Raw genomic sequence first — 230686 nt, forward strand, 5'->3', positions numbered from 1 at the left:
GTTGAAAGCACCGGTCTTGAAAACCGGCATACGTTAATAGCGTATCTAGGGTTCAAATCCCTATCTCTCCGCCACTTTTAAAAAAACCGCTGTTCTTACAGCGGTTTTTTTGTATCTGCTGTTTTTTAACCGCTGTTATCGAAACTTCTAATTGATTTTTCTCTAGCTCTTTCTCCAAGTTTTTGCGTACCTACTTTGGGTTTAGTTTACGCAGTAATACCTTCAATCGAAGACATTTCCATACGTCTCATTTGGGCTTCAAATAGAGCTTTCTTAAGTCTCAACGTGGGATGCTTAAACGCATTTTGATAGAGTTCCAGTCTAAATACTGCGGATGCACTTGGAGAAAAAATGAAGCTACTTTACTGGTTAGATGAATGGCAAGCTCTTACTCAACAAGAACAAGAGATGGCTTTACCTATCTCTGGCTACGATTTACTTGATGATGTGTTTGTGAAGTATGAACTCGTCGATCTTAACAAGCCATTGTTGTTTACATTTTCTCCTTCCGGTACTGATGTGCAGGTACAAGATTTAACTCCGGATTTTTCTCCTTGGGGCTACGAGCTCGGAATACAACAACAAGTAAACATTATTGCCTTTCAACATTTAGGACAAAGTAATTGGTTCCGTAGTCGGAATTTGATTTTCTTTCTGGAGCAGCTATCTGAGTTGCTTCATCCCTTCAAATGTCGTTTGGGTTATGGGCAAAGTCGAGGTGGCTTTGCAATTGGCGCGTTCGCTAACTTGCTGAAACTAGAACATCTTTTGTTGTTTTATCCTGTTAGCACTAAAAATAAAGCGTTAGTGCCTTGGGATGATCGGCCGAGTACTGAGCTTGCTCAGCAGTTTGCTTGGGAAAGCGGCTACCATGATCGAGATTTGGGCAATGCCAAAGGTTATATTATTTATGACCCATCCAATCGCATTGATCGTCTTCATGCTGAACGTTATCCAGAGCTTACCCATTTAAAAGTCGTCGGTATGGGACACGGCACTCAATCCACACAATTAGATAAATTAGAATTTTTTAATCTGGTGGCGCAGGAGTTTGTTCGCCATCAAACCTTAGATATTGACCAATTTAATAAGCAAATTCACGCTTTGTTTTAAAAGAGGACTGATATCAGAGTCCCCTGTAACCAGGGGGAGATGATCACACACTAAAAACTAGATTTTTAACACAATTGCTAGGCGCAATTTAGATGGAGGATTAATGAAGTTACTGTACTGGTTGGATGAATGGCTGGCTCTTTCTCGTGAAGAACAGCAAACCAGGCTACCGATGTCCGGGGAGGACTTACTTGATGATGTATTTGTTAAGTATGAGTTTGTCGACCGCAATAAACCGTTGTTGTTCACCTTTTCCCCTGCTGGTACGAATCTACAAGTACAGGACTTACACTCAGACTTTGCGCCTTGGGGTTATCGCTTAGCCCAGAAACAAAAAGTAAATATTATTTCATTTCAGCATCTTGGGAAAAGTAACTGGTTTCGCAGCCGTAATTTGATTTTCTTTCTAGAGCAGCTATCAACTTTACTTGAGCCTTTTGAATGTCGTTTAGGTTATGGGCTTAGCCGCGGTGGTTTTGCTATTGGTGCCTTTTCCAATCTATTAAAGTTGGATCAAGTATTGATGTTTCACCCGGTCAGCACAAAAAACAGAGTTTTGGTGCCATGGGATGATAGGCCAAGTACTGAACTAGCCCAACAATTTGATTGGGAAGGAAAGTATCACGACCTTGACCTTGGCGATGCAAAAGGCTACATCATTTATGATCCAACTAATGAAATCGACCGCCTTCACGCCAAACGCTACCCAGAGCTCACTCACTTAAGAGTCTTCGGGATGGGACATGGTACCCACGCGACGTATTTGAATAAATTCGGTTTTTATAAGCAAGTGGCTGTAGACTTTATACGTTATCAGAAGATAGATATAGCGCAGTTTCGTCATCAGACTAAAACGCTGCGATTAAAAGAAGATTACTATCAGTGCCTTAACAAGGCGAATGCGAGTTCACAGCATCGTTTGAACTTACTGAGTACCGCTCATAATGTGTTAATTGAAGAAAAGAAAGAACATGTGAAGGAGCATCAAGCGCAAATCGATATTCAGCCACTTGTTGATATTGCGATGAAGCATGAGCATGACAATCCGCAAGATGCAGTACAACTTTTGGAAGTGGCTCAGCAGTTAGTTCCGAATGACCCCGTTGTGGAGCACAAGTTGCAGCAACTGTCGTAGGCGAGTAATGCAGACTGGCATTTTGAATTTGGTCAGTGGCTTTTGTCGCTGGCCTTTTTAAGAGCTTATGGGTTGATATTTCGATGAAATTTAATGAAGCAGTACAAAATAAAAAGCCCAAGCAAATGCTTGGGCTCCATAAATGTTAATGCGAGTTTTAAAACTCTTTTGGCGCAAAGCCTGTCATCACATCAAGGCGAAGTTCTTTACCAACTTTTGTTAATGGGTGAACGATTACTAAGCCGCGTACGCGTTTTTTCAGTTTGCCGATGTCCGCTTGTTCTGCTTTGGTGATTTCACGAGAGAAAGGCATATCAAGTAAGCTTTTACGTTCTTTGTTCAGCTCATAGTTTTGCTTGTGCTTTAACTGGTTAAGCTTTTTGGTAAGCTGTTCTACTTCATCCGTGAACTTTGTAATCATTTCGTGATCACCACGAGAACGTGCCGCATCAAGTTTACGTTGGCATGTATCTAAACGGTTGTGCAGCTTTTGAATATCAGTTTTTATGCTCATGGTAATTTGGCTCAAATTTTAAATAGTCGAGAAGTATAGCATAGCTGAGATCACACGCTCTACTATACTTCTCGATTGTCTGGCTTTAGTTAATCAGTTCATTGCCCGATACGTTACCAGAGAAAAAGGCTTCGACGTTATCAAGCGTCACAGAGGCAATATTATTAAGTGCTTCGTGAGTCAAGAATGCTTGGTGGCCAGTAAACAGCACGTTATGACAAGCCGATAAACGGCGGAAAACATCATCTACAATGACATCGTTAGATTTATCTTGGAAGAATAAGTCTTTTTCATTGTCATACACGTCTAGGCCAAGCGCACCAATCTTACCTTGTTTCAACGCTTCTATCGCCGCTAGTGAATCTAGCAACTCGCCTCGACTGGTGTTAATGATCATTACACCATCTTTCATTTGCGCGAAGGCTTTTTCGTTCAATAAGTGATAGTTTTCTTCACTCATTGGACAATGGAGAGAGATAACATCCGCATTAGCGTAGATTTCTTCAAGCGAACAGTAACGGGCTCCTATTTCTAGTGCTAATGGATTTTCGTAGGGGTCGTAGCAAAGCAGTTCCATGCCAAGCCCTTTGAAGATACGCATCGTCGCGATACCAATCTTACCCGTACCAATAACACCAACGGTTTTTCCGAAAAAGTTAAAGCCAACAAGACCTTCTAGCGAGAAGTTGGCGTCACGTGTCCGTTGGTAGGCCTTGTGAAGACGGCGGTTTAGGCACATCATTAAACCAACCGTGTGCTCTGCCACTGCTTCTGGTGAGTAAGCTGGAACTCGAACCACTTGTAAGCCTAGTTCTTTGGCTGCTTGTTGATCAACTTTATCATATCCCGCGCAGCGCATAGCAATAAGCTTGGTCCCGCCCAGAGAAAGCTGTTTAAGGACAGGAGCTGAAAGATCATCATTAACAAACGCACATACGACATCACTGCCGTGCGCCATCTTGGCTGTTTTTTCGGTTAGTCGGAAGTCGTGATAGTGAAATTCAAAATCGCGGTTATTTTTAATTTTATTAAAAGAGGCTTCGTCGTAGGATTTTGCACTAAAAAAAGCAATGTTAATCATGGTTCCCTCTCAAAAAGTGCGGACTTTATAAATAAATATGCTTATAAAGTAATGCAACTTAGCCGCAATGAATAGAGAAATCTTCTCTTTGACTTTTGTTGTATCAAATAACGATAAGAAGTACGCCTTTCAGCGAGTCTATCTTATGGTTCCGCATTAGATACTGTTTGCTTTACGAGCATTAACTGACTAGCATTATCGCTCTTTTCTTGTTCACTTTATTAGCTTAGGCGTTACGACAATGTCAGTAAAATGGTGCTCTATGTTCTTGTGTTGTGTGTTTGCTTCTGGCACTCACGCAGCTGTTGACCTCGTTAAAGTCGACAAGTCTAAGCGTCGAATGTATTTGATGGAACAAGGAGCAGTGCTAAAAGAATACCGAATTGCTTTAGGAGCGAACCCTCAAGGACATAAACAAGAAGAGGGAGACAATCGCACACCAGAGGGCGAATACACTCTAGATTATGTTATAGAGGACTCTGCTTTTTATCGTTCTGTGCATATCAGTTACCCTGATGCGATTGATACGTTGGAAGCGAAGCGCCAAGGTGTGTCCCCTGGAGGGAACATCAAAATTCATGGCTTAAAAAACGGTGAGAGTCAGTTGCCGATTTACATCCAAAGTTTTGATTGGACTAATGGGTGTATTGCGATTACCAACGAGGAGATGGACGAATTTATCCAGCTTGTCGAGATGGGGACACCAATTCAGATTGAGTGGTAACAAAAGGTCCCCTTTAATGTTCTGGCTCTTATAGGCTATGGCATAAAGCGCTGTGGATGATCACTAAAAATACCGTCTAACTGAGGCAGGTATTTCAGTTTATTTGGATTGTTCACCGTATAGCACATCACTTTGTAACCGGCTTGTTGGAGTTTGTTTATCTGGCGAGTACGAACCCAGTTAATGTTTAGGTTGCAGCTATAGGCACTAACTTCTTCCAAAAGGCGTTTATCTTTTCTCGTAAAGAATTCACTTAACACACCCAATCGGTAGCCACTGCAGTATTTGTGCATCGCTCTAATGACGTCATGACTAAAGCTCGATAGGAGTACATTCTCTTGCGGCATTGGACTTTTTGCTAACGCATTGGCGAGAGTCTGCACCACTTCTTCCGCTGGATGGTTGTCTACTTTAACTTCGATATTCAAGTTAAGCTTATTCTCAGTAGCTAAAGTGAGCAGTTCATCTAGTGTCACGATCTTCTCGCCTGAAAAGTCTGTGCTAAACCAACTACCGAAATCTAATGCTTTTAACTCTTCCAGGGTGAGCTCATCAACACGCCCTTGTCCATTGCTGCATCGATTGACAGTATGATCATGGCAAACCACTAAAACATTATCTTTGGTAGGTTGTATATCCACTTCCACCCACTTCAACCCCAGGTCAATGGCTGCCTGAATGCTTATTTTTGTATTCTCAGGGTATGAACCTGCCACGCCACGGTGACCAATTAATAACGTTTCCATTCGCTTTATCTTTTGCTTTGCGGTTGCCAGATTGTACTCGTTTTTTCTATGAAGATATATCTAGGTGCATATTGTTAGGAACCTTTAGTAAAAGTGAACATTAAACTCTAATGGCACGTTGCTGCTTCTTGGACTGAGTCCTGTGGACTTAAAGCCTTAGAGTGTGTAGTTGTTTAATTGGTAAATGAGTAATAAAATGCGAACCATTTTTATTTGAATGGTGAGTGGTAATGTCACGAGTTTTGATAGTCGATGATGACGTTCCTTTGTGTGAGCTGTTAGAAGCGGTTTTGCAAGAGGAGGGTTACATCGTCTCTTCTGTACATTGCGGTGAAAGTGCGCTGCAATATATGGAAAAAACGCCTGTAGATCTTGTATTGCTTGATGTCATGTTACCAAACCTTAACGGCATGCAAGTTGCTCGTAGGATCTGTCAGCGCTTCGCGACACCTATTCTAATGCTTACCGCTCTCAACGATGAAAACTCGATGCTTGATGGTTACCAAGCGGGGGCCGATCAGTATATCGGAAAGCCTTTTAATGTCGCTGAGCTTCTAATGCGCATCAAAGCGATTCTTCGTCGTGTTGGCTTGGAACGTCAACGTCAGACGATGTGTAGTACCGTTCAAACGATCAGTGACCAGCTCAATAGCTTACCCCTCACAAGTACGGAAGCTGAACTATTGAGCTACTTGGTAAAAAACCAAGGAGTCGTGATTTCAAAAGCAGAGCTTCAAACCGAAGTGTTAAAGAAAGAGCTGAGTCCTTTTGATCGCAACCTTGATATGCACATCAGTAACATACGTCGCAAGTTAGTTGAAGCGGGGCTTTCCAAGCAACATATCAAAACCTTCCGTGGCAAAGGTTACAGTTATTTAGAGGCTGTAAACCGTTAATGAAGCTCCGGTGTCCACCTTTTATTGCAAAACGTAAAGATAGCTTAGCGTTCAAGTTATTTAGTTGCATGACCGCAATTGTAATTAGTATTTTGGTCGTGCAATCCTTAGCGGAACAAGCTCTGGTGAAAGCCATGTTGAAAGTGCCCGATAGTGTGCGAGAAGAAATGCTAGACCTTGCACATCAAGCCAATGTATTGATTGAGCACGGAGACATGGACGAACTTGCTGACTGGGCAAATGCGCAAAACTTTTATTTATTTGTGTTGAATGAACATCAGCAACCAGTTACGCACCGTCTGATGCATCCGCACTTCGAGTTCAAACTTCAATTTAAGAGAAGCATTGATGATCAACTTGAGGGGAAAGTGAATCGCCCCATCATCAATATTCCTTTAGTTCATGGCAATACTTTAGTGATTCAATTGCCACATCGACTGCACCCTGCAAATGACTTCATTCTGTATTTCTCTATTCTCAAAGTCGTGATTGCAGTGGTTATTTTGGCGCTCTTTTCACTGCTAATGGCACGTAACTTACAGCAACCATTGGATCGATTGAGAGAAGCAAGCAAAAAGCTATCTAATGGCGATTTTAATGTCAGTGTCGTGAAAGAGCTGAAGTCGAGCACGCGTGAGTTTAACGAGTTAGCGCAAGATTTCGATCACATGACGCAACAGATTCATTCTCTCGCTGAAAAGCAGCGACTGCTTATAAGAGATGTCTCTCACGAATTGAGAACGCCGTTAGCGAGGCAGAACTTGGTTCTACATCTTTTGCGAAAGCGTGTTGGAGAAAGTGAGCAAAGCCTAGTGACAAGGCTAGAAGATGAAGCAAAAGAGCTGAACCATTTGATCAGCGATATATTGGAGTTCAGTCGCTTGGAAAATGCGCGCTTCGACAAAGCCACGAAACGCTGTGATTTAGAAGTTTTGCTCTCCCCGCAAGTAGAACGTTGCAAAATAGATTTGAAGTCAGAACAGATGTTGTCTTTCCGCTCAGAAGCTGTATGTGCTAAAGCCATTTGTGAAGAAACGATGGTCATTCGTTGTTTGAACAATCTTATTGGTAATGCCATTAAATATTCAGGACAAGCATCTCAGATAGAAGTTTCTCTGGAAAATTATGTCAAAGAAGGGCAGCAGTTCACCACCATGTCAGTATCTGATGATGGGCCTGGTATTCCAGAGAACAAGCTGGTCGATATTTTTGATCCGTTTACGCGCTTAGATGCTTCTAGAGATAAAAAGCTTGGTGGCTACGGTTTAGGTCTTGCGATTGTCAAAGAATCCATGCGTATTATGGGTGGAGCAGTCACGGCGAAAAACCGTGAGCAAGGTGGTTTGAGGGTTACTTTAGTGTTCAAGCAATAAGTATGATTAAGTCGTAATTTTTGTGATTAATGTCACATTATCATAGCGCATCATCAGAGAGTACTTTACAAAAGTTTGCAAATGCAAAGAATGTAAATTTAATGCAAATGGTAATACTTATCACTTATATTCACCCGCGAAATAATTAAGAGGGAATCGCATTCAACAAGTATGTGACCCGAAAAATAATAATCGGAGTGAAAGGATATGTTTACTAAGAGCCATTTGGCGTTAGTGATCGGTGCAGTGTTAGCAACACCTGCAGTGGCGGAAGTTCAAACAGACGAACATGTAGTTGTAGAAGGTCGAGAGTTCGGCTACAAGGCAGATACAAACAGTACAGCAATGCGCATGGAAATGACGCAGCTGGAAACGCCGGGACAAGTAGCGGTTATCGATGAAACGGTAATTGATGAGCAGCGTGCAAGTACACTTGGTGAAGTGCTACGTAACGATGCAAGTGTTAGCGCGGGTGGTACAAGCCGTAACCGCGAACGTTTCTCTCTACGTGGTTTTGAACTTAGCAGTTCAGACGGTTTTCTTCGTGATGGCCGTCAACACTGGTCACACTACCGTCAGCCAATTGAGCTTTTAGAGCGTGTTGAAGTGCTTAAAGGTCCATCAGGTCTGCTATACGGTAAATCTGAGCCGGGTGGCTTGGTAAACATGGTTTCGAAAAAACCAACAACTCAAACACAAGCAAGTTTGAGTCAAGATCTAGGTTCGAATGATCACTCACGCACTGTGCTTGATGTGAGTGGCGCGCTAAATGATGCAGAGACACTGCGTGCGCGCGCAATTTTTGCCAAAGAAAGCTACGGCTCTTGGCGCAGATACGGCGATGGTACAGAGCCAGAAACAGATCGTACGGTAGCGGGCCTAGTGGTTGAGTACGACATCACCGACAACTTTATGGTATCGGCTCATTACGATCGCACGAAAGACGATGGTAGCGTGGACTCTGGCGCATACATTGTTGATGGCAAAGCGGTTCGCGGTGATAAGTACATTTGGGATGCGCAGTGGTCTGAAATTGATAACGAAGTAGAAAACTACGGTGTCGATATTAATGCGCAAGTCACGGATAACGTGAACGTAAAAGCAGGTTACAACCGTCAAGACTTTAAGCGTTTTGATGTGGAGTCTTACCCAGGTTTCGAAACTTATGACCAAGATACTAAGATCGACCATTCTGGTAACGAACGCAAAGATAATTGGGTGTTTGATACTGCATATATAGATGTGACGACGGACTTTTCTCTGTTTGGTACAGATAACACGTTTTTGGTAGGTGCGAACTATCTAGAGTATACCTATGACCGTTTCCAAAAGTATTACAACCCTATAAGTATAGAAGCCGGTCAGACAGTGCCTCGTCCTGGCTACTCAGGGAAAGTTAAACAGTCCACAAGCGAGCACGATACTTGGGGTATCTACGCGCAAAATATGATGACGATTAATGATTACTGGCAAGTGCTTGCAGGTGTTCGTTATGACGAAAAGCGTGATGATGACCTGACCGAAAACCAGGTTTCTCCAAAATTTGGTGTAATTTTCCACCCAGCGACGAATGGCTCGGTTTACGTTCAGTACTCTGAAAGCTTTATGCCGCAAGGTGAAGTCAGCAGTGGTCGTGGCAAAAAGTATATCAATGATGGTGAGAAGCTAGACGCAGAGCGTGGTATCTCTTACGAGATCGGAACTAAGTGGGAACTGTTTGATCAGCGCTTATTTGTATCTGGTGCAGTGTTTGATATCACGTTAGAGAACATCTCGCTGGATGTTGAAAGCGGCAAAGACGCGGGCGGCAATCTCCTACACAAGAAAACGCAAGGTGGTGAGCAAGTTCACAAAGGTGCTGAGTTAATGGCTCAAGGTTTTGTGACCCCAGAGTTGTCGCTAACGGCTTCTGCAATGTATTTGGATGCAGAGTTGACGAAAGCGGATAAAAAATTCGAGGGTAACCGCCCTGTAGACGTGCCAGAGTTCTCGGCAAGTCTATGGTCTAGCTACAAGGTTCAAGACAACACTAACTTAAACCTTGGTTTGATTTATGAAGGTGATCGCTACGGTGATGCAAAGAACACCTTCAAGAAAGATGGCTACGCTCGCGTTGATATGGGCGTGTCATACAAACATAAGTACGATGAAAACTTGGATATCATTGCTCGATTCAATGTCGAGAATTTATTCGATACCGACTACTTCGCAGGTGGTGGTAGCACGAATAGCGAGCAAAAAGGTGCGAGTGGGGTTGTGGTTGGAGAAAGCCGCAACTACATGGCAACAATCCAGTTCAAGTACTGATAACAATTTGATTATTAAAGGGGAAGGGTAGTCTTCCCCTTTGGTCGTTTTTGGAACACAGAAATATAACTCGTATGAATCTAATGAAATCAAGTATCGCTCTGTTGATATCATCGGTTTTGATTCCCGCTCACGCGGCGAACTTAAACGATGCACAAGCTGTGCAGAGTAAAACAAACCAGTCGTCGGCGGTAAGCCAAAAACGTATTGATGCAAGCGCAGAAAAATCACTTACTCTAGAAGCTGAAATTGAGCAGCTGCAAGAGGAAGTCGGTAACTTGAAGATTTATCGCGATCATCTTGCAAGCCTTGTTGAAAGCCAAAATCAAGAAGTTGATAGCTTGAACGAGCAAATTGAGCAGATTGCTCAAACTCGTCAAGGTGTCGTGCCTTTGATGTATCACATGCTTGAGGGCTTAAAAGTGCTCGTCGCTAATGACAAGCCCATACGCAAAGCGCAACGTGAGGAGCGAATTGCAAAGCTGGATTCCATGATGACGCGTGCAGACGTTGCGGATGCAGAGAAGTTTCGTCGTATTTTAGAAGCGTACCAAATTGAAATGGATTACGGCACCAAGCTTGGCGTTTACCAAGGCAAGATTAACCTGGGTGACAATGAAGCTGTGGAGGCGGACATTCTATATTTAGGCCGTTTGTCTTTGGTAGCGCGTAGCTTATCTGGTGACACATTTTGGAGCTGGTCGCAGCAACAACACGCATGGCAACAAGTGGGTTCTGAGCAAAAATCAGAGCTAGACAAAGCGTTCGCAATGGCGAATAAACAGATCGCGCCGAGCATGTTAACTCTGCCAGTGTCGTTAACCGCTGCGGAGGGCGAATAAATGATGAAAAAATGGTTATCGGTTGCATTAATCTCGACAGCCGCATTAATGCCTCATACAACTTTTGCTAGTGATGCGTTGTTACAAAAGGCGCAGCAAGAAAATCGTCAACAGCAATCGCACAATGTCGCGCGTGAATCAGGTTTTAAGCAAACAGAGCAAGAGCTACAGGCTATAAAGAATAAATTGGTGGCAGAGCGGGCTGCTCTTCAAGCAGAGGCGGACTCATTAAGTGTTACCTTCGGTGAAAATGAAGCAGAACTGGCACAGCTAGAAGAAAAGTTGCGTCTAGAAACCGGGAGCCTAGGTGAGTTATTTGGCGTCGTTCGCCAGAACGCAAAAGAGCTAGAGTCTGAGCTAAAAAGCTCAGTAACCGGTGTAGATGCAAACTCATATCAGAAAGATATCGATGCTATTGTTGCGGCTAAATCACTGCCAACGTTGACCCAACTTCAGGCGATGTGGCGCAGCATGGAAGAACAAATCAAAGCAAGCGGTGAAATGGCAAACGTCTCTTTCACACTGCTAAATGGCGAGGGTCGTGAACAAACGGTTAGTGGTGTTCGTCTTGGTTCTATGGCGCTGCTGGATGACACTGGCTACGTTAAGTGGAATGGTCAACGCGGAGATGCGGTAAACTATCTTCGTCAGCCTGAAAGCGGTCCAACAGCGAATACTATTTCCTCTGGTGACATTGATGCGCTTGTCATAGATCCGTCACGTGGCATTCTTCTTGAGCAGCTCGCAAACTCACCGACTTTGGCTGATCGCCTAAATGCGGGTGGCGTTGTCGGCAAAATCATCCTTGGTTTATTGGCTATCGGCCTATTGATTGCGCTCGTACGTGGTGCATCTCTGATGATTTCGCGCCAGAAAATCATGAAGCAACTGAAAACCCCAGCGCAGCCAGGAAACAACCCTTTGGGTCGCGTGCTTGCGGTATACCAGAAAGACAAGCATCGCAGCGTAGAAGCGTTAGAACTACGTCTTTTGGAAGCCGTTGTTGATGAGCAAACCCACCTAGAAAAAGGGTTGTCGATGCTTAAGCTTCTTGCTGCTCTAGCTCCTATGCTTGGCCTATTAGGCACGGTAACGGGTATGATCGAAACCTTCCAAGTCATCACTCAATTTGGTAATGGTGATCCGAAAGTAATGGCGGGTGGTATTTCAATGGCACTTGTGACTACCGTACTTGGCCTTGTTTCAGCCATGCCTTTGCTATTAGCGCACAACGTATTGAGCTCTCAAGCAGAAAATATTCGCAGTATCTTAGAAAAACAAGGCATCGGTTTAGTTGCAGAACAAGCTGAGCGTGATATGCCGAGTAACAAAAGCCATTCTAACACCTTAGCGGAGAACGCAGCGTAATGGAGCAGATCCTACTCAGCACATTGGGTTTGATCAGTGAGGATTGGGCCACAACCTTGATGAGCTTTATGCAGCAAGGTGGTCAAATCCTATGGTGGTTGGCCGCCGTCGTGGCGGTGTGCTGGCTGTTGGTTATGGAGCGAGTTATTTATCTCACAACGGTTTTCCCTAGGGTAAAAAAACAGCTTTGTGAGCAGTGGCAAGCAAGATCAGAGCACCACTCTTGGTACGCGCATCAAATCCGTGAAGGATGGATTGCAAAAGCGCAAATCGAACTGCGCCAAAACCTATCGACTATTAAGCTACTTGTGGCGGTTTGCCCAATGCTAGGGTTGTTAGGGACGGTGACAGGCATGATTACGGTGTTTGACGTAATGGCATCGCAAGGCAGCAGCAATCCGAAATTGATGGCTTCTGGTATCTCACTTGCTACGCTGCCAACCATGGCAGGTATGGTAGCAGCGCTTGCGGGCATGTTTATTCATGCTCGCCTTAGCAAAGTGTGTGAACGAAAAGCTATCCAGTTAGAACAATCTTTAAGGAGTCAAAAGTGAGACTCGGACGCAGACCTAACCAACAAGATGAAGCTCAAGTCGATTTAACCTCGATGCTTGATATCGTCTTCATCATGTTGATCTTCTTCATTGTGACCAGTTCGTTTGTACGTGAATCCGGTGTAGAAGTGAATCGCCCTCAGGCTTCTAATGTAGTAAGTCAAAAAGACGCGGGCATTTTTATCGCAGTAACGGCAGCGAATGATGTGTACATCGACAAACGAGTGGTTGATATTGAGCGTGTTGAGGCCTCTATTGAGCATCTGTTACTTGATCAGCCTGATGCCTCGTTAGTTATCCAAGCTGACGAGCATGCTTACAATGGCACTGTCGTGAAAGTGATGGACGCTGCAAAGGCAGCAGGTGTGAAAAACATTGCTTTGGCGGCGGAGAAACCTTAATGGGCAGGCTGTTACTTGCACTACCAGCATCACTGTTAATTTCTGTGAGCTTGTTTAGCTTTATGGCGTGGATGGTTGATAAAGGCAACCAGCGTGCACCAGAAGCTTCAGAAGCCGTTCGTTTTGATATGGTGATGGTAGAGAATGAAGCAGACGTGCAGCGTCGTCAACGTTCAGTGCCGGAGCAACCAGAACCACCTCAAGCGCCGGAGCCAATGGATCTGTCTCAAGCTGACACTCAAATGGAACCAATGAGTCAGATGACGCCAGTCAGTGCTTTAGGTTTAAACACAGCCCTTGAAGGCATCGCGATTAGCGCCCCAAACTTGAAGGGAACAATGGGCAACCAGCAAGCACTGCCGTTGTATCGTGTTGATCCTCGCTATCCAAGTAAGGCGCTGAAACGTAGAGTGGAAGGTTATGTCATTATGCGTTTCACGATCGATGCAACTGGACGACCAAAAGATATTGAAGTGATCGAGGCTGAGCCCGAGCGCATGTTTGAAAGGGAAGCAATCCGTGCGCTTAAAAAATGGAAGTATCAGCCAAAAGTTGAGGATGGTGTGTCAATTGAGCAGTTCGGACAAACCGCTAAAGTGGAGTTCAAGTTAGCCAAATGATGAAAAAATTCTTAATCGGTACGGTATTAAGCCTGAGTGCACTCTCAACCATTGCCAGTGAGTTAAGCCAATACACCGCAGCGAGAGTTCAACGAGCACACAACTTGGCTCAGGAGGAGAAACTAAAAGAAGCGATTTCATCTCTTGAAGCTATGGAGCTTTCTCGTGGATATGACCAAGCTTATGTCGCTCGAATGTTGGGTATTTTTTACTGGCAGAACGAGCAAACTCAAGCGGCGATTAAGCAACTTGAGTTGGCAGTCAATAGTGGTTTGCTACAAGATGAGCAAGCATGGCAAACCCGAAAAATGTTGGCTGATATACTGCTGAACGAGCAACGTTTTTCTAAGGCTTTACCTCATTACTATGCCTTGAGCAAAAACATTCCTAAAGGTCAAAAAGCGCATGAACTATGGCTGCGTATTTCCCAATCTCATTATCAACTGAGTCAGTGGCAAAAAGTGCTTTCAGCAATGGCTCGTTATGAGAAGTTTGGTCAGCCAGACAAGCTTGGCGCGTTGTCGATAAAGCTTTCTGCTGAGCTAGAACTGAAAAAGTGGAAGCCGGCAATCTCGACCATCAAACGCTTAATCGTGATTGAACCTGAACGAATTGAATGGTGGCGTCAGCTTGTTGCTCTATACCTACGGGTTGATGACAACAAACGTGCCCTAGACTCTTTGGCGTTGGCAAAACTGAAAGGGTTACAACTTAGCCAAGATGACTTAAAGCTGCTGGCACAATTGTACGCGAAACGAGGTATTCCTGAGAGAGCTGCGTTGGTGATGAACGAGCTAGAGGATGTAAACTCGAATAGTAAGCTAAAAGCCCAGCAAGCAACGTATTGGCAAATGGCAAAAGAGTGGGAAGAGTCTATTGATAGCTGGCGTATTGCAGCTCAGCTAGATAGGCAGTATTACTGGAACTATTCTCAACTGTTGGTGCAAGAAGGCCATTATAAAGATGCCATTGCCGCGCTCGATAAGGTCAGAGGTCGTAAAGCGGATGTTGCACTTATCAAAACTCGCGCTTACTACAAACTTAAGCGGTTTGACGATGCGCTCGCTAATGCCAAAAGAGCGAATGAGATTAAGCCATCGAATCAGGCAAAAAGTTGGGTTAAGTATCTATCTCAGCTACGCAAAGTAGAATCGACGCAGGACTCATAGCGAACATTTTTATTAAATACCCGAGCTCAGTCTCGGGTATTTTTTTTGTCTAAAGTCATAAAGGCTATTTACTGCATGAGTTTTTCATAAAAGGCTAACGCATCAAATGGTCGGGAGAAAAAGGGGCTTTTCTCTATATATTCTTGATGTACTTTGCTCAGTGTTTCAAACTTTTCTATAGATGTAGGTTCGATATGAAAAGTAAGGCTTTCAGTCGATTCTACAAGCTTTAATGTTGAGGTTCTTGAAGCGTTATTTTTTGCTATTAATAAGTAATATGCTAGTTCTTGTTTCTCTTTTAAGACACAAGCTTCAAAAGCTTTTTCGCTTAAAAACGGCAGAACAGGAGTTAATGCTTCTATATGGTTCTTTGAATACTCTAGGGTTTTTTTGTCAGGCGTATTCTGTTTTGCCATAGACTCACACTGCTTTATCTTAGCACCATAATTATCAATAGATTGGCTTACATTTTTAAATAAACTGTCTTCAAATTTTGCATTTGCTAAAGCGACACTTGAGAAAAATGATAAGAGTATTATTACAGCGTTCTTGTTCATATTTTACATCCATCTGAGATCGCTTTCCAAAATCTATATTGCTTGCTATCGTGTACATGATCAAGTGCTTGGAAAGTGGCGATTTTTTCGATTTCTCTCAGCTTGATCTGATCTAAGGCACTATATGATTTGAAGTAATACTCCCAATTAGCTTGTGATATACTCCAAGCAGTTTGGCTTGCATCAGAAGAAATTCCTCTTCCTAATCCAATGCTAACATTTTTAGCGGTTTCCCATCCTGGTTTGGCGGGAATAGCAGTAATTGCTTTAGATAGGCCACTACTCGCTGTCCCCTTCAGGGAGTTTCCTCCAAAAATACTCCAAAGGTTACCCAAGCTAATAAATACTTTGGCCGATCTCTCTAATTCATGTAATTCATTTATTCTATCGATAGCTTTCAAACTCTTTTCATCAAATACAATACCGATGATCGCAGGACATTTATTCATGTTTTACACCGAAAGTAATTAGGTTAAAAAGAACATAGTAACCTACGTTTATATGAGATCTATGTCATTTTTGCGAATTGAGGAAGTGGTTTAACTTTTAGTTATTTTAATTGAGATGATTATTATCTAAAAGGTAGGCAACCTGTAACTCGCATTGGCCCAAATAGCTAAAACATGCGCAAGCCAAGCTGAATTGAAAAAGTAAACAATGTAAATTAAATGCCAATACGAATGATTATCACCTAAATTATGCCCCACATTTATTGGTGATGATTGTTTCTATGTTGCTTAAAAGCAAAGGTGTTCAAACTTGGGCTCGCCGCCTACATATCTATATTTCGATGGCTCTTCTCTTAGTTACGCTGTTTTTTGCAGTAACTGGTATTACCCTCAATCGCCCCGAATTGTTTGAACGCAGTGAACCTATCATTCAACAACATACTCTGACGGTTCCGCACTCAGTTCTATTCTCACATTCAGATACCTTTCAACCTAATCGTGAAGAACTGGTGGCTTTCTTGACTAAAGAAACCGAGCTTCGCGGCACTCCCTCCGCACTAGATGTGTATACCGAAGTTGAGCAAGGTGAGTTGTTACTCGGAGAGCTGTCTATGGATTTTAAAGGCCCAGGTTATAACGCTACGGTCTTTATTGATATGACTACTGGTGCGGCAGATGTTGAAACGACGCACTACGGTATTGTTGCGCTGCTGAACGATCTACATAAAGGGCGCAACAGTGGTGGGATTTGGAAGTGGTTTATCGACGTCACTGCGCTTTTGATGGTGTTTTTTGTTCTTACAGGCGTGTGCTTGTTACTGCCTAAGAAGAAGACGCTCAGAACGTCTATGCAATGGATGAGCTTTGGTACGTTACTGTCGCTCGTAATTTATTTTGTTGCTGTTCCATAACAGCTTTTTTAGAGAACACTTATGTTGAACACAGGAAGATTTTTCCGCCGTAATCACTTTTGTAAAGCCGCTTTGATCGCGGCTTTTGCTCCTTTCTCTCTTTCCGCGGCGCCTCTACCAGATAACGCGAAGGTCGACTTCGAACTCGAACTTCCAAAGATAGATACCTCAATGTATGCACGCCCTTATGTGGCGGTTTGGGTTGAAAACGATCAGCGTAAACCGGTTAAAACCATTCAGTTATGGGTAGGGAAAGACGAATGGTTAAAAGATCTACGCAGCTGGTGGAGAAAAGCGGGTCGTTATGATCGTGAACTTGTTGATGCGGTGACTTCTGCAACACGTCCTGCTGGTCAATACCGCTTTGTCTGGGATGGAACCAATGACGCAGGGGAGCGTTTGGAACAAGGAAATTACACGTTGTACGTCGAAGTCGTTCGTGAACACGGTGGGCGAAACTACTTACGTCAAAAAATAACGCTAGCGGACAGTGACGTGCGCTATGAGCTTAAACCAACACAAGAGACGGGTGTCATCACCGTCAATTATCAAGTTAAGTGATTAAAGGACACAACAATGAAAACCAAAATGAAAGCAGTGGCATTGGCGAGTGTAATGGCAATGGGATTGGCTGTAACCACCACCGCGCAAGCACATCCACGTTGGGTTCTGCCCTCTCACTTTACGGTTTCTAAAGAAGGCGGTGACTGGCTGACATTTGATGTTACTGCCTCTCACGGAACGTTTGTTTTTGATAAGCCTGCGGGTAGTGATCAGGCATTTGTGGTGATGCCGGATGGCCGCTCTGAGCGTCCTAACTTTGTTGTTCGTGGCAAGCGTCGCTCTATGTTTGATTTCTTTTTTACAGAAGAAGGCACGCACAAAGTTGCGATTAATAATCAGCCGAGCTACTACACACAATACAAAGCGGGCCGTCGTGATACGGTGAAATGGGCGCGAGCAAGCAAAGCTGAGCGTGGTGATGTGCTTCCCGAGCAAGCGCGTGATGTGGTTACTCAACTAAGTTACACCCGAGCAGAAAGCTACATTACGGTTGGTATGCCAACGGACAAAGCGTTGGAGATTGAAGGCAAAATGCTGGAGATGAAACCGATCACGCATCCATCGGACATCATTGAAGGTGAGCCTGTGACGTTCCAGTTTTTCTTTAACGGAGAGCCACAAGAGGGCGTTACTGCTGAGATTACACGTGAAGGTACTATGTACCGAAACCATCAAGAACAAATCGATGTGGTGAGCGATAAAGATGGCAAAGTGATCTTCACGCCAGAAGTCGCCGGGCGCTACTTAATGAAAGCGAACTACAAAGGTGAATTGAAAGATAATCCATTGGCGGATAAAGCGAGTGCCAATGTTCACCTTACGTTTGAAACTCAACTTAACTAATCGAATTAGGCTCAGCAATTGCTGGGCCATTTTGGAATTATCATGAATAACACTTCTCTTCTAAAAGCGGTTTTGCTTTTTTCTGGATTTGCGTCCTTTCACGCTGCTGCACATTTTCCTCTGATGAGCTGTCACTTGGCGCAAGATAAAGTGATTTGTGAAGCGGGCTACTCGGATGGATCGACAGCGGTCGACTACGATGTCGAAATGTACGATTACGACGACAATCTGATCGCCAAAGAAAAAACAGATAAGCGTTCCATCGCAGAATTTACTCACCCTGAAACAGATTTCTATTTGGTATTTGATGCCGGACATGAAAGCCCGGTGGAAGTGGATATCGTTGAGCTGAAAGAGAAATGAGTGTACAGAAAGTTCGCCCTGATGATGGTAACCGAGAAGGAAAGTGGGTCGCACTGACAATCGCAGCAATTCTCAGTTCAGCAGCCATACTTATGCCCTACCATCAGGTCGCGACTGAAAAGCCAGACATGCAGTCTCATCAAGTGTTAATCACGGATTTACATCAAAATGAGTTGGGGTTGATCGCTGAGCTTAAGCTCGCTCATGAAGAGATTCGTGATTTGCAGTTAGATACCGGAACTTGGCCTGAGATCTCTGATATGGAGGTGCTTTGGATTGCTCCGTTCGTGAAAGACCAAAACTGGAAGCGTAAAGGTTCTCATCAGTGGCAACGAATTGATGACGGTGTCTACATTGGCGTGAAGACCAGTGCCCAAGGCTCTGCTTCCATGCTGTTGGATAGCCGCAGTTCTCAAGCTGATATTTGGTTTAATGATTCTAGCCGTTCGTTAAATGTGGAGGGACTAAGCGATCTAGCTAAACGCCACGATTTCGGGTGGAAACAAATCATTCTGTCAGACTCTTCTTCCCACTCTCACGCCCATTAAGACAACATAATTGATAAGTACTATGATCAAACGCTCTCTTTTACGTCGTATTCTTACAGCCACCGCGTTATTGACGGTGTCTTCTACTGGCTTTGCTGCCGATAAACTCAGTATTGGTATTACGCTTCAACCTTATTACAGCTATGTTAAAGCCGTTGTTGGTGAGAAGGCGGACATCGTTCCTTTGGTTGATGCTGGTTTTAATCCTCACAACTATTTGCCACAACCTAATGATCTTAAGCGCTTAAATGAAATGGACGTAATAGTGATCAATGGTATTGGTCATGACGATTTTGCACTGAAAGTGATCAAGGCTTCTCAGCGTGATGATCTCGTGGTTATCGAAGCGAACAAAGAAGTGCCTTTATTGCCTGCTATGGGGCAGTCTGTTGGTCAAGGAGCAGTGAACCCTCACACCTTTGTCGGTTTATCAACAACCATTCAAAAGGTTTACACCATCGCGAGTGAGCTAAGCCAATTGGACCCAGACAATGCTACGTTCTATCGCCAAAATGCTCGTAACTACGCGAAAACATTTCGCCTGATGAAGCGTGATGCAATGTTGTCTCTTGGTGAGTTGGACACGGCAGGTATGAAGGTGGCGACAACCCACAATGCTTACGGATATATCCTTCAGGAGTTTGGTGTTGACGTTGCCGCTGTCATTGAGCCTGCTCATGGTGTAGAACCAAGTGCAAGTCAGCTACAGGAAACGATAGAGAAAATTCGTGAATCGGGCATTGATGTTCTGTTTTATGAGCTCAATATGCCGAATCGCTTTGTTGATACCATCGAAGAGGCGACTGGGGTGCAGCTTTATCGCTTTTCTCACATGACTCACGGTGAGTATGAGGCCGATAAAGTCGAGGTTGAGATGCGAGATAATGTGGAAACACTAATCGAAGCCATGAAATTTGTGGCGAGTAAGCGAGCAGGGGAAAAGGCGTAATGACTGGACCTTCCATTTCCTTAAGTAACGTGGGCCTAAAATACGCCGACAATATCATTTTGCAGAACATCAGCGTCGAATTCGAGAACGCGAAATGTCACGTGATTATGGGACCGAACGGCGGTGGTAAAACCTCTTTGCTTCGTTCGGTACTTGGACTCACGCCATTTTCGGGAAACATAGCGCTCAATTGGCCAGAACCATCAGCTGCATCGGGGAAGATAGGGTATGTGCCACAAAAAGCGATGTTTGAAGCAAGCCTCCCGTTAACCGTGATGGATTTTGTACTGCTTAACCAAACTCGTATCCCTCTATTTTGGCGACGTAAAACGAAACAAACTCAACATGCCCTGGCCCAGCTGGATCGCGTGGGTATGGCAACGCGTAGCGACCGTCGTATGGGGCAACTCTCTGGCGGTGAGCAACAGCGTGTTTTGTTTGCGCAAGCTTTACTGGATGAGCCCAATTTATTGGTTTTAGACGAACCTACAACTGGCATGGATGAGCAAGGTGTTCGATATCTTGAAGGTTTGATTCATGAAGTTGTTGGAGAAGGCAAAACGGTGGTGGCAGTACATCATGACGTGACCGCCGTGCGCCGTTTAGATGCGCAGGTCCATGTCGTAAATCGTCAAATTGTGGCGTCAGGTCACCATTCAGATGTGCTAAGCCCTGATCGTATAGAAACATTATTCAAGCACTACACAGCAAAAGTGGAGGCTGCATAATGGATTGGTTGCGAGAGTTAGCGGTTAGCGGCGTTGAAGCTGGATGGTTAAGCGATAGCTTTTCTTATGCCTTCATGGTAAACGCAATTGTGGCAGCGCTGATATTAGGACCATTACTTGGTGGTCTTGGTACATTAGTCATCGCCAAGCGACTGGCTTTTTTCTCTGAAGCGGTTGGGCATGCTGCGCTTACCGGAATCGCGATTGGTGTGTTGCTCGGTGAGCCGCCAGAGAATCCGATCATCGGATTGTTTAGCTTTTGTATGATTTTTGCGCTGTTGCTTCACTTTGTTCGTAATCGTACGAATGTACCTTACGACACACTGGTTGGGGTTTTTCTTGCATTAGCGTTAGCGGTTGGTGCTGCGCTGTTAATGTACGTTGCTCGTAAGATCAACATTCACATGTTGGAGAACGTGTTGTTTGGCTCGATCTTGACTGTGACGGACAACGATATCCTTATTTTAGCGATCAGTTGTTTGATCATATTACTGCTTCTTATTCCAACGTTTAACCGCATTTTGCTAACTTGTATCAGCCCGGATATTGCACGTGTACGCGGCTTTAATACCAGCTTTTATGATTACTTATTTGTCATGATGATCACCTTGGTCACCATCGCCGCGGTAAAGATTATTGGCGCGGTATTGGTTGGTGCATTGCTACTGATTCCTGGTGCAACGGCTAGGTTATTGACTAAACGCATGGGCAGTTTTGTTCTCCTTTCTTCTTTATTGGCAACCATTGCGTGTTTAATAGGAACCATACTGCCGATGGAGCTTGAGCTACCAGTGCCATCAGGCGCATCCATCATCATTGTTTCTGCGGCATTTTTCCTAACAGCAACGGTTTACCGAATTATCCAAAAAGCGTAACCCTTTTTATAAAGTAATGAACATGAAGATAAAAAAATTAGCGATAACTTTTGGTTTGGTTATAGCGACGACACTTCCATCGTTGGCAGGCGCCAAAGACATTTTAACCAGCACTCCCGTCACGTACATGTTGTCTGAGCAACTCATGAAAGGTACAGGGATAGAGACTCAGTATCTGCCTCCAAAGCGTTACGGCGTTGAGCGTCTTGAGAACTGGTTCGCAAATAAAGGTACAGAGCAAGTTAAGCAAGCGGGTCAAGCCGCGACGGTTGCTGTTACTCTTGGTGCGATTTGGAAACAAGACCCGACTTATGTTTACGCTCGACAGGGCAACATTCACTTGATTGAAATCGATGCATCGCAGGCCATTTCTCCTAGAGCTCAAGGAGTTGCAGTACTGACATTGGAAAACGGGTCAACATCGAAGTACGCATGGCTGAACCCTACAAACTTAATCCGAATGGCGGGCATTGTTGGAGAGGATCTACAACGTGTATATCCTGAACACCAAAAGGCTATTCAAACGAATCAACAGGCTCTTATGCTCAATGTGCGTGAACTGATCAACCAACAACAGGCAGAGATCTTCGATAAAGGCATCGATTCAGTGGTACTGATGAGTGAGTCATTAGAGGACTTTGCCTCTGGCAACCAATTGTTTGTGGTTGGGCGCGAATTTAAGCCGGAACTCGAGTGGACAGAAGAAGACAAATTATCTTTAAAAGCTCAGTTTGAACAAGATAAAACGCTATGGTTAGTGACGGATAAACGACCGTCGAAAACCTTGACATCGCTTATTAAACCGAGCCGCATACTGCAAATTGATGTTATTGACCGCTGGGGCAGTAAGGGTATCAAAACTGAGAAGCCACTCGCACGTTGGGAGATGTGACACGTAAAAAGCCACAGATTTTATGATGGGGAATGAAAAGTTCCCTATTTTTTTGTGACTCAGTTCAAAATGTGAGCATTAATACCACTGGTTGCATAAGAAAGTGTTTGTTTCATTTCTATTTCATTACTACTTTGTTATGTGTTCGTTGCGATTGATTCGGATTTAATCTGTTTCTAAGCGAACCGGTACAAACAACTATACGGATGTTAACAATGAAAATGAAAACTCTAGCCGTTGCAGTGGCGGCACTAGCATGTGGTTCACAGGCCTTCGCAGCAGAAGTTTACAACAGCGATGGTACATCTTTATCGATCGGCGGTCACGTTTCAGTTGGCGTGGGTGAGTATTTCGAAGAAGATGTAAAAGTTCACCAAGTGTCTCCACGTATTAACGTTGCGGGTAAGAAAGACATTGGCAACGGTATTACTATCGACGCTAAAGGTGAATGGGCGCTTAACTACCTAAACGGTGGCGAGCAATCGTTCAAAACTCGTCTAGGTTACATCGGTGCTACTCATGAGCAGTTTGGCCGTTTAGTAGCAGGTACTCAATGGTCACCTTACTACGATGTCGCTGGCGTTGCGGATCTACCAATCGCGTTTGCGAACGACTTTTTGTACGACAACCACGGCAACCTAGGCTCAGCTCGTGCTGATAAAATGCTTAGCTACCGTAAAGGTTTTGAATTTGGTGAAGGTTTTGCTTTCAACCTAGGTCTAGGTTGGCAAGGTGAGCAAACTTCAGATGCAACAACATACGAGCAACGTGGTCAAGTTGCATTGAGCGGTTCTGTAGCTGGCTTTGGTCTAGGCTACGTATACAGCGGTGGTGATGTTAAAAACGCGACTCTAGGTACTAAGAACGCTGAATCACACCTATTCTCTGTAAACTACGGTCAGTACGGTTCAGGTCTATACGCAGCAGTAGTATACGGTATGAACGAGTACTTCTACCAAATGCGTAAAGACACTTCTCAACTTGAAGCTCTTTTGGCATACGGCGTAAACGATTGGACATTCAGCGTTAACTACGAAGGCGTAGAAGACGAAGAAGACAATAAGACAGTTTCAAGCGAAACTGCGCTACAAGCAGAGTACGCTGTAACTCCTGCTTTCGTAACGTTTGCAGCTTACCAGTTTGATCTAGGTAACGACTACAACAATGAAGAGAACGACTACTGGACTCTAGGTGCTCGTTACTACTTCTAATAAATAGGCCAGTTTCTACTGCCTAAACACATTTATTGTGTTAACGCCTACTCGTTGTGAGTAGGCGTTTTTCTTTCTGCTATCCTTTGGCTATAAGAGACGCTAGTCATTCTGTGCTTAGGTAACCCCACTCTTTGTTTAGAGAGTGCGTCTATAAAAAATGCCCGCAACTTGCGGGCATTTTTGTTGTTAGAAGAGATGCAGTTCTATTAATACGCTTATTTTTTATCGAGTAAATCGAGGAAGAAGGCATACTCTAGCGCATCTTCTTTTAAGCGCTTAAATCGACCAGATGCGCCGCCGTGTCCGGCTTCCATATCGGTTTTGAACAACAAGACGTTATCGTCTGTCTTCATTTCACGAAGTTTGGCGACCCACTTCATTGGTTCAAAGTACTGTACTTGAGAGTCGTGCAAGCCAGTCGTTACCAACATGTTCGGGTAGTTTTGCGCCTTGATGTTGTCGTAAGGCGAGTAACTCAACATATAGTCATAGTATGTTTTGTTATTTGGGTTACCCCATTCATCATACTCATTGGTGGTCAATGGAATTGATTCATCGAGCATAGTGGTTACCACGTCCACAAACGGAACATGTGCACCGATACCGCGGTACAGTTCTGGTGCTTGGTTGATGATTGCCCCCATTAAGAGACCTCCTGCAGAGCCACCAACAGCGAAGACTTTATCTTTCGCGCCGTAGCCTTGTTCAACCAAACCTTTAGTCACATCAATAAAGTCGTTGAATGTGTTTTGCTTGGTTAGTTTTTTACCGTCTTCATACCAAGGGCGGCCAAGCATTTCAGATCCACGAATATGAGCAATGGCGTAAACAAAGCCGCGATCCAATAGACTCAAACGTGTCGAGCGGAAAGTTGGCTCAATGGTTGCGCCATAAGATCCATAACCATATTGGTAGAGTGGATTTGTACCATCTTTCTTAAATAAGTCTTTACGATACACCAAAGAAACGGGTACTTCTTTACCGTCACGGGCTGTGACCATGATGCGTTCTGATTGGTAATTGTTAGGATTAAAATCACCAAGTACAGGTGTTTGCTTCATGACTTCTGACCCGCCCGTTTTTAGATCGAAATCGTAGTAGGTTCCTGGAGTGGTTAAACTGCTGTAATAAATACGAACTTTCTCGTTATCCAGCTCTAGGTTACCTGTCAAATAGGCAGCAAACGCATCGTCATTAAATGTGAGGGGGAATTCTTTTCCTGTTGAAAGCTGACGTACAGTGACGCTTGCTAGGCCGTTAGAGCGCTGCTCATAGACGATGTGATCATCGAATAACTCGAAGTCGACAAGTTGAGTGTTGTTGTCTGCCGCAATCACATCTTGCCATTTAGAGCGGTCATGCATGTCATTTTGATGAACTTTCATCAAACGGAAGTTGACGGCTTGATAGTTAGTATAAATGTAGTACCAATCGCCTAGCTTAGAAATACTGTATTCAATGCCATCTTCACGAGGATAGAACGGTTTCGCCTTTGCTTTAGGGTTGTTCGCATCAATAATAGAGACCCCACTGGTTTCTGTACTCGAATGCCAGATATAAATATCTTCGCCATCTTTGCTTTTGCTTAGTGAGGTGTAATAGGCGCTGTCGGTTTCCTCAAAAATCAGCTCATCGCTGCTTTGTGGTGTGCCCAATACATGACGATAAACTTGGTAGCCCAATAAGGTCTGTGGATCTTTTTTGATGTAGTAAAAGGCGTTGTTATCGTTCTGCCATGCGACAGCGCTTGAGGCCCCTTCGATTTCATCTTGTAGGTAATTGCCTGTTGTCAGGTCTTTGATCTTAAGGGTGTACACGCGGCGGCTTAATGTATCTTCGCCATACGCCAATAAGTTTTCATTCGGACTAACGTATAGGCCGCCGATACTGAAAAATTCATGTTCTTTTGCTAGTTCATTGACATCTAAAATGATTTGTTTGTCTTTGCCTGCAAAGTCTTTAGCTCGCAAATGGACTTCGTACTCGTTATCTCCGGTCACTTCACTGGAGTAGAAGTAGTTGCCTTTACGAACCGGTACTGAGTTGTCGTCTTTTGCGATGCGCCCTTTAATTTCTTCAAATAGCGTATCTTGAAGTGTTTCAGTGTGCTTTAGAACGGTTTCTGCGTACTGATTTTCTTTCTCTAGGTGCTGCAAAATTTCAGGGTCTTTACGTTCGTCGTCACGCATCCAGTAGTAGTTATCAACGCGGGTATCGCCATGAATAGTCATCGCGTGAGGGACTTTTTTCGCAACCGGAGCTTGAGTTTGTTGAGCAACGATCTGTGTTTGGGAGTATTGAGTCATGCTGGGGGTTCCTTGATTGCTGCATCCGGCGACAAGCGCGACCGAGACGGCCAACGTAGTTAAAGTGAAACGCATCTGATTTTATCCTTATTGTACACCCAAGTGGCCTCATCCTGAGGGCTGGGCTTTCATTTTGTTAGTGTTTTTCAGTTGTCCATTCTTTGTTATGGGGTATGCCGAAAAAGTGAGAATCCTCAATATTTTCGAGTTGGCTACTCAATTTGAAGGAAGCTGAAAACACATTGTGTAAGCAGCTGTTATTTTTAACAAATATCAATTCGAAAGTTAAATCATTCTCATCGGGAAATCGATATAGTGTGATATGAAAAAAGGGACACACTTGTTGAGAGTGTCCCTTTTGGATTTTGAAAGTAAGCTGATAATGATCAGATAACTTGCGGTACTTCGTTTGAGTGATTGTGTGCTCGATTCACCCACATTAACCCAAGCATTGCAATTACCGACATTGCCATCATCAAAATGCCCAAAGGCATCTGGTTATGCGCTGGAAATAGTGACGCGAGCAAAGTTGCGACACCTGCCCCCAAGTTTTGCATGCCACCCAATGTCGCGCCTGCTGTTCCTGCATGGTATGGGAATGGCGCAATCGCTCCAGTTGTTGCTGCTGGGAAGAGAATACCCGCACCCAAAAAGTACACGGTTGCGCCTCCAACCAGCGTTAACGCCGTGGTCAAACCAAACAAGCCTGGGATGAGCACAATAGCAGAGCCCACAAAAATAGAGACCAAGCCTACGTTTAAAGCACGACGCTCAGAGCGACGTCTTGCTATATAGCTAGATAAGCCTGCGCCCACCAAGTAACCTGGGATCGGCAATATAAACAGCAAACTTACCGTTGTTGCTGGTAATTCTAATACCCCACCTAACAACACCCCAGCCGCCGCTTCGAATACACCCACACCAGCGAATGTTGCAACCAGGCAAATCAAAAAGCCTTGAAAGCGGCGGTCAGACAAAACGTGTTTGTAGCTTTTGGCTACTGGTTCGAATTTGCGTTTCTCTTTTGGTAGCGTCTCCATCATGCTTGTCATCATGGTGATCACAACCGCGATAGCAAATAGCGCTAAGAACAAGTAGCTCGACCGCCATCCGAAAGCTTCTGTTAGGTAGCCGCCTAATACTGGTGCCATTAATGGTGAGAAAATCACACACATGCTAATTAAGCTGTTTGCTCTGTGTAGATCAGAGCCTTCAAAGCAATCGCGAGTCAGAGTGCGTGACATCGCACCGCCGCAGCCAATACCTAAGCCTTGGATAAAGCTACCAATCAAGAACCATTCAAATTGATGTGCAAATAATGCTACCAGTGTACCCACGATGTAGATAAGCAGCCCGACGATGATGATCGGTTTGCGTCCCAAGCGGTCCGATAGTGTGCCATACGCAAATTGCGACAAGCCATATGGGATTAGGTAACAAGCCATCACAGCTTGAAGTGATGACGCAGATACCAAAAACTCGCCCGCCATATGACCGATTGAAGGCACGTACATTGTCTGGGTCATTTGACCCACGGCAGTCAATATAGCGATTAAAAAGGTAAGTTTCGCTAATGGAAACGAAGCAGACATTTGCGTATCTCTCCAAAAAATTTAAGACGTAAAAACCCTTAGCACTCTTTTACAGAGTGCTAACTGAATTCTTGTGTTGCGGGGGGTATTTGCGCGAGATAATAGTGCTTGCTTGTATAATTAGCAATCGAAAAGTGTGAAGTTGAGCAAGATAAAAATCTATGATTTCAATTAGAAAAACTAATCCGATTTTGTTTTCAAAAAGCGGTGCATTTCTTTGTCTAATTACGTTAAATTTTTTTACTTTTCGTGAATAGAATGAGCCTTATAGGTAACTGGTTTTAATGGTTAAAGTGCAAAAATAAAGCGTCTGATCGGTTGAGGTGAGTTCAAGATGAAACGAGTGAATAAAAGGTAGAGGAAAGCATCAGAAAGAAAAGGGAGCCGAAGCTCCCTTAGAAATGATTATGTCTATTCGCGCTCAGATGCGTATGCGTAAAGAATTTCTAGTGCGATGGTTGCTCCCGCTAGTGCGGTAACATCACTGTGGTCGTATGGAGGCGATACTTCGACAACATCCATACCCACGATATTCATGCCGGCTAAACCACGAATAATTTTCAGCGCTTTGTCTGAGTTCAAGCCACCACAAACTGGTGTACCAGTTCCCGGTGCGAAGGCCGGGTCTAAGCAGTCGATGTCAAAAGTGACATATACTGGGTTGTCTGCGACGGTGCGACGAATTTCTTCTAGGATCTCGTTCACCGACATGTCATTCGCTTGCATCGCATTAATCACATTGAAGCCGTGATCTTGCTGTTTGTACTCCGTACGAATGCCGATTTGTATTGAGTTCTTCGCTGAGATCAAACCTTCTTTCGGCGCATGGTAGAACATCGTACCGTGGTCGTATGAACTGCCATTTGCATAGGTGTCCGTATGAGCATCAAAGTGAATCAACGCCATTTGGCCATGATGCTTCGCATAGGCACGCAGGATAGGTAGCGTAATGAAGTGGTCACCGCCCAATCCCAACATGGTTTTACCACTTTTTAGAATTTCACTGGTTGCCGCTTCAAGGCGGTAAGTAAAATCTTCCGCATCACCGCAATCGAACACGAGATCACCTGCGTCGATCACTTTCAGTTTATCCAATACGTTGAAGCTCCAAGGGAACTTCTTACCTTCCCATGCCAAGTTGACTGAGGCACGGCGAATTGCATCTGGACCCATACGCGCACCTGGACGCCCAGATGTTGCCATGTCCAGAGGGACTCCCAACACCACAACGTCTGCGTCTGCCGATACCGGGTTACGAATGTACGGCAGACGTAAAAACGACATAGAGTTGGAGTAAAGCGAATAATCAGTTTTAGTAAACAAATCATTCATATCAGAAGTCCTCTAAATAGGTGTATCCTGCTAGACCTTGTTCTAGTTCTGCTAGGATTTGTGCTTGTTCATTGGCTTCAACTCGCTGTGAAACCAATTGTTTATAATTGTCACGAATCGCATCCACGTCGATATGAACGTAGCGCATCATGTCTTCTACACTATCACCTTCGTTGATGTAACTGATCTCAAATTGACCATGTTCATCAACATTGACTACAGCACTGTGGGTATCACCAAATAGGTTGTGCATGTCACCAAGGATTTCTTGGTATGCGCCTACTAGGAAAAAGCCCATTAAGTACGGTTTGTCTTTGCTCCAAGCTGGTACAGGTAGCGTGCTCTCGATGCCTTGACCATCAACGTAGTGATCGATCGCGCCATCAGAGTCACATGTGATGTCCAACATCACTGCACGACGTTCTTCCGCCTCGCCAAGACCAGAAAGTGGCAGAACAGGGAACACCTGATCAATACCCCAAGCATCTGGTAGAGATTGGAAGAGAGAGAAGTTCACGAAGAACTTATCCGCAAGACGTTCGCTCAACTCGTCCAGAATCGGACGGTGGAAGCGATTCTTAGTGCTCATCTTTCGGCTTAATTCGAAGTAAATGCGCAGTGACAATTGTTCTGCCCACGCACGTTGTTCCAAGTTAAGCACACCTGTAGCAAATTGAGAGTGCACTTCTGCCAAATCACTTTGGGTATCATTGTAAATCTCAATTAACGCACGAGCGTCTGTACCATCTTGCAAGTTTTCCCAGTTTCGCCACATGTTTTGTAGCAAAAGCGGAGCGTCCTCATCAAGCTCATGTACTTCTTCCGGTAGGTACGACTCGGTACCAATTACGTTAGAAATCAATACAGCGTGGTGCGCTGTTAGCGAGCGACCCGATTCCGAAATGATCACTGGCATTGGTTGTTCGTATTGCAGACACACATCGCCCACTGTGTTCACAATATTACGTGCGTATTCTGCAAGGCCGTAGTTCATCGAATTCGATGATTGGCTGCGTGTGCCGTCATAATCCACTGCCAAGCCGCCGCCCACATCGAAGTACTCGATGTTTGCACCGAGTGCGCGTAGTTCGCAGTAGAAACGTGCAGACTCGTTCACACCATTGCGTACATCACGGATGTTTGCCATCTGTGAACCAAGGTGGAAGTGAACCAGTTGCATCGCGTCTAGGTTGCCTTCGCGTTTAAGACGTTCAATAACGCTAAGCACTTGCGATGCTGATAAACCAAACTTCGATTTTTCACCGCCACTTGCTTGCCATTTCCCTGCGCCTTGAGAGGCGAGGCGAATGCGTAAACCAAGGCGCGGTTTTACGCCCAAACTTTTCGCTTCTTCTAGTACCAGATCCAGCTCAGAAAGCTTCTCTAGTACGATGAATACCTTGTGACCCAGCTTTTCACCGATCAGTGCAAGACGCACATACTCACGGTCTTTGTAGCCATTACACACGATTACGGAGCTACCTTGTTGAGCCAATGCAAGTACCGCCAACAATTCTGGCTTGCTACCCGCTTCAAGACCAAGCTGCTTGGTTTCTAGTTGAGCTTGGCTCGCTAGAATTTCATCCACCACTTCACGTTGTTGGTTTACTTTAATTGGGTACACCAACAAGTATTTGTTTGGATATTGGTATTCTTCAATTGCTTGGTTGAATGCGTGGCAAATACCATGCACACGTTGGTGCACGATTTGCGGGAAGCGTACTAATACAGGCAGATTTAACTGCTTCGCTTCTAGCTCATTTACAATAGCGCTGAAAGGGATTTGATGTGCACGATCACTACGTGGTGATACATATACTTCGCCTTGGTCATCAATGCCGTAGAAACCTTGGCTCCAGTAGTGAACGTTGTAGTCCGCGCGGATGCGGTCTAATTTAGTTGCTTTTTCCAACTCGATTCTCACAAAAATGTACTTAACTCCTTAATTAATTAGAAGGAAAAGTACAAAAAAGCAAATCATGAGGTATTTACCTCATACCCTGACACGAACTCCGTGTGCGCGCATTAACGGATAAACGGGCCCTTGAGTCTAATGATTAAAATCTATCATCTCGATTATGATTTGTTGTCGTCGCTACGTGTGAATATTTGTTTACCGAAGCGTCCATTCTGCTGTTATAGTTGGTCTGACCAGTAAGGATTCGGTCATGAAGCATCTCACTAAAATAAGGACATATTTTGCAGCTGCACAGAATTCAGGGGTACATTCAGACCATGTATCTCGCCGAATATCCCGATAGATTATTGTTGCTTGATGGTGCCAGTCGAGCAGACATTCCTCATCTTAAAGACTTTATTGAACATCAACTCCATCGTCCTTTTTCTGATCTAAAGTTGGTTGTTGTGACCCACATGCATCCAGACCATGCTGGTGGTGCGCACAAACTACGTGACTTAACAGGATGCAAGCTATTGGCCGCAAAGCGAGAGAACCAGTGGTATAGCGGTGTAGACGGTTGGCTAATGCATTTGACCGATTTGATGTTAGCACGCTGGATGGCGAATCGGATGCGTAAACCAAAGCAAAACCTGTGGTATTCCCGCAAGCTAAAGCCAGATATTGAACTTATTGATGGAGAGTTTATTCCTGGATTTGATGATTGGCAGGTGCTAGAAACACTAGGGCATACCGACCGAGATCTGTCGGTTTATCATTCTGAACAAGATGTACTGTATGTGGCGGATTTAATGGTGCAGGTGAAACAGCATCTGATTGCGCCGTTTCCCATATTTCATCCGAATCAATATCGGCAATCATTAAAGCGTGTGTTTGAGATGAATCCGCAATGTTTGCTTTTGGCACATGGGGGAGAAGTGACTTTGGATGAAAAAGCGTATCAGCACATTTTGAATACAGCGCCGACTAAGCCAATGACGCACTGGCGAGTGACAAAAGTTAAAGCGAAGGGATTGTTGTTTGCGTTATTTCGTAGGAAGTAGGCTAAGATAAAGCCAGACGAGTGATGCTCAACAAAAACGTTCGATCACTCATCTGAAGCTACGGGGTTAAGATGCCAATAAGTGAGATTGGCTAGGATCAACCAGCACTTTGTCTGCCATACCCTGACGACCTAACAACATCATGTAAGTCATTTTTTCACGGTTAGTCAACGTAATGTCGATTGGCCATTGTTGGTCGCCCATACGCAGCATCGTTGTGATCACGCAGCGGTGCTCAAAAGTACCGTTAGAAGATTTAACCTTACGGTTTGCTTTTAGTTTCGCTGTGCAGCGAACCACTTGTTCTAAATGGTATACATCTGGGTGCAAATCGAATGCAACATAAGACTGACCATCTTTTTCAAAGCAATCAATATTGTCTACATGTAATGAAGAGGTTTGAGCGCCTGTATCAATACGCGCTTCAAGGTGAGTAATCCCTAACTCTGGCAAGCAAATAGCTTCGGCATTCCCAATGATCATTTTCTGATTCATAGTGTCATCCTAGCGACGAGTAACAAGAGAGCCGTTTTTTGGCTCTCTTGTGCGTTAAACAAAAATCAACCTTTACCGCGAGTACGGTTTGAATTTGGCTTAGCGTTTTTCTCGATAAAATCGAAGATCATACCTGCAATGTTTTTACCCGTTGCTAGTTCGATGCCTTCTAGACCAGGGGAAGAGTTCACTTCCATTACCACTGGGCCATTTTTAGATTGAAGGATATCCACACCACAAAGGTTCAAGCCCATCACTTTCGCAGCATTTACAGCGGTCGCACGCTCTTCTTTGCTCAAACGCACGAGTTGTGCAGAGCCGCCACGGTGAAGGTTAGAACGGAACTCACCTTCTTTTGCTTGGCGCTTCATTGCGGCTATTACTTTATTTCCGACAACAAAACAACGGATGTCCGCGCCTTTTGCTTCTTCGATAAATTCTTGCACCATGATGTTAGCTTTCAAACCCATGAAAGCTTCAATCACGCTTTCTGCCGCTTTATTTGTTTCAGCAAGTACAACACCAATGCCTTGAGTGCCTTCTAGCAATTTAATTACTAGAGGTGCGCCACCAACGTTTTTGATCACGTCCTGAATGTTGTCAGGATGGTGAGCAAAGCCAGTGCGTGGCAAACCGATGCCTTTACGTGATAGCAGTTGCAATGAGCGCAACTTGTCACGAGAGCGGCTGATCGCGACAGATTCGTTGACACAAAATGTACCCATCATTTCAAACTGACGTACAACAGCAGTGCCGTAAAACGTAATAGATGCCCCAATACGTGGAATAACAGCATCGTATTGCGGTAATTCTTCACCCTTGTAGCGGATCTTAGGGTTGTTGCTCGTAATGTCCATATAACAGTGAAGCGTGTCGATCACATCGATTTGATGCCCACGTTCTTCACCCGCCTGTTTTAGGCGCATGGTTGAATATAAATTCTCATTACGAGAGAGAATAGCAATACGCATGGCAATTCCTTAGTAAGTCAGTACCAAATTAAAATATAAGTATAGAGCATAGAATGCAGTAGGCAGGTGATCATGTTATGACATAACCTACTTACTTCAACGATTTAGAATTGTGGTTGAACAACCACGTCGTCAGAGGTGCGCACCTTAGGGCGTTTTTTTGTGAGATGAAAACGAAAAAGCATCGTCGACACGACAAAAATATTTTATCGAACGCTCACGCCTTGCGGTATGAGACTGTCAAGGGTGAGATAAATAAAATTGAGCAAAAATTTCATCGCTTTGTCACGAATTATCGCTTAAAAAAGCGGCCAATTTGACCGCTGTTTTTAGCTGTTTTGATAGTGACTTAAAAAAAGTTCCGCCGTTTGGGTAGCTAACAGCCTAGATTCTTCATTCGACAAAGAGGGGCGAATTCCCATTAACTGCGGCCAGAATGCACTGCCTTTAAGTAAGTTGTGCAATTGAGTGCTCGCTATATGTACATCATCAATTTGCAAAGCGCCACTGTTCGATTTCTCAGTAAGCCAGCGGTACAGGGCGGTTTCCTGTTTCGACATTTGTTCTGCTTGTTCTTTGAGATCTTCCGGCTTAAATAAGAAGTGCCCAAATGCCACTTTTGCCAGCTCAATATAGTTTGGTTCCGTCACCACAATGATCTCGCTGTAGAGTAATTCAATCAATTGATCTTTTAGCGGGAGTGTTGGTAAACGTTCAATGTCGCTATCCATCATTGAAGAACGCCATAGTTCGGTTAGTAACTCTGTCACGATCGCTTCTTTAGAAGGGAAATGGTTGTAGACCGTGCGCTTAGAGACTTGCGCGATAGCAGAGAGCTTATCCATGCTGGTGTTTTGCACCCCAAACTCTTGGAACGCTTGCTTTGCTGCGCACAGGATGGCTTCTCTTTTGGTTTCGCTACGACTTTTTCTTTTTACATTCATAAGCTTGCTAAGTTAAGAAGATCATTTCTTGATCTATTTTACACTAAGTAGTTTACTTTTGATAATTAGAATGTAAACTGCACCGTGTAGTTTACTTTTGTTCGGGTTAACTTTTTATGAAAAAAACTTTGCTAGCCACAGTAGGAGCGTTCGCGATGGGTACATCAATGATTTCTTGTTCTAATGTTGATACTGAAAAAGCGCCAACATACCCGGACAAATTTTCAAACATAGAGTTGGAATACAAAAGCGGTTTGGGCGACATGTTCGAAATCATGAAAGCGTATTTTACGACTGAGCGCCTTAACCCAACACCAACGATTGAAATTCCAGTGCATGCGATCACAGCGCGGCAACTGTTAGAAGAGCAAGATGACGTCATCTATCGTCTGGGTCATTCAAGCGTATTAATGAAGCTCGATGGAAAACTGGTAATGACCGACCCTGTATTCAGTGATCGCGCGTCTCCTGTACAATGGGCAGGGCCAAAACGCTTTCACCAAACCCCCATCACGATAGAAAATTTGCCAACTATCGATGTGGTGGTGATCAGTCATGACCATTACGATCACCTAGATAAAGCTTCTATTAAAGTGCTAGGCGACAAGGTGGGCACTTTCTTGGTGCCGTTAAAAGTAGGCCAATTACTGGTGAATTGGGGTGTACCCAAAGAGAAAGTGATCGAACTAGACTGGTGGGAGTCACACTCTGTTGACGGCATTGAATATACACTAACTCCGACTCAGCATTTCTCTGGTCGAGGTTTGACAGACCGCGATACGACGCTGTGGGGCAGTTGGGTTATCAATGCACAACAACACAAAGTGTTCTTCAGTGGTGACTCTGGTTACTTCAATGGCTTTAAAGAGATTGGCGAAAAGTACGGTCCGTTTGACTTCACCATGATTGAAACAGGTGCGTACAATGAACTCTGGTCAGACATTCACATGTTCCCAGAGCAAAGCGTTCAAGCACACATCGATGTGCAGGGCAAAGTGATGATGCCGATCCATAACAGCACGTTTGATTTATCAATGCACGATTGGAATGAGCCAATGCAACGTGCGTTAGACATCAGTGAAGAGCGCGGTGTTACGTTGGTGAGCCCTGAGATTGGTCAACGCTTGGCGATTGCGGAGCCTCAGCCTGCTAAGGCATGGTGGCAATAATTGCTGAGCTAAACAGCCAAACACCAGAATAGTTAAGTCACTTATCAGTAGTTACTATTAGTAGTTACGTGGTCAGGGATAAGGATAAAGGTGCGATGAAAGCAAAGTGGACGTTGTTACTTACATTAAGCATTCTGCCTACCTTTGCACTAGCAGGGGTAGAGCAAGATATCTCGACGTTGATAAAACGAATTGAGCAATCCTCTTGCACCTTTATCCGCAACGGCAAGGCGTACACTAATCAAGAAGCGGCAGAACACATGCGTAATAAATGGGATTACGCCAAAGATGACGTTGATTCCGTGGATGTGTTTATAAAAGAGGTCGCGTCAAAGAGCTGGTTATCTGGCAAACCATATTGGGTGGATTGCCAAGAGGAACGCATTACCAGCGAAGAGTGGCTAACATCATTGATGCGCGCCACCGATCACATCCAATAACACTTCTTTGATGGTCTGATAGCGCAGAGGTAGAGCACGACTGCGCTTACGAACCAGAAATAGCTCTTCACATACAGTGTTTTTCAGTTGAGCAATGTATAACGTGTCTTTTAGTGGAAAATTGTCGACCGCACTTTGAGGCAGCACGGTGAAGCCAAGTCCTTTGCTGACAGGCAGCAAAATTTGGCTCAACTGATTTACGTAGCCGGATAATGGTAAATCGCTCATCTTAATTTCTTGGAGCTGTGGTTCTTCACATTGGTCAAAAAACAGCGTCATGTAATGCTCGGCATCAGGGTGGCTAATGACACCACAGTCATGCAAGAGTTGTGGCGTTATCTGCTTATTTTGATATTGCTTTGGCAGAACCAAGCACAACCTCTCTTTACCAATTCGCTCACTGTGAAACAGACCTTTGTTGGGAACATCAGTCACGATACCAATATCAATGTGCCCTTGCGTTATGGCGTTGAGAATAGATTGATTTGGCGCGGCTTCTAAATGTAACGATAAGCTCGGGTGCTGTTTTTGCTTCTCCAAAATGGGCCCATACAACATTAACGCCATTGCACCAGAACAAGCCAGTTTACAGTGGCCTGAAAATGCATCATCAAAACTGAGCTCTTCGAGCAGCTTCTTCTCTCTATCTTCTAACTCGAGCGCATATGCGTAGACAATCCTGCCTTGTTCGGTTAATTCGAAGCTTTTGTTTTCGCGCTTGATCAAGGCATGCTGACAACTTTGCTCTAATTTTTTGATATGTTGGCTGACGCCAGGCTGAGTCATAAAAAGTTTTTCTGCCGTTTGCGTAAAATGACCGACTTCAATCAATGTCTTAAATGTATGTAACCAAACAGGATTAAGCATAGTGTGTGATTTTCTGAGAGCTTTGTTGGGAGACGTAAAGAAAATGATAGCACGGTGTTTTATGAAAACAGAGAAGACTTAAACGATAAAGATGAATCGCTATCAATACATTACAGACAAAATAAAACCCCGCCTGGTTTCCCAGACGGGGCTTATTCTTTTTCGCAGCAATCCAGCTACTAATAGGTGCTCCCTGCATCTATCCTTGATTGTGGCTAAGTCCTTTAACCGAGTTCCTTGTTCATCGCCTTCCTAGCGGTGTCCATTCTTGCCTATCATCCTGACGGGCGAACTCTATCCTAGAGCTTAACTACATCCTTGCTGATAACTCATCCTAAGCTATCAAATCTTCATCCTGAAGATACCCAATCCTTTAGGCTTTTTTCCTGTTCCCGCCAACATCCTGTCGACAAATTGAGTATTGATGTTTTGCTGATTTGACTCAATTAACTTTTCTAAATTATTTTTACTTATTATTTTAAGTGAATTTAAATATTACTTTTAAATCATATGTTTAATGTTTTTTTTGGCATTGCTCTTAGCGGTGGTTAATCTATTTGCTTACAACTCTTGTAAGAGATCTCGCACAAGTTTGGTGGTGAATGTATTAATGTGCGCTTTTTGTTCCGAGTTCTGTGGATTGAACTGGATCACAATGCGTTAAAAGGGAGACGATAAAGATGAAAGTGAATTGATCTTGAGTAGAGATTTGTTTGAAAAGAAATAAAAATTCTTGCGGTTTTTATAAACAGTATGGTAAATCTGAAATGCCCACCTTGTTAATCCTTATTAAGATTCAATGACAGTATAAGTAGGGAACTTGATTGCCATTTTTCTGTCATATCTGGTGAGTAAGTTAACTGTGTCAGATAGATAATATGCCGTTTGCCAGTAAAAACAGGCTGCAAGAAATCGGTAATTATCATTATGTTGTGAAATTGGTCACGGTTAAATGATTGATTCCCTTATAGATTGAAGGGGATACGACCTTAGACAATAAGCTCCATGAGGAGCGTTACTTATATAAGATGAGGGACTTTACTATGAAAAAGACTAGAAGAGCTCAGCTACATCGTGTGCGTATTCAATACTGGAAAGACACGAAAGACGCCCCAGCTAAAAAATCATAGTTAATTATACCTAAAGGCACGAGCTGGCTGTGGAACGCAGTTTCCCGTTGATTGCCAGCTCAAAAACGCCACAATCACTCCGCGCAACTTCCCAAGCACCCTATTTTTAATATCGCATTCTTCCAAAAATAAAAAAGCCAGTCTTAAGACCAGCTTTCTCTACCATTTAGTGAGCTCTGCGTATTACAGGTTGCCCTTTAGTTACAGGTAGTTGGCGTCAACTAGTTCGCCCGCTTGCGCGCTTTTCACTTCTGGGCGTGCTTCTAACCATTTGATAACTTGCGCTTTCTGTTCTTCAGTCGCACTGCCGTAACGGTCAGTAGAACATAGGAAGCCTTCAAACAGTTCTAGACCACCGCCACCGAAGCAAAGACCAAGCTCGTCAATGTAGTCGATAAAGTCATCAACGAATGCATCGTAACGGTCGAAGTCGTTAATGTCTGTTTCACAGCTGATCTCGAAACCTAGGATTGCGAACTCACCTAAGAACAGCTTTTTACGGATACGACGGCTCTTGTTATCGATCTTGTCTAATTTCATGATTATCTCTCGTAGATGATTTGATTTCGTACACCTTATACCTTCTATCACACTTTAGCCCAAGTAAAATCAGAATGAAGCGATACAGTTGGTGATTATGTGACCAGAATTTAATTGCTTCGTTAGCTGTGTTGATTGGTTTGCAGTATTGTTGAAACACAAGTTTCATATGTTTTAAGCACTTTTGTCATTTTTCTTATCCAAACTTCTTGCCGTTCAACTAATCACTTATTTATTAATTAAACTATAAGATCGGGAAAGTAAAAATGAGCAAGGAAACCTTTGACGCGACGCGTTATAACCAAAGTGAAAACAAACCATTTGAAGAAGTATTAGAAGCGAGCCTATCTCGACGCAGCATTCTGAAAGGTGGTTTAGGTATCAGTGCGATGACAGCGTTTGGTGCTTTCGGATTGGCTGGTTGTAACTCGTCTGACTCAGGGAGTACAGTAAGCAGTGGTTCGGGCGCATCTAAAGCCGTTCTTAACTTTGAATCTATCCCTGGCTCACTCACTGACGCAGTTTCAATTCCACAAGGCTACACCGCACAAGTACTAGTACCTTGGGGAACACCACTTAATGCACAAGGCAGCGCATGGCGAAATGATGGTACCAACACCAGTACCGATCAGTTAAATGCGCTAGGCATGCACCATGACGGCATGCATTTTTTCCCATTGAACGATAGCACTACAGATGGCTTGCTATGTATTAACCACGAGTACATCGACACATCAGCACTGCATCCAAACGGTCCGACGGTTGAAAATGGCGTACGTACCATTGTAGATGAAGTGCGCAAAGAGATTAACGCGCACGGTGTATCAGTGGTTCGCATTCAACTGGAAGACAACATGTGGAAGTTGGTTGATACCGACCCACTAAACCGTCGTTATACTGGTGCGACAGTCATGGATTTGTCTGGCCCGGTAGCCCACACATCTTTAACTGTCACTCGTTTCTCACCAGATGGCAGCCAAGCGCGTGGTACGTTAAACAACTGTGGCAACGGCTACACGCCGTGGGGCACGTACTTAACGTGTGAAGAGAACTGGCCAGGTTACTTTGTTAACGCCGGGACTCGTACAGAAGAGCAAGATCGCATTGGTGTCGATGACCAAAGCACTCGTTACCTATGGGAGACATTAGCAGGAAATGCAGAAGAGCGTCTTGATGAGTTCTCTCGCTTTAATGTGGCTCCAACAGGAGCAAGTGCGATGGATGATTACCGTAATGAAGCCAATGGTCACGGTTACATTGTCGAGATTGACCCTTACACGCAAAACTCACGTGCGAAGAAACGTACTGCGCTAGGTCGTTTCCGTCACGAGGGCTGTACTTTCGGTAAGCTTGAAGAAGGCAAACCAGTGGTATTTTATTCTGGTCACGATTCTCGCTTTGAATACCTATACAAATTTGAATCTGCGGCAGCGTGGGATCCAGCAGATGCTAACCCTGATAACCGCTTGGCGATGGGTGACAAGTACATGGACGAAGGCACACTGTATGTGGCGCGCTTCAATGAAGACAGCACAGGTACTTGGTTACCATTAACGCTTGATAGCGTAACAACCGCTGGTGGTACATTAGCGGATCACTTTGATTCACTTGCTGAAATTATCATCAATACTGCGGGTGCGGCGGATTTAGTTGGGGCAACACCAATGGATCGACCAGAGTGGTGTACGGTTGATCCATTCACGGGTTCAGTATATTTAACATTGACGAACAATACGCGCCGTACAGATGAAACCAATCCTGCGAATCCACGTTTAAATAATAAGTTTGGTCATGTTATTCGTTGGGATGAAGGTGCTTCAGCAACTGACTTTACTTGGGATATCTTTGTGTTTGGTTCGCCAGCAAATGGTGATGCAGATACCAACCGTTCTGGCTTGAATGAGTTAAACCAGTTTGCGAGCCCAGACGGATTAGCGTTTGATGGCCGTGGTATTTTGTGGATTCAAACGGACAACGGCGCAGATGAAGTCACGTCTTACACCAATGATCAAATGTTGGCTGTTGTGCCATCTAAGCTAACAGATGAGAATGGTGATCAAGCTGTGATTGGTGCGGATAATCAAGCTGAATTGAAACGCTTCTTTGTCGGACCAAATGGTTGTGAAGTAACAGGCTTTACCATCAGCCCTGATTACAAATCATTGTTTGTGAATATTCAGCACCCAGGTAACTGGCCATACAGTGAAGATGCAGCCGAAGAAACACCTGCTGGTGTTTCTGTGCGCCCACGAGCGGCGACAGTGGTTATTCGCCGTGAAGACGGTGGAGAGATTGCAGTTTAATCTCTAAATGAATAAACACCTTAAAATTCAAGCCCTGCAATTGCAGGGCTTGATGGTTTAGGCGAATGCCTAGTTGCACTTTATACCTAGACAACAGGCTTATCTTTTCAATGAACCGCCTGAAGTACGAATCACGTCTTGATACCAGAAAAAGCTTTTCTTGCGTTTACGTTCTAGCGTTCCTTGCCCATCATCATGACGATCGACATAGATAAAGCCGTAACGTTTGCTCATCTCAGCGGTTGAGTTCGCGACCAAATCGATTGGTCCCCAACTGGTGAAGCCCATCAGCTCAACGCCATCAAGAATCGCTTCGTGTGCTTGCACAAGGTGGTCGTTCAAGTAAGCGATGCGGTAATCATCCTGAATCTCACCGTTTTCATCGATTTCATCACGCGCGCCTAAGCCATTTTCTACGACGAACAGTGGCTTTTGGTAGCGATCGTGAAGGAAGTTCAGCAGAACGCGAAGACCTTTTGGATCGATCAGCCAGCCCCATTGGCTCTTTTCAAGATATGGGTTTGGTACGCTATCGACGATGTTACCCACTTCTTTCTGTTTCGGATCCGCGCTAGCACAGCCACTTGCGTAGTAGCTGAATGAGATGAAGTCGACACTCGCAGACGCAATTTCTTCTAAGTCGCCTGCTTCCATCTGAATTTCAATGCCGTTTTCGCGGAAGTAACGCTTCATGTAGCCAGGGTACTGACCACGTGTTTGCACATCACCGAAGAACAACCACTTGTTGTTTTCATGCATTGCAGCAAGCACGTCATCAGGGTTACAGGTATATGGGTAGTTGATTGCGCCAAGCAGCATGTTACCAATCTTGCCGTTTGGTACGATTTGCTGACACAGTTTTACCGCTTTTGCGTTGGCGACTAGTTGGTGGTGAATCGCTTGGTAAATCTCTTGTTCACTGGCGTCTTCTTGCAAACCAACACCAGTAAATGGTGCGTGTAGAGACATGTTGATTTCGTTGAACGTTAACCACAGCTTCACTTTGTCTTTGTAGCGTTCCAGCACGGTGCGAGCATAACGTTCGAAGAATTCGATGACGCGACGATCGCCCCAACCACCGTAGTTCTCGACCAGTGCGTAAGGCATTTCGTAGTGAGATAATGTCACGAAAGGTTGGATGTTGTGCTCGGCAAGTTCGTCAAAAATTTTATCGTAGAACGCCAAACCTTCTTCGTTAGGTTCTAGTTCGTCCCCGTTCGGGAAGATGCGGCTCCATGCCAAAGAGAGACGCAGACAGTTAAAGCCCATCTCTTTGAACAGCGCGATGTCTTCTGGGTAGCGATTGTAGAAGTCGATCGCCACGTCTTTGATACCCGGTGTACGCTCTTCACGGGTTTGATGCGGACTCAAAATACCGTTTGGCAGCATGTCTGATGTCGATAACCCTTTACCCCCAAGGTTGTACGCCCCTTCTACTTGGTTTGCAGCAATGGCACCGCCCCAAAGAAAATGTTCAGGAAACTTAATCATGTTTCTCACTCTTTATATTTAGGAAATGTTTGTGGATTTATTGCTTGAGAATAGTGTAGGAGACACCTCGATACTTGTATCGAGATCGTGTTTTTCTCAAACAGCGGGGATGCCTAGTTCTAATGATGATTTTGTAATCAATATCACCTTAGGCTGATTTGAACAATAAAGTGAAAGTCAGCCCATTTTGTTCATTCTTATGCACAGTAATTTGTCCGTTCATATCACGCATATTGTTGGCCGTAATCGCTAAACCCAGCCCCAATCCTTCACCAATTTTCTTTGAGGTTTGGAAGGGTTCGAACATGGATTCAAGCATCTCATCCGACACGCCGCAGCCATTATCACTGATGATCAGTTCGACCTGATTGCTGGTTGGGTTGACGATCAAGCTGAGCTGCGGGTTGGTGGTATTGTTCATTGCGTCTAGCGCATTCGAGACAAGATTACCGAGCACCTGAAGCAGTCGTTGTTCTTCACCCATGATATTAGGTAAATCATGAGGAACGCGCACACGCACATCCACCTTGTCTAATTGGGATTGATAAACGCGTAAGGTCTCTTCGAGTGCGGAGGTAAGAGAAATCGCCTGTAGGCTTTCTGGTTTGTTGTAGGCGAACGTCTTTAACTGACTGGTCATGCTTGCCATGCGATCAATCAGCTTCTGCACCAATACGTTGTTGGCTTTCATCATCTCGGTTTCACCGCGTTCCGCTAGTAGCTCGTTCGTGGTGAGCAGGGTGCGCAAGCCCGTCAGTGGCTGATTGAGCTCATGAGTGATCGCGCTCGACATGCGACCCAAGGCGGCCATTTTGCTCGATTCAATCAACTGGCTTTGTGCTTCTTTTAGCGCTTGAGTTCGCTCTTCAACTCGCTGCGCCAGTTCTTGGTTGACCTGTTGCAGTGATTGCTCGGCTTTTTTCCGCTTGCTGATGTCGATGATCGTCGCAAGGAAATACTGCTCGCCATGCCAAGGGAAACTGGTCAGTGAGAACAAGACAGGGAAGACGCTACCGTCACTGCGTCTGGCAATGGTTTCGACCGTGCTGATCTCTGCGAGCTCTTTATGCTTAGGCAGGTCCTTTAGTAACTTAAGTGTTGTGGAATTGGGATTGCCAGCGTCGAATAACTCCCAAGCAAAAGCGTGTCGATTGACGCTTTCTGGTAAACAGAACAAACGTTTCGCCATTGGGTTGAGGTCGAACAGTTGCCCTTGTTCATCAATCAATAGCAAACCAACGTGGGTTTTATTGATCATCTGTTTCAAGCGGCGTTGGGACTCTTCCAACAGAGCTTGAATTCGTTGTTGATTGATGTGCTTTTGTCGTCGTTGTAAGCCAATGATGACGAGCAATACAACCAATAAGAGCAGCGCTGCTACGCTCCAACCAATCACATTGATGGTTTGTTGAATCGGCTTAGAAGGGGTGAGGTAGCTGACGTACCAATTCAAATCATCTAATTTAACGGTGTGTGCAAAATAACGCTGTTGGTTGAGCGTCCACACACTGATGTTGGTGTTGTCGTATAAGCGTTGCGTTTCTAACTGAACGGTGTTGCTCGGTTCGTTAAACCAGTCTGCGTTATAGAGCGAGCTGCTCGATAGGAAAAAGCGTTGCTGACGGTTCTGCAACGTAATGATGTCTTGGCTAGTAATGGTCTGTTCGGTCAATAGGCTAAGGTTGATTTGCACCACCACAATGCCAGCGATATCCAGACCATCGTAGATAGGGGCTGCAAGATAATACAATGGGCTCGAACCTTTGGTTTTGTTCACCAAGGAAACACCGCCGCCTTGGTTGTGAATTTGTTCCACAATGGCTTTTCGGTCAGACAGGCTAAAGCGCTCTTCGATCAAACTTGAGACCAATACTTCGCCAGAGTTAGACAGGATTAGCCAACCTTCCGTATTGGCGGCTTTATCTAGTTGAGTCAGTTGGGTTTGCAACGGTTCGTAATAAGTCAGATTCCCTTTCACAAAAGCGATGGTTTCTGGGTTATTGGTGACGAGGTAAGGTAAGTGGTAGAAACGTTTGAGTGCACGGCGAACTTCACCGATATAGTCGAGCAGTTTTTGTTGAGCTTCGGTTTGAGTTTGTACGCTCAACCATTGACGAGCAACCTCTCTGCTGGCGCTATAACAAGACAACATCAGCACTGCTGCAATTACGACCACAAGCCACGTTTTGCCATTCCTTTTGCGCTGCATACTGACTCCGTTCAGCTAGTGCGTTCTCACCGAGAGTCATTAAAGAGTGCGCCTAACTGATTGGATGTTAAAGACTTGTAAGCAAGAAGTGAGATCTAGCTCCTTTTCTCCTCAGTGGTTTTTGCTACCGTTAGCAAAGAGCGATTTCTATTCCACCTACGGTAGTAACTCATGGCTTTTGACGACACCCCTAAAATTGCACTTATCGAAGACGATGACATTGTTCGTCAGGCTACCAGTCAGTGGCTGCAACTGGCGGGGTTCGACGTGACCGCATTCAGTCTAGGCGAAGAGGGCAAAGCGGCCATTCTTAGCCAAGAATTTGATGCGATTGTCAGTGATGTTCGCCTGCCGGACACCGACGGCTTGTCGATACTAGAAAGCCTGATTGCTAATCACATCCCAACGCCAGTTATCTTGATCACCGGACATGGTGACGTCGATATGGCAGTAGGGGCGTTACAAAACGGTGCGTTCGATTTTATTGAGAAACCTTTCCAACCTGAGCGTTTATCCCAACGAGTAACCGAAGCGGTCGAGAGCTATCGCGCACAAACGTCTACTCAAGATCGCCAAGAGTACCTATCTAGCGTTAGCGGCTTAGAAGAGGTGTTGATTGGGCGAAGCCGAGTGATGCAACAGCTTAGAGAACAAGTAGCCAAGTTAGCACGCATTGATACTAACGTGATCATTTACGGCGAAACAGGTTGTGGTAAAGAGCTGGTGGCGACCAGTTTGCATAATGAAAGCCAACGCAGATCCTATCATTTTGTGCCAATCAACTGTGGCGCTATTCCTGAGAACCTGTTTGAAAGTGAGCTGTTTGGGCATGAAGCAGGGGCATTTACCGGAGCGGGTAAAAAGCGCATTGGTAAGTTGGAATACGCGGATAAAGGCACTTTATTCTTTGATGAAATCGAGAGTATGCCGCTGTCCATGCAGGTGAAAGTGTTGCGTTCATTACAGGAACATACGGTAGAGCGCGTTGGGGGCAACCAACAGATCTCAGTTGATTTGAGAGTGATCGCCGCCGCGAAAGAAGATCTCAATGATCATGACGAGTTTCGTCAGGATTTGTACTATCGTCTTAATGTGGCGCAGATCTATTTGCCACCGCTACGTGAGCGAGAAGATGATGCGTTGATCTTGTTCGAACACTTTGCTCTGAAAAGTAACCCTGAGAGCCGCCCACTGAGTGAAGCCGATAGAAAGGCCATTCTTGCTTACTCTTGGCCTGGTAACGTACGTGAGCTTAGGAATGTAGCGATGCGTTTTGCATTGGATGAAACCGTCTCCGTAATGGAAATTCTCTCCAGTCGACCATCCTCAACAACCGAAGAGACGCATGCGGGCGTGCCGTTGGCGATTCAGCTACATAACTTTGAACGTAAGGTGCTACATGATTCTTTAGTTAGGCATCATGGACGCATCAATGAGGTGATGCAGGAGTTGGATTTACCACGTCGAACCCTTAACCAAAAGATGCAGAAGTTTGGTTTGAATCGCTCCGACTATACTTAGTGCGATTTCTAGCTAATTCGAAATTACTGGCATAACAAACACGTTATGCGCTTTTGGCTGGAGCTGGGACAAACTTATAATTTAGGTCTTTCCCTTCTCCAAACAAGGTAACGAGGTTCCTTCCAGTATGTTTAGAGCTATATAGCGCTTCGTCTGCTTCAGCAAGCGCCTCTTGAAGTGATTGCCCCTCAGATAACTGACTGATACCAAAGCTCATGGTCACTTCAGTTTTAAATGATTGCAAAGCGGTTTCAGTTTCGACCGCAAGGCGAATTTGCTCTGCGACAATTTTGGCTTGTTGTGCTTTTTCGAGCAAAACAATCATGAACTCGTCACCACCAAATCGCACAATGCAGGCTGACTCAGGAAGATGCTTTTTAAAAATAGTGGAGATCGTTGCCATGACGGAGTCGCCAACCGTGTGACCATAGTGATCATTAATCGCTTTGAACTTGTCGACATCAGTCATAATAATGCTGATTGCTTGGCTTTTTTTATGTGCTTTACTAACCAAGTTTGGAACGATTTCTTCCATGGCTCGACGATTATATAGCCCTGTGAGTGCATCTAAATGAGAGAGATCATTTATGGATTGCACCAAGCGTCCGTTAATTAACCACAGCATACTAAAGCTCAAAGCAACGATCAGGCAGATGCTAAATAAGAAAGTCAGCTGATGGATAAGGCCTGCGACCATAAAACTTGGTAACTCACCTGAAAAAGTACTCCAAAGCGCCCTAAATCCCATAAAAAAACTAAATCCAAAGAAAGAGTAAGCCATTGCTTTAACAGGGAGCTTTAAGTCCTTTTGGGTACCTTTAAGCATGGCGACACCACTAAAGAAGGTGACGATACAAATATACATGCTCAGATAAATAATGCGGCTTTTGATAGAAGGGTCATGGAAGGTGAAATAGTAAAATGAACCACTGAAAACAGGTGTTAACAAGGTAAGACAGTGAGCCAATTTTAAAGGATATTGACGAAAAATGCTTACGCTATATAGCGTAAGCAAGAAGCCGACTAATATGAGAGTGTTGGCTATGACGATGGTCAGCCAGTCTGGCGCAGAGCCTCTAAAGCCAAGTAAAAAAGGGCCTAAACCAATAAACAGTAGTGATATCGAGAAGGTTTTTAAGCCTTTGACTCTACCCTGAGTGTATTGATAACAAAGCAGACTAATAGAGTAAATGCAAGAGAACAGAATAACGATAAAGTTCAGTGTTCTGATGTCTAGATACTGATTATCCATAGGCGACCCATATCAATCTTTCATTCAGGCAACTCCTTTGCCTGATATCAATAAGCGAGCTACATAGTAACGCACTTATTGAGCGATGTCTTATGTTAAACGGCTATTCATTCACCAGCTCGAATTGTTCGGTTTGGTTGGTTTTCGTCGTAAACAGCAGACCAACAATCATCATAAATACGCTAGGCACAATCCAGCTAGCAAAGTCATTGTACAGAGGCATGTAATTACCCATCCACTCATCAGTGGAACTTGGCATGTAACCTAGGATGTGCAGCGCATCAACACAACCAAACGTTAGAGCAGTGAATGCGGTTGCTACCACCATGATTTGCGACATCTTGTTGCGCACTGGTGCCATGATCATCAACGCAATCGCGACTGGGTGAAGCGCCACAACCGCTGGCAATGTGATAGCCAATAGTTGCTCTAGACCTACGTTGGCGATCAAACCAGCCAATACCATGGTCGTGATAACGCAGCCTTTGTAGTTCACTTTGCTGAAAGTGTTGTCGTAGAACTCACTGCCTGCGGTGGTTACGCCGATAGCAGTAGTCAAACACGCCAATACCATCACGGCACCTAGTAGTAGTGAACCAAACGCGCCGAAGTGGCTGAAGGTGAATGCCGTTAAAATGTCGCCACCATTGCTGAACTCAGAACCCAAGTATGAGCTTGTCGAGCCAATGTAAGCCAATGAGATGTAAACAAACGCCATGGCAACCGCGTACATCAAAGCTGCGATTAGCGTGTATTTTGCGGTGGCTTTCGGGCAATCCACACCCATGCTGCGAATCGCGCGGAAGATAATCCAACCAAAACCGATAGAACCTAATGCATCCATGGTCATGTAACCTTGGGTTAAGCCTTCAGCAAATGCGCCAGATACGTATGGTCCCGTTGCGGCAGTTAGCTCACCTGCAGGAGAAACCAAAGCCGTCACAGACATGATGATCAAGATTACCATCAAGGCAGGCGTTAAGATCTTGCCTAGGTTGTCGACCAACTTACCCGGATATAGAGCAAATAGAATGGTGATAGCACAGAAGGCAATAGTGAAAGGCACCAAAGCGGCATCACCAAACGTTGGCGCAAAGCTGAATTGATAAGCGACGGTAATCGCACGTGGGATTACGAACGCAGGGCCAATCACAATAAATACCATCACCCAAAAACTTGTCGCCAAAGGTTTAGGCAGGGCAGCGGTTAATTTGTCTGAACCGTTTACGATAGCCACCATCACCAGTGCCATCGCAGGCAGACCAACACCCGTTAAGAGGAAGCCAGACATCCCGCTCAGAAAGTTTTCACCTGCTTGGTAACCCAAAAATGGAGGGAAGATCAGGTTACCTGCGCCTAAGTACATGGCGAAAGTCATGAAGCCCAAAGCGGCGATATTGCGTGCGCTTAACATTGTTATTCCTCTTATGTTTCGCTTGGAAGAAACTGAAAGGAATGGGAGGAGTATGTGGTGTTCCCGTCAGCTTCTTCTCAAGCTGACAGAAAGTTTAGATATAGCCTGTCAGCTCTGAATCAGTTTCAGAGAGAGCAGGAGGATCGCAGCAGCAACGCCAGATGGGCGTTTTAAAGCGAATTGTAATTGCGCAGTTGCTGACATGGGTGATCCTTAATGACGAAAAAATACCAAGGAATACGTTTGCCTTGGTGTGTTGTTACCCTAACGAACATAGGGCCATTGGCACAACCCCGAAGTAGAAAATAAGTTGATACGGTCAATGTTTGTTTCTGAACTGGTGGATCGAGCTGCTTTTTAAATTCAAAATTAGAATAAATGACTTTTCATTTCTGTAACATGGCTTGCTTTGCTGTATTTTTGTGCTATTTGTAGTCGTTTAGGCTATAAACCTCAGCTGATAAAGTGAGCAGCTTAGAATGATACGCTTTTTGTTTTTATTGTTAAAATGCTCACTAGTTGCAGTTCAATCCAAAATCACGTCGGCAAAATATTGCTTATTAGCGAATTAGGCATTTGTTTCGTATTGATCACATTTTATTAACCTTTTGCGATCTAGGCGTGTAACCTTCTTCTCTTCAATGAGCAAGATCTTGCTCATTACTTTGCTATCAAATCAGCATGATTTTGCTCATTTTTGATGTATTTCAGCACTTAGTTCAATAAATACAAAGGGTTAAAAGTTGGCATTTCAATTGCTCTAGGGAATGTGTTGTTAATAAAGATTTAACATGATGTAAATCCCCAATCGTGAAACGACTACACGGAGAGTAATAATGAAAATGAATAAGCTGGTAAAAGCTTTGGCTGTCGCTGTGACTTCTTTTGGTATTGCTGCTAACGCTGCGGCAGAAGATCGTAGCTACATTCTTGCAACGGCATCGACAGGTGGTACTTACTACCCTGTGGGCGTAGCGTTGGCGACGTTAAGCAAAGTGAAATTGGCACCAAAGCACCACTTCTCCCTTTCTGCAATCAGCTCTGCGGGCTCTGGTGAAAACGTCAAACTGCTGAACGAAAATGAAGCACAGTTCGCGATTCTACAAGGTCTTTACGGTGCATGGGCTTGGTCTGGTGAAGGTCCTTATGAGAAGAGCGGTCGCCAAGAGCAGCTGCGTTCAGTCTCTATGCTGTGGCAAAACGTTGAGCACTTTATTGTTCGCTCTGACTTAGCAAAAACTGGCACGGTGACTGACCTGAACAACCTAGATGGCAAGAAGTTCTCTATCGGTAAGAAGAACTCTGGTACTGAGAACTCGGGTCGCCAAATCATGAAAGGTCTGAAGGTCGACCCTGATAAATTCAATCTTGCTTACATGGGTTACGGCGGCAGTGCGAGCGCACTTCAAAACGGCACCATTGACGGCATGAACACGCCTGCGGGTGTACCTGTTGGTGCGGTCACTCAAGCTTTTGCTGCGTTGGGTAAAGACATTTCGATCCTTTCGTTTACTGACGAGCAAATCAAAGAGGCGAACGGCAACTACAACCTATGGACGAAGTACGAGATCCCTGCGAACACGTATCCAGGTCTAGATAAGCCGATCACCACCATTGCACAGCCTAACTTCTTGGCAGTTCGTGAAGATATCTCGGAAGAGGACGTTTACCAGCTAACCAAAGCGATCTACGAGAACCTGCCTTTCCTACAAGGCATCCACAAAGCAACAAAAGCAATGGCGATTGAGAAAGCGATCGCTGGCTTGCCAGTGCCTCTTCACCCAGGTGCGGTGCGTTACTACAAAGAAATGGGCATCGAAATCCCATCAGACCTAATGGCGAAATAACGCCAACTTCGCCCCGAGTTTCGGCTCGGGGCATTTTATCCCTACCGATTTCTAAGATGGAAAAAGCCGCCAGAGCTTGGAGTATGAGATGAGCGACTCAATAGAAAAGGAATTGCAGAAATTTGAGCTGCCCACGCGCACTGATTTTCCGTGGGTAACCACCACAATCACAGTGTTTGGCGTGGTGTTGTCTGCTTTGCACATTTGGTTTAATACCTTATCGACGTTACCAGAGTTATGGATTTCCGCGACCCACTTTGCTGGCTTTGCGGTGATTTGTGCGCTTTGGTATCCGGCTCATATCTCTCTCAAGCAGAGTAAGCTTGCACTCGGTATCGATGTGTTAATTGCTATGGGCGCGGTCGCGTGTTTGCTCTACATTCCCTATGCCGAAGATGCGCTGTACGAACGTGGCGTCAAGTTCGTGACCAGCGATTGGGTCTTCGCCATCATGGCAATCCTGATTGTGATTGAGCTTATCCGACGCACCATGGGTTGGTTTATTCCAGTGCTGATTGTGGTGTGTCTGAGCTACGTTGTGCTTTGGGGTAAGTGGGCGACAGGTATTTTCCACTTCCCGGGTTTGAGCATGGAAACCTTGCTCTACCGTAGCTTCTATTCTTCTGAGGGCATGTTTGGCTCTATCTCGCGCATCAGTTGGACTTTCGTATTCATGTTCATTCTGTTTGGTGCGTTTCTTGTTCGCTCTGGTGTTGGTGATTACATCATCAATGTGGCACGTGCTGCGGCTGGTAAAATCATCGGTGGTCCCGGTTTTATCGCAGTGATTGGCTCGGGATTGATGGGCTCAGTATCTGGATCTAGTGTGGCAAATACGGTTTCAACCGGTGTTATCAGTATTCCTTTGATGCAAAAAGCAGGTTTTCCTTCGCGCTTCGCGGCGGGCGTTGAAGCAGCGGCATCGACAGGTGGTCAGTTGATGCCACCAGTGATGGGCGCGGGTGCTTTCATCATGGCGTCTTACACGCAAATTCCTTATGTTGATATTATTGCCGTTTCTTTCATTCCTGCTCTTATCTATTTCTTGTCTGTGGCGTTCTTTGTGCGTATCGAAGCCAAACGCAGCGGCGTTCAAAAAATCACGACCAGCGATGAATCTCTACTGAAAGTGTTGATCAGCGGTTGGCACAATCTTATCCCACTGGCGGTATTGGTTACTTTGTTGGTTCAAGGCTTTACGCCAACTTACGCTGCTGGCTTGTCGATCATTTCTGTGGTGGTGGCTTCTTGGTTCTCGAAAGATCACAAGATGGGACCAAAAGCGATCATCGAAGCGCTATCGCAAGGTGCGAAAAACATGGCGACAACCGCTGTATTGCTGGTGGGTATCGGTTTGGTGATCAACGTGATCAGTACAACGGGCATCGGCAACACCTTCTCATTGATGATCGACGGTTGGGCGAATGGCGACTTGTTCATCATGATCGTTCTGATTGCGCTCGCTTCTCTTGTTTTGGGTATGGGTTTACCTGTTACAGCGGCGTATATTGTGTTGGGCACACTGTCTGCCCCTGCGCTTTACAAGTTGATTGCGGAAAACCAATTGCTTGAATTGATGGTGTCGGGTCAATTGCCAGAACAAGCAAAAGCCATCTTCATGTTGGCGGCGCCAGAAAAGTTGGAACTTCTTAATGCACCAATGGCGTTGGAAACTGCGAAAGAAATGGTGGCGTTAGTACCTGCAGACTTTATGGAAACCCTACTAGAGCAAAGTTTGGGTATGGAAGCGGTAGGCTTGGCATTGCTGGCTGCTCACCTCATCATCTTTTGGTTATCGCAAGACAGTAACGTTACGCCACCAGTGTGTTTGACCGCTTTTGCAGCAGCAACCATCGCCAAAACACCACCGATGCGCACTGGTTTGATGGCGTGGAAAATCGCCAAAGGTTTGTATCTTGTACCGCTACTTATTGCCTATACAGGCTTGGTCAGTTGGGATGTGACGTCGGTAATTACCGTAGGCTTCTTTGCCATCATCGGTACCTATGCATTGATTGGTGCGATTGAAGGCTACTTGGAAGGTCCTCTAAACATTCTGACGCGTCTCTTGTTGGTAGTGGTGGGTACATTGCTGGTTTGGCACGATATCCCAATGTTGGTTCGTGTGGCAAGCTGTGCGGTATTTGTCGCGGTGTTCATTTACAGTGGTCGCAAGTTCAAATTGCAACAATCTCAACTATCGGTTTTATAAGAGGTCGTATGAAATCAGTCTATGACTACATCATTGTTGGTGGCGGTATCGTTGGTGTGTCGACAGCATGGCAACTACAGCAACGTCATCCAGACAAATCCATTTTATTGGTTGAGAAAGAGTCCGGTTTTGCCAAGCACCAAACCGGACACAATAGCGGCGTGATTCATGCTGGGGTGTACTACGCTCCGGGCAGCTTAAAAGCGGATTTTTGTAAGCGTGGGGTAGAGCGAACCATTTCGTTCTGTGCTGAGCACGATATTCCGGTGGAGAACTGTGGCAAGTTATTGGTTGCGACCAATGAGCAAGAAGTCGAACGCATGAATGCCCTCTATGAGCGCTGCCATGTCAACGGCATCGACGTAAAGCTACTCGATGAAGTTCAACTCAAACTGGCTGAGCCAAACATCACTGGCTTGGGTGCGATTTATGTCAAAACCACTAGCATTGTTGATTATCGTTTGGTCACTGAGCAGATGGCGGAAGAGTTCAAAAAGCTCGGCGGTCAAATCAGCCTGAGAACCAAAGTGGTGGCTGCCGAAGAGAAGGATGAAGAAGTCCAACTGACCTGCATTTCAGACGGTCAAACGATGCAGCTTAATACCAAGTTCTTGGTTACTTGCAGTGGCTTGATGGCGGATCGCATGACTAAGATGATGTCTATTCCGACCGATTTCCAAATCATCCCTTATCGTGGTGAATACTACCGCTTAGATAGCAAACACGACCGAGTGGTGAATCATCTTATTTATCCAATTCCAGACCCTGATTTGCCATTCTTGGGCGTCCACCTGACTCGCATGATTGATGGCAGTGTGACTGTTGGTCCAAATGCGGTTCAAGGCTGGAAGCGGGAAGGGTACGACAAGGTTAACTTCAGCTTGCAAGATACCATGCAAATGCTCAGTTTCTCCGGTTTCTGGAAGGTGACACAAAAGCATCTAAAAACCGGACTGGGTGAGTTTAAGAACTCGTGGTGGAAGCCGGGCTACCTCAAGTTGGTCAACAAATATTGCCCAAGCATCAAGGTAGAAGATCTCAAACCATATCCTGCGGGTATTCGTGCGCAAGCAGTGTTATCCGATGGCACCTTGGTTCATGACTTTTTGTTTGCCGAGAGCGCAAGAAGCCTGCACGTTTGCAACGCCCCCTCTCCTGCAGCGACATCTGCAATGCCTATTGGAGAGTACATTTGCGATAAAGTGAATGAGAAGATAGAGGCGAAAACCGAGACGGTTTAACAGTAAAAAGCCATGTTAAAATATATGAGCGAAAAGAATGCTTTTCTAGAATATTGACTGGTATGTTATTTGCCGCACAATAATGTAATTAGTATGTAAGAAATGGTTTTAAAGTGTCGTAATACAATGTCAACTTCAAATTTTATAGGTGATTTTTTGTTCTTTCAGTTTTAATCTTCATCAGATGGAGGGACTATGATTACAAAACAGCACCTTAGAAAAGTATGGAAGAATGAAACTAAAGTTTCAGAAGACTATTTAGTGATTATAAGCAAAGAACTTTCTATGAAGATCTCTGAATGTAAGTTAGATAGTGAACTGAGACTGTCACACTTTGTCGCTCAATTAGCAAAAGAGGTTGGTCCTGGAATGAGAATGGAGGAAAACCTGAATTATTCAGTTCAAGGATTGAAAAGCACTTTCAGAGTCTATAGGAATAGGCCGGCGTTAGCTGAAAAGCACGGGAGAAAAAATGCCATCAATCAAAAAGCAAACCAAGAAGCGATAGCAAATAATGCCTATGCCATGAAAATAGGCAATGGTGATGCAAGTACCGGAGATGGATGGAAATATCGCGGTAGAGGAATGATACAGTTAACAGGGAAAGGAAACTATTTAGCGACAGAAAGCATACACGCAAATATTTGGAACGAAAATACGAGTTTCTCTTCTTCGCCCCAGTTAGTTGCTCAACCTAAATATGCCATCAGGACTGCTATGATTTTTTGGCTGAAGAATAAACTATATTTAAAAGCCGATAAGGGAGCATCTAGAACGGTTACTGATAGTATTACTAGGGTTATTAATAAAAATACAGATTCATATGGACAACGACATGAGATATTTACCGAACTGTATAAAAAAGGTATTTTCAAAGAAATTTTTAAGTAGGGCTTTTGGAGCTTGTTTGATAGTACATTACCCTGCATTTTCCTTTCAGTTAACTAGTGTCGACGATGGTTATTTTCTGACTGATAATAAGTTTGAATCGGATTATATGGTATATACTCCGGGCGCGAAGGAAGCGGAAATTACTGATGCATATGACTTCACTTGTGTTGGTAGCAAAATCGAAGTGGTTAAAATTAGAAGTGAAATTAACAATGCCGTGACTCATGGAGAGCAGCTCCAATATTACTTTTTTCTTGTTACTGAGAATAAAGCTTACTGGCCACTTAGAATTGTTGAATCTTTCCAGACCGTGGACAAAGATTCCCAGGAATTAGTGTCAGAACATTTACCTTTCACAAAAAATGATGACCTTGGGTTAGCTTGTGATTTAGTTAGGCCTCAGGTTGAAAGCTATTACTTTTCCCAAGCTTTTGAAGCGATACCTAAACATACCAACAATAAAGGCGACTGAATCAGTCGACTTTATTGTGTCGGCTGTAGAGTCGTAGTGTCTATTGCTATTTAGGGCAGAGTTCGCCTTTCTTTGCGTGTCTTTCGATCATGTAATCGCCTCGGGCACTGTGTAATACAATTGCATTCCAGACTTGACCATCTTGCAACTCGAACTCAAACGCATAATGGGTGCCGCCGACCATTTTCGTTCTCACCTCATGAATTGCTTTCAATTTATCATCGGCATTCATTTGATAAAGCACCATGTTGAGTGAGCGTCTGGCGTCAGGAGTTGCCTCAGCAAGTTGCCAATGGCCCTGCTCGTCTGTTGCGGAGCAAATAGACCGAATTTTACTTTTCATGGCGGATGACATCTGCTTGTCTACGGCCAATGCATTTGGTGAAAACAGTGGAACCGTCAAAGGAATCAAAGTTACCAGAAACCGCTTTAAGGTCATAAAAACACTCCGTTGTTTTACTCTTGCTTGAGTATAGACCTCAATGGCTTCAGATGTGGTGCAGTCGACTCTGGGCCTACAATATCGCAGTTTGTATCAACGAACTGATGATAAACAAGGCGACAACGCTTGCCAGCCAAATGCCAATGAACCACAAAATGGGTTTTAGTTTCATCAGTGATATCCTTCTCCACGTTTCATCTTGCCGCGGAAAACCCAGTACGAATAAGCCGTGTAGGCTATGATCAGAGGAAGTAATACCACCGCACCGGCAAGTAAAAATGCCAAACTTTTGTCTGGCGCGGCGACGTCTTGATAAGTGAGTGCGAATGGGACCAAGTAAGGGAATGTACTGACACCGAAACCCATCGCGGACACAAGAAACAGGCCGATCGCAAGAATGTAGGCTCGGACGGCTTTGTGGTCGAGTAAGGCTTTGAATAGCTGCCAAATAAGTGCCGCTGCAATAATTGGTAAGATGAAAAACAGTAGTGAGTTTGGTAATGAGAACCAACGTTCAAATACGATATTTTGGCTCAATGGCAGCCACAAACTGGCGATGAATATACAGGCTACCATCGCTAGTCCCCATCGTCGCGCGACCACGTAATAGCGCCCCATCAGCTCTTCTGGAAGCTTGATTAATAACCAGCATGAACCGAGCAGAATATAAGCACAAACAAGCGCCAGGCCACAAAATACGCTAAATGGTGAAAGCCAATCAAACCATCCACCTGCGTATGCTCGTTCACTAACCTCTATACCTTGGAGCAGGGTTCCGAGCATAATGCCTTGCATCAATGCCGCGGTGAGTGAACCAATGAAAAAAGCGCTATCCCATAAAAACTTTCCGCGTTGTGTTCGGAAGCGATACTCAAAAGAAACCCCGCGCAGAATTAACCCGAGCAGCATTAAAATCAGGGGAGCATAGAGTGCTGGCATAATGACCGCGTAGGCGAGGGGGAACACGGCAAAAAGCCCACCTCCGCCAAGAACTAGCCAAGTTTCATTCCCATCCCAAACAGGAGCGATGCTGTTCATCATCATGTCGCGCTCTTCATCGTCATTAGCGCTGAGGAATAGGATACCAATACCGAGATCAAAGCCATCTAACACGACATAAATCAGAACGGCGAGCCCAATCAAAGCGTACCAAATTAATGCGTAATCCATGAGTTAGCTCCTAGGTTAGATGGTTAGAATGTGTGATGGCATCAGTTTTCGTGCCATCAGGAAGTCGGCTATCTAGACCTTCTTCATATCGAGTTGGAGACTTGCGCATCAAACGTAGGAGATAGAAGAAGCCAGCTCCAAAAACCACAAAGTAAACCACGATGAACGCCGTCAGGGAGACGCTCACCGCGGCGGCATCAATAGGCGATGCCGAATTGGCTGTGGTTAAAAGACCGTATACGGTGTAAGGCTGGCGACCGACTTCGGTAGTTATCCAGCCTGCTAAAACTGCAATGAACCCCGCTGGGGCAAACAGCACACAAATACGTTGAAGTGCCCTCGAATCAAAAAGTTGGCGACGTTTTCTTAGCCAAAGGCTCCACAAACCAATAACAAGCATGCCAAAACCAAGCGCGACCATGACTCGGAAAGACCAGAAAACGATAGAGACAGGAGGGTGTTCCTCCTCTGGAAAAGCATCTAATCCCTTCACTTCACCGTTGAGGTCATGAGTTAAGATCAAACTACCGAGTTTGGGGATTTCCAGTGCGTATTCCATACGTTTTTCTTCATCGTTAGGGATACCGAAGAGGATCAATGGCGCGCCTTGGTGAGACTCATAGTGCCCTTCCATCGCGGCGACTTTGGCGGGTTGATGTTCAAGGGTGTTTAATCCATGCATGTCTCCAGCAACGATTTGAATTGGTGTCACGATGGCAGCCATCCACATTGCCATCGAGAACATAATTCTGGCTAGAGGGTTATGGTTTGCTTTTAGCAAGTGATAAGCGGCAACGCCGGCTACAACAAAGGCGGTAGTAAGGTAAGCGGCGAGCAACATATGAACGAGCCGGTAAGGGAAGGAAGGGTTGAAGACAATCGCCCACCAGTCTTCTGGGACAAACTGTCCGGCTTCGTTGATACTATAGCCCGCTGGTGTTTGCATCCAACTATTAACCGAAAGTATCCAAAACGCAGACAAAAACGTCCCGAATGCAACAATACAAGTCGCGGCGAAGTGAAGCTTCTTACCCACCTTATCCATACCGAAAAGCATCACGCCTAAAAACCCCGCTTCGAGGAAAAACGCAGTAAAAACTTCATAACCCATTAGCGGGCCTAGGATTGGGCCTGTTTTGTCGGCAAACACGCTCCAGTTAGTACCGAATTGATAGCTCAACACGATGCCACTCACCACACCCATACCAAAACTGATGGCAAAGATTTTGAGCCAGTACTTATAGATTTGCATGTACTGTTTGTTGCCCGTTTTTAAGTACAAGCCCTCTAACACGGCGAGGTAACTTGCCAAACCAATCGTAAACGCTGGAAAAATGATGTGGAAAGAGACAGTAAAGGCAAATTGGAATCTGGCTAAATCGATGGCGAGTGTATCCATGGGCATTCCCTTTTAAGTTTCGAATTAACAGTTCGCCGAATTAGAAGAGATGAGGGAAGAGCGACGAACAAAATGGAATACGAAGAAGGAAGACGAAGAGATTAAAAAACGATCGCTTTTTACACATGTGCGTACCATCTTTTAAATAAAGGAGGAGTGTTATGAGCCTTAAACATTACTTTGAGAAAGCGACACCTAAGTTTGGTCCAGGTGGGAAGTATCACAAGTTCTACCCACTTTTCGAAGCTGTCGAAACCATTTTTTACACGCCCGGTAAGGTAAACCAGGGCATGACTCACGTTCGAGATAGTATCGATTTAAAACGTATTATGATCATGGTGTGGTTGGCGGTCTTCCCTGCCATGTTCTGGGGTATGTACAACATAGGCCAGCAAGCGAGTGATGCCTTGTTGTATGGAATGGATCAAGCCTCAGCTCAGCAAGCGCTTGTTTCTTCATGGCAACTGAGTTGGGTATGGGGCTCGTTAGATGCGGTTTCACAAGCGGGGTGGGGAAGTAAAATGTGGCTTGGTGCTACTTACTTTCTTCCAGTTTATGCGACGGTGTTTATCGTTGGTGGTTTCTGGGAAGTTCTGTTTGCTATTGTGCGAAAGCATGAGGTAAATGAAGGCTTTTTTGTCAGCTCTATACTCTTTGCGCTGATCCTTCCTCCGACAATTCCACTATGGCAAGCGGCTTTAGGTATCACTTTCGGTATTGTTGTGGCGAAGGAGATTTTTGGTGGTACTGGACGAAACTTCCTAAATCCAGCTTTAGCAGGGCGCGCGTTCTTATACTTTGCCTATCCTGCCAACATGTCCGGTGGTGCCGTGTGGGTCGCGGCTGATGGTTACTCTGGCGCTACTCCACTCAGCCAATGGTATGAAGGAGGGCAAAGTGCTTTGATAAATAATATGACGGGAGAGCCAATTTCATGGGGAGATGCTTTTGTTGGTAATTTACCAGGCTCGATGGGTGAAGTCTCCACGTTGTTGATCGCACTAACAGGCTTGGTTCTCATCTTTATGAAGATTGCATCGTGGAGAATTGTTGCGGGCGTGTTGGTCGGTTTAATCGGAGCTTCATTACTATTGAATGCGATCGGTTCAGACTCTAACCCCATGTTCTCCATGCCGTTCTACTGGCACTTCGTGATTGGTGGGGTTGCGTTTGGTACCTTCTTCATGGCGACAGACCCTGTCTCGGCAGCTTTTACCAATAACGGGAAATGGGCATACGGACTATTAATCGGCGTGATGACGATTTTTATCCGAGTGCTGAACCCGGCTTATCCAGAAGGCATCATGTTAGCTATTCTATTTGCTAACTTATTCGCGCCACTTTTCGATTACCTAGTCAAAGAAAGTAATATCAAACGCAGAATGAAAAGGGCGAGACCTTCTTAAAATGAGGGTGACCTCACTGAAAATTGATTGAAAACTGCACTATATTGAAAAGGTCAGAGACATGGGGTTTCTGACTTTTTATTTTTATCAGGAGGACGAAGACGATGAGAATAAAGGATATTCTCGATAGCCGTTTGGTGCTGTCGTTCTGGTATAACCTAGACTACTGCTTGTCTCTTCTTAGTAAAATCTCTTCTCGTTGATTTCCTCAATGCAATCGCATTGAAAAGCATTCTATCTATTTGTTTTTTTAGTCTTACGTGAAACTGCGTAGGGCAATGCGTATAAGGAAATTAACAATGAAACGTATTCCAGAACCTTTCCGTATCAAAATGGTTGAGCCAATCAAAATGACGACTTTGGCAGACCGTGAAGTCGCGTTAAAAGAAGCGGGCTATAATCCATTTCTTCTTCGTAGTGATGATGTTTATATCGATTTGCTGACTGACTCTGGCACTGGTGCCATGAGTGATAATCAGTGGGCTGGCATCATGATGGGGGATGAATCCTATGCGGGGAGTCGAAATTACTACAACCTGTGTGATGCAGTGGAGCACTTCTTCGGTTATAAGCTCACCGTGCCTGCACACCAAGGGCGTGGTGCCGAGCAAATTTTGTTCCCAGCTTTGATTGAGCGTATGCGTCAGGTGCGTGGTGGCGAAACGCCAGTATTTATCTCGAACTACCATTTTGATACCACAGCGGGTCACATTGAACTCAATGGCGGTAAAGCGATTAACGTGGTAACGGAAGAAGCATTCGACACCACTACGCCTTATGATTGGAAGGGCAATTTTGATATCGATAAGCTGGTGGCAACAATTGAAGCGCACGGTTCGCATAACATTTGTGCAATTATCACCACGATTACTTGTAATAGCTCCGGTGGTCAGCCTGTGTCGATGGAAAACATGCGCAGTGTGTACGAGATTGCAACCAAGTACGATATTCCAGTGGTGATTGACTCGGCTCGTTACTGTGAGAACGCCTACTTTATCAAGCAGCGTGAAGCGGGTTACGAGAATAAATCGATTCTGGAAATCATCCGTGAGATGTACCAGTACGGTGATATGCTCACCATGTCAGCTAAGAAAGACCCGATGGTAAACATTGGTGGCATGTGTTGTATTCGTGATCATAAGGAGTTGTTCCAGGCGGTGCAGACGCGCTGCGTACCCATGGAAGGATTTGTAACATACGGCGGCATGGCTGGGCGTGATATGGAAGCGCTCGCTCGCGGTTTGTATGAAGCCGCGGATGAGGATTTTCTTCACTATAGAATTAGCCAAGTTCAATACTTAGGTGAGCGCTTACGTGAAGGCGGTATTCCGATTCAATACCCAACGGGTGGTCATGCGGTGTTTGTGGATGCCGCTAAGATTTTGCCACATATTCCAGCGGATCAGTTTCCTGCGCAGGTATTGTGTAATGCTTTGTACTTGGAAGCGGGTATTCGAGCAGTAGAGATAGGATCGTTGCTGCTTGGTCGAGATCCGGAAACGGGTAAACAAAAAGTGTCAGAGCTTGAGTTGATGCGTTTGACCATTCCACGTCGTGTCTACACAAACGATCATATGGATTACATTGCGGATGCGATTATCGAACTGAAAAATCGTGCACATGAGTTAAAAGGGCTCACTTTCGAGTACGAGCCACCAGTGCTGCGCCACTTTACTGCTCGATTTAAAGAGATCGATTAACTCAAGTTTAAATCTAGATAAGCAAAAGGCCGCGAGTTTCGCGGCCTTTTTCGATTCGTTTATTTCTTAGCGTTACACTCACGCCAACTCTAATGTGATGCGAACGAACTGGTCGTCTTGATACTGCACTTCATAATTGAAGGTACCACTGGCGTAAATGCTGCCAAGAAAAAGTGAACGTTGACTCATTGGTCCGCGGAACAGCATCGAAATAGGAGCGATTAGGGCGTTATTATCATCGAAGTGCTGATTTAAGTTCTCAGAAAGCACACACAGCAAACAGCCGTGTTGGTCGTGAGATAAGTCGACGTCTTCCGGTCGAGATAATAACACGGTAGTCCCCAGTTTCTTCTCAATCTCGTTGATCAGCAGCAAGTAGCTATCTAGATCGGGTTGAGGGTTGCTGGGTTTGTCTGCACCGACGCAGCGCTCGAGTAATGCTTCCAGATTTCCGTTCTCACCTTTTGCCTGCTGAGTCAAAGATTTTAACGGCTTTTTAATCAGCTTATAGCGATTACTCTTCAGTTTTGGTTTCAGCCATTTCTGAAGTAAGTCATTACGTTCTTTAAGGGAGAGGCCATGCGAGGACGCGTGAATTTTAAAGTGCAGGTGTAATAAAGCGTGAACCGCAAGCTCACTCAGAAGTTGATTAGCATCTGTAGACTGTCTTGCCTGCTTAGAACTTTGCATTACACTCGAACAAAATTAGGGAAGAAGGATAATGGTGCCGAGAGAGGGACTCGAACCCTCACACCAAAGGCACTAGCACCTCATGCTAGCGTGTCTACCAATTTCACCATCTCGGCATCATGATGCTCTGAATACTCAGAGGCCTCGAAAGAAGCAACGCGAATTGTATAACCAAAATCCACCTGTTGGCGAGAGCAAAATGACGAATTTTGGCTCTTTCGAGTTTGATTGCATATTTATTGGTCACTTTTATGTTTTTTACCATCAACGCCTATCCTTATGCCCTTACTTTTATTAATAGTATGACGACAAAAGAGTACTTTTGCCTAAATTTTGAACGCTTGAACGTTTGCGTAAATAAATGTGATGAATATCTCTTTTTGTTGGCTATACTTGCGTCCCGTTTAAGCGGGAATTAGGGTTTAGTTGTTCAGGACCCTTACCCATACAAGCCGTCACATGGAGCAGGCCAAGCAACATGCTCGCCAGCAGTGAATGACCCCACGGACCGGACCAGCTACGTTCAATTGCTTGTATAAGGTAAAAATAAGATGTCGAACTATTCGTTCTGTCTACATTCTGGATCTAAAAGTGAGTTATCACTCGCTGCGTTGTCCCTTTCTTCTGCCAATTCCTTTGGCTCTTTTTTCTTTTTCAACGTTTAGTAGGTCCAGCTCATGAGTGTTCTATTTAGTCTATTTGGTATTGTTGCACTGCTAGGTTGTGCTTTCCTACTTTCTGAGGGTCGTTCTTCCATTAATTGGAAAACTGTATCTCGCGCCTTGATGCTACAAATGGGGTTTGCTGCTTTGGTGCTCTATTTCCCGTTGGGTCAAGCGGCGCTGGCGAGTTTAAGTAATGGGGTCGCGGGGCTACTCAGCTTTGCTGATGAAGGGATTAAATTCCTCTTTGGTGACCTCGCTTCTTCTGGCTTTATCTTCGCTATTCGTGTCCTTCCTATCATCATCTTCTTCAGTGCTCTTATCTCCGCCCTTTACTATTTGGGCATTATGCAAAAAGTGATTCAATTTATTGGCGGCGCTATCCAGAAGTTCTTGGGTACGAGTAAAGCAGAGTCTTTGGTTGCAACAGGGAACATCTTCTTATCTCAAGGCGAGTCACCACTTCTTATTCGTCCATTTCTTTCTAACATGACTCGCTCTGAACTGTTTGCCGTGATGGCTGGTGGTATGGCTTCAGTGGCGGGCAGTGTGCTTGGTGGTTATGCTGGTTTGGGTGTCGACCTCAAATACTTGATCGCGGCAAGCTTTATGGCAGCGCCAGGTAGTTTGATGATGGCAAAAATTATCGTTCCTGAGCGTCAAACGCCAAGCGATTACAACAATATTGAGCTAGATAAATCAGAAGAAAGCAACGTAATTGATGCGCTAGCAAGCGGTGCTATGGGCGGTATGAAAGTTGCTGTTGCTGTTGGTACCATGCTTATCGCTTTCGTGAGTGTTATCGCGATGGTGAACACGGGGCTAGAAAACTTGGGTGAGATACTTGGTTTCTCTGGCGTAACGCTACAAGCGATTTTTGGTTATTTGTTTGCACCTCTCGCATGGTTGATTGGTGTGCCAAGCCACGAAATCCTAGCTGCGGGTTCATACATTGGTCAGAAAGTGGTGATGAATGAGTTTGTTGCGTTTATCGATTTTGTGCAGCACAAAGCGACACTGTCTGAGCATACTCAAATTATTATCACTTTTGCGTTGTGTGGTTTTGCGAACATTGGCTCAATTGCGATTCAGTTGGGTTCTATCGGCGTGATGGCACCTGAGCGCCGCAAAGATGTTGCAAGTCTAGGCCTAAAAGCGGTTGCTGCTGGTACACTCGCTAACCTGATGAGTGCGTGCTTAGCGGGCATTTTTATCTCTCTCTAATTTAGATTGAAGATACACACTAAAAACCCGCCTAAATGGCGGGTTTTGTTATTTCTAAGGCTTGGGCATTAAGCCGTAAGGTATCGATTTAAAAGCCTCTGGGTGCTCTTGATAAGTTGGCGCTTTATGTATCCCTTTCCAATCGAGCAGCATGATGGCTAGCACGTTACGGTGTTCGCCGTACTTGAGATCAAAGTTACCGTCGACCGACGGAATCATCCCTTTTTCTGCGTTGATTGCGTGACGAATGGCTTGGCGGGTTTTCTTTACGACCGGATCATGGTCCAAGCCTGCTAACAAAAACGAAATGCCGACTTCCGCAATCACGTCTTCTTTGGCGCGCAGTAGGATAGTGTCGATATTGTTGCGAAAGTAATCATAAATCCATTGGTGTTTCTTCTCGCTTACTCGCTCCTGATAATACTGTGAATCGGCAAAGATGATGTGCGTCATACCATAGAGTTTGTTCCAATACTGCTGAGCTGAAAGCATCTTATCTTTATCGTCGGGGTAGGTGTCACGGAAGGTTTGAGTGAATTCCTCGACCACATCTTGCTCTCCTAACTGACGAAGCCAGTAGACTTGGTTTGCAAGCTGAGCTGCCCATGCTTCTATCATCTCTTTGTCCGTAACGTAACGCGAGAAATCGTAGCGCCTAATAATTTTTCTCAGCGTTTTGTCTTGTTTATGCTTTAGGCCGTATTCGTTTGCTCTTGCCATTGCGCCAAGCAAATCCACACCAAGATAAAGGTACTCAGGATGGTGTTTAGTCACGGTATAGCGTCGCTGCCCTCGTTCGGTTTCTTTCTCTTGATACGTGGTCAGCCTTTGAGATGAATAGAGAATGATGTCTTCTGGTTCAACAACTTCATTAGCAAATTGGTTTAACCGGCTGGCTACTTGTGCCATGTCGGTCCAAATGGCAGCGTGATATTTCTCATCTAATGTTTGGCGGTACATGCGTAAGCCAAAATGGCCCTCTTTAAACGCCGGGAAAGTGAACAGTTCCTGTTCGTAGGTACTACGAATCAACTGCGCTGATTGAGTATTATCGAGAAGCGGTACCTCTTCCTGTGATGCCTGAGCTGCAAAGGTAAGTGAGCAAGAGAGTAAGACCGCTAAGCTAAGAGGTTTAATACGCATAAATCCATTCCCTATGAAGTCCTGAACCTAAACCTACCATCAATATTAATTGAGAATGTAAAAGCTGAGTCAATAGTTAAAAATTTGCCTAAAAGTCAGGTTGATACGTTCATCTTTGGTTTTCGCGGTTTTTGGTACGCAGTGCTTCCAGTGATGCTGTAGCTCGCCAGCCATAATCAGTAAGGAGCCGTGAGGAAGCTCATATTCAATCTCAGTTTTACAATGTAAATTTCTAAGCAAAAATCGACGTGTTTCACCTAAGTTCAAAGATGCGATAACAGGGTTTCTACCTAACTCTGGTTCATTATCTTGGTGCCAGCCCATTGAGTCTTGGCCGTGTCGATATAAGTTAGCGAGAACAGAATTAAAAGTGACATCAGCAACTGATTCACAACGCACTTTGAGCTGAGTTAACTCAGGAGTCCAAGGGTGAGGCAGCATGGTTAAGCCTGAGTAAGTATATGCTGCATCACCGTGCCACGCTTGTAAGCGAGGTTGAAGTACTGACTTGCCGAACATAGTAATGTGTTCTTGGTGCCATGGCAGTGTCTTTCGAAGTTGGTCAAAGTAATTATCCGCCTCAAGATGGTTAAGAAATTGAGGATCATAATAAAGTTTTCCTCTTTCTACTTCTTGCCATAGATCGCCGCCAAATAAATCGCCTTGTTGATGCATCATCTCACACCTAAAACATAAAAGTTGTCAATCACTGTTACCTTTCTGATTATGATTGGTTATTCTTGTGATAATAAGAATTTTAACAATAAATAAAAAATCTCGTAGTTGTATACGAGTTGTGGGGAGAAAATGCGTTATTTACCCAGAAAACGATGCTATTTTGCATTGTTCTTCCTCACCTTTTTCGCTTTGTGTATTGGGGTTATCGAGCTGTTAAATCGAAACCAGCAAGAGCTTCACAAAGAGCGAGTTCAAGTTGAGGCCAAAGAACAACTTTCCATTCTCCGTTCCAATTTGGAAGCGGTACTTATGGCGGATATCTACAAAGCCAGTACTTTAGCGACACTCATTACGTTACTTCCTAAAAATCAAGAAGAAGAATTGAGTATCGCCGCTCACCGAATCCTAAATAAAAGTAAACATATTACAATCATCGGTATCGCGAAAAATGATGTAATTAGTCATGTATTTCCACGCCAAGGTAATGAGCGCCTAATCGGCCTTGATTACCGCGCAGTGCCACAGCAGTGGGTACAGGTGCAAAAAGCCAAGGATGTACAAGAAATTTTCATCGCAGGGCCAGTGACTTTGATTCAAGGTGGCCGAGGTTTGATCGTGCGTGTGCCTGTTTTTCTTGATCCTCCAATGAATCAGGACTACTGGGGAGTGATCAGTGCGGTGATTGATTTCGATGCTCTGATGAGAGAAACCGGCGTAATTGATTTCTCGTATCGTTACCCTTTAATGATCCGTGGTTACGATAGCGGTGGCTCATTTGGTGATGCTTTCTTTGGCGCGCAAAGTGTAAATAGCATGGTATATGCAAAAGAGATGGTTCATTTTCCTTATGGTGGGTGGAGTATGGTGGTTTTCTCTGGAGGCAAAGCTGATCGCCAAATCTCTTGGCATCAGTTGCATTTAGCTAGAGTAATCGGCTATCCCATTATATTCGCACTTAGCCTCGCGCTGTTCGCCATTTATCGACTGTATACCATTGCAGATGACAGAGCTTTACACGATGAACTCACGAATTTACCAAACCGTCGCTATTTTATGAAGTTTTACAAGCAGCAGTTCGAAATAGCGAAACGTTATAAAAAGCGTTATAGCTTCGCCTTAATTAATATTGACCTAGATAGGTTTAAACACATTAACGACACCTATGGTCACGACGCAGGTGACAAAGTTTTAATCGCTACGGCTGAAAGGGTAAAAAGCTCTCTGCGTAAATCAGACATCGTGGCCAGAATGGGCGGTGATGAGTTCTTAGTTGTAGTTCATCACCCAGGAACGGAAGAAAATGTTCAGTCCCTTCTACAAAAACTTCGATTAGCGCTATGCTCGACGCCCGTCATTTACGATGAAACGCTTATCTATTTGAAAGCCAGTATTGGGTACGCGATATTTGACCCGAAAATGTCATCTCCTGAGCAAATGATGAAAATAGCCGATGAGAGAATGTATCAACAAAAGCATGGCGGATGAGCCTGAACCCAGTTTCAATAAGGGGTTAGAAGAATGGTAAAGTTGGGAGCCCGAAATCTCATCATCATTGAGGTGCAAGAATATGTGACTTCATATGTTCACAGACACTTTGCTGAGAGAGTCGTTATTAGCAGTGCATTCAGTGGCATATTTGCATAATGTTGCATTTTGCAAATGCAGTTTGCGAAATTAATGGTTAATAAAGCAACGATATGCGTCTGGATCTACTAAAAAACGGCTTTTTTAAAGTTGGCACGCATCGTGCATTACTTAGAGTGACCCTTATTAAGCCGAGGGTCACCTAGCCAACTGACGTTGTTAGTGAATACAAATTGTTCACAAGTATATACCGCCAATCACGTTTATTGTGATTGGCGTTTTTTCTTTCTAAAGCCCGATGATATTCACGTCGCTGCCCGTCTCATCAGCTTCTCCGCACTTGCTGTAACAACTAGGTTGTCTTGGACAAACCGCCCCTCTGGAGCAGATCAACCTTGCTTGGGTTTGAATCCCGCGCTCTATCCAGTTGATGTTTAATATCTTAGCGATAGTCGTTAAGTCTTTTTTGATGTGGGGAGGAATAACACTACTTCCGCCGGAAGCGACACAAAGGGACTTAAGTTCTTCCGCTATGGAAACGGCATCGCCACCTTGTGCAGAAATAGCAGGGTTAAGATCAATACCGGCACATAGCACGCGATTATTTCCCGCAGGGTCAAATACGTTGACCGATTCGCAGCAGTAGATACGTGGCTCGTCGCCAACATTTAAAATCGAAATTTGCGCTGAACTGGTATCCAAAGGCTGGGAAAGGCGTCGGAATACCGCCCAGTGCTGGCAAGGGTCGTTTACTTTGCGCATGTTGCCCCAAGGCAATGGAATACCATTTCCTCGATACACTGCTTTTAACTTGCCGGGGCCATAGGCATCAAAATAGTGCCAATGAGGGTAAGGCGAGACCACCGTCATGCGACGCATTGCAACGGAAGGAGAAACGCCGGCCTTTTTGTGAACATCAATTTCGTAACCGGAGCGGTCAAGCAACTGACGAAATGGTACTTTGGGGCAAAGCAAGGCACCAGCAAAAAAGCTGGACTCAAAATCACGCCAAGCTTGCAGGATATCTTGCGAATTGAGTTCAGAGTTCGACACAGGGCTGTCCATTTGCTCCCAATTGTTTTGATGCCCGATAGATAAAACGTTATTCATTGCATCGCTGCTATGGAGCACTCGATGGCCGATATATACCGCCAAGTCATACTTCAATCGGGTTGGATAGTCACGCACTCGTTTATTGAGATAAATAGTCCCAGGTGGCTCCATGAAAGACGTAATCAACTGTTTGGCGCTGACGCCCAGTTCATCAATCACATCTTGTGGCGCTCGATCTACCCAGCGGATATCCAATCCCATACTCTTTGCAATGTCTACGAGATCTTCTACAGATAGATTCAGCCGCTTCAAGCCGACCTCTTCGGCGGCGCGCTCTAAATCAGGAAAATGGTTTTGATGGTTTTCTTGGTGTGCGCGGATCAGTAAGTGGGCAAACTGACGCCCCGTGATACCTGTTTGGGAGAGCATTTCTGGTATCGCGATTTGAAGAATATCATTGGAGAACAGAAAGCTCGGCTCCAACGCCATGCCACTAATCCCGCCACGATTTCCTTTGTTGGGTGTGATGGCTTCTAATTCGGGTTCATCATCTAAAAACCAAGCAGGATCTTTTTGAAAAACTTCCGCGATCACTTCGAGCATATCGATACTCGGTACGCGTTTTCCGCGCTCAATCATTGAAAGGTAAGAAACCGAAGGAGCGTACTCTGGATTAATTCTTACACAACGGGCAGACAAATCTTCCATCGTTAAATGGTTGTTTTTTCTTAGGTTACGAATTTTCGTACCAAGAAAATGAGACTGACGAATAAGGCTTTTTGACACAGACATTTTGTAAAATTCACATTGTAAAATTTTTGTTGTGAAATTGTAGTCAATATTTCGCTAGTCTACATAATGAGCAGGCAAGGAAATTAACCATCCACTTCACAGAATTGCCTGAAACTTAAATAAAGGATTTAAGTTTTTACTCTAGGACGAGTTTTTAAGTGCGAGGATATGACGATGAATATGCTGAACTTCGATAAAAAAGAGATGCAACAACAACAACGCCCATTTATCGCTGAAGCCGTATTTGCCGTCGAAGCGGTAAGTGCTGAGCAGCAGAGTGAGAAACAAGTAAAAGCGAAGCAACTGCTTGACCGCATGTTCCCATTGGAGAACGGGTCGCACCAAGACGTATCAAGTTACGTAATTGATTATCGCCATGTATTGGCTTACTTCAAAGACGGTACGCATAGCGGCCTGAAAAGCCCGAAACATTTTGTGGCGTACACTGGTGAAAAGGAAGATCCAAAGTCGATTTTGTTTAAAGATGATTCGGGCAATCATGTAGAAGTGCTGTTTGGCTGTCACAAAGGCACTGGTTGCGTGGAATTAGTGGACATTGACGATATTCAATTAGAAACTCGCACGACGTTTCATCCTGAACTAACTGGCAATGCACCAACCGCGATGCGCCATTGGATAAGTCTAATCAAAGGCGACAAAAAAGGTAAGCCGATGGCATGCAGTGAAGATAAAGAATATACCGCAAAAAATGGTGACGACTACATTCTAAGTTACTGTTACAGCGTCGATTAAGATACTCATGATTGGATACAAAAACCCCGCACTTTACAGCGCGGGGTTTTCTTTTTCATCATAAAAGTCGTTTTCGCTTAGCCAGTTTATTTAAATTGGCATCACGCGGTTACGACCGAGTTGTTTTGCCTCATAAAGCTGTTTATCGGCTTTATTGATTAAGGCTTCAGGCGTATCACCCGGCTCAAATTCTGCTACCCCAAAAGAAGCGGTAATGCTGTGAACTTGTGTGCCTGAGCGCTTATCTCTGATACGCAGTTTTTCTATCATCCGGCGTAGTGTGTCTGCATATTGGCGAGCAATTCGCAGAGATTTGTTAGGTACAATTAACGCGAATTCTTCACCACCAAAACGGTACGCACATATCCCATCTCGACAACTTTGTTGTAGCCGGCGGGCAATGGCTTTTAATACTGTATCGCCAAAAAGGTGCCCGTAATTGTCGTTAAATGATTTGAAATGATCGATATCAAGCATGATCAAGGTCATTGCCTGATTTGATGCAATAAGTGAAGAGAGATCTTTGTCAAATGCTCGGCGGTTGTATAGGTTTGACAAACCATCGAACAACGCATCTTGCTGTACTTCAGCCAGTTGGTTTTTGAGGCGAGAAATTTCTTCACTCGCGTTAGTCAATTGGCTATTCAAAAACTTTGTTGAGTGACGAATTTCGTGTGACTCTGCGACAAGTTGACGAATCACTACCATCACTTCTTCAATGCTTAGGCTATTGTCCTCAACTTTTTCCAGTTTATTAAAGCTTTTGTCTACCATCTCAGAAAAGGAGGAAGTATCTGAAATTGTATCGCTCATTGAACTGGATACTTCATGTAGCAGAACTTCTACATTGGTTCTAAGATCTTCAAGGCTGGTTTCTGCTTTGCTGGCCACATAGTTGTTGTAAAGCTGTTTATTGGTTGCTGGCGGGCAAATACCGTAGTTTTCTAACACCGTGTCTAACTCAAAGTTGAGTTCTGGAATGGTCTTGTCAACGTAGGTATACCAAAGCGCGTAGTTGGCTGGCGTGGCAGCAACATGGTTTTTGATCATCAGTGGGACCGCTTTTTTTAAATTAGCGGTTGATTTCTTAAACTCGTCGGTCATTTCTGCGATGGTACTAGCAAAATGGGATTGGGCTTAGATTAACGGATATTAACTAATGTCGCTTTAATTTTTATCACTTTTGCATGGTTTATATAGAAAATGAGTGATTAAGATCGTGATCAATACCGTTGGATTCAAATTTTATAAAATATCAGTATGAAACATGTACAGGCATTTGGTGGTATTGCGTGTTTTGAGATATCCAGCAAATGGATTCCGTGTAAACGCTAGTAACCTAATGATCGTCAAACTCTCGTTTTCGTATAAAAGCAAGTAAATCAAAAGGCTTAACGTCAGGGTCTCCGTGAAAAGAACTCGTAGACGAAGAATTAACATCTGAGGGTGCGAATTGAAAAAGAAAATAGGACTTTATTGGTTCACGAACGACTTGCGATTGCACGACAACCCACTGTTGAAAAGCGCCAGTGTAGAAATGGACGAGTTAATTTGCTTGTATTGCTACCCTTCAATGACGCCTTACTTGCATCACTTTGCGCAGGAAGCCTCTTTCGGGCGCGCGAAATTGCAGTTTCTCGACTCATCGCTTAGTGAACTCAATCAATCTTTGAATCACCTTGGTCAGCGATTATGGGCGGTTGAACTAACGCCCGATCAAGCAATCAAGTATGCTGTTAATCGCTTCGGCGTCACACATATATATGCTGACGCCTTTCCCGGTTCGGATGAGCAACAAGCGTTAGATCGCGTAGCTGAAGGCGCTTCTCATGTAAAAATAAAACAGCAAGCAATCCGGACCCTGTTAAGGGAAGAACAACTGCCATTTGACTTGAGCAATCTGCCTACCACTTTCACGCAGTTTAGAAAGCAAGTTGAAGGTTTAGACATCTCTCGGCCCCACGAGAGTATCCGTTCGTTACCTCCAATTCCTTTAGGTGTGAATCTTCCTTCCGTTACTGCATATTACTTTGACGCAAAAGCTGCGTTTCATGGTGGAGAAAGCCGCGGGCTTGAACATTGTCGTCAGTATTTTGCTTCAACACTAGCAAGCGAATACAAGCAAACGCGTAACGGTTTAGATGGCATGGATTACTCCACCAAGTTCTCTCCTTGGTTAGCTCATGGATGTCTTTCTCCGAAAACCATTTATGCCATGTTGAAACGTTATGAAGCCGCGAATGGTGCAAATGATTCAACCTATTGGATTTACTTCGAACTGCTTTGGCGTGAATACTTTTATTGGTATGCCCGTCGATACAAGCGGCAGCTCTTCCGATTCGGTGGCATCCAAAATCAAGCACCACTCACCAGCTTTTACGCGCACCGTTTTCAACAATGGAAGAAAGGTGAAACGCCATTTCCTATCGTGAACGCGTGTATGCATCAGCTTAATGAAACCGGTTATATGTCGAATCGTGGCAGGCAGTTAGTCGCCAGTTGTTTAGTGCATGAGCTTGGTCTCGATTGGCGTTATGGCGCGGCGTATTTTGAGTCACAACTGGTTGATTACGATGTGGCATCGAACTGGGGAAATTGGCAATACTTAGCAGGCGTTGGTGCTGATCCGCGTGGTTCACGACAATTCAACCTCGAAAAGCAAACCGAAATGTACGATCCGCACATGGAGTTCATTGATAGGTGGCAAGGTCGTTGTGCTGGCGCGCATTTGGATAGTGTAGACATGGTCGATTGGCCAATTGTGATGGGCAGCAGTGACAAAGCTTCGTCATCGGAGAAACCGTAATGCAATTTGAAACCGTACGATTGATCTTGGGCGATCAACTTAACAGTGAGCACTCTTGGTTTCATCAACCGGATGAGCAAGTGCTTTATTTGATTGCGGAGCTCAAGCAAGAGAATACTTACGTCACGCATCATATTCAGAAAGTATGTGCTTTCTTTTCTGCAATGGAACAGTTTGCGAAAGAGCGTCAGAGTGAAGGTCACCAAGTTTTGCACCTCACATTGGATGACACGCAATCCTTCGACGATCTTGAGCAAGTCTTGCAACACTACGTGAGCGAAGTTGGTGCAAGTAAGTTTGAATATCAACGCCCCGATGAATACCGTTTGCTGGAACAGTTAGCCAAACTAAAGCTTGATGGGGTCGTGACGCGTTGTGTCGATTCGGAACACTTTTTGTTGCCGTTTGAGGAAATAGAATCGCAGTTTCCTCAAGGCAAACACATCATGATGGAGCACTTTTACCGCAGGATGCGCAAGCGCTTCGACATCTTGATGCAAGACGGAAAACCCGTCGGCGGAAAATGGAATTACGATGCCAACAACCGTAATAAGATCAAAGCCAAAGACATTGAACAACTGCCACAACCTTTGATGTTCAGTACCGATGTGCGCGATATTACTGAGCGGTTGGCACGACATGACATCAAAACCATCGGAAATCTCGAAGGTAACTTGTTGTGGCCGATCAATCGCGCGCAGAGCCTCTCTTTACTCGCGCATTTCTGCCAAGTCTGTCTACCGTTATTCGGGCGTTTCCAAGATGCCATGACAGGTCAGCATGATGCTAAGTGGAGCTTGTATCACAGCCGAATTTCATTCTCGCTTAACAGCAAATTGCTGCACCCGAGAGAAGTCATTGATGCTTCACTCAAGGCATTTCATTCCAACGCGCACATCGACATTTCTCAGGTCGAAGGGTTTATTCGCCAAATCTTAGGATGGCGAGAGTATATCCGAGGCGTCTATTGGGCGAACATGCCTCATTACCCGAAAAAGAATGAGTTGGGCGCAGACAGAAAGCTGCCAGATTTCTTCTGGAATGGCGAAACTAAAATGGCCTGTATGCGCAATGCAATTGGTCAGTCTCTCGATTACGCCTACGCACACCACATCCAACGTTTAATGGTGACTGGTAATTTTTGTTTGCTAACCGAAATCGACCCAGACCAAGTGGATGAGTGGTATCTCGGTATCTATGTTGATGCCATTGAGTGGGTCGAAATGCCGAATACACGTGGCATGGCATTGTTTGCGGATGGCGGCATTGTTGGCACCAAACCTTACGCGGCGAGTGGCTCTTACATCAACAAGATGAGCGATTACTGTAAGGGATGCCATTACGACAATAAGGCGAGGAGCGGGGAAGGATCGTGTCCGTTTAACAGTTTGTATTGGCGTTTTATGAACAAGCACGACAAACGTCTCGCAACCAACCCACGAATCGGGATGATTTTCCGCTCTTGGGACAACATGGAAGAACAGCAACGCCAAGCGATACTCGATACCGCAGAGCACTACATAGAAAACGTGGAGAACTTGTGATGGAAATACTCATCGTCGGTGGTAACGGTGGAATTGGTTTGGCGATGGTGAAAGAAGCCGCAGTTCAGTTCCCTCAAGCGTGCGTGCATGCCACTTATCGTAAGCAGAAACCAGATTGGCAACACCCAAATATCGTTTGGCATCAAGTGGATGTATCGCAAGACGAGCAGGTAAAAGCGTTTAGTGAGCAGATTGAACACGTCGATTGGTTGGTGAACTGCGTTGGTATGTTGCATACCCAAGAGAAAGGCCCTGAGAAGAATCTTAGCTCGCTCGACGCTGACTTTTTTCAGCAAACCATCACGGTTAATACTCTGCCAAGTTTACTGTTGGCGAAATACTTCACGCCCAAGCTAAAAAGCAGTATTGCACCTAAGTTTGCGACCATTTCAGCCAAAGTTGGCAGCATTAGCGATAATCAGTTAGGTGGTTGGTACAGCTATCGAGCATCGAAAGCCGCATTAAACATGTTCCTTAAAACCATGTCGATCGAATGGCAAAGAATGGTCAAACATGGCACGGTGCTGTCACTTCACCCAGGTACTACGGACACCGCTTTGTCGGCACCTTTTCAAACCAATGTGCCAGAAGGAAAGTTGTTCACACCAGAGCAAGTCGCAAAGGATTTATTAGGCTTGATAGAAAAAGCGACCCCGCAAGAGAGCGGGGCGTTTTGGGCTTATGATGGGACGTTATTGCCTTGGTAAGAGAACGCGTACAAACGTTAATACAAAGGAAATAACGATCTCCAGAGAGGTTCGGAGTGACCTACGTTTTCGTTGATTTATTTCTTCGGCAACGCTCAGAACAATAAACGATTTCCTCCCAATTTCGCGCCCACTTCTTTCTCCAAGAAAATGGGCGCTGACAGACCGGACAGACTTTCATGGGAAGGTTGGATTTAAAACCTTTCATCGCGCTGAATGTTCACTCCTAATTTGGTTAAAACAGTGGTCTAGCTACTTATCAAATAGGTACAGGTAATCGCCGTAGCCTAAACTCGCCATCTTGTTCACTGGTACAAACTCCATTGCGGCTGAGTTCATGCAGTAGCGTAGTCCCGTTGGCTTAGGACCATCTTTAAATACGTGGCCAATATGTGAATCACCAAACTTACTGCGGATCTCTGTGCGTGGATAAACCAGTTTAAAGTCGGTTTTCTCTACGATGTAGCCTGGGTTAATTGGTCTCGTAAAGCTTGGCCAACCTGTGCCAGATTTATACTTATCCGTTGATGAGAACAAAGGCTCACCAGTGACGATATCAACGTAAATGCCTGCTTCTTTGTTATCCCAATACTTGTTGTTAAAAGGACGCTCTGTACCTTCTTCTTGTGTCACGTAGTATTGAAGCTCAGTCAATTTAGCTTTGATTTCTTTGTCTGAAGGCTTTTCGTACACCTTCACTTTCGTCACCAAAGCTTTTTCGTTGATAAGTTCACGCAGCGTTTTTGGGTTGTCTTTACGATCTTCACCAAATACTTCGTCGAGGTACTTATCGCGACCTGATGCGTAGCGGTAGTATTTGTACTTTAGGCTACTCTTCTTGTAGTAATCCTGATGGTACGACTCCGCAGGGTAGAACTTTTCAAACTCGATCAGCTCTGTTTTCAACGGTTTTGGATAGATCATCGCCTTGTCGATTTCCATCATAAATTGCTCAGCAATCTGTTTTTGCTCCGCATTATGATAGAAGATCGCTGGGCGGTATTGGGGACCACGGTCGACGAATGAGCCTTTGTCGTCAGTCGGGTCGATATGGCGGAAGAAGTAGTCCAGCACTTGCTCGTAGTTCACGACAGCAGGATCGTACTTCACCTCAATCACTTCAATATGACCAGATTTACCAGAAGAGACTTGGCGGTAAGTCGGGTTTTCAATATGACCACCTGAATAACCTGATACAACATCGATTACGCCGGGCAGTTGCTCTAAATCCGATTCTGTACACCAGAAACAACCGCCAGCTAGCGTTGCGATTCTTGTATTCTCTGAAGCCTTCAGCTTATCCATCGTATCGGCGGTACCTGTTTTACTCAATAGTAGAAACAAGACTGGAAGTGCGAAGGAGAAACCGGCCAATAACTTAGACATATTCTTCATAGCTACCTCATCGTTATTTTTGTAGAAAGTGTTACTTAAATAAAAAGTGTTACGTATAGAGAAAGGTAACCGAGCGAAAAAATTACAGTAATGTTGAAAATTCCGTTGCCCTTTTATGCGATAGAGCTAAAGTATCGACAAGAAACACACCGCTAGTAAGGGCAACGATGCCTTGAATAAGCGATGCTAAATGAGGTAAATCATGCAAGCTGAAGTTAAATGGATAGAAGATTTTAAATTCCTTGGGCAATCTCAGTCGGGCCACTCCGTAGTGATGGATGGCAATGGCGGTGCAACCGCACCAAGCCCAATGGAAATGGTACTAATGGCTGCTGGTGGCTGTAGCTCTGTCGATGTTGTTGATGGTTTGAAAACAGCAGGCCAAAAGGTTTCGTCAGTTAATGCCAAGCTAACCACTGAGCGTCGTGAAACCGCGCCGCGTATCTTTACGCAAGTGAATATCCACTTTGAAGTGTCAGGTGACGAGCTTGACCCAGAAGTCGTAGCAAAAGTGGCGGCTGACTCGCTAGAAAAATACTGCTCGGTTTGCTTAATGCTAGGCGAAGGTGTTGAGATGACCCACAGTTGGGAAATTGTGTAAGTCGACAAACTCCACAAAATATAAAAACAGGAAAGAGAAAAGTCCGGGCTTTTCTCTTTTTTTATTTCACAGTTCACGTACCTTGTGAAGAATCTGAAAGCAGTAATTGCAGGTTGTAGGAGTCTTCCAGTGACAGAACTAGAAAAAATGATGTCTGGCCAGGTCTTTGATGGCATGGACAAAGAAATTGACGCCATTAGAAGCCATGCTCTTCAAGCACTTAGAGCACTTAACAATAACACCGACGAAAGTCAGCGCGACGAATTGCAAAAGCAGCTATTTGGCAAGGTAGGCCGTTGTATTGTCCAGCCCCCTTTTCATTGTGAATTTGGTAAGACCATCGAAATAGGTGAAGAAACCTTTATCAACATGAACGTGGTCATGCTCGATGGTGCCAAAATTACCATTGGGAACCACGTGCTCATTGGACCGAGCGTGCAATTCTATACCGCTTCTCATTCTGTTGATTACCGAAGTCGTCGACGTTGGGAAACGTTTTGTAAACCTATCACGATTGAAGATGATGTGTGGATTGGCGGAAATTCCGTCATCAACCAAGGTGTAACAGTTGGCGCTCGCTCGGTGATTGCAGCGAACTCGGTCGTTAACCATGATGTGCCGCCAGATTGTCTATACGGAGGCACGCCAGCTAAGTTAATTCGTCGTCTCAACGAAGAAGAATTATTGTAAGAGAGCAAGCGTCGTTGTGACAATTATATAGCTTTCGAGAAGAATATAGCTTATTCGAGTTACATTAAGCCCAAATAAGCTATTTCTACATTATTCAACTTCAAAGTTTCAACTTGAACTTGAAAAACAATAAGGTATTAAGGGTTTAAACTATCTACTAATGCGAGTATTCCAGCTGAAGAGAATACGACTATCAGCATAGAGGAGTTTATAATAATTATTCCTATTAATAGAATTGATAGTGAGCGGTACCATCTAGGCACTTCTTTGGAGATATCGGGTAACTTTCGTTTTTTACCTGAGCTAGGTTGGACGATTAAACGAACAAACATCAATGTTCGGAAAAATGCGTAAGGCCATCCCGTAAATAGAGCTAGTTCGAAAGTGTTAAAATAAGGTTCTGTAAAGTAACTATTGACAACTTTTTTTGGCATTAAAATATGCATGATACCTATAAATAATGTCTGGAGAAAAATAATCAATATTCCAGAAAACATTAAGTATCCAATAATATTCCAAACTAATTGCATATGGCACCCAAGTTTGTCTTTGAAACTAAGTCAGGCTGAGAGCCTAAGTTGTTGTATGTAAGCACAGCTGCTTTACCGGAGGCGTACCCAATAGCGGTAGTACCGGCAGCGAGTACAATGGCAGTCCCCCAGCCAATAGGGTTTGATACTAAAAATAGACCGACTAACGCGCTGGTACCCATTCCTACAACTGTGCTAGTTATTGACTCAACAAAAATTTCATTCTTCTCATGTTGGTCTTGTGTATTCGCAATCTGAATGCAGGAAGCCGTCAGACCAACACCGACTAAAACATGTCCGCCCACTTTAGATGCTTGAGCTATTTTATTCAGTTTTTCGGCTTGTTTAACTATATGAGCATTCGCAGGTAACCCTCCACTTCGAGCTATGCGAATAGACTGGTGAGTCGTTTTGTTGCCAAATAACAGCTTTTCCATAGGGCCAACATTTTTCTTTAGTAGGTCTAAATGTTTTTTACGTCGACCATCATATTGTCCTTTACTTATTACTCCGTTTTTATAGTTTGCGTAAAGGTCGTTGATGTTCTCAATGAGCTTAATATTTCCTTTACTCATCAAGTTACCTGTAGCACCCATCAAGGTACCTCCTGGAATAGTAATCATATTGGTGTTGTTTTCTAACCATGCCAACGCCCAAAACATGTCAGCATGTTGCGGTGGAACTTGATTTGAGATTGATTTTGGAGGTTGATTGTAGCTGAGAAGATTGGGAGGCAAAACTTTATGGGGAGGAGAGCTGGGCATTTGAGGTTTAGACGCTGGGTAGGTCCCTAGCTTCGCGATACTTTTAGGAGGTAACGCATTGTTACTTTGAGTTTTAAGTTGAGAGCTTGATTTGGGTAGAGCTGATAACCAAATGATATCGCCAGCTCTAATGCGGTTAGGATCTGAAATATGCTTGTTTAATGTCATTATATGAGTCAGTACCACCTGATAGTCCTTGCTACCATATGGAGCACCATACATGTTTAATATAATTGATGATAAGTTATCATGAGTTTTTATTTTATACTCAAATAATCCCGACACAGAGCACCTCTAGCTAATAATTTGTTTGTGCAGATACTAACAAAAAACTATATTTAAAAAGGTTTATTTTTTGTATTCTAGACTTTCATTTTAAAAAGTTAAAAATTAGCTGATGTATTTATTATTTGTATGAAATTGTTAATGTGATTTTTTACATTTAAAGTGTGATATTAAACTTGGTTGGATAAGTGAAGGTCATACATGATTTGCTAGTGATAAAAAACCTGCGATAAAAAATACAAGTGCTAACATTGTAGAGTTTATGATAATTACCCATATTATTATGAAGGATAATAGGCGGTACCACCTAGGCCCCTCTTGGGATACATCAGGTAACTTTCGCTTTTCACCTGAGCTAGGTTGAACGATTAAACGAACAAACATCAATGTTCGGAAAAATGCTTAAGGCCAACCTCCAAATATAGTTGGTCGTGTATAAAATGGATAACGTGTAATGGCGAGATGTAAGCCTTGCACAACTAACAAAGGTTGGTTAAACAAGGCTAATAGTCGGTTATGGATGAATAACGATTTGTTGCTCCTCAGTCATCACAAGTGTCGCTTTGCTTTGTTCGATAAGTTGGGCAGCATAAGAAGGTGTAACGGCCTGCATATCACCTTTAGATCGAAGAGTTAAAGACTCCCACGCTTGATCTCGATATTTCCCTGCTTGGGTGTATTGAATCAGTACTTTCATAGCTTCACGCTCCGGTGTGGTTGACGTGCTACTTAAGTTAACGATCTTAGGTTGGTTGCGCATCCGTTAAAAATGAAACATTAGTTTAACCAAATGTGCCTTTCCAAATATCGCGCATTGAGCAGAGCAATTTGGAATCCTTGTGATGGAGGGATGAAAAATACTCAATCTTTCGATTCATACTGCGCAATATAATGTTTGAGAGATTTGGTTTCCGCACTCTGAAACTCTTCATCGTGCATACGCAGTGCTTGGATACGGTCGAGGCGGAACTGGCGATAGTCATCGCGCAATTCGCACCAGGCGACCAGCGTCCAGACTTTGCCCCAAAAGAACTGGCCTAACGGTTGGATTTTTCTCTCGGTCACCTGTCCGCTTTCATCTTGGTAATCCAAACTGACCTTAAACTGATGATCAATCGCGTGGCGCAGAAGCTGCCCTCGTTTGGCAGTCTCGGATTGGGTGTGATAATCGGGCACAATCAGCGGACAATCTTCCACTTGTTGTTTGAGCTTATCTGGCAATACCGAAAGTATTTTGGTGGACGCAGAGTGAGACGCTTCGGCGAGTTCGGCGTCCGACCAGGCTCGAACCATCCGCATACCCAGTTCAAGCGCCATCATCTCCTTTTCTGAGAACATCAAAGGTGGCAGATGAGAGCCTGCTTGCAACAGGTAGCCGACACCTGCTTCACCTTGAATCGGAACACCAGAACTGAGCAACGACTGAATATCGTGATAAATCGTACGTTCGCTGACTTCCATTCTTTCTGCGAGCTCTTTCGCTGTCACGGCGTAACGCTTTGCGCGCAAAAGCGTCAGTAGCTCAAACAGTCGTTCTGATTTGCTCATGATGTTCCTTATCTAGACCTACTGGTTGTTAGTAGTAGTGTGGCTGATTACTTCTCTAGCTCACTGCACATTTTTAAGTTGTGATGTATAAGCTCGAAGCTTTCGCAGTCAATCATTGATAACAGAGGCTGAAATTCAGCGGCTTGCTTGAGCTGTTTTCCCGCCTGTTTTGCATCGTCCATTGAACGCCAGTAAATGATGTCTGTCCACACATCGTCCGTCGCTTCGTGACTGAGTGAGCGATACAAAAAGCCCGGCAGATTCTTCACAAACGTTTGTGACTGTTTGGCAGCGGCGATCACGTCTTGCTCTGTTGTGCCTGCGGTTAGACGAAATTGCACAGTTTCGATAACGGTTTCCATATTGTGATTCCTTATTGGTTTTGGCGGATTGCCTATTGAGTTCCAAATAAGGTTACGCGGATGGAATGTCAGAACATGTCAGTAGTGAAATCTCACTCACTTATCATCAATATGGTTATTTTTCTGGGCTGTTGTAACGATCCCAGTAAGGTAAATCTGTGCCGAGTTTTTCGCTGATAAAATCGATAAAGGCTCTTACTTTCAACGGCATGTGCTTGCGCTCAGGAAAAACCGCATAAATGGCGTGTTCTGGTAGAGAATACTCTTCCATCACCGGTTTTAGATTTCCTGCGGCAAAGTCTCTTCCTGCAATAAATGTTGGCAGTTGCGCAATGCCCGAACCTCTTAACAGCAACTGGCGAATGGCTTCGCTGTTATTGACGATAAAGTTTCCTTTTGGAAGCACCTTGTATTCGCTGCCGTTGTTGATGAACATCCATTCGACGCCGCCACGGAAATAGGAGTAGCGCAGGCAGTTGTGACTGACTAAATCACTTGGTTTTTGTGGTGTTCCAAACTCCGCTAAGTAATCTGGCGAGGCACAAAGCACACTTTTACAAGGGGCGAGGCGTTTTGCGATTAGATTGGAAGAGGTGAGTTCACCAATACGGATCCCCAAATCAAAACCGTCTTTAACCAAATCGACCATTTTGTCTTCGAGGTTTAAATCCACTTCAATTTTCGGGTAACGAGCGAGAAACTCGCTGATCAAAGGCGCGATATGCAGCACACCGAAAGACATCGGCACGGTAATTTTGAGCCGACCTTGTGGAGAGCCTTGCAGTTCCGATACCGCGTCTACGCCTTGCTGGGCCAGATTGAGCGCTTGAGAAGCGTACTCAAAATAGCGTTCTCCCGCTTCGGTCAGGCTCAGCTTACGCGTAGTTCGGTTAAGGAGACGAATGCCCAAATCGTCTTCTAGTTGGTTGATGCGTTTGCTGATCGCCGATTTCGTCAGATTCAGCTGTTTGGTCGCAAGGGAAAAGCTGCCGCATTCGACAACAGCAACAAAAACGGGCAGGGAGGCAATCGCGTTCACATCAATCTCCTATTATCGTGAAGCATTTATTGTTGAGCACAAGGATACAATTAATTTCCAATTATAGAGATTATCTTCAAGAAGAAAACAATCTAGACTATGCACCAGTATTACGACCTTGATTTTGGGAAGAAGAAAATGAAGTACGATTGGATCCTGTTTGACGCTGACGAAACCTTATTCCACTTTGATGCTTTCAAAGGTTTGCAGCTTATGTTTTCTCGCAAAGGCGTAGATTTTACTGAACAAGATTTTGCTCATTACCAAACCGTAAACAAACCGCTTTGGGTGGATTACCAAGACGGCAAAGTAACGGCAGATGAGCTAAAACATAAGCGTTTTACCGAGTGGGCTGAGAAGCTGAATACCACAACAGCAGATCTCAATAGCGCATTTTTAGAAGCAATGGCCGATATTTGCAGCTTGTTGCCAGGTGCAAAAGAGCTGATGGAAGCGCTGCAAGGCAAAGCCAAAATGGGCATCATCACCAACGGTTTTACAGAGTTGCAAGCAATTCGCCTTGAGCGCACAGGGATGACTGAGTACTTCGATAAAGTGGTGATCTCTGAACAAGTGGGCGTAGCAAAACCGGACTTAGGTATTTTTGAATACGCGATGCAGCAAATGGGCAACCCATGCAAAACGCGCGTACTGATGGTGGGTGACAACCTGCATTCCGATATTCTGGGTGGTAATAATTTTGGTATTGAAACTTGCTGGTTAAATACCACAGGCGCAAGCGTCGATGAGCGTATCGCACCAAATTACACCGTTGAGTCTTTGAGTGAACTAAAGAACATTTTGGTGGCGTAACCGAATCGGGTATTATTCCGCAGTAACCCTCAGAAAAATCAAGGAATAATCATGTCAGACATCAAACAGCTAGACAGCAAAGTCGTTTACCAGAATAAGTGGATGACGGTGCGTGAGGACAAAATTTTACGTCCGAGCGGCGCAGAGGGCATCTATGGTGTGGTCGACAAACCTGATTGTGCTGCGATTCTGGCTATCGATAACGGGATGATTCACTTGGTTCAGCAGTACCGTTACACCGTAGGTCAACGTTGTTGGGAGATCCCACAAGGGGCGTGGGAATCAAACCCAGATGCGGATCATCTTGAGCTTGCCAAAGGCGAGCTGCGTGAAGAAACGGGCATGCAGGCGAGCGCTATGGCGTATGTCGGCGCGCAGTTTATCGCATACGGCTTTTTGAATCAGACATGTCACGTCTACTTCGCCACTGATTTAACGGACGTGGGCAATCAACTCGACAGTGAAGAAGAGGATTTGATCACTCGCGCTTTTTCGGTTGAGGAGTTCGAACAGATGATGATCGACGGCACGATCAAAGATTGTGTCACCATCGCCGCTTATGGTTTGGCGAAGCTGAAGAAATTCATTTAGTTATCCATGACGATTTTTAATGAAAACAGCGGCCTAGTGCCGCTGTTTTTAGTTTGGGTGAGTTCGTTGAGCCATCGCTTACTCGTCGATTTTCTTACCTAAGATTTCCACTTGCGCTTTTTTAGTCACCCCCGCGACTTGCAGCGCAGTGCTGCCAACCGATTCATAGTTCAACTCGATTTTGTCTAACTTCGCGTTATCTTTTGTTGGTAGGCTTAAGCTTCTTGATGACATGCCTTTAGTCAGAACACCTAAACTGTCGAACGTCTTTTCCTGACCATCTTTCATGATTACTTTAACGCTTTTCAGATCGACCGTACCTTGTGTACATTTGATTTTTATGTGGCTGAAATGAGCGTTAGCAAATGGTGACAGTGGATTGACAGTGTCGGTTTCCGATTTAAAACTGACGGTCTTATCTGCAATCTTGTCCCAATCGTTGTCTCCTGCAACCGATTGGAAAGAGGCTACAGCCGCTAAAAGACAGAGTGCGATGGTGTTGAACAGTTTCATAGCTTTTCCTTACCTTAGGTTTAGATATTCTGTTTAATCAGTTCGATGACGTGTGTGATTTCGTCTTGAGTTAAAGCCCCTTCTTTCACGAATAAAATTTCGCCTTGTTTATTTTGTACGATAATCGCAGAACTTTCTTGCTGCAGATCCCAAGTTGTTGCTAATACGCCATTTTTGTCTAACACCATGGAAGACCAAGAGAATGTCTTTTTGCTGTCCTCTGCCGACGATTTTACAAATGTACCGGTTCCCCAGATGGCGTCTTCTTGGTTGATCACGGTTGTGGTCTGATACTGATCTTCAGGAAAGTGAGCGGCAGTGATTGCTGACATCAGCGGCGCGTTCATCTCTTTAGCTTTACTACGACCTGCAATGGCTTGTATCACACGGATTTTGCCTAACATCTGCTGAGTTGCCCAAGGTTGATAAGCCACATCGTCTCCTTGCAGCGTCATTTCGCCATAGGTATCAATGCTGACGGATGGGGTGGTTTGACCGACAGAAAGGTTATGAGAGAAGGCGAATGTCGGGGCGAGTGCGAGTAAGAGTGACAGAACAGATGGAGTTTTCATTGGGGGTTCCTGTAACGAAGTGAGGTTAGAGCGAATCAAAATAAGGGGCAAATACGATGCCCCTTATCGGATGTGGCGATTAGTTAGAAAGTACAACGCGCGCATTTAGCGGTTGCAGCGGACGATTGTTTTGTCCCATGACTTCCATCAGTTTCTCGGCTTGATCTTTGGATAAGGTTTGAGTGTCTTTAAGCACAAACCAGCGCACACCTTCTGAACATGGTGGTGTGGTTAAAGAGCCGTTAAATCGATAGTAGTTTGCAGTTTTTGGCAGTAAGTCGTTAATCTCAAACGTATCTTTAAAGAACGTGGTTTGATTCTCTTGTGGGATTGCGTTGATCAGTTTAGACAGTGCTGCGTTTTGATCGCCAGCATCAAACATCACCGAAATTACCGCCAACTCGCCGTCTGCGTTGGCGTGTACAAAGTGCGCTTCAAGTGGATATTGGCGGCCTTTGATTTGGTTTTCTGATGGTGTGTGGAAATGGAACTGTTGCAGCTCGAACGTCTCGCCATCAATGGTGAAGCTGTTACGTCCGTTCACTTGCGCTTGCAGCGTATGACCATTGTTGGTTAAACCAATGACCTGACCAGTGTACGAAAGGTTCAGTGCTTCCAGTTTTGCATCGGCTGGGTTGTCGATGTTGATTGGGCTTTGGTTTTTCGTGGTTGCGCAGTCTTTGGCGATTTTCCCCAGTGCTCTGGCCCGTGTTTGTCATTGCCATAGCCCCATTCCGAAGCCTGAGCTGCGCTTAGAGTGAGAAGTGAGAGTGAAAAAGCAAGTAGTGTTTTGTTCATAATAATGTCTCTGTTCGGTCGCTTCGATAAGCGTTGTTACAAGGCAATGACCTAGAGGTTTGATCACTGCCTGACAAATTAGAAACGGTGGCTGAGCTGGGCACCAATTAGGAACGCATTTGAATGGGTCACGCCCGTCACCATCGGTGCAGGAACACCTTCATACGCGTACTCTTCTACGTTGACATCTTCACCAATCAAGTACGTCATGCCGATGTCAACCGTGGTATCTGATGACCATTGGTAAGAGGCCCCCGCAGATAACCAGTGACGGTTCGAATCTGGAATAGAAAGCGAAGTCAGCTCATCGACAGGTGTTTTGTCGAACATGTAACCCGTGCGAAGTGTCCAACGTTCATTGGCGTACCAAGTCGCACCGATGGAGTAGTGCGCGGAGTCTTGCCACTGAAAATCTTTTAGCAACTGATCATCAGCTTTCAAGCTATCAAATGCTGACCAACCAATCCACTGCACAGAATAGTGCAGGGCAAATTTAGGTAAGACGCGGTGATAACCGGAAAACTCCGCAATATCCGGTAGCGGCATAGCAAGCGAGTCGTACGATTCGCCCGCAAAGTGGATGTCGCCCTTGGCATCTATGTTAGGGCTGTGCTTGTAGCTTAAACCTAAGCGATGACGTTCGTTAAACTCGTACATCATGCCAATATTCGCACCAAGCCCAATGCCGCCTGCTTCCACATCAAGTGCGTTGCCTTTTACGGATCCACAGCGTTGTTCTAGTTCGTTTCCAAGTATGTTCCCACCAACGCAAACACCCACGTCCATATCGCGGTACAGCTCACCAGAGCCGTAAATCACATCAATACCACCACCGATACTAAAACGGTCGTTCACCTTGTATGCCAAGCTTGCGCCAAGGTTGACACTCGCTACGCTGGTGACACCGCCAAAAACAGGTGCGCCATAGTTTGGTTTAAACTCCATGTCGGTTCCGAAGTTGGAATATGCCGATAAGCCTAGATACCAGTCGTCGTTGATAGGGTGAATAAAGTAAAAATTGGGTACAACGGCTGGTTGACCAACGCCATCGACGTCATCAATGTCGGTCACGGTTTGAGAGAAGGACGGGGTAATGTCAACTTGAGGGGACGGAGGAAAACCACCCATACCAACATTGACATCCGCATTAATGTTAGCTCGATGATATTGCGCATTTTTAACGGTAACGTCAGGTTTGACGTAAGTGACACCGAACGATAAGGCATTTTGTTTAAACAGCGTCATCGCTGCGGCGTTGCGGCTGATTACAGACGCATTATCACCAATGACGGCATCACCAGCAAAAGCACGACCAAGACCCGTCGCAGAATGTTCGTTAATTTGAAAACCACCGGCATACGCCGTCGAGGAGGCTAACCCGATTAATAAATAAATCGGTGAAAGAGTTAATTGTCGCTGCATGTTTTTCTCATGAATTAATTAGAAGTTGTATTGCAACGAAAATCAGTAAAATAAACAAATCTGACCAGTGCATTTAAGAGTAAAACTAACAGTGTGCTGACAATAAGTAAATTTAACTTAATAAATATTTATTGTTGAATTTATTAATGCTTCATGGCGTGAATATAGTGGTTATTTTACGTGTAAATTAAATCCTGAACCTCTATTTTTATTTTTGCGGTATTACTTCTCTATTTTTATTGTACTGACTGTTCCCTAACAAATAGAGGGAAATCCAGCGATAAAGTGTCCGTGATGGAAACTCTGAGTCATTTGTATTTCCATTGCATCCCAACGTTGGTAGTTCGAATCAGCAAGAGAACTATCGTTTAAACCCACATGACACACTCCTCTCGGTCTTACCTGTGTTATGTGGGTATTTTTTATTTAACTTGCCACTTAACTCCTCTTGAAATTCAATAATTAAAAATGGCCATAATGAAATTTTGATGGATTGCATATTGAATAAGTTAAGATTTTTACTGGTTTGTTGGTATTTAAAAGTTTTGTTTATAATACTTATAACTTGAATTTCTATATTAAAAATGGTCTTTGCTATACGTATTGAATAATAAAGTTTTGAAGTGACTATAATATCTCTGATTTTTCACGTTAGTGAAGTTATTCATTCAGTTTCTTGACGTTAATTTACCTATCTTTACGTCTCGTACCCTGTACGGCTAAGACAAATAGCAGTATAAAATCAAAACGATTATTTACTTCACTCCTGCTATGAAACTCAATAAAAAATGGCTCGTTTTGTGTGGCCTACTTGCTATTGGTGCTGGTGGTTATCATTATCTGCAACGTCCAGAACCCATTTCTCCTTACGCGACAGAAGTCGTTCGCAAAGGCAATATCGAAAAGGCGGTATTAGCCAACGGCATGTTGCAAGCGTCCAAATTGGTGAATGTAGGTGCGCAAGTATCTGGGCAAATTCAACGCCTCGCTGTGAACTTAGGGGATGAGATAAAACAGGGAGACTTGATTGCACAGATTGACAGCCTGACTCAGCAAAATAGCCTCAAAGAAGCCCAAGCGTCTCTTAATAGTCTCAACGCTCAGTACCAGGCTAAGCAAGCGCAGATTAAACAAGCAAACTATGAATACGTGCGCCAAAAAGGCATGTTGGCAGCGAAAGCGAGCTCACGAGCTGATTACGAGAATGCCGAAGCGACGCTCGCCATCTACAAAGCCGAGTTAGCGCAACTGGATGCCGAAATCGAGAAAGCCAAAATCAACGTCGACAATGCGCAGTTAGATCTCGGTTACACCACCATCAACGCACCGATGGATGGCACGGTGGTCTACACCGCGGTGGAAGAAGGACAAACCGTAAACGCCAATCAAACCACGCCAACGATTATCGAGTTAGCCAAGTTAGATACGATGACGGTGAAAGCCGAAATTTCGGAAGCCGATGTGATTTTTGTTCACCCAGGCCAAACGGCGCTGTTCACCATTTTAGGCAAACCGAATCAGCAGTTTAAAGGTACATTGCGCGCCATTGAGCCGGGGCCAACCATCATGGATGGCGATGACAGCGATTTGAGCATTTCAGATAGCGACGCCATTTACTACAACGCTGTATTTGATGTGAAGAACCCGCAAGGTATTTTGCGTATTGGCATGACTGCGCAAGTTTCGATTGTCCTTGAGCAATCGGAAAATACCTTGATTGTCCCTTCACAAGTGCTGCAAAAATCTGGCGGCAAAGGCAACTATACCGTGCCAGTGCTTGAACAGGGCCAAGTGGTGCAAAAGCCCGTGACAGTGGGTATTAACAACAAAGTGAACGCAGAAATTCTCTCAGGTTTGAAGGAGGGCGACCAAGTTGTTCTTGGCAATGCTATGGATGGAGAATCATCAAGCCGAAGTGATCGTCGTCGACCTCCAATGAGGTTCTAATATGAGTGACGTGCTTTTAAAAGTTGAGGATTTAACTCGACGATTTGTCTCTGGCGACGAGTCGCTTACCGTGTTGAACCACATTAATTTAGAGATAAAACGCGGTGAAATGGTTGCGATCGTGGGGGCATCAGGCTCAGGTAAATCGACGCTGATGAATGTGCTCGGCTGCTTGGATAAACCGTCCTGCGGTCGATACTTCATTAATGGGCAAGATGTCTCGACGTTGGAATCCGACCAACTGGCGGAACTGCGCCGCGAGTATTTTGGCTTTATATTCCAGCGTTACCATCTGCTGGGGGATTTAACCGCGGTGGCAAACGTGGAAGTACCTGCGGTTTACGCGGGAGTTCCTCATCGTCAAAGAACGGATCGAGCGCAGTCACTATTGGCTCGCTTAGGGCTGGAAGATCGTTTGACTCACAAGCCCAGCCAACTAAGTGGCGGCCAGCAACAGCGCGTGAGTGTTGCTCGTGCACTGATGAACGGTGGTGAGGTGATTCTCGCTGATGAGCCCACTGGCGCATTAGACAGTCACAGTGGGCAAGAGATGATGGCACTGCTTAAAGAGTTGCATCAACTTGGGCATACGATCATCTTAGTGACTCATGATATGAACGTGGCGAACTTTGCGGATCGCATCATTGAAATCAAAGATGGTGAAATCATTGCAGATACGCCAAATGCACAAGTTGTAATCAATGAGCAAGCAGTACAGACACCGAGCGTGTCTTTTCATCGCCCAGCGCAAGTCGCCAGTAAGTGGTGGAAGTGGGACAGTTTTATTGACGCGCTCAAAATGGCGCTGCTGGCGATGTCTAGCCACAGAATGCGCACGTTTTTGACCATGCTCGGCATCATTATTGGTATAGCCTCGGTGGTTTCCGTGGTGGCCCTAGGTAATGGTTCACAACAGCAAATTTTGTCGAATATTTCATCCATGGGAACAAACACCATTGATGTCAGGCCGGGCAAAGGGTTTGGTGACCGCCGCTCCGGACGAGTGAAAACGCTAACCGGCGACGATGCTAAATCGTTGGAGAGTCTACCTTTTGTCGACAGTGTCACGCCGTCTTTATCCAACAGCTTAACCGTGCGTTATGCCAATCAGGATGCAACCGCGTCTGTGGAAGGGGTTGGGGAAGATTATTTCCGTGTGCGCGGTTATGAGATCGCCAAAGGTCAGTTTTGGGATGAAGAGAGCGTGAATTCGCTCGCCCAAGAAGCAGTGATTGATGACAACACCAGAAAGGAAATGTTTGCGGATAGAAATCCGATTGGTGAAGTGATTTTTCTTGGTTCATTGCCAGTGCGTATTGTGGGTGTCACGCAGAAAAAAGAAGACGCGTTTGGCAACAGCGACGCGCTGAAAATTTGGGTGCCATACACCACCATGTCGGGACGAATGATGGGACAACGCTACCTCAACGGCATTACTGTACGGATTGATGAGAACGCCCCAAGCGCAGCGGTAGAACAGAGCATCATCAACTTGTTAAAAATGCGCCACGGTACAGAAGATTTCTTCACGATTAACACTGACACCATTCGTCAGAGCATCGAGAAAACCACCGCAACCATGACGTTACTGATCTCAGCGATTGCGGTGATCTCCCTAATTGTCGGCGGAATTGGCGTAATGAACATCATGTTGGTGTCGGTGACAGAGCGCACGAAAGAGATCGGTGTACGAATGGCTGTGGGTGCGCGGCAAGCGGATATTTTGCGTCAGTTTTTGATTGAAGCGGTACTGGTGTGTTTGTGTGGTGGCATTGCTGGTATTGGCTTGGCATTTTTGATTGGTTTTGCATTCAGTACATCTGGCAGCAGCTTCCAAATGATTTACTCAATGAACTCGATCATCTGGGCGTTTATTTGCTCAACGTTGATTGGCATCGCCTTCGGCTTTTTACCCGCTCGCAATGCCGCCAAACTCGATCCGATAGAAGCGCTAGCGAGAGACTAAAAATGAGTAACACAATGAAATTCAAAACTCGATTGGTCGCGGCTGCCTTAAGTGCAGTGTCAGGTTGTGGGTCGCTTATGCGTAGTGACTATCAAGCACCTGCGGTGCAAGTGCCTGCAAATTGGCAACAGATGCATGTTGCGGGTGATGTCAGTATGGATCCTTGGTGGTTGGCGTTTAACGACCCAACGCTTAATCAATACATTACTCAGGTGTTGGCTCAAAACAACGATTTGACGCTGGCAACGCTAACGCTAAAGAAAGCGCGTTTACAGCTGGGTTTAGCGCAAGATGACCTTTTCCCTACGTTGAGTTCTTCCACATCAGGACAAGTTCAAAAATCTCTTGATAGCGGGGAATCGGCAGATAGCTACAGCACTAACTTGTCCGTCAATTACGAGTTGGATTTGTGGGGAAAAATCTCGGCGGACGTTGACCAAGCCAAGTGGACGGCGATGGCAAGTCAACAAGATCGCGAGGCGACCGCACAAAGTTTGGTGGCAACGACGGCATCGTTATATTGGCAAATCGGCTATCTGAAACAGCGTTTAAACCTCAGTCAGCGTAATGTGGAAGACGCAGCTCAAACGCTACAATTGATTGAAAAACAGTACCAACTTGGCGCTGTGGATCAGTTAGATGTGCTTGAAGCCAAACGTACGTTGGCAAGCTTACAAGCGCAGCAAAGTGAATTTGAACAGAGTTTACTTGAGGCAAACAACGCCTTTGCGATTTTGTTCAATCAACCGCCGAAGAGCATCAGTGCGACCATCCAAATGCTGCCTGAAGGCGATATGCCATCGTTGAGTGTTGGTGCTCCGTCTGATTTATTGATCCGCAGACCCGACATTAAAGCAGCGATTTACGAAGTCAAAGCCGCGCTAGCAAATAAAGACGCAGCAGATTTGGACTATTTGCCTAAGCTGACGCTCACTGGGGCTTTGGGTGGATCGTCACAAGCGCTCAAAGACCTGCTTTCCAACCCGATCGGCAGTTTAGGTGCGGATATGACGCTACCGTTTTTGCAGTGGAATGAGATGAAAAACAGCCAAGCCATTGCCGATTTAGACTATCAATCGGCCATTGTGAGCTATCGCCAAGTGTTGTACGCCGCCTTCCAAGATGTCGAAAATGCCTTGTCAGCACGAGAAAAATTGAAGTATCAAGCGGCGCGTTTACAAGAACAATATGATGCCGCAAGTGCCGCTGAGTCCATATATGCTGCGCGGTATCAGTATGGCTCGACATCGATCATGGACTATTTGAATGCCCAAGAAGACACCAGAAACGCACAAGCTTCTTTGTTGGAGAACCGCTACAACCAGTTTCTCACTCAGGTTACGCTTTACCAGTCTTTAGGAGGAACCGACGTTGCGCCGTTGTAATTAGGTGTCAGCTCACACTAGCGAAGCGCCATGCAACAAAGCCTTTTTTGAAGGTATTACTGGTCCCATGAATGGGACCAGTAATAAAAGCTTAAGTTACTTGGCGAACTTCTTGAAAGGTGCATCAACCGGGGTGTCAGCTAGGTGATTGGTGTAGTTACTCATCACTTTTTGCGCTAGACCAAGAACAATTTCAAGCAGTTGCTGCTGTCCGTAACCTGCCGCAAAGAATTTCTCTATCTGAGACTCTTCCACTACACCACGTTGACGCACCATTTGAAGCGTTGTTTCTCGTAGTGTTTCAAGTTTTTCGTCTGCCAATGGTGTTTGGTTGACGAGAGCATCGACAATCTCCTGATCCACTTTCATTGACGCCGCGATCGCACTATGAGCAGGAACGCAGTAGTGACAACCATGTTCAACGTTGATGGTTTGCCATACGACGGTCAATTCTTCTGCGTTAAATGATGTTTGTTGAAAGAGCTCATGCACAACTTGATAACCCTCAAGCAAGGTTGGCGCTTCAGCCATAACAGCATGAAGATTTGGTAGCATGCCAAACGCTTTGACTGAATTTTCAATCAGGTGCTTTGATCCTTCGGGTGCGTTTTCTGCGGTATACAGTTTAAATTCTGCCATGTTTAAATCTCCTGTAATTGGATATGAGCGGATTAGGCAAGAACAGGATAGTTGATTTTGAGCGGTCGCTCAATATAAAATTGAGCATATGTTCAAAATTGATAATTGCTCATGGCGAATACAAAGAAATTCCAACGTGATGAAGTGGTGAAAGCCGCCTCGGCTCTATTCTGGAAGAAAGGTTTTCATGCAACATCTACACGTGATTTACAAGATAGCGTGAATCTGCGTCCTGGAAGTATTTATGCGACGTTTGGGTCAAAAGAGGGGCTATATTGTGAAGCGCTAAAAATGTACGTTGCGAACTTGCAAGCCCTGTTTGAGTTGCATTTAGCTCAGAACACAACGGTTCTAGATGCAATAGAAGCTTTCGCGATTGATGTGGTTATCAATCAGCGAGACTCCAATCCCAGTGAAGTGTGCATGTTAGTCAAATCAGCAAGTGAATTTGCTGAGGATTTTAATGCGCTGCGCAATCAAACAATCAGCTTAGCAAACCAATTTGAATCTTTTCTTGCAAAGCTGTTTGAGCGAGCAATCGAGAATGGCGAAATTGAAGCCCAGGATACATTGCTTCTTGCTCAGTTGTTCCAGGTTCAGTTTACGGGTATACGAGCCTACTCATACCGCAGTGATGATGTAACCTTAAAGACGTTGATCTCTATTATGGTGGACAGCTTCCGCGGTAACGTACCAAAAACAGAAAGCTGAATGAGGCTGCTCAAAGTCAACGTCTCTAAATCAACGGCTTGAAGTAAGTGAGCTCAAATAAAACCGTTATCGGGGTTCGATATCGATAAAAAATGACCACGAAGCATCGTGGTCATTTTTATGCAGATTAATTTGCAATGAACAACAACGGCTTATTAAAAGCGAAACTCTTCTAAGTTATTGCTGCTTTCTAACATTTTTTCAGCCACATAACGATGCGTTGCTGTGGTTGGGTGAGTCACATCCCAGAACACGAACTTATCTGCGCCAGATGCTGCACATTCAGAACGTAATGAGTGAGTGTACATGTAGTCAACAGAGGATGAACGGTTGATGTCTAAGCAAGGGTCGCTTGCATTTACGAAACCGTGTTCTTCTGGTGCCGAGGTTAACTTCTCAAACAGTGCGTGTGTATCAAACAATGCGATGTTGTAGCCTTGGGCTTTGTAGTACATCGCTTGTGCTTTGATGAACTCGTTCATCTTCAATACTTTCGCACGAATCGTTTCAATTTCTTCCTGTGTTGAGTATTTGAACTGTGGTGCTTTGGTTGCATCAGGCAGTGTCATCAACATGAAGTTCTTCGCGCCAGCGTCTGTTAAACGAATCAGAGCTTCAGCGTAATCCGCTTTTACTTCCGGCACGCTACGGTTGTAGTTCATGAAATCATTTAAACCAAACTCTAACGTAAACAATGTGTTAGCAGGGTTGTAGTTCTTCGCCAGCTTTGTGTAGGTTAAGTAAGAAGAAACTTGTTCGCCGACACCAGTTAGCGCGATGTATTGGTTTTCACCTGCTGCGCCACCAACTGCCCAGTTGTATAGCGGTAAGTTTTTGGCTTTAGCAACGTATTCCGTCCAAACAAAACCGTTTGAGAAGTGACCCAAGAACCAGCTATTCGGGTTAGGGAAGCGCCATTGGGACGCGTTAAAGATGTTGCCTGTATCAGACAAGCTATCGCCCAAAGCCACTACCTTGTTGATTTGATCTGGTTGCATTGCAGCATCATTGCTCCAGATCGTGTGGTTATAAGAATAACGATTGTCAGCAGCAAAAAATGTAATGTCTGCGTTCTCGTTCGCTAGATCTAGTGTTTCTTCACAACGCTGGCGAATTACGTTTTGTGAGGTATTGGTGTAGAACATGTTTTTAAATGAGACAGAGCTCCACCAATAACCATCGATAGTGAAGTCACTACCATCTTGGTTTTTTGCCCATTTCCAATCGGTAGCCGCATCGTCCTTAGAGTGGCTCGTACGATACCAGCATCGAACGTACGTATAAGTTTGATTTTCTTGCGCGCTAACCACTTCAGCCGCAGAAACCATTGCCGGTGATAAAGTTGGCTCCTCTGCAATGGCGGAGGCAAGCGGAAGTAATGCAGTTAATAGTGTGATTGTTTTTTTCATCATTCACTCTTCTTGTAATGGTTATTGTTCCGAATGCGTGAATACGCTCGGCTATAACAGTATTTAGATGAGAATTTTTCTCACTAAACCTTCTAATTCTGAGTAAATGCTCAAGACAGTCAACAACTAAATATTCAATATTTCAGTTTTGGCACCACGGTCAAAAAATCCATTCAGCATAGCAATCGATTAAATGGGTGATATTTAGAATAATTACTCACTAACATTAATTTAACATTCACTTTTTGTTAATTAAGTAATTGCTTTATAAGGTTTTGTTGATGATTTTTAATGTTAACTTAAAGTGTTTATTGAATGATCTTTTGTACAAATTTGTATATTCATGAAACAAATTGTTTGGCATTTTTGCTCTGTAAACTATAGCTGAAGCTCTCATGCAAACATCATGATGATGACTTTTCATGAGAATATAGTGAATAAAAATTAGCTCAAATAAGGAATAGGGCAAATGCACTACACAACAAGTAAAAAACAAGGCTTATTTTCGTTGTCTGCCGTAGCAATAGCACTGACCACTTCGATGTCAGCGTTTGCGGCTCCACCAATGGGATTTGATGAATCTAAGTTACCGACGAAGTACATCGTCAAATTCAAAGAAGATGCAGTCAGCCGTTCTTCAATGGGTGGTAACTCATTCTGGGGGCCACGAATCGCGCAGGAGTCTGTTCTAGAACAGGTGAAGGCACGTAAGGTGGAAAAACTGGGCAATCGCGCCATTTACAGCGTTGAATTGGATGGCGATGACTTAGAGCCGCTTCGCAATCGTAGTGATGTGGAATACGTGGAAGTCGATCCACCTCGCTATTTGCTCAGCGAAACGACCCCATGGGGATATGAAGCGGTTAATGCTCAACTGCTAGCTGACTTCAATGCGGGTAATCGCACTGTATGTATTATCGATTCAGGGTACGACATTTCGCACAACGACCTAAGCGGTAACCGCGTTGCTGGTACTAACGATAGTGGTACGGGATCATGGAGTGATCCGGGTAACAACAATGCCCACGGTACTCACGTCGCGGGTACGATTGCTGCGATTGCCAACACCGAAGGTGTAAAGGGTGTGATGCCAAACCAGAATGTTAATTTGCACATCGTGAAAGTATTTAACGAATCGGGTTGGGGTTACTCATCTGGGCTTGTTAAAGCAATCCAGACCTGTGCCGATAATGGTGCTAACGTTGTGAACATGAGCCTTGGTGGTAGTCAATCAAGCCGAACTGAGCAAAATGCACTGCAAAATATTTACGATCAAGGCGTTCTATTGATTGCCGCTGCAGGTAATGATGGCAATACAGCGCACAGCTATCCAGCTTCTTATGACTCAGTGATGTCTGTTGCGGCTGTTGATAATCAAAATGATCATGCAGCGTTCTCACAATCTACTAATCAAGTTGAGATCTCAGGCCCGGGTGTGGCGATCTTATCAACGGTTACGGTAGGTGAAGGTAAACTTTCTGATATTACCTTGAATGGTGTAAGCCAGTTTGATCGTGGGATTGTTCCTCACAATCGTTTGATCAATAACGGTTCTTCGTATGTTCCGGATCCAATCGCGGGTTCAGTAACGGCAATGCTAGATAGCTGTGATGTATCTGGCGGTAACGTTAACTGTGGTGATATGTCGGGCAAAATTTGTTTGACTGAGCGTATCGGCAACCAGTCTTCAGGAAACTACCCTGAAGTAGATGCGGTTCAGGCTTGTTACAATGCGGGTGCGCGAGCTGCAATCGTATACAGCAACTCTGAACTACCTGGTTTACAAAACCCATTCTTGGTAGACACAAACAACGCTTATCGTATGGTTTCGGTAACGGTTGATCGTGCATTTGGTCAAGAGCTATTGGGGTATGTTGGTCAGGAAATTACTGTTGCAACAACCTCTGGTGAAGATTACGAGTACTACAATGGTACATCAATGGCGACACCGCACGTAACGGGCGTAGCTGGCTTGGTGTGGAGTTACCACCCAACCTGTACAGCAGCGCAAGTACGTAATGCCCTAGTGAAAACTGCAACAGATATTGATGTTGCTGGTCGAGACAACCGTACTGGCCACGGCCTAGTTAATGCTGAAGCGGCGAAGCTGTTCTTGGACGCTGGCTGTAATGGACCTGATGGTGGTAGCTCTTCGGACTCTAGCTTCTCAAATACCAGCCCTGTTGCGATTCCAGATAATAAATCTTCTGGCGCAATCAGTGCAGTAGAAGTCGATCGCTCTGGTGATTCAGGCACAGTAAGTATTGACGTTGATATTAGCCACACTTACATCGGTGATCTACGAGTGACTTTAACGTCACCGACTGGTGGAGAAGTTGTACTTCACAATAATACTGGCGGCAGCGCTAACGATATAAAAAACACGTTCCAAGCGGATTTTTCTGGTTTTGAATCGCAAGGTACATGGGAACTAAAAGCGGTAGACAGTGCCAGAAGAGACACAGGCACCATCAACAGTTGGACTCTGACCTTTCAATAAGGAGTGACTATGAAGAAGTTGACCTTACTTTCTTTGTCTGTGGTAGGCGCTACCGCACTATTGGCAATCGGACTGAGCTCAAGCAGCTTGGCAAACAATCAAGGATTTCCTCTCGTGGATGAACGCCAAGATCAAGCCGAGCAGCAACCTGCACGTTACTTTGTTAAGTATCATGAAGGGAAAGAGAGCGAAGTGAGAGCGCTTCTTCGTCAGCACAACATTGAAGTGGTCGACGCTCTGGTGAAACAACACGTGTTGGTTGTGGTGGGTGAACAGGCGGAAGTCGATAAGCTCGCCGCTCACGATGCGGTCGAATACACCGAGCAAGAGCCGACAAGAAAGCTGCTATCTAACGGAAATACGCTTCAATAAGCCAAGCTTGCTTAAGATAGTGCCAAAAAGAAAAACGCCCCTCACGTGAGGGGCGTTTGTTTTCTTTCTACGATTGCTTTCTTCTAAAGTTCGTCGTTTGCTATGACTAGAGATTCTTGAGGATTGATGCCGGTGAGCCTATTCGCGCATCAATCAAGTCAGTTATCAGCTAGTCATATTCAGACTAACCACTTAGCGAACAATCAGACCCAGTAGGATACCAACAGCGCCGAAGTCTGCGTCACTAAAGGTTGTGTTAGCAAAACCTAGGTCACCCAGTACCGGCATTAGGAATACTGGTAGGAAGGTAATCAGTAGACCTTGTGCAAAAGCACCCAAGATTGCACCGCGACGACCACCTGTAGCGTTACCAAATACACCTGCTGCTGCACCCACGAAGAAGTGTGGAACGACACCAGGGATAATCACAGTAAGACCCATCACGTAAAGTAGGAACATACCCAAAAGACCTGCTGCAAAACTCGATAGGAAGCCAACCAATACCGCGTTTGGTGCGTATGGGAATACAACCGGACAATCAAGCGCAGGTTTTGCGTTTGGTACTAGTTTGTCTGAGATACCTTTAAACGCTGGAACGATTTCTGCGATAACCATACGTACACCTTGAAGGATAACGTACACACCACCGGCGAATGTGATGGATTGCATCAGCGCGAACATGAACCAGTGTTTACCACCGCTGACTTCGCGTACAAAGTCACCGCCAGCGAAGATACACGTCACCATAAAGATGATGCCCATGGTGAACGAGATTGCTACTGGCGTATCACGTAGGAACAACAAGCTCTTAGGTACGTTCATCTCTTCAGTAGAGTGTTCTTTGTTACCGAACTTGCTGCCAATAAAGCCCGCTAGTACGTAAGAAAGGGTAGAGAAGTGACCAATCGCAACGTCGTCAGAACCTGTTACTTGCTTCATGTACTTATGAGCAATCGCAGGGAAGAACACCATCACAGAGCCCACAACCAGAGAGCCAAGTGCGATCAGTGGAACGCCTTTCATGCCGCTAGAAGCAAGGATCGCCGCTACCATCATCGACATAAATAGTGTGTGGTGACCCGTTAGGAAGATGAATTTCCATGGCGTGAAGCGAGCGATCAAGATGTTCACTAACATACCGAAGAACATGATCATCGCCATCTCTTTACCAAACGCTTCTTGCGCGATAGAGACGATAGCTTCGTTGTTTGGAACCACGCCTGTGATGCCGAACGCGTGTTGGAAAATCGTCGCAAAGTCACCCAGAGAAGTCACAACCAGACCCGCCCCCGCGCCAAGCACGATGAAACCAAGAATGGTTTTTACTGTACCTTTAATGCACTCGGTGACCGGTTTTTTCTGGGCAATTAAGCCGATTAGGGCGATAAGACCTACCAGAACCGCCGGCTCTGATAGGACATCGTTCATTAAGAAACTGAAAAATTCCATAACGCCACCTTATAGAGCGCCAAGCTCTTGAAGTGCTACAGATAGACGCTCTTTCATTGCCACTTTGTCGACCATGTTATCAAGCGCAACGATGCGAGGTTCAACGCCAAGTGCGTTCAACTGTTCAACGATGTCGTTAGTACCGATAAAGATGTCACAATCCGTACCTTTTGCAGAACCTAGATCGATATGATCCACTTCTGCGTTTACATTCAATTCTTTCACGATGCCTTTGATGCTCATTTCCATCATTAGGCTAGTACCAAGACCGTGACCGCAAACAACCATAATTTTCATAATTCAGACCTTTTCTTTTTATAGGGGTGTATGCCCATTTTGAAGGGCACATCAGGAGTTAGTATTTTTCGATGATCGCGAGAACATCTTGTGTGTTTTGAGCGGAGCAGATGGCTTCTACATGCTCTTCATTCATAAACAACTCTGCCAGTTTAGAAATCGCATCCACGTGCGAGTTACTGTCTGTCGCGGCTAGCGTAACCAGCATTTTTACTGGATCGTTACCTTCAGAATCGAAGTTCACGCCGCTTTGAATCACTGTGATTGCAAGAGACAAACGGTTAACGCCATCTTCAGGGCGAGCGTGTGGCATTGCCATACCAGGACCTACCACGTAGTAAGGACCGAGCTCTTCGTGTGAGCGGTAAATAGCGTCCACGTAGCTTGGCTCAATCGCGCCATTTTCAATCAGTGCTTCACAGGATTTGCTCACCGCATCTTTCCAGTCAGTAGCATCAGAATGGATGCGAATCACATCAGAGGTAATCAGTTCACGTAGCATTGGATCTTTCCGGTTTGTTGTTTTGTTGATGGGTACTTTATCGATCAATTTGTCAGAAAAACCTGAGAATGATCACAAATGGTAGCGCTATCTGATAGCGCTATCATAATTTGTGATAGCGCTACCATTTTTATCAGTCATCCGAGTTTCATATGCTTGTGATCGACTTCTAATGCGCTAATATCAAAACCACTAAAACGCTGTGGTAAGATGTCGCGGCAGAAAATAGAGAACACTAAATAAGAACAATGAGCGAACCTCGCAAACGAAGAAGTACTGGCAATGTCACCTTGGCGGACGTCGCTAAAAAAGCCGGCGTAGGCACCATGACGGTGTCGCGAGCATTACGAACGCCCGAGCTAGTATCTGACAAGCTGAGAGAAAAGATTCAACAAGTGGTTGATGAGCTCGGCTATATCCCGAATAAAGCGGCAGGGGCTTTGGCGTCTGCTGAAAGTTACTCTATCGCTCTTATCATTCCTTCCCTGTTTGAAAAAGCGTGCGCACTTTTCTTACCGAGCTTTCAACAAGCGTTGAACAAAGCGGGTTACCAGTTGCTGCTTGGTTACAGCGACTACTCGGTAGAACAAGAAGAGAAACTGCTTTCGACATTTCTTGAGAGCCGTCCAGCTGGAGTGGTGTTGTTTGGTAATGAACACAGCCAACGTACTAATCAGCTTTTGGAAGCTTCGAACACTCCTGTATTGGAAATTGCAGAGTTAAGTTCGAAAGCCAGTTATCTCAATATCGGCGTTGACCATTTTGAGGTGGGTAAAGCCTGTACCAAACATGTGATTGAACAAGGCTTCAAGAACGTGGGCTTCATTGGTGCGCGCGGCGATCACTCCACTTTGCAACGTAAGCTACACGGCTGGCAAAGCGCGATGATTGAGAACTATCTTGCGCCGGATCATTTCTTAACCACGCACGAAGCACCATCTTCACAATTGGGTGCGGAAGGGTTGGCAAAGCTATTGCTGCGCGATTCAAGTTTGAATGCTTTGGTATGTAGCCATGAAGAGATTGCGATTGGCGCGTTGTTTGAGTGTCACCGCCGAGTGCTGAAAGTCCCGACCGACATTGCGATTATCTGTTTGGAAGGTTCTTCCATGGGTGAGCACGCCTATCCAAGTTTGACCTGTGCGGAATTCGACTACGAACGCATGGGGACGAAAGCTGCAGACAAGTTACTGCAAGCCATTAAAGGTGAGCCTGTAGAGCATGCAACGGATATGGGCTTTAAGCTAAAACGCCGAGCGAGCACTGCGATCAACTAATTTGATTTGGTTAGATACTAAAACGCGATACAAAAAACCTCTCAATGCTGAGAGGTTTTTTTATACGTGAGAACAGTGATTCTCGACTACGGACGCTCACCTGCTGCTAGGCGACGTTCGATATCTGCAACCACTTCTGGGAAGTCAGCAATGGTGTCGATGAGGTAGTGCGGCGAGCTCTTGAGCAATTTTGCACGCGCTTTTTCACGAGCGGCATTAAGCGTTGCTTCGTCCGCAGCTTGGTATTCTTCAAACGTCAGACCTGCTTCGTTACCAGAAAGCAGCAAGCCAACGGTCCACATACCGGCGTTGTGACCTTCATCAATGCCCGGTGCTGCGTCATCCACTTTGATACACGCTTTAACGTCGGTTACATTCAGCTCAATCACGTTTTTCAGTGCCATAAATGGTGCTGGGCGACCACCTTGAGGCAGGTCATCTGTTGCTACTACGTAATCCGGTTTGTAGCCGTAATCCGCCGCCACTGGAATCAATACGTCCATCACTTCACGAGGGTAACCAGAACAAGAACCGATCTTGATGCTTTTGTCTTTCAGACCGTTCACAACTTTAATCGCATTAAGGATGGGGTCTGCGTGGTCAGCCACTTTTGCTTTTTGCAGAGGCATGAATGCTGCGTAGATAGCGTCGATGTCTTCGCTGGTCATTGAGCGACCAAACTTCTTATTCCAACGCTTATCAACAGCAGGAATACGACCCACAGCTTGGATGTGATCCCACTTACCAAGCCCCATTGGTTCACGTGCTTCTTTAAGGTCGATTTCAAAATCAAAACCTTGTTTGAACGCTTCCACAAAGATACTGGTTGGCGCAAAAGAGCCGAAATCGACGATAGTGCCAGCCCAGTCAAAGATCACTGCTTGAATTGGTGAGTTGCTCATGTTCAATCCTTTTTCTTGCTTGCCAGAGCGCTGCCTACACGTTGGAACTGCGCTCAGGATAAATTGGTTTTTGTTGAGGTTAGAAGTAGTTAAAGTCTTTGCATACTTTGGCGATGGCTTCTTCGAATATCGCCAACGCTTCGGTTAGTTGTTCGCGAGTAATGATCAGCGGTGGGCTGAGCTGAATCACGTTACCTTGCGATACCTTGAAGCTCACTCCGTTGTTGAGGCATTGGTACAGCACAGCTTCCGCTTCGTCATACGCGCGTGCTTTGCTTTCGTGGTCAGTGACCAGTTCAATGCCCCATAACATGCCGATGCCACGAACATCGCCAATCACTGGGTACTTGGCTTTCATCTCTAGCAACTTTTCACGCATGAACTGGCTGTCGGCTTTGGCTTTATCTAGCAAACCGTCTTGCTCAATAGCTTCCATGGTTGCCAGTGCCGCTGCACAACCGATAGGGCTTTTCTCATGAGTGTAATGGCCCATGGAGATCTGCTCAGCAGTGTTGTATTTGTCTTTGGTCACCATGGCTGCGATAGGCACTAAGCCACCACCCAAGCCTTTACCGATGCAGAGCATATCTGGCTCGATGTCGTAGGCTTGGTAGGTAAACCATTCACCACTGCGACCCATGCCGTTAGGGATGTCGTCGATGATCAGCATGACATTTTGTTTGTCACAGATTTCGCGGATGCGTTTCCAATAGGCTTTACTCGGCACTTGTACGTCGGTATTACGAACTGCTTCTGCGATAAACGCGCCCACGCCACCTTCTTTCTCAATCACGTATTCGAGGTAATCGGCGTAATGCACATCGCTGCCGTCCGCGACTGGGAAAGCACCACGGTAAGATACGGCTGGTGGGATTCGCTCAACACCTGCCATTAATGGTCCCATACCTTGGCGGAAACACGCTTCGCCGCCCACTGAGATGGCATCCAACGATGCGCCGTGGAAGGAATCCCACAGAGACACCACCTTGTAGTTGCCCGTGATGTGGCGCGCTAGTTTAAGTGCCATGCCAACCGCAGATGTGCCACCCGGAGCAAACAGCACGCGATTCAATTCGCCGCCACAGATTTGGGTGAGTTTTTCGGCACATTCAATCGCAGTTTCATTGGTAAAACGACGTGGTGAAAACGGCAGTTTGGCAATTTGCTCTTGCACACGGTTAATCACATGCGGATGACCATAGCCTAGCTGATGGACGTTATTGCCATGAAAGTCCATGTACTTTTTGCCGGTGGCATCTTGGATGTAGATGCCTTCTGCTGCTTCCAAGGTATCTAAGCAAGGCGTCGACATGGCTTGATGAAGAAAGACCTCCGAATCACGCTTCAATAATGCTTGCGTGCTTTCGTCGTCCATCGATGCATTCCAAGCTTGGCGCGCTGGTGTTGTGTTGACATCGCCTTCGCTGCGGAAATGGGTCGGTTTGATATTCTGAGTCATAACGCTTTCTCAATCAGAAGGCTGCTTTACGCAACTTGCCAGTACATTGCTTTTTCAATTGCACCGATTAAGCGCTCGATATCTGCTGGGTAAACTTCGCCAATGTTGCCGATACGGAAGCAATCTGCGTTCGACACCTTACCCGGATAAATCACGAAGCCCTGCTCTTTCAAACGTGTGTAGAACGCTTTGAATTGGTAATCACTGTGCGTCGGAGAGTAGAAAGAAGTGATGATTGGCGAGTGAAGGTCATCATTCAGTAGTGGCTCAAACCCCAAAGAACGCATACCTGCAACCAGTGTTTTCTGGTTAGTTTGGTAACGGTTATGACGAGCCTCAATGCCGCCTTCTTGTTCCAGCTCTAACAATGCTTGGTAGAAAGCGCGAACCGTGTGCGTTGGAGACGTAAAACGCCATTTACCGTGGTTCACTTCCATGCAGTGCCACTGGTCGTAAAGATCAAGGCTCAAAGAACGAGCCTGACCTTGGCACTTTTCGAGCTCAGTTTGTTTTGCAATCACAAAGCCAAAGCCCGGCACGCCTTGAATACATTTGTTTGCAGAGCTGATCATAAAATCGATGCCTAGCTCTGCGATATCGATAGGAATGCCACCAAAGCTCGACATGGCATCGAGAATCACCACTTTGCCGTTTGCTTTCGCCGCAGAAGCAAATGCCTCAATTGGGTTAAGCATGCCAGTGGTTGTCTCACAGTGAACAATCGCCACGTGTGTGATCGCAGGATCCGATGCCAATGCAGTTTCCACCTCGTTCAAGTGTGGCTGTGATGTTTCGCCTGGGGAAACTACATGGCATGGAATATTTAGGTAATCAGCGATCTGAGCGATACGTGCACCGTAAGCACCGTTGTTGACAACCAACAACTTTCCATCTTTGCCAATGGCGCTGCCAATTGTCGCTTCTACTGATGCGGTGCCGCTACCTTGCATTAGTACGCTGGTATAGCCGTCTTGCTCCGTCGCCAGTTTTACAAGCTTAGTGCGGATCACTTCTACAATGTCTTTGTTGTATTCATCATCCCAAGTACACCAGTCTTTTAGCATGGCTTCACGTACCGTTTCAGAAGTAGATAGAGGACCTGGAGTCAGTAGTAGGTATTCGTTTTTCATCTCGATTTCCATCAGAATAGGCTAATTGGTCTACACCAAGTTTTAAGTTCACTCTAGCGAGGAAGAAAAGGGCAGTAAATAGGCGAATATCCAATTTCATAAAACTTTAATATCCAGAAAATTGCGGAACAATTGAACGATTATTCATCGCAAATTTTCGTAAAACTGCCATTTAATGGTCATAATTTCGTCACAAAGGCTCAGTAGGGTGTATATCGTCAACTGGTACAGACCAAATAAAAAATTAGCCAAATTAACTGGAGAAAATGATGAAAAACCGTTTGATGAAAGGATCGCTGGCTGCACTTGTCTCTCTGCTAGCTACGAATGCAATGGCAGCACAGGAAGTCACGGTTTACACCGCTTTCGAAACTGACATTCTTGCGAAATACAAGTCTGCGTTTGAGAAAGATAACCCAGATATCAAGATTAAGTGGGTTCGCGATTCAACCGGTATCATGACGGCGAAATTGCTTGCAGAAAAGAACAACCCTCAAGCGGAAGTGGTTTGGGGTCTGGCTGGCTCGTCAATGGCACTGCTTAAAGATGAAGGTCTTCTTAAGCCTTACACACCAAAAGGTTTGGAAGAGCTGCACGCGAATCTAAACGACCCTCAATCAAACCAAGCTTGGTTTGGTAACGATGCGTTCTTTAACGCAGTTTGTTTCAACGAAGCGGTAGCGAAACAACTTAACCTACCGAAACCAACGTCTTGGGAAGACCTAACGAAGCCGGTTTACAAAGGTCACATTGCAATGCCGAACCCAGCTTCTTCAGGCACTGGCTACATGCAGGTTTCTGCTTGGCTACAAAACATGGGTGAAGATCAGGCATGGAACTACATGCGTGACCTAGACAGGAACATTGCACACTACACGCACTCGGGTTCTAAGCCATGTGTTCAAGCGGGGATGGGTGAAGTGGCTATCGGTATCTCGATGGCGAGCCGCGGCGCGAAGCTGAAAACACAAGGTGCACCACTAGCGGTTATCACACCAAAAGGCATCGGCTGGGAATCAGAAGCCGTTGGTCTAGTAAAAGAGTCGGATGCAGCGAAGCGCGTTGTCGACTGGTCAATCTCTAAAGCGGCAAACGAGCTTTACGTAGAAATGTATCCGGTGGTTGCACATAAAGAAGTGAAAGCGACTGTGTCTAACTTCCCGAACGTTCAAGAGAACATGGCGAAGATGGACTTCGCGCAAATGGGTAGCAAGCGTGCAGAGATTCTAGCTGCATGGTCTGAGAAGTTTGACGCGAAATCAGAGCCAAAATCTTAATTGAATTTGCTTTGAGTTGAATGCTGAAATCCACCTCGGTTGAGGTGGGTTTTTTGTTTTCTCTTTCTATTTCAGAGTTTGCTGCAAGTAGATTCCTAGTCTCACCTAGGTTCGCTGGAATGACGGACTTAAGAAAGTTGGGAGCTTCTATCCGCATTCACAACGTCATTCTCGAGAGTGACGAAGGAGTGAGTCGGGAATCTCAGAATATAGTACTTGTAAGAGATTCCGGATGGCTCGCTTAGGCTCGTCCGGAATGACGATCTTAAGTATATGGAGTGAAGGTCAAAACTTGTCGTTCTAAGCCGCGAATGTGATTTCAGAATTTGTAATCCACACTCATCACGTCATTCTCGAGAGTGACGAAGGAGCGAGTCGGGAATCTCTAATTGTCACGTAAACAAACTTCGCTTCCCTTCATCTATTTGTCATCTTCTGGCTATAAATTTGTCATTGGAACGTAACACTCCAAAACTAAAGTTGGTATATACCATCTGGAGCGTGTGTTATGTCAACTAACCAACATTACCTAAATATCGAAAATGTAGTGAAGCAATTCGGACAGTTCACTGCATTAAAGAAAATCTCGCTAGCGATTGAAAAGGGCGAGTTCGTTTGTTTTCTTGGTCCTTCTGGCTGCGGTAAAACCACTCTATTGCGTGCTATTGCAGGTTTAGACTTGCCAACGTCTGGTGCGATTTTTCAAAACGGTCAAGAGACCACATTCCTACCACCAGAGAAGCGCGATTTCGGCATCGTATTCCAATCTTATGCGCTGTTTCCGAACCTAACTGTGCAAGAGAACATTGCGGTGGGTTTGAAAAACCAAGGTATGTCGACCAAAGAAGCGTTAGAGAAGGTGGATTGCTGGCTAGAAACCATTGGTCTTCCAACCTCTGGCGAGAAATTCCCTAATCAACTTTCTGGTGGTCAACAGCAGCGTGTGGCACTCGCTCGCGCATTAGCGTTGTCTCCGGGTCTACTGTTACTTGATGAGCCGCTGTCAGCGCTGGATGCAAAAGTACGTGTTCACTTACGTGACGAGATTTGTAAGCTGCAACGCAAGCTTGGCATTACCACCATCATGGTTACGCACGATCAGGACGAAGCGTTGTCGATGGCAGATCGTATCGTGGTAATGAACCATGGAGTGATTGAGCAAGTTGGCACACCTCAAGAGATCTACCAGCAACCAGCCACGCGCTTTGTCGCTGAGTTTGTCGGCAGCATGAACTTTATTGAAACCTCAGTAGCAACGGACTCCCAAGTGCGCATTGCCGAAACCTTGATGCCAGCGCCAAGCTTGACTAATCGTAAGATCCAACGTGGTGACCGCTTCGACCTTGCGGTGCGCCCTGAAAGCATCAAGTTCGTTGAAAACTACACCAACTCTTTACCTGTGCGAGTTACCGCAACCGAGTTTCTGGGGGCGTTTTTCCGCATTGATTGCGTATTGCAAAACGACAGCTCAACGAAAACCATCGTCGTGGATGTTCCTGTGGAAACGGTTCAAAAATTCAATATCAAGGCGGGCGATGTACGTTACATCCAGTTTGCTGAAGAAGGGCTGCATGGTTACGCCGTGCCCTCGGTTGATAAAGCGCTAGCAGCGTAGGTGTAAACATGGATGCGAAGACAATGACGATGAATAGCCTGACCACACAAGACAAAGCAAAATCCCTACTCGGACGTGTCAGCCGCGACAACCTTGTGTTGTTTGGTTTGCTCGCTGGTTTGTCGACCATGATGGTGCTGTTCATCTTAATGCCGCTTTGGGCAATGTTGACCAAGAGTGTGCAAAATGCCAATGGCGAATTTGTTGGATTGGCAAACTTTGCGACGTACTTTTCCTCTTCAAGCTTGTGGGTGTCGGTGGGAAACACCTTCACTTTGGGCGTGATTGTAACCTCGGTGGTGGGTGTACTTGCGTTTGGTTATGCCTACGCGCTGACTCGTTCATGCATGCCGTTTAAAGGTTTGTTCCAAATCTTAGGTACTGCGCCAATCCTTGCGCCTTCGTTGTTGCCGGCGATCAGTTTGATTTTCCTTTTCGGTAATCAAGGCATTGCCAAAGAGATGCTGTTAGGAAACTCGATTTACGGCGTGATTGGTATCTCGATGGGTTTGATTTTCTGGACCTTCCCTCATGCATTGATGATTTTGACTACTTCGCTGCGCACTTCAGATGCTCGCTTGTATGAAGCAGCCCGCGCACTTAAAACATCGCCCATCAAAACCTTCTTTATGGTGACGTTACCTGCGGCGAAATACGGTTTGATCAGTACGCTTATCGTCGTCTTTACGCTAGTTATTACGGACTTTGGTGTGCCGAAAGTGATTGGTGGAAGCTACAACGTTCTGGCTACTGACATCTTCAAGCAAGTTGTGGGACAACAAAACTTTGCCATGGGTGCGGTAACAAGCATTATGCTGTTATTCCCCGCGGTAATGGCGTTCGGCGCAGACCGTTGGGTACAGAAAAAACAGAAGAGCTTATTCGACACTCGCTCGGTGCCATATCAGCCAGAACCCAACAAAGCGCGCGACAGCATTTGTTTGGTTTACTGCAGCATCATTTCTATCGCAGTGTTGGCTGTGCTTGGCATGGCGGTGTATGGCTCGTTAGTTACGTTTTGGCCTTGGAACAAAGCGCTGACGCTAAACAACTACAACTTTGCTGAAATGAGCACCTACGGTTGGAGCCCATTCTTCAACTCGCTAACGCTGGCAGGCTGGACGGCAGTGATCGGTACAGCCATTATCTTTGTCGGTGCTTACTGCATTGAGAAAGGGCGTGCGTTTGGTCCAATTCGTCAGGTGATGCAAATGCTTAGCGTGGTGCCAATGGCAGTTCCGGGTATGGTGCTTGGCTTGGGTTACATCTTTTACTTCAACGATGCGAACAATCCTCTGAACGTACTTTATGGCACCATGGCATTCTTGGTGATTAATACGGTAGTGCATTACTACACGGTGGGTCACATGACCGCCCTGACAGCGCTAAAGCAGTTGCCATCGGAGATTGAAGCCACGGCGGCATCGGTGAAGTTTCCTCAATACAAGTTGTTCTTTAAAGTGACATTACCTGTGTGTTTACCTGCGATTTTGGACATTGCGACTTACTTGTTTGTTAATGCATTGACCACCACTTCTGCGGTAGTATTCCTTTACTCAACCGATACGATTCCGGCTTCGGTCTCGATTCTGAATATGGACGATGCAGGTCAAACTGGCGCTGCAGCGGCAATGGCTGTCATGATCATGATTGCTGCCGCAATTGCGAAGATTGTTCAGATGACTTTGGGTAAATTGTTAGAAAATCGCACACAAGCTTGGCGCAAAAGATAAGGACACTTCGTGCAATACGTAAAAATTAAAGATTCGATTGTTGAACAGATTGAAGCGGGCATGCTATCGCCGCGTCAAAAGCTGCCAGCAGAGCGTAAGTTGGCGGAGTCGTTCGATACTACACGCGTCACTCTGCGTGAAGCTTTATCACTGCTAGAAGCGGAAGGTCGAATCTATCGCGAAGATCGCCGAGGCTGGTTTATCTCACCTGAGCCATTGCGTTACGACCCAACCCAAACGCTAAACTTCCCGAACATGGCGAAAGCGCAAAATCGTGTGCCAAAAACGGAGTTGGTTGCAGCAAAAGGGACGTTGGCAAACAAACAAGCGGCGCGTTTGCTGGACTTGCAGCCTTTCTCGGATGTGTATCGAGTCGACCGTGTGCGATACCTTGAAGATAGACCTGTGGTATTCGTAACAAACTACATTCGCCCAGAGCTGTTTCCGAACCTGCTGGACTACGATTTATCAAATTCACTGACGGATATTTATCGCGATAATTATGGTGTGACGTATCAAAAGATTCGCTACCGCATTTCAACCAGCACTTTGTTGGGTGAAATGGCTCAAGCATTGCGCGCGACAGCCGGTACGCCAGCGATGGTAGTGGAGCGCATCAACTACAATCAGCACGGTGAATTGATTGATTGCGATATCGAGTATTGGCGACACGATGCCATCAGCATTGAATCTCTGGCGGAACTCAATCGCTAAGTGGATTTTCTCATCATCTAAGGCTCCATCTCGGGGCCTTTATTTTATTCAGACAGGAACATTGAAATGGATTTGTTGGCGATTGGTCTCGTCGTTTTTTCTGCTGTTCTCCATGCGGGTTGGAATATCCTTGGTAAAAGCAACTCAGGCTCTGGACTCGCGTTTACTATGGCGGCTAGCTTTTCTGCATGTTTCATTCTTACCCCTTATTTGATTTGGTATTTGGCAACCATTGGCTGGACATCATTACCGAGTGAGTTTTGGGGGTTGCTGTTCATTAGCGGCATTTCACAAATGGTTTATCTGGTTGGTTTGATTGTCGCTTATAAGCACACAGACGTGGGTGTGGTTTATCCCATTGCTCGGGCACTGCCAGTGATGATGGTCGGCGCAATCAGTGTGGCATTGGGGCATGAATTATCCAGTCAGCAGTGGCTTGGATTCTTGCTGATTACTCTTGGTTGTATCCTGGTACCACTGACGAACTTTCGTCAGATGACGCTGAGCTCTTATTTGAATGTTGGTGTGTTCTGGGCATTGATTGCCGCAATAGGCACAACGGGTTACTCGGTGGTCGATAAAGAAGCGCTGAGTTTACTCACAAGGCAAGCGTCAGAGATCTTGAATGATCAGTACAGTGCAATCTTCTACTTGGGCGTGCAGTTTTGGGCAATTGGTATTCCTGCTCTTGTGTGGTGCTTAGTTACGGGCAAGCCAGATGAGATTAAGACAGCGTGGCAGATCCGCAAAACAGCTAGTATGGCAGGGATAATGATGGCATCCACCTACGGCTTGGTGCTGTTTGCGATGACTATGACGGATAACGTGAGTTTGGTGGTGGCACTAAGGCAAATCAGCATTGTGTTTGGGTTGTTTATGGGGATTTGGTTTCTGTCTGAGAAATGGTATCTCACCCGAGGGCTTGGCGTTACTTCTATCGTGGCGGGGATCATTCTCGCGCTTGCGTATTGACCTATATTCACGAAAAAAGGCAGCGAATGAGCCTCTCGCTGCCTTTTGTATTAACTTGTAAGCCTTGTTTAAAAACGCAGTTGCGCACCAAACATCACGCCGCTAGAGTCAAAATCGCTGTTTTTTGAGTACACATATTCTGCATTCAAACCAAAGTGTTTATAGCTCCAGCCGATACCGCCAGCCGCTTCACCTCCGACACTTGAGTGTTCGATGTTCTTGCTCTGACCGTTCACTTTATAAGTGTATTCGAGAGTGTAGAGAGTGACACCTGCCTTGCCGTACAGTTCGAAACCTGAACCCAGAGGATAGCTAGCATAGCCACTCAAGCGAGGTCCGGAGAAGCTCGTATCGGTGACTTCTGAAATCGGACTCACGAGTATCGAGCCGATACCGTCAAACGCGCCTTTATAACCTGCTTCGATACCAAAGTTATGTGTTGGCATGTAGCGGTAATATATTTCACCTAAGAACATGTCGCCTGATTCTTTGCTTGTCGGAGCATCGTAGTTCACATCGCCATAGCCAATGTTTGTACCTATGATGTGCTCACTGGTTTCTGCATTGGCTGACAAAGAAAAAGCCGACAGCACTAAAGCAGTAATGAATGAATAACGCATGAACGCTTCTCCTTAGCTTTTAGCTTGCTCGCCTTTTAATATTTGTTCGAAAGTGACCTTGGTGTTGTCTAGCCATTCATAACGGCGACGATACATCGAACGCTTAGAGCGCGACATGCCTTCGATATCTCGACGGGGTGCATTTACATCAATTGAGTAAAAATGACGATTGTATTCGGTGCCGCCCAATTCTTGCCAGAGTGCATCGTAATCCGTTTTGATTCGCCCTTTGCTGTAGCGCTTAGCTGCGTAAGTATGGGACTGCGTTTTCACTGCTAGAATCGTGTTCACTTCCCAAATTTGTGCGAGCAAAGTGAGCAAGCTCACCATCAAGCTTTTTGGTCTCTGTCCGTAAAGCTTACGAGTTAGCTTTTTAATTTTCGCGTTGTTTTCTTCACTGCTTCGCGGTCCTTGTAAGCCGCCAATCATAATGCTGCGTCCAGATTCGATGTGACCGAGCGTAAAAGAGAGCGTGTAGAAGTTGCCATCTTCAGCGCTGTGCAGCACTAGGCTCATATCGCCTTCTTTTTGATAACGTGCTTCGTATACTAATCTCACCGAGTACAGTATTTCGTCAATTTCAAAAGAGGCTAATGTTAGGCCTTTCGAGTCTGTGTAGATTTCTTCGATTGTTTGTTTAGAAAACAGTTCTGAAATCGTTTTATAGTGATCAACCACCAAGTTAGAACGATCGAACGCTGAGTTGTTTTTGATGATATACGGACGAAACGGCTTCTCTAAAAATCGATGCGTACGTGTACAAAGCAACTCTAACAATGACGATTCAATATTGTCTGAAAGGTGCTTAAACGCACGTTTGTAATAAAGCGCACGTAAGATGAACTTAGCTCTGTAGGTCCAAATTGGCTTGTAGACATCAGCATAATCATCTGAGTAAATCGATTTGCTATGGTAAAAAATGGATTTGTTCGCGGTCATTTTCACTCCAGATTAACTTGTGCTCAATAGCGACAATTAAGAACCGACGGACGAGCAGCGAAGAACCCGAAAAGGAGGAATGCAAAGCACGACTGAAAAGAGGTGGTTTTTGCTGTGTCCGACGTTTGTGTAAGGTTTTGAACACTGTTCTTTTGCTGGAATTCTAAGAGAAAATTGACCTTAGGTATTGTATGGTTTGGTAAGGAAGTGTCAGGTTGAAACCCATTGTTCAAAAGAAAGAAAATGCGAATGTCGGCTGAATATGACGTTGAGTTGCTAAGTTAATGTGAAATAAGTTGAACGAAAATTGAACATTATTTGAAATTGTTTTGACGTGTTTTAGGTCTTTATACGTACCTTATAAGTATCGAGCCAATTTTGGCCCGATGTAAAGGTAAGTAAGGAGAGGTTTATGAAACGCTTAACAACTTTAGCAAGTACGATTGCTCTGATTGCTGCACCTTCTATGGCTCTTGCTGGTGGTTATCAGTGGACAAACGATACCGAAACTATCCATGGCGACGTAATGGATAGCAAACAAGCGGCTTATGAAATGGGCCGAGACATGATCCAAAGCTACCAAAATAAATCATCTGGACAACTCCGTGATGAGTTTACGAGCCTTACAACGTATGTTGATCGCCAATCGTTTTCTATCACTGACTCAAAAGTCATGGTAAATGAGTTCTTGCAAAGTGACGGGCAAGTTGTTTACCAGCCTATTCTCAATGTTCAATACGAGTACCGCATGCGTGATACCGGTAAATATTAACCAGTAAGACGGACTCGAATTGTTTACCACTAATATTTTTGCTGTTTGTTTTGGGGAGCCACGAGCTCCCCATTTTGTTTTTGTTGGAAGCGAAAATTCGCACACTCTCAGTGCAACATTTTCTATCGCTCAGCGTTAGATTTTCTTGCTCGTTGATTGTCATCATCGTTTGTAAAGTGTTTGCGGAAATGGATGTAACGCACTAACGAGGATACCCGATGACACATCATTCATATTGGTTCAAGCAGGTAATTGAAGCTGAGCAACCAGAAACGCCACAACCGTTACAGCAGAACATTAATACTGACGTTGCGATTGTTGGTGGCGGATACACCGGACTTTGGACCGCGATTATGATTAAGCAGCAATCTCCGGAAAAAAAGGTAGTCGTGATTGAAAAAGGCCTTTGTGGCAGTGGTGCATCGGGCGCAAACGGCGGTTGTATGCTGACTTGGTCTACCAAGTTTCCGACATTGAAACGGTTATTCGGTGAAGAACATGCTGCTTGGTTGGTAAAAGAGTCGGAACAAGCAGTGCTAGAGATTGACGACTTTTGTCAGCAGCACAACATCGATGCGCAATTATCGTTGAAAGGGGTTTATTACACTGCAACCAATCAGGCTCAAACTGGGGGAATGCAGCCAGTTGTGGACGAGTTAAAGCGATTAGAAGTGAACAGTTGGCGTCGTTGCTCGGTGGAGGAACTGCGTGCCAATGCGGGATCGCCGCGCAATATAGAAGGCTTTCACTCTCCAGTTGCAGCCAGCGTTCAACCTGCTTTATTGGCGAGAGGATTAAGACGCGTCGCAATGGAGTTGGATGTTGAAATCTATGAGAATACGCCGATGACGCGTCTAGATTATGGAAAACCTGCCACTGTCTGTACACCTAAAGGAAATGTTCAAGCGCAGCAGGTGGTGTTGGCATTGAACGCATGGATGGTGGAGCAGTTTAAACAGTTTAAAAACAGTATCGTGGTGGTCTCTTCCGACATGGTGATCACCAAGCCGCTTGGTGACGCACTACCTCAATCTGGTTGGCAGGCAGGTTCTAGTGTGTTGGATTCTCGTATTTTTGTACACTATTACCGAGATACGCCAGATGGCCGTTTGATGTTGGGGAAAGGCGGCAATCAGTTTTCTTTCAATAACCAAGTTGACGCAATGTTTAACAAGCCAACACGCTACCAAGGTCTACTGCGTAAGTCGTTCGATAAGTTGTTTCCTCGTTTGAGAGGCGAGGAGTTTGCTTATTCATGGACGGGGGGCTCTGATCGTTCTGCTACTGGTTTCCCTTTTTTCGGCGATCTAGATAAACAGAGCAATATCTTTTACGGATTTGGTTATTCAGGCAATGGTGTAGCGCAGACTCGCATGGGCGGAAAGATCCTATCTTCATTGATATTGGGAATCGATAACGAGTGGACGAACAGTGGTTTAGCCAAAGGACCGTTGGGGTGTTTCCCACCAGAACCGCTTCGCTGGACCGGGGCTATGATAGTGCGCAACGCGGTACGTCGAAAAGAGGAAGCAGAAGATAACGAGAAAACGCCGTTTATCTGGGATAAGTGGCTAGCAAAACTTGCAGGACCAGCAGGCAAAGCGGATAAGCTTGACTAAACTGAAGACTTTAGCCACAAACGAGACAGTTTGCAGTGAAAGTCATTGGGGCGCGATGAAGCCTTGTGTTAGCCTCTGTCTTTCAAGCTCAGATTTAAAAGGTGAGTCATAAAATGAAAGTATTCAGCAACTTCGATAGCGGCAGCATTCACGTAGTGAAAGCGGACGACAAAAACGACATCCAACTCAAAATTCCTAACGACAATATGTCGGAATTCTACCAGTGGTTCCACTTCCGTCTTGAGACAGAAGTCGAGCAATCACACACCATCAAATTGCTTGATTTGGCTAAATCGGCTTATCCAGAAGGATGGCAAGGTTACGATGTGGTTGCGTCTTACGATCGTGAAGAATGGTTCCGACTACCGGCAGAGTTCGATGGCGACACGCTGACTTTCACTGTAATCCCTGAGCGCAGCTCAATTTACTTCGCGTACTTTGCGCCATACACGTACGATCGTCATTTAGACTTGTTACACATGGCACAAAGCGCGCACCACTGCCAACTAGAGACGCTTGGTCATACGCTAGATGGCAATGACATGAGCTTGCTTACTTTCGGTGAGCCAGAAGAAGGCAAAAAGAAAATCTGGATGATTGCACGTCAGCACCCAGGTGAGACAATGGCGGAATGGTTCATGGAAGGTATGATCCAACGTCTGTTAGATGAAAACGACACGGTTGCGCGTGCATTGCTTGAAAAAGCGGTGCTTTACGTCGTACCAAATATGAACCCAGACGGTGGTATTCGCGGTCACTTGCGTACCAACGCAGTAGGTGTAAACCTAAATCGTGAATGGCAAACGCCATCAATGGAAAAGAGCCCAGAAGTCTACCTTGTGCGTCAGCGCATGCTGGAAACGGGTGTTGACATGTTTTTAGATATCCATGGCGATGAAGCGATTCCGTATAACTTCGTCGCTGGCTCAGAAGGTATTCCTTCTTACGATGAAAATCTTGCCGCTTTAGAGGCATCATTTAAGCAAGCGTTATTGACTATTACGCCAGAGTTCCAAGATGAGATTGGTTACGATAAAGATGAGCGTGGTAAAGCGAATTTGACTGTGGGTTCAAATTGGGTTGCAGAGCAGTTCAAATGCTTGTCTTACACAATCGAAATGCCATTTAAAGATAACAACAATCACCCAGATCCACTTTACGGTTGGTCTCCTGAGCGTAGTGTCTTGTTTGGACAAGATGTATTAGCTGCAACGTTAACCGTAGCGGATAAAATTTAGCGCGACGAGTTAACGCTTTTTCATTATTTCGAAAACAGCTCATTTTAAATGAGCTGTTTTTTTGTGCTCTCCATATCCACGCTCCCCTGTAAAAATTTGTTGCCATTCACAAGCTTAAATGATGATTCTTAAATTTGAGAAAGTGGCTTTTTATGGTGATTTGCGTCACAGAAAGTTGGCTTCTTTGTGATATTCTCCGCAACGAATTGACTATGGCTAAACCAACGCAACGAACTTTATTTTTCGGTTGGGTATGCGGATGAAGCTCATGAATAGATGGTCTTGAGGTTACCTTTTTCCGTTTTACGTCATTGGCGTTTGAATATCATTTTTGATTCTTTCCTACGCTATTTAGCTATTTCTATTCGAAGAAAAGAGAAAGTTACGGCTTCATATTTTACGGCAGTATGCTGCCGCGATGTGTTGCTTTGTGTACAAGAAAAAGGAAAAGAATAATGAAAAAAATCGCTATAGCAGTGGCTACTGTACTTGCTGGTGGTGTGATCTCAAACGTTGCACTTGCTGACACTTACATGGGCGGTAAAATAGGTTACAACTCTCTAAACGATGCGTGTTACCTAAACGAACCTTGTGACGACGACAGTTTTGCAGCATCTATGCACTTAGGCTACAGCTTCAACAAGTACGTTGCAGCAGAGTATGGTGTTGATTACCTTGGTGACTTCACTGCAAACTTCAAAAAGCCTGGCCTAAACACAGTTGACGGTGACCTATGGGCACTAACTCTAGCTCCTAAGTTCAACCTACCACTAACGGATTCTTGGAATCTATTCGCGAAAGTTGGTGCTGCATACATGATGGCTGGTGACGAGAAAGATTTCGTACCAACTGGCTCTCTGGGTGCTGAATACCAAATCAACTACAACTGGAGCCTACGTGCTGAATACCAACGCTACCAAGATATGTCTGATGACGTAATTGAAGACATGGATTCAGATTTCTTCGGTATCGGTTTCAACTACAAGTTTGGTTCTGAGCCAGTCGTTCAAGAAAAAGCCGTTGAAGAGGTGGTAGAAGCACGTCCTGCAACCCGCATTGTAGATCACGTTTACCCTGCTCAAACAACAGCGACAGTACAATTCGACTTAGAAAGTGCAGAAGTGAAAGACGCGTCGAACCTTTCTGGTACCGTTGATTTGATGAATACTTACCCACAAGCTCAAGTTGAGATCACGGGTTACAGCGATACGACAGGTTCTGCTGCTTACAACAAGCAACTCACAGAAAAACGTGCGAAAGCCGTTGCTGACGAGTTCCAAGCAAAAGGTATTGCGGCTGAGCGTATGACAGTGAAAGGCATGGGTGAAGCTAACCCAGTAGCAAGCAACGAAACACGTCAAGGTCGTCAAATGAACCGTCGTGTTGAAGTAGTTGTCCCTGCGTTTGAATACCAAACCACTGAGAAAGCAGAATAATTCCTGCTTAAGATAAAGTTCCAAAAGCCAGCGTGTATCACGCTGGCTTTTTTGATCCCGCTTAACAAACTCAGCACTTTCATCAATTTGTCATCACCAGTTCATACCATGGCTGCCAAGTGTTTGGGAGAGTGTTATGCAAAGTTTACCGCCGCTTAATTTGCTCCGAGCGTTTGAAGCCACGGCGCGATTACAGAGCTTCACTAAAGCCGCAGAGGAGCTAAATGTGACCCGTGCGGCCGTCAGTCAGCAGGTGAAATCGCTAGAACTGCAGTTAAATGCAACATTATTCGAGCGCAAGGGTACGCACCTTACGCTGACCAGCTCAGCAAAAGAATACTGGCCTGTGGTTAACCATGTGCTTCAAACATTATCGACCACGACGCAGCATTTATTTACTCGTCCCAAGAATACGCAAGTTAACTTACATGTCGCTCACAGCTTTTGCTCTCAGTGGTTAATGCCAAGATTGGCTGATTTTCAGCGACAATTCCCAGACATTTCCTTTAAAGTCTCGACAACTGCTAATACAGTTCCAAACGCCAGTGCGATTGCGGATATCGAAATTATTAACGGAGATGGAGATTGGCAAGAGCAAGAAGCCATACGATTAACCCAAGAAAACTGGATTGTTGTCGCAAGCCCCGGCTTTATGCATTTAAACCCGATAAATGACCTCTCGCAGTTAGCTAAAGCGCCTAAAATCTGTACTAGTGGTTATCATGAATCTTGGCAAGAGTGGCTTTCACACCAAGGTTACCAAGGGAAGGTGAGCAAAGTCGTCGCCGAGTTTGAACACTCATTGCTTGCTATTCATGCTGCGATTAATCAACTTGGCGTGTTGCTGGTAAGAGACTTTCTTGTTGAGGATGAGCTGCAACAGGGCGTATTAGTCCAGGCTGGAAATTGGCATATGCCAAGTTCTGGTGCACATTATATGGTGGTTCGAGCATCCGAAAAATCACACGTAAACACCTTTGCTCAATGGTTAATACAGAGTCTTTAATGTTCGTTCAGCGAGTAAGTAGAGCGCATGTGTGGTTTTGGCTATTATTAGCAGTAGCAAGTCATCAGTCTAGGACTGAGCGACATGCTTAATGACATCTAATAACCACTGATTTACCGGAGCTTGCTGTTGAGAGCGACGACAGCTCATCACGTAGCGAACATCAAGCTCTAGCCCAGCAGGAAGCGCGATACTCCGGCAACCCTTAGGAACATGTCCACTCATCGTTATGCCAAAATGATTCGTTTGCAGAAGCACTTTTTGAATCATCGCTGGATGCTCAATTTCCACTTTAGGTGTGGTTCTAAAACCCATATGTTTGAGCCTTTCCAACACTGGGTATCGGTAGTCGTTCCATCCCGGCGTTTTAAAAAGTATAAAAGGGTATTCTTCTAGTTCTTGGGAGTTTTGAGCGGGATGATCTTGTCGAACAAAAAATACCGCTTTTCCTCGCCCTAGTTCGGTCTGAACAATTGACTGTGGCAGATCTTCATCAAAGTAATGAATCGCAATAGCGTTTTCACCGTCAATTAATCGTTTTTTTGCTTCGCTACCCCAGCGCAAACATGAGAATTTTGCGTTTGGGGCGTGCTTTAGTAACTCCAAGTAAAACTTGTCACCAAAGTACTCCCAAAACAATGTGTTGGCATAAATAGTGATTGAACCGTCAAAATGAGCTGGTGAAAAATGCTGTGGTTTGATGGAATCAATACTGTTGATTATTTGCTCAAAATGCGCAATGTTCGCTTCCACAAAAGCTGTTGGTTCAAAGCCATTTTTGGTCTGAACGAATAGCGGATCATTGAGCTGAGTTTTCATCTTTGTCAGATTTTTGCTGATTGCTCCTGACGTTTTACCGAGTGATTCTGCGACTAACCGGACGTTACGTAACTCATACATCCGTTTTAATACCAAAATATTTTGAATATCCAGATTAACGCTCATACATTGTCTCGCTTGGCTTTTGTCGACAAATCATATCGCTGAATTTCTTAAGAAAAGACAACGCTCGGTCAATTTAAGTTGCTGCCTTATCCCTGATTTATTGAAGGTAACGATAAGTTATTCTTGGTTACATCAGTTTATTAGCATGGATTTCCATTTGGTAAATAATGGCTTTCCTCGTATGAGCGCGTTTCTGTTGTTACAGTTTTTCCACCGACAGAAAGTAAGAACGATAATAGAGGTGATGTATGAAAAAACTAATCGCACTTGTTTTGATGGTTTGCTCAACAAACGTAGCATTTGCTGGTGATGGGTCATACACGGGCACGATTGATATGACGATGGCAACGAAAAATCAGGTTGACGTAGAGCGTTCAGATTCTCAATTGACGCTGAAGGGTCGCAATGAAATGGCCTATGGCGGTGTAACAATCCATTCGGATGCTGCAACTCAAAAAATTGAACTTCGTGGTCGACGTGATTAATCGAATAGTTTCTTGTTAAGAAAATGCCGCGAAGAACGCGGCATTTCTATATGTAATATCATCAGATCATAATTACCAGATAAGCGTATGGTGAGAAGCTAAGCGCAATGACCACCTGCCATTATTCGCATGGCGGTGCCATATGAATGACAGCTAAGCCCCCCAAAGAGGTTTCACGGTATTTTTTATTCATATCTTTACCAGTCTGATACATGGTTTCGATAACTTTATCTAAAGAAATTAAACATTTACTTGTGCGCTTTAATGCCATACGCGATGCATTAATCGCTTTCATTGCTCCCATGGCATTTCTTTCAATACAAGGTACTTGAACCAAGCCGCCAATCGGGTCACAAGTCATACCCAATGAATGCTCCATCGCAATTTCCGCAGCAATACAAATCTGCTCGTTACTGCCCCCTCTTAGCGCTGTTAAGCCAGCGGCAGCCATGGATGAAGAAACCCCAACTTCTCCCTGACACCCCACTTCTGCACCAGAAATTGACGCGTTAGTTTTATATAAGATGCCGATAGCGCCGGCGACTGCGAGAAAGTCTTTTAGCTGTTTAACATCGAGCTCTTTGATGAAGCGATGGTAGTACATCAATACCGCCGGAATCACCCCTGCTGCACCATTCGTTGGAGAAGTGACGACTTGCCCTCCTGCTGCATTTTCTTCACTAACCGCAAAGGCGAAGAGATTGATCCAATCCATGATCTCCATCGGATCGTTTTCAACTGCAGCGTTGGCTTCGAGCTTTTTCAAAAGGTTTGGTGCTCGACGAGTGACATTTAGACCACCTTCCAAAATCCCTTCCGTATCGAAGCCACGTTGCATGCAGAGCGACATCACTTTCCAAATTTGCTCTGCTCTTTGGTTAATTTCTTCGTCTGAGCGAAATGCGAGTTCGTTTTGGAGGATCATGCCTCCCAAGCTGAAACCGTTCGTCTCGGCTTTTTCCAGCATCTCATCTGCGGATGTAAACGGAAATGGTACTGCGACCTCATCTTGTTGCGTGCCGTTCTCTAGTTCGTCGGCGGTGGCGATGAATCCGCCCCCAATGGAGTAATAAATTTCAAACGCTACTTGATCTCCAGCAGCGTCTAATGCCGTAATCGTCATGCCATTTTCATGCAGGGGAAGGTTGTCGCTATGAAAGACGATGTCATGGTCGTAGCTAAACTCAATCTGGTGTGTACCGGCGAGCATGAGCGTATTATTGTCTATGGTATTTTGTAGCGCACTTTTGGCACTGCTCATTTTGATGGTATCAGGTTTATTTCCCATCAAACCAAGGACCGTGGCTCGGTCTGTATGGTGCCCTCGACCTGTCAGTGACAATGAGCCATAAAGGTCCACTTGCACCCGATGCACTTTCGCCATAGAGTCGCTAACTAGCTGAGTGAAATGGAATCCGGCAAGCATAGGACCATTAGTATGGGAGCTGGATGGCCCGACACCAATTTTAAATATATCGAAAATCGACAGCATAATTGACTTCCTTTAGCAGTGAACCTTTATAAAGGTCTCTAGAACAGTGTTGTTAACTAGATGTTAAAGCTTGTGGGTCGGGAGTGAAAGAAGATTTTTGTAACACTGCCAACTAAGCGCGAGATTTTAAAATGAAGTTAGACAACATCGTCATCGTTTTAGGTAAACGCCTCGTCAATAACAAATTGACCTCTGAGGGCATAACCAGAGTCGAAGTTTTGTCTTGTAGGACTGCATCACTACCGACAGAGCGAACGGCGATTATTTTTTGTGGCGGAGTAACGCAAGGACAAAGCGTTTCTGAAGCAGAGGCGATGTACGCGTATTTTAGAACCCTAAACGCAGACTCTGTGAATCCGTTCCCTGAACGTCATTTACTCTTAGAAACGGAGTCGTTGAACACGTTTCAAAACATGCGTTATGTTTCCCAAGTTTTGTGCAAAAGTGGGTTGTTCGAGTTATGGTTGGGGCATCCGGTTGAGGTTATCTTGCTATCTAATGACTACCACCTCGAACGAATCATTGATATCCAGAATTTGATGGATGAGCAAGGCTTATTACGAGTACTTAAATCCGATTGCGAATCCATGGGGGTGACCCTCAATATTCCACTGGATATCAGCAAACATATTAGCGTGCCATACCCACATAAAGGGCTTATGGCGGAGACATTCTTGCTACTCGATGAACTCACAACCTACCGAGTTTATTTAGAAGGGGTCAAGCATGGCGTATTTTTCCGAGATTTATCAATTGTCCGAAAAAAGCCACTTATGATCGCAAGAGATGCTATTCACAAATTGCTCTCTTTACCGCTCGATAAAGAGGCTTTGCAACATATTGAAGAAATGAAAAAGGCCGTCGAACTGACGGCCTTGGATGAATCTGTAGGTGCTGCGGAAAAGGCATTAAGTATCTTCCATCCGATACTGACTGCATTGAACCGTCGCTTTGATCCTGAGTCTATTCATTAAGCTCGCGTTTTGTGCGGACGGCGCTTAATGCGATCAAACAGTAGCAAAGCAGTTCTATACCTTCTTCTGAGATATTTTTAACATCACGGATGTAATTTTCATCCATCACTTGTTGCCAAAAACTGCCCATACCATACAAACGAGAGAAGACTAATAATAGCATTACAGCACCAACTAATAGCTTCATATGTGGCACCGTTAAAATGGTCGCCATTTCGTTCATGGTACCTTTACCACCTTGGTAAGCTTTGGCGCAAGCCAGTGCGGTGACAGCAAGTGCTGGGAAAACCCAAGAGCCATGATGAATCATGTCTGTCCAATAGTCCGTTTCGCGAATAATCAGTACTGCAAAAAATCCTGCAATCAAAATAGCCGCATGCTTTAGCTGAGGCTGTTGTTTCGATAAGCTGAAAAACGACCATGATGCAATAGCAAGCATCACAAGCTGGAGCGTTTCTGTAACGGAAAGCTCGCCAAGGCTTGATCCCAACACGACATAATCAAGACGAAGACTAAGGTTAACGAGAATACTTATAGCGACAATCATCAAGGCGTTTAAACTCGATTTATAAATAATGCGCTTTGATTTTTCAGTAACAACGTTGCTTGGGGCTGACTCGGCTTCTTTTACTATTTGTGTTTTCATCTTGCTCACCTGTCCCAGAAAATGTGGAAGAAATGTGAATTAGTGTGATCTGTGTTTGGAATTTTATTGTCCAAGTGGAAAGTTATGTCAGGGGAATGTCAAGAATAGAACACTGTTCGATATAGGATCGATGTGCGGTAAAGTCAGAGATATGTAAAAACAACGTAAGAACACTTTGATAAATCAAATAAAAAAGGAGCCCAAAGGCTCCTAAGTGATAGAGGGAAGGTGACGTATCGATAAAAATAATTAGTAGTTGTCACCCTCATTTTCTTTGTGATTCTCGCGATAGTATTCCCATTGCTCGACGCGTTCATTGTCCGACAGCACACAGTAAGTGACACGTTCGCCGTTTTCCGACACGGTATCCAGCTCACCACCTTGCTGAACACAGTATACGGCTGCGGGATTTGCAACGGAGGTATACTCAGTTGATCGGGTCGCTCCCTCGTAAGTTGAACAACCAGCCAGTACCAATGTTGCAGCCATAGCCATCATTAAATTTGTCTTTTTCATTCTTTATCTCCGCATGGGGTGGGCGAGTATTGTATTGATTATAGGCAACTTTAAGAGATTATTGTCTTATCGATGTTAAAAGTAAGAGGGACGTATAAGAATTTAGATATTCTCATTTATTGCTGATTAGCACGTCACACTTCTGTTCTTGGCGTATTGTTGTGAAGGTCATATCAATCACTTCCTGACAAGCGCTCGAACGTACCTGGCCTACAACAATGATTTAAAGTGTGAAATTCGGTAATATGCGCACAAAACATTGACCGTGGTATTTTCGATGAGACATTTAAAATCGACCGTTCATCCAGACATAGAGCATTTGGATGACAAAATTGTTTTTCAGCGCAATGCAGCGCGAGCCATTGTACTTGATGGTGAAGATGTGCTGTTGCTCTATACAGAACGTTACCATGACTACACGCTACCAGGCGGTGGTATTGATGATGGTGAAGATGTCATTGCTGGATTAGTCCGTGAATTAGAGGAAGAAACGGGCGCCCAAAATATACATGGTATTAAGCCTTTCGGAATCTTTGAGGAGTTTCGTCCGTGGTACAAGGATGACGCTGACGTGATGCACATGGTGTCGTATTGTTATACATGTAAAATCGAACGTGAGCTAGGCGAAACGGCGTATGAAGATTACGAAGTTAAAAATGGAATGCGCCCGGTATGGATGAACATACACGAAGCAATTGCACACAATGAAAAAACGATGGCAGAAAGCCCGAAAAAAGGCATGAGCATTGAGCGCGAAACGTTTTTACTTCAGTTGATTTCTAAAGAATTACTATAAACAGCTAGTTTGCATCATTACGACTTAGCTTCTGTTGGCTCTATTGTGGGCAAAGATTTTAGAGCAATAAAAAAGTCCGGACTCCCCCCCGGAACCCGGACTTATTCCAGACGCGCAAGCGAAGCGTCATCTTGATATGTTAGATTTGTTTCGAACTATGAAAACAATAGCTGTTTTACATTTAGTGTGTAAATAATTATTAGGTCTGACCATTGGTTTTCATGTTTTTTTGCAAACGCAATGTGACGCATATCTACCCAATTGCCAAGCGCAATTGGGGCGCTTTTTAGTAAACCACTACTCTTTCTTATCTTTGAGATACCTTACCTCAACTTTTTTGCACACGTTTGCATAGAGATCACGAGTTTTCAAATTCGCCGAACAGGATCTTGTGATTTTACGTTTCTCTGACATTGAGCTCTGTCGTAGCTTTTATCACAAATTAACTAGCGGAGGCAGTCGGCTAAAGTCGACCAGCGGTTGTGAAATCATAGGAGCGTCTGGAGCAAATAAGAGTAAAGGTTGAAATGATGAGGATTGTAACTGACCGATATCTATCAACTTTTCCAATGCATAGAAGCGGCTGACATATTGGCGAGTCTCGTTAGGCAGCGTGAGTTGTTGGAAATCTCGACTTCCTGCTCGCTGAATAGCACGTGCAACACGTCCTTCTCCGGCATTGTATGCAGCTAAAGTGAGAGCCATATTTTGATCGAATTTGTTGTATAAAAACGCCAGGTACTTGAGCGCGGCCGTTGTGCTAGCTTCTGTGTCAAAGCGATCGTCTTGTTTTGTATTTATCGTTAATCCGAAACGTTTCGCTGTGGCTGGTATCAGTTGCCAAAGTCCGGCGGCGTTAGCGTGAGAAACGGCTTTGGGGTTGTAAGAAGATTCTAACATTGGCACTAAGGCTAGGCTATTTGGTAATGAGTGGTTTTGAAGCTGTTTGAAAATGTGGTTAATTACCGGTTTGGATGAATCGAGACGCTTGGCAATTTGTGGTTTGTATGGGGCTAATACTTGATACTGCGTTTGAATATCGACAGCATTTGGTTTTGCCTGGCATGTGAATGGAAGGTAGGACAGAAAGGCAATAAAAATAAAAAGGCCTACAGTACTCAGCCGAGATGGCGACTGAATCTGTAGGCAAGACGAACATCGTTTAGAACGATTTATCTTCATAAGTGTGTTGCACAGGTTGTTTGAGTTGACTGACCAACTCATGGAACGCCGCAGAGCTGTGGCCATTGCTCTGATTGTATTGTTGGCACTGACTTACCAACGTTTCCAATAGCGCCCATTGTTTTCTAGCTTGCATACCTATTTGGGCAGGCAAAGCATTGAAAATTCGTTTTACGCTGGCGTCATTACACGCTAACCCCAGCGCTCGCATACACTGGCTTCTGTCATTGGCGGAGCGGCTGAGTTTATTGAGTATCGGCATTTGTTTCTGAACATTGTCGTTCAGTGCCTCTCCATCAAACTTTAAGTACAATACCTTTTGCTGCTGAAGCAAAGGAAGCAGTTGTTGATAAAGCTTAATATCCTCAGATATAGAGCGAACAAATTGTTGAATTCGCTGCGATACTGCGCTTGCCATGATGTCTTCCTAGCGTTTTATTACTCGTGACCTGTATGGAACTGCATGATTGCCTTGGATAGCACTTTTGTATCTAGGCTAAGTTCACCACGCGCTAATGCGTTGCGTACTTGTTCTACTTTTTCCATATCAACATCAGGTAGTGATGCCATTTCAGCTTGAGCGCGATCTATCGCTACGGTATTCGCTTGAAATGCAGGCTCGTGTACTTTGCTCTGTTCGACGACGTCGACAGGCTGTTTGCTTGCTTGCTGTAATTTTGTTTGTGGGACATGACCGCCCGCGACTTTGTCGATTTTCATGCTGTGGTCCTCATCATCATGTTCTAAATTAAGTAGGCGGTTAGAATGTGATAAACATTAAATATTTTTTTTGTACTCGAAGTTCAGTGTTACTGACGAGAGCCAAAATTAAAAAATGTTACCCCGAGTCAAAAAATCAAAATTGAGTATGAACCTGGTTTAATCCAGTTACGACTGCTCTTATGACCTTGCCCGAACTTGGGTTTTCCACGTCAATTTGTTGCCCTTTCGCTCCATCTTCTAAGGCGACTCCTTTTGTGCTGGCACTAAATCCATTTTTGCTCGCAATGACTATGACTTCATTTCCTTTCTCGATTAGAGGTGGGGCCGACAAATTGGATGGATTAACCACTTGTCCAGCCCTCAAACGACGAGAGGTTTCTAAGCCTACTGCTTGCTCGGGGCGAGTATAAAAATCGTCTTGGCGAGAGATGGTTCGGGTTTCAAGCTTTATGTGTTTAGCCGTTACGACTTCATTTCGGCCAACCGTGGTTGTCGCGACTAAAACAGGCAGAGTCAGCGAAGACTTTATCGTAACGTTAATTCGCCATGGTGATGCGATATTGTCGCAGCTGACTGAGCGCTTGAGGTTACCGACTGGCAACGTGTTGTTGTCACGACCTGTGATAACTAAAGGCGATTGACATTCTGGCAAGTGATTGGCAGAACCGGGCACCCACATGTCGAAGTCCAGTTTGTACTCCCCCCACTGATTGGAGAGCGCTACGCGATCCACCTCTTGTTCGAAATCCGTTGCTACAACGGATTTTATCTCTTCAACGCTGAGGGTTTTGTCATTGGTGTTGGCGAATGCTTGTTCTGATGTCAAAGCGAGTAACGTCAGCATTATTGTTGAGGAAGTGGACACTTTCCTCTTGTTTTTAATGCTTTCCGAGAACCGGAAGCTTGGCTTCCATTCTTGTTTGTAAATCATTGATATATATGGCTATTTTTTATGGCACGTATCTTGTTTGTATGTTGGCGTATTCGAGCCAACTGTAAGGAAGATGCATGGCGATCACATTTGAAAATGCTTTAGGAGTACATCCAGAGGCACTTAATTTTCGCGTTCAGCGTACCAAAGTCCTCGCCAGTAACCTAGCAAATGTTGACACCCCTGGGTATTTGGCGAAAGACCTAAGTTTCACCACCGTAATGAACCAAGTAACGGCAGGTGGTGTGAACAAACCGGTGCCAAAGTTCCAGGTTCAGGCCCAATACTCGGTGCCTTACCAGAATAGCAAAAATGGCAACACCGTAGAGCTTGGTGTTGAACAAGCAAAATTCACGCAAAACAACATGGACTTTCAAACTAGCCTGACGTTTCTCAACATGAAATTTAATGGCTTAGCGAAAGCGATTGAGGGACGTTAATTATGTCATTCACTGATATTTACTCGATCACTGGTTCCGCGATGACAGCACAAACTGTGCGTCTTAATACGGTAGCCAGTAACTTAGCAAACGCAGATGCAGTATCTGCAAATCCAGAAGATGCTTATAAAGCGCTTAAGCCAGTATTTGCGACTGTGTACCAAAAAACGCAAATGACAACAGAAAATGGAGCTTATCCCAATGCAGAAGTTCGCATTGTTGACGTTGTTAAAAATGCTGGAGATGCAGAGAAGCGTTTTGAGCCGAACAACCCACTGGCTAATGATGAAGGCTATGTGTTTTACCCAGATATTGATGTAGTTGCTGAAATGGCAGACATGATGTCCGCAACACGCAGCTTCGAAACGAATGTTGAAGTATTAGCCAATGTAAAAAGTATGCAGCAAGGTCTGCTTAGATTAGGGCAGGGTAGCTAATGAGTATTGCACAATACACCCCTTTATCGTCTGACGCTCCAGTAAATACAAAAGCAAAAGACAGCAACGGTATCTCACCAAACCCTAAAGACATGAACAGTGCTTCTTCATTGGAGAATGAGTTTATTTCTTTGATGGTGGCTCAAATTCAAAACCAAGACCCACTTAATCCCCTTGATGGTACGGAATACGTTGGTCAATTGGCTCAGTTCTCGCAGGTACAAAGTACCGAGAATATGTCTAAGACAATGCAACAGAGCATGGTGTTACTGGACAACATGCAAGTGCTGTCAACAGCGGGCCTTGTTGGGCAAACGGTTTACGTCAACGCGGATGAATTTCAGCTTGGTGAAGACGTACAAAACGGAAAAATCGAACTCGCTCATAGCTCAAACCAAGTCACGTTAGTTGTTAAAGATGAATTTGGACAATCAACTAAAGTGCCACTAGGTGCTCACGGTAAAGGTGACGTCGACTTTTCAATTAATCCTGAAGAACTTGGTCTTAAACCAGGCAAATACTCAGTGGCCGTAGAAGTGCAAGAAGGGCAAGCAAGTCCAAATGTGCTGATGGCAGGCACTGTTGAGCAAGTGCGCATTCCTAATACCGGTGGCGCAGCATTAGTCAATGTCCATGGCGTTGGCAACGTTCCTTTCTATCAAATCACTCAGTTTGGTGCTTAACCAAATACGGAAATCAGAGGTCTATTTATGAGTTTTAACATCGCACTAAGTGGTCTGGACGCGACCAACACAGAGCTAAACACAATCAGTCACAACATTGCCAACGCATCAACGTATGGTTTTAAAGGTGGCCGCACAGAATTCTCCGCTGTATATAACGGCATGCAACCTGGTGGTGTGGAAGTCGCGTCAATTTCACAGAACTTCGACAAAGACGGCAGTATCACAGGAACTGGCCGTGCGATGGACCTAGCTATTAATGGCGGTGGCTTTTTTGTTACTAAAGATAATATGGGTCAAATGTTGTACACACGTTCAGGTGTGTTCTCAACGGATAAGAACAACTTTGTTACGGCTAACAGCGGTGCAAAGCTTCAAGGTTACAGTGTCGATAGCAACAACAACCTAATGACAGGTTCTGTGGGTAATATTCAGGTATCGACTTCCTCACTGAATGCTAAAGCAACAGACAGCTTAGATTTTGTTGCGAACTTCGACGCAAGCGCGTCTGTTATTGATAAAGCCGTAACGCCATTCAATCCAAAAGATCCAAGCTCATTTAACTCGTCTTACACAACAAAAGTCTACGACTCACTGGGTAACTCGCACACGGTAACTCAGTACTTTACTAAGACTGCTTCTAACTCGTGGGAAGTGAACGTTCAAGTAGATGGCGGTACGACGCCAGTAGCAACTGTGCCTGTAACGTTTGGTAAAGACGGCTCGCTTTCAGCACCAACTGCGCCGTTTAATGTTTCATTCCCTGCTGCAGGCGCGAACGCGATGAGTGTAGACATTAACCTGAAAGGCAGCACGCAATTTGGTGCAGCTTTTGGCGTAAGTACTAATAGTCCTAACGGTTACACATCAGGTGAACTTGCAGGTGTACGCGTTGAAGGTAACGGCATGGTTTACGCGACTTACACTAACGGCCAATCACAGCTACAAGGTCAGGTTGTTCTTGCTGATTTTGCAAACACACAAGGCTTAGCGAAAGTGAGTGGAACATCATGGACTCAAAGCTTTAGCTCAGGTGCTCCAATTATGGGTGTTCCGGGTTCAGGTACGATGGGTGACCTAACTCCGGGTGCATTAGAAGGTTCTAACGTTGACTTAACCAGCGAGCTTGTTGCTCTAATGACTGCACAACGCAACTACCAAGCAAACGCAAAGACAATTTCTACCAGCGACAAGCTTACTCAAGCTTTGTTTAACGCGGTGTAATGGGAGTTTTGCATGGATAGTTTGTTATTTACGGCAACGTCGGGTGCCAGCCGAGTTCTTAAAGCGCAGCACGTTCGTTCAAACAACTTATCAAATGCTGATACTGCGGGTTTTCGAGCGGATATGGAGCGTGTGCGTAGTGTAGAGATGCAAGGCCCAGGTTTTGATGGTCGCACTATGGTTGTGACCAACTCTGCCTCAACACGTTTCGACGCTGGCGATATTGTGAAAACAGGACGTCCGTTGGACGTTGCGGTTATGGGGGAGGGATATCTCTCTGTAGAAACCCCAGCGGGTAACGAAGCTTACACCCGTGCAGGCAATATTCAGGTCGATACTTTTGGCGCTCTAACAATCAATGGGTTCCCTGTCCTCGGTGACAATGGTCCTTTGGTTGTGCCGGATTATCAAAAGATTGAAATCAGCGAGCGTGGTCAAGTCTCAGTGATCCCACCAGGTGGCGGCGCAGAAATTGTGGCAGGCACTTTGAAGTTGGTTAAACCGGAAATTAATCAACTGCAAAAAGAGAGCGATAGCTTGCTGCACAGCGTAGATGGCGTGCCATTCGCGGCAGATGAAACCGTGCAACTCTCTCCTGAGCACATTGAGGGCAGTAACGTATCTGCTATTGATGAATTGGTTAGTGTGATGTCGCTGACGCGCAACTTTGAAATGCAAGTTCGCATGATGAAAACGGCGGAAACTCTAGCAAAAGCTGGTAACAAATTAATGGCGGCGAGCTAAGTCTCGCCCCGCAAGGAGTAAAAAATGCATTCAGCATTATGGGTAAGTAAGACAGGCATGGCAGCGCAAGACACGAAGATGACTGCCATTTCTAACAACCTAGCAAACGTAAACACGGTTGGCTTTAAGCGTGACCGAGTCGTATTTGAAGATCTTTTCTACAGCATTCAGCGTCAACCAGGCGCACAAGTAGACCAAGTTAACGAACTACCAAGTGGTATTCAGCTAGGTAGCGGTGTTCGCGTTGTTGGCACACAAAAAGTGTTCACGCAAGGTAATACCCAAAACACAACGCAAGAGTTGGATCTTGCTGTAATGGGTCAGGGTTTCTTCCAAATAGAAAACTCGGACGGACAGATCATGTATACACGTAATGGTCAGTTCCATCGAAACTCAGAAGGCTTAATGGTGAACAGTCAGGGCCTGCCTTTAGAGCCTCAAATCCAGATCCCAGACAATGCGGTCTCTTTCTCTGTGGGTGTTGATGGCACAGTGACTACAACAACAGCAGACGATCCAACACCTCAGCAGCTTGGTCAAATTACACTTGCAAAATTCATCAATCCAGCCGGCTTAGAGGCCATGGGTGGCAACTTATTCCGTGAAACGGAAGCCAGCGGTCCAGCTGATGAGCTGATTGCAGGAGCTGATGGCGCCGGCATTATCAAGCAAGGTGCACTGGAAGGGTCAAACGTACAAGTAGTAGAAGAGATGGTCGACATGATCACCACTCAACGTGCGTATGAGATGAATGCGAAAGTGGTCTCTGCTGCAGATGACATGCTGAAGTTTGTTTCGCAATCAATGTAAGTATGAAATTGGTGATGATGAAGGAAAAAGCAATGAAATGGCTTTCTAAGAGTTGGGCAGTAGCCGCCGTGTTGCTGGTGGGATGTGCTGGCCGTCAGGAATTTATTCCGCCTGAGCCGAATGCTGAGGAATATGCACCACCAACGCTCGATTACACGCTGCCGGAAACCCAATCTGGTAGCCTTTATCGTCACCAATACACGATGACTCTGTTCCAGGATCGTCGTGCTTACCGAGTTGGCGATGTATTAACGATTCAATTATCAGAAGAAACCTCATCGAGTAAAAATGCGGGTACTAAGTTCGGTAAAAGTTCAGCAATTAACTTTGTGGCGCCGACCATAGGCACGAAAACTATCGATGAGTTAGGGGTTAGCGTGGATGGCAAACGTAACTTCGATGGCAGTGCATCAAGTTCACAAGGCAACAAGCTTCAAGGTGCCATTACGGTAACGGTACACGAAGTATTACCTAATGGCGTATTGCGTATCAGCGGTGAAAAATGGCTTCGTCTGAATCAAGGCGACGAGTTTATTCGTCTAACCGGTATCGTCCGTGTGGATGATATTAACCGCAGTAACCAAGTTTCTTCTCAACGAATTGCTGATGCAAGAATTACCTACGCAGGTCGCGGAGCGCTAGCTGACAGCAACGCAGCCGGGTGGCTAACTCAGTTCTTCAACAGCCCATGGGTACCTTTCTAATGAAGACAATGCAATCTTTCTTTATGTCTCTCCTATTGGTGTTGACCTTGGGACTACCAGGCACTTCACGTGCTGAAGCGGAAATTCCGATCATGGACTTGGTCGATGTTCGCGGCATTCGAGAAAACCAACTGGTTGGTTATGGTTTGGTAGTTGGCTTAGCCGGCCAAGGTGACCGAAACCAAGTGAAATTTACCTCTCAATCTATTACCAACATGCTACGTCAGTTTGGGGTTCAAATTGATGACAGTATGAACCCTAAGCTACGAAATGTGGCTTCTGTGAGTGTGACAGCGTCCGTTGACCCAATGGCAGGCCCAGGACAAACGTTGGATGTGGTTGTGTCTTCAATCGGTGATGCAAAGAGCCTTCGCGGTGGTACGTTATTGCTAACGCCTTTACGTGGTATTGATGGCGAAGTGTACGCGATTGCGCAAGGTAACGTGGTTGTGGGCGGCTTATCTGCAGAGGGGCGAAGTGGCTCCAAAGTAGAAGTAAACACACCAACGGCGGGTCGCGTTCCGAATGGTGCGACTTTAGAGAGAGAAATCAAAACCGATTTCAACCAACGTGATGAAATCACCCTAAACCTGCGCAAGCCTAGCTTCACTACAGCAAAAAATATTGCGCGTGAAATTAACAACACTTTTGGACCTAACGTTGCAGTTGCGATCAATAAAGCGCGCATTGATATGCGTGCACCAAAAGATACACAGCAGCGTGTCGTCATGATGTCGATGCTTGAAGAAATGAGCGTCGTTGAAGGCCGTAAACCTGCTCGTATTGTCTTTAACTCTCGCACTGGCACCGTAGTGATCGGTAAGAGTGTCAAAGTGAGTGAAGCAGCAGTAAGTCACGGTAACTTGACCGTGCGAATTTCTGAATCACAACAAGTTAGTCAGCCTAATGCGTTTGCAAATGGCGATACGAAAGTCGTTAACCAAACGGACCTTGATGTGAATGAAGATCTCGCTCAGATGGTGATTTGGCCTCCAGGCACGGAACTTAACACCATAGTTAATGCGGTAAATAGTTTAGGTGCCACGCCTACAGACTTGATGTCTATCCTGCAAGCTTTGAGTGAAGCGGGTGCATTGAACGCTGAATTGGTCGTGATATAAGGAGTTAAGGATGAAGCTAGACAGTACCAATGAACAAACTCAGTTAAATTCGATGCTTTATCACGACAACAGTGCATTGGCTCACATCAAGCATAGTCGTGATCAAGAAGGCGCACTTGAAGTCGTCGCAGGTCAATTTGAGGCAATGTTCCTACAAATGGTGTTACGCCAAATGCGTAGCAGTAGTGATGCTCTTGCTGATAAAGACAGCCCGTTTGCCAGTCAGCAACAAGGGGTATTCCGTGATATGTATGACGGTCAGCTGGCGATGGAACTAGCAAAGAAACAGAGCTCAGGCATTGCCAATATGCTCATCCAGCAGCTGAGCCCGTCTATGCGTGAGGTTGCTTTCGATGCTGCGCGTAACATCTCATCCGCTAACGATGGTAAAGGTTCGAATTCTGAATCTATCTCACAAGTAGATTCTAAAGAGGTGGAGAAGAATTCAAGCCTATTTAATACCGCTTCTCAAGCCGTCGCCTCTGTTAAACAGGTATTCGGTGAGGCCGGTATGACTACCGCGTTTTCTCAGCCGTTGATCAGAAAAATGGAGCTGTAAATGAACCTAGTTAATATTGCCCTTTCAGGTTTAGGCGCGAACCGTGTGGCCCTAGACGTAACCGCGCAAAACGTGGCAAACGTGAATACCGTGGGTTACAGTCGTCAACAAGCGTTGATGGCGTCTGTCGATGATGGTAAAGCCAATCGCTTAAGTCCAGGTTTAGGGGTAGAAGTCACTAGCATTCGCCGCGTTACTGATCAATTTCTGATTAAGCAAACGTGGTCGACTAACAGTATGGCGGCATACGCATCTGGATACACCAGTAACATGAGTCAGCTGGAGAATACGCTTGGTGCCGATGGTTTCAGTATATCGGCTGGCTTGGACTCGCTAAACGCTGCGCTTAACGATGCGACCGTTAAGCCGGAATCCATACCTTACCGCCAGCAGATCATTAACGAATCTGAAGCTTTGGCCCGCCGTTTTAATACGCTTACCGAGTCTTTATACAATCAACATAAAGACATGAGCGACCAACGTAATGCAGCGCTTAACCACGCGAATAGCCTTATGGAAAATATCGCGAAGGTGAACAAGCAACTGGTAGAGATGCAAGGTACAGGTGGTAACCCATCACAGTTAATGGATGAACGAGATAGGTTAATCGGTGAGTTATCTCAAACCATTGAAATCAAAACAACACAGCAGCATGACGGCAGTGTTCAGGTCACACTAACCTCTGGTCAACCGCTTGTGATGGGTACGGACCATGGCAAACTGGAAGCCATTCCTGACCCGAGTGATCCTTACTTGGCGGACTTACACGTCACGTTCTCGAATCAAAGCTTTGCGATTGGTGACTCGCTTGGTGGCAAATTAGGTGCGATTAATGACTATCAAACCGAAGTGTTGAAACCAAACCAACTGGCTCTGAATGACATGGCGAAAGCTCTCGCGGATGAATACAACGCCGTGCTTGCAACTGGCAAAGACTTAAATGGCAACCCAGGTAAACCTTTGTTCAGCTATGACCCAGCAAACCCTGCAGCCAGTTTGGATATTACCAAGCTAACTCCAGATGAGCTTGCGTTCTCAAGTGATGGAACACCTGGTAACGCAGATGCGTTGCAATCATTGATCGAGTTAAGCAACAAGCCAGTGGCGGTATCAGGTTACGGCTCAGTAAGCTTGAACGATGCCTTTAGTTCAATGGTGGGTCAAACCGCAATTAAAGCACGCCAAGCTAATGCTGATTATCAAGCGAAGTTAGCCATGAACAAGCAAGCGCACGCAGCTCGCGATAATGTTAGTTCCGTAAACAGCGATGAAGAAGCGGCTAACCTAATGATGTTTGCTAATGCGCACAATGCCAACATGAAAGTGATCAGCACAGCAAATCAACTGCTCGATTCTATTCTGCAGTTATTCTAAGAGGAAAGTTTAGATGCGAATTAGTGACAATCAATTTAGTCAAATGATGTTGCACAGCTTGCAGAGCAATAGCGCGGGATTAGGCGAAGCTCTGCAACAGATGTCTACTGGCAAGCGCTTAACCAAGCTGTCTGACGATCCAATGGCTTCGATCAAGTTGCTTAACTTAGACCGAGAAACCAGTGCGATTGCTCAGTACAAAAACAACATTGAAAACGTAAAAACGACGCTATCGAGTCAAGAAACCCATTTAGATTCGATCAAAGAAAGCTTAAAAAGCATGCGAGACATCGCGCTTTGGGGTGCGAACGGCTCTCTTACTGACGAAAGTCGTGGCGGTATGATTACAGAGCTTAAGAGTTACCGTGATTCTATTGAGTCGTCTTTTAACGCGCAGGATGAAGAAGGGCACTACCTTTTCTCTGGTACTAAAACGGATACTGCGGCTGTAAGTAAAGCGAGCGGCAGCTACGTAATTGAAGGTAATAGTGACAAGCGCGTAGTAACAATTGCTAAAGGTGTCACGATGGATTCCAATATGACTGCAAAAGAAATATTGGACCTTGGGGGAGGCCATAACGTGCTTAACCAAATTGATGCGCTGATCAAAGAGTTTGAGAGCCCTACCGCCAACTTCAGAGCTGAAGTTGAGGCGAGTATCAGCGCTATCGATGATACTTTTTCAAACGTACTAGGGACCATGACTGAGATTGGTGGTCGACACAACAACTTAGATCTTGTTGGTGGCGCGCACAGTGAAAACAAGCTGTTCGTTGACAAAGTATCTGGAGACCTCTCTGCTCTGGACTATGGTGAAGCGTCGGTACGATTGAGTAATTACATGGCCGCTTTGCAAGCAACGCAAGCAAGCTATGTGAAGATCGATGGTTTGTCGCTGTTTGACCGTTTATAAGGTTAGGAAGTTCTTTTTATGGTAATGAGTACAGTAGAGGTTAGACCCCATAGCATACGCTTAGGTGGACAAGAACAAGCCTCTATCATGCCGACCCGTTCTGCAGACTCAAGTACGGCAATTAAACCGCGCCCGGCGCAAATTCAGGCTGACACTGCGTCAGCCTACTCTGTATCTGGTATTCAGCTTACGCAGGGTCAGCAGCAAGCCACGGCGGTTCAGATCGCGTCCAAATCGCTGCAGGTGATTGGCAAAGAGCTCACGCAAATTAAACGTGGTTTGACGCAAGCTATTAATCAAGGCGTACAAAATGTTCCTGGTTTGCAGGATATATTGGTTCGTTCTAAAGCCACCATCCAAAAAGTCGTTGAGCAAGCACGTTTCGATGGCCAGAAAGTCCTAAATAACGAACTGCACTTAAAACTGGATAAAGCGGACATTCGTCGCTTTTCTATTCCAGGTTTGAATGTTCATCGCTTAAGCGACAAGGCCGAGCAAATCCGTTTGGATTTTCCTCAAGGTCAAGCGGTGATGATTCAGTTTGATGGACAATCAGACGGTGAGCGAACGGTCAAAATGCTGGATCGCAGCTTGATTGCGTTAGGAATGCGAGCCTCGTTAGCCGATGATGGCAGCATTTTATTTGAAGCCAGAGACAACGCTTATCAACAAATGCAGCAAAAGGTGATGGTAACGGGGGAAGGGCACCGATTCCCTGCGGGACAGCCTAACGTTTTGAACTTAAAGTCTGAGCCAGATGGTATTGCGGAGCTCGGGTTTGATCTAGGCTCACGCGATGGCATCAAGCAGACGATTGCCAAAGTAAATCAGCATCTGAAACAAGTTCAAACGAGCTTGCAGGAAGCGAAAGCTTTTCATGGTGAACTGAATACTCAAATGCGTTCTATCCAAACCAAAACCGCACAGCTTTCAGTCAATGAAGTGAATGCAAAACTGGATGGATTCATGCAAAAGTCTGGCGAGTTTACTTCAACTTTTCAGGCATTGAATGCGCAAGCAAACGTGCGTCGTCATACCGTGGTCGCTTTACTGAAGTAACGAACACTCCAATGATTCCCGGCTTTACACTGTTATCGTCCCCCAATAACGAAAACAGCGCACTGTCGGGAATCTCTCTTTGACTCGTCTAGGGCTCGAGTGCTTTTGCCACCGAACGATTCAATTTCTGGAATAGCCATCCAAGTGCTATCAAAGACGCACCTAAGCCTAAGAAGCTTATTGCTCGCCAGAACCCATCCAGAGAGCTCACATCCCATAAGAATACTTTCAGTGCGACACAGGCAAGGACTACTAGACCGACACGCTGCATCATCAGCCCCTGTTGGGTCACGCCGCGCCAAGTCAGCAATCCACCTACGAGCAAGCCAGCCACTGAATAACTGAACAACTCTGCCATGCTGGTTGGCTGATACAGCATCATCGATGTGGTTTGCCAGAATTGACGGATAGACATCCCCAACCAAATGGCTGCAAGTAAAAAGCCTAGACTAGCAATCGCAAATCGATGAACTTGCAACGTATTCCAGCGCTTAAACGTTGCGATAAGCAGGATGCAAGCTGGTAACAGCCAGCCGATACTCAGCATGTTAAAGATGGGAAGTGCTTGTGCCGAGACGTTATCAGTCACCAACGGCGATTCTGCCGTATTAAGCAAAATAATCAATATAGCGAACGCGCACCAAAGCAAGTAACTATAGATTTCGTAGATACGGCTTAAGCGTTGCGCAAATTGGCTGCGGTAGCTGTATACCAAACCCATAACTAATGCTTGATTGGCAAAGACTGCCGCACTTGTGAAGTCGATGTGCCCCAAGTAACCATATTGCCCCGTTAACCAGTAGTTAGTTTGGGTGAACAATGCCATTAAGAATACATGTAAAAACGCCCCTTCAAACCAGTTGGTCAGTTCTCGGTCCACTTGTTTTAGTGTTGAACGAGCATAAGACAAGATGAAGAGAGAAGGCATATAACTCACAAGAACCCAAGCCCAATGCCCAGCTTCTACCGGTTGCCATTCGGGTATGAAAGGTAGCAGCGTGAGTCGGATAACCAGTATTCCCATTGCCACTTTAATCGCCCAACTCGCAGGTCGAAATAACCCGACTTGAGCCTGTAAGGCCATTATCGCAACTTGTATTGAGATTGCTGTTGTTAACCAAGTATCGCTCAACCAAACAAAAGCGATACCTACGATTAAAGCATGCATAACGGCAGAGCATTCTAATGCCAACGAACGTGCACGCTGACCAAGCACAACATAGTAAGTGGCCATCAATGCGCAGAAGGTAGTCCAATACCACAGGTAGCCTTGCATAAATTCGTCAACATAAAGCAACGTAATTAAGCTCATCGCGGGAGCCAGTACCAGCAGAAGCAGCCCACTGAGTTGCGAACGGTCACTAAGTGATTGGCAATATGTTCGATAGCCGATCAGTGCGATACTCACCGCCAATGCGAATAGAATGCTAGCTTCTCGCTCTAACATATACAGCGCATCAAAAGCGATGGTAAGAACAATCAGCGCGGTTGCTGAGACGAGAATAGATGGCAAAAATACACGTAATGACCAGCCTGTACGAAGTGCTGGTAGCCAGATGATCGCAACAAGCAGCGTATAACAGTACGCCATTTGTAGAGTGTTCAGCTCCGGCATTCTGGTGACGGCAGAAAAGGTCAATAAAGCAGTTGCGAGAGCGGTAGCGGTCGGCGAGTTTGTCCACTTGCTTTGATAGTGACGAAAGCGAGGATTGAGCCTCCAACCCATTCTCGGAACCGCGAAAATGAGATACAAAGTGATGGAGAGATAAATCGCGAGCCACGAGAACAACAGTTCTGTTGGTACACTCTCAATCAACAGCAACATCCAAATGACATGTGGAATCGCGATACTTGGCGTAATCCATGCCCTACGCACTTTTTGCATCAATAAGGTCGCCGCGAACGAAATTGCGCAGATGTATCCGGCTAACAAAAAGTAGTTGGGTTCACTACCTCCAATCCACAGTGGTGCTGTGTAGCCACCAATTAAGCCAAGCACGGCCATTAACGGCCCTTGTCGCAATGATAATGCTAAACTGAAAAATGCCGCTGAAGCCAAGATGATCAACGAGATACTCGGCGTTAGCATTTGATAAACCACAAAGGCAAAAATGACGGTGCAGTAAATGCCCGTTAATCCTGTACCGGTAACGGCAGCAGGAACATACGTAAAGCCTTGGGCTCGTGCTGCCCGTTGCGGATTCTGTTGTTCTTTACGGTGAAACCACTCGCCAACAAGCACCATAAGTAATGAGAGCACAAAGGCAAAGGATACTCGCATAAATGGCGAAAACTGGATGTGGCTACCAATCACCTGTACGAGATAACCTCCACCGATCAGCATGGCCAATGCGCCTACCCAAACCAACCAATTTTCTTGAATGTTGCTAAGCAGGCTCTGAACTTTACTCTGAAGGAATGACTCATTTTCTTGACTAAAAACATCCAGTTGCACTTCTCTTGTCTGTGCGTACCCTTGATTCGCAGCGCTCTGGTCCAAGTCTAGGTTGGCAGCTGGATCATGTTCCCCATAGGATGAGACATTTTTCTGTTGTGATTCTATGTGAGGTGGCGTCGCTACAGATGGTGTGTCTTTTTCGATGCTGGATTGTTGGTGCACTTGTGGGTTTGAGCCCCCATGGACACTGGCTCGTAGTGATGTGACTTCCTCACGAAGTTTGGCTAGTTCTTTTTCTAAAAGTGCAGCTCGGTTGGCGGCTTTCACTCCGATGAGGATGGCGAGACACGCCATGAACAGTGCTAGTATTACGTACAATCCATTTCTCCTTGCGTACGTCGCGTGACCCACGATTCTTAACTTTGAGCACTTACGCTAAAGCTTAGTTCATGCTCTATGCCTTAGCCTCATATAGTGCTAGGTTCCGCGCTTTCTTTAGAAATCATTCTACATAATGAAACTCAATGCGTAATGATGAATTCGACAAAGTCGCACACTTGTGTGCCACTTTAAGACCTGATGAACAAAAATGAGTCGTTAAGTCATTGGGGGTCAACTATATTCATAGTTCTGATGCGATCGCCAAATGACTTCAAACATGTGCGTTTCGTAGCGATGTCATCGAAGGTCAGTCGTTTGATTTGCACGTTCGGTAGTTTCTATCTGACCGTAAGGCTGAATGTATTCGGGTATAGCGCATTCACGCGAAAAAAGACAAAAACAGGTAATTATTGATGCAAGTGGGTAATGAAGCGCTGGTGCTGTCAGCGGTTGGGGTTATTGGTTTAGGTTGCCAATGGTTAGCTTGGCGATTGCGTTTGCCAGCGATTTTATTTTTGTTGTTGGCAGGGCTGATCGTCGGGCCATTTATGCAGTGGTTAAATCCTGATGAGATATTAGGTAATTTGCTCTTTCCGTTGGTCTCTTTGGCGGTGGCAGTGATTTTATTTGAAGGCAGTTTGACCTTAAATTTTAAAGAAATTCGTGGCGTGAGTGGTTCGGTATGGAGCATTGTTTCCATCGGGGCGATCATTTCGTGGGCAGCGACCAGTATCGCAACACACTATTTCCTCGGCTTTACTTGGGAGCTTGCCATGTTGTTCGGCAGCTTAACCGTAGTAACAGGGCCGACGGTCATCGTGCCACTTCTACGAACCGTAAGACCTAACAGTACGCTTGCTAACATTTTGCGCTGGGAAGGGATTTTGATTGACCCGCTCGGTGCGCTTTTTGTTGTGATGGTTTACGAGTTTATCGTATCTCACAGTGCGATAAATAGCGTCGAAGTGTTTGGGACGATCATTGCTGTCGGTGTCATGCTAGGTGCGGCCTCAGGCTATGCAGTTGCGACGATCATGCGTCGTTCTTGGCTACCGGAATATTTGCAGCCATTTGCGGTTTTGATGGTGGTTCTAGGTGTATTTTCGGTCTCTAACCACATTGAGTCTGAAGCTGGGTTACTAACCGTCACCGTAATGGGTATGTGGCTCGCAAACGCTAAAGACATCAATATTCAGCAAATTCTGCACTTTAAAGAGCATTTAACCATTTTACTGATCACCGGATTGTTCATCTTCCTTGCGGCTCGAATCAGTCTGGATGATTTTGCTGCGCTAGGTAGCGGTGCGTTATTGTTATTTGTATTTATGCAGTTAGTGTCGCGTCCGTTATCGATTTTTCTTTCAACCTTCCGCAGCAACTTGCGTCTCAAAGATAAGCTGTTTTTGTCTTGGGTTGCACCGCGCGGTATTGTTGCTGCTTCGATTTCGTCTCTTTTCGCGATCAAATTGACCGAATACGGCATTGATGAAGCGATTTTACTGGTCCCTATGACCTTCATGGTGATTATAGGAACGGTCGTGTTACAAAGTGCGACGGCACGTCCTGTAGCGCTGACGTTGGGCGTCGCAGAGCCAGCACCACGCGGCTTCTTGTTGATTGGTGCTAACCGAGTAGCAAGAGAAATAGGGCAGGCGCTGGCGCGTTATGACCGTCGCGTATTAATGACTGACTCAAACTGGGAGTACATCAGTCAGGTTCGTATGTTGGGATTGGATTACTATTACGGCAACCCTATTTCTAGTCACGCGGACGACAACTTGAACTTGATAGGAGTTGGACAAGTGGTTGCATTAACGCCCGATCAGCATTTCAACATTATGGCTTGCATGCAATTCGTCGACGAGTTTGGGGAAGATAAAGTTCACTGCTTACAAAAAGTGAAAACCAACGGCAATGGCAGCGAGAAGCACTCCGTGGCTCAGGAGTACCATGGTAAATTGCTGATGGGCGGCAATGTAAGCTATACCCAGCTAGCCAGTATGTTAAGTCGTGGTGCAGAGGTTAAGCACACGAAATTGAGCGATAACTTCACGTATCAAGATTATTTAGCGCATCACAAAGGTAGTTCAGTTGTACCGCTGTTCCATGTAGAAGAAAAAGGAAAAATTCAATTCTGTGATGATCCAGAGCAGTTTGAACCAACGACGACAAGTACTGTTGTGTCGCTAATTCTGTCGGACAGCGTAAAGTAAACTACAGAGCAATGTGATCCATTTTCATCATGGGTATCGTACGCTGATTATCTCAATTTGAAGAGAAACTTGCCGGCTTGTTTAAAACGGAAAGCGAGTTTCTTTTCTTATAATGTCAGGGGCAGTCGAGATTCATTACTCGTTTCGGAAAAGTAATCTGGCAAATTCACAAAATTCGCATTGACGTTACTGATAAGGATCGCAATACTGCGCGACTGTTTTACTTTAGGGTGACATTATGGCTCCGCAAACTAACCGAAAAGATTTACACCTAGATGCTGTTTTACATCATGATATGAGCATGAAGCATAAAACGGCGGGTTTTGAGTCTGTCGAGTTTGAACACTGTGCGCTGCCAGAATGTGACTTTCACGCGATCGATTTATCGACAGAGTTTCTTGGTCATCAATTAGCGCTACCGTTTTTGATTAGCTCGATGACTGGCGGAGCAAAAGACGCAGAAACGATCAATTGTCGTCTAGCTGAAGCAGCAAGTGAATTAGGTATTGCCATGGGTGTGGGCTCGCAACGGATTAGCTTAGAAGAAAGTCAGCATTCGGGCTTGGGTAAAACCATTCGTGAGTTGGCGAAAGAAGTACCGTTGTATTCCAATCTTGGAGCCGCTCAATTGCTCGATAAAGGTAAACTCGATAATGCGCAACGTGCGGTTGAGGCGATTCAAGCCGATGCCTTGTTTGTGCACGTTAATCCAATGCAGGAAGCGTTTCAGAAAAATGGCGACCACAATTGGGTTGGTGTTTTCCAGGCAATTGAGATGCTTAAATCTCGCGTGAAGGTTCCTATCATTATCAAAGAAGTCGGTTTTGGTATTAGCGGACACGTTGCGCAGCGATTAATTGATGCTGGTGTGGATGCAATTGACGTTGCGGGCGCGGGTGGCACAAGCTGGAGTGCGGTTGAAGGGTATTGCCAAGATAATCCGAAAATGCAGCGTGCAGCCGAGCTTTTCCGCGATTGGGGTGTCCCTACAGCAACATGTTTGGCTCAAATCCGCGCACTGCATCCTACATTACCGTTGATCGCCTCGGGAGGTGTTCATAACGGACTTGAAGCGGCGAAAGCCATTCATTTGGGTGCTAATCTCATTGGGCAAGCTGGTGCGGTATTAAAAGCTGCGACGATCAGCACGCAGTCTGTCGTCGATCACTTTGAACAAATGGCATTAGAGCTGCGTTTAGCGTGCTTTGGTACTGGCTCTTTTAAGGTTGGTGAGCTAACAAAAGCGCGCTGCCTATAGCTTTTAGAATGGCGCGCTTTACACAGAGTCGCTCAATAATTTTTCGGTGTCTTAACACGTAGACTGATAATTTCGTTATAGTTGATACAAAAGTCACTTCAGCTAGTGACGCCTTTATTCAGACACTTGAATGGGCATGTGTTGAAGAGATTGAGTTTAATTTTACTATTGTTTGCAACTGGAACCTTAAATTTATGAAAAAACTAGTCATGCTGATGTTGGCGGCTTCTGCTTTGACCGCTTGTAGTGATGAAGTGGGCACTGAAGGCTGGTGTAACGACATGCGCGATAAGCCAAAAACAGAATGGACAGCAGACAACGCGGTAGACTTTGCAAAGCATTGTGTTCTGCAAGATGGTGTCGGCAGCGAGCAATGGTGTGAAAACCTGAAAGATAAGCCGAAAGGTGACTGGACTGCAAACGAAGCGACCAGCTTTACTAAACACTGCATTTTTTAAGCACAGCGGAAAGCGCCTTTTCTGAGGCGACATTCTGTGAGGTAAACACCAAGCGTTATTGCTTGGTGTTTTTGTATCTAAAATAGCTCGATTTTTCACGTGTCGAGCGCACTTCCCTCTGAATGGAATGTTTTACATTTTCGTTTCATTTTTGAAAACCTGTATTGCCTGTCTTTAATTTTTCGTATTGCAGTGGCATGGTGTCGAGATAGCCATCTAATTCAATTAGATTCATAACAAAAAGGAATTCAAATGGAAGTACTGAAAGGCTCATGTCTGTGCGGCAAGGTAAAGTTGGAAGTGGCAGATGAATTCAAGTACATGGGAAATTGCCATTGCTCTGAATGCCGCAAGTTCACAGGTTCTGACTATTCATCTGCCGGTGGTATTGCGTTGGATAAACTGCTTATTATCCAAGGGAAAGAAGATATTCAAACTTATCAGAAAAGCGAAAATACCATGCTATGCTTTTGTCGCCACTGCGGATCAAGTCTGTATTCGAAAAAGAACAACGGGATCGTCAATATTCGCCTTGGTATCTTGGATGACACACCTTCTCACAAGCCTGATTTCCATATTTTTGTCGCGTCGAAAGCGCCGTGGCTCGAGATATCGGATAACCTGACTCAATTTGATGCAGGGCCCAGATAGTAGAGTTGTTGTAGATAAGTATTTAGAAACAGAGCGCGTTACAATACGCTTGCGACACGCTCTATGCTTTTACTTTGTATATTAGAACGGAGACGACTATCTGGCGTCTTGTAGTTCTTCTAAGCCACCTGCATTGTGCAGATTCGTAAAGCCTTGCGATTGTAAGTATTGATACGCTTTGTCTGAGCGGTTACCACTGCGGCAGTACAACACGATAGCTTGATCTTTATCGACGTCTTGAAAATGTTTATCAAGTTCAGATAAAGGGAAGTTGACGGCATTATCCAAATGCCCTTCAGAAAACTCTTGCGGCGTACGCACATCGACAATCATCGCGCCCTTGTCAATCAATTGCCACCCTTGTTCAGCGCGTTCAGAAGCCGACACGTTGGGTGAGAGGAAGCCAACGCACAACGTTGCAAGAAATAGAGATACGGCCTTTTTCATTGTTTGATTATCCTTTTTAAGAGTACGTAACCACTCTAGATTTGATTGAGCATATTTTCCATCATAAAGAGATGCTAAGTAGTTGTGAATGCGATAATTCGATAGAAAATTTTATTTAATTTAATAAAAAATTTTTATCAAATTCACCTCTTGAACTCTAATTTTTCGACCTTATTATTTTCATCGAAAGCGAGCTGTCGACTCGCAAATCCATCTTGATGTTTATTTTGTCTTTTATTTTTGGTTCCAAGTAGGAGGCACTTAAAAATGAAAATTCGTCCTTTAAATGACAAGCTAATTGTTGAAAGACAAGAGGTGGAAAATAAATCTGAAGGGGGAATCGTTTTAACTTCTCAGTCGGTGAAAAAATCAAACCGCGGGAAAGTCATTGCTGTTGGTTTAGGTAAACGTCTTGAAAATGGCGAACGCGCTGCGATGGAAGTCAAAGTGGGCGACCAAATCATTTTCAATGACGGTTACGGCGTGAAAACCGAGAAAATTGACGGCGCAGAATACTTAATTCTGTCCGAATCTGATGTGTTAGCAATCGTTGAGTAATTATTTTTGTAGTAGTTTTTTGAGGAGATAACCATGGCTGCAAAAGACGTATTATTTGCTAATGACGCACGTCAAAAAATGCTGAAAGGTGTGAACTTACTGGCGGACGCAGTAAAAGTGACACTAGGCCCGAAAGGCCGCAACGTTGTGCTTGATAAATCTTACGGCGCGCCAACCATCACCAAAGATGGCGTGTCTGTAGCGAAAGAAATCGAACTGAAAGATAAGTTCGAAAACATGGGCGCACAAATGGTGAAACAAGTGGCGTCCAAAGCGAATGATGAAGCGGGGGACGGTACAACGACGGCTACCGTACTGGCGCAATCTTTCATCAATGAAGGTCTTAAAGCGGTAGCCTCTGGCATGAACCCAATGGACCTAAAACGTGGTATCGACAAAGCCACTGAAGCGGCGGTTGAGAAACTACGTGAAATGTCTAAGCCATGCAGCGACAAAGAATCCATTACCCAAGTGGGTAGCATTTCTGCAAACAGCGATCGCGCGATCGGTGAAATCATTGCAGAAGCGATGGAAAAAGTGGGTCGCAATGGCGTGATTACGGTTGAAGAAGGCCAAGGTCTAAACAACGAATTGTCTGTGGTTGAAGGTATGCAATTCGACCGCGGTTACTTGTCGCCATACTTCATCACTAACCAAGAAAATGGCAGCGTCGAGCTAGACAACCCATACATCCTATTGGCGGACAAAAAAGTCAGCAGCATCCGCGAGCTATTGCCTGTACTAGAAGAAGTAGCGAAATCTTCTCGCTCGCTATTGATCATTGCTGAAGACATCGAAGGTGAAGCGTTAGCGACATTGGTTGTGAACAACATGCGCGGCATCGTGCGTGCGACCGCGGTGAAAGCGCCTGGCTTTGGTGACAACCGTAAAGCGATGATGGAAGACATTGCGGTACTAACTGCTGGTACGGTCATCTCTGAAGAAATCGGCCTAGAGCTCGAAAAAGCAACGTTAGAGCAACTAGGTAGTGCGAAGAAAGTGACCATCACCAAAGACACAACAACCATTGTGGGTGGTGCAGCAGAAGCAAGCGCGATTGCTGATCGTGTGGCTTCGATTGAAAAACAAATCGAAACAACCACCTCTCAATACGATAAAGACAAGCTTCAACAACGTGTTGCGAAGCTTTCTGGCGGCGTAGCGGTGATCAAGATCGGCGCTGCAACCGAAGTTGAGATGAAAGAGAAGAAAGACCGCGTGGACGATGCGCTACACGCTACCCGCGCAGCGGTTGAAGAAGGTATTGTTGCTGGTGGTGGTGTTGCCCTAACTAAGATCGCGAAAGAATTGGCGGATCTAAAAGGCGACAATGATGACCAAAACGTGGGTATCCGAGTTGCGCTACGTGCAATGGAAGAGCCTCTTCGTCAAATCGCAACTAACGCAGGTGACGAAGCTTCTGTTGTGGCGAACGCTGTCAAAGCTGGTGATTCCGATTACGGTTACAACGCTGCAACAGGTGAATACGGCAACATGATCGAAATGGGCATCTTGGACCCTGCGAAAGTAACACGCTCAGCGCTTCAATTCGCTGCGTCTGTTGCTGGCTTGATGATCACCACTGAAGCGATGATCACCAACCACGTTGAAGACAAAGAACTTGATATCTAACGTCATCAACCGTTAGTGATTAAGTAAGCGTTAAAATAACAATAACATTGCAAAACCTAAGCGGGCTCGCTTGAGCCCGCTAATCAGTCATTTGAGGTAAGTGTTATGACCCGTTTACCTGCGTTTTCTTTCTCAATATCTGAGCCGGGCGGTAATGAAGCTTCGTCAACGTGGCCGACTGCTATTCACTTCCCCCTCGTTCCAGCTGGGCCAGAGTTTTCGATCGAAAATGCTCTGCCTAAACGTCCGACAGTGACGATATTCACTATCGATCTGTCTCAGTTATTTAAAGGGGACGCTCGGGTCATCCATTAACTGTATCGAAACAGCCAGCGCACGTTGGCTGTTTTTTTCTAATTTAAAGTATTGATAATGTAGATTTTTATTTGATTACAGCCACTTGTTCAATGATCAATTTGAACTGGGGTAATCGGACCGCAAGCGTACTACACTTTTAAGCCCAGCATCGCGCCGAAAATGATTAATCCCGCCCCACATGCTTGATTGAGTCGATGCTTAATCTTCAACAAGAAAGCTTGTAGCTGGGGTGACATGAATAAAACAGCAACGATAGAAAACCAAATACCATGCAGCGCAATCATATAAATCCCGTAGAACAAGGCGATGTGTTGCTGACTAGAGTCGGGAGAAATCACTTGGCTAAAAATACTCAGAAAAAACAGCATCGTCTTGGGATTGAGTAAATTACACAGAAACCCCTGCATGAAAAATCGCCACATTGAATACTCGCTCTGTTGAACGGTTTCTGAGTTTGATGCAGGTTGCGAGGAGAATATTCCTTTAATCCCAAGGTAGACAAGATAAGCGGCCCCAAGATAGCGCACGAGATTAAACAACCATTCATTTTGTGAAATTAAGTAACTGATCCCCAGCATGGAGTAAGCGATGTGGATGCTTATCGCCATGCTGATACCAATCGCACTGTATACGCCTGCTTTTCGTCCTTGATTTAAGCTATTTCTTAATACCAAAACAAAGTCTGCGCCAGGGCTAATAACAATAAGCACACCTAATAACGCAAGAGTTACAAATTCCATATCGATTTCCTGTTTGAATGATGAAGTCTGGGATGTAGCGGAATTGTAGGCGTCTTTATTACTGACTATAATCGAAAAATATTCCCATATTGGTGAGAAAAACTCACAGATGCGTAACCTGAAATCTTTTTATGTCTTCCACGTTGCGGCGAGTTCTTCAAGCTACACTGAAGCGGCTGACAAACTGAACATTACTCACGGAGCCGTGAGTAAGCAGATCAAGCAACTTGAGCAATATCTGTCTCAACCTTTGTTCTTCAAAGAGGGCAGGAAAGTCGTGTTGACGGCGGAAGGCGAATTACTCAAGACATACACAGAAACGGCATTCCAAACGCTAGAAACAGGCGTGAATACGCTTATTCAAGAGAAGCATCAGCATCTTGAAGTGTCTTGTGAACCGACATTAACCATGCGCTGGTTGATGCCAAGGTTGGCCGCGTTTAATGATGAACACCGTGCTGATGTTCGTTTGTCGACGGCTGGTGGCCCGGTAACATTAGGATCAACTGGGCTTTCGATGGCGATTCGTCGAGACGATTTTGCGCAGCATCACGATTACGACAAAACCATTCTTGTGGAAGAGTGGGTGGGGCCGGTATTTTCTCCTGAGTATTGGCAATCCATTAAAGACAATTTGAAAGCAGCTCGATTGTTGAATAGCCAAACCAGACCGAATGCTTGGGCGGATTGGCAGCAATCAACACGTTGTGAAACTTTCAACGGCAACACTCAGCAATCATTCGCGCATTTTTATTTTTGCATACAAGCCGCAGTGGATGGCTTAGGCGTCGCAATGGGATCGTATCCTTTTGTCATGGACGATATTAAGCGTGGTAATTTGGTCGCACCATTTGGGTTTTCTCCATCAAGTTGCAATTACGTTTTATTGAGTCAAGATAAAAAGCGTACAGAACTCGAACATAAATTTATCACGTGGTTACAAACGCAAATGGCAGAGTGTGTGCCACTGTCATCACAGCAGATTACGCAAGGCGAATAGAAGGCATAGAGCGAGATTACGTCAGTCAGTTTTATGGAAAAAGGCTTAGGAAATTGGAAATGGAAAACCTCAATATTGTTGAAATCAAATCATTTGTTCCGGCGAAAGATTACGCGCTATCAAAACGCTTTTATGAGGCGATTGGCTTTGAAATGGCGTCGGACTTCGGTGATGTAGCATACTTCTCTCAAGGTAGCTGCGCGTTTCTTTTACAGAATTTTTATGAGCCAGAACACGGCAATAACTTCATGATGCACTTGCTCGTAGAAGACGCAAAAAGCTGGCATCAGCACTTATCCAAAGTGGGTCATGAAGAATTTGGTTCGCGTTTGACTGAGCTGGTCGAGCAACCTTGGGGCATGCGCGAATGTTGTTTGTTTGACCCTAGCGGCGTTTTATGGCGAATTGGTCAGAACATGAATACTGACTAACGCCAGTCTTATTTTCACCACATCTACGCGCAGGTATTGAGATCTCGATATCTGCGCGTTTTCTTTTTTACTTAGCCTTGCCAACGTTTGTAGCGCACTCACGCCTTTTTCGAGGTGGTGTGCGATGGGCTAACGCCAAAAAACTCCTCAAGCAGCATGGCTTTGAGTTCCGCTCTGACTTCTGCGCCACCGATTAACGCCAAAAGTGCGAGTCCTCCTGGAATAAGGATGACCATTAATATCGGTCTTAAAATATACGAAAAGCAGAAGATGGTCGGGAAGAAAATCAATCCTTGGCCTAGTTTGTTTAATACGTACATGAGCGATTCCTTTTGTTTTTATATAAAATGAGCATGCTCAATTTTATAAATGAGCGCGCTCAATTTGTCAATCTCAACCACGCAAGGTATGATCCTTTCAGGCTCATTAAGCAGACACATCAATGACGAAGCGACAACAAACCAGAGATAAAATTCTAAAAGCCGCATGGGCATCTTTTGCTCAAAATGGCTATGACATGACGACCACAAGGCAGATAGCGAGAGAAGCAGGAGTAGCCGATGGCACAGTGTTTAGCCATTTCCCGACTAAACTGTCGATTTTGCGCGAAGGGATGCTGGCGCAACTGCAACAGATCAGCCAAGAAACGCTAATCAGTGTGGAAGGTAAAACCGATATCGACATTGGTTTGGCGCTGACGGATAAATACTATCGCTACTATTTTTCGAACGTTGAGCTGAGCCGAGCTTTGTTGAAAGAAGTGATTTGGGATTTGGATTATTATCAGTCGTTTAACCAAGCTTTGTTTCAATCTGTAAACGGAAGCTCCGTCCTTGAGGGAAAAATACCGCTGATTTTTGACTGCTATTTTATGACGTTAATCTCGCACTTGAGCCGTGCAGAACCGGATGTTGAAGCGGCACTTGAAGAGCTTCATGCTAAGTTTCAGCAAATCATTGCGACTGCATAACATGGCCCCAACGCAGGATGTGAAAGAATATACTGCCTGTCATTTTATTTGCTGGACTCCCATTTTCTCGTTTCAGTTGGCGTCTCACCAAATAGCCGCTTGTAGCTTTGACTGAACTGCCCGAGATGGAAAAAACCAAAGTCAAAAGCGATTTCTGCAATTGTTCGATTATCTTCAGGGCTTTGTAGCACTCTACGTACTTGATTTAGGCGCATTCGATGTATGAACTGCTTTGGGGAAGTATTACAGCAATGTTCAAAGGTGTACTGTAGTGTGCGACGACTGACGTGTACTGCGTCACACAGTTCACTGACGGTTATTGGTGTATGGTAGTCTAGATCCTGTAGCTGTTGTTTTATACGCTGCATCACGTGTTGACGATGAGAGATTGATATCGGATGGCTCGTGTGCAGTGAACTGAGTGAGAACAACTCCAGCACAATATCTTTTAAGATTGCTTGATGTGTGGTTTCAGACCATCTTGGCTCGGCGGAACCAAGTAACGTGCCTAAGTAGTATTTAAGTTGTTGAATGTGTTTTTCCGTCAAACCCGTTAAGTGAAATATGTTGTTCTGGATACTCCCAAGCTCAAGTTGATTTTCTATGATGTGAACGAAGTTTTTGTCGAGCACTATTCCATAGATAGAAAACTGCTCCGGTGTCATTAACTCAAAATCAGCGCCACCTTGCCTAAGCAAAAGCTGGCTTGAATTAAACTGACTGTGATTTAGGTGTAGCGGCTTATTTTCCGCACTCAAACCCAACCAAATACCTCCCTCTTCAACCCTGCATTGCTGTCTTAGCGAGCGGTTACTGTCTTCACGAAACACATGGAAATTGGGAAATCGTCGTTCTCGAATTTGACCTAAAAATCGACCATCGCTGAGTTGGTCATATTCCTGTTGCCAGTTTATCAGACTCGCAGCTTGTTGGTTTGCATCCTTAGTGTGATGGATGCACAGCATTGGTGCAGTTTGGGGCATTTGGTTACTCATCCTTGTGATGCTCATTCCTTTTTTGTGAGTCATGTTGGAGCAGTATTTACATAACTCATTGTTTATTATTGGTTTATAAATGTTGCCAGTTTTTGATAACGCTACGGAACACATTTGGCAATACTTTCTTAAAGCTTATTGATAGTTCAGCAAAAAGCGAACCAAATAGTGAAGAGGAAGAGCAATGACGGCAACTTATCGTCGGCAACAAGGAAGTAAAGTCTATACCTTTAAGTCATTAGCTGACTTGATGGCGAAAGCGACACCGGAGCGCTCAGGCGATGCGTTAGCCGGGGTTTGTGCTCAGTCAGCGGCAGAACGTGTAGTCGCACAAATGGCGCTGTCTGAGTTACCACTTAAAACGTTTCTTAACGAGGCGGTTATTCCATACGAAAGCGACGATATCACTCGCCTAATTATCGATACGCATGACCTTGAAGCCTTTAAGCCGATTGAGCACTTGACGGTCGGAGATTTTCGAAATTGGCTGCTGAGTGAAGAAGCCGATGGTGAAACGTTGGCTAAAATTCGTCAAGGTTTAACACCAGAAATGGTGGCCGCAGTCAGTAAGATTATGCGCAACCAGGATTTGATTCTCGTTGCTAAAAAATGCCAAGTTGTCACGGCTTTTCGGAATACGATTGGTTTGCCGAGTCGCCTGTCTACTCGCTTACAGCCGAATCATCCCACTGATTCTCTCAACGGTATCGCAGCGACCATTTTTGATGGTCTGATGTACGGAAATGGCGATGCGGTTATCGGTATCAATCCGGCAACAGATAATGTACCTCAAGCTATTAAGTTAATGAACTTAATGGATGAGGTGATTCAACACTATCAAATACCGACTCAGTCTTGTGTGTTAACTCATGTCACGAACACGATCGAAGCCATTGAAATGGGTGCACCAGTCGATCTCGTTTTTCAGTCGATAGGCGGCACGCAAGGGACGAATGATACCTTCGGAATCGACTTGTCGATTTTGAAAGAGGCCCATGAAGCCGCGTTGTCTTTGAATCGAGGTAGCGTAGGAAACAATGTGATGTATTTTGAAACCGGACAAGGTACAGCGCTGTCTGCGAATGCATTTCATGGGGTCGATCAGCAGACTTGTGAAGCCCGCGCTTATGCTGTCGCGAAACAGTTCGATCCTTTGTTGGTTAATACTGTCGTTGGGTTTATTGGCCCTGAGTATCTGTTTGATGGCAAACAGATCATTCGTGCTGGGCTTGAAGATCATTTCTGTGGGAAGTTGCTTGGTTTACCTATGGGTTGCGATATCTGTTACACCAATCATGCCTATGCCGATCAGAATGACATGGATAACTTGCTGACACTATTAGGTGTGGCCGAGTGCTCGTTCATCATGGGTATTCCAGGGTCTGATGACATCATGCTCAACTATCAAACTACCTCATTTCACGATGCCCTTTACGCAAGAAAAGTACTCGGTTTGAAGCCAGCACCAGAGTTTGAAAAATGGTTAATGGAGATGCAGATTTTCGAGAGCGTGCAAGACGTTCGGTTAAGTGAGCAAATCTCTCGCTCGTTTTCGGGAGCAATTAACCAACTGAATAAGGGGTATTCTCATGGGTAAAGTAATCACCATTGCTCAGTCCCCACAAGATGAGTCTGGAGTTGTCACACACAACCCGTGGGGCAAGTTACGTGACTTCACCTCTGCTCGGATCGCTCTGGGTCGTAGCGGAAACAGTGTACCAACCAACGAGTTACTCTCATTTCAGCTGGATCATGCCCAAGCTATGGATGCAGTGCATTGCAGTTTGAATGTTGACTCTCTCGTTGCTGGTTTATCGGACTCTTACTCGATTCTTGAAAATACCTTAGAACCTCCAGTGGTAGTGAGCAGTCAAGTGAGTGACCGGCTTATGTACCTGCAAAGGCCCGATTTAGGAAGGCTGCTTGATGAATCTTCTTGGCAAACGCTCAACTTGATAGCAAATGAGCATAACACTGACATTGATCTTGCGATTGTTATTGCTGATGGACTTTCTTCCGTCGCAATTCAAAACCATGCCGTGCCTGTGGTTACTCGATTGATTTCTCTTTTAAGCGCTGATGATGAACATCAATGGAAATTCGCACCTATCACAATCGTAAAGCAAGGAAGAGTAGCGGTAGGGGATGATGTTGGTGAATGTTTTAACGCCAAGGCCGTGCTGGTTTTAATTGGAGAGAGGCCCGGGCTAACCTCTCCGGATAGCATGGGGATGTATCTCACTTGGGGGGCTAAACGAGGCTCTAAAGATTCCCAAAGAAACTGCATTTCCAATGTGCGCCCTCAGGGGCTCAACTATGACGATGCCTGTGAACGCGCATTTTACTTGCTCAAGGAAGCTCGAAAATTACAACTGTCAGGAGTGAATCTGAAAGATCGCTCAGATATCAATGAGCCAAGTGGCGCAAGCGTTGAAGATAAACACAGCGACAACTTTTTAATTTCATCAAAGTAGAAGGATTTACTATGTCTAAACATCAGGAGTACTTGGCCAAAAGGCAGCTAAAAAGAGGCACCGCAGGTTGGATTTTACTTGCTGGCTTAGGTGTCTCGTATGTTATATCTGGTGACTTCGCCGGTTGGAACTTTGGCATCGCTCAAGCAGGATGGGGAGGCTTTCTTATTGCTGCTATCGCGATGGCAGTAATGTATTTCACGCTAGTATTGTCTTTAGCTGAAATGTCTGCGGCTATTCCTGCTGCGGGTGGTGGTTACAGCTTCGCAAGACAGGCGATGGGGCCGACAGGCGGCTTTTTCACTGGCTTATCAGTTTTGATTGAATATACGCTCGCGCCTGCTGCGATAGTGATTTTTATTGGCTCAGCCGTGAATGAATTGGTTGGTATCGATGGCCCTGTTGTTTACGCACTTTTCTACGCCGTCTTTATCGCTATTCATATGGCAGGTGTTGGCGAAGCTCTCAAAGTGATGATGGTCATCAGCGGTTTGGCTGTGCTAGCTATTCTCATTACTGCTGCTGTGCTTATTGGTCACTTTGATGTTAATAACTTATTCGATATTGCTCCGGCGACGGCTCAGGCAACAGAAATCTTGCCGTTTGGGTGGTATGGCGTATGGGCTGCGTTGCCATTTGCAATGTGGTTGTTTCTTGCGGTTGAAGGTGTGCCTTTAGCGGCAGAGGAGGCAAAAAATCCGGCAAAAGATGTTCCCAAAGGCATCATTGGTGCGATGCTGTTTTTATTGCTAACCGCAACTCTCGTAGTCGTCCTTTTGGCTGGTGCGGTTGGCTCAAAGGTCATAGGCGATAGCGCGGTGCCATTAGTTGACGCCCTAAAGCTTACGGGCAATTCAACGGTAGCAATGGCCGTGAACTTACTTGGATTGGCTGGCCTTATCGCTTCTTTCTTTTCAATCATTTATGGTTACAGTCGCTTGGTGTTTGCGCTTTCCCGCGCGGGTTATTTACCGCAAACTTTGTCATTAACCAGTGACAAAAAAGTGCCTTCTCGTGCGCTTTTGGTTCCGGGCGTTTTTGGGTTCTTGGTTTCACTTACGGGTGAGGGGGACTTAATCTTGGCGATGGCTGTTGTCGGTGCGACTGTATCGTACGCATTAATGTCCTTGAGCCATATTTTATTGCGAATTAAACAGCCGGAATTAACTCGTCCATATAAAACGCCTGGTGGGATAATTACTTCGAGTATTTCTCTGGTGCTTTCTTTGATCGCAATGACAGGTGTTTATGCTTTTGATCCCTCAGCCTTTTTCATGACAATGGGATTGTTTCTTATCGGTGGTGTTTATTATGGGTTATACAGCCGCAACAAACTGGTGGCATCAACCGCCGAGGAAGAGTTTGCCATGCTGTCTGTAGCAGAGCTAGAGCTTGAATCAGATGTCGTACGATAGTCACTTTGATTCTTGTTATTCAGCATATTAAGGGAGCCATAGGCTCCCTTTGTCATTTCTATCAAAAGTGCATAGCGCACAAATGCATCACTTTAACTTTATAAGCGGTTAATCATGTGAAAGTCTAGTCTGGATAACGATGGCGCAGATCCATCACAGGTAAAGGTTAAGTTTTCAAGGAAAGAGCATGATGAACAAGGTATTTAATACACTTTTGGGAACAGAGTTACCGATTATTCAAGCGCCAATGGCCGGTGTGCAAGACAGCCAAATGACCATAGCCGTCAGTAATGTTGGCGGGCTTGGCTCGTTACCTTGTGGAATGCTGAACAAAGACGCCATCGTAAAAGAACTTCAACTTATCAAGCAGGCAACTAACCGACCGTTTAACCTCAATTTCTTTTGCCATGAAATGCCGGAGTATGACGGCAACAAGCACGAAAAGTGGCAAAAAACGCTGCAACCGTATTTTTCCGAGGTTGATGCAACCGTTCAGGCTCAGCCAAACGCTCCGACAAGGATGCCTTTCAATCATGATATTGCTGACGCGATTGAACCATTTGCACCGCCAGTGATCAGTTTCCACTTTGGTTTGCCAGACGATGATCTGTTAGCTCGAATTAGAGGGTGGGGAGGGAAGATCCTTTCGTCAGCGACCACGGTGGACGAAGCACTTTGGCTAGAAGCAAAAGGCGTTGACGGTATTATCGCCCAAGGCTTGGAGGCTGGTGGACACCGAGGTATGTTTTTATCGGATGATTTAACTACTCAATTAAGTTTGATTGCGTTATTACCACAAATCGCCAAACGGGTGAATTTGCCTGTTATTGCTGCAGGCGGAATCGCTGATAGAAGAGGGGTGGAAGCCGCGTTGAGATTAGGAGCGAGTGCCGTTCAAGTTGGCAGCGCCTATTTGTTGTGTGATGAGGCGAAAACATCGTCTTTACATCGATATGCCATTGCCAGTGAACGCGCGCAACATACCGCTGTGACCAATGTTTTCTCGGGCCGACCAGCGAGAGGCATTGTTAATCGCGCAATGTCGGAGCTAGGCTACATCAGTGAGTTTGCGCCGAAATTCCCATACGCCTCCATTGAAATGGCTCAACTAAGAGCGCTTATGGAAAAGCAAAACCGAGATGAATTCACACCGTTGTGGTGCGGACAAAACTCGTCGGGTTGTAAGGAAATATCGGCGGCAGAAATGACATTGTCATTAATGGAAGGCATCGATTTTAACTGATATGCATCTTGCCTTTTAAAGCGATGCTGACTGAATGGTTACGAGTTATCCCTGTATTTATGTAGTAAATCTAATGGGATGTGGCAGTAATCATTCGGAAAGTTTGTGAGTCTGTCTTGGTGCTCATCATCACTTGGTACATAATTTGTGAGTGGCAGTACTTCTACGGCGATCTTGTCGGCGTCCGGTCGTGCTGCGATAAACGCTTTCGCGATGGTGAGATGCTGTTCGTTTTGGCTATAAACACCAGTACGGTACTTCTCACCTACGTCTTCACCTTGCTTGTTAACGCTGTAAGGGTCGATTATCTCAAACAAATACCCCATTAAAGTTTCAACCGAAACTTGCTCAGGGTCGAACTGGGTTTTCACGCACTCTGCGTAGCCATCGTATTCGGATTGAGTGTTATCCGTTGTGCCATTTGCTCGCCCGGCTTCTGTGTTGATTACGCCCGGAAGGTGGCGCATAAATTCTTGCACGCCCCAAAGGCAGCCGCCTGCGAAGTAAATTTCTTCCATTACTTTTATCCTAGTCTCTATCGTTGTTGGGATGTAGGGAGTTAACCCCTCTTCTTCCATCCCATTTTCGTTGCCCTATTATCTGTTGATGGGAGCGATATTCGCAAGGTACAGCTTGGCTAATCAGACCACGCGTTTTTTCCTTTTTACTTTCAAGTTCTTTTCATATGAAACATCAGGTGAGTATACTGTAAGCTCATCAATAAGGAGCGAACCTGTGAACCCAAGACAAAATGAAATCCTGCAATTAGTGAACGACCGTAAACGCGTTCAAGTCACAGAGCTTTCTGACATCATTGGCGTGTCGGGTGTGACCATCAGACAGGATTTGAACTTTCTGGAGCAACAGGGCTACCTAAAGCGCGTTCACGGCGCAGCTACCGCGTTGCAAAGTGATGACATTGATGCCCGCCTAGAAGTACGTTTCGATATTAAACAATCGCTCGCAAACCAAGCTGCGGATTTGGTCGCATCGAATGAGACAGTGCTGATTGAAGGAGGCAGTGCCAATGCGTTGTTGGCTCGGACTTTGGCTGAGCGCGGCGATGTGACCATCATTACGCCATCGGCGTATATCGCCCATCTCATCCGTAACACTTCTGCCAACATTATCTTGCTTGGTGGCGTGTATCAGCACCAAGGCGAGAGCTTGGTCGGACCGCTGACTAAGTTGTGTATTGAGAACATTCATTTCAGCACGGCCTTCTTGGGTATTGACGGCTTCCATCAAGACACTGGCTTTACTAGCCGCGACATGATGCGCGCTGAGATCGCAGAAACCATCATTGCGAAAAAAAGGCGCAATATTGTTCTAACGGATTCTAGTAAATTTGGGCAAATTTATCCCTCATCAATTGGTAAGACTGACGAAATATCAGTGCTGCTGACTGACAAAGCCGCTCCGAAAAGCGACCTTGAACAAATCAAAAAGCGAGGTGTGGAAGTTATATTAGGCTGATTAAGCCACGCTTCGTTTTCGCTTCGCGAGCATTGCTGTTGGGGAGAAACCGGTGACTAGCATAGTGCCGCTAAGCACTAGAATTGTTCCTATGATGGTGTTAGAGCCGACGGGCTCATCTAGCACCAAGTAGCCCCATAAGATACCAAAAACAGGAACAAGAAAAGTGACAGTCAGTGCTGACGCTGGGCCGATATCAGAAACTAAGCGGAAATAGAGCAAATAAGCGAACCCTGTGCATACAACGCCGAGCGTGACAACAGAGCTCCATTCGAAATGACTTGGTTCTGCACGCATTGGTAAGAATGGTAGCAGCGGCAGTACCCAAATAACCGCCGCCCACATGCTGCCGTGAGCATTGTCAAAAGCAGGTACTTGTGGCGCATTTTTAGTGTAGTTGGTAGCAATGCCATAGCTGAAAGAAGCCATCAAACTGGCGGCAATAGGGAGCATGGCTTCTTCACCTATGGTTGAAGTATCTAAGCCGACCAAGACTGCAACGCCTCCAATGCCTATTAGCATACCGAGAACAGATTTCGCTGTGAGTGGGCTGCGGTACCAAACAAAGCCAACTAGTGCTCCCCATATTGGGGCGGTTGAGTTCAATATTGCTAAAGTTGATGCATTCAGTGTCTGGGCTGCGTACGCAAAGAGTAAAAATGGAACTGCGCTATTGAATAAGCCAATAATAAAGAAGTGTTTAGTATGCGCAGTTAACGTGAGTTTCTTCTTCAAATATACGGCGATCAATAACAAAGCGACGGCGGCAAATGTAACTCGAAATTCGATTAAGTAAGCCGGCCCGAATGTGTTGGCGGCGACTCGCATAAACAGAAACGAGCCACCCCAAATAGCAGCGAGGCAGAGTAAGCGAAAAAAACTGACGGCAGTCATTTGACATCCTTGGTCGAGGTATAGCGCCTCATCGATTAATTGTTGCGCTAACAGTGAATTAAACCAAGGATGAGGTCAACCAGAAATGTAATGCCAGTTCCGGATCTGGCTAGCTTGGGCTCACGTTGATGGTGTGTTGTTGATTTGTGATGACTTAATGGCTCTCTGACCATACTGCGAATTCATTTCCACTCGGTTCAGTGAAGTGGAATCGACAGCCGCCGGGGAATTCGAAAATAGGGCGGATAATTTTTCCACCATGCTGCTCTACTTTTGTCTGAGTGGCCTGAATGTCTGAGCTATAAAATACTAAAAGTGCGCCACCATTTGCGGTTTGGTTTATAAACTCAGATTTGAAGAATCCGCCATCCAACCCTTGTCCTGAAAATACAGAATATTCTGGACCATAATCGGTAAAGCTCCAGTCAAAAGCACGCTCAAAAAATTGTTTGGTCGCACTGACATTAGTGGAACCAAATTCAACGTAATTCAATTTTTCATGTTGATGCATGGTGAAATCCTTCTCGGTTACTATCGTTTCTAAGCGAACTTTTCTACGATGATGTCGTCCGCTTTTTCGACAAATAATGCGCCATTATCTCTGAGCTCTGTCAGCACATTCTCTACATTATCAGGCAGCACCGCACGAGTTGAAGCAAGATTAACTACCACATTGTAGCCAAGTTCCAGCGCTTGCATGACGGATTTTTTCACGCAAAAGTCTAAGGCAAGGCCACCGATAACTAAGGTATCAATCCCGTTGAACTTTAGAAATTCATGCGCACCTGTCGTTTTGGTGTCGGCAATATCATGGAAAAAAATACCGTAAGGGTGTGCGTCAGGATCCATACCTTTATTAACTTGAAAATCGTAGTCCAACACGGATGGTAAGCCATCTAGCAGCTCAGAACCTGTTGTGCCAAGCACACAGTGACGGTTCCACTTTATATCCACATTCGGTAAACCAACGGGCTCAAGCATATTGGCTGGCGATTCTGCATCCCATTTTGCTTTCGGTGGGTGCAAGTCACGACTGACCAGTTTTAATCGGCCTTTGGCATGATTGTTCAAAAGCTCCGGTACGATTTCCAACGCACCTGCAACGGGCAGTTCATTTGGACATAACTCACTAAAACCTTTCTCTGGATCAACGTCGATCACTGCTGTAGTTTGATAGTTTACTCGAACAGTCATGGCAGACTCCTTGTCTGTCTGATTGTCTGCGTTTATCCACGCAAACAGTTTTGAAAAAAGGTTACTTCGTCGCTAGTCAGCGTATATACCATTGCGGGTTTTCCACCTTTGCCTTTGTTGGTTGAAGCGACTTTATTAGTGGGTTTTAGTACGCCTGAATCTATCAAGCGGCGCTTAATCGTCATTCGGCTGATATCAATACCAAACTCTTGATAAGCAGAAATGATGTCCGCAACCAAAAACTCTTTGTCTAATGCAAACAAAAGAACCGATGTGTATTCAATGGATGCACGAAGCTTTTGCCACGCTTTTTCAATGGTTTTTTGATGATCAAATGCGAGGGTTTCTTCTCCATTGAGAATAGCCTGTAGCGAAAACCATTTAAGTTGGCATTCCGGTACACCTGCATTATTTATTTGCTCTACATTGTTACGATCGACTAAGGCGTAGTGCGTAATGTTTAAGCTCCAGTCTTCTGGATCTCGCTTTGGATCACCGTCGATAAACGCTTCGCTAAAATGGCGAGGGTAGGTATGGATTTTCTCACGGCAAATTCGGCGACGCGCCGCTTCAAAGTTTTCATCGGCCGGGCGTCCGCCTTCACTGGTTAAGTCTTTATCAAAGACAAATCCGCCCGGTAGTGCCCAGACTCCATGGTATGGCCGATTTGGATTTGAACGTTTAATCAACAACACTTCCAATCCCTTATCGGCACAGCCAGATAGCCTGAATGGAATAATGTCGACAGATACGATCATGGTTGGGTCCTAATATTGATTTGTAAGTAATCTAGCGCATAACAAGTGGTCAATCAATGGGTAAGTAACGAGTTGTTAGAAACGTTTTTGGTAGTGTTCGTAATACGGTTTGAGCATAAATTTACGGATGACTCTGACTTATTCACAATGCTTGCTCGAATTCTAGACAAAAAAACCTTATAAAAATGAGTGGTTAGTAACAAAAGTTGACAAACTATAGATGGGTGTTTATTGTTTACGCAAATTAGTTAGTAACAAAAAGTTATATACCCAGGAAGGGCATGTAGAAGGGCACCTAATGACCACCAAACTATTTTCTTCCCGCATCATTCAAAGCGCTTTGGATTTCGATGTCTACAAAGTCAATATGATGAGCGCTGTAACAGCGCTTTACCCTGATGCGATGGTGTCATATAAGTTTATCGTGCGCAGTGAGGAAGACCTCTCTGAGCTTTTGCCCGAGGTAAAAGCCGAAGTCCTTAAACTGCAAGATATTCAATTTACGCAAGAAGAAATTGAATATATTAAGCGTGTCGCGCCTTACCTGAACCCTGACTTTGTTGATGCACTGCGCCATTTCCGTTTCAACCCACAAAGTGATGTCTCTTTCCATAATAAAGCCATGGCTGATGGCTCAAGCCAGTTAAGAATTACCATTAACGGTTTGTGGCGAGATACCATCTTGTACGAAACGATCATCATGAGCATCGTGTCTGAAGTTCGTAGCCGTCAGCGTTGGTCAGATATCCCTGTTGTGCAATTTACCACTGTTTTAGAAGAGAAAGTTCGGCACCTAAAGTCGGAACTAAAACGTCGTAACATCACTAACTTTAAATTTTCTGACATGTCGACGCGTCGACGTTTTTCCTTCCAAGCTCAGCGCACTATGCTGGAATATTTGTGCCAGGAAGTGCCGGAATGTTTGACAGGAACAAGCAACTATCACTTAGCAAAAGAGCTAAACTTGACGCCTATCGGCACCGTTGCTCATGAATGGTTTATGGGACACCAAGCTCTGGTGAATGTGCGAGATTCGCAAAAAGTGGCGTTGCAACGTTGGCAAAAAATGTTTGATGGTGCACTAGGTATTGCGTTAACCGATACGATTGGTATCGATGCTTTCCTTAAAGACTTTGATGAAGAACTAAGTAACGCGTACTTCGGTGTACGTCACGATAGTGGTTGCCCTTATAGCTGGGGTGAAAAAATCATTGCACACTACCAGTCGCTGAATATAGACCCATTAACAAAAACACTGGTGTTTACCGACGGACTTAACTTCGAACAAGCGTTAGATATTTGCGAGTATTTCCAAGGACGTATTCAGGTGAGTTTTGGTATCGGTACTTTTCTTGCCAATGATATGGGTGATTATGTCAATAAAGATGGTGAAGCCTACCAGCCACTTTCTATCGTGATAAAAATGGTCACGTGCAATGGTTCACCGGTCGCCAAAATCAGTGACGAACCTGAGAAAGCCATGTGTGAAGATATCTTCTTTTTGATGAATCTCAAGCGCCGCTTTGAACAACCTCTTGATTTAAATGAGTGTCGTAAAATGATTGATCGTTTAGAAACTGAAGGTCAAAATTATCTCATCGACGCGTAGGCGTTATCTTCTCTCCATGATAAGCACCCTCTATCGTTACGACAAATTTATATAGGTAAACGTGGAGGGTGATTTCGTTATAGTAATATACAGAAGTAACCAGATACAGCGCAGGAAAGCACTCAAAAGTTGATGTGTTATCTGCCTTTGATAGGTGTAAATCGATACGTTACAGCATCGTGGACGGTGTATCTCATCCGACACTAAACTCAGTCTAATCACGTAGTTTATTCCCACGTACCATGAGCTCACTCGGGTATAGACGTCTATCTGCTTTTATGACTTTGGGCTTCACGTAGTTGCTTGAATCAGGAGTCAAAATGAACCTAGTAGTACATTTGCAAAAGAAAGCGATCCGAAAATATGGCTATGAGATGGCCACTCGCCAAGCATGGAGGTGTGGTATCAAGGCAAATCTTGTAAAGCGCGTGATTGGCCTTTTTAAAGGACAAATTGTTTGTGTGGTTGAAGGTTGCCGAGCAGAGTTTTCTTCTCCTCTTAATAACCCCCTTCACGAAGATGACAAGCAGGGGCGATATGTGTTTGTTGGCGGTGTATGCTGGGAACCAAATAACATTATAGCGCCTGGTTTCCCTGATTTTATGTTTATGCACGTGCGTAATCTAAGCCACCGTCATAAGTATTTAACGGATGACGAACTATTTTTGAGCTTGGCTTAAAAATAAATCTCATAGACTAGTCCAGCCCAATCATAATCAGTAGTGATACAGTTTTATCTCTGTTGACATTCTGCTGAGTGTTTCTTGACGTACCTCTTATAAAACAGTGTTTCTTTACTTGTTAATGACAGAGGGTTTGTTTTCGTCTGATGTGATTTCCCTTTTGCGATTTACCATAACGCTCATCAAAGCAAACCATACTGGGATGTAAATCATGAATATGAAATCTATCGCAATTGCAACGGCAGTTGTTGCTGTACTAGCAGGCTGTAAAGACAAAACGCCACCAGCTCCAACTCAAGCAAACATTACTTTGGTTGAAGCGGTGACTGAAACGGTGAAAAAGCCGCACCAAGTATGTAAAGACGTGGTAGTAACCGAGCAAGTTGCCCCTGCGGATGACAATAAAATTATTGGTACGATTGCTGGTGCACTGACAGGTCGTAAGATCCAGGAGAATGTGCAAAAAGGTGATGTAGTAACAACGACGAAAAAACAGTGTCATACAGAATATACGACATCTGATAAAGTAGTGGGTTACGACGTCACTTACGAAGTTTCAGGTGCACCAACGACGGTTCGTTTGGCGAGCAAGCCAGCGACAAAAACGTTCCCAATTCAAGATGGTAACGTTGTTCTACCACAATAGTTAGCGACTTAACCGAAGCGATTAACAAGCCCTTTTATCTTTGAGATGAAAGGGCTTTTTCACATAAGCGGCGTTTTCATCTATTTTTCCCATTGGAATGTGCGGCCAGAAATACCCGTTAATTTCCGCGTTCGATACAATCACTTTTCTTAAAGTACGAACGGAAAAAACATGGAAGATTTTTACCTGACCGAGCACGGTCTGGCTGGTTATTTCGAAGCGCAATGGTTCGACAAGTTCATTGAGGATCAACAGATTGAGATGATAACCAGTCGCTCAAAACAAGTCCCACTTTCTTTTTTGTCATCACCTCACTGCTCTCAAGTTGCTGATTTTATTGCGCAGGCGGTAATCGAAAGCAGCGTTCAGCCGTATTCCCTACTTGAGGTTGGGGCGGCGCTGGGAAGAAATTATTATGAGTTAGTGCAACGCTTACCTAACCTTAAAGAAGCGACGCTTGTGGAGCCTTCAAATAGGTTAATGGATGGCTTGAAGCAACTATTAATAGAAGAACAACGCGTCGAGCTTACTTACCTTCACGATGTGAACACCTTAAACACTTTAGAGGTAGAGAATAGAGATATCGTACAGAAATGTGCTCATGTTGATTTGACGCTAATTAACCAGCCTTTTGAGCTCGATACTCTCCAATCTCGCTTTGATTTAGTCGTATGTTTAAATGTGATTGATCAATGTGAGTCGCCACTTAGCGTGATCAATGCTCTAAAAAAAACCACCAAGGTGGGTGGGCTGATCGTTGTCTCTTGCACTTATCAGTGGAACGCGAAACACATCAAAAATAAAGAAGAGGCGGTTGATGATATCAAAGAATACTTTGCTGAAGGCTGGCGTCTAGTGTCGGAAGCCGAGCATGAATATCGCATCCGGTTTAATGATCGCTTTGCAAGGCAGTTTTTATCTCACGTAGTCGCTTACGTAAAAACCGATTAGAGCCACATAAAAAAACCGAGCACTTACGGCTCGGTTTTTTAGTCTTTGGGTTAGAGCACAACTTTAAGTAACGTGCGCTTCTTGTTGCTCTTGCAACTTTTTCTTGCGACGCTCTCGTTTAGAAAGCCAAACCAGAGGCACAACAATCATAATGGTTCCTATTGCCATAAATATATCAGGCACTTCTCCAAACCAAATCAATCCCACAAACACGGCACCAATTAAGCCACTGTATTCAGCGCTGGCAATTTTGTTGCTATCGATCGAGCGGTAAGCGATGACACATGTTGCTGCATAAATCATGATGAACAAACTTGAGCCAGCAGCAACAGGGAAAGCACTCCAGTCCCAAGGTTCTGCTTCGATCAGAACAAGCAAGAATGCTACTGGAATACCTGCCAAGTTTGTCATCAATAACGTTTGCATCACAGACTGATTTTTTGGCAGTTTTCGAATGAGCAAGTTATTGATTGCTAAAGTAATTGCAACAACTAAAGCTGAAATGGCTGCCCAATCGATTTGGTCTGGACGAATGATGACCAATACACCGGCAAAGCCCATTATCGCTGCGGCGACCGATTGCTTAGACAACTGTTCTCCAAAAAAGATTGCTGCAAGTGGCAACATGATCAATGGCGCGGCGTAAAAGATCGCGTTCGCAGTTGCGAGCGGTAAAGATGAGATCGCCAAAACCATGAATATTGCACCAAGTAACCATACGTGAGCGCGAACAGCATGCCACTTAAACCCTTCAAGAAAAGGCGCATTTTTTGTTAGCAGGTAGACTGGCAGCAGGAAAAGCACCGCTGATATTTGTCGGAAAAAGACAAATTGAAAAATAGGCACTTCATTTCCGACACTTTTAATTAAAGAGTCCGAAAGCACCGCAATGAGATTTCCAACAATTAATAGCAGCATCGCTGCTCCGACCGATGTAACTTTCACTTTTTCCTCTCCTCTTTCTTTGCCAAAGAGTAGGTGATGTCATAGGATGAAGTGAAGTGATATTTATTAGTTTAAGTATGAGATTTTTAGATAATGAAATTGCCACCACTCAGAGCGGTTCACTGTTTTGAATCTGTTGCCAGAAACTCTAGCTTTTCGCTTGCTGCTGAAGAACTCAATGTGACGCAAAGTGCCGTTAGCCACCAGATACGATTATTAGAAGATTACTTGGGTGAATCATTATTTATCCGCCAAGGCAGAAAGCTCTCTTTGTCCGATACGGGCACCCGCTATTTAGAGGATATTAGCCCAGCAATTAGCTCAATTGCGATGGCCAGCCAAAAGGTGCGAGAAGGGGACAAAGGCAGCATACGGTTGGCGATTTATAGCTCGCTCGCCGTAAAGTGGCTTATTCCGCGTTTGTCTGATTTTAAGCGCCTACATCCAGAAATCGATCTGACACTCAATATGGTCGTTGGTGATCCTGAACAGACAGACAGCGTTGGCGATTGTTTTATCACGGTAGAGAAGCCAAAGCGAAACTACATGTCGGTAAAGTTATACGCGGAGACGTTGTATCCGGTCTGCAGCCATAAAATTTGGAAAGAGTTGCAAGATCAACCGATTCCAGAAGCGCTTTGGCGATACCCTATTTTGTCGACAGACTCAATTTATCGAGAGAGAGGAAAAGATTGGGCTGAGTGGTGCAGAGCGGGCGGTTACACCTTGCCGAAAGATGTCGATGTTCAACATTTTAGTCATATGTTGTTGGCAATTGAGGCGGCGCGTTATGACCAAGGCATCGCATTTGCGAATGATTTTATGCTTAATGAAAGAGATAAAGCGCACGATTTGGTGTATATCCCTTCTCATGGATTGGAAACCGGCGACAGCTTCTATTTTATTCATAAAAAGAGTCGAGCCAAGCAAGCGGAAATCATCAAACTCACTAACTGGTTGAAGCAGCAATGCTTGTGAAATGACTAAATTGTCAAAATTAAGAAAGAAAGTGGCAAAGTTGTGTCTAAATATTTCATGTTTTATTGAGTTTTTATTCATTAACATCCACTTGGTTTTGAAACCAAGTGAAATGGATAGCATGGCATGCTTAAGGATGGGCAAAACACAACCTCAATAATTAACAGGCAGTGAAATACAATGTTTAAAAAAACATGGCTAATGACAGCCCTTCTAGCAACATGTTCTGTTGCAAACGCAGCTCCTTACGTTGGTGCATCTGTAGGTCAAGCATCGTTTGGTGATGTTAATGGCTCTATCAATGGTGGTGGTACTAACGCTAGCACTAAACTTAAACTTGAAGATGACTCAAGCCTTTCAGGCAAAGTATTCGGTGGTTACAAATTCAACGAATACATTTCTCTAGAAGCAGCCATTGGTGGCTACGATGCTTTAGACGGCAAAGTTGTTACTGTTGGTGATATGAAGTATCTATCGATTCAGCCAAAAGCGACTCTACCGATTGGCGATCGTTTCAACCTTTTTGCTAAAGCTGGTCTTTCTTACTTCAATGCTGAATTCAAAATTAGCAACTCTGTGATTGACGGTAGCGCAGGCCATACCACCATTTCTGACAGCACTGTAACAGGCATGTACGGTTTAGGCGCAGAGTTCGCTATTACTGAAAACTTTGCTCTACAAGTTGAATGGGAATACATGATGCCTGAGCTAGACATTGCGAAATTTGGCAATGAAAAAGTAACGGTTGATGCAGACATCAATGTGTTCTCTGTAGGTATGAGCTACCGTTTCTAAGAATACTTATTCAAGTTACCTCTTGGCTTAGTAAACGTTTTTGACTTCTGTTGGTCGAGCTGAGTCCAAGCTTTGAATTTGTTTAGATATAGCACAGGAAGTTTAGTTGCTAAGCGTCCTGTGCTATTTTTTTGCTTTGGAATAACTCTTAGGAATCTTTGTGAACGATGTCAATCTTAGGTATCTGGATCTACTGTTAAAGCACTTTGAACCTCACCAGTATCACCTTGTTACGCTTTCTGAGCTAGAAGCGGTGATTTGCACGTCGAGGCGCAATGTTTCTATTGTGATGAAAAAGCTTGCCACTTACGATTGGGTCGATTGGCAACCTGCGATTGGCCGAAGTAACGCTAGCCGTCTCAGTATCAATATTTCCCTCCAACAAGCGATGACCGAGTTTTTGGTTGAGGAGCTTGGCAGAGGAAGAATGAACTCAATAACGAAACTTATTGATTGGTTCGGTCAAACCGCGGTTAGAGCACTAACTATCGCATCTGAAAAAGTGAATCGATTGAATGAATCAAATAACGCTATTTTGATTTCTTCTTACCCTTGGGTATCCAAAATCGACCCTGCGAATACTTACCGTCACACTGAATTACACGTCGCGAAAAGCGTTTATGATGTATTGCTGACCCAAAATTCCAATGGTGGTATCGAGCCATCGTTAGCACACGAATGGAAAATGGAAGGCAAGGTAATGACGTTATGGTTGCGGCCAGGCATATATCGCCATGATGGCGAGCCCCTTAACATACAGGATGTGGTTTGGAGTATAGAAAGACTCAGGGAGATAAAAGGACCAGTTCACGAGCTCTGGCAATGCATTGATAGCGTGGTTGCAGAAACATCTAACTGCTTAAAAATCATATTGAAGCATCCGAACAAGTTGTTTCCATACATGCTAGCAACTCCTCATGCGTCTATTCTGTGTCGAGATGTCGTCTCTTTCGGTTCTAGTTATTCCTACCACATAGGGACTGGGCCATTTAAAATCAGCGGCTGGAACCAGGAGAGTATGACTCTTGAAGCGCACAAAGAGTATTTTTCAGCACGCGCATTGTTAGATCAAATAACGCTGTCTCATGGTGATGTTAAAACCTTAAATATGTTGAGCTTTAACCAAAGCTCCGATCACGTTGAAGTGGAAAAAATTAGCGCATTTTCATATCTGACCTACCGCGAACGCGCGGAATCCCAACTCACAAAAGAGACTTGGTATCAACTCGCTGATTACATCCATGTGCAAAAGCGAATTTATGATGCGCCAAGTGCCGTTGACAGCATTCAGTTAGAGACTCATGAGCAAGATTTATCAATAACAGATGGTGGTGTGATACCTAAACTGAAAGGTAAAGTGGTATTAGCTGAACCTGTCTGGACGATACCGAGTTTAATTCGTCATTCCGAATGGTTGCACAGTGTGATTCGTGCAACGGGATTGGAGTTGGAGATCGTCGTTATTGATGACATTAGTTTTCCTGAGGTAGTGTCTCACCAAGCAGATTTGCTCTTCATTGAGGAAGTCATGGAAGCACCATTTGAATATGGCATCTTCGAATGGCTGTCGATAGCAACTGGACTGCGTTTTAGTTTTGATCAAAGCCAGATGTTAAGCCACAGAGAAAAGGTTCGCAGGGCGATGGCTGATGATCACTCGCTGCAGTCTTTATTAAACCTAGAGAAAGCGCTGCGCGATCAGTACCTATATTTGCCTTTGTTTGTTGGCTACGAAGAAGTGACAAAAACACAGCAAGTGCGAGGTGTGCAGGTGAAGAATACAGGCTATAGCGACTTACATAGGTTATGGATTGCTCATTCACACTAACGTCTGTGTGCAAGATGATGCAAATGTCCAACGCATAAAGCCATCGAAATGATGGCTTTATAAGGGCGTGTCGGATTAGAAGTTGTACGACACACTTGCGCCAACAACCCATTGGTTTGCACTATCAACGATAGAAGAGTCGCTGATACCGCTGCCTAGGCGCGTGTATTGTGTCATTTGGCTTACTTGCCAGTTGTCGTTGATTGGCATAACAAGTTTGTAGCCCACACCATAGCTTACCGTTGAATCACCTTTGTATGCTTTGCGGTTTGCGTTTGCTTCGCGTTGTTTTACACCAAAGTAATAATCTACGTAGTCTTCACTTTGATAAGTTAGGTTAGCAAAAGGAACAAAATCAACACTACCGAATTTCATGATGTGGAAGTAAGTCGCGCCCGCTAAGTAACCTTTGTAAGCACCACTGATATCGTGCTGAAGGTACGTAGAAATGACGTTGTTTTGATCCAGTGTAAAGTCTGCGTTTAAACCTAGATCGACGGCGAAACGGCGTTTATCTGTGCCTTTTAGGCTTTTCGCTGTATCACCGTCGCGCATTACACCGCTACCTACAAGGTAGGCACTCATGTTGATTAACTCATTGGTGTTACCGAAGAAGCGGTAGTTAATGCCACTTAGGTCGGCATTAAAGTCGTCACCATGGTAACCACCGTTGAGAATTGGTGCTGTATTATGCTTTTGATCTTTGAAAAGATCGCTGCCTTGAGCCACACCAGCTTCTACGTTCCAACCGCCTTCGTTGTTGTAGATGTTACCGTTACGAATGTAAGTATCGCCAGCGAAAGCTGAGCCAGCAGCTGTCAAAGTAAGTAGTGCAATTAATGTTTTTTTCATCATTTTTCCGAGTTGTTCTGTTTTGTTTTGAACACTGTACAAAATGATGTTGTAAGCATCTATCGGCAAAGCGTATGGAAATGTAATGAACAATCAGGGTAAGAAGCAGAATGTTGCTTCAGAATAGAAAGGTTGCTGGAATAGCTTTCGTTAAAATAACGAAAAATCCGAGCTGGGGTGGCTCGGATTTGAGGTATTTATCAGGTATTGATACTAACTTCTTACTGTTTCGTTAAGTTGTATAGTGGTGCTAGGTCACCCGTTACTTTTTCGCCATTCATGTCTAGCTTCATAAGTACGTTTTCACCAACAAAGTATTGGTTTGGTGCATCTTCATTTGTCAACGTTACGATGCTGCCATTTGCGTCCCAAGTGAATTGACCTTCAGATTTTGATTGACCGTCTTCTTTGTCTTGGTAGCTTTCTTCAAGTACGTAAGTGCCATCTTGATTTAGTGTGATTGTCATATCGATACCAGCACAATCCGCGCAAGGTAGTGTTCCTTTGTAGGTGCCGTTCCAGTCCAGAGCACTTTGTGCGTTGTGTTCAGAGTCTACAAATGTCTCTTCAGTAATTACCTGTTCTTCTTCTACTGGTAACGTGTCAATTGTCTCAGTCGTAACGTCTGCACTGGTGGTGACTTCAGTTTCCGTTGCCTGAGGTACTTCAACTGCGCTTGTTTCGGCAGGTTTCTCATCTTGACAGCCTGCAAGAATGATTACCGCGCCTGTTAGTGCCAACATTGTCTTTTTCATTTTATCCCTCTTTAAATCAAGATTTTGTATGAGAGTAATAGTAGACATTTATCGAGGATTTGCGTCATCAAAAAGCAATAGAATGATCTAACTATGTCAATAAAACCGGATATGAGCATGAAATTGTCAGGAAAATCAGAACAATGTAAATGTTGCTTTGGGTATCAAGCTTGAGCCCACAGATAAATATCTAAAAAGGGGAGTGGGAGTGAGTTAATTGATAACAGCCCACATTGTTGTGAGCTGTATTATCAACATCATCTAAGAAACGTTATTGAAGCTTGAGCGTGAAGTGCCTCGTTTTGTGCTTCGTTGATCAGAAAACAGCTCCGCAATAACCTGACGATTTAATTCGCCTTTCAAATGGCCGTGCTCATCGATGACGGGCAGTGAATGTTCACACGACATGACTTCAGTCAGCACTTGCTCAATGGCTAAATGTGGAGAGATGATAGGCACCTCTTCATAGATATCATCACGCCAATCTGATATATGAGTTAACTTCGCTGCGTTTAGCAATCCTTGCTGTGTTATCACGCCTTGATAGCCTGCATTGGTCTCATGGTAGGCATAATCACGTTTAACACGTTTCATTTCACTCAGCGCATCTTCAATGGTTTCAGCGCGAACACAGTACGAAGGTGGCTGCATCAGCGTTTCGACCGTCAGTGCTCGCGCTCTATTGACGTCTTTTACAAAGGCTTCAACGTACTCATCGGCAGGATGCAGTAAGATTTCGTCCGGTGAACCTTGTTGGACAAGTTCACCGTCTTTAAGAATCGCGATGCGATCGCCAAGTCGAAGCGCTTCATCTAAATCATGAGTAATGAAAATAATGGTTTTGTGCAGCTTCTGTTGCAGCTCTACCAGCTGATCTTGCATTTCGCTCCGAATCAGAGGGTCCAATGCCGAGAAAGCCTCGTCCATCAACAGTATTTCGGCGTCGGTAGCCAGTGCCCGTGCAAGGCCCACACGCTGTTGCTGTCCACCCGATAGTTGAGCAGGATACTGGTGCTCATAACCCGTCAGTCCAACGGTTTCTAACCATTCATTTGCTTTTTCTAAGCGCGCCTCTTTATTCATTCCCTGAACTTCCAAACCATATGCGATGTTGTCGATAACAGTGCGATGAGGCAGCAAGCCAAAGCGTTGGAACACCATAGACATCTTGTGACGGCGAAACTGTTCAAGCTCTTTGTTAGAAAGTTGCATGACATCCACCCCTTCTACCAAAATCTGCCCCATGGTTGGATCGATTAATCGGTTGAAGTGGCGAATCATGGTGGATTTTCCAGAACCGGATAATCCCATAATGACAAAAATTTCACCCTTTTGAATTTGCAGGTTGATGTCTTTTAGTCCGACCGTGTGGCCCGTTTCCGCTAAAACCTGCTCTTTACTATGTCCCAACTTAACGCGCTCAATCACGCTATTGGGCTTGGGGCCGAAGATTTTATACAGACCGCTGATTTCGATAAGTGGACTAGTCATGTTTTGAGTCTCCTAAATGAGCTTGAGTGCGTTTCGCATACGCTTGCGAAGCACGATCAAAAAGGATTGCTAGGGCGACAATTGCTAAACCATTGAGAAGACCAAGAGTGAAATATTGATTGGTAATAGACTTTAGAACAGGCTGACCTAAACCTTTTACCCCAATCATTGATGCGATGACCACCATTGACAGTGCCATCATGATCGTTTGGTTAATTCCCGCCATGATGGTTGGCATTGCAAGCGGAAGCTGAACCCCAAAAAGCCGTTGCCGAGTGCTGGCACCAAATGCGGTTGCGGCTTCCAATACTTCTTTATCAACTAGACGAATGCCCAAATTGGTTAAACGAATAACCGGTGGAATCGCGTAGATCACTACTGCAATAAGGCCAGGAATTTTCCCGATGCCCAATAACATCACAACTGGAATGAGATACACAAATGCCGGCATGGTCTGCATGACGTCGAGTAATGGTGTTACCACCGACTGAATACGATTAGAGCGCGCCATAGCGATGCCGATAGGGATACCAAGTGCTATGGCAAGCATAGTACATACAGTGATGATACTGAGCGTGCGCATAGTGTCTTCCCACATTCCAAAATAGCCAATCAGAATCAGCGAACCAAAACATGCAGCGGCCAGTTTCCAAGAGCGGCTGGCGGCATAAACGAGAGTGGTGCAGACACCTAAAATAATGAACCAAGGTGTAGAAATCAGAAGTTTTTCAAACCAGACAAGAAAAGCAAGGAGCGGATCAAACAGAGACTCAATGAGTTCACCATACTCGCGAGAGAAATCTCTATAGGCGCCGTCGAGTGTTTTGCGAATCGCCCTGAGATCAGAGGCATCCATTTCCGGGAATTCGCTGAGCCAATTTGAGTCAGACATATGTACTTCCTTTTTCTGATATACCTAAGCGCTCTCAAGAAACTTAATTTGGCAAGAAGAGTAGGGCACCTAGGCCAAGTAATGGTCGTTCGACAGGTTCTGTATCGAAAGTATTACCCTTTAAGCTCAGGCCAATGTCGTCAAACTTCTCTTTTTCGTTCCTTAGGTATACATCCTTTTAAATAAAACAATCATTAGTGTTCAAACTAATGATTTGCTTGGATTATAGTTTTTCTTCTTCAATAAAATGAACACATTAGCGTGTATTTGTATGAAAAATCTGCGCAAACTAACGTTTTTATTATCCGGTTAATTAGAATTGATCTTTTTGTTCGTTTATCATCAAAATTCCTAAATTATTAGATGTCTAATTAATGCTGATGTATTACGTATTTGTCGTGTTGATTTTTGCAAACTTAGTTTATTGGCATATGCTAAAAATGTTATTGGCATATGCCAGTTTAAGGCGTAATTTGACTCTGTGTTTTTGAGGGACAATGATGGCAAGACCAAAGATAGAAAGACGAATATGCGGACGTGCGGCTCACCACTGCTTTAAGCCCAATGGCATTCCATTTAATCAGTTGGAGCAAGTCGCCATATTACCAGAAGAGTTAGAAGCGCTACGTTTAGCCGACTTAGAGGGGCTTAGCCAGCAGCAAGCTGCGGAGCAGATGGGCGTTTCTAGACAAACTTTTGGTAACACAGTAAAAAGTGCAAGATTGAAAGTCGCAAAAAGTTTAGTTGAAGGTCATGCATTAGTTTTTCCGAATGAGGAGTCAAACTTATGATTTATGCTATTCCTAATGATGGTGAGCGGGTGGCAAACCACTTTGTAAAAGCACCATACATCGCTATTTATTCTGATACTGACGGTATGCTAAAAAACTTAGCGAACATTGCTTCTATGCCACAAGCGGGTTGCAATGCGAAGTCTCAGTTGATTCAGTCTCTACAAGGGTACAATGTGGATGCTGTTCTTGTGCGAAATATTGGTGAACGTGTATTGGCAAAGCTACTTAGCAGTGGCACGCCAGTATTTAGGCTGTCTACTCGTAGTTCCTTGGAAGATGTGCTTGCGGTTCCAAGAGAGCCTTTGATTGAGCCCTCTCAAGGACGCCCATCAAACAATCATAAGAAAAGTGTTCACAAACAAAAAGGCGGCTGCGGCTCCTGTGGTTGTGGTGGCCAAAAATCAAAACCCTCCTTGTTGGCAAGACCTAAGGCGCTACTCAAAGCAACATCTAGCCCTGCTATACTTAAGCTAGAGTCGATGGCTAATAAGGCAGGTTAATATGGTTTGGTTATTTACCTTTCTTGGTTTTCTCGCAATCATTTTGTTGATGTCACTTGGCGTCATTTTTCATAACAAGCGTATTCAAGGAAGTTGCGGCGGTTTAAACAACGTCGGTGTTGATAAAGTATGCAACTGCGAAACCTCATGCGCAGAACCTGAAAGGCGTTTATATCAAATCTCAGAGCCTAACTCATCACCTGAGCGCTAAGGCTTTTGGCCCATTGCGGCAAGGTTCGTCGAAACCAGTCCAAATATTTGCTGGTCTGCGGATTTTTTCTGGAGACCAGTATGTTGACTACCTCGACGACGATCCACGCTTTTGCTAATCCGATATCGCGCGCCAATTCTGTTGTTTCACCTTTCTCGGCGCACTTTACATACTTGCCTGCCACCTTCAAGTAATCATCAAATGTGCCCATGCCCTCGATGAGCGGCGCTAAATCTATCGCGACATGCCCTGTAGAAAAGCGCTCCCAGTCGAACAGCACCAGCTCGCCATTTCTACGCTGTCCCCAGTTTCCTGCATTCGTGTCTCCGGAGATCAAGTTCTGCCCATCGAAAAGGTGCGCCGATCGTTGTTGTAGCTGGTGGAAGAACTGTTCTGTCTCTGAGCCCAGTTTAAGTGTAGTGAGTGCTTGTTGAGTCGCTTGTGGTGTCCACTGGTGGCGGTGATAAATACCATCTGATATTGGTGGAAGTTGGTGCAGTTTGACGAGTTGTTCAATGACTCGATCATCTTCAAGTAAGAATGCTTGCTCGACTGCGTGGGGAACGTATTCAATGTACAGAACGTTTTTCTGGTCGTCGAGTTGAATCAAGCGCGGTACGTGTATTCCAAGCGCGTTAAACTGCTCGGCATAGCGTTGATAAAACGCCACTTCTATTTGAGTAGGGTTACGTTTTTCTATTACTTGGACGCCATCTTTTTCGATGAGAAAAACTTTGGCACTGCCCATTTGGTTGAGTTCTTGTTGCGACACCGGACTTCCTGTCTTCATGTAGAGAGAGCTCACCTTAATCGCTGCACTCACGTTTGCCAATAGCCACGACAAAGTGCCTCAAAAATATTAAATGCAACTGTTTAAATATGATTTTGCTGTGAGTGTCTAAATTTTACACAGTCTCGCCTGTACTCCGATAAATTCGTTCTACGCTTACTATTCGTCTTAATAAAGGAGAACCAAAATGGCTGTAATGAAGCAGGATATTCCAAATCGTGTAACGGTTTACCATGACAATATCGATCAAGAACAAGAGCTGAAAAATGCGATGCTGCCAGAGAAACCGCGCTACTTTAACGGTGCTCCGACTTACAAAGCGAACAGCATCGAAGAGTTTGAAAGCAAAATCAGTCAGATAGGTTTGTCTCTCGATAAATAATTTTTCTTTTACCTAAAAGCGCCCTCAAAATGAGGGCGCTTTTTTGTTTATGTGATTGATTTGAATCGTAGGGAATTAACCTTGTTGTGCACTGCCTTGGCAGACCTGTTTTTGCACTGCTGGTGGCGCGGGCTCGTAATGGCTTAAAGTCATACTAAAACTGCCTTCACCACCCGTGATGGAGCGCAATCGACGAGCGTAATCTTGCAGCTCATTTACTGGTGACTTGGCTCTGAGTAAAGTGAAGCTGCTGTCTATTGGCTCGGAGCCTTCGATTAAGCCTCGGTTTCCAGATAAATCACCAGAAACATCGCCAACATTCGCGGTTGGGATGTGCAGTTCCATCTGGACAATGGGTTCTAGCACAATAGGAGCTGCGTTGTTAATCGCATTTAAAAACGCTTTCTTACCTGCGATGACAAACGCAATTTCTTTTGAATCGACGGAGTGATATTTACCGTCATAAACGGTGACTTCCACATCCTTAATTGGGTTGCCAGAAATCGCGCCTTCCTCTAACGCTTGCAAAATACCTTTTTCAACAGCAGGAATGAGCGCGGTTGGGATGGCGCCACCCACCACTTTGTTGATGAACTTAAATCCGGCACCACGTTCGAGTGGACGAACCTTCAATTGCACTTCACCAAACTGGCCTGCACCGCCACTTTGTTTTTTGTGTCGATAATGCCCTTCGGCAGGTTTGGTGATGGTTTCAAAGTATTCGACGCTTGGTTGGCAGGTTTCGACGTCCAGTTTGTACACGTTCGCCATCTTTTCTAATGCGACTTTGAGGTGAAACTCCCCTTGGCCGCTGATGATGGTTTCGTTGGTGCGAGCGCGATGTTCGATGCGCAGCGAAGGATCTTCACTGGCAATTTTATTCAGCACATCTCCTAATTTTTGCTCATCTCCACGCTTAAGAGGCTTCAAGCACAAAGAATACATGGAGTCAGGAAGGTCCAACGTCTTGAGTTGAACACCATCTTCTTCGTGAGAGTCATGAACGATTGAATCGAATTCGAGATCATCCAGTTTGGCTAAAACGCAGAAGTCGCCTGCAAGCGCGCGAGGGATCTCTGTTCTATCTTTGCCCTGCAGTTGATATAAGTGCCCAACTTTAAATGCCTTGTTGCTTTCGCCGATATAAAGCTGGCTGCCCGCATTGATTTTACCCTGATACACACGTAAGTAGGCAAGTTTTCCCATATATGGGTCGACGCTGACTTTGTACACGTGTGCGACGGTGTGTTCTAAGGTTTCGCAATTTACTTTGATTTTTTTGCCGTTCTTTTCCAGTAGAGGAGGGTTACCCTCGTTTGGCATGGGCATGATCTCCGACAAGGTACGTAGCAGCAGCTCGACGCCCGCCCCGGTTTGTGCTGAGACAAAACAGACCGGAATCACATGTCCAGTTCTTAGTGCTTCTTCAAACGGATCATGCAGTTGCTCTGCGGTGAGTTCAGAGCCTTGTTCCAGATACAGCTCCATTAGTTCTTCATCGACTTCGATAACTTGGTCAATCAAGGTCTCATGAGCTTCATCTACCGTCGTAAGTAAGGTTTCTCGTCCCAATTCTGGTTCGAAATAGCAGTCAACTACAGATTCCCCGTCAGTCGAAGGTAAGTTGATCGGCAAGCAGTGGTCACCAAAATGCTCAACGATGTTCTCCATCAATCTTTCTAACTGACTACCGTGGTTATCGAGCTTATTGATGATGATCATCTGACATTTTTGCTGCTCTTTAGCAAAGGTGAATAAGCGATCGGAAGTTTGGTTAAGTGGTGTTTGAGGGTCGATGACAAGGGCGGATGTTTCAACGGCAGGAAAAACGCTGATAGTACGGCCAAGTAACTCGTTTTGTCCCGGAGTGTCGATGATATTGAGCCGGTGTTTATTCCAGCGCAGTGCGACTGGCGTTGCTTCAATGCTGTGTTGATATTGGATGGATTGAGGGTCGAAGTCAGTAACAGTATCGCCTTTTTCTACGCTGCCTAAATGGTGGGTGGCATCGCAGGTGAAGAGCAGTTTTTCTATCAGTGTGGTTTTACCGGTCCCGGTTTGACCTACAAAAGCGATATTGCGTATTTTATTGATAGGAATAGAGCCTCCTTGCAAGATGGCGTGAAAAACCTACGAATTGCTAGGAAGTGGGTTGTTATAGAAACCCACGCACTGCATTGGAGTAGGGCGGGATTACCGCCTATTCGTTTTCCACGTCATTTTCCGGATGACTCGATGCATAAGACCACCTTCTTGGACTACTGGAATCTTAGCATGCCTCAATAACCATATAATTTATGTGACTTATTTCATGATGGGGCTGATTGTTTTTTAATCGAGATCATAAACTCAGAGGTTCTGACTTTTGGAGCAAAACCTCTGGATTGTTTAGGCTATTTGGAAAGAACGATTTCGCCGTCGCAATAAACCAAGCTTGGCGTTACATCTTGTCCGAGCAGCACCGGGCCATCAAGATCGACAACGCTTGCCTGAGCAGCAATGGGTAAGGCAGCACGCATCGCAAGCGACGTCCCCAACATACAACCGGACATGAGGCTAAAACCGAGTTTTTGGGCGTCGTCGGATAATAATAGTGCTTCAGTGAGCCCGCCAGTTTTATCTAGCTTAATGTTCACCATTTCATATTTGCCAACCAACTGATGCAATTGCTCTCTGGTGTGACAACTTTCATCGGCGCAAAGTGGAATGGGGTGCGGAATGCTGGCGAGTACGTCATCGCAGTCTTGTGGCAACGGTTGTTCGATCATGGTGATGTCTAGCGGTTCGAGTTGAGCAAATACCGTCGCGAGGTCGAGGCTTTGCCATGCTTCATTCGCATCTAAAACAATTTGCGCGTGCGGCGCGGCATCGCGTACTGCTGCAACGCGCTCAATCACGTTTTCACCATCCAGTTTTACCTTAAGCAGTTTTGCGCCTTGGCTAAGGTAAGCTTGTGCCTGTTTTGCCATCGCTTGCGGCTTGTCGATAGAAACCGTCATCGCCGTCACAATCGCCTCGGGTAACGTAAAGAGGTCGTGAACCTGCTGCTTGTGGCTCAAAAGCGCGCGAAGATGCCAAAGGGCGCAATCCAATGCATTTCTTGCCGCTCCTGCGGGCAATAACGATTGAAGCTGGCTTTTGAGAGCCATCACATCAGCTTCGCCTTTGGCGTACAAACTTTGCAGTTCATGCGCGGCGTGAGAAATCGCCTTAATCACAGATTCAACCGATTCACCATAACGTGGGTGTGGTGTGCATTCACCTTGGGCTGTCATGCCTCGATGTTCAATTGTCACGCGGACTACGTGGCACTCTGTCCGACTGCCGCGAGATATGCGAAATGGTGTCGCCATGGCAATCGTGACAGGTTCTACATGAATTTTCATCTCACTAGTTTTCCCTAAACCGCAGTTATTTTCTAAACCGTAAATGTTTCCTAAATCGTAAGGATCTTATCTGCAACCGCATCAACGCCAAAACGCACAGGGTCGGTGACGGGCACCTGATATTTGTCGCTCCAATCCTGGCATAACTGTGCCGCATCTTCTTCGCTGATCGCCGAAGTGTTTAAGCAAATACCCACTAATTGAGCTTTAGAATTTGTTAGGCGAGCAGCGGCCAGATTCGCTTCTATCGTTTGTTCAATGGTTGGCAAGCTCGCATGTGGTAAGTTGCGGATGTGCGGACGACCAATCTCATGGCACAGTACCAGAGCGTCCGCTTGTGCGCCGTGAAGTAAGCCCAAACTTACGCCAGCAAACGAAGGGTTAAATAACGAACCTTGCCCTTCGATGATGTCCCAATCGTGGTCAGTGAAGTCGGGGCTGATCGCTTCTACTGCGCCGGAGATAAAATCGGCAACTACGGCATCAATTGAAATGCCACAGCCTGCGATGAGAATTCCGGTTTGACCTGTTGCTTTGAACTCTGCGCGACAGTTTTTACGCTTTAATGCGTGTTCAATGGCGAGGGCAGAGTACATTTTGCCAACGGAGCAATCTGTTCCTACAGTAAGTACTCGCTTGCCTGCGCGAGCTTTGCCATTGCCGACCTTGAGCGGGGCATCATAATGGCGAACATCATACAGTTTGGTTAATCCGCGTTGTTCTAGATCGGCAAGAGGAGCAAATTCCGCCAAACGTTGGTGCATGCCCGATGCAATTTCAAATCCCATTTCTGCTGCTTCAAGTAAGGTTGCTTGCCAAGCTTCGGGAATGACGCCTCCTGGATTTGCCGTGCCGAGCACCAGCGTTTTTGCTCCTTGCTGCTGCGCTTGTTGTAGTGTCATGTCGGTTAAACCAAGCGATACGGTTTCTGGCGTCAGGCGGATTTGGCCAAGACAAATCTCAGGTCGCCATTGGTATATGCCACGCGCGGTTTTTGCTGCGAGTGGATCGGTTACATCGCCAAGAAAGAGTAGGTAAGGTTGAGCAATTTGCATGATGGTTCCCTTCGTCATCGTTATTGCTCATTAATGTAGCCAGACTGATTTAGGAAACCGAATGCTTATTTGTTAGGCAGGTATAACTTCAGGTTATACCTTTAACCCATCTGTTGTTTTAGGGCGGTGATAAATTGCTTTGTCGCAATGGATTGAGGTGTGTGCTCTGCGAATAAAATAGAGACGGAGAAGGACATATTTGGCTCCAAAGCATGCACGGAAACGGCATTATCTTGGCGATATTGTTTTGCAGTCCAAGGGTCTACAATCGCGAATCCTGCTTCGTTTTTCACCAGTTCAGCCGCCGCGGAGTAGCTGCGGACGGTAATGGCATGTTGATAATGCTCGTCACGCGCTGACAAGGTTTGATGTAACAGCAAGCCCAGAGGGTCTCGGCTATCTAAACCGATAATGGGTAAATCGTGACTGATGAGTTCTTCTAAAGTGACGGTTTTTTCTGTGGGTATCGCTGCGCTTTTAGGGGCAATTAGCGCCAAGTTTTCTTTTAATAACATGTGTCCCATGATCGCTGGTGGCGTTTCTTCACCGAACGCAATGGTGACATCCAGTTCATGTTTCAGTAAACCTGAGCACAGCTCATCGCGATTAGCCGTTGAGAGCTCAAAGGAGATGCCGTGCTCTTTCGACAGCAACGCGACAGTCGGCGCTAACAAGTGTGCGGCCAAAACAGGCGGAGCACCGACTCGTAAATGTTGAGTTCCCTGTTTGACTTTGTTGGTCAGAGAGCGAAATTGTCCGAGTTGTTGATAGACTTTTTCAGCCTCTGGCAATAAGGCTTTGGCTTCTTGAGTTGGAACGAGACGGCCCTTTACACGCTCAAATAAAGCGAAGCTCAGTTGTTGTTCTGTATGGGCGAGAACTCGAGTGACATTAGGTTGGGAAACGTGCAGTAAGCGAGCCGCGCCTGACACCGTTCCTGCTTGCATAATGGCGTAAAAGACTTCTAATTGCCTTAAGTTCACTGCGATTTCCCTCTGCTCATGTTGGTCACCTCAGAATACCCAACCTTGCTGATAAGCGATAGAGGTAAAAGTGCTGGCGTAAAAAATAGGAAGACGATGTTGGTTGCCTTCCTATCTCGCTTTTTCAATTTCTCAACTTCTCAATTTCTATGCTTCACTTTGCTGCTGCATGAAGGGGTAGGTCGTTAAACGGCTCGACGTCTCGACTGAGTAATCCCATCAAAATCACTGCTAACACCATGACAGCAGCCGCGATTGCAAAACCGTATTGTGTTAGTTCGTAATGACTCAATATTGCAATCAGGACGTAACTGAGAGATTGAATGGTGGTGGCAAACATGCTGATGCCGCCATCGACGCGACCTCGTTGATGAACCGCTACGGTGTGATGCATCCAGTTGACTCTCGCAATGCGATTTAGCGCGTTAAATACGCCAAACAGCGCCGTAAACAATAAGATGGTCAGCGGGCTCATCGCAAAACTCATCCCGATAAGCGCAAAAGAGACCATAACCATCGAAGCGAACATAATGTGGCTATGGGAGGCACGGCTTAGCACTTTGGTGACAATAAAGCCGGTTAGCAACGAGCCGAGGCCAAAACTGATGTTGAACCCTGCAAACCAATCGCCAGAGATGCCTTGTTCAGAAAACCAAATCGGCACCAGTTTGCTCAAATACGTCAATGCAGGATAAGAGAGGCAAGAGAGCAGAATAAAGCCATAAAATCGGGGTTCGAGACGGAATATTTGTTTGCTCTCTTTGAGTTGCGCGATGAAAGCAACGGATTTTGATGCCCTTAATTGTTGGGTATAAGGCGTCAGAATATAGAACATCGCTGCTAACGCAGAGGCGCTGGCCGCAAACAAAGCAAACTCTTTCATACCCCACATTTCAAGCAAAACAATACCCAACGCGCCAGCTCCGAGGGTCGTGGATTGCATTACAATTTCTTGCTGACCCGAAATTTTCGCATACTCATGGTGCTGATAATTTTCTTGGGTGAAGGCATTGTTGGTCGTCCATGCAAAATTACTCGAAACCCAATACACCAATTGCGCAAAAGCCAGCAACCAGTGTGACTCAAACCCTAACCAATAAGCAATGAACACCACCAAAGCCATACCCGATTGAATCCATTGATTGAGCACGAGTAGTACTTTGCGTGAATGTCGGTCAATTAAAGTGGAAAAGAAAGGCGTTGCTAGAAAAGCAATCGCGGTGCAGCTCAGAGAAACTAAAGCGACGAATGTACCCATGTTAGGTTCGGAAAGCATGACCCATGGCAGTGCCATCATGAACAAGCCAGAGGAGATACTGTCGAAGAAGCGGCCAGCTAAGTACGGCTGAGTTTTATTTTTCATTATGTTTGCCTCTAACTCCCGATGGATTTCAAAAGGTTGATGTCCAACTGTCTTGTGTTTAACAACCAAGTCGTTCGCGCTGAACACATTATCTTGAGATCGCCGGGGTTTAGCGTTAATTAAGATGGTGCAACTTTAAAACCTCAAGTAAACTTGAGGTAAAGCATTTTTTTAACAAAATTGATACACAGGGAGTCAAGGATGGAAATCAGCGTAGGAGAAGTGGCAAAACGTTCTGGAGTGAAAGTATCTGCCCTACATTTTTACGAGCAAAAAGGGCTGATTTCGAGTTGGAGAAATCAAGGTAATCAGCGTCGCTACCATCGCAGTGTGTTGCGCCGTGTTGCGGTGATCAAAGCAGCGCAGCAAGTTGGGTTGTCGTTAGAAGAAATTAAACATGCGTTAGATGAACTGCCGAAACACCAAGCCCCTAACAAAGCGCAATGGGAAGAAATGGCAAGCCATTGGCATGAACAGTTAGAACAAAAGATTCAAAAACTTAAAGCGTTGCAAAACGATTTAGGCGGATGCATTGGCTGCGGGTGCTTGTCGTTAGAAACCTGTGCACTGCGAAACCCAGAAGATGTATTAGGGAAAGACCACTCGGGGTCGAACTTAACGTTAGAAGAAGAGTAGCGATTATCTCTATTCTTTGTCGAAACTGTCGACTACGATCGCGCCCATCGAAGCAGGCATTGTGATGACGATAACGCGCTTTATCGCAACCAAAGGCTCATTCATGAGTGGCAGTTTATCAAGACAGAAAAGAACTAACGCTACCACAACGGCCGCAATGAGGTACGCGATAACCACACGAAAAATAAAGATGGATACGCGATTCTTGATGTGGCTTTGAAACACGCTTTGATACGCGAAAAAACTGAGGAAAATGACAGAAAGACTTAACAGCATGAGCAAGTTTGCCATTGGTAGGCTCTCACCCAATCGCCACGCTTCCTCCGAAAATGAGATCGGGACTGCTAGGGCAAAAGCACCAACCAATACTTGGCTAGCGTCTTCTAGATTAAAGTGGCTGCTCATGCTGTTTATTCCATTATTCGCTTGCTAGATGTAAGAGCTTTTCAAAACGCTCATTACCGTGCAGCAATTCGAGGTCTCGTTCTTCGGCAAGTAAATCACGAATGGATGGGCTGTATTCAATTGCGCGTTCCAAGTCTTCAATAGCTTGCTCTTCGATACCAAGGCGAGAGTATGCACACGCGCGTTGATACAATGCAGGGCCGTTGGTGTAATCGACTTCAAGTACGCGGTTACAAATGCTAAGTGCCCAATGGTATTCGTTGATTTCCATCGCTGCGTCGGCTTTGTAAGTCAACGCTTCTAAATCACCTGGACGAATTAATAAGATTTCATCATAGATTTCAATACGTTGTTCTGGAGTTTGAGAGCTTTGTGCACGTAGCCATAAGTTATGGATCTCGTTGATTTTCTCAATCTCTTTGTTGTTTTCGCTGATAATGCGAGTTTTGCGTTTTAAATCTCGCTCAAGGGCGACAAACTTTTTCTCATATTCTTGGGCGATCTTCTCCAATCGTTTATCAGCCATCTCTTTGGTGTTGTGTTTAAACTCGCGCAGAGATTGCCATCCGACAAAGGCAATCAGCGATGCGACACCAGCAATGATGTAGAAGAAGTATGTAACGGTCACGTTGGCATAGTTCAACGATTTATCTGCGACCGTTAGCTCGCGATCGGTGATCTCTGTGATCATTCGCTTTTCTAGGCTTTGATAGTCCTGACGCAGCGCTTTTAGTTCATCTAAAATATAGCGTTCCATTAATGGTCTATCTAACAGATCCGATTCTGAATACTTTTCCTCCGATGCCATTGTTGGCAAGGCAAGTATCAGCGAGAAAAAAATACCAATAAATAAGCGCATATAACGTCCTTTCACGAGAAGAGTACAGATAGACCATGCAACAATAGCAAATAGCACAAACGTTTAGCAAAGTTATTACAAAAGAAATAACAGTCGTCTTCGTAGAAGTCATATTCTTGTTGTTTTTCAGTTTGTTCCTGGTGGTTATTTGTTGTGATATCTTTTATCCTCCTTGCGAATTTATGATTAATGGAGTGAGCATGGACGCGCGAGCTAAGGATTACTTAGAACAATTCCTAGAATTATTATCACCAGAACAAAGGGAAGCTGTACCATCAGTCAGTGCTGACTATTATTGTGCCGACGAATACAACGCGAATGTATGCGCAGATTTGGTTCGTATTGGACAGAAAACTGCATCGTGCAGTTTGGAGCTTTGGTATCGAGAACATGGTGAAACCATGCCCCAAGTCGGTCATTTACAAGTAGTGACGAATTGGGATGGGGACCCGGTTTGCGTGATACGAATTACTGACGTAAGTACATGCAAATATGAGGATGTAACCGCAGAGTTTGCCTTCGCAGAAGGCGAAGGTGATAGAACCTTAAACTGGTGGCGTGATGCTCATACTGCATTTTTTAAAGCTGAATGCGATGAGTTGAACATCGATTGGCATGAGAAACGTACGCTGGTTTTAGAGCGTTTTGAAGTGGTGTATCCCGTCAATTAATCTCTGATAGCAGCACTGATTTGAAGTGCTGCTTTCTTTATCGAGAGACCATTTTTAGCGCTTTCGAGCGGTCACACTAAACATGTGCCAATGTTTTTGGCTTCCGACTACAGTGGTCCCGTCTTCATCTCTTTCATGCAATGAAATGAGGTCGTAACCTTCGAATAAGCTTTCCACTTCCTTTTTCGTTAATGCGGTAATGTTTGGATGCATTTCGGAGGTCACCCAGGAGTCTTTCACTCCCAAGAAATCGCCGCAGAAGATACCGCTCGGTTGTAATACGCTGTCTATTTTTGTCCAGACTTGTTTGAAGCCTTTGTCAGGGCAAAAGAACAAACTGGCATTTGCGATAACCAAGCTGCACTGAGGATAATTAAACTCAGTAAAACAGCACTGCGAAACCGAAAATCGTTTGTTACCTTCAAAGCGTGTTAAACAAGTTTTTACTGCATCTTCATTGCTATCACATGCGTGAACCTTAAATCCCTTTTCGAGGAGAAAGTGGCTGTCTCGACCTATTCCGCAGCCAATATCAAGAGCGACTTTGCCTTCTATCTTAAGTCGATTTACGGCATTTTCCACGCTTGGGCGGTGAGGTTGGCTTAAAATTTTCTGATAGTATTCATTCCATTGCGCTGGCATTGAGCTTCCTTATGTTGGTTGTGCCCCCCAGCCCCAAAACTAGCGTCCATTTTGTTTCGCTTTACTGGGTAGGTTTGCAGTATTGGCAACTGTTATAGCTGATCTTCAATTGGTAATATTCCGGAGAACCAAGCACCCATTTTTCGCCATACTCCTGCTTCTGGTTCGGACTTGTATTCTTCGCCTGTTTTTACGTCGGTCCAGACAATGTCCCCGTCGCGCAGAGTTAAGGCATAGGCGTTACTCGACAGTTGACTCGGCAGTTGTTCTAGAAACATTTGCACATATTCTGGCTGTTCGATAACAACGGCCATTTCGGTATTCAAAGCGGCCGAACGTGGGTCCCAGTTCATCGAACCAACGAAAAGTGTTTTGTTATCAATCGTCATTGCTTTAGCGTGTAAACTTGCTCTGCTACTCCCCGTGAGGCTCCACTTACTTTTGAGTTTCGCGCTCGCTTTTACTTCCCAAAGCTTTATTCCAGCTTCGAGTAATTCTTTTCGATATTTTGCGTACCAACCATGCACGGCAAACACATCGTTAGACGCGAGGCTATTGGTCACAATCGTGATATCAACGCCTCGCTTGGCCGCGTTACTTAATGCTTGAGTACCTACTTCAGTTGGAACGAAATAGGGAGAGATGAGCACAAATGAATCCTCAACACTTTTAACCAGTTCCGACAAATTATCAATAAGTTGGCTCTCTCGGGTTGCGACTTTATCGGGCAGATCAAACCATACTTTCGCTTCTCCCCAGTAGAGCTTGAGTTTGCCTTGTTTTAGATCTTGGTACATATCCAGTTGTGTGAAGTCATAGCGGCCGGTTGAAAACTTTTCCTCTAACCGGAGTTTATTGACCTGCTTTTGAATCGCTTGGTCGGTAATTTGCTGTGAATTCGGTGTAATCCATTCCATTGGTATCGCATAGGCGCTATTCCAGTAGAGGTCGAACTGATCGGCAGTTTGTTGTACCGCCTCACCATAGAGCAGAAGATCAAAATCACCAAACTCAACTTGCGATTCAAAAGAGAAGTATTCATTGCCGATATTTCTACCACCGACTATAGCGGAAACACTGTCTGCAATCAGAGACTTATTGTGCATACGACGATTAAGGCGTTCAAAATCGCTAGCAAGAGCGAACCAACGGGAGTCGCGATACTGATGCGGGTTAAATAAGCGGATTTCTATATTAGGATGTGCATTGAGGGCAGCCATCACATCGTCGTTTCGCTTTTGCATATCGTCAAGCAACAGCCTTACTCGAACACCACGCTTTGCCGCTTCATACAAGCGCCACGTTATTAGCTGACTCGTTTCGTCACCACGGTAAATATAGTATTGAAGATCAAGGCTTTTCTGGGCGGACTCGATCAAAGAGGTTCGAGCAAGAAGGGCATCGTGTCCCTGATTTAACGGTGCAAAGCCAGTTATGGACTTAGGGTCTCTCCCGTAAGCGTCAAAGTACTGCGCAAGAACAGAATCCTTTTGATAACCGAGCTGAAAGCTGGTGGACTTTTCACTGGCGTCATTCAACGATACGGATGAGCATGCCGATAAAAGAGTGAGCAGCGAGGGGAAGAGCAACTTGGCGAGTGTTTGTAACAAAGCACATTTCCTTGTCTTACAGAGTGTTACCTACTCCAAATTATAGACTTAAGCTGACGCCACATGCACCCAGAACCGTTTGATAACGAGCGATTAATCAATGAATTGCCATAGAGCCTGCACTAAGTTCAACTTTTAGAGCGCAGATAATCATTTATTTTAATTATCATTATGGCCGTATTGGTCATAATCACTAATATCTGGTGATTATGACCAATAGCACACTGGATAAAATAATGGTTTTTATATAACCATATGATTTTTAATAAATAAATGCTTGGCATGTCATTTGCTATTTAGAATACAAGTTAAGTCAGAGCAACTTGCGCAGTTGGTTAATTTTTTGTTAATTTTATTAACTTTGAATTGGCAATAACTATCTAGTTCGCTGCTTAAAAGACTAGGCAAGCGCCGCTTTGATGTTTATTCAAATTCAATTCTCTCACCACCATGCTTACCGGGAGCAATGGACTGAATAAAAGTGTGGTGTTGAAAACAACAATAAAAAAGGATTTTCGATGTTAGCAAAACCCATATTACGTTGGCTTTTACCCTTCGTCGTCGTTGGAGGCTCTTATGCAGGATATGCTGCAATTGCCGCAACTGCGCCGGAAAAAGAGTCAACCAAAGATGCAATTACAGAACCTACTGTTCAGGCTTCTTCTCTTTTTCCTACCGATCACAAAGTGGTGATTACCAGTCACGGTGAATTAGTCCCTTTTGAAAAAACACACCTTTCCGCGCAAGTTAGTGGTGAAGTTACGAGTTGGCACCCGAATTTTGTGACGGGTGGCATCGTAAAACGAGGAGAGGTTCTTTTCACAATTGAAAGTGACAATTACGAAGCGTCGGTTTTACAAGCTGAAGCCGATTTAGCTAGTGCACGCGCAAACTTGATTGAGGAACAAGCGAAAGCCGAAGTGGCAAAACGTCAGGCCAAGAGACTGAGCGATAAGCAAGTGACGGATCTGTATTTACGCAAACCTCACGTTTTGAGCGCACAAGCCCAAGTGAAGTCGGCTCAAGCGGCACTCAAACGAGCAAAAAGAGAGTTAGAAAATTGCAAAGTCGTTGCACCTTACGATGCGCTGGTTGTTGAGCGTGATATTGGTGTTGGTCAATTTGTTACATCTGGTTCTCGAGTTGCCACGTTAAACAACATCGAAGTGGCAGAGGTGCACGTACCCATTGCCGGTTTTGATAGTGCATTTTTACCCGAATCCATTGGTGAACTCACTGCGACAGTGACGCAGCAAGGTGTGTTTTCTACCACTAGAGAAGGTCGAGTAGTTCGTGATTTAGGCATGATTGATAGCGCTACCCGAATGATTAACATGGTCATTCAAATCGCGGACCCATACGGTGTCGATAACCAGCAGCCTCCAATTAAATTCGGCTCCTACGTTGAAGTGAGCTTCACTGGTAAGGAACTTAAGCATATCTACCGCTTGCCACAGGAATTAGTAAAAAATCGTACCGTGTGGGTAGTGAATGGCGATAATCAACTTCAACCCAGAACTGTCACGGTTTTGAGAGCAGAAGGTGAGTTTTTGCTGGTGGGCGAAGGTTTAGAGCAAAGTGATAAGTTGGTACTGACCTTGCCCGAGTACCCTCAAAAAGGCATGGCGGTACAAATCGCAAAAAAGAGTGACGACTCCGAAACCGTCGTACAGTAAGTAGGAGTTTGTCATGGAAGATACTAAACAAAAGGGCTTAATTGCCTATTTTGCGAATAACCCCGTCGCTGCCAACCTTTTGATGGTGTTCATCATTATCATGGGTGTGGTGAGCTTTCTCTTTATTCAAAGGCAGATGTTTCCAAATATTGAGGTGAACTACATTGATGTTCGTGCGACTTATCCTGGCGCTTCTCCTCAAGAGATAGAAGAGAGTATTCTCGTTAAGGTCGAGGAATCGATTAAAGACGTCACCGGGATTAAAAAAGCAGTCTCAACGGCCTCTAGAGGTAGCGCGTATGTTTCTATCGAGGTAGACGTTAATGCCGATATCAAGCGTGTCTTAGATGATGTAAATCAACGTATTGATACCTTGTCTAACTTACCAGCGGGTATGGAACCAATCAATGTTTACCAAGTTGAATGGCGCCAAGATGTAATCGAAATGGGATTAGTCGGGGACCGACCGCTCGAGGAGCTTAAACCGATTGCTAAGCAAATCGAAGATGAATTACTTCAGTTAGAAAACGTCATGCTGGTGTATCTGAGTGCGCCAGAAGAAGAAATAGCGATTGAAGTTGACCCACTTGTTCTTCGTAAATACGACCTGACGTTGAGCGATATCAGCAGCGCGATCAGCCGTTACTCAGCCAACTTTTCTGCGGGCGAAGTAAAAACAAACTCAGGGATGATTGCAGTAAGGATTGAAAACCAATACTACCGTGGTGATGAGTTTAGAAATATTCCTGTAAAGCTTGGCGCAAATGGTGCAAAGGTTCTGTTGCAAGATATTGCCACAATAAAAGATGGCTTTACGGAAGAAGAGCGCTACTTTGAATACTCAGGTCAGAATGCGATCTACATGTCTGTTGAAGCAACTCGTGACCAGAACATTATCCCTGTTGCACAGTCCGTTCGTAATTATATTGAAGCAAAAAACAAGACATTACCGCAGGATGTTAAGCTCAAAGTCTTAGTTGATACGACTTATTATTTAAATGGGCGTCTCGACATGATGTTGAAAAACTTGCTGCAAGGCGCTGCATTAGTCGCGATTATGCTGACCATTTTCCTACGTTTCCGCTTGGCTATGTGGGTAATGATTGGGCTACCTGTCTGTTTTCTCGGTGCCGTAATGATGATGCCTGCATTAGGGATCACGGTAAACATCGTGTCTCTTTTTGCCTTCATTATGGTGCTCGGTATTGTAGTTGATGACGCCATCGTGATGGGAGAGAGCGCTTACAGCGAAATTGAAGAAAAAGGCGGTGGCGTCGAAAACGTGGTTCGTGGTGTAAAACGTGTTGCCACACCAGCCACTTTCGGTGTGTTAACCACAATTGCTGTGTTTGCCCCTTTCTTGTTGTCTAGCGGTATTGATAGTGCCTTCTTTTATGGTATCGCGGGGGTCGTGATTCTTTGTTTGATCTTCAGTTTGATTGAATCGAAGCTGATCCTTCCTGCACACCTTGCGCATACTCATTTTAAGCCAGTTAAACCAGGTGGTTGGCGTGACCGATTTAACCAACGTTTTTTTGGTTTTGTAAATGGTCCATATCGGAACTTTGTAACAACATGCACCCATTGGCGCTGGACAGTGTTTGCGGTGTTCTGTGGTTTACTGCTGATCAGCGCGGCTTTGATCAACGCGAATTATGTTCGGGTGATCCCTAACCCTAAAGTGCCGACTGACTATCCTGCGATCACTATTGAAATGAATGATACCGTTTCAAGTGAGCAGACAATCAGTGCACTCAAGACTATTGAACGTGTCATGCAAAAGATCGAATCTGAGACCATTGCAGAACATGGTCAAGGAATGATTCGTGATGTGCTGTCGTACAACAGAAGCCGCACCGAAGGTCGTGTATTAGTACCTCTGGTTGATGAAGAGTTACGCCCGTTCAATACATTTGAACTGGCTCGACGTTGGCGTGAAGCTATGCCTGTTATTCCAGGTATGAAGAGCATCAAAATCCGTGAGCAGAGTGCGGGTGGTGGTGACAGAGATGAGTTTGGTTACTTGTTGTTTGGTTCTAACATCAATGAGCTCAACGAGGCTGGGCGTTACTTGATAGAGCGTTTACAGCAGGAAGAAGGGTTATATGATATTTCATCTTCTATTGATTCTGGAAGCAAAGAAGTACTCCTGTCTCTTGCGCCTGTAGCGTACGATCTCGGTCTGGATCTCACCATGATCGCAGAGCAAGTTGGTGGCAGCTTTTATGGTGGCGAAGCACAGCGCATTATTCGTGATGGTGAAGAAATTAAAGTTATGGTGCGTTACCCGCAATTGACGCGTGAAGCATTCTCATCATTGCGTTACGCTGTGATTACCACACCAGCAGGTAAGAAGGTCATGCTAGGTGATGTGGTGAAGATCAACGAGCAGCCGGGCGTGAGTAGCATTCGACGTGAAGGCGGGTATCAAACCGTTTATGTCTATGGTTCGATAGACGAAGAATTGGTTGAACCTCAAGAAATCGTGAAGGTCATTGACGACAATATCTTACCGGATATGAAGCAAGCGTTCTCGAGTGTGAAAACAGAATTGGGTGGTGATATTGAAGAGCAGGCTGCGCAGCGTAATGAACAGATTTTGTTCTTTATTGCAGGCATGATCATCGTCTACATCTTGTTAGCTGTACCGTTAAAAAGTTATACCCAACCTTTGATTGTAATGTCCGTCATTCCGTTTAGTCTGACGGGGGCGATTTGGGGCCATTTCTGGCTAGGTTTAGACATCAGTATGATGTCGACATTTGGTTTGATCGCCGCTGCTGGCGTGGTTATCAACGACTCTCTGGTTATGACAGATTACGTAAACCAAGTGAGAGAAAAGGGTATGAACATCAAACAAGCGGTTGTTGAGGCGGGTTGTGCTCGTTTTCGAGCTATCACGCTCACCTCAATAACGACGTTTGCGGGTGTATTGCCGATAATGTTTGAAACGAGTTTGCAGGCGCGTTTTGTCATACCGATGGCTGTCGCTTTGGGCTTTGCGGTGTTGTACGCAACGGTTCTGACTTTAGTGTTGGTGCCTTGTTTGTATTTAATGCTTGAAGATATTAAAAATATTTTCAGATCGATTAAGAGGTTTATCCATCGTTTGATTAATCGTTTCAGAAAGTCGCCAGTGACGTCGAGCGTTGAAGCAAGCGTATCGAGTTAACAAGCTTGATGTTAACGATTAGGAGCAGCCTTCGGGCTGCTTTTTTGTTTCCGCATTTTGATTCAAAGTGATTTTTTAGTGGGCAGTTACGTAATTATCTGATGAGAAAACTGCCTGACAAAGCATTTCTAATATATATGTTTCTAATGTTTTAAATTCGCATGGTTAATTTGACACTTGGTTAGCGAAATTTACCAGACGAAGATAACGTTGAATATGAGTTTTTATTTAAGTTGTTGAAAAATAACAAAATAAAAGTTGGCATCATATGTGCAATATATGAATTGTAATTAAAATTAACTGCTAATCCTCAAGGAGCTTATTATGAAAAGCGTATTTCTATCTACTCTAAGTCTTATTGCTGTAATGTCATCACCAATCGCTGCTGCTAACACTTTAGACAAAGAGGAGTGGAGCTCAGATTTACGTCAGGACTTTTCTGAAATGAAACATGAAGCTATAGCAGATATTCAGCAAATGAACATGGATGCCATTCACGCACGTGATGAGCGTATCGTGAAAAACATTAAAGATGAGCAAGAACAGTTAGTAAAGGTAACGTGCCACAAAGAGAAAGCAAGCAAGTCATAAACGCCGATAAAAGAGACTAACAGACGAAAATGAATCCAATACGAGTTCGGTGTTAGTTAGCAGTAAGCACTGACCTTGTTGCTCTACTTGCCAGCCTTTTAAGGCTGGCTTTTTTGTTTCTCATTTCATGGGTAGGGATCAGATCCTCAAGCTCATTATCAATAGTTGGCGTGTTTGATGAGCTATTGCTGGATGGAGCGGATGTAACTTTTAAAAGTGTAGATTTCAGTAAAGTGGAGGTGATGTTAGATATTTAAAATTTAGAAAAGATCCGATCTCCTTTTTGACCTTCATAATACCTTAGTATGTGGCTTACCTTTACTTGAATTAGAACTCATATTGCAGGCTCTCGTTTAAAGGTATTGATGCATATTTGAAGAGTAAGAGATAGACATATGAGTTTTATTAAAATGTGTAAAGATGGTTTTAGAGGAAAGCCGGATTTCTCTGACTTATTACATAATGCGTTCCAGATAGATGACTTAGTGCTGTTATTTGAGTGTCCGAACAACATATATGAAGGACATGTATACCAGGATCTTGTTAATTTAGAACAGTTCGATGTTGAATCAAAAATAGAGAGGCATGAAAGGTTTGTAAAGTTAGCTACGGTATATTTTTTGTTTCAGAAGAAAATATTAAACCCTTTGCTTCCTATTAACAAACAAGGTGGATTATATATTAGGCTACGGGTTAAATCTACTGGAGAAGATATTGATAATATTAGTCAATTGTCCTCATTTTTAGAGAGAGAATATTATGATTTTTATCATGCCCCGGAGCAAAGTGAAGGCTCTATGAGGGGGTATCATACAGACTTGATGAAAGAATTGACTAAGCGTGCGAATAAACAATGGGGAGAAATTCCAGAAAGTGAAAACCGAAAAAGAGAAAAAGAAGAATATTTAATTAGAGGTTTCTTAAGTGGTTATCCACCAATAAAGTGTGAGATAGTTGAAGTTGGAAAAAACAAATACTCAAAATACTCAGAAGGTAATCTTAAGTATAAGAGTGAATTACGAAGAGTATACAATTTACCCATAAAAAATGAATTCTACCTGAGCATCGAGTTTTGGTATAAGTACGAATCGATGTTTGCTAAGCAGAAGTTTTTAGATTGGGTGAGAAGTGCGGATGAAACCTTTGAAAAAAAAGTATTGGAATTACTGGATTTGTCTCCGCTCATCGACTCGTATACAGCCAAAGCAGTAAAGGGATTGAACGAAAAAACTAAGGCTGAGTAACACAGCGTCAGTGTCAAGAAAAGCTAGCAAAGTATGTAACCATGAGAGAAAAATGAATCAAATTGGATGTCTATTTACCTTTGTACGCCATGGCGCATATAAAGCCAATGGATTTAGTATAGAGCTTATCACAAATATCAATACATATTTAAATAACAAGAGATATGAATATGAATTTTATCAAAATCTTTAAAGATGGGTTTAGAGGGAAACCAGATTTTGCACACTTGTTACATAATGTATTCCAGATAGATGACTTAGTACTATCATTTGAATGTCCGAACAATATATATGGAGGTCATGTATACCAAGATTTTATTGAATTACAACGATTCAATATTGATTCAAAAGTAGAGCGGCATGAAAAGTTTATAAACTTTGCCACGATTTATTTCTCTTTTCAAAATAAAATAATAAATCCACTGTTACCAATCAATAAACAAGGTGGTTTATATATTCGGTTAAGGATTAAATCTTCAGATAAATATATTACTAGTGTTAATGAACTATCTTCATTTATAGAGAAAGAGTACGTGGATTTTTATCATGCTGTAGAGTCACCTGACGGCTCTCGAAAAGGTGATCATACAGAGTTGATGAATGATGCCATTGCGTACGCAAATCATCGTTGGGGAATGGACCCGATTAACGAAGAAAAAAAGAGAGCGAAAGAAGAGTTCCTTGTAGGAGAGTTTCTTCGTGGTTACCCTCCAATCAAATGCCAAGATATCAAGATTGGTGAAAATACATTTTCAAAATATGTAGAAGGAAATTTGGAATATAAAAAAGACTATCGAAGAGTGTACAATTTGCCTATCAAAAATGAGTTTTACTTTAGTATTGAATTTTTATATGAAATCGAGCCTATGTTTGCTCAAAAAAAGTTTTTAGATTGGGTAAGACACGCGGATGAAATCTTTGAAAAAAATGTTTTAGAGTTGCTAGCACTGTCTCCGCTTATTGATTCACATACTACCTCCAAATCCGAAAGGTTGACAAAAAAAAGTTGATCCAGAGCGTTCATACTTAACTTAAAGAAAAAAGCCCGCGAAGAATGCTTTCACGGGCGAAAAAAGGGCACCAAATTGGGTGTCTATTCATTTTGGAGGTGGTCGAACGTCCATATAAAACTGACAATAGGCTTGGTGAGAGGCTTACCACCAGCGCGACCAACGAGGCTAAAGTTAACATTGTTGTAATGATTGTTAAAATGTTAATTCTTCAATCAATGTTTTCATTATCGTGAGTTTAAATTGTGAATGTGTTGCCTACGTGTATTTTTACTCTGTGAAATGCCGTTTTTGACAATAAAACATATTATAAATCTTGTGTTGGTTATTTGATTCGGTTATATAAAACTCAACATACTTAATTCTTAACTGTTCATATTCACACTTAATGCGATACAATAACCCTCTGTTTGTTAAGTGATTGTGTGTTTTTTAACGTATTGGTATTGAACAAAAAGCGATCTAAGCCGCTCTTGTTCATTTTGATAAGTTTACTTATCAGTCGTTTTAGATTTCTTCGTGTTTATGAACTAGGCCGAAGTCAGCTAAAATGGCATACGCAGCAGGGATCATAAACAACACCAGCAGAGTGGATGCGAAAATACCAAACACGATGGAGATAACCAGTGGTTGGATAACCTGTGCTTGCAAACTGGTTTCAGTCAGTAACGGAAGCAAACCTGCTGCAGTGGTCATTGATGTTAGGAATACTGCTCTAAAGCGTTCCCGACTGGCTTTGACTACTGAGTCATGTACATTATCCCCTTCATCCACATGATGGCGTATGTACTGAACTAACAGAATCGAGTCATTCACCACAATCCCTGCTAATGAGACGAAGCCCATCATACTTGGCATACTTAATGAGTGACCGAGTAGGATGTGTCCCCATACCACGCCAATAAAGGCGAGGGGAATCGCAAGCATGACCACGAATGGTTCCAAATAACTGCGGAATTGGTAACTCAGAATCGCAAACACGCCAAACAAACCAAGCAAGAAGCCTTTACCCATTGATGCCCCAGTTTCAGCGGTATCTTTGGCTTCGCCTTCAAAATCAAAGCGAAGACCAGGATACTTTTGCATAAGCTTTGGCGCTTCATCTTGTTGGAACTGACGAATAATGGCGGTTGAGTTGGCTTTCGTATTATCGATATCGCCAAATACGCTCACAGTCCGCAAGCCATCAATGCGTTGGATTCTTACGTAATTACGTTGGAAATCCAAAGTCGCAATGGTCGCGAGGGGGATTTGACTGCCGTCGGACAAGATAATTGGGAAGTTTGCCAATTGCTGTAAGTCACCGGCTTGCGCTTTATCGAGGCGAACTTCGATGGAAATGTTTTCTACCCCAACTTGGATTTCGTCTGCGGTTTGGCCAAAGAAAGCCGCACGCAATTGATTGGCGATGAGCTGGCCGTTAATCCCATACGCTTCCGCACCCGGACGCAGTTTAACCAAGACTTCTTCTTTACCCATGCGCATGTCATCCAACACGCCATGGACACCGTCAAACTCATTCAAGTATTGCTGAATGTCGATAGAGGCTGCTTTGAGCGCATCCAGATCATCATGTTTCGCTCGAATTTCAATCGCTCGTCCACCCGGCCCCATGGTCGGTTGTTTAAATACCAGCGAGATAGGATCGGCAAGTTCACCAATGTCTTCGCGCCATGCATCGATAAATTCATCGATGAGTGTGTTACGACTCTCGGCGCCCAGCAAATCCAGACGTACCGTGGCAATGTGAGGGCCAGATTCGTTCGCGTCGGCGTTAGCATTGAATTGACTGGTGATGTGCAGAACCAATGGATTGCCGTCTTCCACTTTCTCTGTCCATTCTTTATCTAGCTTTTGAGCGGAAGCGACGATCTTATCGACGACGGCTTCCGTTTGAGACAGAGAAGAACCCGGAGGAAGAATAATGCGCGCTTCTGCAATGTCGCCATCCAACTCAGGGAAGGGTTGGAACTTGAGTAAACCACCTACTAACGTGGCTGCGGAGATAAGAAGTAATGCAACCACACCACCCATAAAGGCATAGCGATACTCGACCACCTTATCGACTGCGTTAACCAAGGTGGTGTTGCGGAAGTTTTCAAAAGAAGCGAGCAGCTTTTGTTTGAACTTCGGTGTCTTTCGCTCTTGCTTTTGTTTATGCAGTGAATGAGAAAGGTGGTTAGGTAGGATCAAGAAGGCTTCCACCAAACTCAAACTCAGTACGAGGATCAGAACTTGAGGTACCGCTTTAAGTACCGCACCCATTTCACCTTGCAAAAATAACAAGCTACCGAAAATACACACCGTAGTTAAAAAGGAAGAGATGACCCCTGGCAGTACCTTTTTCACGCCTTTGATAACGGCATCATCGATCTCTTCTCCTCGGTCGAGGTGAGCGGCAATCGATTCGGCAATAACGATGGCATCATCCATCATGATACCGATGGCCATGAGTAACCCGACCAAAGACATGATGTTGATGGACAGGTCAAGTTGCGCCATCAAAAATAAGCCACCTAAGAAGGCTACGGGCAAACCAGCTGCGACCCAAAAAGAGTAGCGAAAACTAAAGAACAACCACATGGTGGCGAAAACCAGAATGATACCTTGCCAACCGTTTTTGACCATCATGGTCAGGCGATCCCAAAGCACAGATGAAAGGTCATTGGTCATTTGTAGCATCACACCGTCTGGCGCGATAGCTTGTTGTTCTTCGACAAATTGAGCAACCCGTTCCTTGATACGCAGTGCGTCATCTTCTTTGTTTTTGCTGACTTTTAGTAGGGCAGAAGGGTGACCATCGAAGAGGACTTTCTGTTCGTCCAATTCAAACCGGTCGGTAATCGTCGCAATATCTCTTAGACGGATGATTGAGCCATTTGTACCAGAGCCCACGACGATAGTCTCAAGCTCTTCCGGCGTCACGCGTCGTTCGTCAAAGCGGATCAGAAAGTTCTTATCTGGCGTTTCGACATTACCACTTGGCAACTTGACGTTTTGACGACCAATCTGCTCCGCAATATCACCAACACTCAAACCAAGTTGTCGGATAGCTTGAGTGTCTAACTCTACTCGGTATTGGTGGTCAGAGAAGCCAGCAACTTCAACCAAAGAGACATCGTAATCGATTTTTAACGTGCGTTTAAGCTGTTCGGCATACGCTTTTAGCTCTGGCCATGTGGTATCTGCGGTGATCGCGACATCCACAACTGGCTCGTTCCAATCGAGCTCTTGTACCACAGGAGATTCAATCTCTTGCGGGAAGTCATTAATCGAGTTGATCTGAGTTTGAACGTCGACCAGCATGCGCCCGATGTCGGCTTCTTCATTTAGTTTTAAGATAAGACGCGCAGAGCCTTCAATCGCTTCACATTGCGTTTCTTCAATGTTAGCAAGGCCATCAACAGCATCTTCCATTCGGACACAGATACTCTCTTCGACTTCTTGCGGGGAAGCGCCGGGGTAAACCACACCAGCTAGGATGTAGGGCGGATCAAACTCAGGAAAAGTTTCACGCTTAATCGTGGAAAGTGAAGAAATCCCCAATATCAGCAGCGTTAGCATCAGCAAGTTGGCTGCTGTTGGATGCTTGGCGAAGAATCGGATCATGAATCAGACTCCTCAATAGCCGTTTCTGACTGGTCAGGTGACTCTTTCAATAGCATGCCGTTAATCGCAGGGAGCAAATCGTTGATGATCAGCTTCTGACCTTGCTCTAGTTCACCATCGATCACCACTTGGTTATTGCGGCGATATAACACTTCAACCGTGACGACTTGCAGACGGTTGTCATCTCCCATCAGGTAAATCTTATCGCCATGAAGCGCACGCTCTGGGATGACCCAACTCGGGTTCTCTTGTCCCTCAATCAAGGCACGCACAAACATGCCGTTCACCAATGGAGGCGCAGACGTTGGGTTTAATGCACGGTAGTCTTGTTCAATTTCCAGAATCACACCGGCAGTCGCTTGGCTTGGATCAACCGTTTCACTGATGCGTGCAACTTTCGCAGGCCAGCTTGCAGAGAGGTTACCGCTGCTGAGTTCAATGTTGGCATGAATTGCATTCATATCAGGTTGTGGAATACCAGATTCATCGCGGACAAACTCACCGATGCTCGCCGCCAAAGTTTGCATGTCATGAATGGATAGTTGAGCTTCCACTTCCATGACATCAATACCATGTCCTGTCACCATGGTTTGTTGGAGGTTAACCACTTGCTTTTTCTCAATTTCTACGTCAGCAATACGCAAATCGTAAGGAAGCGTGATGATGGTTTTATCAAGCGAGCGTTCGGCCTCATCCACTTTTGATGCATTAACTTTAACTAGGGCTTCCGCGACTCGTTTCTCATCCGGCATCAAACCAATTTGATTTTCAATATCCAGTACTAACTTACGTTGAGAGAGCGCGCTTTGCTCTTGCTGATCTACATCCGATTGCGAGGTTAAGCCTTTCTTACGTAGGTTTTGTTTACGGTCTAACTCTTTGTTGGCGATAACCAGACGGTTGGCTTCTATCTTGAGTGTGCTTTTGAGATTCGCTTCTTCTTGGTTCAGCTTAGCCAGAGAGGTTTGGGCAGATTTGAGATCGGCTTGAGCTTGAACCAGTTTCAGTTCGTAATCGAGTGGGTCGATTCGCAAGATTTCTGTCCCTGCTTGCAACACTTGTCCTTTTTCCAGCTGCGGATGGCGGTAGACCACTTTCCCCGTCACTTCGGCTATCGCTTTCCATTCCACTTTTGGGGCGATCTTGCCAAACCCTATGGCTACTGGAGCAATGGCTTTGAGCTCAAGTGGAATCGTCTCGACCAACCGTGCACGATCTCCAGCGGGTTTTACGGGCAAATCTGGTTTGAGGCTAATCGCCAAAAACAGAATGACGACCCCCACCGCAAGAGCAGGAAAGAACAGCAGCTTTTTATTTATCTTCATATTGGTCGCCCGAGTCTAAAAATCCATGTTTCATCAGTTGTATGTTGTGTTCGAATAATCGGTTCAAGAAGGCTTCAGAAAGTTCAATGCCATGAATGGCGAGCAGTGCTGGTGGTGCCATAAAAGGAAATACCATCAAGCTGATGTAAGAGACGCGACAAAGTTGAGGGTCGGCGTCTTTTCGTAAAACGCCACTGTCGATCAACTTATCAAAGATCACGCCTTGCATTGGCTTGCTGATATCTGCGAAGACTTTTTCGAGCAGTTTGCGTTGGGTTTCCGATGGGGGCATATTCATAACTTGGGCAACTAAGCGTGGGAACTGTGGTACCTTGATCATTTCGCGGTAGTAGGTGCGCATTAGATCGAGAAAGTTTTGCTCGTTACTGTTGGATACCAACGTCTGCATCTGCTTTTGCATCGGTGACAGTGTTTCGCGCAACATGGTCTCGAACAAGCCTTCTTTGTTGCCAAAGTAGTAACGAATCATCGCCACGTTCACGCCTGCTTTCTGCGCGACTAGGCGAGTAGAGACCTTGTCATAAGCCATAATGGTGAAGAGTTCGCGCGCGTGGAAAATCAGTTTTTCCCGTGCGTCGATATTATCTGTGGGTCTTCCCGCCCTTCGATGCGCTTCCGTCACAATCTTCTCTCAAAATATTAAACATTTGATTAATTATAAGACGCTGATTTCTCATGCGACATGTGAAAAATTAATCAGTATTTAATCAAGTGATTAATTTGTGATGAAGAGAAGTAAAAAAGAGCAGAAAGAACTGCTCTTTGAACAAATAGAAAAGTATTTACTTAGGAAGAACGGCCTTTTGAGGCTAGATCACCCCCAACTTAACACACTCCAATTCGGTCTGTTGGCGTGTTCTTTTAGTTGTGGGCATGGATTTACCAGATAAGCGTAGTTCGCGTATTCACAAAGCGGTAAATCGTTGATTGAATCGGTATAGAAATGGATTTCGGAATAAGGCTCAGGCTGATTTTCTAGCCACTGTTTTAATCGCGTGACTTTGCCTTCACGATAACTCGGAATACCGTCGATTTCAGCAGTATAACGGTTGTTTTTCTCGATTAAATCAATTCCGAGTGCGGTTGGAATATTAAGACGGCGACCAACGGCTTCCACCAAAAAAGTGACGCTGGCAGAGATGATAACCATATCTATACCATCACGAGACAGTTGCTCAATCAGGGTTTTGGCTTGAGGAAACTGTTTAGCCAGAATATGGCTTTCAACACATTCTTCAACCAAGGCGTTTACTTCTTCAATCGGCATGTTTTCTAGTGGCTTCATGGAGAACGCTAGGTAATCTTCCATGTCCATTTTGCCTTCAGAGTACAAGGCCATTAGACGCTGATCTTCCATAATAAATAAAGGATCAGTCGCGATGCCTCTATCAACCATAAACTCGTTCCAAATCATTGCGCAGTCAGCGTTTATTAGGGTTTCATCCATATCAAAAACATACAAAGGTTTGGACATGTTTAGGCTCTCACTGGTTGAATTTCGTTTAGGTTAAAGAGTAGCTCTAGTTGGCTGCCATTCGCTAGTAAGCGTTCTGAAGAGCGGTTAAGCAAGTCAACAGTGAGCTCACACTCTTCAACGTTCACTTGATAGCGAATAACATTACCTAGAAGCTGGTGGTTGGTGATCGTACCTACTTGTGGCGCTGAGATGTGGCTATCATATTGACGACCTTGCTCTTTTACATATATAGACTCTGGGCGAATCGCTACTTTCCATTCGGTATCAATGTTGAAGAGTTGCTTGGCTTTATTGGCCTCTACAAGGTTGTAGTGCCCCATGAAACCGGCCACAAACTCGTTAGCAGGATGAGTATAAATTTCTTCAGGTGTTCCTGCTTGAACAATTTCCCCTTTACTCATTAGGAAGATACGATCAGACATAATCATCGCCTCTTCTTGGTCATGAGTTACGAAGATAGTGGTGAGATTCATCTCTTTCTGAATGTCTCGGATTTGCTGACGAAGGTGTTTGCGGATTTTGGCATCAAGCGCAGAAAGTGGCTCATCAAGCAATAATATGCGAGGTTTCACCACCAACGCTCGAGCGAGTGCGACACGCTGGCGCTGACCGCCAGAAAGTTGATGCGGATAGTGTTTTTCTTTACCTGCCAGATCCACCAGTTTGATGACTTTAGCCACTTCACGTCGAATATCATCATTCGCAAGCTTTTTCATTTTTAAGCCAAATGCAATGTTGCCTTCGACGGTCATATTGGGAAACAGCGCATACGATTGAAAGACCATCCCAATACCACGCTCTTGCGGGACTTGATGCGTGATATCTTCTCCGTTTACCCAAATCTCGCCTCCATCGACAGGGTTAAGCCCAGCAAGGCTGCGAAGTAGTGTCGATTTACCACAACCGCTAGGGCCCAAAAGCGTAATGAATTCACCTTGCTCGATGTTAAAGTGAATGTCCTCAAATACGGTGTTATCACCAAAACGTTTAGTCAGATTTTTCGCTGTTACGTAGCTCATTGTTTGACTCCTCGGCTGAAACGACTTGCCAACCAAGTCAGTAAAAAAATAAATAGGAAGTAGGTCATCACTAAGGCAGACGTAAAGTGGCCGCTCGTCTGACGCATGTTATACAAGTAGATTTGCAGGGTTTCATAACGTGTGCCGACTAAAATATTGGCGAACACAAACTCTCCCAATAGAAATGAAAATGAAAGGAAAAGCGATGCCATCAGTCCTTTTTTGAGGTTAGGTAAAATGACCATCAAAAACGCTTTGGTTGTGCTTGCTCCTAGCAAGTGTGCAGCGTCCATTAAATCGTTAAGGTTAATTGCTTCGAAGCTATTAGAAATCGCACGATACATGAACGGTAACGCGATGGTGAAGTAAGTACCTACTAGAATCCAAGGAGTACCGATAAGGGAGATTTCACTGTCAGCATAAAGTTGAAGCAAGCCGACGGAGGACACCACTGGTGGTACAGCGAATGGTAGCAAAATCAATACGTTCATGAGCTTATCGAGCTTCGGAAAGTAGTAAAACACCACGAATATCGCTGGCAGAACCAGAATCACACTGAGGGTTAGCGAAGCAATACAAATAAACAGCGAACGCCCAAACGCTTGCAAAAAGCGTGGGTCGGTCAGCAATTTAACGTACCAATCAAAAGTGAAACCATCTGGAAGCACCGTGGCGCCCCAGCGTGATGAAAGCGAATAGACAAAGGTCGCTAAAATCGGGATGAGCATGATCCCAACAATGGAATAAACCACTGTTTTATGGAATCGAGTATTAACGTTGTGCATGACTACTTCCTACCTGCATAGCTTTTCGAAATGAGCCATTGGTTAATCAATGTGATAAAGGCAAGTAACACCATTAGAATCACCGAAATTGCAGCGGCGAGATTAGGTTCAAGGAACAGGTCTCCCGATACCAGACTCGCAATTCGAATGGTGATGACGTTATAGTTACCGGAGGTCAACGCATAAACACTCGCATATGCGCCGATTGCGTTGGCTATTAAGATAATAAAGGTACCGAATAAGGCTGGTGAGAGCACTGGCAGCGCGATTTTCGCCCAATACTGTGATGTTTTGGCTCCCAGTAGCGCAGCAGCTGTTTGCCAATCATCACTCAACGCATCGAACGCAGGGTAGAGCAACAACACCGCCAGCGGGATTTGGAAGTAGATGTAAATGGCCAGCAGACCCCATTTACCATAAAGGTCGAAATCACCGAGTAAGCCATACTGCTTGAGCAAAAGGGTAATCGCCCCATTGGTGCCCAAAATAATGATAAAAGCGAATGACAGAGGTACGCCTGCAAAGTTGCTGCTCATGTTCGTAAACGCAATCACACCGTCGCGGACTTTAGAATCGACTCTGCGTAGAGAAGAGACCAACAGAGTCGCAATGGCTAAGCCAAAAATGCTCGACCATACAGCTAACCACAAACTGTTGCCAAACGCCTGCATCATAAAGGCGGAGTCGAGCACTTCAATGTAGTTATCGAAGGCAAACTCGCCATCGTAGATAAAGCTGTTTAACAGTACCCAAATCATCGGTGCGAGTTGAAATAGGTAGAAAAACAGCGCGAAAGGCACCAACCAAATGGCTGGCTTAAAGCGCTTTAACCAAGTACTTGCCAAATTTGAGCGTGATTCGCTGGAGCTTGGGGAGAGGACTGAACTGCTCATAGTGCTAACAATTCCTGAGTGTATGGCTTCGTGTGGTCAAGGTTTAGCAATTGACAAACGGTGCCACAAATATCAGTTTGCTTAATATGACAATCTTGATGGGTAAACTTATCACCAATGACAAACAGGGGAACTTCTCGCTCTTCAGGTAAAATCCCACCGTGAGAAAGATCGTTGTTCATGCCATGATCGCTAGTCACAATGATTTGATACCCATCAGCAAGCCATTGATCGATGTAGTTGGAAAGAATAATGTCTGCACCTCGCGCACAATTGCGGTATTGGCGAGAGTCTAGGCCAAACTTATGTCCTGTATCGTCGATATTCATCGGATGGATCAGTAAGAAATCAGGTTGATAGTTGCGGCGTAAATACTCTGCGTCCAGGAACAAGGCTTCATCAGGATAATGATCCCAATGGTAAAAGCAGCCGTGCTGGATATTCAGGGTTTCATCATGCGTGAAACGATCGCGAACAGGTTCAAACGGCGCGCGATTATAAAGCTCACTTACCCAGTGGTAGGCAGCCGCAGCGGTCACTTTTCCTTGGGCTTTTGCCAAACTGAAAATGGAATCGTGTTTGGATAGACGAACGATATTGTTGTTTACGATGCCGCTTTCTACAGGGCGAACGCCCGTTAAAATGCACTCATAAAGTGGGCGAGACATAGAGGGCAGCTCACACTGCACAGGATAAAGCGTTGCGCGAGTTTCTTGTTGGGAACGACTTTGTTCTAGAAGACCATTGAGGTAGCCCATGCAATCACGGGCTACCTGATAGTTCAGTCCATCTAGAACAACAAGGATGACCTTATTGCTCATAACGACTTACTCTTATTGCTGGTGGATTAAGACACTTTCTTGCCATTGACGTGGCAGCTTACGTGCGGACTTTTCCCAAGCTGAGAAGTCAGTCACTGGGTGAACATTGCTGTATTGGTCATTAGCAATTAGCTTGTCTTGCACTGCTTGAGGCAGTGTGATGTTGGTGCGGATTGGACGCGCATAACCTTCTGCTAAGTTGATTTGCCCTTGATCGCTGAAGATGTATTCACGAGCAAGCTTTGCTGCATTAGGGTTCTTCGCGTATTTATTGATTATGGTTGTATAACCAGAAATCACAGAGCCATCTTGAGGAATGCTCACTGTAAAGCGGTCGCGGTCAATTTTGTCGCGGTAGTTCAATGCATTGAAGTCCCACATGATCGCCACTTCCACTTCGCCTTTTTCTAGGTTGGCGATGTTCGGATCGGTAAATGAAAGACGACCTTGCTTCGCGAGTTCAGAAAAGAATTTGAGCGCAGGCTTGAGGTTGGATTCGTCCCCACCGTTGGCGAACGCTGCGGCGAGAACCGCGTTGTTTGCCTGTGCTGCTACGCCTACGTCACCTACGGTCACTTTGTAGTCGCCTTTTAATAGGTCATCCCACGTTTTTGGCGCGTCTTTTACGAGGTTATTGTTGGAGATAAAAGAAATAGTGCCAGTGTAAGCAAGTGCCCAATGACCATCTTCGTCTTTTGCCCAATCTGGGATGTCATTCCAAGTTGTTGGTTTATATGGCTGAGTGACGCCTTTTTTAACCGCTACACGTGCGAAGGCAAAGCCTACGTCACCAATGTCTGCGGTCGCGTTTTTTTTCTCAGCTTCGAATTTTGCGATTTCTTGAGCCGAGCTCATATCCGTGTCTTGGTGCTTAAGGTTGTAATTTGACTTTAAATCAGCCCAAGTGTCTTTCCAGTTTGCCCAACTGTCAGGCATACCCACACTGTAAACCGCCCCTTCTTTTTGTGCTGCTGCTACCAAAGATTCAATATCGGCTTCTTTCGCTACTGTTGGCGTAGCGAGCGTTACCGCAATGATTGCCGCTGGTGCGGTAATTGAACGACTTAGCAAAGTTTTCATTGTCTCCATCCTTCTGGACTAGGTCAGTAAGTTCGCTTTGTATGCTATGGATGGAATGTGACGATTTAGCGCAAGTAATTTGACAGTTTTGCTGATTTTATATGGCACTTATATTTCATACGTTCAGTATGTGTTCTGTTGATTAATGTCATATTTTTGTTACGTAAACGCCTTATGTTATTCGTCAAATTATCCTTGGACTAGATCAGAATGAGAGCGACAGGCACCGGACAATTTGGTACCCAATTAGGAAAAATTAGAAGCAGCTTAAAACAGCAGATTCTTTCCGGCATCATGTCGGAAGGACAAAAACTGCCGTCAGAGAGAGAGCTCAGTGAGCTGTTTTCTACAACTCGAATCACTATCAAAGATGCGTTGGTGTCTTTAGAAACGGAAGGTCTTATTTATCGAGAAGAGCGCCGGGGTTGGTATGTATCTCCTGAGCGTATCTGTTACAACCCGTTGTCTCGTTCTCACTTCCATCAGATGATTCGAGAGCAGCATCGTATTGCAGAAACTAAGTTACTCAACGTGCGAAGTGAAATGGCCGCAGGTGAGTATGCCAAATCGTTAGAGGTGGAGCGAATTACCCCAATTTATGTAATTGAACGGTTACGTTTTATTGATGGGCGAGCGGTATTGTTTGTTGAGAACGTGCTCAAAGCGGCACTGTTTGAGGGTATATTGTCTGAGAACCTCACCATGTCCCTGACGGGCATTTATCGTGAGAAGTATGGTTACGAGACAAAGCGCTCTCGTTTTGATGTGATTCCCACGTCAGCTCCTGCTCATGTCGCTAAGGCGTTGAACCTAGTTGAAGGACAACCCGTTCTGAAAATTCGGCGGGTAAACTACAAACAAGATGGGCATTTAATGGACTGCGAATTCGAGTATTGGCGTCCAGACGCAGTGATGATTCGCATTGATAGCGTAGGATAAAGCGCAGAATTAAAAAGAGCCCAATGAAGGGCTCTTTTTCGCATATTGGTTAGAGAGGCGGTTTAAACGAGGCCTTGCTCTTTCGCCATTCTGCTTGCAATGCCGGGTGCTTTCCAAATGCTTGGCAGCAAAATGAAAGACACAGGTACGGCGGTAATCACAATGAAAGACTGCAATGCAGAAATACCACCAGAGCCCATTGAGATAAGCGCAATAGCGACAATACCCATAATCAGCCCCCAGAACGAGCGAATCACTGCGTTTGGTTCTGTTGAGCCCGTCATCACTACACTGATTGTGTAAGTCATCGAGTCACCCGTCGTCACGATAAATGTTGTCGTTAAGATCAGGAAAAGAACCGAAATGATCATTGGGTAAGGTAATTCACCAGTAATCGCTAGCAGTGCTGCAGGCAAGTTAAAGCCTTCAAACGCAGATGAAATCAAACCAGGGTTATCAAGTTCAAACGCAAGGCCACTGCCACCAACGATACTAAACCAGAAGCAAGTAATCAGCGGTGCCGCGATGCTAATAGACATGATTAATTGGCGAATTGTACGACCACGAGAGATACGAGCAATAAAGATCGCCATCATTGGGCCATAACCGATAAACCAACCCCAGAAGAATACTGTCCACCAACTTAGCCAGCCCGTATCACCACGGTAAAGTGCCATAGGGAAGAAGTTATCCACCATACGACCAACGCCTTGCACGTAGCCATCAACGATAAAGCTTGTCGGCCCGAAGAACAGGATGTAACCAATTAATAGTACAGACAAAATGATGTTGTAACGACTGACGATTTGAATACCCTTGCTCAAACCGCTCAGTGCGGAAAGGGTATACATCAGGATCGCCGCCATAATAACCATACTTTGCGTTACGAACGTATCTGGCAGGCCAAACAATGAGTTTAGCGCGTAGCTAATTTGTAAACCTAAGAAGCCGATAGGACCGATGGTTCCTGCTGCTACTGCAATGATGCTACATGCGTCAGCAACATCACCAATCCAGCCTTTAATGGCTTTATCACCAAACACAGGGTAAAGCAGAGTACGCGGCTTAAGAGGCAGGCCTTTATCGTAATGCAAGTGCATTAAGACAATGGAAGATAGACCACCAAGGATCGCCCAAGCTAAGAAGCCCCAGTGCATAAAAGACTGAGATAGGGCATTGATTGCGGCAGTTTTCGGTGAGGCTTCCCCGTATAGAGGCGGAGCAGTCACAAAGTGCGCGATAGGCTCAGCTGCGGCCCAGAACACACCACCACCTGCAAGTAGAGTACAGAGTACGATTGACAACCACTTAAAGTTATCAATATCAGGTTTCGCTAGACCACCTAGGCGCACATAACCAGTGCGACCAAACGCAAGAGCCAAACCAATTAGGAAATTCAGAAGAAGCAGTACTTGCCAGTAAGCTCCGAAATATTTAGTAGCAAAGCCGAAGCCGGTGTTAACCATTGCGGTTAGAGAGTCGGTATTCGTTAGAGCAAGTAAAACGAATAGAGTGAGGAAGCTACCACTTAACCAAAAGACAGGATTGGTGAGTTCGAGGCGCTTGAGTAAAGATGGGGGATGAATAGCAGAATAGTCAGCATCCTGAATAGGCGCTGTGTGGGAGGCGGCATTCGTCATATTTGACATAATTACTTCGCTTTTTAGGGCTATGAAGCCGTGCATTTCCCCTCACATCGTTTCAACGAAAAGTGTGAGGATGTTCAAAAAGCCGATGATGTTAACATGTCGAAGTTGCAAATATAACCTTAGATTTCGATTAATTTTTAACAGGTTAGTCAAGTTGCTGATTTTTGGGTAGAGATCAAAAGAAAGAGTTTTTACGTGAAATGCACCGCATTTCGTATGTAATTAACATTTCCCTTATTTTTGCATGGGATTATCAGGATTACATTGAGAAAACATGTTTTTCCCAAGCTAAGGTTTAACTCAATGGCTCACTTCGAACTTAACGGGCAGTGGATGCTTACCTCGCCACAGCGTCCCGATCTTGAAATTCCGATGTTTATTCCGGGCGATAATGTGTCGGCGCTTTTACAAGCAGAGCAGATTCCAGATCCTTATTTTGCCGATAATGAAAACAAAGTTCGATGGATTGAAGAGTGTGAGTGGCATATCTCACGTGAGTTTGAAGTCGACGCGTTTACGTTGTCTGCCAAGCAAATTTGGATGACGCTAACTCGTCTCGATACCTTGGCAACCTTCTATGTTAATGGTGAGTTAGCACTAACTTGCAGCAACATGTTTACCCAGCAACGTGTGGATATTAAACCGCATTTAAAGCAAGGTACTAACACGATTCGGGTTGAGTTTGCTCGGGTGGATTTAGAAGGTATCGCAAGAGCAAAAAAATTGCCATTTCCTATTCCATCGGCAATGGGCAACAACCAAATTCCACACATGAACTTGATCCGCAAAACACAATGCCATTCCGGATGGGACTGGGGCATTTGCTTGATGGTATCGGGTATTTACGACCCCATTCAAATCGACATTGTGAATGAGCTTTGGCTCAAAGGCTTCTCGACAGAGCAGCAATGGCAAGCCGATGGGAGTGTGTTTCTTGATGTAGTAGTTGAAGTGGAAACGGACAGTCAACGCCATGAAATGATGGTTGAATTTAATGGTGAGCGTCAATGTATTCAAACAAAAGGAAGTGGTCACTATCATTGCCAGTTCCACATTTTGGAGCCTCAACGCTGGTGGCCATCGGGTTATGGCGAAGCGTATCTCTATCCCATTACCATTTCTTGCAGAGAGCAAAAGTTAACGCACAACATTGGTTTGCGTCAGTTAACCCTAAATAACCAAGCTGATGAGCACGGCTCTGCAATGGAATTTATCGTCAATGGCGTACCGATTAATGCTAAAGGTGCCAACTGGATCCCTATTGACGCAATGCCGGGGCGAGAGTACGAAACACGTTATCGCAACCTTTTGCAAAGTGCGGTTGACGCCAACATGAACATGATTCGCGTATGGGGCGGTGGTCAGTACGAGAGTGAAACCTTTTATAACCTTTGTGATGAACTTGGCTTGTTGGTGTGGCAAGACATGATGTTCGCCTGCTCGTTGTACCCATCAAACGACGAGTTTTTAAAAGAGGTAGAAGAAGAACTTAGATTCCAAATCCCGAGGCTCAAGGAGCACCCATCAATCGCACTTTGGTGTGGTGACAATGAAGTGATTGGAGCTATTGGTTGGTATGACGAATCTAAGCGCAGTAAAGTCAAATACACGGTTAACTACGATCGCCTCAACCGCATGATTGAGAAGGAGATTACCGAGCAAGATAGCACTCGCCGTTTCTGGCCAAGTTCCCCATGTAATGGTGAACTGGATTTCGGTGATGCGTGGCATGATGATAGTAAAGGCGATATGCACTTTTGGGACGTTTGGCATTCAGGAAAATCATTCAGTGCCTACCTTGACGTGAATCCTCGTTTTTGCTCTGAGTTTGGTTTTCAATCTTGGCCATCTTTTGCTGAAGTTAAGCGGTTTGTCCCTGAGCAAGACTGGAATATTACATCCCCAACTTTCGAACAACATCAGAAGAACCTTCGAGGTAATAGTATTATCACAGAGATGTTCACGCGCTATTTTCGTTTTCCCTCTGGATTCGAGAGCATGCTGTATTTAAGTCAAGTTCAGCAGGCAATCGCGATCAAAACTGCATGCGATCATTGGCGTGCCATTTCTCCAGTTTGTCGCGGCATGCTGTACTGGCAACTCAACGACAATTGGCCTGTCAGTTCTTGGTCTAGTTTGGAATACAGTGGTCGATGGAAGCAGTTGCACTACCATGCGAAGCGATTTTTTGCGCCACAGTATTTGGTATTTTCCGAGCATACAGGCAAGTTGAGCCTACATTTGCTCAATGATGCCAAAGAGTCCGCAAGCGTCAACGTACTGCTTAAGTGGGTAGATTGGCAAGGGGAAGAAAAGCAATGTTGGAGCTTAGAACAAACAGTCATAGCAGACAGCAATACGATTTTGTGGCAATTGGATGAATCGATCGAGAAGGACGAACTTACGTCAGGCTTCTTCTATGTTGAAGCGCAAATCGGTGAAGACAGAATAAGCAACACATGGTTTAGTACTCACGAGCTAAAAACCTTGCCGATAGCGAAAGCCAATATAGGTGTCTCTATTGAAGGGAGGAAAATTACATTGATTGCGGATAAGCCTGCGTTTTTTGTTCATTTGGAGAGTGATGCTGATGGAAGATTCAGTGACTCCAGTTTTACTCTGTTGGTCAACGTTCCAATGACGGTTGAGTATTTAGGTGATGATGTTTCAGGTATGCAGCAGTCGTTGAGGGTATGCCACCTTAATGATTAAAGCGGGCATAGAACATCTACATGCTGATAACTAAAAAGGGAGCGTTTGCTCCCTTTTTAGTTACCAAGTATCCGTTATTAAGCTCAGGTTGAGACAGAAGACTATTTAAGTTTCTGATGGACCCGATAGCTAACGACAAAGCCAATGTAGAATAGTGCAGCAAGAGTAATCACTGCCGTCGCGTACGCCAGCAGGCTGTTTAACCCTAAACCAAAAGCCAAAGTGAAGGCGATACCATGAATGGCTTCCGCAGGGATTCGGTACCAAGCAGCGTGGACGGAAGATCCGAAGAGGATAAAGGTACTAAGTAAGACAATCGTGCCGCCTATAAAGCCGACCCATCTGCTGTTGTTCATGTTGCAGTCTCAGGGGTTACCTAGGTAACGTAACAAAATATTTCAGGTTCGTATTATACAACCGATCATCGCGAAAAGCGCTAGAGAAATTTCGCGGATAAAACAGAGTGTTTTAATTCGAACAAAAGAATACGACCATAGCCAACTTAATACAGGAATAACAAAACATGTTGAGATTTATACAACGTCGCCGCATTAAGAAAGTGATTAAACTAATGAGTACCAGATTGGTGGTGGGATACGGCAGTCGTGACTACTTTTCGGTTGGTCAGGTAAAGACGAGCACCAGCGAGTTAAGCGCGTGCCAACAAAAAATTGCGTTGGCATTATATGCGGATCCGCAAGATCTTGATTTGGAAAACCAACCAGAGTTGCAAGCAATACGCTCAGACGTGGCGCATGACTTCTTCGCTGGTGTCGATTATACCGCTCAAGATGTGCTTAATTTACTCGGTTCTGGTGGCTGGAAAGGTGGCCGAATGGAAGATGGAATGTCTCATCATTTTGGTATGCACAGTCGCTATTAAAAACATGCGTTAATTTTATAAATTCGATAAATATTTTTGCTGTTAAAGATTAATTAAATTTTCTTTCAATTGGGTAACAATTACCTAATTATGCACCCGAATCCCAGCGCGTCGCTGGACTGGTTGGATTGCATACCATGAAATTAATCATCAAAGGATTGGGGCTGAGTGCTCTTGTGCTCAGCATGTTTGCTCATGCAGATAGCAAAACGTTGAACGTTTATGCATGGGGTGGCTATTTGCCGGAAGCATCGTTAAAAGCGTTTGAAAAACAAGAAGGCATTACGATTAATTATTCGACTTTTGAGAATAATGAATCAATGTACACCAAGCTAAAATTGCTAAAAGGTTCTGGCTACGATGTGGTTTTTGCTTCTGCGTACTTCATTGAAAAAATGGGGCGAGAAGGGCTGCTTTCGAAAATAGATCACGCTCAAGTGCCAAACATGCAAGACACAATGGACGGTTTACTTGGCCAAGCGCACGATCCTAAAAATGATTACTCGCTGCCTTATATTTGGGGCATTACCGGGATCAGCTACAACGAATCCATGGTTGAGCAACCAGTGACCAAATGGGCAGACTTATGGGAGTCTCAATACGAACAACAAGTCATGCTGATTGATGACGTTCGCGATGTGTTCGGTATGGCGCTGAAGAAAAATGGCCATAGCGTGAACACAAAAGACGAAGCAGAAATCGAGCAGGCTTTTGATTCTCTAGTCGCGCTGAAAAACAACGTATTACTGTACAACTCAGATGCGCCGCAAGTCCCTTACGTGTCCGGTGAAACATCGGTCGGCATGCAATGGAACGGCAACGCATTCCAAGGACAGGTTGAAATGCCTGAGCTGAAGTTCGTGATGCCGGAAGAGGGCGCGGTATTGTGGATGGACAACTTCACTATTCCGTCTGGCAGTAAAAACAAAGCATTGGCGCATAAATTTATTAACTTCATGTACCAATCAGAGAACCAAGCGGAAATCGTGACCAGTTTGGGTTATGCGTCGGCAACGAACGCTGGGCGTGACAAATTGCCAGAAGAGTTGAAAAACAACCGTACTATTTTCCCTTCATCAGAAGACTTGAAAAAAGGCGAGTTTATTAATGATGTTGGCGCAGAAACGTTAGCGATTTACGAAAAGTACTGGCAACGTTTAAGAACGCAATAAGCAACGTCTTTGCCTATTGTTAGGCTTAAAATCGTTCAAATTTGGATTCCCCTCATCACGAAAGTGGTGAGGGGAATTTTTTTATAGGTTTTGTACTGCGAGTGTTGCTACGCGGCACGCTTTACGAGGCAGAAGTGCTTTTTACCGCGTTGCAGTAACCAATATTGATCAAACAGTGGGAAGCTTAAACTCGGGTTATCAGCCGCCACTTTTTCACCGTTTACACTGATGGCGTTGTTGCTGATGTGTTCGCGTGCAACACGCTTCGAACTTGCTAAGCCCGACTCAATCAACAGCTCAACCAAATCTTGTTGTGTGCTCTCAATGCTTGGTAAACCATCCAACTCCAACTGTTTTAATTCACCCAAACTCAGTTGTTGCACATTACCGCTGAATAAAGCTTGAGTGATACGCTCGGCACTGGCTAGGCCTTCTTCGCCATGAACAAATCGCGTCATTTCTTCAGCGAGAATACGTTGTGCTTGTGGCTTACCTTGGCTTGCTTGGCCTTGCGCTTCAATGCTGGCAATTTCTTCGCAGCTCAAGAATGTGTAGTAACGCAAGAAGTGGTAAACGTCGGCGTCTTCTGCGCCAAGCCAGAACTGGTAGAACGCGTAAGGAGAGGTTTTGCTAGGATCTAGCCATACTGCACCGCCTTCGGTTTTGCCAAATTTGGTGCCATCGGATTTGGTGATCAGCGGCAGAGTTAAGCCAAATACTTGCTCACCATTTTGACGGCGAGTTAAATCGATCCCGCTGACGATGTTTCCCCATTGGTCATTGCCACCGATTTGCAAACGGCAACCGTATCGACGGTTTAGCTCGGCAAAATCGTACGATTGCAGTAGGGCGTAGCTAAATTCGGTGAAGGAGATACCTTGGTCAGGTCGTTGCAGGCGTTGTTTTACCGATTCTCGGTTGACCATAGTATTGATTGAGAAGTGCTTACCCACATCGCGGAAGAAGTCGATCACATTGATCGCTTTCATCCAGTCAGCGTTGTTTACCATGATCATCGGCTTGGCCAGTTGGTGATTCATCAACTGCTGAATTTGATTAGAAAGATCGTTAACCCAGCCTGAGACGATTTCCTCTGAGTTCAGACTGCGCTCAGTCGCTTTAAAGCTTGGGTCGCCAATCATGCCCGTTGCACCGCCAATCAAGGCAACAGCTTGGTGTCCGGCATCTTGAAAGCGCTTAAGCATAATCAAAGGCACGAGGTGGCCGATATGTAAGCTGCCAGCTGTAGGATCGAAGCCGCAGTAAACGGTTTGTGGCTGTGAGAGAAGTGTCTGAATTTCTTCCAAATCGCTGGCTTGTGCAATCAAGCCGCGATCTTGTATATCTTGCAGTAATGGTGTCGTCATTCTTTTTGTCTGTTTTAGTGGTTGTTACATTCAGACTAAAACGCGACACCTTTTCTCGATATATCCCTTAAGGGACAGTTTTTTATCTTGAATGGAGAATGAGGTGATTGAGGAAAAGCTGGAATAACTCACTCAATGAAGACACATTTAATTGCGAGTAAATTCGCTTTCGATGATTTTTGACCGTGCCTTGAACTAAGTGTAACCGCGCGGCAATTTCTTTGGTGTCAAACCCTTGAGCGAGAAGCGAAGCCACCTCTTGTTCGCGACGGGTGAGTGATTCTACGCCAAACGTTGCTAAAGCTTGCTCAATGGCTAATCGCATACTGCCAGAATAAGCACTCTGTGCAAAAACAGGCTCAGAAAAGGTAAATTCCGTTTGTTTCCAATGCTGCTGACAAAGCGACTGAATTATCGGGAAATAGGGCTTTAGCTTATTGATTTGTTGCTGAGAAAAGTATTTTCCATCATTCATATACCCGAAGTACAGCATGACCCAACGGCCAGATTCAACTTCGACTAGCATGCTCAGTTCGTCTTTCCACCCGGTCTGATGGTAGAACTGTTCGCAGTAGGAAGTAAAATCAACGCCTTTACGCGCCACGTCTTTGAGCGTAAATACGCCTTGTTGCTTTGTCTCGTTTAGTTTGAGAAAAAAAGGGTCATTTTGAAATGAGTCAGTAAGGTAGCGTTGAAAAAGTAACTCTCGCTCGTTCTCAATTGAGTCGTAGAGATAAATAGGATGTTTACCTTCTCGGTAACCTAAAATAACTGCGCAATCAAAATGAAAAAGAGTGCGAATGACACGCATAAGTTTAGGAGTAAAGTTAGGCGTGTTAAGAGCAGAAATTGCTTCTGCTAGCAGATTATTAAAGTTATTGTCAGGCATGGGATACCGAATTGCAGGTGGTTTTGCGCAAGCATAACCAAAAGCAATCCAACGAGAAAGGGAAGTCGCCATCTTCTGGTGACTTCCATAGAGAAAGTTGCGTAAGTGCTCAGTTTTGAGGAATCATATCCCCGTTAACTTATTGATAAGGGTGCATAACAACGGTTTTATTTAAGCGATTAGTTGCTATGCATTACTGCGAGTTAGTGAGCTCTTCGTTAACCCAATATTTAGAACCAGACACGTTAGCATCGATGAGCAAACCTTTAGCGTTCAACTGATAGACGGCGACGCCGCTGTTAAATTGTTTTGAAAGTTGCTCTGAATCTTCGCCCGCAACAGCAGAGGCTTCACTTGTGGCCTCCCATCCTTCGTTGACGAACGTATCAAAGTCTTCTTTGCTCTCAAACAGAACCACTTGTTGGTAAAATTTGCCGCCAGCCCCAAGTGCAACGCCCAAACCAAACATATTCATATAAGTGCGTTCTTCTGTTTCCTTATTCACTGCGACTCCTGACCCTGAGTTGGTGTGAAACAGCAAAGATAATTTACGAGAATCAAAGACCGCGTAGCCGTACGCGTTGTCGTAAATAGCTTTTGCCTCCGGCTTTTCATTAAATAACTTGAGCAAAGCGCTATCTGCCATTAAGTCCACGGCTTGGCGAGCTTCTTCTGGCGTATCGCCTTCCATCAGCTCATCAATTTTTTTGTCGGCAGCATCTATCCATTCTTTGCTTTTCTCGATGCTGGCTTCTGTCCATTCGCCTGCGGTATTGATCGCTTCCTCGGACCAGTTCGTGAAATCTTGCCACGCTTGTTTTGAAAACGCTTTGGTGTCGTCCCAAGCATCTTGTGCAGTATCAGAAACTGCGTCGCCAAGCTCAGACATTTTATTGGAAATTTCATCCCAATCGGCATAAGCAGGGGATGCCAGGAGCATCAATGTAGTAAGGAGTGCGATAGGCTTTTTCATCAAATTCTCTCTGGAGTTATCGATATACCATTCATTTTAGGTCATCAGACTTTGATAATGAAATTGACTAAATGACGAACTTGAGAGAGGAATCACGAACTGATTGTGAAATGACGTGTGAATAACAAAGCCCTCACAAGTGGAGTGTGAGGGCTAGAGTTTATCGTGTGTTACTTGCTGCTAACTTTACCGAGTTTTAACCAAGTATCGATAACCGTATCTGGGTTTAGTGATACAGAGCTAATACCTTGATCCATTAGCCATTCCGCTAAGTCGTCGTGGTCTGATGGGCCTTGACCACAAATACCAACGTATTTGCCTGCTTTTGTTGCCGCATCAATCGCCATCTGAAGCATCACCTTAACCGCTGGGTTGCGCTCATCAAATAGATGTGCAACATCGCCAGAGTCACGATCAAGTCCAAGCGTTAGCTGAGTCATGTCGTTTGAGCCAATCGAGAAGCCATCAAAGTACTTCAAGAACTCATCGGCAAGGACCGCGTTGGATGGCAGTTCGCACATCATGATGACTTTAAGACCCTGATCGCCACGGCGCAGATCAAACTTCGCTAGCAAATCAATCACTGATGCTGCTTCGCTTGGTGTACGAACAAATGGGATCATGATTTCAACGTTTTTCAGACCCATTTCGTTACGAACGCGTTTGATTGCTTGAGTTTCTAGCTCGAAGCAGTCTTCAAACACTGGAGAAATGTAACGAGACGCGCCACGGAAGCCAAGCATTGGGTTTTCTTCATGCGGTTCGTATGCTTTACCGCCAACCAAGTTGCTGTATTCGTTAGACTTAAAGTCAGACATACGAACAATAACGCGTTTCGGCCAAAATGCCGCAGCAATGGTTGCGATACCTTCTGTCAGCTTGCTTACGTAGAAATCGATAGGATCTTTGTAACCACGAATACGCTGAGTGATTTCTGCTTTTAGCTCATCGCTTTGTGCATCAAAGTTAAGTAATGCTTTCGGGTGGATACCAATCATCTTATTGATGATGAATTCAAGACGAGCAAGACCAACACCTTCATTTGGAATTTGTGCGAAGTCAAACGCGCGATCAGGGTTACCCACGTTCATCATCACTTTTGTTGGTAGCAGTGGCAGTTCATCAACAGAAGAGCGTTTTACGTCAAACTCAAGTTCACCTTGGTAAACGTAGCCCGTTTCACCTTCTGAACAAGATACGGTCACGGTTGCGCCATCGGTTAACTTGCTTGTCGCATCGCCACAGCCAACGATTGCAGGAATACCAAGCTCACGAGCGATGATGGCAGCGTGGCAAGTACGGCCACCACGGTTGGTTACGATTGCAGATGCTTTTTTCATCACTGGTTCCCAATCTGGGTCAGTCATGTCTGTAACTAGCACGTCACCTTCTTGGACTAATGACATTTGGTCCAGAGAGTCAACCAAGCGAACCACGCCTTTACCGATGCGCTGACCGATTGCACGACCTTCAACCAAAACATCCGCTTTGTTTTGTAGCTCGTAGCGCTCAATCACGTTTTGTTCCGTTTGTGAACATACGGTTTCAGGACGCGCTTGAACAATGTACAGCTTGCCATCAATGCCATCTTTTGCCCATTCAATGTCCATTGGACGCTGATAGTGCTTTTCGATGATCATTGCTTGTTTTGCGAGCTCTTTGATCTCGTCGTCGTTCAATGAGAACGTGTTGCGCTCTTCATCAGAAGTATCAACGATATCAACTTGTTTGCCGATTTCTTGGTTATCTGAGTAGATCATTTTGATCAACTTAGAACCAAATGTTTTCTTAACGATTGGGTGTTCGCCTGCTTCAAGCATTGGCTTGTGAACGTAGAACTCGTCAGGGTTTACTGCACCTTGAACGACCATCTCGCCTAGACCCCATGAAGAGGTGATGAAGACAACTTGGTCGAAACCCGATTCAGTGTCTAGTGTAAACATAACACCCGACGAGGCTTTATCTGAACGCACCATACGTTGGATACCCGCAGATAGCGAGATGCCACGGTGGTCGAACCCTTGGTGAACGCGGTAAGAAATCGCACGGTCGTTAAATAGAGAAGCGTAAACGTGCTTAGTTGCTTCTAGTACTGCGTCGATGCCTTTCACGTTCAAAAACGTTTCTTGCTGACCAGCAAAAGAAGCATCAGGTAGGTCTTCTGCCGTAGCAGATGAACGAACTGCGACTGAAAGCTCAGGATTGCCTTCGATCAGTTCTTGGTAATTTTCACGAATTTCTTGTTCAAGGTCCGCAGGGAAAGGGGCCTCTAATACCCATTGACGAATGTTTGCACCTGTCTTACGCAGAGCTTCTACATCTTCAACGTCTAGTTCATCGAGTAATTGGTGAATACGCTCATCCAAACCTTCGTGGTCAAGGAATTGGTTAAACGCGTATGAGGTTGTCGCAAAACCATTTGGTACAGAAACGCCTGCGTTTGCTAGGTTAGAAACCATTTCGCCAAGTGAAGCATTCTTACCGCCGACTTTGTCGACATCATCCATGGATAGGCCATTGAACCAGAGGGTGTTCTTTTGCATGTCTTTCTCCAGAAACATTGCAGCTTAGTAGGGGGACTTAAATCGATCTAAACAATCGCATGTTGGCTGTTATTACACGTTGACCATACATTGCTTCATTTAGATTGATATCAAAGGCAAACGATTACGTTCTGGCTGAAAAAAATTCAAAAGAATTTTTAAAGCTGTGGTGAACCTAACTGAAAGCCAAACTGATTTATTAATATTATGTGTACCATCCTACTCAAAAGATTTTGAAAAATTAAACAGAAATGCAAATAAATAACCAAAGTCGTGATGTATTCTATGTTTCTGACGGTACGGCGATAACATGTGAGACATTAGGGCATGTTGTTCTCGGTCAATTTCCGTTCATTCCTAACGAAAAAACCTTTCCGTTTGTAGAAAGCCAGGACAAAGCTATTGACGTAGTCAAAGAAATTGAAACTTCCTACCAGCGCAATGGCGTCAAACCTCTGGTCTTTTTCTCAATTGTCGTTCCAGAAGTACGTGAAATGCTGCTTGAAGCGCCGGCATACAGTTACGATGTGTTGGAGAGTATTGTGCTGAAAGTGCAAGACGACATTCAGATGGCACCAAAGCCTAAGTTGCAGCGTTCTCGCAGCGTGGGGAAAGATTCCGATACCTATTTCGACCGTATTGCGGCCATTGAATATACATTGGCGCATGATGATGGCATTACGCTAAAAGGGTTGGAGCAAGCTGATATCATCTTACTTGGCGTGTCGCGCAGTGGAAAAACGCCGACTAGCTTGTATATGGCGATGCAATTTGGTTTACGTGTTGTGAACTATCCGTTTATTGCGGAAGATGTGAAGATGATGCGTTTGTTACCTGAGTTTGAGATCCATCGTCATAAGTTGTTTGGGCTGACTATTGATCACGAGCGCTTGACTGAAATCCGTGAGAATCGTTTGTCTGGAAGTGATTACGCTAGCACAGAGCAGTGCAAGCTGGAGCTAGACACTGTTGAGGCGTTGTTTAGAAGAGAGGCGATCCCATATATCAATACGTCCTCTCTGTCTGTTGAGGAAATTACTACGCGTATTCTGGAAAAAGCAGGAATGAAGCGTCGCTTGTTTGGCTAACAAGAGACGCTCATGTCGCTATGTGTAAGAGGAGGTAAGGTGTGTACCTCCTCTATCAAATGAACCTTAGACAGAATTAATAGTATTGGAACATCTTTTGGATGTCTTGATAGTTTTTGGTCTGAGTCAGTGACAGCATCAGTAAGATACGTGCTTTTTGCGGGTTCAATGTACCAGCGGCAACAAAGCCATATTTTTCGTCATCAATTTCAGCATCCAAAGTGGTTGAGCCGCTAGGCGTTCGGGAGCTTCTTACAACAACAACGCCATCTTTACTCGCTTTCTCTAGCTCATCAAACACAGTGTGGTACAAGTTACCATTACCGACACCAGCACTTACGATGCCGTCAAACTTCGCATCCACAAAGGCTTTCACTGGCAAATTGGAGGCATTTGCATAGTTATAAACAATACCGACCTTAGGCAACTTAGTAAGCTTTGATACATCGAATGGGGTTTCTGTCGTATGTTTACGCTCTGGGCTTCGTTGATATTTGGCATCGCTATTATGAATGTAGCCGATAGCACCAAAGTTGGGTGACTGGAAAGTGCTGACGGAGGTTGTATTGGTTTTTGTCACATCTCGCGCATCGAAAATCGTGTCATTTATTGCGACTAGCACGCCACGTCCTTCTGAATCTTCATCGGTGGCTGTTACGACTGCATTGTATAAGTTGACTGGTCCATCAGCACTCATTGCGGTGGAAGGACGCATTGCACCGACGATCACGACAGGCTTTTTGCTCTTGACGGTCAGATCAAGGAAGTAAGCGGTTTCCTCTAACGTATCCGTACCATGAGTAATGACGATGCCGTCAACATCATCTTGAGCGAGTAGCTCATTAACTCTTTTCGATAATTTTAGCCACACTTCATCATTCATATCTTGTGAACCGATACTGACCACTTGCTCTCCAGAAATATCGGCAATCTTGGTCATACTCGGCACCGCAGAAATCAATGATTCAACGCCGACTTTACCTGCTGTGTAGTTTGATTCTGTTGCAGATTGACCTGCGCCTGCTATGGTGCCGCCAGTGGCAAGAATTTTAATGTTCGGAAGATCGGATTGCGCGAAAGACAAAGAACTAAGGCACAAACCAAGGGTTATCGTACTGAGGCGGAAAAGATTTTTCGTCATGGGAATCACCTGCTGTTAGGTTGGATGTTGGGGAACTCATCTATCCTAAAAACAGCGGGTTAGATTTTTTGAGTACTAGTTCAACAAATTGCAGATGAAGATCGTGATCAACTAATCACTTAAAGAATATCAAATCAACCAGTTAACCTAATTGACGTGCTTCTTTAACAAGTGAGATGTGCTAGTAACGTGCACAACGTGTTAAGTCCTATAATTTATTGATTTATAAATAAAGGAGGTAGGAGTCTCGTGATGAGGTTATTAAACATGAATTCAGCCGTGCAATTTTCCAAAGTTTACAGTGTAAAAAAAAGCGGCTTTACCCCGGAACAGATAAAAGCCGCTTGCCAATGATGTGTTAATTCACATCTTATCGCATAATCATTTGTTCACGACCAGGACCCACAGACACCATTTTTACTGGTACGCCCATGAGTTCCTCAATGCGTAGAACGTATTTCTGTGCTGCTACTGGAAGCTCTTCAAACTTACGACAACCTGTGATGTCCTCGCTCCAGCTTTCCATCTTCTCGTAGATTGGCGCAAGAGAGGCAGTTTGAGGCCAGATTGGGTTTTTGCTGTGGTCGCCTTCGTAGCCAACACAGATTTTCAGATCGTTAAGGCCAGTCAAACAGTCTACTTTCGTTAGTGCAATTTCAGTTGCGGCTTGCAGTTCAACGCCATTCTTCGTAGCGACTGCGTCGAAGTAGCCCATGTCGCGTGGACGACCCGTAGTTGCACCGAACTCGCCAGCAAGTTCGCGGAAAGCGTCTTGCTCTTCCATTGCAGTGATCAACGTACCAGTACCTACTGATGAGCTGAATGCTTTTGCAACCGCAATAACGCGTTCAGGACGAAGTGCCGGAAGGCCACTACCGATACCCGCGTACATTGATACAACGTTAGAAGATGTTGTCCAAGGGTACTCACCGTAAACAAGGTCACGACCCGCGCCAAGCTGCGCTTCGAACAATAGAGTTTTGTCTTTCGCTTGTAGTTCTTTTAGAGGAAGCGTTACGTTGCAAATTGAATCGCGCCAAGGTGCAGAGACTTCTAGCAGCCAGTTCGCCAGTTCTTCAGCGGTTTGTTCAAACTCGAACGTCGGGTAAAGTGCACGCAGTTGCGGCAGTTTCCAATCCATCATGAATTGAAGGCGTTCAACCAATACTTCTGGTTGCTTCAACCAACCAACTAGGATGCCTTTCTTCATTACGCGGTCACCATACGCAGGTGCAATACCTTGACGAGTTGAACCGTATGCTTTGTCGCCTAAACGTTGTTCTTCTAGCGTATCTTCTAGTGCGTGTAGAGGTAGACACAGTGTTGCGCGATCAGAGATGCACATATTCACTTTTACGCCCGCTTCTTCAACTTCCGCAATCTCCTGAGACAGCAACGCAGGGCTGATGACCATACCCGGACCTAACACTGCCAAACAGTCTGGGTTGAATACGCCACTTGGTAGCTGGTGCAGCTTAAACGTACCTAGATCGTTAACCACGGTGTGACCCGCGTTGTTACCACCTTGGAAACGAATGCTCGCAGAAGCTTGCTCTGCCAAAAAGTCAACGATGCGGCCTTTGCCTTCATCACCCCAGTTTGCACCCACAACAACGATAGACGACATAATTTAATCTCCAAAAACAGATGCAAAAATCTTAAGACGTTCGCCATAATAAGAGAAATTAATTATACTCATTAACTTGATAAGAATCTCATATCGGAATTGGCAATGTTAGATTTGAACTGGCTGCGAACCTTCGTCACTCTTGCAGAGGTAAAACACTTTGGTAAAACAGCGACGGAACTGCACATGACGCAGCCGAACGTAAGTTTGCATATCAAGCAGTTGGAGCAAGCCACGCGCACGAAATTGATTGAGCGAAATCCCGTGCAGTTGACGCAAGCGGGGAAGCGTTTGTTAGCTACGGCGCAGCGGATGCTCAATGAGCTGCAAATTTGTCAGTCAGATCTCAATGCCATCAACGATCTTACGCAGGGGACGCTTTCTATTGCGGCGAGCGATATTGTTTCACGTTTACTGCTTATCAAACCATTTCAGCAATTCAAAAGTGAATATCCGGGGATCGACTTGGCATTGTTCAACACCACATCTTCTCAAGCGGTGGATTTGGTGAAAAGTGCGCGTGCCGATATCGGCTTTGTTATCGCACAAAAAGAGAGTCAACCGCTGCATTTCACGCCTCTCACGCAAATTCACTGGTGTGCGTTTGGCGATAACATTTTTGAGTGGCAAGACAATCGAAAAGAGAGCCAGACGCTAATCCTGCTAGGGCACGATACTCGAACCCGAGAGCTGATTGATGCGTCTTTACCTGAGCTAAATCTGCCTAAGCATCGCGTGATGGAAGTGGGCAGTGTAGAAGCACAAATCGACTGGGCGGAAGCGGGGTTTGGGACTGCTATTGTGCCGGATTTCTCGCTCGATCCGAGATTAAAGCTTTCTCGTGAAGTTACGCCTTTGCCAAGTTTTCCAAACACTGATTTCGGCTACATCGTGCGTCAAAATCAGGTGTTATCCAAAGCGGCAAAACAGTTGTTGGCTTGGGTTGGCGAGAATGTGTCGGTGGTTGAGGGCTAAGACGATGAAAGAAAAGGCCATGAAAGAGACGAAGATTACGATTTCGCTCCCATCCTTGATTCACCGTATTGGGGGCGACCATGCCAAGCGAGCGAAAACACTCGCAGCAGAAAAACAGTGCGATCTTAAGCGAATTAGACGATCTCGTCACTGGCAAATCTCGGGCGAGGCTTTGGATGTAAAAGCGTTTTTAGAGCATCTCAAAAACGAAGAAGCAGAGACGATGCGATTTGCGATCAACAAAATCGAACAAGCTCTACTTGCTCACCAAGACAAATTGGAACCTTTGGACGTGAAGTTGATACGTTTGGTGAGACAAAACCCAAACATCACCTTAGCGGAGCTGATGGCTGAAACGAACTGCACGTTAGTTCAAGCTCGCACGGCACGATTTGATGCTGAGTTGCTTTAAGATCGGTTTGTGGTTTACTCACTTTATTAACAGATGTTAGGGTACCGATCAAAATCACTCACTAAGACCATTTTATTATGGATATTTGGCAGCTTCTCCTTTTTATTCCTGCTTGCTTTGCTCTAAATATGGCTCCAGGCCCAAACAATTTATTGGCAATGAATAATGCTCGTTGTTACGGCTTTAGGGCCGCGTTTACGGCCAGTTTAGGTAGAATTGCTGCTTTTTCAGCGATGATTGCGTTGTCTGCATCAGGTCTGGCTGTGATTTTGTATACGTCAGAAATGCTATTTTTGGCAATAAAGCTGGTAGGGGCGCTGTATCTACTGTGGATTGCGTTTAACCTTTGGCGCTCAGAGTCCAGCCCGATCTCTGACTTAGACAATTCGCGCAACTACGCAGGACTTGCGAAGCAAGAATTTACGCTTGCTGCTGGCAACCCGAAAGCGATTCTTATTTTTACTGCATTCTTGCCGCAATTTGTTGATGCCAGTGCCAACGTTCAAGAGCAGTTTTTTGCCCTTGGCTCGACGTTTTTGATATTAGAAATGGTCGCCATTTCAATTTATGCCATCTTTGGTTTGTACTTGAGACACTGGTTTTCAAATCCAAAAATGGCGAAACGTTTCAATCGCGGATGTTCGTTGTTTTTAGCCGCATCAGGTGCGAATTTGCTACTAAGTAAGCAATAACAACACATCATCTCTGTAGATTATTTTTCTATAAAAAGCCGCTGATGTTACATCAGCGGCTCTTTTCGTTGATGCATCGATTAATTTATTGTTACCACATCAAATCGTCAGGCACGACGAAATCTGCGTATGGATCGTCTTCTGCTGGAATGTCAGATTCTGCTTCTTTTTGTTCGATGATGACGGACTCATCACGTTGAGCAATTTTATTCGCTACTCCACGTGGAATGACAACATAGCTTTCACCAACAATTGCGATTGCCAAAATACCTTTGATCAACTGCTCGCGGATAAGTGAATCTACATAAAGAGATTTCACTAGCGTACCGTGAGTGAAGTTGTATTTGATGTCGCCATCTTTTAAGTCGATCTTGTTCATCTCAATCAATTGATTGATCTGCGCTTTGATCTCTTTGTTTAATCGCTCAGCATTTTGCTGCTCGCTCAATTGTTTATCACGCTCTAACTGTTGGCGTTTATTCTCTTCAACCGCCGCTTTTACTTCGCGTGCTTGAACGCGTGATTTTTTAGAGCCTTTCTTCGCTTTCTTTAGTTTCTTTTCATTAACTAAGCCAGCTTTCAGCATTTGTTCTTGAAGGGTAAGTTTTGCCATGTTTTATCCAGTTAGTGCGCAATTTTGGGCATTTTACCCACTATTGCCACTTGTAGTAAATAATAGTGCTTTCTATGGGTCTAAAATGTTTGGTTGGCTTGTTATCTCTTTAATGGAAAGTGCAAAGCGGACCTTCTCCAAAGCCCGCGAGCATTACTGAAATCTAGGTGGGTTATGGCTGCCACTGTTTAGATGTGACGAGGTTATCTATCACTTTGTTTACCGCTTGATGCGCTTTGTCGACAATGGTGTCTATATCGTTGCGATTCGCGATAAGCGGTGGAGCAAAACCGAGGATGTCACCATGTGGCATAGCGCGAGCGATTAAGCCTTGCTCTAAACAGGCCGCCGCGATTTGCGGGCCTACTTTCAAGTTTGGATCAAAGTGTGCTCGGCGAAGCTTGTCTGAAGAAAACTCCAACGCATGCAACAAGCCAACGCCACGAGTATCACCGACTAATGGATGATCGTTAAACGTCTCTGCCATACGTTGCTGCAAGTAAGCGCCGACTTCGGCCGCGTTTTGCACTAAGCCTTCACGTTCAATGATATCGAGGTTGCAGTTCGCGGCTGCCGCTCCCATTGGGTGACCAGAGTAGGTATAACCGTGTCCGATAGCGCCCCATTGGTCGGTGCCGTTTTCTAGCACACTCCAAACTCGTTCACCGACGATCACGCCAGACAGCGGTTGATACGCTGAGGTTAACCCTTTCGCTACCGTGATGAGATCTGGTTTCATGTCGTAGTGGAGTGAGCCAAAATCGGAGCCGAGGCGACCAAAGCCACACACCACTTCATCCGCAATCAAGAGTACGTCGTATTTGTCGAGTACTTTGCGAATCGCCTGCCAGTACCCTGCTGGTGGTGGCACAATACCGCCAGTACCGAGCACTGGTTCCGCAATCATTGCTGCCACCGTTTCTGGGCCTTCTTCCAAGATCATCGTTTCGAGTTGAACTGCGCAATATTGAGAGAATTCAAGCTCAGACATACTCTCGTCTTCACGGCGATAATAATATGGCGCGATGGTGTGTTTGATACGCTCAAGTGGTAAATCAAAATGGGCGTGGAACAGCGGTAAACCTGTCATTGAACCGGACGCGATACTTGAACCATGGTAGCCGCGGTCACGCGAAATGATTTTTTTCTTCTCTGGTAGACCACGAGCATTGTTGTAATACCACACCAACTTAAGTTGAGTTTCGTTCGCGTCGCTGCCTGACATGCCGTAGTAAACTTTGCTCATGCCTTCAGGTGCCATTTTGATGATGCGATCTGACAGTGTCACGAGCGCTTCGTTCGTATGACCGACGTAAGTGTGGTAGTACGCCAGTTCTTTAGCTTGCTCATAAATCGCATCGGCCATTTCGGTCCTGCCATAGCCAATGTTTACACAATACAACCCGGCAAAGCCGTCTATCAGCTCGATGCCTTCTGAATCGGTGATGCGTATTCCGTTTCCGCTCGAGATAATTCTTCCCGAAAGCTCCCCGGCCGAATACTGCTTCAGGTGGGTTGAGGCATGAAATACTCTCTGACGATCGATCTCTAAAAGTTGTTGGGTTTTGTTACTCATGATCCTTCTCCTCGAATAATTGGATATCCATATTTCGTGTCTCAACTGCCACTGACGGTTGGTAAAGCGCCTAAGCAGCAGTATTTGATTTCGCTGTATTCTTCAAATCCGTGACGGCTTCCTTCTCGTCCAAGACCAGACTGTTTCACGCCGCCGAATGGGATAGGGTGCCCTGTCATTTTGACGGAGTTCACGCTCACCATGCCAAACTCCAAACCGCGCATGCAGTGCCAAATTTGGTGAATATCGTGACCATAAACATAGGCAGCTAAGCCGTATTCAGTGTCGTTGCTCATTTCAATCACGGTATCTAAGTCTTGGTAAGGCAATACGCCTGCCACAGGACAAAAATTCTCTTCGCGATACACCGCCATTTCAGGGGTTACATCGGCTAGCAATGTCGGCGCGAAGAAGTTTTCGCCTGGTACGGGCTGGTGGTATCCCGCTACCAATCGCGCGCCTTTGTCGAGCGCGTCACGCACCAAATCATGCGCTTTATCCACCGCAGTGCGATTAATAAGTGGTCCCATGGTGGTTTTTTCGTCTAAGCCATTGCCCAAAACGATGTGGCTCATTTCTTTGGCAAACGCTTCCAAAAACGCTTCGTACTTATCGTCAGGGACGAAAATACGGTTTGCGGCCAAGCAGTCTTGTCCTGCGGTTTGAAACTTCGCATCCACGGCGGCTTTGGCTGCTTGCTCGACATCCATATCTGGCAGCACGATGAAAGGGGCGTTACCACCGAGCTCCATACTGCACTTCTTCACGGTTTGTGCCGCGTCGCGTAGCAACAGTTTGCCTACTCGAGTTGAGCCTGTGAACGAGAGCGCTTTGACTTTATCGGAGTGGCACAAGGTTTGTGACACCATCACCGCATCGCCAGTGATCACGTTAAATACACCAGGTGGAAAGCCAGCTCGGTCTGCTAACTCTGCCAACGCTAACGCAGAAAAAGGCGTTTCACTGGCGGGCTTAATGAGCACCGGACAGCCTATTGCTAGTGCGGCTGCGGCTTTGCGTGTGATCATGGCATTAGGAAAGTTCCATGGCGTAATCAGTGCTGCGACACCAATTGGCTCGCGCACCGTTGATAGCTGCGCATTCGGAATATGACTTGGGATGGTTTCGCCATAACAGCGGCGTGCTTCTTCGGCAAACCAACGAACAAAGGATGCGCCGTAGTCAATCTCACCTACAGCATCACCTAGTGTTTTTCCTTGCTCCATTACCATCAAATGAGCAAGATCTTGCTTTGATTCTAGAATCAGGTCGTACCAACGCATGAGAATTTCAGCGCGTTCTTCTGCTTGCATTTTTCGCCATTGACGAAAGGCTTGGTCGGCTTCATCAATCGCTTGATAGAGTTGTTGCTGAGATAGCTTAGTGATGTAACCGATGACCGTGCCATCTGCTGGATTATCCACCGGATGAAATTGATCACCACTTACCCATTTGCCATTCACGTACGCTAAACCTCTCACCAAACGTACGTCTTTCATTATCGCCATCATGTCGTGCGAGGCTTTTAATTCTTCAGCGTGTAAGCTGTGCAGTGCTGCCATGAGTCCTTCTCCCAGCATCGTTGTCCATAATGAAACTGTAATGGAGAAGTGACCGAAATAATTTCTGATACCGAGGTTTAAAACGTCAGAACTTTCTTTTTAGTGCCGTTAAATATGGTGTTTTTTCTGTTCACGCCTGATACGCATTTTCCCTTTTATAACAAAGCGTTTTGGTTTACTTCGAATGTGCCCGCATCACGTTTGATTGTTTTTGTCACAATGTAAGTAAAGTAGCGCTCAATGCCCACATCTGAGTCTAACCAGTTGTCGATAAGCCGCTGATATTGGTCGATATCTTCTGACTGAATTTTAAGGATGTAATCGATACCACCGCCCGTGGCATAGCAATCAGTGACTTCTGGTGAATGTTGAACCAGTTGCTCGAAGCGTTTGAACGCTTGGGCGTTGTGTTCTTTGAGCGTAACTTCAACCATAACCGACGTTCGTTTGAACAAAATATCGGTATTTACTTTTGCTCCGTAACCTTCAATGATGCCTGCTTCTTCCAGTTTTTTGACGCGCTCCCAGCAAGGGCTCACGGATAGGTTGATGGCCTCGGCAAGGTGAGATTTGGTGATACGACCATTATCATGAAGTATTTGTAGAATTTTTACGTCGTAGCGATCGAGGCGCATAATGAGTCTCCCTGTAGAATACTAATCATTTCATGAAAGGCTGATGACTGGTCGTTGTTATAAGGTGCTTTCCAGTTTGCTTCTGGTATGCCATTTGTTTTGATTTCTTTAGTTGGCTTTTCAATCAGCCTATCTCGCCGCAGTCTTCGGCTATAACTGCGATAGTGTCACCGATATTCACCATAGCAGGAAAACGACGTGCCGCGAAAATACCATTGCGCTGTGACTTGTACTCAACGGGGG

General features: G+C 44.9%; 218 protein-coding genes, 1 tRNA gene and 1 pseudogene (1 of these 220 cut by a window edge). 117 read left to right on the forward strand and 103 right to left on the reverse strand.

Annotation, left to right across the window (positions count from 1 at the left end; all coding sequences use genetic code 11):
- The first annotated feature begins 351 nt into the window (after window positions 1-351).
- Both R8N46_RS03955 and R8N46_RS03960 read left to right on the forward strand, forming a co-directional pair.
- Window positions 352-1113 (forward strand): hypothetical protein, encoded by a 762-nt coding sequence (locus R8N46_RS03955; RefSeq protein ID WP_005374276.1) that lies wholly within the window; start codon window positions 352-354, stop codon window positions 1111-1113.
- A 103-nt stretch (window positions 1114-1216) separates the two neighbouring features.
- The gene (locus R8N46_RS03960; protein WP_025768076.1) at window positions 1217-2248 is read left to right on the forward strand and encodes a hypothetical protein; all 1032 of its coding nucleotides are present in this window, start codon (window positions 1217-1219) and stop codon (window positions 2246-2248) included.
- A 157-nt stretch (window positions 2249-2405) separates the two neighbouring features.
- Here the strand turns inward: R8N46_RS03960 and R8N46_RS03965 are convergent, their stop codons facing one another.
- Window positions 2406-2762 carry a YibL family ribosome-associated protein gene (locus R8N46_RS03965; protein WP_005374274.1) on the reverse strand — a complete coding sequence of 119 codons (357 nt, stop codon included), beginning with the start codon at window positions 2760-2762 and terminating at the stop codon, window positions 2406-2408.
- 85 nt (window positions 2763-2847) lie between these two features.
- Window positions 2848-3843, reverse strand: coding sequence for a 2-hydroxyacid dehydrogenase (locus tag R8N46_RS03970; protein WP_318098374.1), 996 nt, complete (start codon window positions 3841-3843; stop codon window positions 2848-2850).
- Between the two features lie 241 nt (window positions 3844-4084).
- On the opposite strand from R8N46_RS03970, the gene R8N46_RS03975 reads away from it, so the two are divergent.
- Window positions 4085-4567 carry a L,D-transpeptidase family protein gene (locus R8N46_RS03975; RefSeq protein WP_115386911.1) on the forward strand — a complete coding sequence of 161 codons (483 nt, stop codon included), beginning with the start codon at window positions 4085-4087 and terminating at the stop codon, window positions 4565-4567.
- A 35-nt stretch (window positions 4568-4602) separates the two neighbouring features.
- Here the strand turns inward: R8N46_RS03975 and R8N46_RS03980 are convergent, their stop codons facing one another.
- On the reverse strand, window positions 4603-5313 hold the full coding sequence (locus R8N46_RS03980; protein ID WP_115386912.1) for a glycerophosphodiester phosphodiesterase family protein: 711 nt from the start codon (window positions 5311-5313) through the stop codon (window positions 4603-4605).
- Window positions 5314-5543: 230 nt separating this feature from the next.
- Between R8N46_RS03980 and R8N46_RS03985 the strand changes: the two genes are divergently transcribed.
- From R8N46_RS03985 to R8N46_RS04025, 9 genes are all read left to right on the forward strand, one after another.
- The gene (locus tag R8N46_RS03985) at window positions 5544-6209 is read left to right on the forward strand and encodes a response regulator transcription factor (RefSeq protein WP_005386018.1); all 666 of its coding nucleotides are present in this window, start codon (window positions 5544-5546) and stop codon (window positions 6207-6209) included.
- On the forward strand, window positions 6209-7582 hold the full coding sequence (locus R8N46_RS03990) for a sensor histidine kinase (protein WP_053307117.1): 1374 nt from the start codon (window positions 6209-6211) through the stop codon (window positions 7580-7582). The genes R8N46_RS03985 and R8N46_RS03990 overlap by 1 nt, the downstream gene beginning before the upstream one ends.
- 207 nt (window positions 7583-7789) lie before the next feature.
- Window positions 7790-9889: a TonB-dependent siderophore receptor gene (locus tag R8N46_RS03995; RefSeq protein WP_053304676.1), complete on the forward strand. Its 2100-nt coding sequence runs from the start codon at window positions 7790-7792 to the stop codon at window positions 9887-9889.
- Between the two features lie 74 nt (window positions 9890-9963).
- Window positions 9964-10731 (forward strand): DUF3450 domain-containing protein, encoded by a 768-nt coding sequence (locus R8N46_RS04000; protein WP_181881332.1) that lies wholly within the window; start codon window positions 9964-9966, stop codon window positions 10729-10731.
- Window positions 10732-12099, forward strand: coding sequence for a MotA/TolQ/ExbB proton channel family protein (locus R8N46_RS04005; RefSeq protein WP_115386914.1), 1368 nt, complete (start codon window positions 10732-10734; stop codon window positions 12097-12099). It begins immediately after the preceding gene.
- Entirely contained in the window at window positions 12099-12653 is a 555-nt protein-coding gene (locus R8N46_RS04010) for a MotA/TolQ/ExbB proton channel family protein (protein WP_054579205.1), read from the forward strand. The genes R8N46_RS04005 and R8N46_RS04010 overlap by 1 nt, the downstream gene beginning before the upstream one ends.
- On the forward strand, window positions 12650-13054 hold the full coding sequence (locus tag R8N46_RS04015) for an ExbD/TolR family protein (protein WP_005374257.1): 405 nt from the start codon (window positions 12650-12652) through the stop codon (window positions 13052-13054). Before R8N46_RS04010 ends, R8N46_RS04015 begins: the two co-directional genes overlap by 4 nt.
- On the forward strand, window positions 13054-13674 hold the full coding sequence (locus R8N46_RS04020; RefSeq protein ID WP_005374256.1) for an energy transducer TonB: 621 nt from the start codon (window positions 13054-13056) through the stop codon (window positions 13672-13674). Before R8N46_RS04015 ends, R8N46_RS04020 begins: the two co-directional genes overlap by 1 nt.
- Window positions 13671-14843: a tetratricopeptide repeat protein gene (locus R8N46_RS04025; RefSeq protein ID WP_033906228.1), complete on the forward strand. Its 1173-nt coding sequence runs from the start codon at window positions 13671-13673 to the stop codon at window positions 14841-14843. Before R8N46_RS04020 ends, R8N46_RS04025 begins: the two co-directional genes overlap by 4 nt.
- A 68-nt stretch (window positions 14844-14911) precedes the next feature.
- Here the strand turns inward: R8N46_RS04025 and R8N46_RS04030 are convergent, their stop codons facing one another.
- Window positions 14912-15400 carry a hypothetical protein gene (locus tag R8N46_RS04030; RefSeq protein WP_064354474.1) on the reverse strand — a complete coding sequence of 163 codons (489 nt, stop codon included), beginning with the start codon at window positions 15398-15400 and terminating at the stop codon, window positions 14912-14914.
- Window positions 15397-15849 (reverse strand): hypothetical protein, encoded by a 453-nt coding sequence (locus tag R8N46_RS04035; RefSeq protein WP_033906230.1) that lies wholly within the window; start codon window positions 15847-15849, stop codon window positions 15397-15399. The genes R8N46_RS04030 and R8N46_RS04035 overlap by 4 nt, the downstream gene beginning before the upstream one ends.
- A 281-nt stretch (window positions 15850-16130) precedes the next feature.
- On the opposite strand from R8N46_RS04035, the gene R8N46_RS04040 reads away from it, so the two are divergent.
- The 10 genes from R8N46_RS04040 (at window position 16131) to R8N46_RS04085 (ending at window position 23733) form a co-directional block, all read left to right on the forward strand.
- On the forward strand, window positions 16131-16760 hold the full coding sequence (locus R8N46_RS04040; RefSeq protein WP_021035904.1) for a PepSY-associated TM helix domain-containing protein: 630 nt from the start codon (window positions 16131-16133) through the stop codon (window positions 16758-16760).
- Window positions 16761-16781: 21 nt separating this feature from the next.
- The gene (locus R8N46_RS04045; RefSeq protein WP_033906231.1) at window positions 16782-17321 is read left to right on the forward strand and encodes a DUF2271 domain-containing protein; all 540 of its coding nucleotides are present in this window, start codon (window positions 16782-16784) and stop codon (window positions 17319-17321) included.
- A gap of 15 nt (window positions 17322-17336) precedes the next feature.
- On the forward strand, window positions 17337-18167 hold the full coding sequence (locus R8N46_RS04050) for a DUF4198 domain-containing protein (RefSeq protein WP_025768070.1): 831 nt from the start codon (window positions 17337-17339) through the stop codon (window positions 18165-18167).
- A 42-nt stretch (window positions 18168-18209) separates the two neighbouring features.
- Complete coding sequence (locus R8N46_RS04055) at window positions 18210-18530, forward strand: hypothetical protein (protein WP_005374251.1); 321 nt, start codon at window positions 18210-18212, stop codon at window positions 18528-18530.
- Window positions 18527-19078: a DUF6162 family protein gene (locus tag R8N46_RS04060; RefSeq protein WP_033906233.1), complete on the forward strand. Its 552-nt coding sequence runs from the start codon at window positions 18527-18529 to the stop codon at window positions 19076-19078. The genes R8N46_RS04055 and R8N46_RS04060 overlap by 4 nt, the downstream gene beginning before the upstream one ends.
- A 22-nt stretch (window positions 19079-19100) precedes the next feature.
- Window positions 19101-20027: a metal ABC transporter solute-binding protein, Zn/Mn family gene (locus tag R8N46_RS04065; protein WP_033906234.1), complete on the forward strand. Its 927-nt coding sequence runs from the start codon at window positions 19101-19103 to the stop codon at window positions 20025-20027.
- Entirely contained in the window at window positions 20027-20755 is a 729-nt protein-coding gene (locus tag R8N46_RS04070; RefSeq protein ID WP_033906235.1) for a metal ABC transporter ATP-binding protein, read from the forward strand. Before R8N46_RS04065 ends, R8N46_RS04070 begins: the two co-directional genes overlap by 1 nt.
- Window positions 20755-21630 carry a metal ABC transporter permease gene (locus R8N46_RS04075; protein WP_005374244.1) on the forward strand — a complete coding sequence of 292 codons (876 nt, stop codon included), beginning with the start codon at window positions 20755-20757 and terminating at the stop codon, window positions 21628-21630. The genes R8N46_RS04070 and R8N46_RS04075 overlap by 1 nt, the downstream gene beginning before the upstream one ends.
- Window positions 21631-21652: 22 nt before the next feature.
- Entirely contained in the window at window positions 21653-22522 is an 870-nt protein-coding gene (locus R8N46_RS04080; RefSeq protein ID WP_033906236.1) for a metal ABC transporter solute-binding protein, Zn/Mn family, read from the forward strand.
- Window positions 22523-22737: 215 nt separating this feature from the next.
- Window positions 22738-23733 carry a porin gene (locus R8N46_RS04085; RefSeq protein WP_017635534.1) on the forward strand — a complete coding sequence of 332 codons (996 nt, stop codon included), beginning with the start codon at window positions 22738-22740 and terminating at the stop codon, window positions 23731-23733.
- 218 nt (window positions 23734-23951) lie between these two features.
- Here the strand turns inward: R8N46_RS04085 and R8N46_RS04090 are convergent, their stop codons facing one another.
- The 4 genes from R8N46_RS04090 to speA all read right to left on the reverse strand — a co-directional run bounded on the left by R8N46_RS04090 (window position 23952) and on the right by speA (window position 30878).
- A complete protein-coding gene (locus R8N46_RS04090) occupies window positions 23952-26117 on the reverse strand; it encodes a S9 family peptidase (protein WP_085569255.1) in 2166 nt (721 codons plus the stop codon).
- A 311-nt stretch (window positions 26118-26428) separates the two neighbouring features.
- Window positions 26429-27634, reverse strand: a complete 1206-nt coding sequence (gene emrD, locus R8N46_RS04095; protein ID WP_017635532.1) for a multidrug efflux MFS transporter EmrD — start codon at window positions 27632-27634, stop codon at window positions 26429-26431.
- Window positions 27635-28045: 411 nt separating this feature from the next.
- Complete coding sequence (speB, locus tag R8N46_RS04100) at window positions 28046-28966, reverse strand: agmatinase (RefSeq protein WP_213972278.1); 921 nt, start codon at window positions 28964-28966, stop codon at window positions 28046-28048.
- Between the two features lies 1 nt (window position 28967).
- Window positions 28968-30878 carry an arginine decarboxylase gene (gene speA, locus R8N46_RS04105; protein WP_031778854.1) on the reverse strand — a complete coding sequence of 637 codons (1911 nt, stop codon included), beginning with the start codon at window positions 30876-30878 and terminating at the stop codon, window positions 28968-28970.
- 323 nt (window positions 30879-31201) lie between these two features.
- Here speA and R8N46_RS04110 point away from each other — a divergent pair, with 323 nt between their 5' ends.
- Window positions 31202-31927, forward strand: a complete 726-nt coding sequence (locus R8N46_RS04110; protein ID WP_054574596.1) for an MBL fold metallo-hydrolase — start codon at window positions 31202-31204, stop codon at window positions 31925-31927.
- Between the two features lie 66 nt (window positions 31928-31993).
- Here the strand turns inward: R8N46_RS04110 and R8N46_RS04115 are convergent, their stop codons facing one another.
- The 3 genes from R8N46_RS04115 to R8N46_RS04125 all read right to left on the reverse strand — a co-directional run bounded on the left by R8N46_RS04115 (window position 31994) and on the right by R8N46_RS04125 (window position 34337).
- Complete coding sequence (locus tag R8N46_RS04115) at window positions 31994-32422, reverse strand: ATP-dependent zinc protease (protein WP_005384193.1); 429 nt, start codon at window positions 32420-32422, stop codon at window positions 31994-31996.
- A 65-nt stretch (window positions 32423-32487) separates the two neighbouring features.
- On the reverse strand, window positions 32488-33393 hold the full coding sequence (gene rimK, locus R8N46_RS04120) for a 30S ribosomal protein S6--L-glutamate ligase (protein WP_005374224.1): 906 nt from the start codon (window positions 33391-33393) through the stop codon (window positions 32488-32490).
- 329 nt (window positions 33394-33722) lie between these two features.
- Window positions 33723-34337: a TetR/AcrR family transcriptional regulator gene (locus tag R8N46_RS04125; protein ID WP_005374222.1), complete on the reverse strand. Its 615-nt coding sequence runs from the start codon at window positions 34335-34337 to the stop codon at window positions 33723-33725.
- Between the two features lie 155 nt (window positions 34338-34492).
- On the opposite strand from R8N46_RS04125, the gene R8N46_RS04130 reads away from it, so the two are divergent.
- Both R8N46_RS04130 and R8N46_RS04135 read left to right on the forward strand, forming a co-directional pair.
- Window positions 34493-35506: an MBL fold metallo-hydrolase gene (locus tag R8N46_RS04130; RefSeq protein WP_318098373.1), complete on the forward strand. Its 1014-nt coding sequence runs from the start codon at window positions 34493-34495 to the stop codon at window positions 35504-35506.
- A 95-nt stretch (window positions 35507-35601) separates the two neighbouring features.
- Window positions 35602-35946 carry a DUF5329 family protein gene (locus R8N46_RS04135; protein WP_318098372.1) on the forward strand — a complete coding sequence of 115 codons (345 nt, stop codon included), beginning with the start codon at window positions 35602-35604 and terminating at the stop codon, window positions 35944-35946.
- Here R8N46_RS04135 and R8N46_RS04140 read toward each other — a convergent pair.
- Entirely contained in the window at window positions 35914-36813 is a 900-nt protein-coding gene (locus R8N46_RS04140) for a LysR family transcriptional regulator (protein ID WP_017819717.1), read from the reverse strand. The genes R8N46_RS04135 and R8N46_RS04140 overlap by 33 nt on opposite strands.
- A 1331-nt stretch (window positions 36814-38144) precedes the next feature.
- On the reverse strand, window positions 38145-38483 hold the full coding sequence (locus tag R8N46_RS04145) for a YggL family protein (RefSeq protein ID WP_005374208.1): 339 nt from the start codon (window positions 38481-38483) through the stop codon (window positions 38145-38147).
- A gap of 266 nt (window positions 38484-38749) precedes the next feature.
- Between R8N46_RS04145 and R8N46_RS04150 the strand changes: the two genes are divergently transcribed.
- Window positions 38750-40786, forward strand: coding sequence for a PhoX family protein (locus R8N46_RS04150; RefSeq protein ID WP_213972277.1), 2037 nt, complete (start codon window positions 38750-38752; stop codon window positions 40784-40786).
- Window positions 40787-40885: 99 nt separating this feature from the next.
- Here R8N46_RS04150 and R8N46_RS04155 read toward each other — a convergent pair whose 3' ends face one another.
- Window positions 40886-42277, reverse strand: coding sequence for a glycoside hydrolase family 1 protein (locus R8N46_RS04155; protein ID WP_213972276.1), 1392 nt, complete (start codon window positions 42275-42277; stop codon window positions 40886-40888).
- Between the two features lie 148 nt (window positions 42278-42425).
- Window positions 42426-44486 carry a sensor histidine kinase gene (locus tag R8N46_RS04160; protein ID WP_017635523.1) on the reverse strand — a complete coding sequence of 687 codons (2061 nt, stop codon included), beginning with the start codon at window positions 44484-44486 and terminating at the stop codon, window positions 42426-42428.
- Between the two features lie 171 nt (window positions 44487-44657).
- Here R8N46_RS04160 and R8N46_RS04165 point away from each other — a divergent pair, with 171 nt between their 5' ends.
- Window positions 44658-46007 carry a sigma-54-dependent transcriptional regulator gene (locus tag R8N46_RS04165; protein ID WP_005374204.1) on the forward strand — a complete coding sequence of 450 codons (1350 nt, stop codon included), beginning with the start codon at window positions 44658-44660 and terminating at the stop codon, window positions 46005-46007.
- A gap of 43 nt (window positions 46008-46050) precedes the next feature.
- Here the strand turns inward: R8N46_RS04165 and R8N46_RS04170 are convergent, their stop codons facing one another.
- Together R8N46_RS04170 and brnQ are read right to left on the reverse strand one after the other, a co-directional pair.
- Window positions 46051-47259 (reverse strand): GGDEF domain-containing protein, encoded by a 1209-nt coding sequence (locus R8N46_RS04170; protein WP_005374203.1) that lies wholly within the window; start codon window positions 47257-47259, stop codon window positions 46051-46053.
- A 103-nt stretch (window positions 47260-47362) separates the two neighbouring features.
- Window positions 47363-48673 carry a branched-chain amino acid transport system II carrier protein gene (gene brnQ / locus R8N46_RS04175; RefSeq protein WP_318098371.1) on the reverse strand — a complete coding sequence of 437 codons (1311 nt, stop codon included), beginning with the start codon at window positions 48671-48673 and terminating at the stop codon, window positions 47363-47365.
- An 836-nt stretch (window positions 48674-49509) separates the two neighbouring features.
- Between brnQ and R8N46_RS04180 the strand changes: the two genes are divergently transcribed.
- The 5 genes from R8N46_RS04180 to R8N46_RS04200 all read left to right on the forward strand — a co-directional run bounded on the left by R8N46_RS04180 (window position 49510) and on the right by R8N46_RS04200 (window position 55336).
- Window positions 49510-50520 carry a TAXI family TRAP transporter solute-binding subunit gene (locus tag R8N46_RS04180; RefSeq protein ID WP_017635521.1) on the forward strand — a complete coding sequence of 337 codons (1011 nt, stop codon included), beginning with the start codon at window positions 49510-49512 and terminating at the stop codon, window positions 50518-50520.
- A gap of 88 nt (window positions 50521-50608) precedes the next feature.
- Window positions 50609-52732 (forward strand): TRAP transporter permease, encoded by a 2124-nt coding sequence (locus tag R8N46_RS04185; RefSeq protein WP_005374183.1) that lies wholly within the window; start codon window positions 50609-50611, stop codon window positions 52730-52732.
- An 8-nt stretch (window positions 52733-52740) separates the two neighbouring features.
- On the forward strand, window positions 52741-53973 hold the full coding sequence (lhgO, locus tag R8N46_RS04190; RefSeq protein ID WP_213972275.1) for an L-2-hydroxyglutarate oxidase: 1233 nt from the start codon (window positions 52741-52743) through the stop codon (window positions 53971-53973).
- Window positions 53974-54168: 195 nt separating this feature from the next.
- Window positions 54169-54864: a glycoside hydrolase family 19 protein gene (locus R8N46_RS04195; protein ID WP_005374179.1), complete on the forward strand. Its 696-nt coding sequence runs from the start codon at window positions 54169-54171 to the stop codon at window positions 54862-54864.
- Window positions 54865-54880: 16 nt separating this feature from the next.
- Window positions 54881-55336, forward strand: coding sequence for a hypothetical protein (locus tag R8N46_RS04200; RefSeq protein ID WP_064354486.1), 456 nt, complete (start codon window positions 54881-54883; stop codon window positions 55334-55336).
- A gap of 46 nt (window positions 55337-55382) precedes the next feature.
- Here R8N46_RS04200 and R8N46_RS04205 read toward each other — a convergent pair whose 3' ends face one another.
- From R8N46_RS04205 to R8N46_RS04215, 3 genes are all read right to left on the reverse strand, one after another.
- Complete coding sequence (locus tag R8N46_RS04205; RefSeq protein WP_042523401.1) at window positions 55383-55775, reverse strand: hypothetical protein; 393 nt, start codon at window positions 55773-55775, stop codon at window positions 55383-55385.
- A 174-nt stretch (window positions 55776-55949) separates the two neighbouring features.
- On the reverse strand, window positions 55950-56948 hold the full coding sequence (cydB, locus tag R8N46_RS04210; RefSeq protein ID WP_042523399.1) for a cytochrome d ubiquinol oxidase subunit II: 999 nt from the start codon (window positions 56946-56948) through the stop codon (window positions 55950-55952).
- Between the two features lie 10 nt (window positions 56949-56958).
- Complete coding sequence (locus R8N46_RS04215) at window positions 56959-58347, reverse strand: cytochrome ubiquinol oxidase subunit I (RefSeq protein WP_213972274.1); 1389 nt, start codon at window positions 58345-58347, stop codon at window positions 56959-56961.
- A gap of 161 nt (window positions 58348-58508) precedes the next feature.
- On the opposite strand from R8N46_RS04215, the gene R8N46_RS04220 reads away from it, so the two are divergent.
- Window positions 58509-59753 carry an NADH:ubiquinone reductase (Na(+)-transporting) subunit B gene (locus tag R8N46_RS04220; RefSeq protein ID WP_047102825.1) on the forward strand — a complete coding sequence of 415 codons (1245 nt, stop codon included), beginning with the start codon at window positions 58509-58511 and terminating at the stop codon, window positions 59751-59753.
- A 299-nt stretch (window positions 59754-60052) separates the two neighbouring features.
- Entirely contained in the window at window positions 60053-61453 is a 1401-nt protein-coding gene (locus tag R8N46_RS04225; protein ID WP_053307136.1) for a tryptophanase, read from the forward strand.
- Between the two features lie 78 nt (window positions 61454-61531).
- Here the strand turns inward: R8N46_RS04225 and R8N46_RS04230 are convergent, their stop codons facing one another.
- The gene (locus R8N46_RS04230; RefSeq protein ID WP_005374167.1) at window positions 61532-62143 is read right to left on the reverse strand and encodes a DUF2913 family protein; all 612 of its coding nucleotides are present in this window, start codon (window positions 62141-62143) and stop codon (window positions 61532-61534) included.
- 32 nt (window positions 62144-62175) lie between these two features.
- A tRNA-Leu gene (locus tag R8N46_RS04235) sits at window positions 62176-62259 on the reverse strand.
- 561 nt (window positions 62260-62820) lie between these two features.
- Between R8N46_RS04235 and R8N46_RS04240 the strand changes: the two genes are divergently transcribed.
- Window positions 62821-64029, forward strand: coding sequence for a NupC/NupG family nucleoside CNT transporter (locus R8N46_RS04240; RefSeq protein WP_017635515.1), 1209 nt, complete (start codon window positions 62821-62823; stop codon window positions 64027-64029).
- Between the two features lie 54 nt (window positions 64030-64083).
- Here the strand turns inward: R8N46_RS04240 and R8N46_RS04245 are convergent, their stop codons facing one another.
- Entirely contained in the window at window positions 64084-65172 is a 1089-nt protein-coding gene (locus R8N46_RS04245; protein WP_115386453.1) for a DUF3541 domain-containing protein, read from the reverse strand.
- A gap of 69 nt (window positions 65173-65241) precedes the next feature.
- Window positions 65242-65847, reverse strand: a complete 606-nt coding sequence (locus R8N46_RS04250) for an alpha-ketoglutarate-dependent dioxygenase AlkB family protein (RefSeq protein WP_213972285.1) — start codon at window positions 65845-65847, stop codon at window positions 65242-65244.
- A gap of 132 nt (window positions 65848-65979) precedes the next feature.
- Here R8N46_RS04250 and R8N46_RS04255 point away from each other — a divergent pair, with 132 nt between their 5' ends.
- The gene (locus R8N46_RS04255; protein ID WP_021035911.1) at window positions 65980-67335 is read left to right on the forward strand and encodes a diguanylate cyclase; all 1356 of its coding nucleotides are present in this window, start codon (window positions 65980-65982) and stop codon (window positions 67333-67335) included.
- Window positions 67336-67722: 387 nt separating this feature from the next.
- Here R8N46_RS04255 and R8N46_RS04260 read toward each other — a convergent pair whose 3' ends face one another.
- Window positions 67723-69279 (reverse strand): DUF3612 domain-containing protein, encoded by a 1557-nt coding sequence (locus R8N46_RS04260; protein WP_104980353.1) that lies wholly within the window; start codon window positions 69277-69279, stop codon window positions 67723-67725.
- A gap of 174 nt (window positions 69280-69453) precedes the next feature.
- On the opposite strand from R8N46_RS04260, the gene R8N46_RS04265 reads away from it, so the two are divergent.
- On the forward strand, window positions 69454-70032 hold the full coding sequence (locus R8N46_RS04265) for a malate synthase (RefSeq protein ID WP_005374156.1): 579 nt from the start codon (window positions 69454-69456) through the stop codon (window positions 70030-70032).
- A 90-nt stretch (window positions 70033-70122) separates the two neighbouring features.
- On the opposite strand, the gene R8N46_RS04270 is transcribed toward R8N46_RS04265, so the two are convergent.
- Entirely contained in the window at window positions 70123-71136 is a 1014-nt protein-coding gene (locus R8N46_RS04270; RefSeq protein WP_005374150.1) for a GGDEF domain-containing protein, read from the reverse strand.
- Between the two features lie 349 nt (window positions 71137-71485).
- On the opposite strand from R8N46_RS04270, the gene R8N46_RS04275 reads away from it, so the two are divergent.
- From R8N46_RS04275 to R8N46_RS04285, 3 genes are read left to right on the forward strand one after another with little or no spacing between them, the layout of a single operon-like run.
- Complete coding sequence (locus R8N46_RS04275; RefSeq protein ID WP_115386455.1) at window positions 71486-72838, forward strand: DASH family cryptochrome; 1353 nt, start codon at window positions 71486-71488, stop codon at window positions 72836-72838.
- Window positions 72838-74382: a cryptochrome/photolyase family protein gene (locus tag R8N46_RS04280; RefSeq protein ID WP_213972272.1), complete on the forward strand. Its 1545-nt coding sequence runs from the start codon at window positions 72838-72840 to the stop codon at window positions 74380-74382. The genes R8N46_RS04275 and R8N46_RS04280 overlap by 1 nt, the downstream gene beginning before the upstream one ends.
- Window positions 74382-75089: an SDR family oxidoreductase gene (locus tag R8N46_RS04285; RefSeq protein ID WP_115386457.1), complete on the forward strand. Its 708-nt coding sequence runs from the start codon at window positions 74382-74384 to the stop codon at window positions 75087-75089. The genes R8N46_RS04280 and R8N46_RS04285 overlap by 1 nt, the downstream gene beginning before the upstream one ends.
- A gap of 61 nt (window positions 75090-75150) precedes the next feature.
- Here R8N46_RS04285 and R8N46_RS04290 read toward each other — a convergent pair whose 3' ends face one another.
- Both R8N46_RS04290 and msrB read right to left on the reverse strand, forming a co-directional pair.
- Window positions 75151-75297, reverse strand: coding sequence for a DUF2256 domain-containing protein (locus R8N46_RS04290; RefSeq protein ID WP_005374142.1), 147 nt, complete (start codon window positions 75295-75297; stop codon window positions 75151-75153).
- A 44-nt stretch (window positions 75298-75341) separates the two neighbouring features.
- Window positions 75342-76484, reverse strand: coding sequence for a peptide-methionine (R)-S-oxide reductase MsrB (gene msrB, locus R8N46_RS04295; RefSeq protein ID WP_115386458.1), 1143 nt, complete (start codon window positions 76482-76484; stop codon window positions 75342-75344).
- Between the two features lie 202 nt (window positions 76485-76686).
- Here msrB and R8N46_RS04300 point away from each other — a divergent pair, with 202 nt between their 5' ends.
- Complete coding sequence (locus R8N46_RS04300) at window positions 76687-77085, forward strand: OsmC family protein (RefSeq protein WP_005374132.1); 399 nt, start codon at window positions 76687-76689, stop codon at window positions 77083-77085.
- A gap of 129 nt (window positions 77086-77214) precedes the next feature.
- On the forward strand, window positions 77215-77775 hold the full coding sequence (locus tag R8N46_RS04305) for a sugar O-acetyltransferase (protein WP_115386459.1): 561 nt from the start codon (window positions 77215-77217) through the stop codon (window positions 77773-77775).
- A gap of 520 nt (window positions 77776-78295) precedes the next feature.
- Here R8N46_RS04305 and R8N46_RS04310 read toward each other — a convergent pair.
- From R8N46_RS04310 to R8N46_RS04330, 5 genes are all read right to left on the reverse strand, one after another.
- Window positions 78296-79354 (reverse strand): glycine zipper family protein, encoded by a 1059-nt coding sequence (locus R8N46_RS04310; protein ID WP_226975303.1) that lies wholly within the window; start codon window positions 79352-79354, stop codon window positions 78296-78298.
- Between the two features lie 514 nt (window positions 79355-79868).
- A complete protein-coding gene (locus tag R8N46_RS04315; protein WP_021035913.1) occupies window positions 79869-80051 on the reverse strand; it encodes a hypothetical protein in 183 nt (60 codons plus the stop codon).
- A 164-nt stretch (window positions 80052-80215) separates the two neighbouring features.
- Window positions 80216-80902, reverse strand: a complete 687-nt coding sequence (locus tag R8N46_RS04320; protein ID WP_213904388.1) for a helix-turn-helix transcriptional regulator — start codon at window positions 80900-80902, stop codon at window positions 80216-80218.
- Window positions 80903-80949: 47 nt separating this feature from the next.
- Window positions 80950-81264 carry a hypothetical protein gene (locus R8N46_RS04325; RefSeq protein ID WP_029795225.1) on the reverse strand — a complete coding sequence of 105 codons (315 nt, stop codon included), beginning with the start codon at window positions 81262-81264 and terminating at the stop codon, window positions 80950-80952.
- Between the two features lie 115 nt (window positions 81265-81379).
- Window positions 81380-82303, reverse strand: a complete 924-nt coding sequence (locus tag R8N46_RS04330; protein ID WP_318098370.1) for a LysR family transcriptional regulator — start codon at window positions 82301-82303, stop codon at window positions 81380-81382.
- Window positions 82304-82441: 138 nt separating this feature from the next.
- Here R8N46_RS04330 and yjjG point away from each other — a divergent pair, with 138 nt between their 5' ends.
- A complete protein-coding gene (gene yjjG / locus R8N46_RS04335; protein WP_005374109.1) occupies window positions 82442-83116 on the forward strand; it encodes a pyrimidine 5'-nucleotidase in 675 nt (224 codons plus the stop codon).
- 51 nt (window positions 83117-83167) lie between these two features.
- Entirely contained in the window at window positions 83168-83707 is a 540-nt protein-coding gene (locus R8N46_RS04340) for an NUDIX domain-containing protein (RefSeq protein ID WP_017635078.1), read from the forward strand.
- Between the two features lie 78 nt (window positions 83708-83785).
- On the opposite strand, the gene R8N46_RS04345 is transcribed toward R8N46_RS04340, so the two are convergent.
- The 4 genes and pseudogenes from R8N46_RS04345 to R8N46_RS04360 all read right to left on the reverse strand — a co-directional run bounded on the left by R8N46_RS04345 (window position 83786) and on the right by R8N46_RS04360 (window position 87012).
- On the reverse strand, window positions 83786-84220 hold the full coding sequence (locus R8N46_RS04345; RefSeq protein ID WP_078558013.1) for a hypothetical protein: 435 nt from the start codon (window positions 84218-84220) through the stop codon (window positions 83786-83788).
- Between the two features lie 20 nt (window positions 84221-84240).
- Entirely contained in the window at window positions 84241-84792 is a 552-nt protein-coding gene (locus tag R8N46_RS04350) for a YtfJ family protein (RefSeq protein ID WP_017635079.1), read from the reverse strand.
- A gap of 79 nt (window positions 84793-84871) precedes the next feature.
- Window positions 84872-85590, reverse strand: a pseudogene (locus R8N46_RS04355) (carbonic anhydrase).
- A gap of 78 nt (window positions 85591-85668) precedes the next feature.
- The gene (locus R8N46_RS04360) at window positions 85669-87012 is read right to left on the reverse strand and encodes an OmpP1/FadL family transporter (RefSeq protein WP_025768039.1); all 1344 of its coding nucleotides are present in this window, start codon (window positions 87010-87012) and stop codon (window positions 85669-85671) included.
- A 771-nt stretch (window positions 87013-87783) separates the two neighbouring features.
- Between R8N46_RS04360 and R8N46_RS04365 the strand changes: the two genes are divergently transcribed.
- From R8N46_RS04365 to R8N46_RS04375, 3 genes are read left to right on the forward strand one after another with little or no spacing between them, the layout of a single operon-like run.
- On the forward strand, window positions 87784-88959 hold the full coding sequence (locus R8N46_RS04365; RefSeq protein WP_047725849.1) for an efflux RND transporter periplasmic adaptor subunit: 1176 nt from the start codon (window positions 87784-87786) through the stop codon (window positions 88957-88959).
- Between the two features lies 1 nt (window position 88960).
- Window positions 88961-90925 (forward strand): MacB family efflux pump subunit, encoded by a 1965-nt coding sequence (locus R8N46_RS04370; protein WP_213972271.1) that lies wholly within the window; start codon window positions 88961-88963, stop codon window positions 90923-90925.
- A gap of 14 nt (window positions 90926-90939) precedes the next feature.
- A complete protein-coding gene (locus tag R8N46_RS04375; RefSeq protein WP_213972270.1) occupies window positions 90940-92310 on the forward strand; it encodes an efflux transporter outer membrane subunit in 1371 nt (456 codons plus the stop codon).
- 96 nt (window positions 92311-92406) lie between these two features.
- On the opposite strand, the gene R8N46_RS04380 is transcribed toward R8N46_RS04375, so the two are convergent.
- On the reverse strand, window positions 92407-92949 hold the full coding sequence (locus R8N46_RS04380) for a carboxymuconolactone decarboxylase family protein (RefSeq protein WP_005374097.1): 543 nt from the start codon (window positions 92947-92949) through the stop codon (window positions 92407-92409).
- Between the two features lie 111 nt (window positions 92950-93060).
- On the opposite strand from R8N46_RS04380, the gene R8N46_RS04385 reads away from it, so the two are divergent.
- Window positions 93061-93660 (forward strand): TetR/AcrR family transcriptional regulator, encoded by a 600-nt coding sequence (locus tag R8N46_RS04385; protein WP_213972269.1) that lies wholly within the window; start codon window positions 93061-93063, stop codon window positions 93658-93660.
- A gap of 155 nt (window positions 93661-93815) precedes the next feature.
- Here R8N46_RS04385 and R8N46_RS04390 read toward each other — a convergent pair whose 3' ends face one another.
- The gene (locus R8N46_RS04390; protein WP_017819748.1) at window positions 93816-95072 is read right to left on the reverse strand and encodes a type 2 secretion system lipase; all 1257 of its coding nucleotides are present in this window, start codon (window positions 95070-95072) and stop codon (window positions 93816-93818) included.
- Between the two features lie 466 nt (window positions 95073-95538).
- Between R8N46_RS04390 and R8N46_RS04395 the strand changes: the two genes are divergently transcribed.
- Together R8N46_RS04395 and R8N46_RS04400 are read left to right on the forward strand one after the other, a co-directional pair.
- Entirely contained in the window at window positions 95539-97569 is a 2031-nt protein-coding gene (locus R8N46_RS04395) for a S8 family serine peptidase (protein WP_053304645.1), read from the forward strand.
- A gap of 9 nt (window positions 97570-97578) precedes the next feature.
- Window positions 97579-97941: an ATPase gene (locus tag R8N46_RS04400; protein ID WP_047102805.1), complete on the forward strand. Its 363-nt coding sequence runs from the start codon at window positions 97579-97581 to the stop codon at window positions 97939-97941.
- A 192-nt stretch (window positions 97942-98133) separates the two neighbouring features.
- On the opposite strand, the gene R8N46_RS04405 is transcribed toward R8N46_RS04400, so the two are convergent.
- From R8N46_RS04405 to R8N46_RS04415, 3 genes are read right to left on the reverse strand one after another with little or no spacing between them, the layout of a single operon-like run.
- Window positions 98134-99390, reverse strand: coding sequence for a PTS ascorbate transporter subunit IIC (locus tag R8N46_RS04405; protein WP_005384349.1), 1257 nt, complete (start codon window positions 99388-99390; stop codon window positions 98134-98136).
- Window positions 99391-99399: 9 nt separating this feature from the next.
- Window positions 99400-99687: a PTS sugar transporter subunit IIB gene (locus tag R8N46_RS04410; protein WP_005374080.1), complete on the reverse strand. Its 288-nt coding sequence runs from the start codon at window positions 99685-99687 to the stop codon at window positions 99400-99402.
- A gap of 58 nt (window positions 99688-99745) precedes the next feature.
- On the reverse strand, window positions 99746-100189 hold the full coding sequence (locus R8N46_RS04415; protein WP_005445412.1) for a PTS sugar transporter subunit IIA: 444 nt from the start codon (window positions 100187-100189) through the stop codon (window positions 99746-99748).
- Between the two features lie 248 nt (window positions 100190-100437).
- Here R8N46_RS04415 and R8N46_RS04420 point away from each other — a divergent pair, with 248 nt between their 5' ends.
- Window positions 100438-101466, forward strand: a complete 1029-nt coding sequence (locus R8N46_RS04420) for a LacI family DNA-binding transcriptional regulator (RefSeq protein WP_005442357.1) — start codon at window positions 100438-100440, stop codon at window positions 101464-101466.
- 86 nt (window positions 101467-101552) lie between these two features.
- Here R8N46_RS04420 and phnX read toward each other — a convergent pair whose 3' ends face one another.
- The 3 genes from phnX to phnW all read right to left on the reverse strand — a co-directional run bounded on the left by phnX (window position 101553) and on the right by phnW (window position 104957).
- A complete protein-coding gene (gene phnX / locus R8N46_RS04425) occupies window positions 101553-102368 on the reverse strand; it encodes a phosphonoacetaldehyde hydrolase (protein WP_186585510.1) in 816 nt (271 codons plus the stop codon).
- A gap of 79 nt (window positions 102369-102447) precedes the next feature.
- A complete protein-coding gene (locus R8N46_RS04430; RefSeq protein WP_213972268.1) occupies window positions 102448-103827 on the reverse strand; it encodes an aspartate aminotransferase family protein in 1380 nt (459 codons plus the stop codon).
- A gap of 26 nt (window positions 103828-103853) precedes the next feature.
- On the reverse strand, window positions 103854-104957 hold the full coding sequence (phnW, locus tag R8N46_RS04435) for a 2-aminoethylphosphonate--pyruvate transaminase (RefSeq protein ID WP_213972267.1): 1104 nt from the start codon (window positions 104955-104957) through the stop codon (window positions 103854-103856).
- Between the two features lie 266 nt (window positions 104958-105223).
- Here phnW and R8N46_RS04440 point away from each other — a divergent pair, with 266 nt between their 5' ends.
- The 5 genes from R8N46_RS04440 to R8N46_RS04460 all read left to right on the forward strand — a co-directional run bounded on the left by R8N46_RS04440 (window position 105224) and on the right by R8N46_RS04460 (window position 111268).
- A complete protein-coding gene (locus tag R8N46_RS04440; RefSeq protein ID WP_213972266.1) occupies window positions 105224-106234 on the forward strand; it encodes a putative 2-aminoethylphosphonate ABC transporter substrate-binding protein in 1011 nt (336 codons plus the stop codon).
- A 508-nt stretch (window positions 106235-106742) separates the two neighbouring features.
- Entirely contained in the window at window positions 106743-107849 is a 1107-nt protein-coding gene (locus tag R8N46_RS04445) for a putative 2-aminoethylphosphonate ABC transporter ATP-binding protein (RefSeq protein ID WP_213972265.1), read from the forward strand.
- 8 nt (window positions 107850-107857) lie between these two features.
- Window positions 107858-109582: a putative 2-aminoethylphosphonate ABC transporter permease subunit gene (locus tag R8N46_RS04450; protein ID WP_213972264.1), complete on the forward strand. Its 1725-nt coding sequence runs from the start codon at window positions 107858-107860 to the stop codon at window positions 109580-109582.
- A gap of 9 nt (window positions 109583-109591) precedes the next feature.
- On the forward strand, window positions 109592-110296 hold the full coding sequence (gene phnR / locus R8N46_RS04455) for a phosphonate utilization transcriptional regulator PhnR (protein WP_213972263.1): 705 nt from the start codon (window positions 109592-109594) through the stop codon (window positions 110294-110296).
- 66 nt (window positions 110297-110362) lie between these two features.
- Window positions 110363-111268 (forward strand): EamA family transporter, encoded by a 906-nt coding sequence (locus R8N46_RS04460; RefSeq protein WP_213972262.1) that lies wholly within the window; start codon window positions 110363-110365, stop codon window positions 111266-111268.
- 68 nt (window positions 111269-111336) lie between these two features.
- Here R8N46_RS04460 and R8N46_RS04465 read toward each other — a convergent pair whose 3' ends face one another.
- Window positions 111337-111888 (reverse strand): outer membrane beta-barrel protein, encoded by a 552-nt coding sequence (locus R8N46_RS04465; protein WP_005374044.1) that lies wholly within the window; start codon window positions 111886-111888, stop codon window positions 111337-111339.
- Between the two features lie 12 nt (window positions 111889-111900).
- Window positions 111901-112827: a VirK/YbjX family protein gene (locus tag R8N46_RS04470; RefSeq protein WP_005374042.1), complete on the reverse strand. Its 927-nt coding sequence runs from the start codon at window positions 112825-112827 to the stop codon at window positions 111901-111903.
- Between the two features lie 412 nt (window positions 112828-113239).
- On the opposite strand from R8N46_RS04470, the gene R8N46_RS04475 reads away from it, so the two are divergent.
- The 5 genes from R8N46_RS04475 to R8N46_RS04495 all read left to right on the forward strand — a co-directional run bounded on the left by R8N46_RS04475 (window position 113240) and on the right by R8N46_RS04495 (window position 118898).
- Window positions 113240-113599 carry a DUF3316 domain-containing protein gene (locus R8N46_RS04475; RefSeq protein WP_017819758.1) on the forward strand — a complete coding sequence of 120 codons (360 nt, stop codon included), beginning with the start codon at window positions 113240-113242 and terminating at the stop codon, window positions 113597-113599.
- A 218-nt stretch (window positions 113600-113817) separates the two neighbouring features.
- A complete protein-coding gene (locus R8N46_RS04480) occupies window positions 113818-115218 on the forward strand; it encodes an FAD-dependent oxidoreductase (RefSeq protein WP_213972261.1) in 1401 nt (466 codons plus the stop codon).
- Between the two features lie 113 nt (window positions 115219-115331).
- The gene (locus R8N46_RS04485; protein ID WP_115386472.1) at window positions 115332-116456 is read left to right on the forward strand and encodes a M14-type cytosolic carboxypeptidase; all 1125 of its coding nucleotides are present in this window, start codon (window positions 115332-115334) and stop codon (window positions 116454-116456) included.
- 455 nt (window positions 116457-116911) lie between these two features.
- On the forward strand, window positions 116912-117892 hold the full coding sequence (locus R8N46_RS04490) for an OmpA family protein (RefSeq protein WP_065275126.1): 981 nt from the start codon (window positions 116912-116914) through the stop codon (window positions 117890-117892).
- Window positions 117893-118028: 136 nt separating this feature from the next.
- Window positions 118029-118898, forward strand: a complete 870-nt coding sequence (locus R8N46_RS04495) for a LysR substrate-binding domain-containing protein (RefSeq protein WP_115386473.1) — start codon at window positions 118029-118031, stop codon at window positions 118896-118898.
- 69 nt (window positions 118899-118967) lie between these two features.
- Here R8N46_RS04495 and R8N46_RS04500 read toward each other — a convergent pair whose 3' ends face one another.
- Window positions 118968-119843 carry a LysR family transcriptional regulator gene (locus R8N46_RS04500; protein ID WP_005384388.1) on the reverse strand — a complete coding sequence of 292 codons (876 nt, stop codon included), beginning with the start codon at window positions 119841-119843 and terminating at the stop codon, window positions 118968-118970.
- A 248-nt stretch (window positions 119844-120091) separates the two neighbouring features.
- Here R8N46_RS04500 and R8N46_RS04505 point away from each other — a divergent pair, with 248 nt between their 5' ends.
- The gene (locus tag R8N46_RS04505) at window positions 120092-120328 is read left to right on the forward strand and encodes a hypothetical protein (protein WP_054579233.1); all 237 of its coding nucleotides are present in this window, start codon (window positions 120092-120094) and stop codon (window positions 120326-120328) included.
- Window positions 120329-120449: 121 nt separating this feature from the next.
- Here R8N46_RS04505 and R8N46_RS04510 read toward each other — a convergent pair whose 3' ends face one another.
- Window positions 120450-121820, reverse strand: a complete 1371-nt coding sequence (locus R8N46_RS04510; RefSeq protein ID WP_017819764.1) for an L-serine ammonia-lyase — start codon at window positions 121818-121820, stop codon at window positions 120450-120452.
- 131 nt (window positions 121821-121951) lie between these two features.
- On the opposite strand from R8N46_RS04510, the gene R8N46_RS04515 reads away from it, so the two are divergent.
- Window positions 121952-122794, forward strand: coding sequence for a YdcF family protein (locus R8N46_RS04515; protein ID WP_213972260.1), 843 nt, complete (start codon window positions 121952-121954; stop codon window positions 122792-122794).
- Here R8N46_RS04515 and R8N46_RS04520 read toward each other — a convergent pair.
- Window positions 122784-123440, reverse strand: coding sequence for a hypothetical protein (locus R8N46_RS04520; protein ID WP_005374025.1), 657 nt, complete (start codon window positions 123438-123440; stop codon window positions 122784-122786). The two genes, R8N46_RS04515 and R8N46_RS04520, sit on opposite strands and share 11 nt — an antisense overlap.
- 249 nt (window positions 123441-123689) lie before the next feature.
- Complete coding sequence (locus tag R8N46_RS04525; RefSeq protein WP_005374023.1) at window positions 123690-123956, reverse strand: DUF333 domain-containing protein; 267 nt, start codon at window positions 123954-123956, stop codon at window positions 123690-123692.
- Between the two features lie 277 nt (window positions 123957-124233).
- Between R8N46_RS04525 and R8N46_RS04530 the strand changes: the two genes are divergently transcribed.
- Entirely contained in the window at window positions 124234-124752 is a 519-nt protein-coding gene (locus tag R8N46_RS04530) for an NUDIX hydrolase (protein ID WP_005374021.1), read from the forward strand.
- A 435-nt stretch (window positions 124753-125187) separates the two neighbouring features.
- On the opposite strand, the gene R8N46_RS04535 is transcribed toward R8N46_RS04530, so the two are convergent.
- From R8N46_RS04535 to flgA, 4 genes are all read right to left on the reverse strand, one after another.
- Window positions 125188-125934, reverse strand: a complete 747-nt coding sequence (locus tag R8N46_RS04535) for a lytic transglycosylase domain-containing protein (protein ID WP_042523341.1) — start codon at window positions 125932-125934, stop codon at window positions 125188-125190.
- The gene (flgN, locus tag R8N46_RS04540; RefSeq protein WP_005374018.1) at window positions 125915-126352 is read right to left on the reverse strand and encodes a flagellar export chaperone FlgN; all 438 of its coding nucleotides are present in this window, start codon (window positions 126350-126352) and stop codon (window positions 125915-125917) included. Before flgN ends, R8N46_RS04535 begins: the two co-directional genes overlap by 20 nt.
- 20 nt (window positions 126353-126372) lie before the next feature.
- On the reverse strand, window positions 126373-126654 hold the full coding sequence (gene flgM / locus R8N46_RS04545; protein WP_005374016.1) for a flagellar biosynthesis anti-sigma factor FlgM: 282 nt from the start codon (window positions 126652-126654) through the stop codon (window positions 126373-126375).
- Between the two features lie 136 nt (window positions 126655-126790).
- The gene (flgA, locus tag R8N46_RS04550; RefSeq protein WP_213972259.1) at window positions 126791-127588 is read right to left on the reverse strand and encodes a flagellar basal body P-ring formation chaperone FlgA; all 798 of its coding nucleotides are present in this window, start codon (window positions 127586-127588) and stop codon (window positions 126791-126793) included.
- A gap of 77 nt (window positions 127589-127665) precedes the next feature.
- On the opposite strand from flgA, the gene flgB reads away from it, so the two are divergent.
- From flgB to R8N46_RS04610, 12 genes are read left to right on the forward strand one after another with little or no spacing between them, the layout of a single operon-like run.
- Complete coding sequence (flgB, locus tag R8N46_RS04555; RefSeq protein WP_005374013.1) at window positions 127666-128028, forward strand: flagellar basal body rod protein FlgB; 363 nt, start codon at window positions 127666-127668, stop codon at window positions 128026-128028.
- Window positions 128029-128030: 2 nt separating this feature from the next.
- The gene (flgC, locus tag R8N46_RS04560; RefSeq protein ID WP_005374012.1) at window positions 128031-128465 is read left to right on the forward strand and encodes a flagellar basal body rod protein FlgC; all 435 of its coding nucleotides are present in this window, start codon (window positions 128031-128033) and stop codon (window positions 128463-128465) included.
- Window positions 128465-129148 carry a flagellar hook assembly protein FlgD gene (gene flgD, locus R8N46_RS04565; RefSeq protein WP_005384410.1) on the forward strand — a complete coding sequence of 228 codons (684 nt, stop codon included), beginning with the start codon at window positions 128465-128467 and terminating at the stop codon, window positions 129146-129148. The genes flgC and flgD overlap by 1 nt, the downstream gene beginning before the upstream one ends.
- Window positions 129149-129175: 27 nt before the next feature.
- Complete coding sequence (flgE, locus tag R8N46_RS04570; RefSeq protein WP_005374010.1) at window positions 129176-130372, forward strand: flagellar hook protein FlgE; 1197 nt, start codon at window positions 129176-129178, stop codon at window positions 130370-130372.
- Between the two features lie 12 nt (window positions 130373-130384).
- The gene (flgF, locus tag R8N46_RS04575; RefSeq protein WP_005374009.1) at window positions 130385-131116 is read left to right on the forward strand and encodes a flagellar basal-body rod protein FlgF; all 732 of its coding nucleotides are present in this window, start codon (window positions 130385-130387) and stop codon (window positions 131114-131116) included.
- A 24-nt stretch (window positions 131117-131140) separates the two neighbouring features.
- Entirely contained in the window at window positions 131141-131926 is a 786-nt protein-coding gene (flgG, locus tag R8N46_RS04580; RefSeq protein WP_005374008.1) for a flagellar basal-body rod protein FlgG, read from the forward strand.
- Between the two features lie 32 nt (window positions 131927-131958).
- Window positions 131959-132630 (forward strand): flagellar basal body L-ring protein FlgH, encoded by a 672-nt coding sequence (gene flgH, locus R8N46_RS04585; protein ID WP_213972258.1) that lies wholly within the window; start codon window positions 131959-131961, stop codon window positions 132628-132630.
- Window positions 132615-133751: a flagellar basal body P-ring protein FlgI gene (locus R8N46_RS04590; protein WP_086026720.1), complete on the forward strand. Its 1137-nt coding sequence runs from the start codon at window positions 132615-132617 to the stop codon at window positions 133749-133751. The genes flgH and R8N46_RS04590 overlap by 16 nt, the downstream gene beginning before the upstream one ends.
- Window positions 133752-133761: 10 nt before the next feature.
- Window positions 133762-134310 carry a rod-binding protein gene (locus R8N46_RS04595; protein WP_054728653.1) on the forward strand — a complete coding sequence of 183 codons (549 nt, stop codon included), beginning with the start codon at window positions 133762-133764 and terminating at the stop codon, window positions 134308-134310.
- Window positions 134311-135684 (forward strand): flagellar hook-associated protein FlgK, encoded by a 1374-nt coding sequence (gene flgK, locus R8N46_RS04600; RefSeq protein WP_005374000.1) that lies wholly within the window; start codon window positions 134311-134313, stop codon window positions 135682-135684. It begins immediately after the preceding gene.
- Window positions 135685-135697: 13 nt separating this feature from the next.
- Window positions 135698-136597, forward strand: coding sequence for a flagellar hook-associated protein FlgL (flgL, locus tag R8N46_RS04605; protein WP_005373998.1), 900 nt, complete (start codon window positions 135698-135700; stop codon window positions 136595-136597).
- Window positions 136598-136615: 18 nt separating this feature from the next.
- Entirely contained in the window at window positions 136616-137656 is a 1041-nt protein-coding gene (locus R8N46_RS04610) for a hypothetical protein (protein WP_054728655.1), read from the forward strand.
- Between the two features lie 88 nt (window positions 137657-137744).
- On the opposite strand, the gene R8N46_RS04615 is transcribed toward R8N46_RS04610, so the two are convergent.
- Window positions 137745-140408: a DUF2339 domain-containing protein gene (locus R8N46_RS04615; RefSeq protein WP_162497053.1), complete on the reverse strand. Its 2664-nt coding sequence runs from the start codon at window positions 140406-140408 to the stop codon at window positions 137745-137747.
- A gap of 440 nt (window positions 140409-140848) precedes the next feature.
- Between R8N46_RS04615 and R8N46_RS04620 the strand changes: the two genes are divergently transcribed.
- From R8N46_RS04620 to R8N46_RS04635, 4 genes are all read left to right on the forward strand, one after another.
- Window positions 140849-142648 carry a cation:proton antiporter gene (locus R8N46_RS04620; RefSeq protein WP_005373994.1) on the forward strand — a complete coding sequence of 600 codons (1800 nt, stop codon included), beginning with the start codon at window positions 140849-140851 and terminating at the stop codon, window positions 142646-142648.
- A 238-nt stretch (window positions 142649-142886) separates the two neighbouring features.
- Window positions 142887-143906 carry a type 2 isopentenyl-diphosphate Delta-isomerase gene (gene fni, locus R8N46_RS04625; RefSeq protein WP_005388695.1) on the forward strand — a complete coding sequence of 340 codons (1020 nt, stop codon included), beginning with the start codon at window positions 142887-142889 and terminating at the stop codon, window positions 143904-143906.
- Window positions 143907-144100: 194 nt separating this feature from the next.
- The gene (locus R8N46_RS04630; protein ID WP_005373992.1) at window positions 144101-144364 is read left to right on the forward strand and encodes a DUF3012 domain-containing protein; all 264 of its coding nucleotides are present in this window, start codon (window positions 144101-144103) and stop codon (window positions 144362-144364) included.
- A gap of 252 nt (window positions 144365-144616) precedes the next feature.
- Window positions 144617-145015: a GFA family protein gene (locus tag R8N46_RS04635; protein ID WP_213967463.1), complete on the forward strand. Its 399-nt coding sequence runs from the start codon at window positions 144617-144619 to the stop codon at window positions 145013-145015.
- Window positions 145016-145111: 96 nt separating this feature from the next.
- Here R8N46_RS04635 and R8N46_RS04640 read toward each other — a convergent pair whose 3' ends face one another.
- Window positions 145112-145462 carry a rhodanese-like domain-containing protein gene (locus tag R8N46_RS04640; protein ID WP_182039443.1) on the reverse strand — a complete coding sequence of 117 codons (351 nt, stop codon included), beginning with the start codon at window positions 145460-145462 and terminating at the stop codon, window positions 145112-145114.
- Window positions 145463-145729: 267 nt separating this feature from the next.
- Between R8N46_RS04640 and R8N46_RS04645 the strand changes: the two genes are divergently transcribed.
- From R8N46_RS04645 to R8N46_RS04655, 3 genes are all read left to right on the forward strand, one after another.
- Window positions 145730-146020 (forward strand): co-chaperone GroES, encoded by a 291-nt coding sequence (locus R8N46_RS04645; RefSeq protein ID WP_005373989.1) that lies wholly within the window; start codon window positions 145730-145732, stop codon window positions 146018-146020.
- 33 nt (window positions 146021-146053) lie between these two features.
- Entirely contained in the window at window positions 146054-147652 is a 1599-nt protein-coding gene (groL, locus tag R8N46_RS04650; protein ID WP_213972257.1) for a chaperonin GroEL, read from the forward strand.
- 105 nt (window positions 147653-147757) lie between these two features.
- Window positions 147758-147967, forward strand: coding sequence for a hypothetical protein (locus R8N46_RS04655; protein WP_005373984.1), 210 nt, complete (start codon window positions 147758-147760; stop codon window positions 147965-147967).
- A gap of 131 nt (window positions 147968-148098) precedes the next feature.
- Here the strand turns inward: R8N46_RS04655 and R8N46_RS04660 are convergent, their stop codons facing one another.
- The gene (locus tag R8N46_RS04660; protein ID WP_213972256.1) at window positions 148099-148710 is read right to left on the reverse strand and encodes a LysE family translocator; all 612 of its coding nucleotides are present in this window, start codon (window positions 148708-148710) and stop codon (window positions 148099-148101) included.
- A gap of 109 nt (window positions 148711-148819) precedes the next feature.
- Between R8N46_RS04660 and R8N46_RS04665 the strand changes: the two genes are divergently transcribed.
- Both R8N46_RS04665 and R8N46_RS04670 read left to right on the forward strand, forming a co-directional pair.
- A complete protein-coding gene (locus R8N46_RS04665) occupies window positions 148820-149710 on the forward strand; it encodes a LysR family transcriptional regulator (protein ID WP_213972255.1) in 891 nt (296 codons plus the stop codon).
- Between the two features lie 59 nt (window positions 149711-149769).
- A complete protein-coding gene (locus tag R8N46_RS04670; RefSeq protein ID WP_206970420.1) occupies window positions 149770-150141 on the forward strand; it encodes a VOC family protein in 372 nt (123 codons plus the stop codon).
- A 98-nt stretch (window positions 150142-150239) separates the two neighbouring features.
- On the opposite strand, the gene R8N46_RS04675 is transcribed toward R8N46_RS04670, so the two are convergent.
- Window positions 150240-150461, reverse strand: a complete 222-nt coding sequence (locus R8N46_RS04675) for a hypothetical protein (protein WP_017635120.1) — start codon at window positions 150459-150461, stop codon at window positions 150240-150242.
- A gap of 122 nt (window positions 150462-150583) precedes the next feature.
- Between R8N46_RS04675 and R8N46_RS04680 the strand changes: the two genes are divergently transcribed.
- Window positions 150584-151111 carry a TetR/AcrR family transcriptional regulator gene (locus R8N46_RS04680; protein WP_213891550.1) on the forward strand — a complete coding sequence of 176 codons (528 nt, stop codon included), beginning with the start codon at window positions 150584-150586 and terminating at the stop codon, window positions 151109-151111.
- Window positions 151112-151155: 44 nt separating this feature from the next.
- On the opposite strand, the gene R8N46_RS04685 is transcribed toward R8N46_RS04680, so the two are convergent.
- On the reverse strand, window positions 151156-152106 hold the full coding sequence (locus R8N46_RS04685; protein WP_213891548.1) for a helix-turn-helix domain-containing protein: 951 nt from the start codon (window positions 152104-152106) through the stop codon (window positions 151156-151158).
- A gap of 184 nt (window positions 152107-152290) precedes the next feature.
- On the opposite strand from R8N46_RS04685, the gene R8N46_RS04690 reads away from it, so the two are divergent.
- The 4 genes from R8N46_RS04690 (at window position 152291) to R8N46_RS04705 (ending at window position 157238) form a co-directional block, all read left to right on the forward strand.
- Window positions 152291-153703, forward strand: a complete 1413-nt coding sequence (locus R8N46_RS04690) for an ethanolamine ammonia-lyase subunit EutB (RefSeq protein WP_025768012.1) — start codon at window positions 152291-152293, stop codon at window positions 153701-153703.
- Window positions 153696-154580: an ethanolamine ammonia-lyase subunit EutC gene (gene eutC / locus R8N46_RS04695; protein WP_213972254.1), complete on the forward strand. Its 885-nt coding sequence runs from the start codon at window positions 153696-153698 to the stop codon at window positions 154578-154580. Before R8N46_RS04690 ends, eutC begins: the two co-directional genes overlap by 8 nt.
- Window positions 154581-154591: 11 nt before the next feature.
- Window positions 154592-155995: an ethanolamine permease gene (gene eat, locus R8N46_RS04700; protein WP_170890216.1), complete on the forward strand. Its 1404-nt coding sequence runs from the start codon at window positions 154592-154594 to the stop codon at window positions 155993-155995.
- Window positions 155996-156182: 187 nt separating this feature from the next.
- Entirely contained in the window at window positions 156183-157238 is a 1056-nt protein-coding gene (locus R8N46_RS04705; protein WP_213972253.1) for an NAD(P)H-dependent flavin oxidoreductase, read from the forward strand.
- Between the two features lie 38 nt (window positions 157239-157276).
- Here the strand turns inward: R8N46_RS04705 and R8N46_RS04710 are convergent, their stop codons facing one another.
- Window positions 157277-157756: a peptide-methionine (S)-S-oxide reductase gene (locus R8N46_RS04710; protein ID WP_054701515.1), complete on the reverse strand. Its 480-nt coding sequence runs from the start codon at window positions 157754-157756 to the stop codon at window positions 157277-157279.
- Between the two features lie 217 nt (window positions 157757-157973).
- Between R8N46_RS04710 and R8N46_RS04715 the strand changes: the two genes are divergently transcribed.
- Entirely contained in the window at window positions 157974-158714 is a 741-nt protein-coding gene (locus tag R8N46_RS04715) for a DNA-binding transcriptional regulator YciT (RefSeq protein ID WP_054865466.1), read from the forward strand.
- Here the strand turns inward: R8N46_RS04715 and R8N46_RS04720 are convergent, their stop codons facing one another.
- The 4 genes from R8N46_RS04720 to R8N46_RS04735 form a co-directional block, all read right to left on the reverse strand.
- Complete coding sequence (locus R8N46_RS04720) at window positions 158715-159608, reverse strand: DMT family transporter (protein WP_005373960.1); 894 nt, start codon at window positions 159606-159608, stop codon at window positions 158715-158717.
- Between the two features lie 154 nt (window positions 159609-159762).
- Window positions 159763-160119 (reverse strand): VOC family protein, encoded by a 357-nt coding sequence (locus R8N46_RS04725; RefSeq protein ID WP_170890214.1) that lies wholly within the window; start codon window positions 160117-160119, stop codon window positions 159763-159765.
- 29 nt (window positions 160120-160148) lie between these two features.
- Entirely contained in the window at window positions 160149-160802 is a 654-nt protein-coding gene (locus R8N46_RS04730) for an isochorismatase family protein (RefSeq protein WP_213972252.1), read from the reverse strand.
- 32 nt (window positions 160803-160834) lie between these two features.
- The gene (locus tag R8N46_RS04735) at window positions 160835-161560 is read right to left on the reverse strand and encodes an NUDIX domain-containing protein (protein WP_005373953.1); all 726 of its coding nucleotides are present in this window, start codon (window positions 161558-161560) and stop codon (window positions 160835-160837) included.
- A 298-nt stretch (window positions 161561-161858) separates the two neighbouring features.
- On the opposite strand from R8N46_RS04735, the gene pncB reads away from it, so the two are divergent.
- The 4 genes from pncB to R8N46_RS04755 all read left to right on the forward strand — a co-directional run bounded on the left by pncB (window position 161859) and on the right by R8N46_RS04755 (window position 165449).
- Complete coding sequence (gene pncB, locus R8N46_RS04740) at window positions 161859-163169, forward strand: nicotinate phosphoribosyltransferase (protein ID WP_115386916.1); 1311 nt, start codon at window positions 161859-161861, stop codon at window positions 163167-163169.
- Between the two features lie 320 nt (window positions 163170-163489).
- Complete coding sequence (locus R8N46_RS04745) at window positions 163490-163849, forward strand: hypothetical protein (protein ID WP_017819785.1); 360 nt, start codon at window positions 163490-163492, stop codon at window positions 163847-163849.
- 214 nt (window positions 163850-164063) lie between these two features.
- The gene (locus tag R8N46_RS04750) at window positions 164064-164498 is read left to right on the forward strand and encodes a hypothetical protein (protein WP_318098369.1); all 435 of its coding nucleotides are present in this window, start codon (window positions 164064-164066) and stop codon (window positions 164496-164498) included.
- A 171-nt stretch (window positions 164499-164669) separates the two neighbouring features.
- Window positions 164670-165449, forward strand: coding sequence for a methyltransferase domain-containing protein (locus R8N46_RS04755; RefSeq protein WP_054730619.1), 780 nt, complete (start codon window positions 164670-164672; stop codon window positions 165447-165449).
- 63 nt (window positions 165450-165512) lie between these two features.
- Here the strand turns inward: R8N46_RS04755 and R8N46_RS04760 are convergent, their stop codons facing one another.
- A complete protein-coding gene (locus R8N46_RS04760; protein ID WP_005373940.1) occupies window positions 165513-166394 on the reverse strand; it encodes a DMT family transporter in 882 nt (293 codons plus the stop codon).
- Window positions 166395-166487: 93 nt separating this feature from the next.
- Between R8N46_RS04760 and R8N46_RS04765 the strand changes: the two genes are divergently transcribed.
- The 3 genes from R8N46_RS04765 to R8N46_RS04775 all read left to right on the forward strand — a co-directional run bounded on the left by R8N46_RS04765 (window position 166488) and on the right by R8N46_RS04775 (window position 169995).
- Entirely contained in the window at window positions 166488-167372 is an 885-nt protein-coding gene (locus R8N46_RS04765; protein WP_005387224.1) for a LysR family transcriptional regulator, read from the forward strand.
- Between the two features lie 180 nt (window positions 167373-167552).
- The gene (locus R8N46_RS04770; protein ID WP_005373936.1) at window positions 167553-168167 is read left to right on the forward strand and encodes an outer membrane beta-barrel protein; all 615 of its coding nucleotides are present in this window, start codon (window positions 167553-167555) and stop codon (window positions 168165-168167) included.
- 160 nt (window positions 168168-168327) lie between these two features.
- Entirely contained in the window at window positions 168328-169995 is a 1668-nt protein-coding gene (locus R8N46_RS04775) for an ABC transporter substrate-binding protein (protein WP_054729940.1), read from the forward strand.
- Window positions 169996-170070: 75 nt separating this feature from the next.
- Here R8N46_RS04775 and ompV read toward each other — a convergent pair whose 3' ends face one another.
- From ompV to R8N46_RS04795, 4 genes are all read right to left on the reverse strand, one after another.
- Window positions 170071-170847 carry an outer membrane protein OmpV gene (ompV, locus tag R8N46_RS04780; RefSeq protein WP_017635134.1) on the reverse strand — a complete coding sequence of 259 codons (777 nt, stop codon included), beginning with the start codon at window positions 170845-170847 and terminating at the stop codon, window positions 170071-170073.
- A gap of 221 nt (window positions 170848-171068) precedes the next feature.
- Window positions 171069-171602 carry a copper resistance protein NlpE gene (locus tag R8N46_RS04785; RefSeq protein WP_005373930.1) on the reverse strand — a complete coding sequence of 178 codons (534 nt, stop codon included), beginning with the start codon at window positions 171600-171602 and terminating at the stop codon, window positions 171069-171071.
- Window positions 171603-171863: 261 nt separating this feature from the next.
- Entirely contained in the window at window positions 171864-173093 is a 1230-nt protein-coding gene (locus tag R8N46_RS04790; RefSeq protein ID WP_086047542.1) for a quaternary amine ABC transporter ATP-binding protein, read from the reverse strand.
- Window positions 173086-173985 (reverse strand): ABC transporter permease, encoded by a 900-nt coding sequence (locus R8N46_RS04795; RefSeq protein WP_005373926.1) that lies wholly within the window; start codon window positions 173983-173985, stop codon window positions 173086-173088. The genes R8N46_RS04790 and R8N46_RS04795 overlap by 8 nt, the downstream gene beginning before the upstream one ends.
- 500 nt (window positions 173986-174485) lie before the next feature.
- Here R8N46_RS04795 and R8N46_RS04800 point away from each other — a divergent pair, with 500 nt between their 5' ends.
- The 3 genes from R8N46_RS04800 to nqrM are packed head-to-tail and all read left to right on the forward strand — an operon-like array spanning window position 174486 to window position 175490.
- Window positions 174486-174776 carry a DUF134 domain-containing protein gene (locus R8N46_RS04800; protein WP_005373924.1) on the forward strand — a complete coding sequence of 97 codons (291 nt, stop codon included), beginning with the start codon at window positions 174486-174488 and terminating at the stop codon, window positions 174774-174776.
- A complete protein-coding gene (locus R8N46_RS04805) occupies window positions 174773-175279 on the forward strand; it encodes a NifB/NifX family molybdenum-iron cluster-binding protein (protein ID WP_005387209.1) in 507 nt (168 codons plus the stop codon). The genes R8N46_RS04800 and R8N46_RS04805 overlap by 4 nt, the downstream gene beginning before the upstream one ends.
- A gap of 1 nt (window position 175280) precedes the next feature.
- Window positions 175281-175490 carry a (Na+)-NQR maturation NqrM gene (gene nqrM, locus R8N46_RS04810; protein ID WP_017635136.1) on the forward strand — a complete coding sequence of 70 codons (210 nt, stop codon included), beginning with the start codon at window positions 175281-175283 and terminating at the stop codon, window positions 175488-175490.
- On the opposite strand, the gene R8N46_RS04815 is transcribed toward nqrM, so the two are convergent.
- Window positions 175468-176280 carry an aminoglycoside phosphotransferase family protein gene (locus R8N46_RS04815; RefSeq protein WP_161440828.1) on the reverse strand — a complete coding sequence of 271 codons (813 nt, stop codon included), beginning with the start codon at window positions 176278-176280 and terminating at the stop codon, window positions 175468-175470. The genes nqrM and R8N46_RS04815 overlap by 23 nt on opposite strands.
- 187 nt (window positions 176281-176467) lie before the next feature.
- On the opposite strand from R8N46_RS04815, the gene R8N46_RS04820 reads away from it, so the two are divergent.
- Entirely contained in the window at window positions 176468-176662 is a 195-nt protein-coding gene (locus R8N46_RS04820; RefSeq protein WP_005373920.1) for a hypothetical protein, read from the forward strand.
- A gap of 75 nt (window positions 176663-176737) precedes the next feature.
- Here R8N46_RS04820 and fusA read toward each other — a convergent pair whose 3' ends face one another.
- From fusA to R8N46_RS04845, 5 genes are all read right to left on the reverse strand, one after another.
- Window positions 176738-178762 (reverse strand): elongation factor G, encoded by a 2025-nt coding sequence (gene fusA, locus R8N46_RS04825; protein ID WP_213972284.1) that lies wholly within the window; start codon window positions 178760-178762, stop codon window positions 176738-176740.
- A 293-nt stretch (window positions 178763-179055) separates the two neighbouring features.
- The gene (gene dgcA, locus R8N46_RS04830) at window positions 179056-180048 is read right to left on the reverse strand and encodes an N-acetyl-D-Glu racemase DgcA (protein ID WP_318098368.1); all 993 of its coding nucleotides are present in this window, start codon (window positions 180046-180048) and stop codon (window positions 179056-179058) included.
- Between the two features lie 50 nt (window positions 180049-180098).
- Entirely contained in the window at window positions 180099-181103 is a 1005-nt protein-coding gene (gene dgcN / locus R8N46_RS04835; RefSeq protein WP_029838754.1) for an N-acetyltransferase DgcN, read from the reverse strand.
- 101 nt (window positions 181104-181204) lie between these two features.
- On the reverse strand, window positions 181205-182086 hold the full coding sequence (locus R8N46_RS04840; RefSeq protein WP_115386493.1) for a LysR family transcriptional regulator: 882 nt from the start codon (window positions 182084-182086) through the stop codon (window positions 181205-181207).
- Window positions 182087-182240: 154 nt separating this feature from the next.
- Window positions 182241-183449, reverse strand: a complete 1209-nt coding sequence (locus R8N46_RS04845; protein ID WP_005373900.1) for an MFS transporter — start codon at window positions 183447-183449, stop codon at window positions 182241-182243.
- Between the two features lie 201 nt (window positions 183450-183650).
- Between R8N46_RS04845 and soxR the strand changes: the two genes are divergently transcribed.
- Complete coding sequence (gene soxR, locus R8N46_RS04850) at window positions 183651-184085, forward strand: redox-sensitive transcriptional activator SoxR (RefSeq protein ID WP_005373898.1); 435 nt, start codon at window positions 183651-183653, stop codon at window positions 184083-184085.
- A 9-nt stretch (window positions 184086-184094) separates the two neighbouring features.
- On the opposite strand, the gene R8N46_RS04855 is transcribed toward soxR, so the two are convergent.
- Together R8N46_RS04855 and R8N46_RS04860 are read right to left on the reverse strand one after the other, a co-directional pair.
- Window positions 184095-184490: a DUF2391 family protein gene (locus tag R8N46_RS04855; RefSeq protein WP_005373896.1), complete on the reverse strand. Its 396-nt coding sequence runs from the start codon at window positions 184488-184490 to the stop codon at window positions 184095-184097.
- A 13-nt stretch (window positions 184491-184503) separates the two neighbouring features.
- A complete protein-coding gene (locus R8N46_RS04860) occupies window positions 184504-185349 on the reverse strand; it encodes a tetratricopeptide repeat protein (RefSeq protein ID WP_005373890.1) in 846 nt (281 codons plus the stop codon).
- 200 nt (window positions 185350-185549) lie between these two features.
- Here R8N46_RS04860 and R8N46_RS04865 point away from each other — a divergent pair, with 200 nt between their 5' ends.
- Window positions 185550-186020, forward strand: a complete 471-nt coding sequence (locus R8N46_RS04865; RefSeq protein ID WP_005373887.1) for an ASCH domain-containing protein — start codon at window positions 185550-185552, stop codon at window positions 186018-186020.
- 54 nt (window positions 186021-186074) lie between these two features.
- Here the strand turns inward: R8N46_RS04865 and R8N46_RS04870 are convergent, their stop codons facing one another.
- Together R8N46_RS04870 and R8N46_RS04875 are read right to left on the reverse strand one after the other, a co-directional pair.
- Window positions 186075-186662, reverse strand: coding sequence for a class I SAM-dependent methyltransferase (locus tag R8N46_RS04870; RefSeq protein WP_213972250.1), 588 nt, complete (start codon window positions 186660-186662; stop codon window positions 186075-186077).
- Window positions 186663-186754: 92 nt separating this feature from the next.
- Window positions 186755-188272, reverse strand: a complete 1518-nt coding sequence (locus tag R8N46_RS04875) for a phospholipase D family protein (protein WP_115386495.1) — start codon at window positions 188270-188272, stop codon at window positions 186755-186757.
- A gap of 518 nt (window positions 188273-188790) precedes the next feature.
- Between R8N46_RS04875 and R8N46_RS04880 the strand changes: the two genes are divergently transcribed.
- The 5 genes from R8N46_RS04880 to R8N46_RS04900 all read left to right on the forward strand — a co-directional run bounded on the left by R8N46_RS04880 (window position 188791) and on the right by R8N46_RS04900 (window position 195965).
- Window positions 188791-189948 carry an efflux RND transporter periplasmic adaptor subunit gene (locus tag R8N46_RS04880; protein WP_005387110.1) on the forward strand — a complete coding sequence of 386 codons (1158 nt, stop codon included), beginning with the start codon at window positions 188791-188793 and terminating at the stop codon, window positions 189946-189948.
- Window positions 189949-189961: 13 nt separating this feature from the next.
- Window positions 189962-193120 (forward strand): efflux RND transporter permease subunit, encoded by a 3159-nt coding sequence (locus tag R8N46_RS04885; RefSeq protein ID WP_115386496.1) that lies wholly within the window; start codon window positions 189962-189964, stop codon window positions 193118-193120.
- Window positions 193121-193444: 324 nt separating this feature from the next.
- Window positions 193445-193711, forward strand: a complete 267-nt coding sequence (locus tag R8N46_RS04890; RefSeq protein ID WP_005373876.1) for a hypothetical protein — start codon at window positions 193445-193447, stop codon at window positions 193709-193711.
- Between the two features lie 395 nt (window positions 193712-194106).
- A complete protein-coding gene (locus R8N46_RS04895; protein ID WP_318098367.1) occupies window positions 194107-194955 on the forward strand; it encodes a DNAase in 849 nt (282 codons plus the stop codon).
- Window positions 194956-195125: 170 nt separating this feature from the next.
- Entirely contained in the window at window positions 195126-195965 is an 840-nt protein-coding gene (locus tag R8N46_RS04900; protein WP_213972249.1) for a DNAase, read from the forward strand.
- Window positions 195966-196472: 507 nt separating this feature from the next.
- Here the strand turns inward: R8N46_RS04900 and R8N46_RS04905 are convergent.
- The 9 genes from R8N46_RS04905 to R8N46_RS04945 form a co-directional block, all read right to left on the reverse strand.
- Window positions 196473-199574: an efflux RND transporter permease subunit gene (locus tag R8N46_RS04905; RefSeq protein WP_115386498.1), complete on the reverse strand. Its 3102-nt coding sequence runs from the start codon at window positions 199572-199574 to the stop codon at window positions 196473-196475.
- Window positions 199571-200899: an efflux RND transporter periplasmic adaptor subunit gene (locus R8N46_RS04910; RefSeq protein WP_115386499.1), complete on the reverse strand. Its 1329-nt coding sequence runs from the start codon at window positions 200897-200899 to the stop codon at window positions 199571-199573. The genes R8N46_RS04905 and R8N46_RS04910 overlap by 4 nt, the downstream gene beginning before the upstream one ends.
- The gene (locus R8N46_RS04915; protein ID WP_021707693.1) at window positions 200886-201542 is read right to left on the reverse strand and encodes a TetR/AcrR family transcriptional regulator; all 657 of its coding nucleotides are present in this window, start codon (window positions 201540-201542) and stop codon (window positions 200886-200888) included. The genes R8N46_RS04910 and R8N46_RS04915 overlap by 14 nt, the downstream gene beginning before the upstream one ends.
- 192 nt (window positions 201543-201734) lie before the next feature.
- Window positions 201735-202394 carry an HAD family hydrolase gene (locus tag R8N46_RS04920; protein WP_005373864.1) on the reverse strand — a complete coding sequence of 220 codons (660 nt, stop codon included), beginning with the start codon at window positions 202392-202394 and terminating at the stop codon, window positions 201735-201737.
- A 2-nt stretch (window positions 202395-202396) separates the two neighbouring features.
- Window positions 202397-203416, reverse strand: coding sequence for an ABC transporter ATP-binding protein (locus R8N46_RS04925; protein WP_005373862.1), 1020 nt, complete (start codon window positions 203414-203416; stop codon window positions 202397-202399).
- A complete protein-coding gene (locus R8N46_RS04930; RefSeq protein WP_115386500.1) occupies window positions 203413-204201 on the reverse strand; it encodes an ABC transporter permease in 789 nt (262 codons plus the stop codon). The genes R8N46_RS04925 and R8N46_RS04930 overlap by 4 nt, the downstream gene beginning before the upstream one ends.
- A gap of 2 nt (window positions 204202-204203) precedes the next feature.
- Window positions 204204-205094 (reverse strand): ABC transporter permease, encoded by an 891-nt coding sequence (locus R8N46_RS04935; RefSeq protein ID WP_115386501.1) that lies wholly within the window; start codon window positions 205092-205094, stop codon window positions 204204-204206.
- Window positions 205091-205915 carry an alkaline phosphatase family protein gene (locus R8N46_RS04940; RefSeq protein WP_005373854.1) on the reverse strand — a complete coding sequence of 275 codons (825 nt, stop codon included), beginning with the start codon at window positions 205913-205915 and terminating at the stop codon, window positions 205091-205093. The genes R8N46_RS04935 and R8N46_RS04940 overlap by 4 nt, the downstream gene beginning before the upstream one ends.
- Window positions 205916-205927: 12 nt before the next feature.
- Entirely contained in the window at window positions 205928-206995 is a 1068-nt protein-coding gene (locus R8N46_RS04945; protein WP_005373851.1) for an ABC transporter substrate-binding protein, read from the reverse strand.
- Window positions 206996-207205: 210 nt separating this feature from the next.
- Here R8N46_RS04945 and R8N46_RS04950 point away from each other — a divergent pair, with 210 nt between their 5' ends.
- Window positions 207206-207934 (forward strand): UTRA domain-containing protein, encoded by a 729-nt coding sequence (locus R8N46_RS04950; protein WP_115386502.1) that lies wholly within the window; start codon window positions 207206-207208, stop codon window positions 207932-207934.
- Window positions 207935-207996: 62 nt separating this feature from the next.
- Here R8N46_RS04950 and R8N46_RS04955 read toward each other — a convergent pair whose 3' ends face one another.
- Complete coding sequence (locus R8N46_RS04955; RefSeq protein WP_005373846.1) at window positions 207997-209583, reverse strand: BCCT family transporter; 1587 nt, start codon at window positions 209581-209583, stop codon at window positions 207997-207999.
- A gap of 303 nt (window positions 209584-209886) precedes the next feature.
- On the opposite strand from R8N46_RS04955, the gene R8N46_RS04960 reads away from it, so the two are divergent.
- Window positions 209887-212295 (forward strand): beta-mannosidase, encoded by a 2409-nt coding sequence (locus R8N46_RS04960; RefSeq protein WP_115386504.1) that lies wholly within the window; start codon window positions 209887-209889, stop codon window positions 212293-212295.
- A gap of 101 nt (window positions 212296-212396) precedes the next feature.
- Here R8N46_RS04960 and R8N46_RS04965 read toward each other — a convergent pair whose 3' ends face one another.
- A complete protein-coding gene (locus R8N46_RS04965) occupies window positions 212397-212651 on the reverse strand; it encodes a hypothetical protein (protein WP_005387084.1) in 255 nt (84 codons plus the stop codon).
- A gap of 167 nt (window positions 212652-212818) precedes the next feature.
- On the opposite strand from R8N46_RS04965, the gene R8N46_RS04970 reads away from it, so the two are divergent.
- Both R8N46_RS04970 and R8N46_RS04975 read left to right on the forward strand, forming a co-directional pair.
- On the forward strand, window positions 212819-213178 hold the full coding sequence (locus R8N46_RS04970; RefSeq protein WP_054865478.1) for a DUF6559 family protein: 360 nt from the start codon (window positions 212819-212821) through the stop codon (window positions 213176-213178).
- A 137-nt stretch (window positions 213179-213315) separates the two neighbouring features.
- On the forward strand, window positions 213316-214350 hold the full coding sequence (locus tag R8N46_RS04975) for an ABC transporter substrate-binding protein (RefSeq protein WP_054730624.1): 1035 nt from the start codon (window positions 213316-213318) through the stop codon (window positions 214348-214350).
- A 107-nt stretch (window positions 214351-214457) separates the two neighbouring features.
- On the opposite strand, the gene tyrS is transcribed toward R8N46_RS04975, so the two are convergent.
- The 4 genes from tyrS to ppsA all read right to left on the reverse strand — a co-directional run bounded on the left by tyrS (window position 214458) and on the right by ppsA (window position 220122).
- Window positions 214458-215717 carry a tyrosine--tRNA ligase gene (gene tyrS, locus R8N46_RS04980; RefSeq protein WP_318098362.1) on the reverse strand — a complete coding sequence of 420 codons (1260 nt, stop codon included), beginning with the start codon at window positions 215715-215717 and terminating at the stop codon, window positions 214458-214460.
- An 82-nt stretch (window positions 215718-215799) separates the two neighbouring features.
- Complete coding sequence (locus R8N46_RS04985; RefSeq protein WP_025767978.1) at window positions 215800-216606, reverse strand: response regulator transcription factor; 807 nt, start codon at window positions 216604-216606, stop codon at window positions 215800-215802.
- A gap of 193 nt (window positions 216607-216799) precedes the next feature.
- A complete protein-coding gene (locus tag R8N46_RS04990; RefSeq protein WP_005373824.1) occupies window positions 216800-217579 on the reverse strand; it encodes a hypothetical protein in 780 nt (259 codons plus the stop codon).
- 170 nt (window positions 217580-217749) lie between these two features.
- Window positions 217750-220122: a phosphoenolpyruvate synthase gene (gene ppsA / locus R8N46_RS04995; protein WP_005373822.1), complete on the reverse strand. Its 2373-nt coding sequence runs from the start codon at window positions 220120-220122 to the stop codon at window positions 217750-217752.
- Between the two features lie 251 nt (window positions 220123-220373).
- On the opposite strand from ppsA, the gene R8N46_RS05000 reads away from it, so the two are divergent.
- Entirely contained in the window at window positions 220374-221210 is an 837-nt protein-coding gene (locus R8N46_RS05000) for a pyruvate, water dikinase regulatory protein (protein WP_213972247.1), read from the forward strand.
- A 76-nt stretch (window positions 221211-221286) separates the two neighbouring features.
- Here R8N46_RS05000 and ansB read toward each other — a convergent pair whose 3' ends face one another.
- Together ansB and R8N46_RS05010 are read right to left on the reverse strand one after the other, a co-directional pair.
- A complete protein-coding gene (gene ansB, locus R8N46_RS05005; protein ID WP_318098360.1) occupies window positions 221287-222351 on the reverse strand; it encodes an L-asparaginase 2 in 1065 nt (354 codons plus the stop codon).
- A 370-nt stretch (window positions 222352-222721) separates the two neighbouring features.
- On the reverse strand, window positions 222722-223978 hold the full coding sequence (locus tag R8N46_RS05010; RefSeq protein ID WP_005387066.1) for an adenylosuccinate synthase: 1257 nt from the start codon (window positions 223976-223978) through the stop codon (window positions 222722-222724).
- A 105-nt stretch (window positions 223979-224083) separates the two neighbouring features.
- On the opposite strand from R8N46_RS05010, the gene R8N46_RS05015 reads away from it, so the two are divergent.
- The 3 genes from R8N46_RS05015 to R8N46_RS05025 all read left to right on the forward strand — a co-directional run bounded on the left by R8N46_RS05015 (window position 224084) and on the right by R8N46_RS05025 (window position 226057).
- Window positions 224084-224953: a LysR family transcriptional regulator gene (locus tag R8N46_RS05015; RefSeq protein WP_005373812.1), complete on the forward strand. Its 870-nt coding sequence runs from the start codon at window positions 224084-224086 to the stop codon at window positions 224951-224953.
- A gap of 19 nt (window positions 224954-224972) precedes the next feature.
- Complete coding sequence (locus R8N46_RS05020) at window positions 224973-225365, forward strand: ribosome recycling factor family protein (RefSeq protein ID WP_017819813.1); 393 nt, start codon at window positions 224973-224975, stop codon at window positions 225363-225365.
- A gap of 77 nt (window positions 225366-225442) precedes the next feature.
- The gene (locus tag R8N46_RS05025) at window positions 225443-226057 is read left to right on the forward strand and encodes a LysE family translocator (RefSeq protein WP_031781094.1); all 615 of its coding nucleotides are present in this window, start codon (window positions 225443-225445) and stop codon (window positions 226055-226057) included.
- Between the two features lie 91 nt (window positions 226058-226148).
- On the opposite strand, the gene R8N46_RS05030 is transcribed toward R8N46_RS05025, so the two are convergent.
- From R8N46_RS05030 to doeB, 5 genes are all read right to left on the reverse strand, one after another.
- Window positions 226149-226670 carry a DUF2058 domain-containing protein gene (locus R8N46_RS05030; RefSeq protein WP_053307193.1) on the reverse strand — a complete coding sequence of 174 codons (522 nt, stop codon included), beginning with the start codon at window positions 226668-226670 and terminating at the stop codon, window positions 226149-226151.
- A gap of 172 nt (window positions 226671-226842) precedes the next feature.
- The gene (locus R8N46_RS05035) at window positions 226843-228246 is read right to left on the reverse strand and encodes an aspartate aminotransferase family protein (RefSeq protein WP_213972246.1); all 1404 of its coding nucleotides are present in this window, start codon (window positions 228244-228246) and stop codon (window positions 226843-226845) included.
- Between the two features lie 41 nt (window positions 228247-228287).
- Entirely contained in the window at window positions 228288-229808 is a 1521-nt protein-coding gene (locus R8N46_RS05040; protein ID WP_213885428.1) for an NAD-dependent succinate-semialdehyde dehydrogenase, read from the reverse strand.
- Window positions 229809-229963: 155 nt separating this feature from the next.
- Window positions 229964-230443 carry an Lrp/AsnC family transcriptional regulator gene (locus tag R8N46_RS05045; RefSeq protein ID WP_005387046.1) on the reverse strand — a complete coding sequence of 160 codons (480 nt, stop codon included), beginning with the start codon at window positions 230441-230443 and terminating at the stop codon, window positions 229964-229966.
- Between the two features lie 124 nt (window positions 230444-230567).
- A protein-coding gene (doeB, locus tag R8N46_RS05050) for a N(2)-acetyl-L-2,4-diaminobutanoate deacetylase DoeB (RefSeq protein WP_115386511.1) crosses the window boundary here: on the reverse strand, window positions 230568-230686 show its end. 889 nt of this gene lie beyond the right edge of the window; 119 of the gene's 1008 nt are visible here — the last part of the coding sequence; its start codon lies off the right edge, out of view; it ends in the stop codon at window positions 230568-230570.

The sequence above is a fragment of the Vibrio sp. 1874 genome, assembly GCF_033344395.1.
GTDB classification, from domain to species: Bacteria; Pseudomonadota; Gammaproteobacteria; order Enterobacterales; family Vibrionaceae; genus Vibrio; species Vibrio alginolyticus.

Excerpts from the sequence above, each read along its gene's own strand:
- R8N46_RS04685 (WP_213891548.1), bottom strand. The coding sequence starts at position 152,106 with ATGAGTAACCAAATGCCCCAAACTGCACCAATGCTGTGCATCCATCAC.
- ppsA (WP_005373822.1), bottom strand. The coding sequence starts at position 220,122 with ATGCAAAAGAACACCCTCTGGTTCAATGGCCTATCCATGGATGATGTC.
- R8N46_RS04745 (WP_017819785.1), top strand. The coding sequence starts at position 163,490 with ATGAACCTAGTAGTACATTTGCAAAAGAAAGCGATCCGAAAATATGGC.
- R8N46_RS03990 (WP_053307117.1), top strand. The coding sequence starts at position 6,209 with ATGAAGCTCCGGTGTCCACCTTTTATTGCAAAACGTAAAGATAGCTTA.
- R8N46_RS04255 (WP_021035911.1), top strand. The coding sequence starts at position 65,980 with ATGCGTTATTTACCCAGAAAACGATGCTATTTTGCATTGTTCTTCCTC.
- R8N46_RS04935 (WP_115386501.1), bottom strand. The coding sequence starts at position 205,094 with ATGAGCAGTTCAGTCCTCTCCCCAAGCTCCAGCGAATCACGCTCAAAT.
- R8N46_RS04450 (WP_213972264.1), top strand. The coding sequence starts at position 107,858 with ATGGATGCGAAGACAATGACGATGAATAGCCTGACCACACAAGACAAA.
- R8N46_RS04730 (WP_213972252.1), bottom strand. The coding sequence starts at position 160,802 with ATGACTGTTCGAGTAAACTATCAAACTACAGCAGTGATCGACGTTGAT.
- R8N46_RS04975 (WP_054730624.1), top strand. The coding sequence starts at position 213,316 with ATGAAATTAATCATCAAAGGATTGGGGCTGAGTGCTCTTGTGCTCAGC.
- dgcN (WP_029838754.1), bottom strand. The coding sequence starts at position 181,103 with ATGCAAATTGCTCAACCTTACCTACTCTTTCTTGGCGATGTAACCGAT.
- R8N46_RS03975 (WP_115386911.1), top strand. The coding sequence starts at position 4,085 with ATGTCAGTAAAATGGTGCTCTATGTTCTTGTGTTGTGTGTTTGCTTCT.
- R8N46_RS03980 (WP_115386912.1), bottom strand. The coding sequence starts at position 5,313 with ATGGAAACGTTATTAATTGGTCACCGTGGCGTGGCAGGTTCATACCCT.
- R8N46_RS04960 (WP_115386504.1), top strand. The coding sequence starts at position 209,887 with ATGGCTCACTTCGAACTTAACGGGCAGTGGATGCTTACCTCGCCACAG.
- R8N46_RS04505 (WP_054579233.1), top strand. The coding sequence starts at position 120,092 with ATGAAAAAACTAATCGCACTTGTTTTGATGGTTTGCTCAACAAACGTA.
- rimK (WP_005374224.1), bottom strand. The coding sequence starts at position 33,393 with ATGCGTATTGCTATTCTCTCTCGTAATGAGAATTTATATTCAACCATG.
- R8N46_RS04180 (WP_017635521.1), top strand. The coding sequence starts at position 49,510 with ATGAAAATGAATAAGCTGGTAAAAGCTTTGGCTGTCGCTGTGACTTCT.
- R8N46_RS04910 (WP_115386499.1), bottom strand. The coding sequence starts at position 200,899 with ATGAAGATAAATAAAAAGCTGCTGTTCTTTCCTGCTCTTGCGGTGGGG.
- R8N46_RS04415 (WP_005445412.1), bottom strand. The coding sequence starts at position 100,189 with ATGCTACGTGAACTGATTACCTCTGATGTGATTCGCATCCATTCTGAT.
- R8N46_RS04195 (WP_005374179.1), top strand. The coding sequence starts at position 54,169 with ATGATTACAAAACAGCACCTTAGAAAAGTATGGAAGAATGAAACTAAA.
- flgB (WP_005374013.1), top strand. The coding sequence starts at position 127,666 with ATGGCGATCACATTTGAAAATGCTTTAGGAGTACATCCAGAGGCACTT.
- R8N46_RS04660 (WP_213972256.1), bottom strand. The coding sequence starts at position 148,710 with ATGGAATTTGTAACTCTTGCGTTATTAGGTGTGCTTATTGTTATTAGC.
- R8N46_RS04860 (WP_005373890.1), bottom strand. The coding sequence starts at position 185,349 with ATGCGCTTATTTATTGGTATTTTTTTCTCGCTGATACTTGCCTTGCCA.
- R8N46_RS04790 (WP_086047542.1), bottom strand. The coding sequence starts at position 173,093 with ATGACTAGTCCACTTATCGAAATCAGCGGTCTGTATAAAATCTTCGGC.
- R8N46_RS04610 (WP_054728655.1), top strand. The coding sequence starts at position 136,616 with ATGGTAATGAGTACAGTAGAGGTTAGACCCCATAGCATACGCTTAGGT.
- R8N46_RS04640 (WP_182039443.1), bottom strand. The coding sequence starts at position 145,462 with ATGAAAAAGGCCGTATCTCTATTTCTTGCAACGTTGTGCGTTGGCTTC.
- R8N46_RS04135 (WP_318098372.1), top strand. The coding sequence starts at position 35,602 with ATGAAAGCAAAGTGGACGTTGTTACTTACATTAAGCATTCTGCCTACC.
- R8N46_RS04325 (WP_029795225.1), bottom strand. The coding sequence starts at position 81,264 with ATGGAAACCGTTATCGAAACTGTGCAATTTCGTCTAACCGCAGGCACA.
- R8N46_RS04485 (WP_115386472.1), top strand. The coding sequence starts at position 115,332 with ATGAAAGTATTCAGCAACTTCGATAGCGGCAGCATTCACGTAGTGAAA.
- R8N46_RS04150 (WP_213972277.1), top strand. The coding sequence starts at position 38,750 with ATGAGCAAGGAAACCTTTGACGCGACGCGTTATAACCAAAGTGAAAAC.
- R8N46_RS04405 (WP_005384349.1), bottom strand. The coding sequence starts at position 99,390 with ATGGAATTTTTCAGTTTCTTAATGAACGATGTCCTATCAGAGCCGGCG.
- R8N46_RS04430 (WP_213972268.1), bottom strand. The coding sequence starts at position 103,827 with ATGACTCAGAATATCAAACCGACCCATTTCCGCAGCGAAGGCGATGTC.
- R8N46_RS04515 (WP_213972260.1), top strand. The coding sequence starts at position 121,952 with ATGAAGTTAGACAACATCGTCATCGTTTTAGGTAAACGCCTCGTCAAT.
- brnQ (WP_318098371.1), bottom strand. The coding sequence starts at position 48,673 with ATGTTAAGCGCACGCAATATCGCCGCTTTGGGCTTCATGACTTTCGCC.
- soxR (WP_005373898.1), top strand. The coding sequence starts at position 183,651 with ATGGAAATCAGCGTAGGAGAAGTGGCAAAACGTTCTGGAGTGAAAGTA.
- R8N46_RS04260 (WP_104980353.1), bottom strand. The coding sequence starts at position 69,279 with ATGTCTGTGTCAAAAAGCCTTATTCGTCAGTCTCATTTTCTTGGTACG.
- flgD (WP_005384410.1), top strand. The coding sequence starts at position 128,465 with ATGAGTATTGCACAATACACCCCTTTATCGTCTGACGCTCCAGTAAAT.
- R8N46_RS04800 (WP_005373924.1), top strand. The coding sequence starts at position 174,486 with ATGGCAAGACCAAAGATAGAAAGACGAATATGCGGACGTGCGGCTCAC.
- R8N46_RS04020 (WP_005374256.1), top strand. The coding sequence starts at position 13,054 with ATGGGCAGGCTGTTACTTGCACTACCAGCATCACTGTTAATTTCTGTG.
- R8N46_RS05030 (WP_053307193.1), bottom strand. The coding sequence starts at position 226,670 with ATGGCAAAACTTACCCTTCAAGAACAAATGCTGAAAGCTGGCTTAGTT.
- dgcA (WP_318098368.1), bottom strand. The coding sequence starts at position 180,048 with ATGAAAATTCATGTAGAACCTGTCACGATTGCCATGGCGACACCATTT.
- R8N46_RS04280 (WP_213972272.1), top strand. The coding sequence starts at position 72,838 with ATGCAATTTGAAACCGTACGATTGATCTTGGGCGATCAACTTAACAGT.
- R8N46_RS04160 (WP_017635523.1), bottom strand. The coding sequence starts at position 44,486 with ATGCAGCGCAAAAGGAATGGCAAAACGTGGCTTGTGGTCGTAATTGCA.
- R8N46_RS04185 (WP_005374183.1), top strand. The coding sequence starts at position 50,609 with ATGAGCGACTCAATAGAAAAGGAATTGCAGAAATTTGAGCTGCCCACG.
- nqrM (WP_017635136.1), top strand. The coding sequence starts at position 175,281 with ATGGTTTGGTTATTTACCTTTCTTGGTTTTCTCGCAATCATTTTGTTG.
- R8N46_RS04670 (WP_206970420.1), top strand. The coding sequence starts at position 149,770 with ATGGAAAACCTCAATATTGTTGAAATCAAATCATTTGTTCCGGCGAAA.
- R8N46_RS04710 (WP_054701515.1), bottom strand. The coding sequence starts at position 157,756 with ATGGAAGAAATTTACTTCGCAGGCGGCTGCCTTTGGGGCGTGCAAGAA.
- R8N46_RS03985 (WP_005386018.1), top strand. The coding sequence starts at position 5,544 with ATGTCACGAGTTTTGATAGTCGATGATGACGTTCCTTTGTGTGAGCTG.
- R8N46_RS04340 (WP_017635078.1), top strand. The coding sequence starts at position 83,168 with ATGTCAGACATCAAACAGCTAGACAGCAAAGTCGTTTACCAGAATAAG.
- R8N46_RS05015 (WP_005373812.1), top strand. The coding sequence starts at position 224,084 with ATGTTAGATTTGAACTGGCTGCGAACCTTCGTCACTCTTGCAGAGGTA.
- R8N46_RS05025 (WP_031781094.1), top strand. The coding sequence starts at position 225,443 with ATGGATATTTGGCAGCTTCTCCTTTTTATTCCTGCTTGCTTTGCTCTA.
- R8N46_RS04155 (WP_213972276.1), bottom strand. The coding sequence starts at position 42,277 with ATGATTAAGTTTCCTGAACATTTTCTTTGGGGCGGTGCCATTGCTGCA.
- flgL (WP_005373998.1), top strand. The coding sequence starts at position 135,698 with ATGCGAATTAGTGACAATCAATTTAGTCAAATGATGTTGCACAGCTTG.
- R8N46_RS04920 (WP_005373864.1), bottom strand. The coding sequence starts at position 202,394 with ATGTCCAAACCTTTGTATGTTTTTGATATGGATGAAACCCTAATAAAC.
- R8N46_RS04055 (WP_005374251.1), top strand. The coding sequence starts at position 18,210 with ATGAATAACACTTCTCTTCTAAAAGCGGTTTTGCTTTTTTCTGGATTT.
- flgN (WP_005374018.1), bottom strand. The coding sequence starts at position 126,352 with ATGGCAAGCGCAGTATCGCAGCGAATTCAACAATTTGTTCGCTCTATA.
- R8N46_RS04495 (WP_115386473.1), top strand. The coding sequence starts at position 118,029 with ATGCAAAGTTTACCGCCGCTTAATTTGCTCCGAGCGTTTGAAGCCACG.
- R8N46_RS04765 (WP_005387224.1), top strand. The coding sequence starts at position 166,488 with ATGAAATTGCCACCACTCAGAGCGGTTCACTGTTTTGAATCTGTTGCC.
- R8N46_RS04675 (WP_017635120.1), bottom strand. The coding sequence starts at position 150,461 with ATGTACGTATTAAACAAACTAGGCCAAGGATTGATTTTCTTCCCGACC.
- R8N46_RS05010 (WP_005387066.1), bottom strand. The coding sequence starts at position 223,978 with ATGTCGTCTATCGTTGTTGTGGGTGCAAACTGGGGTGATGAAGGCAAA.
- R8N46_RS04895 (WP_318098367.1), top strand. The coding sequence starts at position 194,107 with ATGAGTTTTATTAAAATGTGTAAAGATGGTTTTAGAGGAAAGCCGGAT.
- flgH (WP_213972258.1), top strand. The coding sequence starts at position 131,959 with ATGAAATGGCTTTCTAAGAGTTGGGCAGTAGCCGCCGTGTTGCTGGTG.
- R8N46_RS04470 (WP_005374042.1), bottom strand. The coding sequence starts at position 112,827 with ATGACCGCGAACAAATCCATTTTTTACCATAGCAAATCGATTTACTCA.
- R8N46_RS04890 (WP_005373876.1), top strand. The coding sequence starts at position 193,445 with ATGAAAAGCGTATTTCTATCTACTCTAAGTCTTATTGCTGTAATGTCA.
- R8N46_RS04320 (WP_213904388.1), bottom strand. The coding sequence starts at position 80,902 with ATGAGCAAATCAGAACGACTGTTTGAGCTACTGACGCTTTTGCGCGCA.
- R8N46_RS04395 (WP_053304645.1), top strand. The coding sequence starts at position 95,539 with ATGCACTACACAACAAGTAAAAAACAAGGCTTATTTTCGTTGTCTGCC.
- eat (WP_170890216.1), top strand. The coding sequence starts at position 154,592 with ATGTCTAAACATCAGGAGTACTTGGCCAAAAGGCAGCTAAAAAGAGGC.
- R8N46_RS04795 (WP_005373926.1), bottom strand. The coding sequence starts at position 173,985 with ATGTCTGACTCAAATTGGCTCAGCGAATTCCCGGAAATGGATGCCTCT.
- R8N46_RS04725 (WP_170890214.1), bottom strand. The coding sequence starts at position 160,119 with ATGCATCAACATGAAAAATTGAATTACGTTGAATTTGGTTCCACTAAT.
- R8N46_RS04770 (WP_005373936.1), top strand. The coding sequence starts at position 167,553 with ATGTTTAAAAAAACATGGCTAATGACAGCCCTTCTAGCAACATGTTCT.
- R8N46_RS04930 (WP_115386500.1), bottom strand. The coding sequence starts at position 204,201 with ATGCACAACGTTAATACTCGATTCCATAAAACAGTGGTTTATTCCATT.
- R8N46_RS04690 (WP_025768012.1), top strand. The coding sequence starts at position 152,291 with ATGACGGCAACTTATCGTCGGCAACAAGGAAGTAAAGTCTATACCTTT.
- R8N46_RS05000 (WP_213972247.1), top strand. The coding sequence starts at position 220,374 with ATGCAAATAAATAACCAAAGTCGTGATGTATTCTATGTTTCTGACGGT.
- R8N46_RS04510 (WP_017819764.1), bottom strand. The coding sequence starts at position 121,820 with ATGCTGTCGATTTTCGATATATTTAAAATTGGTGTCGGGCCATCCAGC.
- R8N46_RS04620 (WP_005373994.1), top strand. The coding sequence starts at position 140,849 with ATGCAAGTGGGTAATGAAGCGCTGGTGCTGTCAGCGGTTGGGGTTATT.
- R8N46_RS04720 (WP_005373960.1), bottom strand. The coding sequence starts at position 159,608 with ATGACTGCCGTCAGTTTTTTTCGCTTACTCTGCCTCGCTGCTATTTGG.
- R8N46_RS03960 (WP_025768076.1), top strand. The coding sequence starts at position 1,217 with ATGAAGTTACTGTACTGGTTGGATGAATGGCTGGCTCTTTCTCGTGAA.
- R8N46_RS04955 (WP_005373846.1), bottom strand. The coding sequence starts at position 209,583 with ATGTCAAATATGACGAATGCCGCCTCCCACACAGCGCCTATTCAGGAT.
- R8N46_RS04865 (WP_005373887.1), top strand. The coding sequence starts at position 185,550 with ATGGACGCGCGAGCTAAGGATTACTTAGAACAATTCCTAGAATTATTA.
- R8N46_RS04085 (WP_017635534.1), top strand. The coding sequence starts at position 22,738 with ATGAAAATGAAAACTCTAGCCGTTGCAGTGGCGGCACTAGCATGTGGT.
- R8N46_RS04110 (WP_054574596.1), top strand. The coding sequence starts at position 31,202 with ATGTATCTCGCCGAATATCCCGATAGATTATTGTTGCTTGATGGTGCC.
- R8N46_RS04870 (WP_213972250.1), bottom strand. The coding sequence starts at position 186,662 with ATGCCAGCGCAATGGAATGAATACTATCAGAAAATTTTAAGCCAACCT.
- R8N46_RS04370 (WP_213972271.1), top strand. The coding sequence starts at position 88,961 with ATGAGTGACGTGCTTTTAAAAGTTGAGGATTTAACTCGACGATTTGTC.
- R8N46_RS04145 (WP_005374208.1), bottom strand. The coding sequence starts at position 38,483 with ATGAAATTAGACAAGATCGATAACAAGAGCCGTCGTATCCGTAAAAAG.
- R8N46_RS04220 (WP_047102825.1), top strand. The coding sequence starts at position 58,509 with ATGAGCCTTAAACATTACTTTGAGAAAGCGACACCTAAGTTTGGTCCA.
- R8N46_RS04500 (WP_005384388.1), bottom strand. The coding sequence starts at position 119,843 with ATGAGCGTTAATCTGGATATTCAAAATATTTTGGTATTAAAACGGATG.
- R8N46_RS04655 (WP_005373984.1), top strand. The coding sequence starts at position 147,758 with ATGACCCGTTTACCTGCGTTTTCTTTCTCAATATCTGAGCCGGGCGGT.
- R8N46_RS04750 (WP_318098369.1), top strand. The coding sequence starts at position 164,064 with ATGAATATGAAATCTATCGCAATTGCAACGGCAGTTGTTGCTGTACTA.
- ansB (WP_318098360.1), bottom strand. The coding sequence starts at position 222,351 with ATGACGAAAAATCTTTTCCGCCTCAGTACGATAACCCTTGGTTTGTGC.
- cydB (WP_042523399.1), bottom strand. The coding sequence starts at position 56,948 with ATGGATTACGCATTAATTTGGTACGCTTTGATTGGGCTCGCCGTTCTG.
- R8N46_RS04115 (WP_005384193.1), bottom strand. The coding sequence starts at position 32,422 with ATGAATCAGAAAATGATCATTGGGAATGCCGAAGCTATTTGCTTGCCA.
- R8N46_RS04630 (WP_005373992.1), top strand. The coding sequence starts at position 144,101 with ATGAAAAAACTAGTCATGCTGATGTTGGCGGCTTCTGCTTTGACCGCT.
- R8N46_RS04040 (WP_021035904.1), top strand. The coding sequence starts at position 16,131 with ATGTTGCTTAAAAGCAAAGGTGTTCAAACTTGGGCTCGCCGCCTACAT.
- R8N46_RS04590 (WP_086026720.1), top strand. The coding sequence starts at position 132,615 with ATGGGTACCTTTCTAATGAAGACAATGCAATCTTTCTTTATGTCTCTC.
- flgE (WP_005374010.1), top strand. The coding sequence starts at position 129,176 with ATGAGTTTTAACATCGCACTAAGTGGTCTGGACGCGACCAACACAGAG.
- R8N46_RS04925 (WP_005373862.1), bottom strand. The coding sequence starts at position 203,416 with ATGAGCTACGTAACAGCGAAAAATCTGACTAAACGTTTTGGTGATAAC.
- tyrS (WP_318098362.1), bottom strand. The coding sequence starts at position 215,717 with ATGACGACACCATTACTGCAAGATATACAAGATCGCGGCTTGATTGCA.
- R8N46_RS04905 (WP_115386498.1), bottom strand. The coding sequence starts at position 199,574 with ATGATCCGATTCTTCGCCAAGCATCCAACAGCAGCCAACTTGCTGATG.
- R8N46_RS04060 (WP_033906233.1), top strand. The coding sequence starts at position 18,527 with ATGAGTGTACAGAAAGTTCGCCCTGATGATGGTAACCGAGAAGGAAAG.
- R8N46_RS04010 (WP_054579205.1), top strand. The coding sequence starts at position 12,099 with ATGGAGCAGATCCTACTCAGCACATTGGGTTTGATCAGTGAGGATTGG.
- R8N46_RS04375 (WP_213972270.1), top strand. The coding sequence starts at position 90,940 with ATGAAATTCAAAACTCGATTGGTCGCGGCTGCCTTAAGTGCAGTGTCA.
- R8N46_RS04290 (WP_005374142.1), bottom strand. The coding sequence starts at position 75,297 with ATGAAAGGTTTTAAATCCAACCTTCCCATGAAAGTCTGTCCGGTCTGT.
- R8N46_RS04345 (WP_078558013.1), bottom strand. The coding sequence starts at position 84,220 with ATGAAACTGTTCAACACCATCGCACTCTGTCTTTTAGCGGCTGTAGCC.
- R8N46_RS03995 (WP_053304676.1), top strand. The coding sequence starts at position 7,790 with ATGTTTACTAAGAGCCATTTGGCGTTAGTGATCGGTGCAGTGTTAGCA.
- pncB (WP_115386916.1), top strand. The coding sequence starts at position 161,859 with ATGACCACCAAACTATTTTCTTCCCGCATCATTCAAAGCGCTTTGGAT.
- R8N46_RS04885 (WP_115386496.1), top strand. The coding sequence starts at position 189,962 with ATGGAAGATACTAAACAAAAGGGCTTAATTGCCTATTTTGCGAATAAC.
- R8N46_RS04990 (WP_005373824.1), bottom strand. The coding sequence starts at position 217,579 with ATGAAAAAGCCTATCGCACTCCTTACTACATTGATGCTCCTGGCATCC.
- R8N46_RS04855 (WP_005373896.1), bottom strand. The coding sequence starts at position 184,490 with ATGAGCAGCCACTTTAATCTAGAAGACGCTAGCCAAGTATTGGTTGGT.
- R8N46_RS04090 (WP_085569255.1), bottom strand. The coding sequence starts at position 26,117 with ATGCGTTTCACTTTAACTACGTTGGCCGTCTCGGTCGCGCTTGTCGCC.
- R8N46_RS03970 (WP_318098374.1), bottom strand. The coding sequence starts at position 3,843 with ATGATTAACATTGCTTTTTTTAGTGCAAAATCCTACGACGAAGCCTCT.
- R8N46_RS04165 (WP_005374204.1), top strand. The coding sequence starts at position 44,658 with ATGGCTTTTGACGACACCCCTAAAATTGCACTTATCGAAGACGATGAC.
- R8N46_RS04070 (WP_033906235.1), top strand. The coding sequence starts at position 20,027 with ATGACTGGACCTTCCATTTCCTTAAGTAACGTGGGCCTAAAATACGCC.
- R8N46_RS04390 (WP_017819748.1), bottom strand. The coding sequence starts at position 95,072 with ATGATGAAAAAAACAATCACACTATTAACTGCATTACTTCCGCTTGCC.
- R8N46_RS04130 (WP_318098373.1), top strand. The coding sequence starts at position 34,493 with ATGGGTACATCAATGATTTCTTGTTCTAATGTTGATACTGAAAAAGCG.
- R8N46_RS04530 (WP_005374021.1), top strand. The coding sequence starts at position 124,234 with ATGAGACATTTAAAATCGACCGTTCATCCAGACATAGAGCATTTGGAT.
- R8N46_RS04300 (WP_005374132.1), top strand. The coding sequence starts at position 76,687 with ATGCAAGCTGAAGTTAAATGGATAGAAGATTTTAAATTCCTTGGGCAA.
- R8N46_RS04785 (WP_005373930.1), bottom strand. The coding sequence starts at position 171,602 with ATGAAAAAGACAATGTTGGCACTAACAGGCGCGGTAATCATTCTTGCA.
- R8N46_RS04365 (WP_047725849.1), top strand. The coding sequence starts at position 87,784 with ATGAAACTCAATAAAAAATGGCTCGTTTTGTGTGGCCTACTTGCTATT.
- R8N46_RS04970 (WP_054865478.1), top strand. The coding sequence starts at position 212,819 with ATGTTGAGATTTATACAACGTCGCCGCATTAAGAAAGTGATTAAACTA.
- R8N46_RS05045 (WP_005387046.1), bottom strand. The coding sequence starts at position 230,443 with ATGCGCCTCGATCGCTACGACGTAAAAATTCTACAAATACTTCATGAT.
- R8N46_RS04475 (WP_017819758.1), top strand. The coding sequence starts at position 113,240 with ATGAAACGCTTAACAACTTTAGCAAGTACGATTGCTCTGATTGCTGCA.
- R8N46_RS04050 (WP_025768070.1), top strand. The coding sequence starts at position 17,337 with ATGAAAACCAAAATGAAAGCAGTGGCATTGGCGAGTGTAATGGCAATG.
- R8N46_RS04820 (WP_005373920.1), top strand. The coding sequence starts at position 176,468 with ATGGCTGTAATGAAGCAGGATATTCCAAATCGTGTAACGGTTTACCAT.
- R8N46_RS04465 (WP_005374044.1), bottom strand. The coding sequence starts at position 111,888 with ATGCGTTATTCATTCATTACTGCTTTAGTGCTGTCGGCTTTTTCTTTG.
- R8N46_RS04965 (WP_005387084.1), bottom strand. The coding sequence starts at position 212,651 with ATGAACAACAGCAGATGGGTCGGCTTTATAGGCGGCACGATTGTCTTA.
- lhgO (WP_213972275.1), top strand. The coding sequence starts at position 52,741 with ATGAAATCAGTCTATGACTACATCATTGTTGGTGGCGGTATCGTTGGT.
- R8N46_RS04880 (WP_005387110.1), top strand. The coding sequence starts at position 188,791 with ATGTTAGCAAAACCCATATTACGTTGGCTTTTACCCTTCGTCGTCGTT.
- R8N46_RS04950 (WP_115386502.1), top strand. The coding sequence starts at position 207,206 with ATGAGAGCGACAGGCACCGGACAATTTGGTACCCAATTAGGAAAAATT.
- R8N46_RS04350 (WP_017635079.1), bottom strand. The coding sequence starts at position 84,792 with ATGAAAACTCCATCTGTTCTGTCACTCTTACTCGCACTCGCCCCGACA.
- R8N46_RS04480 (WP_213972261.1), top strand. The coding sequence starts at position 113,818 with ATGACACATCATTCATATTGGTTCAAGCAGGTAATTGAAGCTGAGCAA.
- R8N46_RS04595 (WP_054728653.1), top strand. The coding sequence starts at position 133,762 with ATGAAGCTAGACAGTACCAATGAACAAACTCAGTTAAATTCGATGCTT.
- R8N46_RS04490 (WP_065275126.1), top strand. The coding sequence starts at position 116,912 with ATGAAAAAAATCGCTATAGCAGTGGCTACTGTACTTGCTGGTGGTGTG.
- flgM (WP_005374016.1), bottom strand. The coding sequence starts at position 126,654 with ATGAAAATCGACAAAGTCGCGGGCGGTCATGTCCCACAAACAAAATTA.
- flgK (WP_005374000.1), top strand. The coding sequence starts at position 134,311 with ATGAACCTAGTTAATATTGCCCTTTCAGGTTTAGGCGCGAACCGTGTG.
- R8N46_RS04140 (WP_017819717.1), bottom strand. The coding sequence starts at position 36,813 with ATGCTTAATCCTGTTTGGTTACATACATTTAAGACATTGATTGAAGTC.
- R8N46_RS04315 (WP_021035913.1), bottom strand. The coding sequence starts at position 80,051 with ATGAAAGTACTGATTCAATACACCCAAGCAGGGAAATATCGAGATCAA.
- R8N46_RS04230 (WP_005374167.1), bottom strand. The coding sequence starts at position 62,143 with ATGCAAAGTTCTAAGCAGGCAAGACAGTCTACAGATGCTAATCAACTT.
- R8N46_RS04755 (WP_054730619.1), top strand. The coding sequence starts at position 164,670 with ATGGAAGATTTTTACCTGACCGAGCACGGTCTGGCTGGTTATTTCGAA.
- R8N46_RS04985 (WP_025767978.1), bottom strand. The coding sequence starts at position 216,606 with ATGCCTGACAATAACTTTAATAATCTGCTAGCAGAAGCAATTTCTGCT.
- R8N46_RS04420 (WP_005442357.1), top strand. The coding sequence starts at position 100,438 with ATGAGCGAACCTCGCAAACGAAGAAGTACTGGCAATGTCACCTTGGCG.
- R8N46_RS03965 (WP_005374274.1), bottom strand. The coding sequence starts at position 2,762 with ATGAGCATAAAAACTGATATTCAAAAGCTGCACAACCGTTTAGATACA.
- R8N46_RS04460 (WP_213972262.1), top strand. The coding sequence starts at position 110,363 with ATGGATTTGTTGGCGATTGGTCTCGTCGTTTTTTCTGCTGTTCTCCAT.
- R8N46_RS04945 (WP_005373851.1), bottom strand. The coding sequence starts at position 206,995 with ATGAAAACTTTGCTAAGTCGTTCAATTACCGCACCAGCGGCAATCATT.
- R8N46_RS04380 (WP_005374097.1), bottom strand. The coding sequence starts at position 92,949 with ATGGCAGAATTTAAACTGTATACCGCAGAAAACGCACCCGAAGGATCA.
- R8N46_RS04525 (WP_005374023.1), bottom strand. The coding sequence starts at position 123,956 with ATGAAAAAGACAAATTTAATGATGGCTATGGCTGCAACATTGGTACTG.
- R8N46_RS05040 (WP_213885428.1), bottom strand. The coding sequence starts at position 229,808 with ATGGCAGCACTGCACAGCTTACACGCTGAAGAATTAAAAGCCTCGCAC.
- R8N46_RS04075 (WP_005374244.1), top strand. The coding sequence starts at position 20,755 with ATGGATTGGTTGCGAGAGTTAGCGGTTAGCGGCGTTGAAGCTGGATGG.
- flgG (WP_005374008.1), top strand. The coding sequence starts at position 131,141 with ATGCATTCAGCATTATGGGTAAGTAAGACAGGCATGGCAGCGCAAGAC.
- R8N46_RS04845 (WP_005373900.1), bottom strand. The coding sequence starts at position 183,449 with ATGAAAAATAAAACTCAGCCGTACTTAGCTGGCCGCTTCTTCGACAGT.
- R8N46_RS04240 (WP_017635515.1), top strand. The coding sequence starts at position 62,821 with ATGAGTGTTCTATTTAGTCTATTTGGTATTGTTGCACTGCTAGGTTGT.
- R8N46_RS04000 (WP_181881332.1), top strand. The coding sequence starts at position 9,964 with ATGAATCTAATGAAATCAAGTATCGCTCTGTTGATATCATCGGTTTTG.
- R8N46_RS05020 (WP_017819813.1), top strand. The coding sequence starts at position 224,973 with ATGAAAGAGACGAAGATTACGATTTCGCTCCCATCCTTGATTCACCGT.
- R8N46_RS04265 (WP_005374156.1), top strand. The coding sequence starts at position 69,454 with ATGAATATGCTGAACTTCGATAAAAAAGAGATGCAACAACAACAACGC.
- R8N46_RS04225 (WP_053307136.1), top strand. The coding sequence starts at position 60,053 with ATGAAACGTATTCCAGAACCTTTCCGTATCAAAATGGTTGAGCCAATC.
- groL (WP_213972257.1), top strand. The coding sequence starts at position 146,054 with ATGGCTGCAAAAGACGTATTATTTGCTAATGACGCACGTCAAAAAATG.
- phnX (WP_186585510.1), bottom strand. The coding sequence starts at position 102,368 with ATGAGCAACTCACCAATTCAAGCAGTGATCTTTGACTGGGCTGGCACT.
- R8N46_RS04250 (WP_213972285.1), bottom strand. The coding sequence starts at position 65,847 with ATGCATCAACAAGGCGATTTATTTGGCGGCGATCTATGGCAAGAAGTA.
- R8N46_RS04245 (WP_115386453.1), bottom strand. The coding sequence starts at position 65,172 with ATGCGTATTAAACCTCTTAGCTTAGCGGTCTTACTCTCTTGCTCACTT.
- R8N46_RS04445 (WP_213972265.1), top strand. The coding sequence starts at position 106,743 with ATGTCAACTAACCAACATTACCTAAATATCGAAAATGTAGTGAAGCAA.
- R8N46_RS04035 (WP_033906230.1), bottom strand. The coding sequence starts at position 15,849 with ATGAATAAATGTCCTGCGATCATCGGTATTGTATTTGATGAAAAGAGT.
- R8N46_RS04535 (WP_042523341.1), bottom strand. The coding sequence starts at position 125,934 with ATGAAGATAAATCGTTCTAAACGATGTTCGTCTTGCCTACAGATTCAG.
- R8N46_RS04400 (WP_047102805.1), top strand. The coding sequence starts at position 97,579 with ATGAAGAAGTTGACCTTACTTTCTTTGTCTGTGGTAGGCGCTACCGCA.
- R8N46_RS04215 (WP_213972274.1), bottom strand. The coding sequence starts at position 58,347 with ATGGATACACTCGCCATCGATTTAGCCAGATTCCAATTTGCCTTTACT.
- R8N46_RS03955 (WP_005374276.1), top strand. The coding sequence starts at position 352 with ATGAAGCTACTTTACTGGTTAGATGAATGGCAAGCTCTTACTCAACAA.
- yjjG (WP_005374109.1), top strand. The coding sequence starts at position 82,442 with ATGAAGTACGATTGGATCCTGTTTGACGCTGACGAAACCTTATTCCAC.
- flgF (WP_005374009.1), top strand. The coding sequence starts at position 130,385 with ATGGATAGTTTGTTATTTACGGCAACGTCGGGTGCCAGCCGAGTTCTT.
- R8N46_RS04615 (WP_162497053.1), bottom strand. The coding sequence starts at position 140,408 with ATGGCGTGTCTCGCCATCCTCATCGGAGTGAAAGCCGCCAACCGAGCT.
- R8N46_RS04705 (WP_213972253.1), top strand. The coding sequence starts at position 156,183 with ATGATGAACAAGGTATTTAATACACTTTTGGGAACAGAGTTACCGATT.
- R8N46_RS04030 (WP_064354474.1), bottom strand. The coding sequence starts at position 15,400 with ATGAACAAGAACGCTGTAATAATACTCTTATCATTTTTCTCAAGTGTC.
- R8N46_RS04005 (WP_115386914.1), top strand. The coding sequence starts at position 10,732 with ATGATGAAAAAATGGTTATCGGTTGCATTAATCTCGACAGCCGCATTA.
- R8N46_RS04025 (WP_033906228.1), top strand. The coding sequence starts at position 13,671 with ATGATGAAAAAATTCTTAATCGGTACGGTATTAAGCCTGAGTGCACTC.
- R8N46_RS04520 (WP_005374025.1), bottom strand. The coding sequence starts at position 123,440 with ATGAAAACACAAATAGTAAAAGAAGCCGAGTCAGCCCCAAGCAACGTT.
- R8N46_RS04940 (WP_005373854.1), bottom strand. The coding sequence starts at position 205,915 with ATGAGCAATAAGGTCATCCTTGTTGTTCTAGATGGACTGAACTATCAG.
- R8N46_RS04270 (WP_005374150.1), bottom strand. The coding sequence starts at position 71,136 with ATGACCGACGAGTTTAAGAAATCAACCGCTAATTTAAAAAAAGCGGTC.
- R8N46_RS04285 (WP_115386457.1), top strand. The coding sequence starts at position 74,382 with ATGGAAATACTCATCGTCGGTGGTAACGGTGGAATTGGTTTGGCGATG.
- R8N46_RS04645 (WP_005373989.1), top strand. The coding sequence starts at position 145,730 with ATGAAAATTCGTCCTTTAAATGACAAGCTAATTGTTGAAAGACAAGAG.
- R8N46_RS04125 (WP_005374222.1), bottom strand. The coding sequence starts at position 34,337 with ATGAATGTAAAAAGAAAAAGTCGTAGCGAAACCAAAAGAGAAGCCATC.
- phnW (WP_213972267.1), bottom strand. The coding sequence starts at position 104,957 with ATGAAAAACGAATACCTACTACTGACTCCAGGTCCTCTATCTACTTCT.
- R8N46_RS04385 (WP_213972269.1), top strand. The coding sequence starts at position 93,061 with ATGGCGAATACAAAGAAATTCCAACGTGATGAAGTGGTGAAAGCCGCC.
- R8N46_RS04170 (WP_005374203.1), bottom strand. The coding sequence starts at position 47,259 with ATGGATAATCAGTATCTAGACATCAGAACACTGAACTTTATCGTTATT.
- R8N46_RS04900 (WP_213972249.1), top strand. The coding sequence starts at position 195,126 with ATGAATTTTATCAAAATCTTTAAAGATGGGTTTAGAGGGAAACCAGAT.
- R8N46_RS04410 (WP_005374080.1), bottom strand. The coding sequence starts at position 99,687 with ATGAAAATTATGGTTGTTTGCGGTCACGGTCTTGGTACTAGCCTAATG.
- msrB (WP_115386458.1), bottom strand. The coding sequence starts at position 76,484 with ATGAAGAATATGTCTAAGTTATTGGCCGGTTTCTCCTTCGCACTTCCA.
- R8N46_RS04805 (WP_005387209.1), top strand. The coding sequence starts at position 174,773 with ATGATTTATGCTATTCCTAATGATGGTGAGCGGGTGGCAAACCACTTT.
- eutC (WP_213972254.1), top strand. The coding sequence starts at position 153,696 with ATGGGTAAAGTAATCACCATTGCTCAGTCCCCACAAGATGAGTCTGGA.
- R8N46_RS05035 (WP_213972246.1), bottom strand. The coding sequence starts at position 228,246 with ATGAGTAACAAAACCCAACAACTTTTAGAGATCGATCGTCAGAGAGTA.
- R8N46_RS04680 (WP_213891550.1), top strand. The coding sequence starts at position 150,584 with ATGACGAAGCGACAACAAACCAGAGATAAAATTCTAAAAGCCGCATGG.
- R8N46_RS04360 (WP_025768039.1), bottom strand. The coding sequence starts at position 87,012 with ATGCAGCGACAATTAACTCTTTCACCGATTTATTTATTAATCGGGTTA.
- R8N46_RS04065 (WP_033906234.1), top strand. The coding sequence starts at position 19,101 with ATGATCAAACGCTCTCTTTTACGTCGTATTCTTACAGCCACCGCGTTA.
- R8N46_RS04440 (WP_213972266.1), top strand. The coding sequence starts at position 105,224 with ATGATGAAAAACCGTTTGATGAAAGGATCGCTGGCTGCACTTGTCTCT.
- R8N46_RS04635 (WP_213967463.1), top strand. The coding sequence starts at position 144,617 with ATGGAAGTACTGAAAGGCTCATGTCTGTGCGGCAAGGTAAAGTTGGAA.
- speB (WP_213972278.1), bottom strand. The coding sequence starts at position 28,966 with ATGAATGATTTGTTTACTAAAACTGATTATTCGCTTTACTCCAACTCT.
- flgA (WP_213972259.1), bottom strand. The coding sequence starts at position 127,588 with ATGATTTACAAACAAGAATGGAAGCCAAGCTTCCGGTTCTCGGAAAGC.
- emrD (WP_017635532.1), bottom strand. The coding sequence starts at position 27,634 with ATGTCTGCTTCGTTTCCATTAGCGAAACTTACCTTTTTAATCGCTATA.
- R8N46_RS04815 (WP_161440828.1), bottom strand. The coding sequence starts at position 176,280 with ATGAAGACAGGAAGTCCGGTGTCGCAACAAGAACTCAACCAAATGGGC.
- fni (WP_005388695.1), top strand. The coding sequence starts at position 142,887 with ATGGCTCCGCAAACTAACCGAAAAGATTTACACCTAGATGCTGTTTTA.
- flgC (WP_005374012.1), top strand. The coding sequence starts at position 128,031 with ATGTCATTCACTGATATTTACTCGATCACTGGTTCCGCGATGACAGCA.
- ompV (WP_017635134.1), bottom strand. The coding sequence starts at position 170,847 with ATGAAAAAAACATTAATTGCACTACTTACTTTGACAGCTGCTGGCTCA.
- R8N46_RS04205 (WP_042523401.1), bottom strand. The coding sequence starts at position 55,775 with ATGACCTTAAAGCGGTTTCTGGTAACTTTGATTCCTTTGACGGTTCCA.
- R8N46_RS04735 (WP_005373953.1), bottom strand. The coding sequence starts at position 161,560 with ATGATCGTATCTGTCGACATTATTCCATTCAGGCTATCTGGCTGTGCC.
- R8N46_RS04665 (WP_213972255.1), top strand. The coding sequence starts at position 148,820 with ATGCGTAACCTGAAATCTTTTTATGTCTTCCACGTTGCGGCGAGTTCT.
- R8N46_RS04080 (WP_033906236.1), top strand. The coding sequence starts at position 21,653 with ATGAAGATAAAAAAATTAGCGATAACTTTTGGTTTGGTTATAGCGACG.
- R8N46_RS04045 (WP_033906231.1), top strand. The coding sequence starts at position 16,782 with ATGTTGAACACAGGAAGATTTTTCCGCCGTAATCACTTTTGTAAAGCC.